This is a genomic window from Pantoea sp. SGAir0430 (assembly GCF_043549295.1).
In genome coordinates this window covers 1,660,817-1,886,903 of the sequence record NZ_CP039427.1, presented here as the reverse complement: position 1 = coordinate 1,886,903, position 226,087 = coordinate 1,660,817, and the positions used below count along the sequence as shown (strand labels likewise).

Annotated in this window: 217 protein-coding genes, 11 tRNA genes, 1 pseudogene and 1 riboswitch (2 of these 230 cut by a window edge); of the genes and pseudogenes, 128 read left to right on the top strand and 101 right to left on the bottom strand. The window is 58.7% G+C overall.

All coding sequences use genetic code 11. From position 1 onward, the window contains the following. The 3 genes from E7738_RS09155 to tesA form a co-directional block, all read right to left on the bottom strand. Positions 1–62, bottom strand: partial view of a thioredoxin family protein gene (locus tag E7738_RS09155; protein ID WP_021508639.1) — the start only. The gene continues 793 nt to the left of window position 1, outside the view; 62 of the gene's 855 nt are visible here — the first part of the coding sequence; its start codon is at positions 60–62; the stop codon falls past the left edge of the window. A 79-nt stretch (positions 63–141) separates the two neighbouring features. After that, positions 142–915, bottom strand: a complete 774-nt coding sequence (locus tag E7738_RS09150; protein WP_132466477.1) for an SDR family oxidoreductase — start codon at positions 913–915, stop codon at positions 142–144. A gap of 31 nt (positions 916–946) precedes the next feature. Beyond that, positions 947–1,573 carry a multifunctional acyl-CoA thioesterase I/protease I/lysophospholipase L1 gene (gene tesA, locus E7738_RS09145; protein WP_021508637.1) on the bottom strand — a complete coding sequence of 209 codons (627 nt, stop codon included), beginning with the start codon at positions 1,571–1,573 and terminating at the stop codon, positions 947–949. Between tesA and ybbA the strand changes: the two genes are divergently transcribed. Beyond that, positions 1,541–2,227: a putative ABC transporter ATP-binding protein YbbA gene (gene ybbA / locus E7738_RS09140; RefSeq protein WP_132466483.1), complete on the top strand. Its 687-nt coding sequence runs from the start codon at positions 1,541–1,543 to the stop codon at positions 2,225–2,227. The two genes, tesA and ybbA, sit on opposite strands and share 33 nt — an antisense overlap. Then, entirely contained in the window at positions 2,224–4,641 is a 2,418-nt protein-coding gene (gene ybbP, locus E7738_RS09135; RefSeq protein ID WP_262256348.1) for a putative ABC transporter permease subunit YbbP, read from the top strand. The genes ybbA and ybbP overlap by 4 nt, the downstream gene beginning before the upstream one ends. A gap of 261 nt (positions 4,642–4,902) precedes the next feature. Here ybbP and purK read toward each other — a convergent pair whose 3' ends face one another. The 4 genes from purK to ppiB form a co-directional block, all read right to left on the bottom strand. Continuing rightward, on the bottom strand, positions 4,903–5,967 hold the full coding sequence (gene purK / locus E7738_RS09130) for a 5-(carboxyamino)imidazole ribonucleotide synthase (protein ID WP_058757935.1): 1,065 nt from the start codon (positions 5,965–5,967) through the stop codon (positions 4,903–4,905). Next, positions 5,964–6,473, bottom strand: a complete 510-nt coding sequence (gene purE, locus E7738_RS09125) for a 5-(carboxyamino)imidazole ribonucleotide mutase (RefSeq protein WP_058769411.1) — start codon at positions 6,471–6,473, stop codon at positions 5,964–5,966. Before purE ends, purK begins: the two co-directional genes overlap by 4 nt. A 133-nt stretch (positions 6,474–6,606) precedes the next feature. Beyond that, positions 6,607–7,323 (bottom strand): UDP-2,3-diacylglucosamine diphosphatase, encoded by a 717-nt coding sequence (locus E7738_RS09120; protein ID WP_262256347.1) that lies wholly within the window; start codon positions 7,321–7,323, stop codon positions 6,607–6,609. Continuing rightward, positions 7,323–7,817 carry a peptidylprolyl isomerase B gene (ppiB, locus tag E7738_RS09115; RefSeq protein ID WP_021508631.1) on the bottom strand — a complete coding sequence of 165 codons (495 nt, stop codon included), beginning with the start codon at positions 7,815–7,817 and terminating at the stop codon, positions 7,323–7,325. Before ppiB ends, E7738_RS09120 begins: the two co-directional genes overlap by 1 nt. Before the next feature lie 218 nt (positions 7,818–8,035). Here ppiB and cysS point away from each other — a divergent pair, with 218 nt between their 5' ends. Then, entirely contained in the window at positions 8,036–9,421 is a 1,386-nt protein-coding gene (cysS, locus tag E7738_RS09110) for a cysteine--tRNA ligase (protein ID WP_262256346.1), read from the top strand. A gap of 82 nt (positions 9,422–9,503) precedes the next feature. On the opposite strand, the gene ybcJ is transcribed toward cysS, so the two are convergent. Together ybcJ and folD are read right to left on the bottom strand one after the other, a co-directional pair. Next, the gene (ybcJ, locus tag E7738_RS09105) at positions 9,504–9,716 is read right to left on the bottom strand and encodes a ribosome-associated protein YbcJ (RefSeq protein WP_262256345.1); all 213 of its coding nucleotides are present in this window, start codon (positions 9,714–9,716) and stop codon (positions 9,504–9,506) included. Beyond that, positions 9,716–10,582, bottom strand: coding sequence for a bifunctional methylenetetrahydrofolate dehydrogenase/methenyltetrahydrofolate cyclohydrolase FolD (gene folD / locus E7738_RS09100; RefSeq protein WP_211726326.1), 867 nt, complete (start codon positions 10,580–10,582; stop codon positions 9,716–9,718). The genes ybcJ and folD overlap by 1 nt, the downstream gene beginning before the upstream one ends. A 175-nt stretch (positions 10,583–10,757) precedes the next feature. Between folD and E7738_RS09095 the strand changes: the two genes are divergently transcribed. Then, positions 10,758–11,261: a DUF1198 family protein gene (locus tag E7738_RS09095; protein WP_141496716.1), complete on the top strand. Its 504-nt coding sequence runs from the start codon at positions 10,758–10,760 to the stop codon at positions 11,259–11,261. Between the two features lie 95 nt (positions 11,262–11,356). Further along, positions 11,357–11,433 (top strand) — tRNA-Arg (locus tag E7738_RS09090). 15 nt (positions 11,434–11,448) lie between these two features. On the opposite strand, the pseudogene E7738_RS09085 reads toward E7738_RS09090, so the two are convergent. Beyond that, positions 11,449–11,607: pseudogene (locus tag E7738_RS09085) on the bottom strand (integrase); the annotation flags it as partial. Positions 11,608–12,412: 805 nt separating this feature from the next. Here E7738_RS09085 and E7738_RS09080 point away from each other — a divergent pair. From E7738_RS09080 to E7738_RS09070, 3 genes are all read left to right on the top strand, one after another. Then, complete coding sequence (locus E7738_RS09080) at positions 12,413–13,957, top strand: methyl-accepting chemotaxis protein (RefSeq protein ID WP_262256344.1); 1,545 nt, start codon at positions 12,413–12,415, stop codon at positions 13,955–13,957. A gap of 359 nt (positions 13,958–14,316) precedes the next feature. Next, positions 14,317–14,742 (top strand): cell envelope integrity TolA C-terminal domain-containing protein, encoded by a 426-nt coding sequence (locus E7738_RS09075; protein WP_262256343.1) that lies wholly within the window; start codon positions 14,317–14,319, stop codon positions 14,740–14,742. A 150-nt stretch (positions 14,743–14,892) separates the two neighbouring features. After that, positions 14,893–15,108 carry a hypothetical protein gene (locus E7738_RS09070; protein WP_021508621.1) on the top strand — a complete coding sequence of 72 codons (216 nt, stop codon included), beginning with the start codon at positions 14,893–14,895 and terminating at the stop codon, positions 15,106–15,108. A 31-nt stretch (positions 15,109–15,139) separates the two neighbouring features. On the opposite strand, the gene E7738_RS09065 is transcribed toward E7738_RS09070, so the two are convergent. Further along, the gene (locus E7738_RS09065; protein WP_262256341.1) at positions 15,140–16,219 is read right to left on the bottom strand and encodes an FAD-dependent oxidoreductase; all 1,080 of its coding nucleotides are present in this window, start codon (positions 16,217–16,219) and stop codon (positions 15,140–15,142) included. Between the two features lie 76 nt (positions 16,220–16,295). On the opposite strand from E7738_RS09065, the gene E7738_RS09060 reads away from it, so the two are divergent. Continuing rightward, entirely contained in the window at positions 16,296–16,751 is a 456-nt protein-coding gene (locus E7738_RS09060; protein ID WP_058757920.1) for a MarR family winged helix-turn-helix transcriptional regulator, read from the top strand. Between the two features lie 299 nt (positions 16,752–17,050). Next, positions 17,051–17,731 (top strand): BPL-N domain-containing protein, encoded by a 681-nt coding sequence (locus E7738_RS09055; protein ID WP_230201064.1) that lies wholly within the window; start codon positions 17,051–17,053, stop codon positions 17,729–17,731. Positions 17,732–17,754: 23 nt separating this feature from the next. Here the strand turns inward: E7738_RS09055 and E7738_RS09050 are convergent, their stop codons facing one another. Further along, positions 17,755–18,330: a TetR/AcrR family transcriptional regulator gene (locus E7738_RS09050; RefSeq protein WP_262256338.1), complete on the bottom strand. Its 576-nt coding sequence runs from the start codon at positions 18,328–18,330 to the stop codon at positions 17,755–17,757. Between the two features lie 342 nt (positions 18,331–18,672). On the opposite strand from E7738_RS09050, the gene E7738_RS09045 reads away from it, so the two are divergent. Continuing rightward, positions 18,673–20,136 carry a sugar porter family MFS transporter gene (locus tag E7738_RS09045; RefSeq protein ID WP_081316057.1) on the top strand — a complete coding sequence of 488 codons (1,464 nt, stop codon included), beginning with the start codon at positions 18,673–18,675 and terminating at the stop codon, positions 20,134–20,136. Positions 20,137–20,336: 200 nt separating this feature from the next. Then, the gene (locus E7738_RS09040; protein ID WP_031279895.1) at positions 20,337–20,597 is read left to right on the top strand and encodes a hypothetical protein; all 261 of its coding nucleotides are present in this window, start codon (positions 20,337–20,339) and stop codon (positions 20,595–20,597) included. Between the two features lie 221 nt (positions 20,598–20,818). Here E7738_RS09040 and E7738_RS09035 read toward each other — a convergent pair whose 3' ends face one another. Next, positions 20,819–21,058, bottom strand: coding sequence for a biofilm development regulator YmgB/AriR family protein (locus E7738_RS09035; protein WP_021508614.1), 240 nt, complete (start codon positions 21,056–21,058; stop codon positions 20,819–20,821). 312 nt (positions 21,059–21,370) lie between these two features. Between E7738_RS09035 and ycgZ the strand changes: the two genes are divergently transcribed. The 3 genes from ycgZ (at position 21,371) to E7738_RS09020 (ending at position 22,383) form a co-directional block, all read left to right on the top strand. Beyond that, entirely contained in the window at positions 21,371–21,613 is a 243-nt protein-coding gene (gene ycgZ, locus E7738_RS09030; RefSeq protein WP_021508613.1) for a regulatory protein YcgZ, read from the top strand. A 99-nt stretch (positions 21,614–21,712) separates the two neighbouring features. Then, on the top strand, positions 21,713–21,982 hold the full coding sequence (locus E7738_RS09025) for a hypothetical protein (RefSeq protein WP_058757918.1): 270 nt from the start codon (positions 21,713–21,715) through the stop codon (positions 21,980–21,982). A gap of 134 nt (positions 21,983–22,116) precedes the next feature. Beyond that, positions 22,117–22,383, top strand: a complete 267-nt coding sequence (locus tag E7738_RS09020; protein WP_262256335.1) for a biofilm development regulator YmgB/AriR family protein — start codon at positions 22,117–22,119, stop codon at positions 22,381–22,383. Positions 22,384–22,415: 32 nt separating this feature from the next. Here the strand turns inward: E7738_RS09020 and E7738_RS09015 are convergent, their stop codons facing one another. The 5 genes from E7738_RS09015 to E7738_RS08995 form a co-directional block, all read right to left on the bottom strand. Next, a complete protein-coding gene (locus E7738_RS09015; protein ID WP_058769419.1) occupies positions 22,416–22,613 on the bottom strand; it encodes a hypothetical protein in 198 nt (65 codons plus the stop codon). Positions 22,614–22,693: 80 nt separating this feature from the next. Then, positions 22,694–22,954 carry a hypothetical protein gene (locus E7738_RS09010; protein WP_021508609.1) on the bottom strand — a complete coding sequence of 87 codons (261 nt, stop codon included), beginning with the start codon at positions 22,952–22,954 and terminating at the stop codon, positions 22,694–22,696. 180 nt (positions 22,955–23,134) lie between these two features. Then, positions 23,135–23,416, bottom strand: coding sequence for a hypothetical protein (locus E7738_RS09005; protein ID WP_088516275.1), 282 nt, complete (start codon positions 23,414–23,416; stop codon positions 23,135–23,137). Between the two features lie 66 nt (positions 23,417–23,482). After that, the gene (locus E7738_RS09000; protein ID WP_394516303.1) at positions 23,483–24,643 is read right to left on the bottom strand and encodes a diguanylate phosphodiesterase; all 1,161 of its coding nucleotides are present in this window, start codon (positions 24,641–24,643) and stop codon (positions 23,483–23,485) included. 264 nt (positions 24,644–24,907) lie between these two features. Next, positions 24,908–26,011 carry an AI-2E family transporter gene (locus E7738_RS08995; RefSeq protein WP_058769423.1) on the bottom strand — a complete coding sequence of 368 codons (1,104 nt, stop codon included), beginning with the start codon at positions 26,009–26,011 and terminating at the stop codon, positions 24,908–24,910. A gap of 192 nt (positions 26,012–26,203) precedes the next feature. On the opposite strand from E7738_RS08995, the gene E7738_RS08990 reads away from it, so the two are divergent. From E7738_RS08990 to E7738_RS08980, 3 genes are all read left to right on the top strand, one after another. Further along, positions 26,204–26,443, top strand: coding sequence for a DUF1272 domain-containing protein (locus tag E7738_RS08990; RefSeq protein WP_058781242.1), 240 nt, complete (start codon positions 26,204–26,206; stop codon positions 26,441–26,443). Positions 26,444–27,222: 779 nt separating this feature from the next. After that, positions 27,223–27,684, top strand: a complete 462-nt coding sequence (locus E7738_RS08985; RefSeq protein ID WP_058781243.1) for an RcnB family protein — start codon at positions 27,223–27,225, stop codon at positions 27,682–27,684. Between the two features lie 109 nt (positions 27,685–27,793). Next, the gene (locus E7738_RS08980) at positions 27,794–28,621 is read left to right on the top strand and encodes a Cof-type HAD-IIB family hydrolase (protein ID WP_021508604.1); all 828 of its coding nucleotides are present in this window, start codon (positions 27,794–27,796) and stop codon (positions 28,619–28,621) included. Between the two features lie 34 nt (positions 28,622–28,655). Here E7738_RS08980 and E7738_RS08975 read toward each other — a convergent pair whose 3' ends face one another. After that, the gene (locus E7738_RS08975) at positions 28,656–29,801 is read right to left on the bottom strand and encodes an iron-containing alcohol dehydrogenase (protein ID WP_058758044.1); all 1,146 of its coding nucleotides are present in this window, start codon (positions 29,799–29,801) and stop codon (positions 28,656–28,658) included. A gap of 277 nt (positions 29,802–30,078) precedes the next feature. Between E7738_RS08975 and gntT the strand changes: the two genes are divergently transcribed. After that, entirely contained in the window at positions 30,079–31,395 is a 1,317-nt protein-coding gene (gntT, locus tag E7738_RS08970) for a gluconate transporter (RefSeq protein ID WP_021508602.1), read from the top strand. A 33-nt stretch (positions 31,396–31,428) separates the two neighbouring features. Here gntT and E7738_RS08965 read toward each other — a convergent pair whose 3' ends face one another. Together E7738_RS08965 and E7738_RS08960 are read right to left on the bottom strand one after the other, a co-directional pair. Further along, complete coding sequence (locus E7738_RS08965) at positions 31,429–32,511, bottom strand: malate/lactate/ureidoglycolate dehydrogenase (RefSeq protein ID WP_394516302.1); 1,083 nt, start codon at positions 32,509–32,511, stop codon at positions 31,429–31,431. Positions 32,512–32,612: 101 nt separating this feature from the next. Then, on the bottom strand, positions 32,613–32,858 hold the full coding sequence (locus E7738_RS08960) for a hypothetical protein (protein ID WP_021508600.1): 246 nt from the start codon (positions 32,856–32,858) through the stop codon (positions 32,613–32,615). 958 nt (positions 32,859–33,816) lie between these two features. Between E7738_RS08960 and pagP the strand changes: the two genes are divergently transcribed. From pagP to E7738_RS08945, 3 genes are all read left to right on the top strand, one after another. Beyond that, on the top strand, positions 33,817–34,389 hold the full coding sequence (gene pagP / locus E7738_RS08955; protein ID WP_021508599.1) for a lipid IV(A) palmitoyltransferase PagP: 573 nt from the start codon (positions 33,817–33,819) through the stop codon (positions 34,387–34,389). 150 nt (positions 34,390–34,539) lie between these two features. Beyond that, positions 34,540–34,749, top strand: coding sequence for a transcription antiterminator/RNA stability regulator CspE (gene cspE, locus E7738_RS08950; RefSeq protein ID WP_010615627.1), 210 nt, complete (start codon positions 34,540–34,542; stop codon positions 34,747–34,749). A gap of 358 nt (positions 34,750–35,107) precedes the next feature. Then, entirely contained in the window at positions 35,108–35,533 is a 426-nt protein-coding gene (locus tag E7738_RS08945) for a GNAT family N-acetyltransferase (protein ID WP_058769427.1), read from the top strand. Here E7738_RS08945 and E7738_RS08940 read toward each other — a convergent pair. After that, positions 35,517–36,872 (bottom strand): aminotransferase class I/II-fold pyridoxal phosphate-dependent enzyme, encoded by a 1,356-nt coding sequence (locus E7738_RS08940; protein ID WP_278427526.1) that lies wholly within the window; start codon positions 36,870–36,872, stop codon positions 35,517–35,519. The genes E7738_RS08945 and E7738_RS08940 overlap by 17 nt on opposite strands. A gap of 136 nt (positions 36,873–37,008) precedes the next feature. Here E7738_RS08940 and E7738_RS08935 point away from each other — a divergent pair, with 136 nt between their 5' ends. From E7738_RS08935 to tatE, 6 genes are all read left to right on the top strand, one after another. Beyond that, positions 37,009–37,968: a type 2 periplasmic-binding domain-containing protein gene (locus E7738_RS08935; RefSeq protein ID WP_278427525.1), complete on the top strand. Its 960-nt coding sequence runs from the start codon at positions 37,009–37,011 to the stop codon at positions 37,966–37,968. 2 nt (positions 37,969–37,970) lie between these two features. Continuing rightward, positions 37,971–38,765 carry a deaminated glutathione amidase gene (locus tag E7738_RS08930; RefSeq protein ID WP_059010522.1) on the top strand — a complete coding sequence of 265 codons (795 nt, stop codon included), beginning with the start codon at positions 37,971–37,973 and terminating at the stop codon, positions 38,763–38,765. 22 nt (positions 38,766–38,787) lie between these two features. After that, positions 38,788–39,675 carry an ABC transporter substrate-binding protein gene (locus tag E7738_RS08925; RefSeq protein ID WP_278427524.1) on the top strand — a complete coding sequence of 296 codons (888 nt, stop codon included), beginning with the start codon at positions 38,788–38,790 and terminating at the stop codon, positions 39,673–39,675. Beyond that, positions 39,672–40,631: an amino acid ABC transporter permease gene (locus tag E7738_RS08920; protein ID WP_021508592.1), complete on the top strand. Its 960-nt coding sequence runs from the start codon at positions 39,672–39,674 to the stop codon at positions 40,629–40,631. Before E7738_RS08925 ends, E7738_RS08920 begins: the two co-directional genes overlap by 4 nt. Then, the gene (locus E7738_RS08915; RefSeq protein ID WP_058757904.1) at positions 40,628–41,398 is read left to right on the top strand and encodes an amino acid ABC transporter ATP-binding protein; all 771 of its coding nucleotides are present in this window, start codon (positions 40,628–40,630) and stop codon (positions 41,396–41,398) included. The genes E7738_RS08920 and E7738_RS08915 overlap by 4 nt, the downstream gene beginning before the upstream one ends. A 98-nt stretch (positions 41,399–41,496) precedes the next feature. Next, positions 41,497–41,700, top strand: coding sequence for a twin-arginine translocase subunit TatE (tatE, locus tag E7738_RS08910; protein ID WP_010618871.1), 204 nt, complete (start codon positions 41,497–41,499; stop codon positions 41,698–41,700). Positions 41,701–41,778: 78 nt separating this feature from the next. On the opposite strand, the gene E7738_RS08905 is transcribed toward tatE, so the two are convergent. The 14 genes from E7738_RS08905 to leuS all read right to left on the bottom strand — a co-directional run bounded on the left by E7738_RS08905 (position 41,779) and on the right by leuS (position 56,444). Further along, entirely contained in the window at positions 41,779–42,822 is a 1,044-nt protein-coding gene (locus tag E7738_RS08905) for a hypothetical protein (RefSeq protein WP_394516301.1), read from the bottom strand. A gap of 156 nt (positions 42,823–42,978) precedes the next feature. After that, the gene (lipA, locus tag E7738_RS08900; protein WP_058757902.1) at positions 42,979–43,944 is read right to left on the bottom strand and encodes a lipoyl synthase; all 966 of its coding nucleotides are present in this window, start codon (positions 43,942–43,944) and stop codon (positions 42,979–42,981) included. Between the two features lie 176 nt (positions 43,945–44,120). Next, positions 44,121–44,771, bottom strand: coding sequence for a lipoyl(octanoyl) transferase LipB (lipB, locus tag E7738_RS08895; protein WP_127833797.1), 651 nt, complete (start codon positions 44,769–44,771; stop codon positions 44,121–44,123). 69 nt (positions 44,772–44,840) lie between these two features. Next, a complete protein-coding gene (ybeD, locus tag E7738_RS08890; RefSeq protein ID WP_010618866.1) occupies positions 44,841–45,104 on the bottom strand; it encodes a DUF493 family protein YbeD in 264 nt (87 codons plus the stop codon). A 93-nt stretch (positions 45,105–45,197) separates the two neighbouring features. Next, positions 45,198–46,409: a D-alanyl-D-alanine carboxypeptidase DacA gene (gene dacA, locus E7738_RS08885; protein ID WP_021508587.1), complete on the bottom strand. Its 1,212-nt coding sequence runs from the start codon at positions 46,407–46,409 to the stop codon at positions 45,198–45,200. Between the two features lie 118 nt (positions 46,410–46,527). After that, positions 46,528–47,628 carry an endolytic peptidoglycan transglycosylase RlpA gene (rlpA, locus tag E7738_RS08880; RefSeq protein ID WP_394516300.1) on the bottom strand — a complete coding sequence of 367 codons (1,101 nt, stop codon included), beginning with the start codon at positions 47,626–47,628 and terminating at the stop codon, positions 46,528–46,530. 10 nt (positions 47,629–47,638) lie between these two features. After that, positions 47,639–48,751, bottom strand: a complete 1,113-nt coding sequence (gene mrdB / locus E7738_RS08875; protein WP_031279886.1) for a peptidoglycan glycosyltransferase MrdB — start codon at positions 48,749–48,751, stop codon at positions 47,639–47,641. An 8-nt stretch (positions 48,752–48,759) separates the two neighbouring features. Beyond that, entirely contained in the window at positions 48,760–50,664 is a 1,905-nt protein-coding gene (mrdA, locus tag E7738_RS08870) for a peptidoglycan DD-transpeptidase MrdA (RefSeq protein WP_394516299.1), read from the bottom strand. A gap of 34 nt (positions 50,665–50,698) precedes the next feature. Then, positions 50,699–51,169 carry a 23S rRNA (pseudouridine(1915)-N(3))-methyltransferase RlmH gene (gene rlmH, locus E7738_RS08865; RefSeq protein WP_058757899.1) on the bottom strand — a complete coding sequence of 157 codons (471 nt, stop codon included), beginning with the start codon at positions 51,167–51,169 and terminating at the stop codon, positions 50,699–50,701. A 3-nt stretch (positions 51,170–51,172) separates the two neighbouring features. Further along, positions 51,173–51,490 carry a ribosome silencing factor gene (rsfS, locus tag E7738_RS08860; protein WP_021508582.1) on the bottom strand — a complete coding sequence of 106 codons (318 nt, stop codon included), beginning with the start codon at positions 51,488–51,490 and terminating at the stop codon, positions 51,173–51,175. A 92-nt stretch (positions 51,491–51,582) separates the two neighbouring features. Beyond that, entirely contained in the window at positions 51,583–52,227 is a 645-nt protein-coding gene (gene nadD, locus E7738_RS08855; protein WP_021508581.1) for a nicotinate-nucleotide adenylyltransferase, read from the bottom strand. Then, on the bottom strand, positions 52,220–53,251 hold the full coding sequence (gene holA / locus E7738_RS08850; protein WP_021508580.1) for a DNA polymerase III subunit delta: 1,032 nt from the start codon (positions 53,249–53,251) through the stop codon (positions 52,220–52,222). The genes nadD and holA overlap by 8 nt, the downstream gene beginning before the upstream one ends. Further along, the gene (gene lptE / locus E7738_RS08845) at positions 53,248–53,847 is read right to left on the bottom strand and encodes an LPS assembly lipoprotein LptE (RefSeq protein WP_021508579.1); all 600 of its coding nucleotides are present in this window, start codon (positions 53,845–53,847) and stop codon (positions 53,248–53,250) included. The genes holA and lptE overlap by 4 nt, the downstream gene beginning before the upstream one ends. A gap of 14 nt (positions 53,848–53,861) precedes the next feature. Further along, positions 53,862–56,444: a leucine--tRNA ligase gene (gene leuS, locus E7738_RS08840; protein ID WP_058769436.1), complete on the bottom strand. Its 2,583-nt coding sequence runs from the start codon at positions 56,442–56,444 to the stop codon at positions 53,862–53,864. Positions 56,445–56,665: 221 nt separating this feature from the next. Here leuS and E7738_RS08835 point away from each other — a divergent pair, with 221 nt between their 5' ends. After that, positions 56,666–57,148, top strand: a complete 483-nt coding sequence (locus tag E7738_RS08835; RefSeq protein WP_394516298.1) for a zinc ribbon-containing protein — start codon at positions 56,666–56,668, stop codon at positions 57,146–57,148. Positions 57,149–57,583: 435 nt separating this feature from the next. On the opposite strand, the gene E7738_RS08830 is transcribed toward E7738_RS08835, so the two are convergent. The 9 genes from E7738_RS08830 to miaB all read right to left on the bottom strand — a co-directional run bounded on the left by E7738_RS08830 (position 57,584) and on the right by miaB (position 66,887). Further along, positions 57,584–58,309, bottom strand: a complete 726-nt coding sequence (locus E7738_RS08830; RefSeq protein ID WP_058757895.1) for an amino acid ABC transporter ATP-binding protein — start codon at positions 58,307–58,309, stop codon at positions 57,584–57,586. Next, complete coding sequence (gene gltK / locus E7738_RS08825; protein WP_021508575.1) at positions 58,310–58,987, bottom strand: glutamate/aspartate ABC transporter permease GltK; 678 nt, start codon at positions 58,985–58,987, stop codon at positions 58,310–58,312. It lies immediately after the preceding gene. Further along, complete coding sequence (locus E7738_RS08820; RefSeq protein ID WP_021508574.1) at positions 58,987–59,727, bottom strand: amino acid ABC transporter permease; 741 nt, start codon at positions 59,725–59,727, stop codon at positions 58,987–58,989. The genes gltK and E7738_RS08820 overlap by 1 nt, the downstream gene beginning before the upstream one ends. A 161-nt stretch (positions 59,728–59,888) precedes the next feature. After that, positions 59,889–60,782, bottom strand: a complete 894-nt coding sequence (locus tag E7738_RS08815) for a glutamate/aspartate ABC transporter substrate-binding protein (protein ID WP_021508573.1) — start codon at positions 60,780–60,782, stop codon at positions 59,889–59,891. Between the two features lie 436 nt (positions 60,783–61,218). Further along, positions 61,219–62,745: an apolipoprotein N-acyltransferase gene (gene lnt, locus E7738_RS08810; RefSeq protein ID WP_394516297.1), complete on the bottom strand. Its 1,527-nt coding sequence runs from the start codon at positions 62,743–62,745 to the stop codon at positions 61,219–61,221. 4 nt (positions 62,746–62,749) lie between these two features. Then, positions 62,750–63,631, bottom strand: a complete 882-nt coding sequence (gene corC / locus E7738_RS08805) for a CNNM family magnesium/cobalt transport protein CorC (RefSeq protein WP_021508571.1) — start codon at positions 63,629–63,631, stop codon at positions 62,750–62,752. A gap of 82 nt (positions 63,632–63,713) precedes the next feature. Next, positions 63,714–64,187: an rRNA maturation RNase YbeY gene (ybeY, locus tag E7738_RS08800; RefSeq protein ID WP_010616134.1), complete on the bottom strand. Its 474-nt coding sequence runs from the start codon at positions 64,185–64,187 to the stop codon at positions 63,714–63,716. Further along, a complete protein-coding gene (locus E7738_RS08795) occupies positions 64,184–65,257 on the bottom strand; it encodes a PhoH family protein (protein ID WP_058769440.1) in 1,074 nt (357 codons plus the stop codon). The genes ybeY and E7738_RS08795 overlap by 4 nt, the downstream gene beginning before the upstream one ends. Positions 65,258–65,462: 205 nt before the next feature. Then, on the bottom strand, positions 65,463–66,887 hold the full coding sequence (gene miaB / locus E7738_RS08790; RefSeq protein ID WP_021508568.1) for a tRNA (N6-isopentenyl adenosine(37)-C2)-methylthiotransferase MiaB: 1,425 nt from the start codon (positions 66,885–66,887) through the stop codon (positions 65,463–65,465). Between the two features lie 609 nt (positions 66,888–67,496). Between miaB and ubiF the strand changes: the two genes are divergently transcribed. Continuing rightward, positions 67,497–68,669, top strand: a complete 1,173-nt coding sequence (gene ubiF, locus E7738_RS08785; protein ID WP_136545583.1) for a 3-demethoxyubiquinol 3-hydroxylase — start codon at positions 67,497–67,499, stop codon at positions 68,667–68,669. Positions 68,670–68,775: 106 nt separating this feature from the next. Here the strand turns inward: ubiF and E7738_RS08780 are convergent. The 12 genes from E7738_RS08780 to nagB form a co-directional block, all read right to left on the bottom strand. Next, a tRNA-Gln gene (locus E7738_RS08780) sits at positions 68,776–68,850 on the bottom strand. A gap of 28 nt (positions 68,851–68,878) precedes the next feature. Continuing rightward, positions 68,879–68,953 (bottom strand) — tRNA-Gln (locus tag E7738_RS08775). A gap of 7 nt (positions 68,954–68,960) precedes the next feature. Beyond that, positions 68,961–69,037: transfer RNA gene (locus E7738_RS08770), tRNA-Met, on the bottom strand. A gap of 29 nt (positions 69,038–69,066) precedes the next feature. Next, positions 69,067–69,141 (bottom strand) — tRNA-Gln (locus E7738_RS08765). Between the two features lie 34 nt (positions 69,142–69,175). Continuing rightward, positions 69,176–69,250: transfer RNA gene (locus E7738_RS08760), tRNA-Gln, on the bottom strand. Between the two features lie 21 nt (positions 69,251–69,271). Continuing rightward, positions 69,272–69,356, bottom strand: a tRNA-Leu gene (locus E7738_RS08755). 7 nt (positions 69,357–69,363) lie between these two features. Beyond that, positions 69,364–69,440, bottom strand: a tRNA-Met gene (locus E7738_RS08750). A 216-nt stretch (positions 69,441–69,656) separates the two neighbouring features. Then, entirely contained in the window at positions 69,657–71,324 is a 1,668-nt protein-coding gene (asnB, locus tag E7738_RS08745) for an asparagine synthase B (RefSeq protein WP_394516296.1), read from the bottom strand. 339 nt (positions 71,325–71,663) lie between these two features. After that, on the bottom strand, positions 71,664–72,416 hold the full coding sequence (locus E7738_RS08740) for an HAD-IIA family hydrolase (protein ID WP_021508565.1): 753 nt from the start codon (positions 72,414–72,416) through the stop codon (positions 71,664–71,666). Between the two features lie 41 nt (positions 72,417–72,457). Next, positions 72,458–73,678, bottom strand: a complete 1,221-nt coding sequence (locus E7738_RS08735) for a DNA-binding transcriptional regulator NagC (protein ID WP_058757890.1) — start codon at positions 73,676–73,678, stop codon at positions 72,458–72,460. 7 nt (positions 73,679–73,685) lie between these two features. Beyond that, positions 73,686–74,834 carry an N-acetylglucosamine-6-phosphate deacetylase gene (nagA, locus tag E7738_RS08730; protein WP_058758042.1) on the bottom strand — a complete coding sequence of 383 codons (1,149 nt, stop codon included), beginning with the start codon at positions 74,832–74,834 and terminating at the stop codon, positions 73,686–73,688. A gap of 58 nt (positions 74,835–74,892) precedes the next feature. Continuing rightward, positions 74,893–75,693, bottom strand: a complete 801-nt coding sequence (gene nagB / locus E7738_RS08725; RefSeq protein WP_031279884.1) for a glucosamine-6-phosphate deaminase — start codon at positions 75,691–75,693, stop codon at positions 74,893–74,895. A 343-nt stretch (positions 75,694–76,036) separates the two neighbouring features. On the opposite strand from nagB, the gene nagE reads away from it, so the two are divergent. The 3 genes from nagE (at position 76,037) to E7738_RS08710 (ending at position 80,521) form a co-directional block, all read left to right on the top strand. Next, a complete protein-coding gene (gene nagE / locus E7738_RS08720; protein ID WP_394516337.1) occupies positions 76,037–78,070 on the top strand; it encodes an N-acetylglucosamine-specific PTS transporter subunit IIBC in 2,034 nt (677 codons plus the stop codon). A 151-nt stretch (positions 78,071–78,221) separates the two neighbouring features. Continuing rightward, entirely contained in the window at positions 78,222–79,889 is a 1,668-nt protein-coding gene (glnS, locus tag E7738_RS08715) for a glutamine--tRNA ligase (RefSeq protein WP_058757889.1), read from the top strand. Between the two features lie 236 nt (positions 79,890–80,125). Further along, positions 80,126–80,521, top strand: coding sequence for a hypothetical protein (locus tag E7738_RS08710; RefSeq protein WP_021508559.1), 396 nt, complete (start codon positions 80,126–80,128; stop codon positions 80,519–80,521). Between the two features lie 61 nt (positions 80,522–80,582). Here E7738_RS08710 and fur read toward each other — a convergent pair whose 3' ends face one another. The 4 genes from fur to ybfF all read right to left on the bottom strand — a co-directional run bounded on the left by fur (position 80,583) and on the right by ybfF (position 83,262). Further along, complete coding sequence (fur, locus tag E7738_RS08705; RefSeq protein WP_021508558.1) at positions 80,583–81,032, bottom strand: ferric iron uptake transcriptional regulator; 450 nt, start codon at positions 81,030–81,032, stop codon at positions 80,583–80,585. Between the two features lie 352 nt (positions 81,033–81,384). After that, positions 81,385–81,915 carry a flavodoxin FldA gene (gene fldA, locus E7738_RS08700; protein ID WP_021508557.1) on the bottom strand — a complete coding sequence of 177 codons (531 nt, stop codon included), beginning with the start codon at positions 81,913–81,915 and terminating at the stop codon, positions 81,385–81,387. 137 nt (positions 81,916–82,052) lie between these two features. Further along, positions 82,053–82,328: a LexA regulated protein gene (gene ybfE / locus E7738_RS08695; protein WP_010616122.1), complete on the bottom strand. Its 276-nt coding sequence runs from the start codon at positions 82,326–82,328 to the stop codon at positions 82,053–82,055. Between the two features lie 169 nt (positions 82,329–82,497). After that, positions 82,498–83,262, bottom strand: coding sequence for an esterase (gene ybfF / locus E7738_RS08690; protein ID WP_021508556.1), 765 nt, complete (start codon positions 83,260–83,262; stop codon positions 82,498–82,500). A gap of 248 nt (positions 83,263–83,510) precedes the next feature. Here ybfF and seqA point away from each other — a divergent pair, with 248 nt between their 5' ends. Then, positions 83,511–84,050, top strand: a complete 540-nt coding sequence (seqA, locus tag E7738_RS08685; RefSeq protein ID WP_010616121.1) for a replication initiation negative regulator SeqA — start codon at positions 83,511–83,513, stop codon at positions 84,048–84,050. Between the two features lie 25 nt (positions 84,051–84,075). Then, positions 84,076–85,716, top strand: a complete 1,641-nt coding sequence (pgm, locus tag E7738_RS08680; RefSeq protein ID WP_021508555.1) for a phosphoglucomutase (alpha-D-glucose-1,6-bisphosphate-dependent) — start codon at positions 84,076–84,078, stop codon at positions 85,714–85,716. Between the two features lie 42 nt (positions 85,717–85,758). Here pgm and kdpE read toward each other — a convergent pair whose 3' ends face one another. Then, complete coding sequence (gene kdpE, locus E7738_RS08675) at positions 85,759–86,433, bottom strand: two-component system response regulator KdpE (RefSeq protein WP_021508554.1); 675 nt, start codon at positions 86,431–86,433, stop codon at positions 85,759–85,761. A gap of 246 nt (positions 86,434–86,679) precedes the next feature. Between kdpE and E7738_RS08670 the strand changes: the two genes are divergently transcribed. The 11 genes from E7738_RS08670 to nei all read left to right on the top strand — a co-directional run bounded on the left by E7738_RS08670 (position 86,680) and on the right by nei (position 95,919). Beyond that, positions 86,680–86,880, top strand: coding sequence for a YbfA family protein (locus E7738_RS08670; protein WP_031279882.1), 201 nt, complete (start codon positions 86,680–86,682; stop codon positions 86,878–86,880). Positions 86,881–87,031: 151 nt separating this feature from the next. Continuing rightward, positions 87,032–87,988: a YbgA family protein gene (locus E7738_RS08665; RefSeq protein ID WP_058775282.1), complete on the top strand. Its 957-nt coding sequence runs from the start codon at positions 87,032–87,034 to the stop codon at positions 87,986–87,988. Positions 87,989–88,000: 12 nt separating this feature from the next. After that, the gene (phrB, locus tag E7738_RS08660; RefSeq protein ID WP_394516295.1) at positions 88,001–89,428 is read left to right on the top strand and encodes a deoxyribodipyrimidine photo-lyase; all 1,428 of its coding nucleotides are present in this window, start codon (positions 88,001–88,003) and stop codon (positions 89,426–89,428) included. 18 nt (positions 89,429–89,446) lie between these two features. Beyond that, positions 89,447–90,190 carry a type 2 GTP cyclohydrolase I gene (locus tag E7738_RS08655; protein WP_021508550.1) on the top strand — a complete coding sequence of 248 codons (744 nt, stop codon included), beginning with the start codon at positions 89,447–89,449 and terminating at the stop codon, positions 90,188–90,190. A gap of 161 nt (positions 90,191–90,351) precedes the next feature. Continuing rightward, positions 90,352–91,008, top strand: coding sequence for a 5-oxoprolinase subunit PxpB (pxpB, locus tag E7738_RS08650; protein WP_058757885.1), 657 nt, complete (start codon positions 90,352–90,354; stop codon positions 91,006–91,008). Next, a complete protein-coding gene (gene pxpC / locus E7738_RS08645) occupies positions 91,002–91,940 on the top strand; it encodes a 5-oxoprolinase subunit PxpC (protein WP_058769445.1) in 939 nt (312 codons plus the stop codon). Before pxpB ends, pxpC begins: the two co-directional genes overlap by 7 nt. Further along, entirely contained in the window at positions 91,924–92,661 is a 738-nt protein-coding gene (gene pxpA / locus E7738_RS08640) for a 5-oxoprolinase subunit PxpA (RefSeq protein ID WP_125309979.1), read from the top strand. The genes pxpC and pxpA overlap by 17 nt, the downstream gene beginning before the upstream one ends. A 57-nt stretch (positions 92,662–92,718) precedes the next feature. Next, positions 92,719–93,447 (top strand): DUF969 domain-containing protein, encoded by a 729-nt coding sequence (locus E7738_RS08635; RefSeq protein ID WP_021508546.1) that lies wholly within the window; start codon positions 92,719–92,721, stop codon positions 93,445–93,447. Beyond that, on the top strand, positions 93,447–94,463 hold the full coding sequence (locus E7738_RS08630) for a DUF979 domain-containing protein (RefSeq protein WP_394516294.1): 1,017 nt from the start codon (positions 93,447–93,449) through the stop codon (positions 94,461–94,463). Before E7738_RS08635 ends, E7738_RS08630 begins: the two co-directional genes overlap by 1 nt. A gap of 7 nt (positions 94,464–94,470) precedes the next feature. After that, on the top strand, positions 94,471–95,118 hold the full coding sequence (gene pcp / locus E7738_RS08625; RefSeq protein ID WP_394516293.1) for a pyroglutamyl-peptidase I: 648 nt from the start codon (positions 94,471–94,473) through the stop codon (positions 95,116–95,118). Between the two features lie 12 nt (positions 95,119–95,130). Beyond that, positions 95,131–95,919 (top strand): endonuclease VIII, encoded by a 789-nt coding sequence (gene nei, locus E7738_RS08620; RefSeq protein WP_058769449.1) that lies wholly within the window; start codon positions 95,131–95,133, stop codon positions 95,917–95,919. A gap of 345 nt (positions 95,920–96,264) precedes the next feature. On the opposite strand, the gene E7738_RS08615 is transcribed toward nei, so the two are convergent. Continuing rightward, positions 96,265–97,548 (bottom strand): citrate synthase, encoded by a 1,284-nt coding sequence (locus E7738_RS08615; protein ID WP_021508542.1) that lies wholly within the window; start codon positions 97,546–97,548, stop codon positions 96,265–96,267. A gap of 755 nt (positions 97,549–98,303) precedes the next feature. Here E7738_RS08615 and sdhC point away from each other — a divergent pair. The 22 genes from sdhC (at position 98,304) to E7738_RS08505 (ending at position 117,991) form a co-directional block, all read left to right on the top strand. Beyond that, positions 98,304–98,693 (top strand): succinate dehydrogenase cytochrome b556 subunit, encoded by a 390-nt coding sequence (gene sdhC, locus E7738_RS08610; protein WP_021508541.1) that lies wholly within the window; start codon positions 98,304–98,306, stop codon positions 98,691–98,693. Continuing rightward, the gene (gene sdhD / locus E7738_RS08605; protein ID WP_021508540.1) at positions 98,687–99,034 is read left to right on the top strand and encodes a succinate dehydrogenase membrane anchor subunit; all 348 of its coding nucleotides are present in this window, start codon (positions 98,687–98,689) and stop codon (positions 99,032–99,034) included. Before sdhC ends, sdhD begins: the two co-directional genes overlap by 7 nt. Continuing rightward, positions 99,035–100,801 carry a succinate dehydrogenase flavoprotein subunit gene (gene sdhA / locus E7738_RS08600; protein WP_021508539.1) on the top strand — a complete coding sequence of 589 codons (1,767 nt, stop codon included), beginning with the start codon at positions 99,035–99,037 and terminating at the stop codon, positions 100,799–100,801. It begins immediately after the preceding gene. Between the two features lie 14 nt (positions 100,802–100,815). After that, the gene (locus E7738_RS08595) at positions 100,816–101,532 is read left to right on the top strand and encodes a succinate dehydrogenase iron-sulfur subunit (protein WP_021508538.1); all 717 of its coding nucleotides are present in this window, start codon (positions 100,816–100,818) and stop codon (positions 101,530–101,532) included. Positions 101,533–101,738: 206 nt separating this feature from the next. Then, positions 101,739–104,546 carry a 2-oxoglutarate dehydrogenase E1 component gene (gene sucA / locus E7738_RS08590; protein WP_021508537.1) on the top strand — a complete coding sequence of 936 codons (2,808 nt, stop codon included), beginning with the start codon at positions 101,739–101,741 and terminating at the stop codon, positions 104,544–104,546. 15 nt (positions 104,547–104,561) lie between these two features. Then, positions 104,562–105,776: a 2-oxoglutarate dehydrogenase complex dihydrolipoyllysine-residue succinyltransferase gene (odhB, locus tag E7738_RS08585; protein ID WP_021508536.1), complete on the top strand. Its 1,215-nt coding sequence runs from the start codon at positions 104,562–104,564 to the stop codon at positions 105,774–105,776. Between the two features lie 70 nt (positions 105,777–105,846). Then, positions 105,847–107,013, top strand: coding sequence for an ADP-forming succinate--CoA ligase subunit beta (gene sucC / locus E7738_RS08580; protein ID WP_006118458.1), 1,167 nt, complete (start codon positions 105,847–105,849; stop codon positions 107,011–107,013). After that, positions 107,013–107,888, top strand: coding sequence for a succinate--CoA ligase subunit alpha (gene sucD / locus E7738_RS08575; RefSeq protein ID WP_021508535.1), 876 nt, complete (start codon positions 107,013–107,015; stop codon positions 107,886–107,888). The genes sucC and sucD overlap by 1 nt, the downstream gene beginning before the upstream one ends. 676 nt (positions 107,889–108,564) lie before the next feature. Then, on the top strand, positions 108,565–110,136 hold the full coding sequence (gene cydA / locus E7738_RS08570; protein ID WP_058757874.1) for a cytochrome ubiquinol oxidase subunit I: 1,572 nt from the start codon (positions 108,565–108,567) through the stop codon (positions 110,134–110,136). 11 nt (positions 110,137–110,147) lie between these two features. Next, a complete protein-coding gene (cydB, locus tag E7738_RS08565) occupies positions 110,148–111,287 on the top strand; it encodes a cytochrome d ubiquinol oxidase subunit II (RefSeq protein ID WP_021508533.1) in 1,140 nt (379 codons plus the stop codon). Between the two features lie 15 nt (positions 111,288–111,302). Continuing rightward, positions 111,303–111,416: a cytochrome bd-I oxidase subunit CydX gene (gene cydX / locus E7738_RS08560; protein ID WP_010615998.1), complete on the top strand. Its 114-nt coding sequence runs from the start codon at positions 111,303–111,305 to the stop codon at positions 111,414–111,416. After that, on the top strand, positions 111,416–111,709 hold the full coding sequence (ybgE, locus tag E7738_RS08555) for a cyd operon protein YbgE (RefSeq protein ID WP_058775290.1): 294 nt from the start codon (positions 111,416–111,418) through the stop codon (positions 111,707–111,709). Before cydX ends, ybgE begins: the two co-directional genes overlap by 1 nt. 177 nt (positions 111,710–111,886) lie before the next feature. Next, entirely contained in the window at positions 111,887–112,309 is a 423-nt protein-coding gene (gene ybgC, locus E7738_RS08550) for a tol-pal system-associated acyl-CoA thioesterase (protein WP_168714917.1), read from the top strand. After that, positions 112,306–112,992 (top strand): Tol-Pal system protein TolQ, encoded by a 687-nt coding sequence (gene tolQ, locus E7738_RS08545; protein ID WP_010616001.1) that lies wholly within the window; start codon positions 112,306–112,308, stop codon positions 112,990–112,992. Before ybgC ends, tolQ begins: the two co-directional genes overlap by 4 nt. 13 nt (positions 112,993–113,005) lie before the next feature. Next, on the top strand, positions 113,006–113,434 hold the full coding sequence (gene tolR / locus E7738_RS08540) for a colicin uptake protein TolR (RefSeq protein WP_021508530.1): 429 nt from the start codon (positions 113,006–113,008) through the stop codon (positions 113,432–113,434). 25 nt (positions 113,435–113,459) lie between these two features. After that, positions 113,460–114,719: a cell envelope integrity protein TolA gene (gene tolA, locus E7738_RS08535; protein WP_288444299.1), complete on the top strand. Its 1,260-nt coding sequence runs from the start codon at positions 113,460–113,462 to the stop codon at positions 114,717–114,719. A 116-nt stretch (positions 114,720–114,835) separates the two neighbouring features. After that, positions 114,836–116,131, top strand: coding sequence for a Tol-Pal system beta propeller repeat protein TolB (tolB, locus tag E7738_RS08530; RefSeq protein ID WP_021508528.1), 1,296 nt, complete (start codon positions 114,836–114,838; stop codon positions 116,129–116,131). Between the two features lie 64 nt (positions 116,132–116,195). Next, the gene (gene pal / locus E7738_RS08525) at positions 116,196–116,714 is read left to right on the top strand and encodes a peptidoglycan-associated lipoprotein Pal (protein WP_021508527.1); all 519 of its coding nucleotides are present in this window, start codon (positions 116,196–116,198) and stop codon (positions 116,712–116,714) included. A 9-nt stretch (positions 116,715–116,723) separates the two neighbouring features. Further along, positions 116,724–117,515 carry a cell division protein CpoB gene (cpoB, locus tag E7738_RS08520; protein WP_058757869.1) on the top strand — a complete coding sequence of 264 codons (792 nt, stop codon included), beginning with the start codon at positions 116,724–116,726 and terminating at the stop codon, positions 117,513–117,515. 166 nt (positions 117,516–117,681) lie between these two features. Continuing rightward, positions 117,682–117,757 (top strand) — tRNA-Lys (locus E7738_RS08515). A 50-nt stretch (positions 117,758–117,807) separates the two neighbouring features. Next, a tRNA-Lys gene (locus tag E7738_RS08510) sits at positions 117,808–117,883 on the top strand. Positions 117,884–117,915: 32 nt separating this feature from the next. Beyond that, a tRNA-Lys gene (locus tag E7738_RS08505) sits at positions 117,916–117,991 on the top strand. Positions 117,992–118,478: 487 nt separating this feature from the next. On the opposite strand, the gene E7738_RS08500 is transcribed toward E7738_RS08505, so the two are convergent. Next, positions 118,479–119,939: an AlkA N-terminal domain-containing protein gene (locus E7738_RS08500; protein WP_394516336.1), complete on the bottom strand. Its 1,461-nt coding sequence runs from the start codon at positions 119,937–119,939 to the stop codon at positions 118,479–118,481. A gap of 158 nt (positions 119,940–120,097) precedes the next feature. Here E7738_RS08500 and E7738_RS08495 point away from each other — a divergent pair, with 158 nt between their 5' ends. From E7738_RS08495 to pnuC, 3 genes are all read left to right on the top strand, one after another. Continuing rightward, positions 120,098–120,613 (top strand): methylated-DNA--[protein]-cysteine S-methyltransferase, encoded by a 516-nt coding sequence (locus E7738_RS08495; RefSeq protein ID WP_021508524.1) that lies wholly within the window; start codon positions 120,098–120,100, stop codon positions 120,611–120,613. A gap of 126 nt (positions 120,614–120,739) precedes the next feature. Beyond that, entirely contained in the window at positions 120,740–121,801 is a 1,062-nt protein-coding gene (gene nadA, locus E7738_RS08490; protein WP_394516292.1) for a quinolinate synthase NadA, read from the top strand. Positions 121,802–121,826: 25 nt separating this feature from the next. Further along, positions 121,827–122,546, top strand: a complete 720-nt coding sequence (gene pnuC, locus E7738_RS08485) for a nicotinamide riboside transporter PnuC (RefSeq protein ID WP_021508522.1) — start codon at positions 121,827–121,829, stop codon at positions 122,544–122,546. Here pnuC and zitB read toward each other — a convergent pair. From zitB to E7738_RS08465, 4 genes are all read right to left on the bottom strand, one after another. Next, entirely contained in the window at positions 122,543–123,499 is a 957-nt protein-coding gene (zitB, locus tag E7738_RS08480; RefSeq protein WP_021508521.1) for a CDF family zinc transporter ZitB, read from the bottom strand. The genes pnuC and zitB overlap by 4 nt on opposite strands. Next, the gene (locus E7738_RS08475) at positions 123,474–126,554 is read right to left on the bottom strand and encodes an ATP-binding protein (RefSeq protein WP_394516291.1); all 3,081 of its coding nucleotides are present in this window, start codon (positions 126,552–126,554) and stop codon (positions 123,474–123,476) included. Before E7738_RS08475 ends, zitB begins: the two co-directional genes overlap by 26 nt. After that, positions 126,536–127,120 (bottom strand): response regulator transcription factor, encoded by a 585-nt coding sequence (locus E7738_RS08470; RefSeq protein WP_021508519.1) that lies wholly within the window; start codon positions 127,118–127,120, stop codon positions 126,536–126,538. The genes E7738_RS08475 and E7738_RS08470 overlap by 19 nt, the downstream gene beginning before the upstream one ends. Before the next feature lie 103 nt (positions 127,121–127,223). Continuing rightward, on the bottom strand, positions 127,224–127,583 hold the full coding sequence (locus E7738_RS08465) for a YbgS-like family protein (protein ID WP_058757861.1): 360 nt from the start codon (positions 127,581–127,583) through the stop codon (positions 127,224–127,226). Between the two features lie 294 nt (positions 127,584–127,877). On the opposite strand from E7738_RS08465, the gene aroG reads away from it, so the two are divergent. Then, the gene (gene aroG, locus E7738_RS08460) at positions 127,878–128,930 is read left to right on the top strand and encodes a 3-deoxy-7-phosphoheptulonate synthase AroG (protein ID WP_021508517.1); all 1,053 of its coding nucleotides are present in this window, start codon (positions 127,878–127,880) and stop codon (positions 128,928–128,930) included. Positions 128,931–128,993: 63 nt separating this feature from the next. Here aroG and gpmA read toward each other — a convergent pair whose 3' ends face one another. From gpmA to modE, 6 genes are all read right to left on the bottom strand, one after another. Further along, positions 128,994–129,746: a 2,3-diphosphoglycerate-dependent phosphoglycerate mutase gene (gpmA, locus tag E7738_RS08455; RefSeq protein ID WP_010616013.1), complete on the bottom strand. Its 753-nt coding sequence runs from the start codon at positions 129,744–129,746 to the stop codon at positions 128,994–128,996. A gap of 152 nt (positions 129,747–129,898) precedes the next feature. After that, the gene (gene galM, locus E7738_RS08450) at positions 129,899–130,933 is read right to left on the bottom strand and encodes a galactose-1-epimerase (RefSeq protein WP_058757860.1); all 1,035 of its coding nucleotides are present in this window, start codon (positions 130,931–130,933) and stop codon (positions 129,899–129,901) included. Continuing rightward, on the bottom strand, positions 130,927–132,075 hold the full coding sequence (gene galK / locus E7738_RS08445; RefSeq protein WP_058781271.1) for a galactokinase: 1,149 nt from the start codon (positions 132,073–132,075) through the stop codon (positions 130,927–130,929). Before galK ends, galM begins: the two co-directional genes overlap by 7 nt. Beyond that, entirely contained in the window at positions 132,076–133,119 is a 1,044-nt protein-coding gene (galT, locus tag E7738_RS08440; protein ID WP_394516290.1) for a galactose-1-phosphate uridylyltransferase, read from the bottom strand. Positions 133,120–133,381: 262 nt separating this feature from the next. Next, the gene (gene modF / locus E7738_RS08435) at positions 133,382–134,854 is read right to left on the bottom strand and encodes a molybdate ABC transporter ATP-binding protein ModF (protein ID WP_104187140.1); all 1,473 of its coding nucleotides are present in this window, start codon (positions 134,852–134,854) and stop codon (positions 133,382–133,384) included. A 76-nt stretch (positions 134,855–134,930) separates the two neighbouring features. Next, the gene (modE, locus tag E7738_RS08430) at positions 134,931–135,713 is read right to left on the bottom strand and encodes a molybdenum-dependent transcriptional regulator (protein ID WP_348878656.1); all 783 of its coding nucleotides are present in this window, start codon (positions 135,711–135,713) and stop codon (positions 134,931–134,933) included. 117 nt (positions 135,714–135,830) lie between these two features. Here modE and E7738_RS08425 point away from each other — a divergent pair, with 117 nt between their 5' ends. The 4 genes from E7738_RS08425 (at position 135,831) to modC (ending at position 138,637) form a co-directional block, all read left to right on the top strand. Beyond that, a complete protein-coding gene (locus E7738_RS08425) occupies positions 135,831–135,989 on the top strand; it encodes an AcrZ family multidrug efflux pump-associated protein (protein WP_021508511.1) in 159 nt (52 codons plus the stop codon). 127 nt (positions 135,990–136,116) lie between these two features. After that, entirely contained in the window at positions 136,117–136,890 is a 774-nt protein-coding gene (gene modA, locus E7738_RS08420; protein WP_394516289.1) for a molybdate ABC transporter substrate-binding protein, read from the top strand. Continuing rightward, positions 136,887–137,579 carry a molybdate ABC transporter permease subunit gene (gene modB, locus E7738_RS08415; protein ID WP_021508509.1) on the top strand — a complete coding sequence of 231 codons (693 nt, stop codon included), beginning with the start codon at positions 136,887–136,889 and terminating at the stop codon, positions 137,577–137,579. Before modA ends, modB begins: the two co-directional genes overlap by 4 nt. Beyond that, positions 137,579–138,637: a molybdenum ABC transporter ATP-binding protein ModC gene (modC, locus tag E7738_RS08410; RefSeq protein WP_104092707.1), complete on the top strand. Its 1,059-nt coding sequence runs from the start codon at positions 137,579–137,581 to the stop codon at positions 138,635–138,637. Before modB ends, modC begins: the two co-directional genes overlap by 1 nt. A 180-nt stretch (positions 138,638–138,817) precedes the next feature. On the opposite strand, the gene E7738_RS08405 is transcribed toward modC, so the two are convergent. Next, positions 138,818–139,636 carry a pyridoxal phosphatase gene (locus tag E7738_RS08405; RefSeq protein ID WP_058757854.1) on the bottom strand — a complete coding sequence of 273 codons (819 nt, stop codon included), beginning with the start codon at positions 139,634–139,636 and terminating at the stop codon, positions 138,818–138,820. A gap of 148 nt (positions 139,637–139,784) precedes the next feature. Between E7738_RS08405 and pgl the strand changes: the two genes are divergently transcribed. Then, positions 139,785–140,780 carry a 6-phosphogluconolactonase gene (gene pgl, locus E7738_RS08400; RefSeq protein ID WP_348878658.1) on the top strand — a complete coding sequence of 332 codons (996 nt, stop codon included), beginning with the start codon at positions 139,785–139,787 and terminating at the stop codon, positions 140,778–140,780. A gap of 78 nt (positions 140,781–140,858) precedes the next feature. Here pgl and E7738_RS08395 read toward each other — a convergent pair whose 3' ends face one another. Both E7738_RS08395 and bioA read right to left on the bottom strand, forming a co-directional pair. Beyond that, positions 140,859–141,335 (bottom strand): kinase inhibitor, encoded by a 477-nt coding sequence (locus tag E7738_RS08395; protein ID WP_021508505.1) that lies wholly within the window; start codon positions 141,333–141,335, stop codon positions 140,859–140,861. Positions 141,336–141,402: 67 nt separating this feature from the next. Continuing rightward, positions 141,403–142,695, bottom strand: coding sequence for an adenosylmethionine--8-amino-7-oxononanoate transaminase (gene bioA / locus E7738_RS08390; RefSeq protein WP_394516288.1), 1,293 nt, complete (start codon positions 142,693–142,695; stop codon positions 141,403–141,405). Between the two features lie 87 nt (positions 142,696–142,782). Between bioA and bioB the strand changes: the two genes are divergently transcribed. The 4 genes from bioB to bioD are packed head-to-tail and all read left to right on the top strand — an operon-like array spanning position 142,783 to position 146,370. Beyond that, positions 142,783–143,814, top strand: coding sequence for a biotin synthase BioB (gene bioB, locus E7738_RS08385; protein ID WP_058757850.1), 1,032 nt, complete (start codon positions 142,783–142,785; stop codon positions 143,812–143,814). After that, complete coding sequence (gene bioF, locus E7738_RS08380; RefSeq protein ID WP_275025690.1) at positions 143,815–144,966, top strand: 8-amino-7-oxononanoate synthase; 1,152 nt, start codon at positions 143,815–143,817, stop codon at positions 144,964–144,966. It abuts the gene before it with no gap. Continuing rightward, positions 144,947–145,702 carry a malonyl-ACP O-methyltransferase BioC gene (gene bioC, locus E7738_RS08375; RefSeq protein ID WP_394516287.1) on the top strand — a complete coding sequence of 252 codons (756 nt, stop codon included), beginning with the start codon at positions 144,947–144,949 and terminating at the stop codon, positions 145,700–145,702. The genes bioF and bioC overlap by 20 nt, the downstream gene beginning before the upstream one ends. Further along, the gene (gene bioD / locus E7738_RS08370; RefSeq protein WP_058775301.1) at positions 145,699–146,370 is read left to right on the top strand and encodes a dethiobiotin synthase; all 672 of its coding nucleotides are present in this window, start codon (positions 145,699–145,701) and stop codon (positions 146,368–146,370) included. Before bioC ends, bioD begins: the two co-directional genes overlap by 4 nt. Positions 146,371–146,412: 42 nt before the next feature. On the opposite strand, the gene E7738_RS08365 is transcribed toward bioD, so the two are convergent. After that, positions 146,413–147,129 (bottom strand): ABC transporter ATP-binding protein, encoded by a 717-nt coding sequence (locus E7738_RS08365; RefSeq protein ID WP_394516286.1) that lies wholly within the window; start codon positions 147,127–147,129, stop codon positions 146,413–146,415. 918 nt (positions 147,130–148,047) lie between these two features. Between E7738_RS08365 and uvrB the strand changes: the two genes are divergently transcribed. Further along, complete coding sequence (gene uvrB, locus E7738_RS08360) at positions 148,048–150,069, top strand: excinuclease ABC subunit UvrB (protein WP_021508497.1); 2,022 nt, start codon at positions 148,048–148,050, stop codon at positions 150,067–150,069. A 30-nt stretch (positions 150,070–150,099) separates the two neighbouring features. On the opposite strand, the gene yvcK is transcribed toward uvrB, so the two are convergent. Continuing rightward, the gene (gene yvcK / locus E7738_RS08355) at positions 150,100–151,002 is read right to left on the bottom strand and encodes a gluconeogenesis factor YvcK family protein (protein WP_021508496.1); all 903 of its coding nucleotides are present in this window, start codon (positions 151,000–151,002) and stop codon (positions 150,100–150,102) included. A gap of 194 nt (positions 151,003–151,196) precedes the next feature. After that, positions 151,197–151,333: riboswitch (molybdenum cofactor riboswitch) on the top strand. Between yvcK and moaA the strand changes: the two genes are divergently transcribed. The 7 genes from moaA to E7738_RS08320 all read left to right on the top strand — a co-directional run bounded on the left by moaA (position 151,322) and on the right by E7738_RS08320 (position 155,964). Next, positions 151,322–152,308 (top strand): GTP 3',8-cyclase MoaA, encoded by a 987-nt coding sequence (gene moaA, locus E7738_RS08350; RefSeq protein WP_021508495.1) that lies wholly within the window; start codon positions 151,322–151,324, stop codon positions 152,306–152,308. (Overlaps the previous riboswitch by 12 nt.) Before the next feature lie 17 nt (positions 152,309–152,325). Next, positions 152,326–152,841 carry a molybdenum cofactor biosynthesis protein B gene (gene moaB, locus E7738_RS08345; protein ID WP_058769469.1) on the top strand — a complete coding sequence of 172 codons (516 nt, stop codon included), beginning with the start codon at positions 152,326–152,328 and terminating at the stop codon, positions 152,839–152,841. 2 nt (positions 152,842–152,843) lie between these two features. Further along, positions 152,844–153,329: a cyclic pyranopterin monophosphate synthase MoaC gene (gene moaC, locus E7738_RS08340; RefSeq protein WP_021508493.1), complete on the top strand. Its 486-nt coding sequence runs from the start codon at positions 152,844–152,846 to the stop codon at positions 153,327–153,329. Further along, positions 153,322–153,567: a molybdopterin synthase sulfur carrier subunit gene (gene moaD / locus E7738_RS08335; protein ID WP_021508492.1), complete on the top strand. Its 246-nt coding sequence runs from the start codon at positions 153,322–153,324 to the stop codon at positions 153,565–153,567. Before moaC ends, moaD begins: the two co-directional genes overlap by 8 nt. A 2-nt stretch (positions 153,568–153,569) precedes the next feature. Next, positions 153,570–154,022 carry a molybdopterin synthase catalytic subunit MoaE gene (gene moaE / locus E7738_RS08330; protein WP_021508491.1) on the top strand — a complete coding sequence of 151 codons (453 nt, stop codon included), beginning with the start codon at positions 153,570–153,572 and terminating at the stop codon, positions 154,020–154,022. 82 nt (positions 154,023–154,104) lie between these two features. Beyond that, positions 154,105–155,199: a DUF1615 domain-containing protein gene (locus E7738_RS08325; protein ID WP_241798425.1), complete on the top strand. Its 1,095-nt coding sequence runs from the start codon at positions 154,105–154,107 to the stop codon at positions 155,197–155,199. A gap of 57 nt (positions 155,200–155,256) precedes the next feature. Further along, positions 155,257–155,964: a Bax inhibitor-1/YccA family protein gene (locus E7738_RS08320; protein ID WP_021508489.1), complete on the top strand. Its 708-nt coding sequence runs from the start codon at positions 155,257–155,259 to the stop codon at positions 155,962–155,964. 136 nt (positions 155,965–156,100) lie between these two features. On the opposite strand, the gene E7738_RS08315 is transcribed toward E7738_RS08320, so the two are convergent. Genes E7738_RS08315 through E7738_RS08305 form a run of 3 tightly spaced genes read right to left on the bottom strand, consistent with a single transcriptional unit; the run spans position 156,101 to position 159,068 of the window. Then, complete coding sequence (locus E7738_RS08315) at positions 156,101–157,066, bottom strand: lysylphosphatidylglycerol synthase domain-containing protein (protein ID WP_058757844.1); 966 nt, start codon at positions 157,064–157,066, stop codon at positions 156,101–156,103. After that, the gene (gene clsB / locus E7738_RS08310; protein ID WP_058781283.1) at positions 157,066–158,310 is read right to left on the bottom strand and encodes a cardiolipin synthase ClsB; all 1,245 of its coding nucleotides are present in this window, start codon (positions 158,308–158,310) and stop codon (positions 157,066–157,068) included. Before clsB ends, E7738_RS08315 begins: the two co-directional genes overlap by 1 nt. Further along, the gene (locus E7738_RS08305; RefSeq protein ID WP_021508486.1) at positions 158,307–159,068 is read right to left on the bottom strand and encodes an endonuclease/exonuclease/phosphatase family protein; all 762 of its coding nucleotides are present in this window, start codon (positions 159,066–159,068) and stop codon (positions 158,307–158,309) included. The genes clsB and E7738_RS08305 overlap by 4 nt, the downstream gene beginning before the upstream one ends. 176 nt (positions 159,069–159,244) lie before the next feature. Between E7738_RS08305 and E7738_RS08300 the strand changes: the two genes are divergently transcribed. The 4 genes from E7738_RS08300 (at position 159,245) to E7738_RS08285 (ending at position 163,624) form a co-directional block, all read left to right on the top strand. Beyond that, positions 159,245–159,637, top strand: a complete 393-nt coding sequence (locus E7738_RS08300) for a YbhQ family protein (RefSeq protein ID WP_021508485.1) — start codon at positions 159,245–159,247, stop codon at positions 159,635–159,637. 239 nt (positions 159,638–159,876) lie between these two features. Further along, positions 159,877–161,283, top strand: coding sequence for an ATP-dependent RNA helicase RhlE (gene rhlE, locus E7738_RS08295; protein WP_021508484.1), 1,407 nt, complete (start codon positions 159,877–159,879; stop codon positions 161,281–161,283). A 4-nt stretch (positions 161,284–161,287) separates the two neighbouring features. Beyond that, positions 161,288–162,250: a tRNA dihydrouridine(16) synthase DusC gene (gene dusC / locus E7738_RS08290; protein WP_058775305.1), complete on the top strand. Its 963-nt coding sequence runs from the start codon at positions 161,288–161,290 to the stop codon at positions 162,248–162,250. A gap of 174 nt (positions 162,251–162,424) precedes the next feature. Continuing rightward, the gene (locus E7738_RS08285; protein WP_021508482.1) at positions 162,425–163,624 is read left to right on the top strand and encodes an MFS transporter; all 1,200 of its coding nucleotides are present in this window, start codon (positions 162,425–162,427) and stop codon (positions 163,622–163,624) included. Here the strand turns inward: E7738_RS08285 and E7738_RS08280 are convergent. Then, the gene (locus tag E7738_RS08280) at positions 163,608–165,215 is read right to left on the bottom strand and encodes an inorganic phosphate transporter (protein WP_394516285.1); all 1,608 of its coding nucleotides are present in this window, start codon (positions 165,213–165,215) and stop codon (positions 163,608–163,610) included. The genes E7738_RS08285 and E7738_RS08280 overlap by 17 nt on opposite strands. A gap of 166 nt (positions 165,216–165,381) precedes the next feature. Between E7738_RS08280 and E7738_RS08275 the strand changes: the two genes are divergently transcribed. After that, a complete protein-coding gene (locus E7738_RS08275; RefSeq protein WP_132465470.1) occupies positions 165,382–166,407 on the top strand; it encodes a transporter in 1,026 nt (341 codons plus the stop codon). 98 nt (positions 166,408–166,505) lie between these two features. Here the strand turns inward: E7738_RS08275 and E7738_RS08270 are convergent, their stop codons facing one another. Further along, positions 166,506–167,618: a L,D-transpeptidase family protein gene (locus E7738_RS08270; RefSeq protein WP_058775308.1), complete on the bottom strand. Its 1,113-nt coding sequence runs from the start codon at positions 167,616–167,618 to the stop codon at positions 166,506–166,508. Between the two features lie 199 nt (positions 167,619–167,817). After that, positions 167,818–169,632 carry a glycoside hydrolase family 15 protein gene (locus E7738_RS08265; RefSeq protein WP_021508478.1) on the bottom strand — a complete coding sequence of 605 codons (1,815 nt, stop codon included), beginning with the start codon at positions 169,630–169,632 and terminating at the stop codon, positions 167,818–167,820. 118 nt (positions 169,633–169,750) lie between these two features. On the opposite strand from E7738_RS08265, the gene E7738_RS08260 reads away from it, so the two are divergent. Beyond that, positions 169,751–170,530, top strand: a complete 780-nt coding sequence (locus E7738_RS08260) for an SDR family oxidoreductase (protein ID WP_394516284.1) — start codon at positions 169,751–169,753, stop codon at positions 170,528–170,530. Here the strand turns inward: E7738_RS08260 and E7738_RS08255 are convergent. Further along, a complete protein-coding gene (locus tag E7738_RS08255) occupies positions 170,527–171,102 on the bottom strand; it encodes a DedA family protein (RefSeq protein WP_021508476.1) in 576 nt (191 codons plus the stop codon). The two genes, E7738_RS08260 and E7738_RS08255, sit on opposite strands and share 4 nt — an antisense overlap. 164 nt (positions 171,103–171,266) lie before the next feature. Here E7738_RS08255 and E7738_RS08250 point away from each other — a divergent pair, with 164 nt between their 5' ends. The 3 genes from E7738_RS08250 to E7738_RS08240 all read left to right on the top strand — a co-directional run bounded on the left by E7738_RS08250 (position 171,267) and on the right by E7738_RS08240 (position 175,683). Next, positions 171,267–171,854, top strand: a complete 588-nt coding sequence (locus tag E7738_RS08250; RefSeq protein WP_021508475.1) for a Yip1 family protein — start codon at positions 171,267–171,269, stop codon at positions 171,852–171,854. A gap of 224 nt (positions 171,855–172,078) precedes the next feature. Next, the gene (pbpG, locus tag E7738_RS08245) at positions 172,079–173,017 is read left to right on the top strand and encodes a D-alanyl-D-alanine endopeptidase (RefSeq protein WP_058758039.1); all 939 of its coding nucleotides are present in this window, start codon (positions 172,079–172,081) and stop codon (positions 173,015–173,017) included. Positions 173,018–173,241: 224 nt separating this feature from the next. Beyond that, positions 173,242–175,683 (top strand): DUF3772 domain-containing protein, encoded by a 2,442-nt coding sequence (locus tag E7738_RS08240; protein WP_021508473.1) that lies wholly within the window; start codon positions 173,242–173,244, stop codon positions 175,681–175,683. Between the two features lie 102 nt (positions 175,684–175,785). Here the strand turns inward: E7738_RS08240 and dld are convergent, their stop codons facing one another. Then, positions 175,786–177,495: a D-lactate dehydrogenase gene (dld, locus tag E7738_RS08235; protein WP_058757837.1), complete on the bottom strand. Its 1,710-nt coding sequence runs from the start codon at positions 177,493–177,495 to the stop codon at positions 175,786–175,788. Positions 177,496–177,650: 155 nt separating this feature from the next. Between dld and bglX the strand changes: the two genes are divergently transcribed. Both bglX and E7738_RS08225 read left to right on the top strand, forming a co-directional pair. Continuing rightward, positions 177,651–179,948, top strand: a complete 2,298-nt coding sequence (gene bglX, locus E7738_RS08230) for a beta-glucosidase BglX (RefSeq protein WP_031279874.1) — start codon at positions 177,651–177,653, stop codon at positions 179,946–179,948. 182 nt (positions 179,949–180,130) lie between these two features. Next, a complete protein-coding gene (locus E7738_RS08225) occupies positions 180,131–181,009 on the top strand; it encodes an oxygenase MpaB family protein (RefSeq protein WP_058775313.1) in 879 nt (292 codons plus the stop codon). On the opposite strand, the gene E7738_RS08220 is transcribed toward E7738_RS08225, so the two are convergent. Beyond that, on the bottom strand, positions 181,000–181,293 hold the full coding sequence (locus E7738_RS08220) for a DUF983 domain-containing protein (protein ID WP_150361787.1): 294 nt from the start codon (positions 181,291–181,293) through the stop codon (positions 181,000–181,002). The genes E7738_RS08225 and E7738_RS08220 overlap by 10 nt on opposite strands. A gap of 226 nt (positions 181,294–181,519) precedes the next feature. On the opposite strand from E7738_RS08220, the gene E7738_RS08215 reads away from it, so the two are divergent. Beyond that, positions 181,520–182,629: a suppressor of fused domain protein gene (locus tag E7738_RS08215; protein WP_058769485.1), complete on the top strand. Its 1,110-nt coding sequence runs from the start codon at positions 181,520–181,522 to the stop codon at positions 182,627–182,629. Positions 182,630–182,680: 51 nt separating this feature from the next. Here the strand turns inward: E7738_RS08215 and E7738_RS08210 are convergent, their stop codons facing one another. Beyond that, positions 182,681–183,574 (bottom strand): LysR substrate-binding domain-containing protein, encoded by an 894-nt coding sequence (locus tag E7738_RS08210; RefSeq protein WP_394516283.1) that lies wholly within the window; start codon positions 183,572–183,574, stop codon positions 182,681–182,683. Positions 183,575–183,674: 100 nt separating this feature from the next. On the opposite strand from E7738_RS08210, the gene E7738_RS08205 reads away from it, so the two are divergent. Continuing rightward, positions 183,675–184,409 carry a sulfite exporter TauE/SafE family protein gene (locus tag E7738_RS08205; RefSeq protein ID WP_394516282.1) on the top strand — a complete coding sequence of 245 codons (735 nt, stop codon included), beginning with the start codon at positions 183,675–183,677 and terminating at the stop codon, positions 184,407–184,409. A gap of 157 nt (positions 184,410–184,566) precedes the next feature. Here E7738_RS08205 and E7738_RS08200 read toward each other — a convergent pair whose 3' ends face one another. Then, positions 184,567–185,139, bottom strand: a complete 573-nt coding sequence (locus E7738_RS08200) for a hypothetical protein (protein ID WP_394516281.1) — start codon at positions 185,137–185,139, stop codon at positions 184,567–184,569. Positions 185,140–185,182: 43 nt separating this feature from the next. Then, positions 185,183–186,595, bottom strand: a complete 1,413-nt coding sequence (locus E7738_RS08195) for a hypothetical protein (RefSeq protein WP_394516280.1) — start codon at positions 186,593–186,595, stop codon at positions 185,183–185,185. 397 nt (positions 186,596–186,992) lie between these two features. Between E7738_RS08195 and E7738_RS08190 the strand changes: the two genes are divergently transcribed. After that, the gene (locus E7738_RS08190; protein WP_058769488.1) at positions 186,993–188,888 is read left to right on the top strand and encodes a methyl-accepting chemotaxis protein; all 1,896 of its coding nucleotides are present in this window, start codon (positions 186,993–186,995) and stop codon (positions 188,886–188,888) included. A 193-nt stretch (positions 188,889–189,081) separates the two neighbouring features. Further along, entirely contained in the window at positions 189,082–189,615 is a 534-nt protein-coding gene (gene idi / locus E7738_RS08185; RefSeq protein ID WP_058757829.1) for an isopentenyl-diphosphate Delta-isomerase, read from the top strand. A gap of 31 nt (positions 189,616–189,646) precedes the next feature. On the opposite strand, the gene E7738_RS08180 is transcribed toward idi, so the two are convergent. Beyond that, a complete protein-coding gene (locus E7738_RS08180; RefSeq protein WP_394516279.1) occupies positions 189,647–191,113 on the bottom strand; it encodes an MFS transporter in 1,467 nt (488 codons plus the stop codon). A gap of 218 nt (positions 191,114–191,331) precedes the next feature. Between E7738_RS08180 and E7738_RS08175 the strand changes: the two genes are divergently transcribed. Genes E7738_RS08175 through E7738_RS08160 form a run of 4 tightly spaced genes read left to right on the top strand, consistent with a single transcriptional unit; the run spans position 191,332 to position 195,069 of the window. Continuing rightward, a complete protein-coding gene (locus E7738_RS08175) occupies positions 191,332–192,240 on the top strand; it encodes a glycine betaine ABC transporter substrate-binding protein OsmF (protein ID WP_058780854.1) in 909 nt (302 codons plus the stop codon). A 3-nt stretch (positions 192,241–192,243) separates the two neighbouring features. Next, positions 192,244–193,410, top strand: coding sequence for an ABC transporter permease (locus E7738_RS08170; RefSeq protein ID WP_282995668.1), 1,167 nt, complete (start codon positions 192,244–192,246; stop codon positions 193,408–193,410). Further along, complete coding sequence (locus E7738_RS08165) at positions 193,403–194,338, top strand: ABC transporter ATP-binding protein (protein WP_059011161.1); 936 nt, start codon at positions 193,403–193,405, stop codon at positions 194,336–194,338. The genes E7738_RS08170 and E7738_RS08165 overlap by 8 nt, the downstream gene beginning before the upstream one ends. After that, positions 194,338–195,069 (top strand): ABC transporter permease, encoded by a 732-nt coding sequence (locus E7738_RS08160; RefSeq protein ID WP_127833836.1) that lies wholly within the window; start codon positions 194,338–194,340, stop codon positions 195,067–195,069. The genes E7738_RS08165 and E7738_RS08160 overlap by 1 nt, the downstream gene beginning before the upstream one ends. Positions 195,070–195,236: 167 nt before the next feature. Here E7738_RS08160 and E7738_RS08155 read toward each other — a convergent pair whose 3' ends face one another. After that, entirely contained in the window at positions 195,237–195,971 is a 735-nt protein-coding gene (locus E7738_RS08155; protein WP_031279872.1) for a MerR family transcriptional regulator, read from the bottom strand. A 152-nt stretch (positions 195,972–196,123) separates the two neighbouring features. On the opposite strand from E7738_RS08155, the gene E7738_RS08150 reads away from it, so the two are divergent. Together E7738_RS08150 and E7738_RS08145 are read left to right on the top strand one after the other, a co-directional pair. Continuing rightward, a complete protein-coding gene (locus E7738_RS08150) occupies positions 196,124–196,687 on the top strand; it encodes a helix-turn-helix domain-containing protein (RefSeq protein ID WP_058775322.1) in 564 nt (187 codons plus the stop codon). Then, positions 196,684–197,202 carry a GNAT family N-acetyltransferase gene (locus E7738_RS08145; protein WP_394516278.1) on the top strand — a complete coding sequence of 173 codons (519 nt, stop codon included), beginning with the start codon at positions 196,684–196,686 and terminating at the stop codon, positions 197,200–197,202. The genes E7738_RS08150 and E7738_RS08145 overlap by 4 nt, the downstream gene beginning before the upstream one ends. 171 nt (positions 197,203–197,373) lie before the next feature. Here E7738_RS08145 and E7738_RS08140 read toward each other — a convergent pair whose 3' ends face one another. Further along, positions 197,374–198,345: a LysR family transcriptional regulator gene (locus E7738_RS08140; RefSeq protein WP_021508451.1), complete on the bottom strand. Its 972-nt coding sequence runs from the start codon at positions 198,343–198,345 to the stop codon at positions 197,374–197,376. 156 nt (positions 198,346–198,501) lie between these two features. Between E7738_RS08140 and argH the strand changes: the two genes are divergently transcribed. Genes argH through E7738_RS08105 form a run of 7 tightly spaced genes read left to right on the top strand, consistent with a single transcriptional unit; the run spans position 198,502 to position 205,517 of the window. Next, a complete protein-coding gene (argH, locus tag E7738_RS08135) occupies positions 198,502–199,929 on the top strand; it encodes an argininosuccinate lyase (RefSeq protein ID WP_058769494.1) in 1,428 nt (475 codons plus the stop codon). Positions 199,930–199,938: 9 nt separating this feature from the next. Beyond that, on the top strand, positions 199,939–200,817 hold the full coding sequence (locus E7738_RS08130; RefSeq protein WP_021508449.1) for an amino acid ABC transporter permease: 879 nt from the start codon (positions 199,939–199,941) through the stop codon (positions 200,815–200,817). A 13-nt stretch (positions 200,818–200,830) separates the two neighbouring features. Next, complete coding sequence (locus E7738_RS08125; RefSeq protein ID WP_021508448.1) at positions 200,831–201,595, top strand: amino acid ABC transporter ATP-binding protein; 765 nt, start codon at positions 200,831–200,833, stop codon at positions 201,593–201,595. Positions 201,596–201,613: 18 nt separating this feature from the next. Further along, positions 201,614–202,435 carry an ABC transporter substrate-binding protein gene (locus E7738_RS08120; RefSeq protein ID WP_394516277.1) on the top strand — a complete coding sequence of 274 codons (822 nt, stop codon included), beginning with the start codon at positions 201,614–201,616 and terminating at the stop codon, positions 202,433–202,435. A gap of 11 nt (positions 202,436–202,446) precedes the next feature. Further along, positions 202,447–203,292 (top strand): polysaccharide deacetylase family protein, encoded by an 846-nt coding sequence (locus E7738_RS08115; RefSeq protein ID WP_021508446.1) that lies wholly within the window; start codon positions 202,447–202,449, stop codon positions 203,290–203,292. Then, positions 203,285–204,172 (top strand): polysaccharide deacetylase family protein, encoded by an 888-nt coding sequence (locus E7738_RS08110; protein WP_267410949.1) that lies wholly within the window; start codon positions 203,285–203,287, stop codon positions 204,170–204,172. The genes E7738_RS08115 and E7738_RS08110 overlap by 8 nt, the downstream gene beginning before the upstream one ends. Then, entirely contained in the window at positions 204,156–205,517 is a 1,362-nt protein-coding gene (locus tag E7738_RS08105) for an MmgE/PrpD family protein (RefSeq protein ID WP_394516276.1), read from the top strand. Before E7738_RS08110 ends, E7738_RS08105 begins: the two co-directional genes overlap by 17 nt. 181 nt (positions 205,518–205,698) lie before the next feature. Here the strand turns inward: E7738_RS08105 and E7738_RS08100 are convergent, their stop codons facing one another. Continuing rightward, a complete protein-coding gene (locus tag E7738_RS08100; protein WP_394516275.1) occupies positions 205,699–206,784 on the bottom strand; it encodes an iron-containing alcohol dehydrogenase family protein in 1,086 nt (361 codons plus the stop codon). Between the two features lie 128 nt (positions 206,785–206,912). Between E7738_RS08100 and E7738_RS08095 the strand changes: the two genes are divergently transcribed. The 3 genes from E7738_RS08095 to ybiB all read left to right on the top strand — a co-directional run bounded on the left by E7738_RS08095 (position 206,913) and on the right by ybiB (position 211,040). Then, positions 206,913–207,809 (top strand): LysR family transcriptional regulator, encoded by an 897-nt coding sequence (locus E7738_RS08095; RefSeq protein WP_058780844.1) that lies wholly within the window; start codon positions 206,913–206,915, stop codon positions 207,807–207,809. 54 nt (positions 207,810–207,863) lie between these two features. Next, entirely contained in the window at positions 207,864–209,999 is a 2,136-nt protein-coding gene (gene dinG, locus E7738_RS08090) for an ATP-dependent DNA helicase DinG (protein ID WP_394516274.1), read from the top strand. A gap of 72 nt (positions 210,000–210,071) precedes the next feature. After that, on the top strand, positions 210,072–211,040 hold the full coding sequence (gene ybiB / locus E7738_RS08085) for a DNA-binding protein YbiB (RefSeq protein ID WP_394516273.1): 969 nt from the start codon (positions 210,072–210,074) through the stop codon (positions 211,038–211,040). 113 nt (positions 211,041–211,153) lie between these two features. Here the strand turns inward: ybiB and E7738_RS08080 are convergent, their stop codons facing one another. From E7738_RS08080 to hutH (E7738_RS08070), 3 genes are all read right to left on the bottom strand, one after another. After that, positions 211,154–212,311: a M20 aminoacylase family protein gene (locus E7738_RS08080; protein ID WP_021508439.1), complete on the bottom strand. Its 1,158-nt coding sequence runs from the start codon at positions 212,309–212,311 to the stop codon at positions 211,154–211,156. A gap of 281 nt (positions 212,312–212,592) precedes the next feature. Next, entirely contained in the window at positions 212,593–214,278 is a 1,686-nt protein-coding gene (hutU, locus tag E7738_RS08075) for a urocanate hydratase (protein ID WP_058775328.1), read from the bottom strand. A 10-nt stretch (positions 214,279–214,288) separates the two neighbouring features. Then, positions 214,289–215,842, bottom strand: coding sequence for a histidine ammonia-lyase (hutH, locus tag E7738_RS08070; RefSeq protein WP_058757812.1), 1,554 nt, complete (start codon positions 215,840–215,842; stop codon positions 214,289–214,291). Between the two features lie 319 nt (positions 215,843–216,161). On the opposite strand from hutH (E7738_RS08070), the gene hutC reads away from it, so the two are divergent. Further along, positions 216,162–216,917: a histidine utilization repressor gene (hutC, locus tag E7738_RS08065; RefSeq protein WP_021508436.1), complete on the top strand. Its 756-nt coding sequence runs from the start codon at positions 216,162–216,164 to the stop codon at positions 216,915–216,917. Here the strand turns inward: hutC and E7738_RS08060 are convergent. Together E7738_RS08060 and E7738_RS08055 are read right to left on the bottom strand one after the other, a co-directional pair. After that, positions 216,901–217,440: a HutD/Ves family protein gene (locus E7738_RS08060; RefSeq protein WP_394516272.1), complete on the bottom strand. Its 540-nt coding sequence runs from the start codon at positions 217,438–217,440 to the stop codon at positions 216,901–216,903. The two genes, hutC and E7738_RS08060, sit on opposite strands and share 17 nt — an antisense overlap. Continuing rightward, positions 217,437–218,792 (bottom strand): formimidoylglutamate deiminase, encoded by a 1,356-nt coding sequence (locus E7738_RS08055; RefSeq protein WP_394516271.1) that lies wholly within the window; start codon positions 218,790–218,792, stop codon positions 217,437–217,439. Before E7738_RS08055 ends, E7738_RS08060 begins: the two co-directional genes overlap by 4 nt. A gap of 84 nt (positions 218,793–218,876) precedes the next feature. Here E7738_RS08055 and hutI point away from each other — a divergent pair, with 84 nt between their 5' ends. From hutI to hutH (E7738_RS08020), 7 genes are all read left to right on the top strand, one after another. Beyond that, entirely contained in the window at positions 218,877–220,091 is a 1,215-nt protein-coding gene (hutI, locus tag E7738_RS08050) for an imidazolonepropionase (RefSeq protein WP_132465414.1), read from the top strand. Continuing rightward, positions 220,088–220,879 carry an N-formylglutamate deformylase gene (gene hutG / locus E7738_RS08045; protein WP_021508432.1) on the top strand — a complete coding sequence of 264 codons (792 nt, stop codon included), beginning with the start codon at positions 220,088–220,090 and terminating at the stop codon, positions 220,877–220,879. Before hutI ends, hutG begins: the two co-directional genes overlap by 4 nt. 348 nt (positions 220,880–221,227) lie before the next feature. Next, a complete protein-coding gene (locus E7738_RS08040) occupies positions 221,228–222,079 on the top strand; it encodes a transporter substrate-binding domain-containing protein (RefSeq protein ID WP_058769505.1) in 852 nt (283 codons plus the stop codon). A gap of 12 nt (positions 222,080–222,091) precedes the next feature. Continuing rightward, a complete protein-coding gene (locus E7738_RS08035; protein WP_031279871.1) occupies positions 222,092–222,811 on the top strand; it encodes an ABC transporter permease in 720 nt (239 codons plus the stop codon). A gap of 11 nt (positions 222,812–222,822) precedes the next feature. Next, positions 222,823–223,551 carry an ABC transporter permease gene (locus tag E7738_RS08030; RefSeq protein ID WP_104187034.1) on the top strand — a complete coding sequence of 243 codons (729 nt, stop codon included), beginning with the start codon at positions 222,823–222,825 and terminating at the stop codon, positions 223,549–223,551. A gap of 1 nt (position 223,552) precedes the next feature. Then, complete coding sequence (locus E7738_RS08025; protein ID WP_348878693.1) at positions 223,553–224,353, top strand: ABC transporter ATP-binding protein; 801 nt, start codon at positions 223,553–223,555, stop codon at positions 224,351–224,353. Next, positions 224,350–225,834: an HAL/PAL/TAL family ammonia-lyase gene (gene hutH / locus E7738_RS08020; RefSeq protein WP_394516270.1), complete on the top strand. Its 1,485-nt coding sequence runs from the start codon at positions 224,350–224,352 to the stop codon at positions 225,832–225,834. Before E7738_RS08025 ends, hutH (E7738_RS08020) begins: the two co-directional genes overlap by 4 nt. Positions 225,835–225,867: 33 nt before the next feature. Here hutH (E7738_RS08020) and E7738_RS08015 read toward each other — a convergent pair whose 3' ends face one another. Beyond that, positions 225,868–226,087 carry the 3' portion of a flavin reductase family protein gene (locus E7738_RS08015; protein ID WP_222985512.1) on the bottom strand. It continues 410 nt past the right edge of the window, so the window shows 220 of its 630 coding nt (coding positions 411–630); its start codon lies beyond the right edge, outside the window; its stop codon occupies positions 225,868–225,870.

Here is a 226,087-nt window from a genome sequence, read left to right as displayed (position 1 = left end):
GATTGCTCCAGCGTCTGCTGCAGGTTGGATTCGTTGATGTCGATAATCAAAGCGTGTGACATGAATACGTCTCTTGGCAGAAAGTGTGTTGAGGATATGGGGGCAAACGCCCCGGCTTCAAGTTCAATTCCGGCTTGCAGTTTAGTTACTGCGTAAAATGCGATCCAGCATCCAGCCCGGCAGCAATCGTTTGAGCAGACTCATCGCCCAGGCGACCAGCGTCACCGGATAGCGCAGGCGCGGATGTTTACTCTCCAGCGCATGCCGCAGTTTCGGCAGAATCGCCTCCGGTGGCAGGCTAAAGCGCGCGGCGATACCGGGGTTGCGCACGGGCTTGTCGCGTTCGCCCTGCTGCACGTTTTCGGTAAACCGGGTGGTAATCGGGCCTGGCTCAATCAGGCTGACGCGCACGCCGCTGTGGCGCACTTCCATGCGCAGCGCATCGCTCCACGCCTCCAGCGCCCATTTACTGGCGGCATAAGCGCCGCGGCCCGGCGTGGAAATCAGGCCGAGCACCGAGCTGGTGTTGATAATCCGCCCGTCGCTGCTATTTTGCAGCGCCGGCAACAGGCGCAGCGTCAGCTGGTGGGTGCCGAAAAAGTTGGTGGAGAATTGCTGCTCCAGCTGCTGACGCGACACGCTGGTCAGCGGACCGTACTGGCCGAAGCCGCCGTTATTGAACAGCCCGTGCAGGCAGTGATCGGTGAGGGCCAGCACGCGATCGGCGGCGGCATCCACGCTGGCCGGATCGTCAAGATCCAGCAGGATGCCGGTGAAGCCGAGCTCATCCATGCGCGCCACATCGTCGGCGCGGCGACAGGCGGCCAGCACGCGATAGCCGCGCGCCAGCAGATCGTTGGCCGCCACCAGACCGATGCCGCTGGAGCAGCCGGTAATTAATACAGACTTTTGCATATCTTTACCTGTCATTGGGCTCGTCGCGGCGTTAATCATGCTTAACTAGCGGAGCCAGTTGCTCAGCCATCAGGTTGGCGATGAACGGCTGCGCATCCGGATTGGGGTGAATACCGTCCTGCTGCATCCACTCCGGCTTCAGATAAACCTGCTCCATAAAGAACGGTACCAGCGGAATATGATACTGCTGCGCGAGGCGCGGATAGAGCGCGCTGAACGCGTCGGTGTAGCGTCGGCCATAATTAGCCGGCAGACGAATTTGCATCAGCAGCGGCTGGGCGTTAGCGGCTTTGACCTGATCGATAATTTTACTCAGATCCTGCGCGATGTTTTGCGGCGGGAAGCCGCGCAGCCCATCGTTACCGCCCAATTCGATTAACACCCACTGCGGCTGATGCTGTTTTAATAGGCCCGGCAACCGCGCCAGCCCCTGACCGGCGGTATCACCGCTGATGCTGGCGTTAACCACTTTGGGCTGCTGTTGCCAGGTTTTGTCGAGCAGGCTCGGCCAGGCGGCGGTGGCGGACATGCGATAGCCGGCACTCAGGCTATCGCCGAGAATCAGCAGGGTATCGGCGGCGGCGATGCGCGACACCAGCAGCAGCAATAACAACAGGAAGGAATAATGCCAGCGGAAAACATTGTTGCAGTTCATCATCTTACTAAGTCCGTCGGTCAGGGAGAGCATCAGCTGACCATCCTTACCGGAGTTGAGCTGGTTGTCAAACCAGCCGAGACGCTGGCGCTGATCGGCGAGTCGGGATCCGGGAAATCCACCCTGCTGGGGATTCTCGCCGGACTGGATGATGGCAGCAGCGGCGAAGTGCATCTGCTGGGCCAGCCGCTGCACCAGATGAACGAAGAGCAGCGCGCCGCGTTACGTGCGCGTGAGGTCGGTTTTGTGTTTCAGTCCTTTATGCTGGTGCCCACGCTCAACGCGCTGGAGAACGTCCAGCTTCCGGCACTGCTGCGCGGAGACAGCGATCGCGACAGTCGCGCGCAGGCCACTGAATTACTGACGCAGCTCGGACTAAAAGATCGTCTGAACCATCTGCCGGCCCAGCTCTCCGGCGGCGAACAGCAGCGCGTGGCGCTGGCACGCGCCTTCAGCGGCCGTCCCGGCCTGCTGTTTGCCGATGAGCCGACCGGTAACCTCGATCGCAAAACCGGCGATCGCATCGCCGATCTGCTGTTTTCGCTCAACCGCGATTTTGCCACCACGCTGATTCTGGTGACGCACGATGAGCAGCTGGCGGCACGCTGCGATCGTCGCCTGCGACTGCGCGACGGCAAGCTGTGGGAGGAAGCATGATCTGGCGCTGGTTCTGGCGCGAGTGGCGTTCGCCCTCGCTGCTGATTGTCTGGCTGGCGCTGACGCTGGCAGTGGCCTGCGTGCTGGCGCTGGGCTCCATTAGCGATCGCATGGAGAAAGGGCTGAGCCAGCAGAGCCGTGACTTTATGGCCGGCGACCGCACGCTGCGCAGCAGTAAACCGGCACCGGATGCGTGGCTGGACAAAGCGCGCGAAGAGGGGCTGGCGGTCAGCCGGCAGCTCAGCTTTATGACCATGACCTTTGCGCAGGAGACGCCGCAGCTGGCCGATGTCAAAGCGGTCGATGATGCGTACCCGATGTTCGGCACCCTGCAGACGGATCCGCCCGGCCTGCGTCCGGTGGCCGGAACGGTGCTGGCCGCACCGCGTCTGCTGGCGCTGCTTAACCTTAAGGTCGGTGACCGCATTGACGTGGGCGATACCACGCTGCGCATTGCCGGCGAAGTGATTCAGGAGCCGGACGGCGGATTTAATCCGTTTCAGACGGCGCCACGTTTGCTGATGAACCTTGCTGACGTGGAGAAAACCGGCGCCATCCAGCCCGGTAGCCGGCTGAGCTGGCGCTATAAGTTCTCCGGCGAGGCGGCACCGCTGGCGCGCTATGATCGCTGGATTCAGCCGCAATTGCAGGCCGGCGAGCGCTGGATCAGCGTGGAGAATTCCGAGGATGCGCTGGGCCGCTCAATGCAGCGTGCGCAGCAGTTCCTGTTGCTCTCGGCGCTGTTAACCCTGCTGCTGGCGATTGCCGCAGTGGCGGTCGCCATGAGTCATTACTGCCGCAGCCGTTACGATCTGGTGGCGGTGCTGAAAACGCTGGGCGCCACGCGTAAATCGCTGCAGCGGCTGATTATCGGTCAGTGGCTGGCCGTGCTGCTGCTGGCGGCCATCGCCGGCAGTGCGCTGGGGCAGGGCATTGAAGTCGCGCTGCTGATAATGCTTAAACCGGTGCTGCCCGCCGCTTTACCGGCTGCCAGCGTCTGGCCGTGGCTGTGGGCGATTGGCGCGCTGGTGGTGATCTCGCTGCTGGTCGGGTTGCGTCCGTACCGTCTGCTGATGGCCACACAGCCGCTGCGCGTGCTGCGTCGTGATGCGGTAGCCACGCTATGGCCGCTGCGTATTTATCTGCCGGTGATGGCGCTGGTGGTGGTAGCGCTCCTTGCGCTGCTGATGGGCGGCAGCAAAATGCTGTGGGCGCTGCTGGCTGGCGTGGTGATGCTGGCACTGCTGCTGGCGCTGCTCGGCTGGGGCACGCTCCTGCTGCTGCGCAGACTGGTGGTGCGTAATCTGGCGCTGCGCCTGGCGATCAACCGTCTGCTGCGTCAGCCAGCCATGACGCTCAGCCAGCTGGCGGCATTTTCGCTCTCTTTTATGCTGCTGGCGTTATTGCTGGTGCTGCGCGGCGATCTGCTCGATCGCTGGCAGCAGCAATTACCGGCGGATGCGCCCAACTATTTTCTGCTCAATCTGACCCAGCAGCAGGTGCCGCAGGTAGACGAGTTCCTGCGGCAGCATCAGGTTAACGCCGGTACCTTCTATCCGATCGTGCGGGCAAGGCTCACTGAGCTGAACGGCAAGCCGGCCGATCCCAACCTGGATAACGCGCTGAATCGCGAGCTTAATCTGACGTGGCAGGCGGAGCGTCCGGATCACAATCCGCTGGTGGCCGGCAGCTGGCCGCCGAAAGCCGGTGAAGTCTCGATGGAGGTCGAGCTGGCCGATCGTCTGGGCGTCAGGCTCGGCGACAGGCTGACATTTAGCGGCGATACGCAGCAGTTCAGTGCGACCATCACCAGTCTGCGCAAGGTCGACTGGGAGAGCCTGCGGCCAAACTTCTTCTTTATCTTCCCGCCGGGCGCGCTCGATCAGCAGCCACAAACCTGGCTGACCAGCTTCCGCATGGCGAACGATCCCGCGCTGCTGGCGCAGCTTAACCGCGCGTTCCCGACGCTGAGCCTGCTGGATGTCGGCAGCATGCTGAAGCAGATTGGACAGGTGCTGGCGCAGGTGAGCCAGGCGCTGGAGATCATGGTGATTCTGGTGACGGTTTGCGGTGTGTTGCTGCTGCTGGCGCAGATCCAGGTCGGCATGCGCCAGCGCCGGCAGGAGCTGGTGGTGTATCGCACGCTCGGTGCCAGCCAGCGCCTGCTGCGCGGCACGCTGTGGTGTGAGTTTGCGCTGCTTGGCGTGGTCGCGGGAATCGCGGCGGCGCTGGGGGCGGAAGCGGCACTGTGGGGACTTCAGCGTAAGATTTTTGATTTCCCGTGGCAGCCGGACTGGACGCTGTGGCTGGCGCTGCCGCTGTGCGGCGCGGTGCTGCTGTCGCTGTGCGGCGGCTGGCTGGGTGTCCGCTTACTGAAGGGGAAAGCGCTGTTCAGGCGGTTTGACGCTGCCTGATGCCCTCACCCCGGCCCTCTCCCACGGGAGAGGGAGCCGATCGAGCCCGTATGCGTGATTCTGCACTTCAGAGCGTTCAGGTGAGCGTTAAACAGAAAATCGCAGCGCATGATACCCTCTCCCACGGGAGAGGGAGCCGATCGGGCCCGTATGCGTGATTCTGCACTTCAGAACGTTCAGGTGAGCGTCAAACGGAAAAATCGCACCGTATAATCCCCTCTCCCTGTGGGAGAGGGCAAGGGTGAGGGGAACACCGCGGAACTACAGCTTCGCCACGGCCCACGCAATGCCGCTCGCATAGGCGTCAGGCAGCAGCGGTACCAGCGCATTGAGTGCGGCGGTGAGGCGTGCCGGATCGCTGTCGGTCAGATTCAGGTGGCCGACCTTACGTCCGGCGCGGACTTCTTTGTCGTACCAGTGCAGATGCACCAGCGGCTGCTGCAGCCAGTCGGTGTTGAGGTCGGTGCCAATCAGGTTGACCATCACCGATGGTGCAAACACCACCGGCTGCGGCAGCGGCAGACCGAGCACCGCACGCAGGTGCAGTTCAAACTGGCTGATAGAGGCGCCATTCTGCGTCCAGTGGCCGCTGTTGTGCACGCGCGGTGCCAGCTCATTGATCAGCAAGCCCTGCGGCGTGACGAAACACTCCATCGCCATCACGCCCACATACTTCAGCTCATGCATGATCGCGCTCAGCATCGCTTCTGCCTGCTGCTGTTGCGCGGCATCAGCCTGCGGGAAGGCAACGCTGGTACGCAGAATGCCGTCCTGATGCAGGTTGTGCGTCAGCGGATAAAACACCGTGCGTCCATCGTGCCCGCGCGCGCCCACCAGCGAGACTTCACCGCTGAAGTTAATACCCTGCTCAACGATGCACTCGCCGTAGCACTCATCCGGCAGCGTTGCGGTTTCGTCGGCGCGCAGGCGCCACTGACCGCGGCCGTCGTAGCCGCCGGTGCGGCGCTTGACGATCGCCAGCTCGCCCAGCGTGCTAAATACCGCCGGCCACTCGCTTTTATCAGCCAGCAACTGCCACGGTGCGGTTGCCAGGTTGAGTTGGTCGAGCAGCTGCTTTTGCGTCAGGCGATCGGCGAGGCGCGGAAAAATATCGCGGTTGACGAACGCCGGATGGTTAGCCAGCTCGCGCGTCAGCGCGGTTTCCGGCCAGCGCTCGATTTCCGCCGTAATCACGCTTTGCGCGATCGGCAGTGCTGACGGCTCCGCGTCCAGCCCGACCGGATACACGGCGATGCCCAGCGGCTCGCCGGCCTGGCGCAGCATGCGGCCCAGTTGACCGTTGCCGAGTACGCAAACTGGCTTCATGCGTCCTCCCGCGGATCCGGATTATTCAGCACTTCATCGGTCTGGCTCTGACGCCAGGCGGCCAGGCGTGCAGCCAGCTCGCGATCGTGAATTGCCAGGATCTGCGCCGCCAGCAGTGCGGCGTTGGCGGCACCGGCTTTACCGATGGCCAGCGTACCGACCGGAATGCCGCGCGGCATCTGTACGATGGAGTAGAGGCTGTCCACGCCGCTCAGCGCTGCGCTCTGTACCGGTACGCCCAGCACCGGCAGCAGGGTTTTCGCCGCCAGCATGCCTGGCAGGTGCGCCGCACCGCCGGCACCGGCGATGATCACCTGAAAACCGTTGTCGGCTGCGCGCTCTGCGAAGCTGAACAGCTTATCTGGCGTACGATGCGCAGAGACCACTTCAACGTGGAACGGGACATCCAGGCTGTTAAGGATTTCCTCGGCGAACTGCATGGTAGCCCAGTCACTTTTGGAACCCATGACGATGGCGATACGGGCCGGGGCGGCGTTGGATGACATGCGGTCAACTCCTGTGAATAATCAAACGAACCTGGCCGGGCGGGCAGGTAAAGAAGGGCACAGAGAATAGCACGAGACAGCGGCAAGGAAAACGGTTGCGTAGGCGGAAAACCGGCATTTCCGCCGCAAACAATCAGAAAGGAAATTCGATTAACTCCACGCCCTGTGCGTCCAGCTGAATCATTGATCCGCGCTCATGCCACGCGCCCAGCACCGCGCGTTGCGCTGGCGTGCCGGCGAGCTCGAACTGATGAATCGCCGGACGATGGGTGTGGCCGTGAATCAGGATCGGCACCTGCTGGCGCGTCATCGCCGCGGCTACCGCCTGCGGATTGACGTCCATGATGCTCAGTGACTTGTGCTGGTTGGCCTGCTTGCTGTCGGCCCGCATCCGCGCGGCAATGCGCATGCGCAGACGCAACGGCAGCGCGAGAAACAGCCGCTGCAGCCAGCGCTGATGCACTTTGGCGCGAAAACGCTGATAACCGTGATCGTCAGTACACAGTGTATCGCCGTGCATCATCAGCACGCGCTGACCATAGCGCTCCAGCACCTGCTCTTCGGGCAGCAGCGTCATGCCGCTGGCGCGGGCGAACTGTTGACCTAACAGGAAGTCGCGATTGCCGTGAATAAAGAATTTTGGCACCGGCAGGGCACGCAGGGCGTCGGCGATCTGCTGATGCAGCGGATTAGGATCGTCATCGCCAATCCACGCTTCAAACAGATCGCCAAGGATGTAAAGCGCATCACACTGCTGCGCTTCCCGCTGCAAAAAATGCAGAAAACCGGCAGTGATTGCCGGTTCTTCCTGACACAGATGTAAATCTGCGATAAACAGCGTGCGCGACATTACTCGCTGACGGTCACTTTCTGGATGATCACGTCATCAACCGGCACGTCCTGGTGCATGCCGCTGCGGCCGGTTTTCACTGCTTTGATTTTTTCGACCACGTCCATGCCTTCAACCACTTCAGCAAACACGCAGTAACCCCAGCCCTGCAGGCTTTCGTCACGGAAGTTCAGGAAGTCGTTATCGGCAACGTTGATGAAGAACTGTGCGGTAGCCGAGTGAGGTGCCTGGGTACGCGCCATCGCCAGCGTGCCTTTGGTGTTTTTCAGGCCGTTATTGGCTTCGTTGCGGATGTCTGCTTTGGTGGCTTTCTGCTTCATGCCCGGCTCGAAACCGCCGCCCTGAATCATGAAACCGTTGATCACGCGGTGAAAAATGGTGTTGTCGTAGAAACCTTCACGGCAGTAGTCCAGGAAGTTCTGTACGGTAGCCGGCGCTTTGTCATCGAAGGTTTTGATTACGATATCGCCATGGTTCGTCTGGAAAGTGACCATTATATTCGTCCTGTGGAGGTTGTCGTCAGTATCAACTGCCGCACCGGCAAGGCGGCGGGGCATTTTTGTAGACGCCTCTTATATCACAATTTCCAATAACGCGTCAGTAAGGCAACGGCAGTTGCGAAGCGAGCGATGCACAAGTCGGAAAAATACGGCACAATAACCGGCTACATCAAGAAGGCGTATCCCGCACACGTAAACAACGGAATCGTTCAATGCTAAAGATCTATAACACCCTGAGTCGCCAGAAAGAGGAATTTAAACCCATTCATGCCGGTGAAATCGGTATGTACGTGTGTGGAATCACGGTTTACGACCTCTGTCATATCGGCCATGGGCGTACCTTTGTGGCATTTGACGTGGTCGCGCGTTACCTGCGTTACGTGGGCTATAAGCTGAAATATGTGCGTAATATCACTGATATCGATGACAAGATCATTAAACGTGCCAACGAAAACCGGGAAAGCATCGAAACGCTGACCAACCGGATGATCGCCGAAATGCACAAAGATTTTGCCGCGCTGGGTATTCTGCCGCCGGATCTGGAGCCGCGCGCCACGCGCCACATCGCGGAGATCATCGAACTGGTCGGCAAGCTGATCGATCGCGGCCATGCCTACGTGGCGGATAACGGCGACGTGATGTTTGATGTGCTGAGCGATAAAGATTACGGCGCGCTGTCGCGTCAGGATCTCGAACAGCTGCAGGCCGGCGCGCGCGTGGAAGTGGCGGAAGTGAAGCGCAACCCGATGGACTTTGTGCTGTGGAAAATGTCCAAGGCTGATGAGCCGGCGTGGAACTCACCGTGGGGCAACGGCCGCCCGGGCTGGCACATTGAGTGCTCGGCGATGAACTGCAAACAGCTTGGCACCCATTTCGACATCCACGGTGGCGGTTCAGACCTGATGTTCCCGCACCATGAGAACGAAGTGGCGCAGTCGACCTGTGCACATGATGGCCCGTATGTGAACTACTGGATGCACTCCGGCATGGTGATGGTTGACCGGGAAAAGATGTCGAAATCGCTCGGCAACTTCTTTACCGTGCGCGATGTGCTGCAGCACTACGATGCGGAAACCGTGCGCTACTTCCTGATGTCCGGCCACTATCGCAGCCAGCTTAACTATGGCGAAGATAACCTGAATCAGGCACGCGCGGCGCTGGAGCGCCTTTACACCGCGCTGCGCCATACCGATGCCAGCGCGACGCCGGCTGGCGGTGAGGCGTTTGAAGCCCGCTTCCGTAGCGCCATGGACGATGATTTCAACACGCCGGAAGCTTACTCGGTGCTCTTCGATATGGCGCGTGAAGTCAATCGCCTGAAGGGTGAAGATAAAGCCGCCGCCGATGCGCTGGCCGCGAAACTGCGCCAGCTGGCCGATGTGCTGGGCATTCTGCAGCAGGATCCGGAGCAGTTCCTGCAGAGTGGCGCACAGGTCAATGCCGATGAAGTGGCGGAGATTGAACACTGGGTGAAAACCCGCGCCGATGCGCGTGCCGCGAAAGACTGGGCGCAGGCGGACATCGCACGTGACAAGCTGAATGAGCTGGGCGTTATCGTGGAAGATGGCCCGCAGGGGTCAAGCTGGCGCCGTAAATAACAAAAAGGGCGAACTGCGGTTCGCCCATTTTATCACCAGCGATCAACGGGTGTAGGGTGCGCATTCATGCGCACCTGGCTAATCAGGCCACAACCGTTACGCGCTGACCGGCAAACTCAACCGTTTGACCGGGAAAAATCTTGCAGCGCTTACGCGTCTCGATGGCACCATCGACACGCACTTCGCCTTCGTCGATCACCGCTTTGGCCTGCGCGCCGCTCTCCACCCAGCCTTCCAGCTTCAGCAGATCGCACAAATCAACGTGCGCATGTTTACCCAGTGAAAAATTCGCCATTATGCCTGCTCCACGTCATGATATTGCTCGCACGCCAGCAGCGTGTTCTCAATCAGCGTGGCGACCGTCATCGGGCCAACGCCACCCGGTACGGGAGTGATGTAAGCCGCGCGCTCAGAGGCTGACGCAAAATCCACATCGCCGACCACTTTGCCGCTTTCCAGCCGGTTAATGCCGACATCAATCACAATCGCACCTGGTTTAATCCAGTCGCCCGGGATAAAGCCCGGCTTACCGACCGCGACTACCAGCAGGTCGGCATGCTCAACGTGATGGCGCAGATCTTTGGTAAAACGGTGAGTGACAGTGGTGGTGCAGCCGGCCAGCAGCAGTTCCATGCTCATCGGGCGACCGACGATATTTGATGCGCCAACCACCACGGCGTTCAGGCCGTAAGTATCGATGTTATAGCGCTCCAGCAGCGTCACGATGCCGCGTGGCGTACACGGACGCAGCTTAGGGGCGCGCTGGCACAAACGACCGACGTTATAAGGATGGAAGCCATCAACGTCTTTATCCGGCGTGATGCGCTCCAGCACTTTGACGTTGTCGATCCCGGCCGGCAGCGGCAGCTGCACCAGAATGCCGTCGATAGCGTCGTCATTGTTCAGCTGATCGATCACCTCCAGCAGTTCAGCTTCGCTGGTGCTGGCAGGCAGGTTATAAGCACGCGACACAAAACCGACCTCTTCGCAGGCGCGGCGTTTGTTGGCGACATAGATTTGCGACGCCGGGTTTTCACCGACCAGCACCACGGCCAGGCCAGGGGCGCGTTTACCGGCTGCGAGACGCTGCTGCACTTTTTCGGCAACCTCAAGGCGCACCTGCTGCGCAATCGTTTTACCGTCAATAATTTTTGCTGCCATCAGAGAGGAAATCCATCTGTAGAGAGTTGAATCGGGGATGGCGCCTATTCTGTCAGAAGCGCGTGCGGCTGTCAGTCACAGATTCGTTTACGCCATCGGTTTCCCGATTTTTCGCCGTGGCGCACGCCAGGCTTAGCGCGTATTATGCCCGCCAGGCAATGATGTGGAACACGTGATGATTTGGTTGATGCTCGCCACGCTGGCGATAGTGTTTGTTGTGGGATTTCAGCTGCTGACCGCCGGTTCGCGCCACGCCGCGCAGGCGCTCAGCAAGCGGCTACAGCTGCCGCCGGTGCACGTTGAATCGCTGCTTGCGCAGATGGGCAAAGAGGCGGCAAATGAGTTCACCGATTACATTCGTGGCGACAACGAAGCGCATCTCAATAATGGCGCGGCAGTGCTGCTGATCTGGCAGGTGCTGATTGTTGATGGCAGCGATGAGAACGCACAGCGCTGGCATCACATTCTGACTAAGGCGGGGTTCTCCGCCCTTATTTCACGGCAGCAGCTGTTGCTGGCGCTGGGATTCCTGCGTCAGCTGGAGCCGGACAGCCAGGAGCTGCATGCATTACGCGAGCAGTATAATGCGCGCTTTACGCCGCAGGGGATTGAACTGGAAGGGGAATCCGCGGAGGTGAGTAATCTGGTCTCGCTGAGTGAGTGGCGTCAGCGTCATTAAGGCGAATTGTTCATTCCCTCGACACTCTGCCGTCTGTTGGCGGCAAAAACGTTGACGCGCCAGCGTGCCGACGTATAATCCGACGCATCTTCTATGCGCCCTTAGCTCAGCTGGATAGAGCACCGGCCTTCTAAGCCGTAGGTCACAGGTTCGAATCCTGTAGGGCGTGCCAAGCAAAATCAATGACCTACGCAAGCTTCAACCCTACCTGATTTTCTCCTTGTGTCGTATTTGTGTCGTTACCCCCTAAAAGTGAGTCAATTTTGCGCGCATGTTCCGTCAGGTGATTTGGTGCCAGGTGAGCATACCTGCGAACCATTTCGATGCGCTTCCATTCGCCCATCTCGGTGCTGATGCCAGAGCACAGAGATGGGCGAAACGCCAGCTCACTAAGGCATAAGCACCCTGATGAATTATTCCCGCTGACAGTCAACGTGCGATGCCTTTTTAGACAGGAATTATATACGTTAACCTGACCATTCAGGATAGATGCGATGTTTCCTGCCAGACAGATTTTCTGAACCGCTGTCAGTCAGGCGCGGATGACGATATTCATTGAAAATATTTTAGAAATAATTATGGCACCTGACTCGGGATCGCGTCAGGCCATTCCTGCTAAATACTTACGGCCGTTAATATCAACCTGTCACCTTTTATGCAGGGATACTAAATAATAATTAATCTTTTTTTTATGGAAATTTCGAACGCTATTTATTTCGTCCTGGTTTAGTGAATTTACGGTTGAATGATAACAGGTGTTTTGCGTTGGTGAGGGGAATGTTTATTTAAGAGGGTTCCCCTGTAATTTTTTCATTTAATCAATGGGTTGTTTTTTTTGTGCAAAATAATAATCCTTGCGCCAGGAAAAGACAAGGGTATCAGCAATAGCATATCAGTGAAAAATTTCCTGGTGCGGGCGGATTTTTGAAGAGCATTGATTATCTGCACGCAACAATGATGTCGCTAAAAATCCTGAGATTAATTTTCCAATGAAAATGTCACTAATATAGCGATACGCAGCCAGCATAAATCTGATTAACTAGTCCGAAATAAATTTTAAAATTAACTATTCCGGGGGATGAATCTGCGTCACACAATGCCGATAACACATTCATATCTGACACTCTCATCTACTTACAGCGAGAATTAATATGAAAATATCCACCCGACTTGCAACGGGCTTTGGCCTGCTTGTTGTACTTTTTATTATCTGTACCGGCATTGCGCTCAACGCTCTGAGTAATGCGAGCAAAGGTATGGACGATGCGGTTAACGTCAAAATGAAAAAGTATCAGCTGGTGCTGGATATGCGTGGCAGCATCAGGGATATGGGCATTGCGGTTCGTAACCTGGCGCTCTTAACAGATATTGAGGCAATGAAGCCTGAATGGGAGCGCGTACAAAAACAAGAAGCGCAGTATATAGCCAGCCGTAAGGCTCTGGTTGAGGTGATGCAGGAGGATTCAACACCGCAGGGGCGGGAAGTCATGAGCCGCATTACTGAAGCTGAGGAGCCTGCACTTTCGTCGCTGAAGCAGGCTGGCCGGCTCGGGCTTGAAAATCGTGCTGAGGAAGCCACTGCCTATCTGCTGAACGTCACGCGCCCGGTGCAGAGTACCTTGCTCAAAGCGCTTAATGACATGACGCTGGTCCAGATGAAAAATACGCAGTCCGCTGTTGAAACCAACAGTCAGGCGACACGCCGGGCATCGCTGATCCTGATGTTGCTCGCGGCCGCATCAGCACTGCTGGCAGTGGGAACGTGCGTTATGACCATTCGCGTACTGATGCGCCAGCTGGGCGGTGAGCCAGTGCAGGCGCAGACTCTTGCGGCGACCATTGCTTCTGGCGATTTGACGACGCCTGTAACGCTGCGAAACAATGACAGTACCAGCCTGATGGCTTCTCTGGATGGCATGCAGGCAAACCTGCGTGGTCTGGTGTCAAAGATAAAAGACTCTGCTGCTTCAGTGGCGCTGGCGGCGGATGAGATATCACAGGGCAATACAGAATTGTCATCCCGCACCGAGGAGCAGGCTGCAGCGCTGCAGGAAACTGCGGCCAGTATGGAGCAGCTTACCGCCACCGTGAAAAGTAATACGGCCGGCGCGCAGCAGACCGCTGGGTCTGCCCGGGATGCGGCAACGCTGGCACGCGCAGGTGAGGCCGACGTACAGCGTATGTCTGAAACCATGAATGAGATCTCATTGAGCGCGACAAAGGTACGGGACATCACCTCCGTGATCGAAAGCATTGCCTTCCAGACCAACATTCTGGCGCTCAACGCAGCGGTGGAGGCCGCCCGGGCAGGTGAAGAAGGACGCGGTTTTGCCGTGGTTGCCGGTGAAGTCAGAACGCTTGCACAGCGCAGTGCAAATGCTGCTCGCGACATCAAACAGCTGATTGAACAGGCCGTTGAGCAGGTCGAAAGCGGCGTTGAGGTGGCAGCAGGTACAGGGCAGAGCATATTGAAGATTGTCAGCATGGTGGGCGAACTGGCAGAGGCCATGGATAATATTTCACTGGCTTCTTCAGAACAGATGCAGGGCATTTCTCAGGTTAGCATTGCGGTAAGTCAGATGGATGGTGTCACGCAGAATAACGCTGCGCTGGTTGAAGAGTCCTCTTCGGCGTCTCAGTCTCTCTCTGAGCAGGCGCACGCTCTGCGGGGGATGGTGGACACATTTCGTGTCTGACGTAAAAGGGCTCAGCGTTCCTGAGTAGAAATCAGACTAAGGACGCTCAATAAATCACGTGCATATTGGGGATTGAGTCGGGTGGGGCGGAAAGATCTTTGCTGAATTTATTCTGCAGCCGTCCCGACCTTTCAACAGAAACCTATCCCTGCATGTCAGGCTGGCCAAAACACGCTGGCCTTATTTCGCAACCTTTGATGGGGTCTGCGAATTGGCATGAGACGTTACGCTGTTTATTCTCACATCTGGAATGCGGTCGGTTGCTGGGGTGAGTATTCGCTGCCAATGCGAAAGCAACCCGATAGCAGGCACGGTTTCCGCAATCTGTCCGGGATGCTATAAATGCATAAATGATTTGCATGGATGCCATGATGAAAAAAACACTCTCACTTATCGCCGTCATGTTATTAGTCGGCTGCCAGTCCCATACTAAACAAACAGCAAGGCAGTCATTCAGGTTTCCAACCGCTTCCGAGATAAGAAGCCAGTGCGAATCGCAAACCTCCTCGCAAATAGCAAATAAAGATACTCATCTGTGGCTTTGTCAGGCCGTTACCGCAATACAGTATCGGTTTTTTGACGCGAATTTATATCACGGTAAGACCTGTGATTTGGTCATTACGCAGCCCTTAGGTCAGCCACCGACAAACGTCACTGCGCAGGCCGGAGATGCTGATCTGTGCGCCGTCGCTATCGATGCGGTAAAGCAGGCGATAGATGCCAATACCTTTCCCATGCGGCCTGCGTATCTGAAAGAAAAGATACCGGTGCGTTTTGCGCCCTGACTGGCTTTCTCCCGATCAGACCGTTGCTGCATAAGCGTAACCATAGGTAACAAAGTTTGCCGTTTAACCCCTGTATATCACGCCGTCAGTTCTGCCAGGCTATGCTCAGCATTACTGACATAACACGTATCTTTATGGAGATTCAAGGCAATGAAAAAACAGTGGATTGCGGCCCTGGCAGCGGCAGGCCTTCTTTTAGTCGTTAGCGCCCAGGCAGAGGCAAAAGGGTGTCTGAAAGGCGCCGTCGCTGGCGGCGTGGCAGGTCATCTGGTTCATCATGGCGTTGCCGGAGCGGCAGCGGGCTGCGCGGTGGGCCACCACATGGCCGCCAAAAAACAGAAAGAGGCGGAACAAAAGCAACAGTAAACCGCGGGTGGCTGGTCACGTAAAACTGGTGTCAGGCTTTCTCATCGAACCAATTCTGAAACCCCGCTATTGCATCAGGCATCATGTCGCGTGCGCGTTCCATAATCAGGGTCTCCGCAGAGCGCAGTCCGTTCTGCGGGTGCGAAGCCTCGCACAGTGCCAGAGCCAGGTCTGAAGCATCAAGCATCGCCAGGTTGACTCCCACGCCAACCGGCGGCATCAGGTGAGCGGCATCGCCAATCAGGGTGATGCCCGGCCGTGGTGCCCAGCCAAAATCGGCGGGCAGGCTGTAAATCGGGCGCCTGACATAGTCACCGGTGGCGTTAACCACCAATTGCAGGGAAGCGGCCCAGTCGCGGTAGCTGTCGCGCACCCAGGCGGTGAGGCCGGAGGAGGTTATGTGTTGATCGATGACATCAGGGGCGCGCTTCATCGCCGCATAGACGCAAATCCTCCCGCCGCCGTTGCGTTGCGTGACCAGCGCCTGCGCACCGCCAAAGCTGAACGCGGTCCCGTTGCCGGCAATGCCGTTGATTTGGTCGGACGGGTGATCTATCCAGCCTTCGAAAAAGGTAATACCGGTATAAACCGGACGTACCGGTGTCAGATAACGGCGGACCCGCGACCAGGCACCGTCAGCACCAATCACAATATCGGCTTCGTAGCGCCTGCCGTTTCTGAATACCAGCCCGTGCGCTTTTTGCTGGCAATCGTCAACGTAATGCAGTTTGTGATCCCACTGCAGGGTCTGTGGTAACAGGGCGCTCAGCAGCAGGTTTTTCAACTCGCCGCGATCGATTTCCGGTTTATCCATTTCACCTTCCGGCGTGAATTTGTCGACCTCAATGTCTCCGGTAAGGTAATTCAGCATCCGGCTTTCCTGATCCTCATGCCTGGCGATACTGATGAACTGCTCCAGCAGGCCCGCTCTGCGCAGCGCCACCTGGCCGCTGTCAGCATGCAAATCCAGTGAGCCGCCCTGACTCCGCGCAGCATCCGCCGGCTCATCCTCAAACACCGTCACGTTAAAACCGTGGCGCTGAAGAATCACGGCCGCCGTGAGGCCTGCCGGGCCGCCGCCCACGATAGCGATAGTCAGTTTGTCCGACATGTCTGTTCTTCCCCGATGTAAAGTGGATACTGTATAATCACAAAGTTGACATATCAACTACGTGGCGGGATAAATAATGGGCAGCACAGAGATTTCAGACGCAGAGTGGCAGGCATGGCGCGGATATCGCCGGCTTGCTGAAATCATCACCGGACGCATTGTCAGAGAGATCAATGAGGCGACCGGGTTGTCCGGCCCGGATTTCATGATCCTGATGGAAATCAACCGCAGTCCGCAGGGCGTACTGCTGCAGCGTGAGCTGCTGGAATACCTTGAATGGGACAAGTCGCGGCTATCGCACCAGCTTTCACGTATGGCCGCCCGGGATCTGGTACAGCGCAGCCGCGCGACTCGCGCAGGGATTTCAGTCCGCATGACAGAGGCCGGGAGCCAGCTGCTTGCTACAGCGCGGCCGATACATGCCGCGGGCGTGCGGCGAAATTTCCTCGATTTGCTGACGCCGGAAGACATCGAAGGGCTGATCGCCATCACCGGGCGGTTACGGCAGTCAGCCAGCGGTTTTATCGAATAATTCCCGGCCGATCAGCTTCAGACACTCCTTCTGCAACCTGCACAATCGCGGCAGCCGTTGAAGGGATTATGTGAAAGATTAATTAAAACAGGGGTTTGTATTTTTCGCGCTGTCAGGCTGTTGACAGCCTCTTCGTGCTGGCCCTAAATTGAGCGGTCGCTCTAATTTTGAGCCTGGTCCTGCCGCTGATGGTGAAAACAATGTTACTGAGAGCCTCCTCCCGTTTCTGGCGTTATTTGATGAAGAACCTTCTGACGTATGCTGCCATTCTGCTTGCCGGCGGGTTAGCCACCGCGAATATGGCCAGTGCTGCCGTCACCCATGTCGCTATCTATCGCGGCGGTGCCGGCTGTCCGGGCTGCTCCGAAATGGTCCGTAAATCGCTGGAACAGAGCGGTCTGCCGCTGGACATCGCGTATGTCGGAGAGCAGGAAAAAATAAAGGTCACGGAGGATAATCTCGCCACTTTTGATGTGTACATCCAGCCCGGAGGCGGGCAGGACATCCCCGGCGCCTTTGCTGCGCTGGGCGACGAAGGGGCTGAGGCCATACGCAAATTTGTCCGCAATGGAAAAAGCTTTCTCGGATTGTGCATGGGCGCGTATCTGGCCGATGAAAACTGGCTGGGGCTGATCCCCTCATCGCTGGACTCGGAAGTCATGCGCAAGGGGACTAACATACCCGACGAGGGCGATTACGTTGTCGATGTTGTCTGGCAGGGTAAAACCGAAAAATTTTATTATCAGGATGGTCCTTACCTGAATGCCGAAGACGCGCACGGCTTCGTCGCACTGGCGCGCTATGCCAACGGTGATATCGCGCTGGCGAAATATACTTACGGCAAAGGCACGGTGCTCCTGAGCGGACCGCATCCGGAAGCGGATGAAAGCTGGATGGCGCCGGAGAAAAACAATCCGGCCTACACCTCAGCCGGCAGCAAGATGGCCAGGCTGTTTAATGATTTAAAGCCCGGGAGGTAAGCGGCTATGTGGAAAAATCCCCGCTAGCGACAAAGTTTCTGCAAGGCGGCCATTATCTCAAGAAAAAAATGTGTCCGCTTATCCGCAGAGTAGTTAAGAATAAGCGCGCTTGAGTAACCGTCAATCAGGGCGTGAAGATTACGCGCCACCTCGTCTTTATCTGCTTCGCTGAGGTGGCCAAATGCCTGGCCGGATAAGCCCTGACGGATGATCGCCGTCCACGTCTGCATGCTGGAGAGCAGCAGCTGCTCAAATTGCTTATCCCTTGCCGCTAGCGGCCATAACTCGAGGTAGATCAACCAGTTAGAGGCCGGCCCGTCTGGCAGGAGATAATCCACCAGCGCACGAAAAAAGGTGTCATGCTGTGAATCATCCCTCTTTTCGCTCTCTACAGAGAAAGCGGCAACGTCCTCATCCAGCATGAAAGCAATCGAGTCCAGCCTCAGCGCATCCCAGTTTTTGAAATAGTGGTAGATATGGCTGCGGGATATGCCCAGCGTATTGGTCAGATCGCGGGTTGAAACATTGTTGAAGCCGCGCTCCCGAAAAAGCTGCAGCGCCGCGAGAATGATATTTTTCTTAACCGTTTCTTTTTTCACGTTCTACCTTAAAAGACACCGTTTTCCTGAACGTTAATTCAGCAACCTGTCACCGGACCTGCCTTTCTGCGTTACGCCTCAGCGTGTTTCTCATTAACCAGCCAGCGTACCTTAGCAGAAAATTTTCCCCCTGTCGGGGGCGGGATTTCAGCAGGCCAGCCAGGGTTTGAGCGCAGTGCGAGCGCGCGGCTGCGGCGCAAACATGCGCTGTGCAGTCAGGGCGGTGCAGGATTTTATTCCGTCGCCATCCGGCAAAAATCGTGACCAGCCTCACACTTTCTCGTTTCTGACTATACTCAAACCTCCTTTTTATCCCGTCATTGACCAGGTCTTGAATCACCCATGGACGATAGCAAGCAAAATCCTTCGCAGTCTCAATCCGATGATAGCGGCAGCCTGACATTTACTGTTCAGCAGCGCCTGTTTTTTGTGGTGTTAGTCGCCACGATGGGCGCGCTGGCGTTTGGCTACGACACCGGCATTATTTCCGGCGCGCTGCCCTACATGACGCTGCCCGCCGCGCAGGGCGGTCTCGATCTCACGCCATTTACCGAAGGGCTGGTGACCTCTGCGCTCACCTTTGGCTCCGCGCTCGGCGCGTTCATCAGCGGTTATGTCTCGGACCGCTTTGGTCGCCGTATCACGTTACGCAGCCTTGCCCTGTTGTTCATTGCCGGGGCGTTAGGCACCACGGTTGCGCCGAATCTGGAAATCATGGTGGTGATGCGCTTTATTCTGGGTTTCGCGGTGGGCGGCGGATCGTCAACGGTTCCGGTCTTTATCGCTGAAATTGCCGGTCCAAAGCGCCGGGCACCGCTGGTCAGCCGCAACGAACTGATGATTGTGTCAGGGCAACTGCTGGCTTATGTCGTCAGCGCCGCCATGAGTTTGTTACTGCACGATCCGGGCATGTGGCGCTATATGCTGTCGCTGGCGATGATCCCCGGCATTCTGCTGTTTATTGGCACCTTTTTTGTCCCGGCTTCACCGCACTGGATGGTGGCGGAAGGACGCTTTAATGAGGCGCTGCGTATCCTGCGCAAACTGCGGGAAAATCCGCGCGAGATTAAAAAAGAGATGGCAGAGATGCGGCAGAATGCCCGCGAAGCCCGTCAGGGGCCACCTGCGCGCGAATTGTTAAAAGAGAAATGGATTGTGCGTCTGCTGCTGCTGGGCTGCGGCATGGGCATCGTCGCGCAGTTTACCGGCGTCAACGCCTTCATGTATTACACGCCAGTCATTCTGAAAAGTACCGGGCTGGGCACCAGTGCTTCGATTGCGGCCACTATCGGCAACGGGGTGGTATCGGTACTGGCCACCTTTGCCGGTATTAAAGCCATCAGTCATTTCGGCCGGCGCCCGATGCTGATGACCGGGCTGTCGGTGGTGATTGCGATGCAGCTGGCGCTGGGCGCGGTGCTGGTTCTCATGCCACAAAGCCTGACGCAAAGCCTGCTGGCGCTGGCGTGTATTCTGGTGTTTCTGTTCTTTATGCAGATGTGCATTTCCCCGGTTTACTGGCTGCTGATGTCGGAGTTGTTTCCGATGAAAGTTCGCGGGGTATTAACCGGTTCAGCGGTAGCATTTCAGTGGATATGCAACGCCGTGGTGGCGCTGGCGTTTCCGCCTTTGTTGTCGCTGGTGGGTAATAAGGCGTTCTTTATCTTTGCCGCAATCAATGTGGCTTCTCTGGTGTTTATTGCCGTGATGTTACCGGAAACCCGGGGGAAATCACTGGAAGAAATTGAATCCCACATGCGCGAGCATTTTGGTGAACCTGCGGATCAAGCCGCGTCATCAGGCTGAATCGTCGTCATGCTGCGGCAGGTTGCGTCAGCGCCTGCCGACAAAAACCTTTGTCGCGACACCCGCCGCGGCATTTTTTCATGCTCGCTAAAATAAATCCTGTTACAGGCTTCATTTCAGAACTTGCCTGCACCGGTTCGCTCAATAGGGTCTACAGTGTGACGTGAGGTTCTCATCAACGTGAAATGGAGGAAGTAAATTTGTCTATTCAACACGACGGGAAAGGGCACGTCATTATTGGCGAAGCGGCACTAAGCCTGGCTTTGGGCAAAAAGAAGATCAGCGTTAATACGCTTATCGACGAGCTCAGACACATGAAACGCGCTGGCGGCAGCGACACACGTTTGTCCGCGATTTCAGAGGCGATCGGCTGGCTCAGAAGCTTTGATGAGCCTGAGCAGGCCGCGATCCATGTGCCGTACCTGCAGACGCTTGCAGGCCTGAACGACGAGAAGAACTGACGCCATAAGACGTAGTCCGGCTCTGGCCGGAAGACGACAACGTAGATGACCTCATCGGACGCGCGTTAGCGTGTACCGGCCGGAGAAAACTGTCAGGGATGACGTCTTCACCACCATCAAACCTCGTATAAACGATTTTCGGCAACGCGGCATGTGACAATGGATGCGGGCTTTAGCGACGGATGTGCAACGCGCAGAAGGTGAGCGGATGAATCAAACGATCAGCGACCAAACAGCATCGCCAGCAGGGACCGTGCCTGTTCCGCTTCGACGTCATCGTCCGTGTCATTGATGTGCCCGATAAGCTTGAGGCAGATCGCGGTGCGCGTCAGCCGACGTTCCTGACGCAAAATTTCAACGGTGATGCGTCCCAGTAGCGCAATCTGGCGGGGATCGGTGACCTGACTGAAGTAACCGGCTAGTCCGGTATTGTGACAAGGCGGCAGCCCGTTGTTTCTCATTTGTCCACCTGCAGCTCACGATCATCTTGTAGGGCGCAAAGTAACCGATACGATATCGTCTGTACAGCAACAATCCTCTCCCCGTGTCAGGAAATCAGCGGGTTGTTCAGACCTATACCGTTTTTCCTGCCGCTGAACCCATCCATCATGCCGGTTATTTCAGCACGTAAACCCCTGAGATTAAGGTGTTAGCATTTTTTGCACAAGAACGTAGCTAATAAAGAAACAGTATTGCTGTACAAGTTTTATTTCTTTGTATAAGTTTACGCACAGAGAAAAGCGGCGGTATTTTAACCATTCGAGGGGATCATCATGCGTCAGAATGTTGCAAAATTTCCAGATAGCGCCAGTGAGATTGCCCGCTATTTCAGCAGAGCGACAGCACCTACTCAGCAGGAAACGCTGGGGCAGATTGTCGTTGAGATCCTGCGCGCAGGAAAAAACCTCAACCGTAAGGCGATCTGCACCAAACTGCTGAGACGCCTTGAGGTCGCGGCGAATTATGAAGAAGAGCGTCATTACCAGACGCTGATTGGCATGCTGTTTGAACGCTGATACGAAAAGGGATAATCGGTGGTACCTGCAGCATGCGCTTTATGACCCGGGAAGGGTCAGCCACTTGTCCGAAAGGGCACAGTCCCGCAGGGGGTGGGCATGCAGAGAAGTCAAATTGAACGTTTAACCGAAATCGTTCTGGGCGAGGCGGTGGTCAGGCTGCTCGATAATAATGAACGAATCAATGTGGCGACCGTTTCAGCCCGGCTCCGGTCAATGGCCGCAGAGGAATTTAATCCCGACCGTCTGGAAGCGATCAGGATCGCCATCAGGGAACTGCAGATGCAGTCAGCAGCCCGGGAAATTCGTGAAAAGCCGATGGCTGCTCTGGGCGGGATGTCACAACCCAGGGCTGGTAAAAAGCATTAATGACAGGGACGATACGATCTCGTGATTAACCGGAGTGTGGCAGGACGCCCGGCATAACACGGCCATCTCAGGATGGCCGATTTTTTTGGCGACCACCGGGCTGTCAGCAGCGCCCGGTTTACGGATAACGACACATGCAAACCAATGAACACTCATTCAGCGCTGAAGCGGCCCTTATTCACCATTTTCGCAGCGGCGGTGAGCGCTATGCGGCCGAAGCCGCGGCACTGGATGCCGTGATTCGCGATATCGTCATCCATGGCCAAAAAGTGACGAGCAAAACCATCATCCTGTATCTCATCGCAGAGCTTGAGATGACTACCGATCTTGTCAAACTGGATGTACTGCGCAACGTGCTTGAAATCGTGGTCGGCAGAACGCCGGATGATGAAGGGTTCTGAAAAGCTTAGTAAGCCGGAGCAGTGCATTAAGCTTAGTGCATCTGCTTCACAAGCATACTGATGGCATTTAAACAGGCTTGCCGCTGTTTATCTTCGCTGGCCGTTTCGCCAAGATGATGCAGGGCATGGGTGATATCCTGAAGTGTCAGGTGCTGGTCCGGCTTAAGAAGGCGCGCCACAACCGTTCCAATAACGGCGTAGATATCTTCGGCGGTAGTGTCATCGCTCAAATGACCTCCATCCGTTGGTGGATAAGCATACAGTATAGCAGAAACCACAGCGTCAGGCGCGGCAGATTGTCAGGCAGCGATCAGTGCAGCTTGCCGGAAAAAGAAAAATGCCCGGCAGTGAACGCCTCTTTCTTCACCGCGCTCATCTCCATTTCCCGTCTGACGTCCTCAATGACACGCAGCACAGCACGAATGCGGTCACTGTCTGTTTCGCGGTCAAGCATCGCCTGCAGCCTGTCGTTGAGGGCCGCCCAGCTTATGGCGACGTTATCATCGAGTAACGCCGTTACGGCTTCTCCGATGATGATATCCGCCATTTTATCGTCAAAATTGTTTTTCATCAGTCTGTCCGGCTGCGGTTAGGGCAATGAGCTTACCACAGGAATCTCACCCGGACACATTGAGCACATCAAACTCCGCTAAAAGATGCCGGACGCGGGTTATCGGCGCAATGATCAGCATATTGATTTGCCGGCGTTGCAAAGAGGATGACATTTGCGTTTGCGCCGGCCATCACGGCGCTACTTTCTGACGGGTTCCGCGGCTTCAGCGCGCCCGCTGACCTCTGAAGCCGCCTGATCCAGACGATAAAGTAAGGTGTCGCCGCGTTCGCAGTAACGCGCCGGCCAGATCATCGCCCCGTTACCGTCCTCCACGTACTTCACACCCAGTGCCTCCACCACAGCCCATGGCTGCGCCAGCGCACTGCGGTACCGAAGTAACTCGCGCGCCATGGAGACCGCCTCCGGTTCGTTCTCCTCCGGATGGCTGGATATAAACTGCAGTCGGGCATCGCTCAGCATTGTCTTCTCCTGTGAGCCTGACGTTTTATCTCTTCAGAGGTTCTGCGTCGTCAGGCTTAACCGCTTTCAGATCGCCTCGCGGCTCTCAGGCCATGCCACGGCACCGCCCTCAGGCGTAAACAGGCTGCCCTGGAAATCGATGATCCCGGCCGCCTCCAGCCACATCCACTCTTCGGGACGCTCGATACCGGCTGCAATGACGTTGATTTCCAGCGCCGAACAACAGCGGATGACCGCCTGCATCACCGCCTGCTTCGGGCCGCTACGATGAATATCACGTACAATATTTGCGCCGATACGTACCCGGTCAGGCTGGACGTGCGCCAGTAAAGAGAGACCGGCCGAGCCGTCGCCGAAGTTATCAATGGAAAGGCTGATGCCAGCCTCTTTCAGCTGTCTGACCGCCGTGGAAAAGTCTTCAAGCCGGGAGATGACTTCCGTCTCGCTCACGCCAAGAATGATTTGCTGCGTCACCAGCTCCGCCTGCGCGATGGCGGTGACCAGCTGACTTACCGCATCGGGAAGATAAACCAGCGTCATCGGCAGGATACTGATATACAGCGTCATGCCATCGGGACAGGCCTGGCCGGCTTTATGCAGTGCGTCTGTCACCACGTTGAGGTCATGAGTGTAACGCTCATGTTCCCCGAGTCCGGCGGGTTGCGCGTGCGGAATTGCCTCAATGGCCGTCACTTCACGGCCAAGGGGATCAACCACAGGGCGGAAAGTGACGCCACTTGCTGGCGCGGGAGATTGTCCTTCCGCGGGGATGAACTCCCAGTAATCCGCTGGTGGCACTTCAAAGTAGTTCTCTTTTTCACGCGCTTCGACAAAGGTTCTGAGGAACTGTAGCCCGCGATCGTCATAGGTCAGCTGATATTTCGACGTGCCGCGATCAAGCACCGCCTGCAGCACACTGCCGCTGTGGTGATTACGCAAATCGAACAGCTCCATGCCGGCATTACCGAAACGCCGCGAAGGGGAGTAGTCGCGCATCAGCTCGACCACATTGTGATGACGCCGGTCGGCACAGATGCGGGCGTAGATTGCCAGAACGCCTTGCTCCGGCCCTTCCAGGATTTGAAAAAAGTGCGTGCCGTTAAACAGCAGGATGCCGGTAACATGATGCTCAGCATTGAGCAGACTCGCTTTTGCCACCATCTCCGGCAGGATATTGACGGGAACATCTTCAGAGATGTGGCTGCGGTAAATTATTGTTGTAAGCATTATACGCTCCAGATTGTCGCGATTGTCCTCTGACACCTTAGCAGCATGGGTTAAATTGTGAAACGTCCGGGCTGAGTGCTGACTGAGCCCGGTAAAAGGGTGAAGGCAGGAGGGAAAGGTCAGTAAAGGCGCAGACAGCGTTGCGTGCGAGACAGCCTGGCGGCCGCGCTGAAAAGACAAGCGGCGCTTTAAAGCGCCGCTTTGGATGAGCCTGCCAGTGAGCGATAGTGGCCCGTCAGCAGGTCTTTAGTTGTTATACCGCTGCTACTCGCGGGTTTTACCCTCTTCGATAAACTCTTCGTCGATCTCTTCGACATTTTCCCGGTTGTCGCGGCCGGAGAGCAGATTCCAGCAGGCGATGAACAGGGCAGCGATCAAGGGACCAATCACGAAGCCGTTGATGCCGTACACTTCCATGCCGCCCAGCGTGGCAATCAGGATCAGGTAATCCGGCATTTTGGTATCTTTGCCAACCAGCAGCGGACGCAGGATGTTGTCCACCAGCCCGACCACGATAACGAAGAAGCCCACCAGGAACAGGCCTTTCCACAGCGCACCGGTGGCGAAGAAGAAGATGGCCGCTGGCACCCAGACGATGGCCGAGCCGACTGCCGGAATCAGCGACAGGAACGCCATCAGCGCGCCCCACAGCAGGCTGCCGTCGATGTCGGTGATCCAGAAGGCGAAGCCACCAAGCACCCCCTGAACCACGGCCACCACCACCGTGCCCTTGACCGTCGCGCGCGATACGGCGGCGAATTTCATCAGCAGATGGTGCTTAACATAGGTGGAGAGCGGCAGCGCTTCGAGAATCAGCCCGACCAGCCAGGCGCCGTCTTTCAACAGGAAAAACAGCAGATAAAGCATCACGCCAAAGCCCACGGTGAAGGTGAAAGTCCCTTTACCGATCAGGAACACGCTGCCCGCCATGTATTGTCCGCCCTTCAGCGCAAAGCCGGAGAGTTTTTGCTGAATCTGTGCGGCATTGTTCAGATCGTGATCCGCCAGCCAGGTTTGTGCCCACTCCGGCAGATGCTGCAGCAGCGAGGCAAACACCGTCGGGAACTGCGCGGAATTGGTTTGCAGCTTGGTGTACACCGTATTGATCTCGACCACCAGCGACGAAGTGATGATCGCCAGCGGCGTGAACACGATCAGGCAGATAATCAGTAAGGTCACAAAAGAGGCCAGCCCGTTGCGGTCGCCCATTTTGCGCCGCAGCAGTGACTTCAGCGGCGCAAAGATCACCGCCAGAATCGCCGCCCACAAAATGGCGGAGAAATAGGGCGCCAGCACATCAAAAAAGGCGATCGTGACAATCGCCAGAATTACTATAAAGAAACCGATATTTAACCCTTTAACACGCATGCAAAAGCCTCGCAGATAAACGTAGCGAATGAACTATAGAACGGCTTTTGCGGAATGTAATGTTTTTAGCGCGCAAGGCAAGGCATGCAGGATGAAAAGCTGTCCCGAACTGTCCGCGCGATGTCCGCTCACAGGCTGGCGCGCCAGGGCGGCGGCGGCGATGATAGCCCTGAACCCTGACAGGAGAGTGCCATGCTGGAATTACGTCCTAACTGTGAATGCTGCGATAAAGATCTGCCGCCGGCCTCGCCTGATGCGCGCATCTGCTCGTTTGAGTGCACGTTTTGCGTTGACTGTGCGGAAGGCGTGCTGGCGCAGCACTGCCCGAACTGTGCGGGTGAGCTGGTACGGCGGCCGATACGTCCGGCGCAGGCGCTGCTGCGCCATCCGGCTGCAACTCAGCGATATCCTGTTTCTGCGCCACCCCGCTAAATTCGCCAGCGCAATTGGATTAATAGCCGGCGCATAATTATTGTGCGCCCGCTTGCTGGTTATTTAACCTTACGCTTCAGCGCAGTGAAAAATTAGCGTTATATTAATCACGCACATCGATTAATTGCCAGGGCAGCAATAGGGCTCGCATTATCAATGAAATGTGTCGGCCAGCTAGTTTGCCGGTCGGCTTAAATGGCGGCATAACTAAAAAATGGTATGGCTTAATTTTTATCTCTTAAATTCAATGCATTGTGATTTTGTGTCGATATCTTATACGGGCTGACTATATTTTCTGACGACAGCTGGTCAGAGCACGGACCTTATTTCCTTTCACGTTATGTACCTTTGGTGGTTATTTTCGCTGCCGTGAACATTTTTACGGTTTTTTCTGAAAATAGAAGTTTTCTGAAAGTATTTTGCCCTAATGAATGTTATTCTTTCCGGGCAATGCTAGTGATGTGGCGTTGTGTGCTTCAGTTTTACCCTCTTTTTAGCAGGGTTTCCCCGCTTTATGCTTTTTATGGAAATAGCATTGTCCGCCCGATCCCCGCGATCGGGTTTTCTTTATTCCCGTTGAATTAACTGCTTATTTCCCTGCCAGCCTTATCGTGCCACGCCACCATAAAGTCTCCACAATCGTTAAGAAAGCGCTAACCTGGCGTAATGTATTGTAAGTATCCGATTTTTAAGACTTTTGGAAATGCTGTTTTAGCTTTGTTTAGGCAATAGTAAGCCTCAACGGCGCGCAGACTGCCGTTATCCCTGGAGGTAACACCATGAAAAAAACAACACTTACGATTATTGCGTCATTTATTGCATGCAGCACACTGTTTTCCAGCGTCTCCTGGGCCGACGGTCCCGGTGACCATCGCTGGGACCCGCACGGCGGCGACCGCCATCAGGATCGCGGCCCGGGTCCCGATCATCATGATCGTCGTGACTTTGGCCACGATCGCGGACCGGGCCCGGATCGTCACGACCACTATGCTGACCACCGTATGCCGGAGGGACATCGCGGCGGCGATCGCTTTGCCTGGCGCGGTCATGATTTTCGCCGTGGTTATCCGGCACCGCCGGAGTTTCGCGGTCCACACTATCGCGTCGACGACTGGCGGGCTCGCGGTCTATATGAGCCGCCGCGCGGCGAGCACTGGGCCTTTATCGACGGAAATTATGTGTTAGTGGCGGCCGCGACCGGCATTATCACCGCCATTTTGCTGAATAACGCATTTAACTAATCCTGCCGCACGGATGGCGACGGCCATCCGTGTTTCTCTCCGCTTTCACCGCTCACCAGGTTATTCTCTGGACAACCCGTTTTTCCTTTCAACGCGTTAAGGAGTCATGATGACCATGGTAAAAATGGTGGCGGTGGATATGGACGGCACCTTTCTCGACGATAAAAAACAGTACAACCGGGCACGTTTTCAGGCCTGCTATCAGGAGATGACGCGGCGCGGCATCAAATTTGTGGTCGCCAGCGGTAATCAGTATTACCAGCTCAAATCCTTCTTTCCCGACATCGCCAGTGAGATCGCCTTTGTCGCCGAAAATGGCGCGTGGATCCTCGATAGGGATGAGGAGCTGTTCTGCGGCGCGTTCTCGCGTGAGGACGTTAATGCCGTGCTCGATACCCTGCAGCGCGGTAACTATCCCAACCTGAAATACATCCTCTGCGGCCGTAACAGCGCTTATCACTTCAACACCATGGATGAGCAGTGGCTGGTCAAAATGCGTCACTACTGCCATCGCCTCAAGGCGATCGATAGCCTCGCGGACGTGGGCGATGACCGGCTGTTCAAGTTTGCGCTGAATCTGTCCGATGATTATGTCGATATTCTGATGGCTGACATTGAGCGTCTGCATCAGGGCGCAGCAGCGGCGACTTCCAGCGGGCACGGCTCGGTGGATTTGATTGTGCCCGGCTTGCACAAAGCCAACGGTCTGCGCCTGCTGCAGCAGCGCTGGGACATCAGCAGCGATGAGGTGCTGGCGTTTGGCGACGGCGGCAATGATCTGGAGATGCTGGTGCAGTCGCGCTTCAGCTTTGCCATGCAGAATGCGCCGCAGCGGGTCAAAGACGCTGCGCGCTACGGCGCACCGTCCAATAACCAGGAAGGCGTGCTGCAGGTGATTGAGCAGATGCTGGCGGGGGAAGGGCCGTTTGCTGGCTGAATAAGCAACGGGCAGCCTGCGCTGCCCGAAAGGCTCAGACGACGCGCCACGCGGCGGTAATCATCTCCGTGAGCGTGGCGGGATCATAATTGACCCAGCCGTTTTTGCTGTTGGCGCGCGCCACAATCCAGTCGACCTCTTCCGCAGCCAGCGTCGGTCCTTCCAGCCAGAACGGCACGATAGCCTGCTGCTGCAGCCAGGCTTTCAGCGCCAGCGCCGGCGGTGCCGTTTCATCGGGCAGCAGGCGTTCAGCCAGCGCCGCCATCAGCCGCTGCTGTTCGGGGTGCGCGCTCTCCGCCAGTACATCAAGGAACGGGAACAGCAGACGACCGCAGACTTCGCCGTGATGGAACGGTTTAATCGCCCCCAGCTCGCCGGCAATACCGTGGATCACCCCCAAACCGGCGCTGCTCAGGCTGACGCCGCCGAGCCATGATGCCATCATCATGGCTTCACGTGCCGCATCGCCGCGGCTGTCGTCCTGATTGAGGTACGGCCACGCCTGCATGAACAGTTGCAGCCCGTTGAGCGCGTTCTGCTGACTGAACAGGTTGCCCTTGCGTGACAGATAAGCCTCGAACAGGTGGGTAAAGGCATCAATGGCGCAGGTAGCCAGTACACGATCCGGCGCCCCTTTGAGCAGATCGGGATCGAGAATTGCCACCTGCGGCACAAACACCGGATGGCGCAGCGAGGCCTTCACCTTAATGTGCTGCTGATCGGTCACCACCGCATTCTGCGTGACCTCGCTGCCGGTGCCGGCGGTGGTGGGAATGGCGATCAGCGGCAGCGTGACCGCCTGTACCGGCGTATCGCCCACTTTCTCGAGGTAGCGCGCGATATTCAGCGGATGCTGCATCATGGCGCCAAAGGCTTTGGCCGCATCCAGCACGCTGCCGCCGCCGATGGCGACAACGCGATCGACGTGGCCACGCCAGCGCGTCACCCAGCCATCGATCTCGTCTGGCGAGGCTTCATGGCTGACAATTTCATAGCCCAGAATGTGATCGTTCAGCGTCGCGCCCAGGCGTGCCCACGCCGGACTGTTGAGAAATGAGCGGCCGCAGAACAGCAGCGTGGGCTGCGGATTCGCCGCCAGCAGCGGGACCAGGCGGTCGATGCTGCCACGGCCAAACAGGGTTTGTTGATTACTGTACAGCTCAATCAGATTCTCACTCACCTGCAGATCCTTATCGGTTGGCATAAAACAGCTAGTGTAACCAAAAGCCACGCCGCTGCCGGGGCAAACATTCTGATAACCCTCCGACAAAAAGTTGATCACCTTCGCAAAACAGAAATTCACCCGCTGCACCAGGTGCTTTCCCGTCAATGTTACCCTTAACATGATACCGGTAACAGGATGTCGCATTCTGAAACATCTGGCACTGATAACCCCTTTGTCCCATTACAACAAACCGCTGCCGGTAATACGCCGAGCGCAAAAGTGGAGAAAAATTATGCCATTACTCTATGTGGCAATTGGCGTGGCGTTACTGCTGCTGCTGATGATTCGCTTCAAACTTAACGGCTTCATCGCGCTGATTCTGGTGGCACTGGCGGTAGGCATGATGCAGGGCATGCCGGTCAATAAAGTGATTGGATCGATCAAAACCGGCGTCGGCGGTACCCTGGGCAGCCTGGCGCTGATCATGGGCTTTGGCGCGATGCTGGGGAAACTGCTGGCCGACTGCGGCGGTGCGCAGCGTATCGCCACCACGCTGATCGAAAAATTCGGCCAAAAGCACATTCAGTGGGCGCTGGTGCTGACCGGCTTCACTGTGGGCTTCGCGCTGTTTTATGAAGTCGGGTTCGTGCTGATGCTGCCGCTGGTGTTCAGCATTGCCGCGTCGGCGCGCGTGCCGCTGCTGTATGTCGGCGTGCCGATGGCGGCCGCCTTATCCGTCACGCACGGCTTTCTGCCACCGCATCCGGGCCCGACCGCGATCGCCACGTTATTTAATGCCGACATGGGGAAAACCCTGCTGTACGGTACGCTGCTGGGTATTCCGACGGTGATTCTGGCCGGGCCGGTGTATGCGCGTTTTCTGAAAGGCATTGATAAGCCGATTCCGGAAGGGCTGTGGAACCCGAAAACTTTCAGCGAAGCGGAGATGCCGGGCTTTGGCGTTAGCGTGTGGACGGCGCTGGTGCCAGTGATCCTGATGGCGCTGCGTGCCGTGGCAGAAATGCTGCTGCCGAAAGGCCATGTGCTGCTGCCGTACGCGGAATTTTTTGGCGATCCGATCATGGCAACGCTGATTGCAGTGCTGATTGCCATCTTTACCTTTGGCCTTAACCGTGGCCGCAGCATGGATGAGGTGATGGGCACCATCACTGACTCGATCAAAATCATCGCCATGATGCTGTTGATCATCGGCGGCGGTGGCGCCTTCAAACAGGTGCTGGTGGACAGTGGCGTGGACAAATACATCGCCGGCATGATGCATGAAACCAACGTCTCGCCAATCTTTATGGCGTGGTCAATTGCGGCAGTGCTGCGTATTGCGCTGGGATCTGCCACCGTCGCGGCGATTACCGCCGGCGGCATTGTGGCACCGCTGATTGCCACCAGCGGCGCCAGCCCGGAGCTGATGGTCATTGCCGTCGGTTCCGGCAGTGTCATCTTCTCGCACGTTAACGATCCGGGCTTCTGGCTGTTTAAGGAGTACTTCAACCTGACCATCGGTGAAACTATTCGCTCGTGGTCGGCGCTGGAAACCATCATCTCGGTGTGCGGTCTGCTGGGCTGTTTGCTGCTGTCCGCTGCGCTGTAACCGGCTGAGGCACCGCGCCTCAGCCCCGGCGGCTTACTGCGCTAAGGCGCGGAAGGCCGCCAGTTCCTCCTCCGGCATGCCAGCCTGGCGTGCCGCTGCGCAAATCTGCTGCCAGCTATTGCTGTCCAGCGGAATGCCCTCGCGTTCACGTGCTGCCCGATTGCGCGTTTCCCATTCGCCCGGCACCAGAATCTCCGCCTCACCACTTTGCGGTGAACGCCTGACCCACGCGAGAAACTCTTCAGCTTCCTGCTGCATCGCCGGTGCGTCAAACGCGTCAGGGTTCAGGATAATGGTGGTCATGCCGTTGAAGATGGCGTCAGTGCCGGAAAGCAGCGTGGCGTCATGCGTAGTGCGACCGCCGGACAGCGCGCCGCCAAGGATTTCGCACATCGTCGCCAGCGCATAGCCTTTGTGCAGGCCGAAGGCGGTCAGCGCGCCATACGGCGACTGATGCATCACGCCCGGATCGGTGGTCGGCTGGCCCTGCGCATCAAGCAAATAGCCCGGTGTGACCGGCTGACCTTTGTTATACGCCACCCGCGTTTTACCAAAGGCGATGCTGCTGGTGGCAAAGTCCAGCAGCAGCGGTTCGCCGTCGCGACGCGGAAACACCGCGCAGAACGGATTGGTGCCGAAGCGGCGATCGCTGCCGTTAAACGGCGCCACCATCGGATCGCCCATCACATTAACGAAGTGAAAGGAGACAAAGCCCGCTGCGGCACACTGCTCCGCCCAGTGACCGATACGGCCAATGTGATGCGAATGATGCAGGCCGACCGCCGCGAGGCCAAACCTGTTCGCCCGCTCAATGCCGTGCTGCATGGCCTCGTACGCGGCCACCTGACCAAAGCCCTTCTGGCCATTAAGGGTGAGGACCGCGCCAGCGTCTTTTTCGATGCTGACGTGCTGATTGAGCTGGAGAAAGCCCTGCGTCAGCGAGGCCATATAGCTCGGTATCATACCGACGCCGTGGGAGTCATGGCCCGCGAGGTTAGCAGCAACAAGATGGTCAGCCACCAGGCGCGCTTCCTCGGCGCTGCTACCGGCATGCAACCAGATAGCCTGAACAAACTGATGTAAGCGGGAAGGGGAAACACGATGCAGTTCAGTCACGCGGTTAATCTCCTTATAGGGGGGAAGAGCATCCTGCGCTGAAATGGATAATAACCGCAAGTAAGGGCTGATAAAGGGCCACAACACGTGGCCCAACAAACTCAGTGCGGCTGTTCGAAGCCGGCTTTAACCATCTGTTCACGCAGTGCGCGTGCAATTTCACGGTTCCCACCCGTGATTGGATAAATAACGTTGTTGACGACATCGTCAAGATAATGCTCATCAAACTCTTGCAGGGTGAGCTGCGTACCGCCTTCGTCATTAATCGCAATGCTGCCACGAATGTGACTGCCATGATCCTTTGCCTTGAGGCTGTAACGACCCATGCTGGTATTAATCGTGCTCATATCATCTCCTTGTTACGTAGACATAGCGAACAATTGAGGCCTGCTACAGGCGCTGTAATTTTAGGCAATCAGCGCGCTACGCGTGCGGCGGGATAGCAACGTAAGCGATAAGCTGCGACCGGGCTCGCAGAAAAAAAGAGCAGGTAACAGTCTCTGAGGCAAGTGACTGGGATCGCGCTCGCAGCGCCGAGCGAAGCCGGAATAATCATCTATACTGAATGCACGATGCGTTATTTTTCATCCTGAAGGAGCGAACAATGAAAATAATACTGTGGATTATTGCCATCATCTTTATTGTCGGGTTACTGACGATTACTGGCGTGTTTAAACTGATTTTCTGACGCGTTCAGGCACCCGCCGGGTGCCTGAAAACATTATTCAACGTGACGGGCGGCAGAAGCAGAGTGCAGGGATGACAGCGGGATCACATCGCGCAGGCTGATCGGCTTGCCGCACGCGGCGCAACAGGCGCCGTGATGATCGGGATCGTCGACCTTTTCCTTGCCGGGTACTGTATAAAAAAATTTGGCGCAACCGCAGCGGCTGCAACGAATTGTCATCTCAGTTCCTCCTCTCTCCGTCCTGGAGTGATGAGATTTATCTCAATCATCGGGTGAGTTCAATTGATAAATTTTATTAATTTATTCATGAAATCAATTTCTATGGATAAGTTGCTGAATATTAAGTAATCACCCTAAGTAATCATCAACTGAGCAGTGCATTTTCTGCACCTTTTACCCTCTGCGTTTTGTTTATTTGCCGTTTCGACTCCGTTCGCGCAGTGAGGTAAAATTAACCAGCTGATTGCCAGCAGAGCCGGGTGCGACTGGCGCCACTGTGGCGCGCGCGCTGTACACGCTCGTGGCATCAGCCATTAACCCACGGCAGCACGGTGCGGCGCGATGTGGCGCTACGCGGTGCCTGCCGGATACAGGATGATTTAACAGGAAGCATTGTTGTGAACTGGCGTATTTCTGCAGCCTTTTGCGGCTGTATTTTGACTTCATCGGTCTCTTTTTCGACACCAGCGGCAACCACAGGCGAAGCGATTAAATCGGGCTGGAATACCTTCTCCGATAACGTGGCGCAAACCTGGACACAACCGCAAAATTACGATCTTTACGTCCCGGCTATCACCTGGCACAACCGCTTTACTTACGATGATGAACACATCAAAAAGTACAACGAGCGGCCGTGGGGCGCGGGCGGTGGCGTTTCGCGCTGGGATGAAAAGGGCAACTGGCACGGCCTGTATGCCATGGCGTTCAAAGACTCGTTTAACAAGTGGGAGCCCATCGCCGGCTACGGCTGGGAAGCGACCTGGCGACCGCTGAACGATCAGAATTTCCATTTGGGCGCCGGTTACACCGCGGGTGTGACGGCCAGGGATAACTGGCGATATATCCCGGTTCCGCTGGTATTGCCGCTGGCTTCGATAGGGTATGGCCCGGCAACCTTCCAAATGACTTACATTCCAGGCACTTATAACAACGGCAACGTCTATTTTGCCTGGTTAAGATTTCAGTTTTAATCGCTGAAGATGCGCAGAAAGTGTGAAGGGCATGGAAAAAATCAATATTTATCACTTTTTCATCAATTCGCGCTGGACAAATGTCACTGCAATTGCTGTACTAGATGCCGACACAGTTTAGTGTCCATTTTTCATGTAAAGGTAATATAGATGTCCAAGATCAAAGGTAACGTTAAGTGGTTTAATGAGTCCAAAGGATTCGGTTTCATTACTCCAGAAGATGGCAGCAAAGATGTATTCGTACACTTCTCTGCTATCCAGAGCAACGGCTTCAAAACTCTGGCTGAAGGTCAGCGTGTAGAGTTTGAAATCACCGACGGCGCTAAAGGCCCATCTGCTGCTAACGTTACCGCTCTGTAAGTTAACAGTCAGAATTTTAAAAACCCGCCTGATGGCGGGTTTTTTTTGTGCTTTTTTCAGCCCTGCCACCAGCTAATGGCCCAGGCGATAATCACCAGCGTACTGAGCGACAGCGCCAGCCATTCATTTAAACAGTGCGGTACCAGATTCTTCATGTGCCATGCCTCGCAACTTCATTTATGCCAGCATGGCAAAGCAAGATTAAGCCAGCCTTAAGCCAGCGTGACAGCGGTATGACAAGGCACATTCTGCGGCGTCGCTCACAGATAATTCCCGTAACATACTCATAACAAAGCTTACTTGCAGATTTTTTAGCGGCAACGCTATATAACAGCAGTCAGGGAACGGAGGAGGCAGGATGAACATACGTGAAGCACAGGCCAAAGACAGCTTTGCCCTGAGTGCACTGTTAACCGAGCTGGGTTATCGCGGCACGGAAAAATTTATCAGCGAGCGGCTGGCGCAATTGTGCGCCCATCCCGACGAGACGCTGCTGGTGGCGGAACACGGTAACCAGGTGCTGGGATTTCTTTCGCTGCACTTTATTCCGCAGCTGGCATTAGCGGGCGATTTCGCGCGCATCAGCTATTTCTGTATCGCCGAGGGTGAGCGCAGTAAAGGCAGCGGCCAGCAGTTGCTGAACCACGCCGAGCAACTGGCGCGCGCCCGCGGCTGCGACCGCATGGAAGTGCATTGTCACGCCTCGCGACTGAAAGCCAACCAGTTTTATGCGCGTGAAGGCTACGTTGAGTCGCCACGCTATCACATCAAAGATCTGGGCTGATATTAAGCTCGCGTCCGCAGGCAATCACTAACGCATCGGCGATGCTGTCGAGCTGATCGGCCGGCAGCCGCGCAATGCTGACGCGAATGAACTGTCCGCTGTTGATGCTGCAGCGTTCGCCTGGCAGCACGGTGATGCCCCGGGCGGCGAGGGTGATCATGGCATACTGCTCTGACGCCACCGGCAGCATCACGCTCAGGCCGTCGCGATCTTCCTGTACCAGCCCGCGCCGCGCCAGTGCGGCCAGCAACTGCTGACGGCGCGCGGCATACGTGGCTTTAGCCTGCTGTATGCGCTGCTGGGTGGGCGCATCGCTCAGCATCCAGGCCACCGCATCCTGCAAAATACGGCTGGTCCAGCTGACCCCGAAGTTACGCCACGACTGCAGCCGTTTCACCAGTTCTGCCGTGCCGGATACTACCGCCAGCCGCAAATCCGGGCCGTAGGCTTTAGAAAAGGAGTGCACGTGCAGCGTGCGCTGCGGATAGTGGCGGCCGAGACTCCATACCGGCCAGCGCGACAAATCGCCGATGCCGTCATCCTCGACAATCAGGGTGGCACTCTGCGCCAGCACCTGCGCCAGCGCTTCGCTGCGCTGCTGGCTGACGCTGTAGCCGGTCGCTGAGTGGGTGCGTGGCTGATAAATGAACATCGCTGGCGCTTTCTGTAAGTGTGTCGCCATCACCTCAGGCAGCGGTCCCTGCTCATCACCGGGCAGCGGCAGGATCTCGGCACCGATGTTGTCGAGCATATCCAGCAGACGCGTCGCGGTCGGATCTTCAATCACTACCCGATCGCCGGGTGATAGCAGCGTCTGCACAATCAGGTTCATGGCATCGAAGCCGCCATCGGTCGCCAGCCACGCCTCCGCCGGACAGGGCCAGCGCGGCGCAATGGCCGCCTGCAGCTGTGGCGAAATCGCCTCACGCTGATAGCTATTCAGCTGTGGTGACGCCAGCCCGGCCAGCATCGCCGGGCGCAGATCCGGCAGCAGTGCCGGATCGGGCGCAGCCATCGCCAGCGCGGCTTTGACGTTTTCACCATAGTTGCCAATTTTCTCAAAGCGGACCGGTCGCGGCATCACACTGTTGCCGCACACCCAGATTCCGCTTCGCCCTTTACCCGCCAGCACTTTCTGCTTTTTCAACTGCGCCCAGGCCGCGGATACCGTGGCCGGACTCACGCCCAGCCGTTCCGCCAAATCGCGCACCGCCGGCATCTGCATGCCCACGGCAATCTGTCCGTCGCGAATCAATGTTGACGCGGCGAGGGTAATGCCTTTTACCGAGGCGTTGTTAATCTGCTGGCTGAGCCACTCTGCATCCACTATTTGCGTCATAAGAAAAAGCTTTGTTCAGTAACATAAAAATGATTGTTCAGATTAGTATTCGCGTTTTAGACTCAAATTCAAGCACAATTTGCAGAAAAAATGCACAGCGCCAGCGTGGCGGCTGAACAAACGGAGAAGCACAACGATGATCACTATCAGACTGGCGGTGCGCGACTGGGATTACTTCACGCCGCTGGCGCTGGGCGATATTCAGCCACAGGGCTTCAGGCTGGTCATTGACCGCGTAGGCACGCTGGTGGATAACCTGGCCAGCAGTGAACACTACGAAGGCGGTGAGGTGTCGTTCAGCCGCTATGCGCAGGCACGGGCGCGCGGCGACAGCTCACTGCTCGGCCTGCCGCACTTTCTGATGCGTGGCTTTCGCCAGCGCTGCATCATCACCACCACAACCAGCTCGCTCACCACGCCAGCTCAGCTGAAAGGCAAAAGAATCGGCGTTACCGGCTGGCAGGACTCCGGCAATACCTGGACGCGCACCGTGCTGCGCGAAGCGGGCGTCGATATCAACGACGCCTTCTGGTTTGCCGGACGCCTGACCGCTGATCATCCGATTGTTGACCGGCTGGCGGGATTTGGTCGCCCGGGCCGCATCGAACCGGCGCCGGACGAGCGTCCGCTGATTGAACTGTTGAAAGCCGGCGAGCTGGATGCGGTGTTCACACCGTTTATGCCTGAGGGTTTTTTCCTGAAAGATTCCGGTCTGCGCCAGCTGCAGGCGGATTTCGTCAGTGCTGAGCGCGACTACTTCAACCGCGTCGGCTATGTGCCCGGTATTCATCTGCTGGCGCTGAAGCCGGCGCTGGCAGCGGCGCATCCGTGGCTGCCGCAGGCGCTGAGCGAGGTGATTGATCGCGCGTATCAGCTGTGGATGCGCAAACGCGAGAAGTACGCGGATACCACGCCGTGGCTGCTGGATGATTTGCGACGCACCGCGCAGGAATTGCCTGCCGACTGGAATCAAAACGGATTTACCGCTAACAAAAGGATGATTGCCGACTTCGCCCGTGAGCTGTTTCAGCAGGGCTTAACCACAACGTTGCTCTCGCCGGAGGAGATTTTCCCGGTGGCGGCCAGAGGGGAGTGAAGATGAAAGTAGCCATGGGGCAATTCGCCGTTAGCCGCGAATGGCAGGAGAACACCGCCATTTGTCGCGGTCTGATGCAGGATGCGCTGGCGGCGGGCGCCGATCTGCTGGTGCTGCCGGAAGGCGTGCTGGCGCGCGATATCGCCGATCCCGATCTGGTGTTAAAGGCCGCACAGCCGCTGGATGGGCCGTTTGTCAGTCAGCTACTGGAAACCAGCAAAGGTAACGCGCTGACCACCATGATGAGCGTGCACGTGCCGACGCAGGATAACAAAGCGCACAACGTGCTGATTGCCCTGCGTAATGGCGAAATCATCGCGCAGTACGTCAAGCTGCATCTGTACGATGCCTTCGCCATGCAGGAGTCGCAGCGGGTCAATCCGGGGGATGCCGTGCCGCCACTGGTTGAGGTGGCCGGCATGAAAGTCGGGCTGATGACCTGCTACGACGTGCGTTTTCCCGAGCTGGCGCGCCGGCTGGTGCTGGACGGTGCCGACGTGCTGGTGCTGCCTTCCGCCTGGGTAAAAGGACCGTTAAAGGAGATGCACTGGGAACTGCTGACCAGTGCGCGCGCGCTGGAAAACACCTGCTACATGGTGGCGGTAGGCGAGTGCGGGCCGCGCAACATTGGTAACAGTCTGGTGATCGATCCGCTTGGCGTGGTGATTGCTAAGGCACCAGAGTGCGCTGCACTGGTGTTTGCCGAACTGGATCCGGCCCGCATCGCCTACGCCCGCAGTGTGCTGCCGGTACTGGAAAATCGCCGCTTTGCCCGTCCGGAATTGCAATCACTTTGACCTGCCTGGGGGAAACTGACTGATGAAAATGCTTTTAACCGCCATCGCGCTGGCGAGCGGCCTGACGGCGAGCGTCGCCCAGGCTGCGGACGCCATTCCGACGCAAAAAATGGATCAGGCGCTGCACGATCGACTGCCGGCGCAGATCAAGCAGGCTGGCAAAATGATCTCGGTGAACAACGGTTCCTTTCCGCCGTATGAGATCGTTAACGGGCCGCACTCAATGGATGGAGCCTCGGCCGATCTTACCGTGGCGCTCGGTCAGCTGCTGGGCGTGAAAATTGAACACGCGACGGTGAGCGGTCTGTCCGGCGTACTGGCCGGCATTAATTCCGGACGCTATCAGATGGCCATCGGGCCAATAGGTGATTATCCGGATCGCCAGCAGAAGGTGGACTTCATCGACTACGTGCAGGAGTTCGTGGTGTTTGGCGTGCAGAAGGGCAATCCGGCGCACATCAACGGTCTGGCAGATACCTGCGGCAAGCGCATTGCGGTGATGGCGGCCGGTTCGGCGGAGCAGGTGATCCGCAAACAGTCAGCCGCCTGTGAGGCTGCGGGCAAGCCTGCAGTCGTGGTGCAGTCCTTTACCGATCAGCCTTCGTCGATCCTGGCGGTGCGCTCGAAGCGTTCGGATGCCTTCTTCTCCTCGCAGGCGCCGCTGACCTATTTCATTGAGCAGGCGCAGGGGCAGCTTGAACTGTCTGGTCAGGGGCAGAAAAACGGCTTTGGCGATATCTTTCAGGGCACGGTCGTTCCCAAAGGCTCGCCGCTGGGCGAGGTGGTGCTGGATGCCTACAAAGAACTGTTTGCCAACGGCACTTACGCGGCCATCATGAAAAAATGGCAGCTGGACGGCAACATGCTGCCGCAGCCGGGACGTAACCTTGCGCAGGAGACGGCAAAATGAGTGCCGTCGGCCCCAACGCGCGCCCCACGGATCAGGCTGACGTGCCGCAGCGCGACGTCGCTTTTGCCCGTAGCGCGCCCGCATATGGACGCTGGGTTAGCTGGATCGTGGTCCTGACGCTGGCAGCGAATGGTCTGTGGCTGGTGGCGACCAATCCCAATTTTGAGTGGCACGTGGTGCTGCAGTGGTTTACCGAAGGCTCGGTGCTGAAAGGGCTGCAGGTGACGCTCGGGCTGACGGTGGTGTCGATGGTGCTGGGCACCCTGCTGGGGCTGCTGCTGGCGGTCTGGCGGCTGTCAGAGAATAAACTGCTGAGCGGCGTGTCGGCGCTCTACATCTGGTTCTTTCGCGGTACGCCGCTGCTGGTGCAGCTGATATTCTGGTACAACCTGTCGACACTGTTTCCCACGCTATCGATCACCGTGCCGTGGACGGACATCACCTTTGCCAGCTGGAATACTAACGATCTGATCACGCCGCTGACTGCCGCCATCGCCGGTCTGGCGCTCAACGAGGCTGCCTATATGGCGGAGATAATCCGTGCCGGCCTGCTGTCGGTCGATCACGGTCAGGTTGAAACCACTCAGGCGTTTGGCATGAGCCGCAGCCGCGCGCTGCGGCGTATCATCATTCCACAGGCGATGCGCGCCATTATTCCCCCGACCGGCAACCAGCTGATTAGCATGATCAAAGCTACGTCGCTGGTGAGCGTCATCGCGATGGGCGATCTGCTCTATTCGGTGCAGGCCGTTTACAACCGTACCTTTGAAATCATTCCGATGCTGATGGTGGCGGTGATCTGGTATCTGCTGATTACCTCGATCCTCAATGTCGGCCAGTCAGCCATTGAGCGCTACTACGCGCGCGGCAGCAAACGTACCGTGGTGGTGAACAAACGACGCGCCAGCAGTGACACGGCGCTGGCTGCGGCCCCGCGTTTAAAGGAGGACGTATGAGCGAGATTCAGCCGCTGGTGCGCGCGCGTAATGTGCAAAAGAGCTTTGGTGATAACGCGGTGCTGAAAGGCATCGATCTCGATGTGTTTCCGGGCGAAGTGGTGGTGATTCTCGGGCCTTCGGGCTCCGGCAAGTCGACCTTTCTGCGCTGCATTAATCATCTGGAAGAGATGAATGCCGGCTCGATTATGGTGGGCGACGAGCAGATTGGTTATGCGCTAAAGCGCGGCCTGCTGCATCGCCTGTCGGCGCGGAAAATTGCCCATCAGCGGCAGAAAATCGGCATGGTGTTTCAGCAGTTCAATCTCTATCCCCATATGACGGTACTGCAAAACATCATGGAAGCGCCGATTGGCGTGCACAAGTTCCCACGGGATGAGGTGCTGCAACACGCGCGTGAGCTGCTGGCAACGGTCGGATTGAGCGATAAAGCCGACGCCTGGCCGCGGCATCTGTCGGGGGGACAACAGCAGCGCGTGGCGATTGCCCGTGCGCTGGCGATCAAACCGCTGCTGATGCTGTTCGATGAACCGACCTCAGCGCTGGATCCGGAACTGGTGGGGGAAGTGCTGGCTACAATGCGTACGTTAGCCAATCGCGGCCTGACCATGATTGTGGTGACGCATGAGATTGGCTTTGCGCGTGAAGCCGCCGATCGCGTGGTGTTCATGGATGGTGGCGTGGTGGTGGAGCAGGGACCACCAGAGCAGGTGATTGGCAATCCGCAGCATCCGCGTACCCAGGCGTTTCTCAGCCGCTTTATCTGACCGTGAGATCTCACTCTGTTACAGATTGCAGTTGAGCGTGGTGAATAACTGCGCGTTAATAGTGCTGTCCGTTTTTCGCGAAGGTTGAAAGGTAAAATATGGAAGGTATCAGTATTGCCAAACTGCTGATCATCGGTGCGCTTATCGTACTGCTTTTTGGCACCAACAAGTTACGTTCACTGGGTGGCGATCTGGGTTCCGCAATCAAGGGCTTTAAAAAAGCCATGAAAGATGATGAATCCACCGCAACCAAAAGCAGTGCCGAAGAAACGCCTGCTGAACGCGTCGGCCATAAAGAGTAATCTCTGCGCTGAACGTCAATAAGTGTAAATATTTATTACGTTAAAAAACCAGACTGCTACAGTCTGGTTTTCGTTTTTTTAGTGCCAGACAATGTGATGTTCCAGCGGTTCATCCCAGCCTGGCAGGTTGCCACCATGATCGCCGCTGGCGGTCAGTGTGCTGTCAGCATTGTTCCACTCATCCAGCCATGCTTCGCTGAAGGTCAGCGGCAGAATAGCGGGCGCAATATCATCCTGCTGCATCGCCAGTTCCATCAGTGCACAATCAATCGCGCTGAGATCGCTGTCATCAATCGGCGTGATAATGGCGGCAGGCTGCGGCAGTACGGTAATCAACTTATTGTAACGGCTGCTGACATGCCCCTGTTCATCGACGAACTCTGCACTGAAAACATGCTGTGCCGCGCTTAAATCGGTGGGCTGAGCGAACTGCCAGAGACCTTGTTCGTCGCCGGTTACCACCTCGATCAGCACATTATCGATATAAATATGCACCTGAGCGCCGGCCGCCAGCGTGCCGCTAAACATTTTCGGCTCACCGCTGTCATCGTAATCCACCGCATAGTCGTGTTGCTGTATGTCGCGCAGCACAGCCACCTCAGGCAGGTTCAGCGGCTGCCGGGCTGTGGGCGTGGGGACAGCCGACGGGTGGGGCGTCTGATGTTCTGCTGCATACCATGCCGCAGGCAGCGCGCTGACCAGCGACAGCGCCGGGCTGAGCGCCGGAACCTCAGGCAGGCTGTGCCAGACGCTCTCGCCGGCGGCCTGCTGCGCTGACTCCAGCGGCGGCAGCGCTGGCAGCAATGGCGTTTCATCCGGCGTTACGCTGCGCAGTTCGGTGAAAGGCAGTGCGGGCGCAGACGCAGGCTGCGCGCTTTGCGGCAGGTGCAGATGAATTTCGTCGTAGCGGTGGTCGATGCTGATGGCGGTTGCAAGAAACGCCAGTTCGCACGACGCATGGGGCGTCACGAACGGATTGGTGATATCCATGGGCGTGGTGCGCGCTTTTAGCGCATCCAGGCTTTCGCCCGACGCGCCGCTTCGCGGTCTACCAGAGGATGGACCTGACACATCCGCCGCCCGCATAAAATCGAGCTCATCGATATGAAAGGATGATTGCATAATCTGACCTTTATGAAAAAAACACTGAGAAAATAAAAATTATAAACAGGCTCTTATGGCCTCAGCGGTTAAAGCGACAGACTTGCGGCAGGAATTAAGCGGTTTAAGCAGATTTTTTGCGATTGCGCCGCAGCAGGGCGCAATCGCGGCAGGAGATTACTTCACTTCCAGGCCTTTCGCCTGCATATCAGCGTGATAGGACGAGCGGACGAACGGACCGCAGGCGGCGTGGGTAAAGCCCATCGCCAGCGCTTCTTCTTTCATCTCATCGAACTCCGCCGGGCTGACGTAACGCTGTACCGGCAGGTGGTGACGGCTTGGCTGCAGGTACTGGCCGAGGGTCAGCATGGTAACACCGTGGCGACGCAAATCGCGCATCACCTCGATGATTTCCGCATTGGTTTCCCCGAGACCGACCATCAGACCGGATTTGGTTGGCACGTCCGGATGCGCTTCTTTGAAACGCTCCAGCAGCTTCAGCGACCACTCGTAGTTGGCGCCCGGACGCACCTGACGATAGACGCGCGGTACGTTTTCCAGGTTGTGGTTGAACACATCCGGCGGCGTAGCCGTGAGGATCTCCAGCGCGCGATCCATACGCCCGCGGAAGTCCGGCACCAGCGTTTCAATTTTGATGGTCGGGCTTTTCTCGCGGATGGCGCTGATGCAGTCAGCAAAGTGCTGTGCACCGCCGTCGCGCAGATCGTCGCGGTCCACCGAGGTGATTACCACATAGCGCAGCGCCATATCGGCGATGGTTTGTGCCAGCTTCAGCGGCTCGTTGGCGTCCGGCGCGTTTGGCCGACCGTGTGCCACATCGCAGAACGGACAGCGGCGGGTACAGATGGCACCGAGGATCATAAAGGTGGCGGTGCCGTGGTTAAAGCATTCGGCGAGGTTAGGGCAGGAAGCCTCTTCACACACCGAGTGCAGGCCGTTTTTACGCATCGCCGCTTTGATGCCCTGAATGCGGCTGGAATCCGCAGGCAGCTTGATCTTCATCCACTCCGGCTTACGCAGGATTTCCTGGCGTTCGGTGACCACGGTTTTTACCGGAATCAGCGCCATTTTGTCGGCATCGCGATACTTGACGCCACGTTCCATCTGAATTGGTTTACTCATAAATCTGCAGGTTCCGGTCGGGATTGCGATTTGAAAGCTTCCTCACTCAAACTGAGAACCAGGCTTTCAACTTTATTTGAAAAAATTGCAAAAATTATATCATCTCGCCGGGGCAGAAGCAGCCGATAAGCCGTGGCGAAAGTTACAATTTTGTAAATGCGCACGTACGGTCAAGGTCAGCACGCGGCCTCATCATGCCATTCCGTGTCGCTAAAGCCGGTCAGGCGCGCGAAATGCTGCACCAGGCGCGGCTGCACGTCCGCCGGCGTGATGCCGGGCTGGAAGGCGCTGATCTGCGTCATCTGCATGCCGGCATAGCCGCAGGGATTGATGCGCAGGAAGGGCGCCAGATCCATCGCGACATTGAGCGCCAGACCGTGAAACGAGCAGCCTTTACGGATGCGCAGGCCTAGCGAACAGATTTTCGCATCGCCAACGTATACGCCGGGCGCATCCGCACGCGCACGCGCACTGATGTCGTAATCAGCCAGCGTAGCGATGACTGTCTCTTCCAGTGCGGTGACCAGCTCGCGCACGCCCAGCTTGCGGCGTTTAACGTCAATCAGTACATACATCACCTGCTGGCCCGGGCCGTGATAGGTTACCTGGCCGCCGCGATCGCTCTGTACCACCGGAATATCGCCCGGCACCAGCACATGTTCGGCTTTGCCAGCCTGGCCCTGAGTAAACACCGCAGGGTGTTCCACCAGCCAGAGTTCATCGGCGGTGGCGCTGTCGCGCCGATCGGTAAAGTGATGCATGGCATCGGAGACGGGCTGCCAGTCGCGCTGGCCAAGCTGACGAACAAGAAGCGTATTAGCAGACAAAGCATAAGTCCGGTAGCGAGTGGAGGGCAGAGTATAACGCTGGCAAAGCGGCCTTTACCAGCGTCAGCATTACAGCACCATGCGCACGATTTCGATGTTGCCCAGCTCTTCGTACAGGGTTTCCACCTGTTCGATGTGGGTGGCGTTAATGGTGATCGAGACCGAGTGATAATTGCCTTTGCTGCTGGGCTTCACGTCAGGGCTGTAGTCGCCGGGCGCATGACGCTGCACCACTTCAACCACTTGATCAACCAGCTCCGGTTGCGCCAGGCCCATCACTTTGTAGGTAAAAGGCGTCGGGAATTCGAGCAGTTCATTCAGTTTGGTTTTCATATTAACTCCGGTGCATAAAAAACAGGCTCCCGCCGAAGCGGGAGCAATATAGTAGCTTATCTGGGGACGGATTGGCGATTTTTCAAGCGCGCCTTAGCCGAACCAGTGATGGAACATCAGTTTGATGTAATCGATGATGCGGCTGAAGAAACCGCCTTCCTGCACTTCGTTCAGCACCACCAGCGGACGCTGTTCGATGGTTTTACCATCCAGCTGGAAGTTGATGCTGCCCACGACCTGGTTTTTCTGCAGCGGCGCGTGCAGTTCGGTGTTGTTCAGCACGTAACTGGCCTTGAGGTCTTTCATGCGGCCGCGCGGGATGGTCAGGTAGGCATCTTTTTCCACGCCGAGCTGCACGCGATCGCTGTTGCCAAACCATACCGGCTCAGACGCAAACTCTTTGCCCGCCTTCAGCGGTGCCACGGTTTCGAAGAAGCGGAAGCCCCAGGTCAGCAGCTTTTTACTCTCGGTTTCACGGCCTTTGAAGGTGTGACCGCCCATCACCGCCGAGATCAGACGCATCTGGCCTTCGGTCGCTGACGCCACCAGGTTATAACCGGCGGCTTCGGTGTGGCCGGTTTTGATGCCGTCGACGTTCAGGCTGGTATCCCACAGCAGGCCGTTACGGTTCATCTGGCGGATGTTATTAAAGGTGAACTCTTTCTCTCTGTAGACCGCGTATTCATCGGGCACATCGCGAATCAGCGCCTGGCCAATCAGCGCCATGTCACGCGCCGTACTGTACTGACCATCAGCATCAAGACCGTGCACGGTCTGGAAATGGGTATTTTTCAGGCCCAGCGCGCCCACGTAGTTGTTCATCAGGTTAACGAACGCGTCCTGGCTGCCGGCAACGTAATCGGCCATCGCCACGCAAGCGTCGTTACCGGACTGCAGCACGATACCGCGCGTCAGCTGAGAGACCGGTACGCGATCGCCCGGCTTGAGGAACATCAGCGAGGAGCCTTTGAACACCGGATTGCCGGTTGCCCAGGCATCTTTACCGACGGTAACAATGTCATCCTGATGGATTTTGCCCGCTTTGACCGCCTGGCCGATGACGTAGCTGGTCATCATTTTGGTCAGACTGGCCGGGTCGCGGCGCGCGTCCGCGTTCTTTTCCGCCAGCACTTTGCCGGAGTTATAGTCGATCAGCACGTAAGCTTCGGCATCGATGTCCGGCACGCCCGGAATCATGGTTTTCAGATTAACATCATCTGCAAAGGCAACGTGGCTGAGGGAGAGAGCGACCAGTGATCCCACTGTCAGGCGTTTCAGAAAACGAGAAGGTTTCAGCGTATTCATGTTCAGGACTACAGCATCCGTGGGGTTAAGAGTGAAAAAAGTGCCTTACTATAGCAAAGCTGCCATCGTGCGACATCTGGCTTTATGCCTCAGTGTCAGCAGGCAAGGGCACGGCCCGTCACATTGACGGGCGGGCCGTGGTAATAAAGGAGCTGATCTGCGCTTCAGTGCTCAGGCGCTGCTGCAGCGCCGCGGCCTGAGCCCGGCTGCTGAAACCGCCAAGCTGCACGCGGTAGACGTTGCCATTGGCTTCCACCGCGCCGGGTACACCAAAGCGCTGGCCAAGGCTGTCCGCCATCTGCCGGGCGCGTGCGGCGTCATTAAGGGCGCCAACCTGTACCACAAAACCGCTGCCGGCATGGGCGCTGGCGTTGTGGCTGGCCGGAGCCGGACTCGCTGCCGCAGCCGAAGCCGGTGCGGCAGGGCTGGCGGCAACCGCTGTGGCCGGCGCGCTACCTTCCAGTACGCCGCTGGCTAACGGCTGCGGCGCGCCGAGAAAGCCGCTGCTCTGCACCGGTGCACCGATGTTGCCGTTGCTCTGCAGTGAACTGTTATCCACCGCGCGGACATCCTGTGCGGCAGGCGCTGGCGCGCTGCTGGCACCGGTCATCACCATGCCGCCGCTCAGGTCAGGGCGCGCCGGCAGCGCATAGCTCTGTTTGGCCACGGTGGTGCCGATGGTGCCCGGGCCGGACACCGAACCGTCCGGCGCTACCTTGATGTAATCCACCCGTACGCGGGTGTTATTGGAAATATTCAGGCGATCGCCCGCGGCGCGCGACAGGTCGATAATCCGGCCCGGCGTGTAAGGGCCGCGATCGTTGACGCGCACCACAATCTGCCGGCCATTGGCCAGGTTGGTGACGCGCACGTAGCTTGGCAGCGGCAGGGTAGGGTGTGCGGCGCTTAACGCGTCCGGATCGTAGGTTTCACCCAGCGCGGTGCGGTTGCCCTGCGCCTCTTCACCGTACCAGGTTGCCAGACCAACTTCACTGTAGTTAGACGGATCTTTAATCACCCGGTAGGTTTTGCCGTTGACGCTGTAGTCCTGGCTGGTAGAAGGATTGATCGGCTCATAGCGCGGCTCCACGCCGGGAATCTCCACCACCGGACCATTATAGGCCGGCTGTGGCGGGGCCGTGTTCGTCTGCTGTTCCGGTGTGGAACAGGCAGCCAGTACCAGTGATGCCAGAGCAACCCCAAGCCAGTCCTTACGCATGTGCAGCCTCTTAAACGCTTTTAGATAACATTTTTCGATGAGTGTGGATCGACATCACGATGCCAAATCCGGCCATTAACACAATCAGCGCCGATCCGCCGTAGCTCACCAGCGGCAGCGGCACGCCAACCACCGGTAAGATACCACTAACCATGCCAATGTTAACGAAAACATACACAAACAGAATCAGCATCAGGCCGCCGGACATCACGCGACCAAAGGTGGTTTGCGCGCGTGCGGCAATCACCAGCCCGCGCATGATCAGCAGCAGATAAAGTACCAGCAGCAGCAGGACGCCCACCAGGCCGAGCTCTTCCGCCAGCACCGCGAAGATAAAGTCGGTGTGACGTTCGGGCAGAAACTCCAGCTGCGACTGGGTGCCATGCAGCCAGCCTTTGCCGCGCAGGCCGCCGGAGCCGATAGCAATCTTGGACTGAATAATGTGGTAGCCGGCACCGAGCGGATCGCTCTCCGGATCGAGCAGCATCATCACGCGGTCGCGCTGATAATCGTGCATCAGGAAGAACCACAGAATCGGGATGAACGCCGCCACCAGCAGCACGGCCACGCCAATCAGCTTCCAGCTCATGCCCGAGAGGAACAGCACAAACAGGCCGGAGGCGGCGATCAGAATGGAGGTACCGAGGTCCGGCTGCGCCGCCACCAGCAGCGTCGGCATGAAAATCAGCACCAGCGCGATGCCGGTGTTTTTCAGCGTCGGCGGGCAGACATCGCGGTTGATGAAGCGTGCCACCATCAGCGGCACGGCGATTTTAGCGATTTCCGACGGCTGAAAGCGCACAAAACCGAGATCCAGCCAGCGCTGTGCCCCTTTACTGATGTGGCCGAAGGCATCGACCGCCACCAGCAAAATCACGCAGACAATGTAGAGGTAGGGCGCCCAGCTTTCATACACGCGCGGCGGCACCTGCGCCATCACCAGCATGATGATGGTGCCCATGGCAATCTGACCAAGCTTGCGCTCCATCATGCCTGGATCCTGGCCGCTGGCGCTCCAGATAACAATGGCGCTGTAGGCCAGCAGGCTGATGATGATCAGCATAAACAGCGGGTCGATATGGATACGCGTCCAGATCGTTCTTTTCTGGGGACTATCGTTCATCGACATTGTTATTCACCTTCGTAGCCGGGCGGCATGGGTGCGGCTTCTGGCAGCACGGTATTGTTGTCGCCCAGCATTATGTGGTCGAGAATCTGGCGCATCACGGTGCCCACCGCCGGGCCGGCACCGCCGTTTTCCAGAATCATGGTGACGGCGACGCGCGGCTTGTCGTACGGCGCGAAGGCGGTCATCAGCTTGTGGTCACGCAGTCGTTCGGCAATTTTATGCGCGTTGTACGTCTCATTCTCTTTCAGGCCAAACACCTGTGCGGTACCGGATTTCGCCGCAATCTTGTACGGTGCATCGGCAAAGCTTTTGTGCGCGGTGCCGTTGGCGCGGTTGGCCACGCCATACATCCCGTCTTTGGCGATCTCCCAGTAGCCGGAGTGAATGTCGCCAATCGGCGCATCCGGCGGCTGGCGATACGGCACCATGGTGTTGCCTTCACGGGTGGCGCGCAGCAGGTGCGGCACTTTAATCACGCCGTCGTTAATCAGGATCATCAGCGCTTTGTTCATCTGCACCGGCGTCGCCGTCCAGTAGCCCTGGCCGATACCGACCGGAATGGTATCACCCTGATACCACGGCTTTTTGAAGCGTTTCATCTTCCATTCGCGCGTCGGCATGTTGCCGGGGCTCTCCTGCGGCAGGTCGATACCGGTACGGTGGCCGTAGCCGAATTTGGTCATCCACTCCGACAGGCGGTCGATGCCCATGTCATAGGCCACCTGATAGAAGAAGGTATCCGCCGACTCTTCCAGCGATTTGGTGACGTTGAGGCGACCGTGGCCCCATTTTTTCCAGTCGCGGTAGCGTTTTTCCGAGCCCGGCAGCTGCCACCAGCCCGGATCGAACAGGCTGGTATTACGGTTGATCACGCCGGCGCTGAGCGCTGAGACCGCCACATAAGGTTTAACCGTGGAGGCTGGCGGATACGATGCCTGCAGCGCACGGTTATACAGCGGGCGGTTCTCATCGCCGAGCAGCGCCTTATAATCTTTACTCGAAATACCATCGACAAACAGATTCGGATCGTAACTGGGTGTGGAGACCAGCGCGAGAATCTCACCGGTGCGCGGATCGCTCACCACCACGGCGGCGCGGCTGCCGGTCAGCAGGGTTTCGATGTACTGCTGTAGCTTGAGATCGATGGTCAGCCAGATATCGCGTCCGGCCTGCGGTGACTGCTCATGCAGCTGACGGATCACGCGGCCGCGGTTGTTAACTTCTACCTCTTCGTAACCGGTTTTGCCGTGCAGCACATCTTCGTAATAGTTTTCGATGCCGAGCTTACCGATGTCGTGGGTGGCTGCGTAGTTCGGCCATTTGCCTTCTTCATCCAGGCGCTTGACGTCACGATCGTTGATTTTCGAGACGTAACCCACCACGTGTGTCAGCGTCTGGCCGTAGGGGTAGTAGCGGCGCTGGTAGCCTTTTACTTCCACGCCCGGGAAACGGTACTGGTTCACTGCGAAGCGCGCGACCTGCACTTCATTCAGGCCGGTTTTGACCGGAATCGAGGTAAAGCGGCGCGAGCGCTTGCGCTCTTTTTCAAACGCATCGATATCGTCGTCGGTCAAATCCAGCACCGGCCGCAGATCCTGCAGCGTCTGCTTCAGGTCATCGACTTTTTCCGGCACCAGCTCGGCCTGGTAAATGGTGCGATTGAGCGCCAGCGGCACACCGTTGCGGTCATAGATGATGCCGCGGCTGGGGGCAACCGGCACCAGTTTGATGCGGTTTTCGTTTGAACGGGTGCTGTAGTCGTCGAAGCGCAGGATCTGCAGATGATACAGATTGACCACCAGCACGCTGGAGAGCAGCAGGATGCCGACAAAGGCCACCAGGGCGCGGCGGACAAACAGTTTCTGTTCGGCAGTGTAATCGCGAAAAGCGTTGCTCTGTAATTTCATCCGCTGCGTTTATTGTCTGGAGGTTGTCAGGCGTTTATTCACGGTGATAAGGGTGATTAGTGGTAATACTCCAGGCACGATACAGGCTTTCCGCCACCAGCACACGCACCAGCGGATGCGGCAGCGTTAACGCGGACAGTGACCAGCTCTGCTCGGCTGCCGCTTTACACGCCGGTGCCAGGCCTTCCGGCCCACCAATCAGCAGGCTGACATCACGCCCGTCCAGCTTCCAGCGCTCTAACTGCTGCGCCAGCTGCGGCGTTTCCCACGGCTGTCCGGGAATATCCAGCGTCACAATGCGGTTGCCTTTGCCCACCGCCGCCAGCATCGCTTCACCCTCTTTTTCCAGAATGCGTTTGATGTCGGCGTTTTTGCCGCGTTTACCGGCCGGCACTTCAGTCAGCTCAAACGGCATATCTTTGGGAAAGCGACGCAGGTACTCCATGAAACCGGTCTGAACCCAGTCGGGCATTTTGGTGCCGACGGCGACAAGCTGCAGTTTCAACGTTTAGCTCCAGAGCTTTTCCAGCTCATACAGCTGGCGGCTCTCTTCCTGCATCACGTGCACGATCACTTCACCGAGATCGACCACAACCCAGTCAGCAGCCGCTTTGCCGTCGACGCCGAGCGGTTTCAGGCCTGCCGCGCGCGATTCCTGCATCACATGGTCAGCGATGGAGGAGACGTGACGGTTGGAGGTCCCGGTACAGATAATCATGCAATCGGTGATACTGGATTTGCCCTGCACATCAATCGCAACGATGTCCTGGCCTTTGAGATCATCAATCTTATCAATAACGAACTCTTGGAGTGCTTTGCCTTGCAAAAGGTTCCCCTTAAAAACAGGTGATTATGGGCAGGCTGAATGCCCCGGAAAACGCAGCCAAAAATGAAGCGGCGCAGTATAGCACGCGGCGATCAATCGCGATATAAGCCCGCGCGATCGATGTAGTCGATCACCGCCGCTGGCAGCAGATCGGCGCAGTCCTGGCCGTGATGGCGGCGCTGGCGAATCTCAGTGGCAGAAATGTCGAACAGCGGCGTGTCGGCCAGCCAGATGTGGCCTGCCGGTGCGCGATGCAGCTGCTGCACTTCATGCGCGCGGTGCGCATCCAGCCACTGCTGCATCTCTGGCGTAGCCATCTGCGCGGCGTAGCCTGGACGCTGACAAACCAGCAGGTGACACAGCGACAGCAGTTCCTGCCAGCGATGCCATTTTCCTAACGTTAGCAGAGAATCCTGACCGATGATAAACCCCAGGGGCTGTTGTGCACCGCGCTCGGCGCGCAGGGTTTCCAGCGTGTCCACCGTCCATGACGGCGTGGTGCGCGTCAGCTCGCGCGTGTCGATATCAAACAGCGGACGATCGGCAATGGCGCAGCGCAGCATCGCCACGCGCTGTTGTGCGCTGGCTTCCGGCTGCGGCCGGTGCGGCGGCACGTTGTTCGGCAGCAGCGTCACTTTTTGCAGGCCAACCTGCTGCGCCAGCGCGGTGACCGGACGCAGATGGCCGAAATGAATTGGATCGAAAGTGCCGCCAAACAGCGCGTAAAGGTCAGACATCAGTTAAACCCAGCGGAAAATCACGATGGCACAGCAGCAATGACAGCGTCTCCAGCTGCGGCCACAAATTCTGACCGTAGTCCTGCTTCATGGTCAGTTCGAGTTGAGCCAGCAGATGCACCGCTTGCTGCAGCCGTTGCGCATCCAGTCGCTGCAGCGCTTCAGTGAACAGGGCACGGCGGTTCTGCCAGATACGCTGTTGATCCATCAGCGTGCGCAGCGGCTGCTTCGCCTGCTGGCGTTGCAGCTGCAGTAGCGTCAGCAGATCGCGCTGCAGCGTGCGCAGCAGAATCACCACTTCGCTGTCCTCTTTTTGCAGCTGACGCAAAATGTGCAGCGCGCGTTTGCTCTTGCCGGCCAGCAGCGCATCAACCCAGTGAAACGGCGTGAAATGCGCGGCATCGTTCACCGCTTCTTCCACGCGGGGCAGCGTCAGTTTGCCGTCCGGCCACAGCAGCGACAGCCGCTCCAGCGCCTGGGCCAGCGCCAGCAGATTACCTTCATAACAGTAGCAGAGCAGCTGAATTGCCGCGTCATCAATACTCAGCTGCAGGGCTTTCGCGCGGGCGGCTACCCAGCGCGGTAGCTGCGCCTGTTCCGGCGTCTGGCACGGCACCAGCACCGCACTGGCGCTGAGCGCTTTGAACCAGGCGCTGTTTTCCTGCGCTTTGGTCAGCTTCGCCATACGCAGCACCAGCATAATGTCGCTGTGCAGCAGCGCCGCCAGTTTCACCAGCTGTTCGGCGATGGCGGCGTTGGGGCCGTTTTCCGGCAGCTGCAGCGTCAGCGTCTGGCGCTGTGTGAACAGGCTCAGCGACTGACAGCTGGCGAAAATCGCCTCCCAGTCAGTCTGCGCATCAACGCTGACGGAAAAATGCTCGTCGAAGCCCTGCTGAGCGGCGGCAGCGCGGATGGCATCTGCGCTCTCCTGAATCAGCAGGGGTTCATTACCGGTGAGAAAATAACAGGCGCGCAGCCCCTCTCGAAGCTGCGCGCGCAGTTGTTCAGGATAGATCCTGATCATTGCAGACTGGTGGCTGACGAGGAGGGCACTTCCGGTGAGTCCGCGCCTGGCGCAATCACTTCAGGTTGCGGCAGCGTCTCTTTGTTGCTCTCCTGCGCGGCGTGTACCGTCAGCAGCTTACGTACCAGCTGTTCGGCGGCACGCTGACGCATCTCCTGCACGATCATATCCTGCTCGGCATCCTTCGCCAGCGCGGCGTTCGGGTTGTCGAAGAACGAACGGTACACCGTGGTGCTGATCGGATAAATGCCTTTACCCGGCAGCAACACCTGCGCGCTGACGGTCATCACCAGCGAGTATTCGGCGGTGGTGCCGCTGATGAATACCGACGCGGTGTCGCGTCCCTGACTCTCCGCGCCGAGACGCAGCGTCGGGTATTGCGCACTGGCCGCTTTGCTGTCTTCAACGATTTTGACATCGTTGATGCGCAGCTGCTGACGCACGGTGCGCGCCAGCGGGCCATACGGATCGCCGCTCTGGACGATCAGCGTTTTCATTTCCGGTGGCACCTGCGTGGTGCCGCGCGGATGAAAACCACAGCCGGCAGTGACCAGCACTGCCAGCAGGACAAACAGCCTGATAACGAGTTGTCGCACAGTTCCTCCTGAACTTAACCTACGACCAGGTTAAGCAGTTTGCCAGGGACATAAATCACTTTACGAAGGGTGACGCCATCCAGATATTTCGCCACCAGATGCTCCTGTGCCGCACGCGCCTGCACCTGTTCCTGCGTCGCATCCGGCGCCACGGTAATTTTACCACGCACTTTACCGTTGACCTGCACCACCACCAGCAGCGAATCCTCTACCATTGCCGCTTCATCGGCAACCGGCCAGCTGGCGTCGTCGATGCTGCCTTCGCCACCCAGTGCCTGCCACAGCACGTAGCTGGCGTGCGGGGTGAAGGGATAGAGCAGGCGCGTTACGGCGACCAGCGCTTCCTGCATCAGGGCGCGATCCTGTTCGCTCTCCTGCGGTGCGCGCAGCAGTTTGTTCATCAGCTCCATGATCGCCGCAATCGCGGTGTTGAAGGTCTGACGACGGCCGATGTCATCCGCCACTTTGGCGATGGTTTTGTGCAGATCGCGACGCAGCGCTTTCTGCTCATCGTTGAGCGCGTTGACATCCAGCGCCACGGTCGCGCCTTTAGCCACGTGATCGTACGCCAGCTTCCACACGCGTTTCAGGAAGCGGTTAGCGCCTTCCACGCCTGACTCCTGCCACTCCAGCGTCATTTCCGCCGGGGAGGCAAACATCATGAACAGACGCACGGTATCTGCGCCGTAGCGCTCAACCATCAGCTGCGGGTCGATGCCGTTGTTTTTGGACTTCGACATTTTGCTCATGCCCGCGTAGATCACTTCGCGGCCCTGATTGTCGATGGCTTTGGTGATGCGGCCTTTTTCGTCGCGCTCGACGTTAACGTCAACCGGTGAAACCCAGTTGCGCTCGCCGTTGGCGCCGACGTAGTAGAAGGCGTCTGCCAATACCATGCCCTGACACAGCAGGCGTTTGGCCGGCTCGTCAGAGTTGACCAGGCCCGCGTCGCGCAGCAGCTTGTGGTAGAAGCGGAAATACATCAGGTGCATGATGGCGTGTTCGATACCGCCCACATACTGATCGACCGGCAGCCAGTAGTTCGCTGCCGCCGGATCCAGCATGCCTTCGTTGTAGTTCGCACAGGTGTAACGCGCGTAGTACCACGATGATTCCATAAAGGTGTCGAAGGTGTCGGTTTCACGCAGCGCCGGCTGACCGTTGACGGTGGTTTTCGCCCACTCCGGATCGGCTTTGATTGGGCTGGTGATACCGTCCATGACCACGTCTTCCGGCAGAATTACCGGCAGCTGATCTTCTGGCGTTGGCATTACGGTGCCATCTTCCAGCGTCACCATCGGAATGGGCGCACCCCAGTAGCGCTGGCGTGACACACCCCAGTCGCGCAGGCGATAGTTTACTTTACGCACGCCGACGCCTTTGGCCGCCAGCGCATCGGCGATGGCATTGAAGCCGGCGTCGTGGTCCAGACCGTCAAACTCGCCGGAGTTGAACAGTGTGCCTTTTTCGGTCATCGCCGCGGCGCTGATATCCGGCGCGGTACCGTCGAGGTTGAGCACCACCGGCTTGATATTGAGATCGTATTTGGTGGCGAATTCCCAGTCGCGCTGGTCATGACCCGGTACGGCCATCACGGCACCGGTGCCGTACTCCATCAGCACGAAGTTAGCGACCCAGACCGGAATCTCTTCGCCCGTCAGCGGATGGATAGCGTGCAGGCCGGTGGCCATGCCTTTCTTCTCCATCGTGGCCATGTCCGCTTCGGCGACTTTGGTGTTGCTGCATTCAGCAATGAAGTCAGCCAGCGCCGGGTTGTTGACGGCAGCCTGGCGCGCCAGAGGATGACCGGCTGCCACGGCGACATAAGTTGCCCCCATGAAGGTGTCCGGACGGGTGGTGTAAACCGTGACTTTTTCCGCGCTGTTGGCCACGTCAAAGGTGATCTCGACACCTTCAGAACGGCCAATCCAGTTGCGCTGCATGGTCTTGACCTGCTCCGGCCAGTCTTCCAGCTTATCGAGGTCGTTGAGCAGCTCTTCGGCGTAATCGGTGATTTTCACGAACCACTGCGGGATCTCTTTGCGTTCGACTTTAGTGTCGCAGCGCCAGCAGCAGCCATCGATCACCTGTTCGTTCGCCAGTACGGTCTGGTCGTTCGGGCACCAGTTGACCGCGGAGGTTTTTTTGTAGACCAAACCTTTTTCGTACAGTTTGGTGAAGAACCACTGTTCCCAACGGTAATACTCAGGCTGACAGGTCGCCAGTTCGCGACTCCAGTCATAGCCGAAGCCCAGCAGTTTCAGCTGGTTTTTCATGTATTCGATGTTGTCGTAGGTCCAGGGTGCTGGTGCGGTGTTGTTTTTCACCGCCGCCCCTTCGGCGGGCAGGCCAAAGGCATCCCAGCCAATCGGCTGCAGGACGTTTTTGCCCAGCATGCGCTGGTAGCGCGCAATCACATCGCCAATGGTGTAGTTACGTACGTGGCCCATGTGCAGGCGGCCAGAAGGATAGGGCAGCATAGACAGGCAGTAGTATTTCTCTTTGCCTTCCTGCTCGGTCACTTTGAAGGTTTCGTTTTCGTCCCAGTGCTGCTGGACGCGGGATTCTATCTCTTCCGGGCGGTATTGCTCTTGCATGGCTGCCTGTGGTCCTTGTGAAATCGTTTTTTAAACACTTTTGATCCGCATAGCATACCCATAAGGCCGCCCCTCAACAACAATTGACGCCCTCCGGCGGCGTGATTTGTGCGGAATGCGCCAGCGCTTTCACCCTTTTGCGATTTCCTCTGCGCTAAGCGCAGCAAATATGGCAAAGCGGCTAAACTTAACTCAGCATCCGCAGCGGAAAGGAGAACAAAATGAATAATGTGGCGCAGGAGTATCGTGCAACGGTAGCAGCATTAACCCAGCGGCTGGAGCGTGGCGAGCGTGATGTCGACGCACTGGTCGCCGAGGCGCGCAGCGCGCTGCTGCAGAAACAGACGCTGACCACCGCCGAAGTCGACGAGGTCATGCGCGCGGTGCGACGCGATTTGCACGAGTTCGCGCTCAGCTATCAGGAATCCAGCGAAGCGCTCGGCGATTCAGTGTTTTTGCGGGTGATTCGTGAAAGCCTGTGGAAAGAGCTGGCCGATATCACCGATAAGAGCCAGCTGGAGTGGCGCGAAGTGTTTCAGGATTTGCGGCATCACGGCGTGTATCAGAGCGGCGAAGTGGTGGGTCTGGGTAACCTGGTGTGTGAAAAGTGCGGCTTTACCCGGGCGATTTACACCCCGGAGAGCCTGACGCGCTGCCCGGAGTGCGTCCACGATCAGTTCCAGCGTCAGCCGTTTGAGCCCTGAATTATCACCGTGCTCTGAAGCAAAAAAAGTATTGTTGCTGAAGGCGTGCGGACTGTCAGAAGGGAACCTGAACACGCCCGGATCGGCAACACCCGCATCCCTGCGTGCCTCGACACGCGGCATCCCTGCCGCGTGACGTCCGGCTTAGTTCAGGATCCCTTCTGCCGTAAAAAACAGGTGCGGCGGTATGCGCGCATTTAGTCACCGCGATGATGAAGCTTAATGGTGCGCAAGGCATAGCGACTTGCGGCAGCCTCCGCGCCAGGGAAGGCGCGGCGGCAGGCTCCAGGAGGATTCATGCCGGTGCGGCAAGACGCTATGCCTTGCGCAGTCGGGTACCACATCACAGCAGCAATATATCGATTTTGGTGAAGTGCAGGAGGGGCAAGATAAGCCCTGACGCTGGCGGTCCGTGGACCGCCAGCATTGTGAGTATTAGTGCAGGATTTTCGCCAGGAAGTCTTTGGCACGGTCGGACTGCGGATTGCTGAAGAAGTCATCCTTGTTGGTGTCTTCAACGATCTTCCCTTCGTCCATAAAGATGACGCGATTCGCCACTTTGCGTGCAAAGCCCATCTCGTGCGTCACCACCATCATCGTCATGCCTTCGTTGGCTAACTCCACCATGACGTCCAGCACTTCGTTGATCATCTCCGGATCCAGCGCGGAAGTCGGTTCATCGAACAGCATGGCGATAGGATCCATGCACAGCGCACGGGCGATGGCGACGCGCTGCTGCTGACCGCCAGACAGCTGACCAGGGAATTTCTCCGCATGCGCCGCCAGACCCACGCGCTTCAGCAGGGCAAGGCCCTTATCGCGCGCGGCAGTTTTGTCGCGCTTCAGCACTTTCACCTGTGCCAGCACCAGGTTATCAATGATGCTGAGATGCGGGAACAGTTCGAAGTGCTGGAACACCATGCCCACTTTGCTGCGCAGTTGGGCGAGATTGGTTTTTTTGTTGTTCACCTCGGTACCGTTCACCTGAATGCTGCCCTGCTGCACAGGCTCCAGCCCGTTCACCGTTTTAATCAGCGTCGATTTACCCGAGCCGGACGGTCCGCAGACCACCACTACCTCACCTTTCTTCACTTCGGTGGAGCAGTCGGTCAGCACCTGAAAGTGCCCATACCACTTAGAAACATTTTTCAGGCTAATCATTTAAACCGTCCTTTTTCTTTTCAGATAACTTACCAACAGCGAAGCGCTCAGGCTGATCACGAAGTAGACCAGACCGGCAAACAGAACCATTTCTACCTGGGTACCGTCACGTTCACCGATGGTGGACGCGGTGCGGAAGAAGTCCGCCAGGCTTAACACATACACCAGCGAGGTATCCTGGAACAGCACGATGCCCTGCGTCAGCAGCAGCGGCACCATGGCGCGGAACGCCTGCGGCAGGATGATCAATTTCATCGACTGCCACTGCGTCATACCCAGCGCCAGCGCCGCGTTGGACTGGCCGCGCGAGATGCTCTGGATACCGGCGCGGATAATCTCCGAGTAGTAAGCGGCTTCAAACAGCGCAAACGCCACCATGGCGGAGATCAGGCGGATATCGGTTTTTGGCGACAGCCCAAGCACCTGCTGCAGGAAGCTGGGAACCACCAGATAGAACCACAGCAGCACCATCACCAGCGGTACCGAGCGGAACAGGTTCACGTACAGTTTGGCGAACCAGCGGATCGGGGCGAACGCGGACAAACGCATCACCGCCAGAATGGTGCCCCAGATAATGCCAAACACCACCGCCACCGCCGTGATTTTCAGCGTAATGATCATGCCGTTAAGCAGATAGGGCAGGCTGGGCGGAATCGAACTCCAGTCAAAATCGTACATTATTTGCCTCCCAGGTTGCCGGGCAGGCGGATTTTGCGTTCTACCAGACTCATAATCAGCATGATCACCAGGTTAATACCGACGTAGGCCAGGGTGATAGCGGTGAAAGATTCATAGGCATGCGCCGAGTAATCCAGCAGCTTGCCCGCCTGCGCCGCCAGGTCGACCAGACCGATGGTAGAGGCGATGGCGGAGTTCTTCACCAGGTTAAGCATTTCCGAGGTCATCGGCGGCACAATCACGCGGTAAGCATTAGGCAGCAGCACGTAGCGGTAGGTCTGCGGCAGCGTCAGGCCCATCGCCAGACCGGCGTTTTTCTGGCCGCGCGGCAGCGACTGAATCGCGGCGCGCACCTGCTCACACACGCGTGCGGCGGTGAACAGACCGAGACAGATGGTTGAAGAGAGGAAAAACTGGATGTTCGGGTCCAGTTCAGCCTTAAACCACATGCCGAGCTTCTCCCCGACCAGTTCTGGCGCCACCAGATACCAGAAGAAGAACTGCACGATTAGCGGGATATTACGAAACAGCTCCACGTAGCAGGTGCCAATCGTGGACAGCCAGCGATTAGGCACGGTACGCAGAATGCCAAAGAAGGAACCTACCAGGAAGGCGATAATCCAGGCGCAGCAGGAGACCGCGACGGTCACCTGAAATCCGGACCACAGCCAGCCGAGGTAAGTCGTATTGCCGAACGGAGCCTGCTGTAAAAAGATGCCCCAGTTCCAATCGATACCCATAACGAGCTCCGGTAAAAAAAGGGTAGCGAGGCTACCCATAAGATTGTTGAGCGGTGTCTTGTGTCCTGCTTCAGGGGAACGGCCTGTTACAGTCTGTCTGTCCGCACCGCGTGTTCAGCAATCGAGAGGGCAGCAGTGCCGCCCTTGTTTTCATTGTTAATTCAGAGTGCTTTGTCGTTCGGTGCTTTAAACAGCGCCTGCATGTCAGAAGACAGCTCGAAGTTCAGGTTCAGGTTCTTCGGCGGAATTGGCTGTTTGAACCAGGTATCGAACCATTTGGTGGCTTCACCCGACGTCTGCGCTTTGGCGATGGTGTCATCCATCAGCTGTTTAAACGGCGCATCGTCTTTACGCAGCATGCAGCCGTAGGCTTCTTTGGACTGCGGCGTACCCGTGATTTCCCAGTTATCCGGTTTCTTCGCCTTGGCACGTTCACCGGCCAGCAGCGCATCATCCATCATGAAGGCCACTGCGCGACCGGTTTCCAGCGTGCGGAACGAGTCACCGTGATCTTTCGCGCTGATGATGCGCATATCCATTTTCTTCTCGTCATTCAGCTTGCGCAGCAGAATCTCAGAGGTGGTGCCCGAGGTGACGACCACGGTTTTGCCTTTCAGATCGGCGAAATCTTTGATGTCGCCACCTTTTTTCACCAGCAGACGCGTACCGATGATGAAGATGGTGTCGGAGAATGCCGCCTGCTGCTGACGCTCTACGTTGTTGGTGGTCGAGCCACACTCGAAATCGTAGGTGCCGTTCTGCAGCAGCGGAATACGGTTTTGTGAGGTGATCGGCAGCATTTTGACCTGCAGATCCGGCTTATTCAGTTTCGCTTTGATGGCGGCAACAATGGCGTTGGAGTAGTCCTGCGAATAGCCCACCACTTTCTGCTGGTTGTCGTAGTAAGAAAAGGGAACGGATGACTCACGGTGCCCCACGACAATCACGCCACTATCATTGATTTTTTTCAGGGTGCCGGTGAGATCTTCCGCCTGGGCCGCGCCCGCTGCTGCGCCCAACAGCAGAAGCGATAATGCCACTTTGCGAATCTGCATGTTCCTACTCCTTCGTGTGAATGTTGCGCAGAACATAAACTGCGCAGATTGTGATGTTGTGTGTATTTCCTGCTGCTTTTTTAATTATCCCTTAGCGCAACTGCGCGCAGGATAGTGATTAACATAGCGAATTGTTAACGTAATGAAACAAAAAAGTTCGTTTTTTGCGAGCCGCTCCGCACCAATAAGAGGCAAAAAACGGCCTCTGCGCCAATTAAGTGCGCTTCGGTGCCAGGTAATGGTGCGCAAACAGGGCATTTCGCTGACAAATCACCGATGTTGCTAAAACCACTGAAATAATTAGCAATGATCGTGCCAGTACGCGGAGAGCGGGCAAAAAGGCAGCAGAAAGTGGCGGTGACTAAGGAGAAAGGGAGCGGAAAACTGCGCAGAAAAAAGGCGAAGCCTGCGCTTCGCCTGGTTAGAGGGCGGGATATCAGGCGCGGCGGCGTAAAATCGCCAGCACGATGCCCGCCAGCGTCAGCAGCCATACCGGCCAGATACCGACGCGTGCATACGGCGTTTCCCCGCTGGCAGGCGTGACTGTTGCGCTCAGCACTTCGCGGGTGAACTGCGGGATGATGTTCTCCACGTCTCCCTGCGCATTCACCACTGCGGTAACACCGTTATTCGTTGAGCGCAGCAGCGGGCGACCCAGCTCCAGCGCGCGCATGCGTGCCATCTGGAAATGCTGCCACGGACCAATCGAATGACCGAACCAGGCATCGTTCGACACCGTCAGCAGGAAGTTGGTGTCCGGACGGAAGTTGGCGCGCACCTGTTCGCCCAGCACGATCTCATAGCAAATGGCGCTGGTGAGGTTGTAACCCGCCACTTTCAGCTGCGGCTGCAGGTAGGCGCCACGGCTGAACGAGGACATCGGCAGGTCGAAGAACGGCGCCAGCGGACGCAGCAGACCTTCCAGCGGCACAAACTCGCCAAACGGCACCAGATGGTTTTTCTGGTAGCGGTTGCGGCTCTGATAGCTGTAAGGCTGCGCGCCGCCCAGCACAATCACCGAGTTGTAATCGTGATAGCGGTTGTCGCTCTCCACGCGCGAATCAACAATGCCGGTGATCAGCGTGCTGCCGCGCGCGCGCAGTTCGTCATCCAGCGCATGCAGAAACGGCTGCTGATTACTCTCGAGATCGGTAATTGCCGACTCCGGCCAGATGATGATTGGCGCTTTGCCGATAAACGGCTGGCTGTATGCGGTATAGACGCGCAGCGTGGTCAGCAGCTGCTGCGGATCCCACTTCATTGACTGCGGAATATTGCCCTGAACCATTGCCACATTGACGCTGCGCTGCGGCAGCGGCTGATACCACTGCAGCATCCGCAGTGGCCACGGCAGCAGCAGCAGCGCGACGGCGATAATCAGGTTTTTCACGCTGCGGTGGTAGCAGGCCGAGGCCAGCAGGCCTGCAATCACCATCAGCAGGAAGGTGATGGTTTCCACGCCAGCCAGCGGTGCCAGGCCTTTCAGCGGCCCATCGATCTGGCTGTAGCCAAACTGCAGCCACGGAAAGCCGGTCAGCACCCAGCCGCGCAGAAACTCGGTGATCTGCCACAGCGCCGGTGCCGCCAGCGCCATGCGCCACAGCGTGGCCCGTGGCCAGAAGCGGTTCAGCAGCAGGGCAAACAGCAGCGGGTAAAGCGCCAGATAGGCGGCGAGCAGCACCACGAGGAACACATTGACCGGGTCGGGCATGCCGCCAAACGTCGCAATGCTGACGTACACCCAGTTGATGCCGCTACCGAACAGGCCAAAGCCCCAGGCAAAACCGATGCCTGCCGCCTGCGCGCTGCGGCGATCCAGCAACAGCAGCTGCAAACCGGCCAGAGAGAGCAGGGCGGCGGGCCAGAAATCATACGGGGAAAAGGAAAGGGTGCCCGCGGCACCCAGAATTAATGCCAGCAGCAGGCGAACCCGCTGCTGCGAGTAGAGAGAGGCTAATGCCATAAAATTATTCGTCTTCCAGTTGCGGTTGCGGAGAGTCTTCCGGAATTTTCACATGCACCTGGATGATACGGCGGCTGTCAGCCATCGCAACTTTGAATTGGTAACCCTCAATGTCGATGCTTTCACCGCGCGCCGGCAGATGGCCGAATCCCTGCATCACCAGACCGCCAATGGTATCGACTTCGTCATCGCTGAAATCGCTACCAAATACCTCATTGAAATCCTCAATCGGCGTCAGCGCACGCACCGTATAGGTGTGGCGGTTGAGCTGACGGATATCGCGATCTTCTTCGTCGTCATATTCGTCTTCAATTTCGCCGACGATCAGCTCAAGGATGTCTTCGATGGTCACCAGTCCGGAGACACCACCGAACTCATCAATGACGATCGCCATATGATAGCGCTGCGAGCGGAACTCTTTGAGCATGCGATCGACGCGCTTGCTCTCAGGCACCACCACGACCGGGCGCAGCACTTTTTCCATGCTGAATGGCTCGGCGCTGCTGCTCATAAACGGCAGCAGATCTTTCGCCATCAGAATGCCTTCAACATGGTCTTTATCTTCGCTGATTACCGGGAAGCGCGAGTGGGCAGATTCAATAATCACTGCCAGGCACTCTTCAAGGCTCTGGTTGCGCTTGAGGGTAATCATCTGCGAGCGCGGGATCATAATGTCGCGCACGCGCTGTTCGGCAATATCCAGCACCCCTTCCAGCATGTCGCGGGTGTCCTGGTCGATCAGCTCTTTTTGCTCAGAATCGCGGATCAGCCCCAGCAGTTCGTCACGGTTTTTGGGTTCGCCGTGGAAAAGCTGATTGATTAACAGGGAGAAAAAACCCTTTTTACTACTGGGTGCGTCGTTGTTTTGAGAATGGTCGTCGCTCATGGCGTTTTTATTTAGTTCTCTCGAATGAGGGAAAGGAACTGCCGGCATCCTCGCTAGCAGCGCAATGTCCTGAACCGGCGGTTCAGGCGTCTTCTTTTTCCGAAATGTACGGATCGGGATAGCCAAGAGCAAGCATTATCTCGGTCTCGAGCGCTTCCATCTCTTCAGCTTCCTCGTCTTCAATATGGTCATAACCCAGCAGATGCAGCGTGCCGTGAACCACCATGTGTGCCCAGTGCGCTTCAGGGCTTTTGCCCTGTTCGGCCGCTTCCTGCTCGACAACCTGACGACAAATAATCAGGTCGCCCAGCAGCGGCAGCTCAATGCCCGGTGGTGCTTCAAACGGAAACGACAGCACGTTAGTCGGCTTATCTTTGCCGCGATAAGTCAGATTAAGCTCATGACTCTCCGCTTCATCGACCAGCCGTATCGTGACTTCGCTCTCAGGCTGAAACGGCGTGACCGCCGCCTCCAGCCAGCGCTGAAACGCCGCTTCTGCGGGCAGGCCGTTTTCATCGGCACACGCCAGCTGCAAATCTAAAATCACCGTGCTCATGAAGGCTCCTGCGGCGTCGGCTGGCTGGCAGGTTGTGCCGCCTGTGCTTCACGCTTACGCTCTTCCGCCAGTTTATCACGGCGTTTCTGGTCCGCTTCTTCCCAGGCTTCATAAGCATTAACAATGCGTGCGACCACCGGATGACGCACCACGTCTTCGCTGTGGAAAAAGTTGAAGCTGATCTCTTCCACATTGGCCAGCACTTCGATGGCGTGGCGCAGACCGGATTTGGTGCTGCGCGGCAGGTCAATCTGCGTCACGTCACCGGTAATCACCGCTTTGGAGTTGAAGCCGATACGCGTCAGGAACATCTTCATCTGCTCGATGGTGGTGTTCTGGCTCTCATCGAGAATCACGAACGCGTCGTTCAGCGTACGGCCGCGCATGTAGGCCAGCGGCGCGACTTCAATCACGTTGCGCTCCATCAGCTTCTCGACGCGCTCGAAGCCCAGCATTTCAAACAGGGCGTCATACAGCGGACGCAGGTAAGGATCGACTTTCTGACTGAGATCGCCGGGCAGGAAGCCGAGCTTTTCGCCGGCTTCGACCGCCGGACGCGTCAGCAGAATACGGCGAATCTCCTGCCGCTCCAGCGCATCCACTGCAGCGGCTACCGCCAGATAGGTTTTCCCGGTCCCGGCCGGCCCAATGCCGAAGGTGATGTCATGATCGAGAATATTGGCGATGTACTGCGCCTGGTTTGGCGTACGCGGTTTAATCACGCCGCGCTTAGTCTTGATGTTTACCGCTTTACCGTACTCCGGCACGCTGTCAGCCGTCTGCTCCAGCACGCGACTCTCTTTGATCGCCAGATGGATCTGATCCGGTTCAATGTCGGGGATCTGGCCGCGCACCGGCGCGGTATCAACGTACAGCGAACGCAGAATATTGGCGGCCGCCTCGACACTCAGCGCACGGCCAACCAGCTTAAACAGGTTGTCGCGGCGATTGATCTCAATGCCCAGACGGCGCTCCAGCTGTTTTACGTTGTCATCAAACGGACCGCACAGGCTCATCAGTCGACGATTGTCTGCCGGTTCAAGGGCGATTTCACGAGTTTCGATATTCAAATGAATCCTTTGGGTCACTCAGGGCCAGTTGAAAGAAATAGCAGATACCGTACGCCAGGCGTCAGCATCTTTACGGAATTATTTATGGGGTCGCGCCCGGGCGCAAGCTTCAGGGGAGATATTTGGGCGGCAGCTGCGGAAAGCAAGGGCTGCGGGATGAAACAGGCGACAGCGCGTTGTGCGCTGTCGCTCAGTAATCGCGGTCTCAAGGTTGATACAGGCCCACGCCGATCTCATCCTCTTTACGCGTACGCGCAATCACCGATGCCGGACTCTCCGCGACGCGCAGGCCCATCTCCTCTTCGGTGCGAACCACGACGCCACGCAGCGAATTGGTATAAACATCGACGATTTCGACATCAACAAATTTACCGATCATGCGCACGTCGCCTTCAAAGTTGACCACGCGGTTGTTTTCGGTACGGCCGGTCAGCTCCATCACATTCTTACGTGAGGTGCCTTCCACCAGAATACGCTGAACGGTACCAAGCATGCGGCGGCTCCATGCCATCGCCTGCTGATTGATGCGATCCTGCAAAATGTACAGACGCTGCTTCTTCTCCTCTTCCGGCACGTCGTCCGGCAGATCGGCCGCCGGCGTACCCGGACGCGCCGAGTAGATAAAGCTGAAGCTGGTGTCGAAATTAACCTCGCCGATGAGCTTCATGGTCTGCTCGAAATCCTGCTGGGTTTCGCCCGGGAAGCCAATGATGAAATCTGAACTGATCTGGATATCCGGGCGCGCGGCCACCAGCTTGCGAATAATCGCTTTGTACTCCAGCGCAGTGTGCGCTCGCTTCATCAGCGTCAGAATACGATCGGCACCGCTCTGCACTGGCAGGTGCAGGAAGCTGACCAGCTCCGGCGTATCACGATAAACGTCGATGATGTCGTCGGTGAACTCAATCGGATGGCTGGTGGTGAAACGAATCCGGTCAATTCCGTCAATCGCGGCCACCAGACGCAGCAGCTCGGCAAAGGTACAAATCTGGTCGTCAAAGGTCGCGCCGCGATAAGCGTTGACGTTCTGCCCCAGCAGATTCACTTCACGCACGCCCTGCGCCGCCAGCTGGGCAACTTCCAGCAGGATGTCATCGCAGGGACGGCTCACTTCCTCGCCGCGCGTATAAGGCACCACGCAGAAAGTGCAATATTTATTGCAGCCTTCCATGATCGAGACAAAAGCCGTAGGCCCTTCAGCGCGTGGCTCCGGCAGGCGATCAAACTTTTCGATTTCCGGGAACGAGACGTCAACAATCGGACTCTTGCTGCCGCGCACCTGATTAATCATCTCCGGCAGACGATGCAGCGTCTGCGGGCCAAAAACGATGTCCACGCACTGCGCGCGCTGGCGAATTTTATCGCCCTCCTGCGAAGCCACACAGCCGCCCACGCCAATAATCAGCTCAGGATTCTTCGCCTTCAGCTTCTTCCAGCGTCCCAGCAAGTGAAACACTTTTTCCTGCGCCTTCTCACGGATGGAGCAGGTATTCAGCAGCAGTACGTCTGCGTCTTCGGCTTCCTCCGTCAGGGTATAGCCGTGCGTGCTGTTCAGTAGGTCAGCCATCTTCGATGAATCATATTCGTTCATCTGACAGCCCCAGGTTTTGATATGCAGTTTTTTGGTCATTGAACTAGCCATTGATTCTGAGCAGAGAAGTGCAGGGCGCGTATTGTAATGCTTTGGCGCGGGTGTGACCAGCATGCCCGTCATACTTCGCACGCCAGGTGCGTTGGCTGCGCGCGGCTCCCCCGGTCACTTACTGATGTAAGCTCCCGGGATGATCCTTGCTTGCCGCCTTCCCGGCGCACGAATTATTTAGGGCATGATGCCCGGTTATATTTCACGCGACAGGTGCGTTGGCTGCGCGCAGCTCCCCCGGTCACTTACTGATGTAAGCTCCCGGGGAGATCCTTGCTTGCCGCCTTCCTGGCGCACGAATTATTTAGGGCATGATGCCCGGTTATATTTCACACGCCAGGTGCGTTGGCTGCGCGCGGCTCTCCCGGTCACTTACTGATGTAAGCTCCCGGGATGATCCTTGCTTGCCGCCTTCCCGGCGCACGAATTATTTTGGGCATGATGCCCGGTTATATTTCACGCGACAGGTGCGTTAAACATGCACGGCTGAAGCACAAGATTAGCAGGGCTTTTCTGCTGGTGCGGTAAATTTCCGGTACACTTTGCCACATAGAGTGCTGCCGCAAGGCGTCACGGCAATCAGAAGGATAAGAGTCGATGCAGGATTCACAGTTTGATGTGGTGGTAGTGGGCGGCGGCATGGTCGGTGCCGCGCTGGCCTGTGGTCTGGCGCAGCAGCAGTTTCGCGTGGCGGTGATTGAGCGTGCCGAACCGGCCGCGTTTGACGCCAGCCTGGCGCCGGATATACGTATCTCCGCCATTGGTGCGTCATCGGTGGCGCTGCTGCGCCAGCTCAATGTCTGGCCGCGTGTCCAGGCGATGCGCAGCGCGCCCTACCGCAAGCTGGAAACCTGGGAATGGCAAAGCGCACACGTCACCTTCGACGCGGCTGCACTGGGCATTCCGGAGCTGGGCTATATGGTGGAAAACAGCGTGCTGCAGCGCGCGCTGTGGGAGCAGATGCAGCAGGATGGCGTAACGCTGCTGTGCCCGGCCTCACTGCAGGCGTTACAGGCGCACAGCGGCGGCTGGCAGCTGCAGCTGGATGACGGGAGCACGCTGGATAGCCAGCTGGTGGTGGGGGCCGATGGCGCTAATTCGCGCGTGCGACAGCTGGCGGGTATCGGCGTGCGCGGCTGGAACTATGCACAATCCTGCATGCTAATCAGCGTTGAGTGTGAACACGAGGCCGGCGATGCCACCTGGCAGCAATTTACGCCGGATGGACCGCGCGCGTTTCTGCCGCTGTTCGATCGTCACGCTTCGCTGGTGTGGTACGACGCGCCGGCGCGGATCCGTCAGCTGCAAAATCTGCCGCTCAGCCAGCTGGCCAAAGAAGTACAGGCCAACTTCCCGGCGCGTGTCGGCCGCTTCCAGGTAAAGAACGCGGCGTCGTTTCCGCTGGTGCGCCGCCATGCCACGCGCTACGTGCTGCCGGGCCTTGCGCTGGTCGGTGATGCTGCACACACCATCAATCCGCTGGCCGGGCAGGGGGTTAATCTCGGCTACCGCGATGTGGATGCGCTGATTGATACGCTGGTGGACGCGCGCAGCCAGGCGCAGCGCTGGGCATCACTGCCGGTATTGCAGCGTTATCACCGTCAGCGCTACAAAGATAATTTGCTGATGCAGGGCGGTATGGATCTGTTCTACTTCGCCTTTAGCAACGCGCTGCCGCCGCTGCGTGTGGTGCGTAACCTTGGACTGATTGCGGCAGAGAATGCTGGCGTGCTCAAGCGTCAGGTGCTGCGTTACGCGCTGGGGTTGTAAACTCACCGGGCGCCGCAATCGTGGCGGCGCCATCTGTTGTATAAAGCGTGAAATTCAGGAATGACAAAAACAACAAAGCCCGCAAAAGCGGGCCTGTTGTGCAATTTGGCTGGGGTGCAGGGATTCGAACCCCGGAATGCCGGAATCAGAATCCGGTGCCTTACCGCTTGGCGACACCCCAATAGGTGTTTGGTCAAATTGTCTTTGTATGGCTGGGGTGCAGGGATTCGAACCCCGGAATGGTGGAATCAGAATCCACTGCCTTACCGCTTGGCGACACCCCAATTTGTTTGGTGGCTACGACGGGAATCGAACCTGTGACCCCATCATTATGAGTGATGTGCTCTAACCGACTGAGCTACGTAGCCAGATTGTACTGCTTTACTGCACCCGATGATGGCTGGGATACCTGGATTCGAACCAGGGAATGCCGGTATCAAAAACCGGTGCCTTACCGCTTGGCGATATCCCATTCGTCGACTCGTATCCACGAGAGTGCATCGGATTGGCTGGGGTACCTGGATTCGAACCAGGGAATGCCGGTATCAAAAACCGGTGCCTTACCGCTTGGCGATACCCCATCCGGCTGCCGAAGACTGAAATGGTGCGGGAGGCGAGACTTGAACTCGCACACCTTGCGGCGCCAGAACCTAAATCTGGTGCGTCTACCAATTTCGCCACTCCCGCAAAAAGATGGTGGCTACGACGGGAATCGAACCTGTGACCCCATCATTATGAGTGATGTGCTCTAACCAACTGAGCTACGTAGCCATCTTTTTTCGCGTTACCTTCATCGGCGTTGCGGGGCGCATTATGCGTATTGAGCTTTGTAGCGTCAACAAATTTTTTGCCGTTTTTTGCCTTAACGCGCCTGTTTGTCTGGCTTGTAACCAGGCTGATGATTTATTCGGCAATTTTCGATCGTATCCGCGTCAGATGCAAGAAAAAGGGGCCACAATGGGCCCCTTATACGCATAAAGAAAATGCTTATTTGTACGCTGACTGGTGCACGCCTACCGCACGTCCGGACGGATCGTCCATCGATTTAAATGCTTCATCCCACTCAATGGCTTTCGCCGACGAACAGGCCACGGAGGGACCGCCCGGAACGCACTCTGCCGCGCTTGGCAGTGGGAACAGCTCCTCAAAGATTTCGCGGTACAGATACGCTTCTTTCGAGGTTGGCGTGTTGTGCGGGAAGCGGAAATGCGCGGTCGCCAGCTGCTGCTCGCTAATCTGCTTCGCCGCCACTTCTTTCAGCGTGTCAATCCAGCTGTAGCCTACGCCATCAGAGAACTGCTCTTTCTGACGCCATGCTACGCTCTCCGGCAGGTAAGAGGAGAAACATTCACGCAGAATGTGTTTTTCCATTTTGCCGTTGCTGCCGCACATTTTGTCTTCCGGGTTGATGCGCATCGCGACATCAAGGAATTTCTTATCAAGGAACGGCACGCGTGCTTCCACGCCCCACGCCGACATCGCTTTGTTAGCGCGCGCGCAGTCAAACATGTGCAGCGCCAGCAGCTTACGCACGTTTTCTTCGTGGAACTCCTGGGCGTTCGGTGCCTTGTGGAAGTAGAGGTAACCGCCAAACACTTCATCCGCACCTTCACCGGACAGCACCATTTTGATGCCCATCGCTTTGATTTTACGCGACATCAGATACATTGGCGTCGACGCGCGAATGGTGGTCACATCGTAGGTTTCGATGTGGTAAATCACATCGCGGATCGCATCCAGACCTTCCTGCACGGTGAAGTGAATTTCATGGTGCACGGTACCGAGGTGATCGGCCACCGCCTGCGCCGCTTTCAGATCCGGCGATCCTTCCAGACCGACGGCAAAGGAGTGCAGCTGCGGCCACCACGCATCGCTCTTGTCCTGATCTTCCACACGTTTGGCGGCAAAGCGCTTGGTCACCGCAGAGATGATGGAAGAGTCGAGGCCGCCGGACAGCAGCACGCCGTACGGTACGTCTGACATCAGGTGACTCTTCACTGACTCTTCCAGCACGTGCTTCAGGCCAGCGGCATCGGTGGTGTTTTGCGCCACGGCGGCAAAATCCATCCAGTCACGCTGCCAGTAACGACGGATTTCGCCATCGGTGCTGGAGAGGTAGCTTCCCGGCGGGAATTCTTTGATGCTGCGGCACACCGGCACCAGCGCTTTCATTTCAGAAGCAACATACAGGTTGCCGTGCTCATCGTTGCCCATATAGAGCGGAATAATACCGATGTGATCGCGGCCAATCAGATACTGCTGTTTGACGCTGTCCCACAGAATGAAGGCGAACATGCCCTGCAGGTCGTCGAGGAAGTCGAGGCCTTTTTCCTGATACAGCGCGAGGATGACTTCGCAGTCTGAACCCGTCTGGAACGCGTAGCGATCGCTCAGTTCCGCGCGCAGCGCCTGGTGGTTATAAATTTCGCCGTTAACAGCCAGTACGTGGGTGTGATCCGCGTTGTACAGCGGCTGGGCGCCGTTGTTCACGTCAACGATGGACAGGCGCTCGTGCACCAGAATGGCTTTCTCATCAGCGAAGACGCCTGACCAGTCCGGGCCGCGGTGACGCATCAGACGGGAACATTCCAGCGCTTTCTTGCGCAGTTCAACAGGATCGGTCTTCAGATCCAGCACACCAAAAATCGAACACATAACTGACTCCTGATCTCACCCTGTGGCGATGTTATTGACTTGTTTGTCCGGCAGACTGCGCTGCGTGATGTATAAGAAAATGCGCTAATTGATAGTGGTAACGCAAGCGAAATCACCAAATACTGATAAAAAGATTGTTGGTGTGAAGTAATGTTGAATTTTATTCAAAAATTTAACTATTAAATTAGATGGTGTCTAATGAATTGTCAGAAGTGATGGTTTTGTGCGCAACCGATGAGGCCGCGTCAGCGGCTGAATCACAGCGCTATGCCAGACACATAAAAAAGCCCTGCACACCGTAACGGCGAGCAGGGCCATAAGCAGACAGCATGACGCGAATCAGAACAGGTCGATATCAGCCACGGAAGGGTAGATCCAGTCCGGACGGAACGGCATGGCGTCGATATCGCTCAGCGTAGAGACGCCGGACAGCACCAGAATGGTTTCCAGACCGGCCTGGAAGCCAGCCAGAATATCGGTGCGCAGGTTATCGCCCACAATCACCGTCTCTTCTGAATGCGCATGCATTTTATTCAGTGCGGCGCGCATGATGTAAGGGCTGGGCTTACCGACATAAAACGGTTTGCGGCCGGAAATGGTTTCGATACCGGCACAGAGCGCGCCACAGGCCGGCACAAAGCCGCGTGCGTGGGTATCAGGATTGGTCGCGATAAAACGCGCACCGTTAGCCACAAAGAAGGCGGCTTTATGCATCATTTCCCAGTTAAACGATCGCGTCTCGCCGACGATGACGAAATCCGGGTTGACGTCAGTGATGGTAAAACCGGCCTTATACAATTCATGAATCAGCGCGCCTTCACCAATCACGTAGGCTTTTTTGCCCTCCTGACGACGCAGGAAATCCGCGGTGGCCATGGCGGAGGTGTAAAACACCGAATCCGGGATGTCGACGCCGGCGTTGGCAAAGCGGTTGGCCAGATCCTGCGCAGTTTGTGATGGATAGTTGGTCAGTACCACCAGCGGCATCTCTTTTTCCAGAATGCGCTGCAGGAATTCGTTTGCGCCTTTCACGGCGGTATTGTCGTGCATCAACACGCCGTCGATGTCACAGATTACGCTTTTGATGGTCATAGGTGGCTTCCGGTCGGGCCTGCCAGCCGGCAGGCTTTCTATTATTCTTCCAGCAGGTGCTGCAGCAGAATGCCATTCAGCATAGCGCGTTTTGCCAGCGCGAAAGCGCCAATTGCCGAGCGATGGTCCAGTTCAGACCGCACCACGGGCAGATTTTTGCGAAACGCGTTTAACGCCTGGGTGTTAATGCAGCCCTCAATCGCCGGGAACAGCACTTTGTCGGCATCGGTAATTTCGCCGGCCAGCACCACTTTTTGCGGGTTAAACAGGTTAATGGCGATAGCGATCGCTTTGCCGAGATAGCGGCCAACGTACTCGATCACTTCGCAGGCCAGCGCGTCGCCCTGATTGGCGGCGCGGCAGATTTGCGGCATCTGGCAATCATCCAGCGTCAGGCTGCTGGGATAACCCTGATTGAGCAGGTGGCGCACGCGGTTCTCAATCGCGCCGTTGGCGGCGATGGTTTCGAGGCAGCCAAAGTTGCCACAGTGGCAGCGTTCGCCGAGCGGATCGACCTGAATATGGCCAATCTCACCCACGTTGCCATTGCTGCCGAGAAAAATGTGGCCGTTAGCGATGATGCCGGCACCGGTTCCGCGGTGTAAACGCACCAGAATGGAGTCCGCACAGTCGCGACTTGCACCGAAATAGTGCTCAGCCAGCGCCAGGCTGCGGATATCGTGCCCGACAAAACTGGTGACGTTAAAGCGTTTTTTCAGGCTCGCCACCAGCGGCCAGTGGCTGACGGCGATATGCGGCATGTAGCGAATGATGCCGTTAATCGGGTCGACCAGCCCCGGCAGGATCACCGCGATAGCGATCAGCTCATGAATTTTACGCTGGTGCGTGCTCATAAAGGCACTGATGGCGTTGAACAGCGCGTTCTCCAGCGTCTCCTGGGTGCGCTCCGGCAGCGGATAATCTTCCTGCGCCAGCGATTTTCCGCTGAGATCGAACAGCGTCAGCGTGGCATCGTTGCGCCCCAGGCGCACGCCGATGGTATGAAAATGGCGGGTTTCGGTGATGATGGAGATGGCGCGGCGCCCACCGGTGGAGGCCTGTTGCTCCACCTCTTTGATGAGGCCGCGTTCGATAAGCTGACGGGTAATTTTGGTGACGCTGGCGGGCGCAAGCTGGCTGAGTTCGGCAATCTGAATACGCGAAATCGGCCCCTGTTGATCAATCAGCCGGTAAACAGCTGCACTGTTAAGTTGTTTGACAAGATCGACATTTCCTATTTGAGTCTGGCCGCCAGTGGTCATTCAGTACTTACTCGCTGAGGACGTTGTCTCCGTTGACGAACGTCTTAGTGATTTGATAATCGCGGGTAAAGACAGTGAGGTTGGCGACTTTTCCTGCTTCCACCGTACCAAACTGCTTTTCCACACCCATTGCCCTTGCCGGATACAGGGTCGCCATGCGCAGCGCTTCGTCCAGCGCGATACCACAATGTTCCACGCTATTCTGCACCGCTTCAATCATCGTCAGCGCAGATCCGCTCAGGGTACCGTTCTCATCTACGCACAGGCCGTCGCGATAGTATATTGTTTTACCTGCAAAAATGAATTGATCAATCGACGCACCGGCCGGCGCTGTGGCATCGGTCACCAGCACCAGTTTGTCGCCTTTGATACGTTTTGCATTGCGCACGTTAGCGTAATTGACATGTAAACCGTCTGCAATAATGCCGCAGTATACATCAGGCGAATCAAACAGCGCACCGATAAGACCTGGCTCACGCCCGCTAAAGGCGCTCATGGCGTTATACAGGTGGGTGGCAAAGGTGACGCCCGCGCTGATGCCCGCTTTGGCTTCGGCATAGGTAGCATTGGAGTGACCGGACGACACAATAATCCCGGCGTCACGCAGCTGGCGAATCACCGCGCTGCCCGCATTTTCCGGCGCCAGCGTAACTTTGGTGATGACGTCAGCGTTGGCGCACAGGAAATCCACCAGCTCCGCATCCGGCAGACGAATCAGCTGCGGATTGTGAGTGCCTTTCTTCTCTTTATTCAGCCACGGACCTTCCAGATGCAGGCCCAGCGCCTGATTCTGATGCTTCGCCAGGTAAGCGCGCATGGTTTCAATCGCGCGCTTCATCAGTTCATCACTGCTGGTAATCAGCGTTGGTAAATAGCTGGTGCAGCCGGATTTTTCATTGGCACGCTGCATGATCTCCAGCGTTTCCACGCTCAGGGCATTGATGTCATCGTTGAACTGCACGCCGCCGCAGCCGTTGAGCTGCAGGTCGATAAATCCGGGAGCGATGAACGCACCAGCCACATCTTGTTGTGGAATCGCGGCGTCCAGCGCATCGCGCGGGCAGACACGCTCAATCAGGCCATTGGCAATCACCACGGCGTGATTGTCCAGAACTTCATGGCCGGTAAAAATCCGGCCGTTAACTAATGCGTACATCATCTCTTCTCCCGGCTGAACCTGCTGCGCTTAACAGCAGGCTTTCTACAACGTGTTGTTACACACCCTTCATATTTTCCGCTTCCATTTCGCGGAAATATTTCACGGTTTTCACTTTCAGTTCCATGGTGGCTGGCTCATCACACACCACCACCGCTTTCGGGTGCAGCTGCAGGCAGCTGATGGTCCACATGTGGTTGACGTTACCTTCTACCGCCGCCTGCAGCGCCTGGGCTTTGACGTGGCCGGTCACCAGAATCATCACTTCTTCCGCATCCAGCAGCGTGCCGACGCCCACGGTCAGGGCATATTTAGGCACCTGATCAACATCGCCGTCGAAGAAACGCGAGTTCGCCACACGGGTGTCGTGCGTCAGGGTTTTAATGCGGGTGCGGGAAGAGAGCGAAGAAGCCGGCTCGTTGAACGCAATGTGGCCATCGTTGCCGACGCCGCCCATAAACAGGTGGATTTTACCCAGTGCGCGGATCTTCTCTTCGTATTGGCGACATTCTGCGTCAATATCTTCGGCATTGCCATTCAGAAGATTGATATTTTCTGGTTGAATATCAACGTGATCGAAAAAGTTACGGTACATAAAGCTGTGATAGCTTTCCGGATGCTCTTTCGGCAGACCGACATACTCATCCATATTGAAGGTGATCACGTGTTTGAAACTAACCTGGCCCGCTTTATGCATCTCGATCAGGTGCTTGTAGGCTTCCAGCGGCGTACCGCCGGTTGGCAGTCCCAGCACAAAGGGACGGTCTGCGCTGGGTTTAAAGGCATTGATGCGATTAACGATATGGCGTGCAGCCCATTTACCCACCTGGGTCGGTGTGGCCAAAGGGATCAGTCTCATGTCTTCACCTCAGTTAAGATTGGAAAGTTAGGGTCGCGTTTACTGCTGCAGCTGGCTGCTTATAGGGTAACCCGTTTGCGCGCTCGCGGCGTTGGAAAAGTGCGACCTGATATTTTTCATCATAAAATAAGTTTGTGGTGGTGGCTAGCATTTCGCAGTGAAAAACGTCCATTTTGGTGATTAAAGTCACAGTTACACTGGTTTTAATTTGCGAGGCGAATTAATTTATCTTTACACTGCGCCTCGTGGTGAAGTGTGTCATCAAGGTACCGGGTGCCGGGATAATAAAATCAACCCGCATCACGGCAAAACGCCAGTCTCATAGGGGGAGAATAAGGTGAGTATTTTAGGATATCTGCAAAAGGTCGGCCGCGCGCTTATGGTGCCGGTAGCGACCCTGCCGGCAGCGGCAATCCTGATGGGGGTAGGTTACTGGATCGATCCGGACAGCTGGGGCGCAGGCAATGCGCTGGCAGCACTGCTGATCAAATCGGGTTCTGCCATCATCGACAACATGTCCGTGCTGTTCGCCATCGGTGTGGCTTACGGCATGTCAAAAGATAAAGACGGTGCAGCGGCATTAACCGGCTTTGTAGGTTTCCTCGTGGTTACTACCCTGTGTTCACCCGCCGCGGTGGCCATGATTCAGAAAATGCCGGTGGAGCAGGTTCCTGCCGCTTTCGGTAAAATCAATAACCAGTTTGTCGGCATTCTGGTGGGCATTCTCTCGGCGGAAGTGTACAACCGCTTCAGCCACGTTGAGCTGCCCAAGGCGCTGTCGTTCTTCAGCGGTCGCCGTCTGGTGCCGATCCTGGTCTCCTTCCTGATGATTGTGGTCGCCTTTATCCTGATGTATGTCTGGCCGATCATTTTCGGCGGTCTGGTGAGCTTTGGTGAGCACATCCAGAAACTGGGCTCGGTCGGCGCGGGCGTGTACGCCTTCTTTAACCGTCTGCTGATTCCGGTTGGCCTGCACCACGCGCTGAACTCGGTGTTCTGGTTCGACGTGGCGGGCATCAACGATATTCCTAAATTCCTGGGCGGCGCGCAGTCTATTGCCAATGGTACCGGCATCCCGGGTATCACCGGTCGCTATCAGGCGGGCTTCTTCCCGATCATGATGTTCGGTCTGCCGGGTGCGGCGCTGGCAATCTATCACTGCTCACGCCCGGAAAACCGCGCGAAAGTCGGTGGTATCATGCTGGCAGCGGCTTTTGCAGCCTTCTTCACCGGCATCACCGAGCCACTGGAATTCTCCTTCATGTTTGTGGCACCGGTGCTGTATGTCATCCACGCCGTGCTGACCGGTATTTCGGTCTTCATCGCTGCCAGCATGCACTGGATTGCCGGTTTCGGTTTCAGTGCCGGTCTGGTGGACATGGTGCTGTCGACGCGTAACCCGCTGGCGGTGCACTGGTGGATGCTGATCCCGCAGGGTCTGGTGTTCTTCGTTATCTACTACGTGGTGTTCCGCTTCACCATTCAGAAATTCAACCTGCTGACGCCGGGCCGCGAGCTGGCTGCCGGTGATGAGACAGACGGCTACGACGTCAACGTTGATCACAGCAGCAACGGTGAGAGCGAAACCGAATCACTGGCGCGTCGCTATATCGGTGCGATAGGCGGTTCTGACAACCTGACCAATATCGACGCCTGCATCACCCGTCTGCGTCTGAATGTGAAAGACTCGGCGCAGGTGAATGAGAGTGTGGCTAAACGCCTCGGTGCTTCTGGCGTGATCCGCCTTAACAAGCAGAGCGTGCAGATCATTGTTGGTACGCAGGCCGAAAGCATTGCGACCGCCATGAAAACCGTACTGAGCAAAGGTCCGGTAGCCGGCGCAGCGGCACCTGCTGCGGCAACCACCGCCGCGCCTGCGGCTGCTCAGCCCCAGGCGATGCGCAACAGCGAGAAAAAGGTGATTGCAACGCTGCTGGCACCGGTCAGTGGCGAAGTGGTAGCGCTGGAAAACGTGCCGGATGAAGCTTTCGCCAGCAAAGCGGTAGGCGATGGCCTGGCGATCAAACCGAGCGATAAAACTGTCGTCGCGCCGGTGGCGGGCACTGTGGTGAAAATCTTCAACACCAACCATGCATTCTGCCTTGAAGCCGAAAATGGCGTCGAGATTGTCGTGCACATGGGTCTCGATACCGTCGCGCTGGAAGGTAAAGGGTTTACCCGTCTGGTGGAAGAGGGCGCAACCGTCACGGCGGGTCAGCCGATCCTCGAAATGGATCTGGACTTCCTCAACGCCAATGCGCGTTCGATGATCAGCCCGGTGGTGGTCAGCAACAGCGATGATTTTGCTGGTCTGAATCTGCTGGCAGGCGGTACCGTGGTGGCAGGCGTTACGCCGCTGTACGAAGTGAAAAATTAACACGTTTTGATCGTCACTGAAGGCAGGAAGCAATTCCTGCCTTTTTTGTTTTAAAACGACCAACAAACGGTTGTTTCCCTTCAGCGCTTTGTGGATCATACTCCGTTACTTCGTGGTACAAATCACCCGCTATTGTTTTGAGGATTTTGAGATGAGTGAGGCTGAAGCCCGCCCAACGAACTTTATTCGTCAGATCATCGACGAAGATTTGGCGAGCGGTAAGCACAACAGTGTGCATACCCGTTTCCCGCCTGAGCCCAATGGTTACCTGCATATTGGCCATGCAAAATCGATCTGCCTGAACTTTGGTATCGCACAAGATTATCAGGGGCAGTGCAACCTGCGTTTCGACGACACCAATCCGGTCAAAGAGGATATGGAGTTCGTTGAATCGATCAAGAATGATGTGCAATGGCTGGGCTTTGAGTGGAGCGGCAACATTCGTTACTCCTCTGACTACTTTGACCAACTGTTCAACTACGCGGTTGAGCTGATCAACAAAGGCCTGGCCTACGTTGACGAGCTGTCGCCAGAGCAGATCCGTGAATACCGCGGCACGCTAACCGCGCCGGGCAAAAACAGCCCGTATCGCGATCGCAGCGTGGAAGAGAACCTGGCGCTGTTCCAGAAGATGCGTGATGGCGGCTTCGAAGAGGGCAAAGCCTGCCTGCGTGCCAAAATCGACATGGCATCCAGCTTTATTGTGATGCGCGATCCGGTGCTGTACCGCATTAAATTTGCCGAACACCACCAGACTGGCAACAAGTGGTGCATCTATCCGATGTACGACTTTACCCACTGCATCTCCGATGCGCTGGAAGGCATCACCCATTCCCTGTGTACGCTGGAGTTCCAGGATAACCGTCGTCTCTACGACTGGGTGCTGGATAACATCACTATTCCGGTGCATCCGCGTCAGTACGAGTTCTCGCGCCTGAATCTGGAATATGCGGTGATGTCGAAGCGTAAGCTGACGCAGCTGGTGAGCGAGAAGATTGTTGAAGGCTGGGACGATCCGCGCATGCTGACCGTATCCGGTCTGCGCCGTCGTGGCTATAGCGCGGCGTCAATCCGCGAATTCTGCCGCCGTATCGGTGTGACTAAGCAGGACAATATTGTTGAGATGGCGTCGCTGGAGTCGTGCATTCGTGACGACCTCAACGAGAACGCGCCGCGCGCCATGGCGGTGCTGGATCCACTGAAAGTGGTAATCGAGAACCTGCCGGCCGGGCATGAAGAAATCATCAGCATGCCGAACCACCCGAACAAACCGGAGATGGGCACGCGTGAGGTGCCGTTCAGCCGTGAAGTGTGGATCGATCGCGCCGACTTCCGTGAAGAGGCCAACAAGCAGTACAAGCGTCTGGTGCTGGGTAAAGAAGTTCGTCTGCGCAACGCTTACGTCATTCGTGCCGAGCGCGTGGCGAAAGATGAAGCCGGCAACATCACCTGCATCTACGCTACCTGCGATGTCGACACCCTGAGCAAAGATCCGGCCGATGGCCGCAAGGTCAAAGGCGTTATTCATTGGGTATCGGCGATTCACGCGCTGCCTGCTGAATTCCGCCTGTACGATCGTCTGTTCAGCGTGCCAAACCCGGGCGCGGCCGAGGATTTCCTCACCACCATTAACCCGAACTCGCTGGAGATCAAACAGGGCTTCGTTGAGCCGGGTCTGCGTGCCGCCAGCGCGCTGGCGCCGTATCAGTTTGAGCGCGAAGGTTACTTCTGCGCTGATAGCGTGTACTCGCAGCCGTCGAAACTGGTGTTCAACCGCACCGTGGGTCTGCGTGATACCTGGGCAAAAATCGGCGAATAATTTTACTGCTTGATAGCACGATATGATCAGCAAAGGGCGAGCAATCGCCCTTTTTTATTGCCCGTTATCTGCAAACGGGAATCGATTATGCTGAACCAGACAAAAAACAGTAATTGCGCGCGATTACGACTAATCTGACTTTAATAAAATTAACTAATTTACCCGTGTGAAATCGTTATTTTCAGGTAGGCTATGCGCTCTTAAATGTTGCTGTGCGGGTTAGCGAAGGAAGAAAAATGACAAGTCTCGCTCTGGAAGCCAAACATAGCGTGGTGGTTTTACATCAGCTTATCGAACGTATTTTTAATCAGGCCGAAGGCAGCGATGACAGTATGGATCTGCTGCTGTCGCACTTTCATCCCGACTTCAAAATGGTGACGCCGCAAGGCAAACAGCTCGATCTCAATGACACTGAAACCCTGTTTCGCAAACTGCACGGGCAGCGGGAAGGGATGCGAATCGCCACCAGTGAGCATGCCATCATTTCCCAGCAGCAGCAGGAAGTGACCATTCAGTATCACGAACTGCAAATGCTTAACGGCAACAACCAGACCCGCATTTCGCTGGCGGTGCTGGACTGCAGCACGCCGGTTCCGCGCTGGCGCTATTTGCAGGAAACGCTGGTCGCCTGAACGCAGCCATAAAAAAACCGGTGCCTGGCACCGGTTTTTTTATACTGCATAGCATATTCAATTACTGATCGTGGAGCGTCTCGTCTTCGCGGCAGTCTCCCAGCGCACAGTGGCCGTACAGATACAGGCTGTGGTTGCTGAGTTTGATACCGTGGCGTGTTGCAATCTCACGCTGACGCGTTTCGATAGATTCATCGCTAAACTCGATCACTTTGCCGCAGTCGAGGCAAATCAGGTGATCATGATGATGCTGCTGGGTCAGTTCGAACACGGATTTCCCGCCTTCGAAGTTATGACGCGTCACGATGCCGGCGTCGTCAAACTGGTTCAGAACACGGTATACCGTCGCCAGACCAATCTCTTCGCCCATGTCGATCAGGCGTTTGTACAAATCTTCCGCACTGACATGATGGGACTCGGGTCCGGGTCCCTGAAGCACTTCCAGAATCTTCAGTCTGGGCAGCGTGACTTTCAGGCCAGCCTTTTTCAATGCGGAGTTGTTGTCAGTCATGCGGATATTGTCCTGTTACTTTGCTAGTCACTTACGGCGCAAAGGCCTTGAATGTGTGGTCAACGCGCATTCTCATTTGCGTCTCATTATAGAGCTCAGCCTGCGAAATGAAAACCGGCTGCGGCGGACAATTCCCCGGATGCTGTAAGGAGAAATGTCGTGAACCTCAGCGGGATCGTGCAGATCGATGTTCCTTTTCGCGCAGTCTCAGTCTGATGCCCGAGGAATAAGCAGATGACCGTTGCGGGTATTCTACAGAATTGAGGGAAAAAGTTAAAAAACCGTAGCTATTATTTTTATAGGTAATTCCATTGCCCGATGTGAGCCAGCGCCCACATCGGACAGGAAAGCATCAGGCTTCGATGATCGCCTGCAGCTGCAGCTCGTCAAAGATCTGCTTAACCCATTTGTCGACGCGCTCGTTAGTCAGTTCAGGCTGACGATCTTCATCGATGGCGAGGCCGAGGAAGTGTTTGTCGTCTGCCAGACCTTTAGAGGCTTCGAAGTGGTAACCTTCGGTTGGCCAGTGGCCCACAATCACTGCGCCGTTTGGCTCAATGATGTCGCGAATGGTGCCCATCGCGTCACAGAAGTACTCGGCATAATCTTCCTGATCGCCGCAGCCAAACAGCGCTACCAGCTTACCGTTGAAATCAATCTCTTCCAGCGTCGGGAAGAAGTCATCCCAGTCGCACTGGGCTTCACCGTAGTACCAGGTCGGAATACCCAGCAGCAGAATATCGAATGCTTCGAGATCTTCTTTGGTGCTCTTAGCAATGTCATGCACTTCGGCGACATCTTTACCCAGTTGTTTCTGGATCATTTTTGCAATGTTTTCAGTGTTGCCGGTATCGCTGCCGAAGAAAATGCCTACGATTGCCATGGAGTGAGTAACCTCTTAAATCCTGATTGTGAAAGTAAGTCAGAAGACGACACAGTTATGCGAATGATAGCAGACCGGCGAAAAGCGCGGAATGTGTAAAGCGCTGAGTTTGTGTTCCAGCGTGCGGTCTGCGCACGTTACGCCAGTTTGAGCTGCGCCAGCAGCATTTGTTCAATCAGTTCACTGCGGCTGATGTTCTGCTGCTCGGCCAGCGTATTAAGCGCGTCGACCGCTTCGCTGGACATTTTCAGCTCAACGCGGCGCAGGCCGCGCACCCGGTCGCGCTTCAGCTGGTTGCGCTTATTAATGCGCAGCTGCTCATCACGCGACAGCGGACTGGTTTTAGGGCGACCGGGACGCCGCTCGTCTGCGAAGAGATCGAGCGTGGTACGATCTGTCTGTTCTTTTGCCATGGTTTGTGAAACTGCGTGGGCGCGAACGGCGGAAAGGCGCTGCGCGATTTAAACATTTATCGGCCCGACCGCGGCGAAAAAAGCATCCGCGGCAAATTTTTAGCGCGACATCATACTCCAGCGCCCGGCGCGACGCCAACCCTAAACCGCCCGTAGCAAGCTTTTGCTTTTACAGGTTAAAAAAGCGGCGCACCGCGCGCAGTACGGCATCGGGTTTTTCGGCATGCACCCAGTGGCCGGCACCGCTGATAATGTGCGCCTGCGCCTGCGGGAACTGGCGCAGCAGCGCATCACGGTGCTGATTGTCCAGATAGGGTGAATCACCGCCGCGAATAAACAGCGCCGGATGAGGCCACGCGGGCACCTCCTGCCAGCCGGAGAGCACCGGATAATTGTCCCATAACACCGGCACGTTAAAGCGCCATTCGCCTTCATGGAAAGATTTCAGAATGAACTGAATCACGCCTTCTTCGCGCACGTGTTCACGCATCACGTCGGCCGCAGCGCTGCGGCGCGTGACGCCAGCTGCACTGACCGCGCGGATTGCCGCGAAGATCTCATCGTGGCGTCGCGTCTGGTAATCCACCGGCGCGATATCGATCAGCACCATTTTGCCAATTCGTTCGGGCGCAACGGCGCTCAGCGCCATGGCAATTTTGCCGCCCATTGAGTGGCCGATAACATCAACCCGTTCGATGTGGTGCGCATCCAGCGTATCGACCATATCCTGCGCCAGCGCAGCGTAGTGCATCTCTTCGCTGCGCGGTGACAGGCCGTGGTTACGGACATCCACCTGCAGCGTGGGTCGTGCATCGCGCACGCCGCGCGCCAGTACGCCGAGGTTATCCAGGCTACCAAACAGGCCATGAATTAACAGAATGGGCTGGGCATCAGGGGCAGATTGTTCAGTTTGCAGACGGGCGTTCAAAATCATGGCTAAAGTTCTTTCGGTTGAGACCTGGGCTTAGGGTATCATGGATTCACCTGTCCCGGCGCCAGGCGGTCAGGCATTAGGGCATATTCCGACTTTTGCCCGTAAACGATGCCAGCGCTATCGGCTGTCGCGGATTTAACTTTATAATCCTTATGTTAGAACCCGCTCACATTTTGCACGACCGGATTTTGTTAAGGCCTTTGCAAAGTAGCGTGGTTCTGCCATTTGCCAGAATCGCACGGAAAAAGATGAAAACGATTGAAGTTGACGAAGAACTCTACCGTTATATTGCCAGCCACACGCAGCACATTGGTGAAAGCGCTTCGGACATTTTGCGCCGTATGCTGAAATTCACTGCCGGCCAGAGCGCATCCGCTGCGCCAGCGGCGAATGCGGCGGTAAAAGAAGCACCGGCTGCACGCAGCGAAGCGCGACCTCAGGATCGCGTGCGCGCCGTGCGTGAGCTGCTGCTGTCTGACGAGTATGCGGAGCAGAAGAAGGCGGTTAATCGCTTTATGCTGATCCTGTCAACGCTTTATCGTCTTGATCCGGCAGCCTTTGCTGATGCCACTGCCTCGCTGCAGGGCCGCACCCGCGTTTACTTTGCGGGCGATGAGCACACGTTGTTGCAAAATGGCACCCATACTAAGCCGAAGCACGTACCCGGCACGCCGTACTGGGTGATCACCAATACCAATACAGGTCGTAAATGCAGCATGGTGGAACACATCATGCTTGCCATGCAGTTCCCGCAGGAACTGGCAGAGAAAGTTTGCGGCACCATTTAAACCGAAGCGTCAGGGAGAAGCGCCAATGGCCAATCACCCCCGTGCCGGGCAACCTGCCCAGCAGAGCGATTTGATTAACGTTGCACAATTAACCTCGCAGTACTATGTCCTGAAGCCGGATGCGGCGAACCCGGACCATGCGGTGAAATTTGGCACCTCCGGCCACCGCGGCAGCGCGGGACGTCATAGCTTCAACGAAGTACACATTCTGGCGATTGCGCAGGCGATCGCTGAAGAGCGTAAAAAGAACGGCATCACCGGCCCGTGCTACGTAGGTAAAGACACCCATGCGCTGTCTGAGCCGGCGATCCTGTCAGTGCTGGAAGTGCTGGCCGCTAACGGCGTTGATGTGATTGTGCAGCAGGACAACGGCTATACGCCGACGCCGGCGATCTCCAACGCCATTCTGGAGCATAACAAGCGCGGCGGCGCGCAGGCGGACGGCATCGTCATTACCCCGTCGCACAACCCGCCGGAAGACGGTGGCATCAAGTACAATCCGCCGAACGGTGGACCGGCTGACACCAACGTCACCAAAGTGGTGGAAGATCGCGCGAATCAGCTGATCAAAGGTGAGCTGAAAGAGGTTAAGCGTCTGGCGCTGGATCAGGCGTGGGCCAGTGGCCACATCGTTGAGCAGGATCTGATCCAGCCATACGTTGAAGGTCTGGCGCAGGTGATTGATTTCCCGGCAATCCAGAAAGCCGGCCTGAAAATCGGTGTCGATCCGCTCGGCGGTTCCGGCATGGCCTACTGGCAGCGCATTGCTGAGCACTACCAGCTGGATCTGACCATCGTCAATGATGCTATCGATCAGACCTTCCGCTTCATGCATCTGGATAAAGATGGCGTGGTGCGCATGGACTGTTCGTCCGAGTGCGCGATGGCCGGTCTGCTGGCGTATAAAGATAAGTTCGATCTGGCCTTCGGCAACGATCCGGATTACGACCGTCACGGTATCGTCACGCCCGCCGGTCTGATGAACCCGAACCACTATCTGGCGGTAGCGATCAACTACCTGTTCCAGCATCGTCCGCAGTGGGGCAAAGAGGTAGCCGTCGGTAAAACGCTGGTCTCCAGCGCGATGATTGACCGCGTGGTGAACGACATTGGTCGCAAGCTGGTGGAAGTCCCGGTCGGCTTCAAATGGTTCGTGGATGGTCTGTTCGATGGCAGCTTTGGCTTTGGCGGCGAAGAGAGCGCCGGCGCCTCGTTCCTGCGTTTCGACGGCTCCGCCTGGTCAACAGACAAAGACGGCATCATCCTGTGTCTGCTGGCGGCGGAAATCACTGCGGTTACCGGTAAGAACCCGCAGCAGCACTATGATGAGCTGGCCGCGCGTTTTGGTGCGCCAAGCTACAACCGTCTGCAGGCACCTGCCACTTCCGCGCAGAAAGCGGCACTGTCGAAGCTGTCACCTGAAATGGTCAGCGCCGATACGCTGGCAGGCGACCCGATCACCGCACGTCTGACCGCGGCACCGGGCAACGGTGCCTCGATTGGTGGTCTGAAAGTGATGACTGAAAACGGCTGGTTCGCGGCACGTCCGTCCGGCACGGAAGACGCCTACAAAATCTATTGTGAAAGCTTCCTCGGCGCTGAGCATCGCCAGCAGATCGAGAAAGAAGCGGTAGAAATTGTCAGCGAAGTGCTGAAAAACGCCTGACAGGGCATCCTGCATGAAGAAGGCCGTGTTTGCGGCCTTTTTTTATGGCATGAAGCGATAGCCGATGCCGGTTTCTGTCAGCAGGTGCGTCGGCTGGGTGGGGTTGGCTTCCAGCTTTTGCCGCAAGTGTCCCATATAGATGCGCAGATAATGGCTGTGTTCCACGGCGTTGGGTCCCCACACCTGGTTAAGCAACTGGCGCTGGGTCAGTACTTTGCCAGCGTTATTCAGCAGCAGGCTGAGCAGGCGAAATTCGGTCGGCGTCAGATGCACCTCTTCGCCGCTGCGCAGCACGCGCCGCGCGGCGAGATCAACGCTCACTTCGCCAAACTGCACCAGCGGCTCCGGCTGGCTGCGCTGATGACGACGCAGCGCCACGCGCACGCGCGCCAGCAGTTCGCCTATACCAAACGGCTTGGTGAGATAGTCGTCAGCGCCGGCATCCAGCGCCTCAATTTTATCCTGCTCATCGCTGCGCGCCGACAGCACAATCACCGGCATGCTGCTCCACTGCCGCACTTCGCGGATGAAGGCATTGCCATCGCCGTCCGGTAAACCGAGATCGAGAATCACCAAATCCGGTTTGCGCGTAGCCGCTTCAATCAGGCCGCGCTGCAGCTGCTCCGCTTCCACAATCTTCAGGCCTTCGCTCTCCAGCGCCAGGCGCACGAAACGGCGAATCTCCTTTTCATCTTCGACAATCAAGATGGTCGTCACGCTGACTCCTGCGGCAAATAAGGTTAACGCATTACTTTAACAATAAACCGCGACGGCGTCCGTCACGATCTCAGTAACTCGCCGTGATCCGAAATTTTACAAAAATGTAACTTCCTTTCATCCCGGCCAGGAAATGACTGAAAAAAGATCAAAATAGTGGTCGGATGAGTAGTAAAATTACACAATCAGGCGTAATATCTGAGGCAGATCACATTTCATAGCAAAATTTACCACGAGGAGGCATTGATGTATCAGGCATATCCACTCGCCAAAATTGTGCTGCGCCGTGTGCTGGTGGTATTGATTGGCGTACTGGCGCTGCCAGTGATGCTGTTCCGCCAGGATCGCGCGCGCTTCTACAGTTATCTGCACCGCATGTGGTGCAAAACCAGCACCAAACCGGTCTGGCTGGCGCAATCGGAAGCGGCAGGCGGTATCTACTGGTAACGCCCGGCTTCGCGGTGATAACCCGGTGACCTCGCTCGAGGCACCGGGTTTTTTTATCTTAAAGTGGTGCGACAAACGCATTGTCCCGCTGTTATCTCGCGGCATTTCAGCTACACTTAAACCTCTACAAGATTCTGGAGGTTGTACAAGTATGAGCGAGAAAATTCCTGTAGGTATCAGTGCCTGCCTGCTCGGGGATAGCGTCCGATTCGATGGCGGCCACAAGCGTTTTGCCTTTGCAACTGACGAGCTCGCGCCATTTGTGCGCTTCGAACCTGTCTGCCCGGAAATGGCCATCGGTCTGCCGACGCCGCGCCCGGCGCTGCGGCTGGTCAAACAGAGCGACGATCAAATCCACCTGTGTTTCAGTAAAGACGGCGGGGAAGAGCTGACCGACGAAATGGCCCGCTGGTCTGCGGAGCGCGTTAAATCGCTGCACCATCTGTGTGGCTACATACTGTGTGCCAAATCGCCGAGCTGCGGACTGGAGCGCGTGCGCGTCTACGAGCCTGACACTAACAACAATCGCAAAGCCGGCACCGGCGTGTTCACCTCATTCCTGCAAAAAGAGCTGCCGTGGCTGCCGCTGGAAGAGGATGGACGCCTGCACGATGATGCGATCCGCGAAAACTTTATGGGGCGCGTCTATGCGCTGCATGAGTTCAACGAAATGTGGCGCAGCGGGCTGACGCGCCACAAGCTGATTGCCTTCCATAGTCGCTACAAATTACTGCTGCTGTCGCATGCGCAGGATGAGTACCGCGAAATGGGGCGGTTTGTCGCAGCGATGGAACAGTGGGAGTCACTGGATGCGTACGCCTTTGAATACCGTAACCGTCTGATGCACCTGATGTCGCACCAGGCGTCGCGTCGTAATCACACCAATGTGCTGATGCACGTACAGGGCTATTTCCGGCCGAAGCTGAGTTCACCGCAGCGTCAGGAGCTGGCGCAGCTGATCGACCGCTACCGTCGCGGTGTGCAGCCGTTACTGGCCCCCATCACCATGCTGAAACATTACATGGCAGAGTTCCCGCACCCGTGGCTGGCGCAGCAACGTTATTTCGATCCCTACCCGGAAGCGCTGCGTTTGCGCTACGGCCAGTAAACACGGAGCGTTATGAGCACTCACTTAGTCTGGCTGCGTAACGATTTGCGCATGAATGATAACAGCGCACTGGCCGCGGCCTGCCGCGACAGTCAGGCCGAGGTGCTGGCGCTGTTCATCGCCACGCCCGGCCAGTGGCAGCAACACAGCATGGCCCCCAAACAGGCGGCTTTTATCCACCAAAATCTGTGCCTGCTGCAGCAGTCGCTGGCAGAACGCGGTATTAAGCTGCACTATCATCAGTGCGATGACTTCGCCGCGTCGGTCGACTATCTGGCGACCTTCTGCCAGCAGCACAAGGTGGATGCGCTGTTTTACAACTATCAGTATGAAATCAATGAGCGCCAGCGCGATGCTGCGGTTGAGAAGCAGCTCGATCAGCAGGGCGTAGTGTGCCAGGGATTCGATGACAGCCTGCTGTTACCGCCGGGCAGCGTACAGACCGGCAGCAACAGCATGTTCAAAGTGTTCACGCCGTTCAGCAAAGCGTTTATCCGGCGTCTGCAACAGGGGCTGCCAGAGTGCCATCACGCACCAAAAGCGCGCGCCGGGGCACCCGTGGCCGCCGGCAAGAAAATAGCGGCATTCGATTATCCTGTGGAAGAATTCGACGAAACCTGGTTCCCCGCCGGAGAAGAGGCGGCGCTGAAGCAGCTGCGCCAGTTTGCTCAGCAGCGGGTGGAAAAATATGACCAGCAGCGCGACATGCCGGCGATTGACGGCACCAGCCGCCTGTCGCCGTATCTGGCGATTGGTGTGCTGTCGCCGCGTCAGTGCCTGCATCGCATTCTGAAGGAGCATCCGCAGGCGCTGAACAACGGCAGCGGGCTGGTGTGGCTGAATGAACTGATCTGGCGCGAATTTTATCGTCACCTGATGGTGGCCTTTCCGGCGCTGTGTAAGCATCAGCCGTTTGTCGACTGGACGCGCAACGTCAGCTGGCAACAGAATGAGCAACACCTTACCGCCTGGCAGCAGGGCAAAACCGGTTATCCGATTGTTGACGCAGCGATGCGCCAGCTCAATACGCTGGGCTGGATGCACAACCGGTTACGCATGATTACCGCCAGCTTTCTGGTGAAAGATCTGCTGATTGACTGGCGCGAGGGTGAACGCTATTTCATGCAGCAGCTGATTGACGGCGATCTGGCGGCCAATAACGGTGGCTGGCAGTGGGCCGCGTCGACCGGCACCGATGCCGCGCCTTACTTCCGCATCTTCAACCCGACGACCCAGGGCGAGCGCTTTGATAAGCAGGGCGAGTTTATCCGCCGGTGGCTGCCGGAGCTGCAAGACGTGCCGGACAGCGCCATCCATCAGCCGCACGCCTGGGCGGAGAAAAATAACAAGAAACTCGATTATCCGGCGCCAATCGTGGAACATAAGGCGGCACGTAAAAAGACACTAGACGCCTTCGAGCGCGCGCGCAGCGCAGCCTGAGGCGGTCACGGAGCCGTTATGAACAATTTCGAGTTAGAACAGATCGTCAATCAGCAACTCAACACCAGTGCCTTCAGCGACTATGCGCCCAACGGTTTGCAGGTTGAGGGGCGTGAGCAGGTGCGCCGCGTAATCACCGGCGTGACGGCCTGTCAGGCGCTGCTGGATGAGGCGGTAAAACGCCAGGCCGATGCGATACTGGTGCATCATGGCTACTTCTGGAAGAGCGAAGCGCCGGTGATTAAAGGAATGAAACGCCAGCGTCTGCGCACGCTGCTGGCCAATGACATCAACCTGTACGGCTGGCACCTGCCGCTCGATGCTCACCCACAGCTCGGCAACAACGCCCAGCTGGCCACGCTGTTTGATATCGACGTCAAAGGTGAAATTCAGCCGCTGGTGCCCTGGGGAGAGCTGGCTGAGCCGCTAAGCGGTCCGGCGCTGGCGGAAAAGATCGCGGCGCGCCTCGGCCGCCAGCCGCTGCACTGCGGTGATAATGCTCCGGCGCTGATTCGCCGGGTGGCATGGTGCAGCGGTGGCGGCCAGGGCTTTATCGATGCGGCCGCCGCCTTTGGCGTTGACGCCTTTATCAGCGGTGAAGTCTCTGAGCAGACCATTCACAGCGCCCGTGAACAGGGACTGCATTTCTTTGCTGCCGGCCATCACGCCACCGAACGCGGCGGCATCAAAGCGCTCGGTGAGTGGCTCGCCAGCCAGCATGGTCTGGATGTGACTTTTATCGACATCGACAACCCCGCCTGACCGCCTCGCTTATGCGCCCGGAAAACACGCGCCGGGCGCAAATCAGTTGACACATCTCCTTCACTTTCGCATAACTTATTGACTTTTCGCATAAGCGAATGCCCTCAGGCGCGCCGTCACTGCGGTCACGGCGCGTTTTATTAATGACCGGGAGGTGGGTTTTGCAACGAGCACGTTGTTATCTGCTGGGTGAGCGGGCGGTGGTACTGGAGCTGGAACCGCCGGTTTCGCTCGTCAGCCAGCAGCGCATCTGGGGATTGTGCCAGCGGCTGCAGCAGAATGAGCAGATCGCGGAAGTAATTCCGGGCATGAATAACCTGACGCTGCTGCTGCGCGATCCGCAGCTGAAAGCGCTGGATGCAATTGAGCGTTTGCAGCGCTGGTGGGAAGAGAGCGAGGTGCTGCTGGCCGAGCCGCGTCAGGTTGAGATTCCGGTGGTGTATGGCGGCGCGGGCGGACCGGATCTGGCGGAGGTCGCCCGTGCGGCGGAGCTGACCTCGCAACAGGTGGTGGAGCTGCACAGCAGCGCGGATTACGTGGTCTATTTCATTGGCTTTCAGCCGGGTTTCCCTTATCTCGGTGGGCTTGATGAGCGGCTGCACACGCCGCGTCGCGCCGAGCCCCGGCTGGTGGTGCCTGGCGGTTCGGTGGGCATTGGCGGCAGCCAGACCGGCATCTATCCGCTGGCCGCGCCCGGTGGCTGGCAGCTGATTGGCCACACGCCGCTTAGCCTGTTCGATCCACAACAGCAGCCGCCGACGCTGCTGCGTCCCGGCGACAGCGTCCGCTTCGTGCCACAACGGGAGGGCGTATGTTAAACATTTTGCGTGCCGGATTAATGACCTCGGTGCAGGATCGCGGCCGCCACGGCTGGCGGCAATACGGCATCAGCCTGAGCGGCGCACTGGATGAGCCTTCAATGCGCACGGCCAATATGCTGGTCGGCAACGCGGAAAACAGCGCGGTGCTGGAAATTGTGCTCGGCCAGTTCAAAGCGGAGTTTCGTCGCGACGGCTGGTTTGCGCTGACCGGTGCCAGCTGCAGCGCCGAACTGGATGGCCAGCCGGTGTGGACTGGCTGGCGTCTGCCGGTGAAAAAAGGCCAGGTGCTGAGCCTGTCCATGCCCACGCGCGGTATGCGCAGCTATCTGGCGGTGAACGGCGGTTTCGCCATCGACGCCATGCTGGGCTCACACAGCACCGATCTCAAAGCGGCCTTTGGCGGCTGGCAGGGGCGTAAACTGCAGGATGGCGATCAGCTGCCGCTGGGCAAGCCGACGCGCCGCTTCAGCCATCAGGCTGGCGTCCGGCAGCTGCTGTGGGGCAACCGCATCCGCGCGCTGCCGGGGCCGGAGTACAACGAATTTACCCACGACGCGCAGGACGCATTCTGGCGTAACCCGTGGCAGCTCAGCCCGCAAAGTAACCGCATGGGCTACCGGCTGCAGGGCAGTCCGCTGCAGCGCAGTGTCACACGTGAACTGCTGTCGCATGGCCTGGTGCCGGGTGTGGTGCAGGTGCCGCCGAACGGCCAGCCGATTGTGCTGATGGCCGATGCGCAAACCACCGGCGGCTATCCGCGTATCGCCTGCGTCATCGAAGCCGATCTCTATCAGCTTGCGCAGATTCGTCTGGGAGAACCGATTCACTTCATCCGCTGCACGCTGGAGGAGGCGCTGCTGGCCAAACAGCAGCAGCAACGTTCGCTTGATCAGATAGCCTGGGGGCTTGCTCATGAAGATCGATCTTAACGCCGACCTCGGTGAAGGCAGTGCCAGCGATCGGGCCCTGCTGGAGCTGGTGAGCTCGGCCAACATCGCCTGCGGTTTCCATGCCGGCGATGCCGAAACCATGCTGCAGTCGGTGCGCTGGGCCAGCGCCAACGGCGTGGCGATTGGTGCGCATCCGAGCTTTCCCGACCGGGAAAATTTTGGCCGGACCGCCATGCAGCTGCCGCCGGAAACCGTGTACGCGCAGGTGATCTACCAGATTGGTGCCCTGAAAAGCCTCGCCGAAAGTGAAGGGGCGAAGTTGGTTCACGTGAAACCGCACGGCATGCTGTATAACCAGGCGGCGGCGGATGCAGCGCTGGCAGATGCGATTGCGCGCGCGGTGAAGGCCGTCGATCCGGCGCTGATTCTGGTTGGCCTGGCGGGCAGCGCTTCAATTGCCGCCGCCGCGTATCATGGTCTGCGTACGCGCGAAGAGGTGTTTGCTGACCGCGGCTATCTGGCCAGTGGCGCGCTGGTGCCGCGCAGCCAGCCGGGGGCGTTAATCGAAGAGGCTGAGCAGGCGCTGGCGCAGACGCTCACCATGGTGCAGCAGCGTCAGGTGCGCAGCGTCAGCGGCGAATGGGTGGCGGTGAATGCGCAGACGGTCTGTCTGCACGGCGATGGCGCCGATGCGCTGGAATTCGCCCGCACCCTGCGCGCCGCTTTTGCGACAAATCAGATTGCTGTCACCAGCGCCTGATCATTGACTGTTAGCCCGGCCTGTTGCCGGGCTTTTTATTTCTGACGAGGGGAAAACATGGATAACGTGGTCAATCTCTGGCCGTTACTTGGCATTGCCGCGATTGTGCTTGGCTTTGTGCTGCGCTTCAACCCGGTGCTGGTGGTGATTGTTGCCGGTTTTGTCACCGGGCTGGCGGCGCATATGCCGCTCGGCGATATTCTGGAGAAGCTCGGTTCCGGCTTTCTCAATACCCGTAATCTGCCGCTGATCCTGCTGTTACCGCTGGCGGTCATCGGATTGCTGGAGCGCCACGGTTTAAAAGAGCGTGCGCAGACGTGGATCGCCCGGATCAAAACCGCCACCGCCGGCCGTTTACTGATCGTCTATCTGTTCGTGCGTGAGCTGACTGCGGCGCTGGGGCTGACCAGCCTGGGCGGGCATCCGCAGATGGTGCGTCCGCTGCTGGCGCCGATGGCCGAAGGTGCCACTGAAAACCGTTACGGCAGCGTATCACCGGAGATTCGTCAGCGGCTGCGCGCCATGTCGGCGGCTACCGATAACGTCGGGCTGTTCTTCGGTGAAGACATTTTCGTGGCCTTCGGCGCGATCATTTTTATGCACAACTTTATGCAGGAGTCAGCGGGCATCAGCACCGAACCGTTGCACATCGCGCTGTGGGGCATTCCGACGGCGCTGTGTGCGTTCCTGATTCATGCTGCGCGACTGGTGCGGCTCGACCGTCAGCTGTCGCGTGAGCTGGGCGCGCTCAACCAGCAGGCGCTGCGCGCAAAAGGAGGTGAGTGATGTTTCAGCAACAGTATCTGATGTGGCTGGCCGGGGCGATCCTGCTGATTGTCGCGCTGCTGTCATGGCGCGATAGCGCCAACCCACGCCGTTTTACCACCGGTTTATTCTGGGCGCTGTACGGTCTGATTTTCCTGATTGGCGACGGTGCTTATCAACTGATGGGGCAGTGGGCCGGTGATGCGGAGCTGGGACGTCGTTGGTTGCATATTGCGGTGGGCGCGGCGGTGGTGATCATGGCGCTAATTGCCGGGTTCGGCGGCGTGCGCCTCGGTCGCTACCATCAGCGCAGCGATGAACAGAAGCAGCAGAGTGCGCAGCGTCTCGGCAATAAGCTGTTTATGCCGGCGCTGGCGATCCCGCTGGTGACGGTGATTGGCGTGCTGGCGTTCAATCATATTCCCGGTCTGCAGGAGAAGGTATTTGGCCCGGGCAATCATTCGACGCTGGTCACGCTGTTTTCGATGATGATTGGCTGCGTGCTGGGCTGGCTGATTGCGCTGAAGTTTACCCATGAGAAGCCGCTGCAGTCGATGCAGGAGACGCGGCGTTTGCTGGATGCGGTTGGCTGGGCGTTTATTTTGCCGCAGATTCTCGCCACGCTTGGCCTGCTGTTTACCAGCGCTGGCGTCGGCACGGCGATTTCACATCTGACCGAACACTATCTGGCGGTGGATAACCGGCTGATTGCGGTGGCGGTGTATGCGCTGGGCATGGCGCTGCTGACCATGGTGATGGGCAATGCGTTTGCGGCGTTCCCGATTGTCACCGCCGGCATCGGTATTCCGATTCTGGTGCTGCAGCACGGCGGTAATCCGGCGGTGATGGCAGCGATCGGCATGTTCTGCGGCTACTGCGGCACACTGATGACGCCGATGGCTGCCAACTTCAATATTGTTCCGGCGCGTTTACTGGAGCTGCCGGACCGTAACGCGGTGATCAAGGCTCAGGTGCCAACCGGTGTGCTACTGTTACTGGTAAATATTTTCCTGCTTTATTTCCTGATGTTCCTGTGAGGTTGCGATGAAAACGGTGTTAATGACGGCGTTCGAGCCGTTTGGCGGTGAGCGCATTAATCCGTCGTGGGAAGCGGTACGCAGCTTTGATGGTCGGGAGTTCGGCGACGCGCGGATTGTGGTGCGCCAGCTGCCGGTGGTATTCGCCCGCTGCGGCCAGGTGCTGACCGCTGCGCTGGAAGAGCTGCAACCGCACCGCGTGCTGTGCGTCGGCCAGGCTGGCGGGCGCAGCGATATCAGCGTAGAGCGCGTGGCGATTAATGTGAACGATGCGCGCATTCCGGATAACGACCAGCAGCAGCCGGTCGATCAGCCGATTGTCGCCGGGGGACCGGCGGCCTATTTCTCTACGCTGCCGATCAAAGCGATGGTCGCGGCACTGCGCGAAGTGGGGATTCCGGCTTCGGTGTCGCAAACCGCCGGGACGTTTACCTGCAATAACGTCATGTATCACCTGCTGCACTGGCTGCAGACCACAGGCAGCGCAGCACGCGGCGGTTTCGTGCATATCCCGTATATGCCGCAGCAGGCGGCGCAGCATCCTGGTGCACCGAGTATGTCGACCGCCAGTGTGATTCAGGCGCTGGAAACGTCGCTGCAGGTGATTCTCAGCACAGAGAAAGACATTCGCGAAGTGGGCGGCGCAACCCATTAATCAGGAGCGGTTATGCCAGAGGGACCGGAGATCCGCCGCGCGGCGGATCAACTTGCAGCGGCAATGGTGGGCAAGCCTCTGACCGAGGTGTGGTTTGCTTTTCCGGCGCTGAAGACCTACGAACCGGCGCTGATGGGGGAAACCATCGACGCCTTTGAAACGCGCGGCAAGGCACTGCTGACGCACTTCTCCAACGGGCTGACGCTGTACAGCCATAATCAGCTGTACGGTGTGTGGCGTGTGGTGCCGAGCGGGACTGAGCCCAATACTTCGCGCCAGCTGCGCGTGCGGCTGGGTAATGCCGACCGGGCAATTTTGCTGTATAGCGCTTCGGATATTGAGCTGCTGAACGCAGATACGCTCGGCGCGCATCCGTTTTTGCAACGCGTCGGACCGGACGTGCTGGACGCTACGCTGACGGTGGAAGAGGTGCGCGAGCGGCTGCTGTCGCCGCGTTTTCGTCGCCGCCAGTTCAGCGGTTTGTTGCTGGATCAGGCATTTCTCGCCGGGCTCGGCAACTATCTGCGCGTCGAGATTTTATGGCACGCCGGTTTGCTGGCGCAGCATCGTGCACAGGATTTGAGCGACCAGCAGCTGGATGCGTTGAGCCACGCCATGCTGGCGGTGCCGCGTTTGTCTTATCAGATGCGTGGCAGCATGAAGAAGTATCACGAAGAGGCAGCGTTTCGTTTCGAGGTGTTTCACCGTCAGGGCAAAAAGTGCCGGCGCTGCGGCACCGTCATTGAGAAAGGCGTACTGTCATCACGACCGTTTTACTGGTGTCCGGGCTGTCAGCATTGAGTTTTGGTCACTATTAGACGAGGCATGAGACAGGCCATCATCGTCTTGCGGCAAACTGCACCAGAGCTAATGCACTGACTGGCTGAGCCCCGGGGCAGGCAATCCGCAGCGCTGAACAGCATGAGGAAGTCAGGATGAGACCGCATGGATGCGGGCGAAAGCCGGAGCCGGGACAGGATGTCCCGTCGACGGCGGTCCGTCAGACTGACGAAGGATGTGAAGGTACCGCGTCAGCGGCGCGAGGACGCCTGAAACGGGGCTCAGCCAGGCAGGGCTCTGCACGATATAGCATGAACTTCTGTGGGATGCTAAAAAAGAAAAGGGCGGGATAACCCGCCCTGATTGTTATTTTTTCAGCGCCGAGCTGAATTCGCGCTCGGTGTAACCGGTGTAGAGCTGACGTGGGCGGGCAATCTTCATGCCTTCGTCGTGCATCTCTTTCCAGTGCGCAATCCAGCCAACGGTACGCGCCATCGCGAAGATCACGGTAAACATTGATGACGGAATGCCCATCGCTTTCAGAATGATGCCGGAATAGAAATCGACGTTCGGATAGAGTTTGCGCTCGATAAAGTACGGGTCGTTCAGCGCGATGTGCTCCAGCTCCATCGCCACTTCCAGCAGGTCGTCCTTCATGCCCAGCTCGTTCAGCACTTCATGACAGGTTTCACGCATCACGGTCGCGCGCGGGTCATAGTTCTTATACACACGGTGACCGAAGCCCATCAGACGGAACGAATCGTTCTTATCCTTGGCGCGACGCACGAATTCCGGGATGTGATCCACGGTGCTGATCTCTTCCAGCATACGCAGCGTGGCTTCGTTGGCACCACCGTGCGCAGGTCCCCACAGCGAGGCGATACCGGCGGCGATACAGGCAAACGGGTTGGCACCGGAAGAACCGGCGGTACGCACGGTAGAGGTTGATGCGTTCTGTTCGTGGTCAGCGTGCAGGATCAGGATACGGTCCATGGCGCGTTCCAGCACCGGGTTCACTTTGTACTCTTCACACGGCGTAGCAAACATCATGTGCAGGAAGTTACCGGCATAGGAGAGATCGTTACGCGGATACACAAACGGCTGGCCGATGGAGTATTTGTAACACATCGCGGCCATGGTCGGCATTTTTGACAGCAGGCGGAAGGCGGCGATTTCACGGTGACGTTCAATATTCACGTCTAATGAATCGTGATAGAAGGCGGCCAGCGCGCCGGTCACGCCGCACATCACCGCCATCGGGTGTGAATCACGACGGAAGCCGTGGAACAGGCGGGTGATCTGCTCGTGAATCATGGTGTGACGGGTTACGGTGGTGCGGAACTCGTCGTACTGCGCCTGTGTTGGGGCTTCGCCGTTCAGCAGGATGTAGCACACTTCCAGATAGTTTGAGTGGGTAGCCAGCTGATCGATAGGGAAACCGCGATGTAACAAAATCCCTTCATCACCATCAATAAAGGTAATTTTTGATTCGCAGGACGCCGTAGAGGTAAAACCGGGGTCGAAGGTGAACAGGCCTTTTGAGCCAAGGGCGCGGACATCAACAACATCCTGTCCCAGCGTGCCTTGCATCACATCCAGTTCCACGGAGTTGTTATCTTGTAGGGTTAGCGTCACTTTTTTATCTGTCATTTTTCGTCTCCATAGCGCCTTAGTAGGTAAGGATCTTAGACACCAGAACAGTCATCATGTTGCGTTTACCCGCCGTATTTTCGGGCCGCCGCTACACTGGCTGCGCGCGCGCAGTGCGGTCATTTACTTGCGTAAACGCCCATCATTTGCACGCTTACTGCCTTGTTGCAACCCGCACGACTTAGGCTAAAACAGAATCTTCACAGCATCACTCAGCGGTAACGTTTATGCTGCAAGGTTACGGAGCGAAATGTGTAAAGCCAATCGGTGGTGTCCGGGCATGACGCGCTGCACATCGTGGATGTTAAAGATCCTGTCACGACATAACTTCTTGGTAACCAATAACCTGACGGTTTGTGTTGCTCGTAAAGGCAATGTTACATAACTTGAGCTTAGGGGAAAGTGTATCCCCATAACTTTTATGCATCATAGGGTTTTAGTGCGTTCGTTTGTAACTGAAATGTTGATCTATTGTCAAATCAGATAATTAAAAATGTATAAATTGTGAAATACGTGAGGCGGATCACTGTTCAGCTTAAATGTGACCAAAGAGATTGTAGGGGAATTGTAATCAGAATGTGATCCTCCTATACTGCCGCCAGGTCTCCGGAATACCCTGACACCAGGAGCCACCCAGCGTTTTACCCGCTTCACTTAACACTGGATGTTGCTATTTTGGTGGCGGTTGCAGTCCGAACACGCACTGTGCTCTTCTGTAACTCAGGACCGGAGGAAGCAAAATAAAAAAGAGCTGTGTGGGCAAAACCGTGAAAAAACAAAGACCTGTTAACTTGGATCTCTCGACGATCCGGTTTCCCGTTACTGCAATATCGTCCATTCTCCACCGCGTCTCCGGCGTGATTACCTTTGTCGCTCTCGGAATTCTGCTCTGGTTACTGGGTCTCTCCCTCTCTTCTCCGGAAGGTTTCCAGCAAGCGGCATCCATCATGGATAGCTTCTTCGCCAAATTCATCATGTGGGGCATTCTGACCGCGCTGGCATATCACGCAGCAAGCGGCATTCGTCACATGCTGGCCGACTTCGGTTTTACGGCAGAAACCCTGCAGGTGGGAACCCGTACCGCGCAAGCGGTTTTTGTTATCACTGTCGTGCTCTCAATTCTGGCTGGAGTCCTCGTATGGTAAGCAATGCTTCTGCATTAGGACGCAACGGTATCCATGACTGGCTGTTACTGCGTGCTGCTGCAATCTTAATTACGCTCTACATTCTCTACATCCTCGGTTTTGTCGTGATGACCGGCACGCTGACGTATGACGTCTGGCGCGGCTTTTTCGCTTCCTCCTTTACCAAAGTGTTCACGTTGCTGACGCTGTTCTCGATTCTGGTCCATGGCTGGATTGGCATGTGGCAGGTCCTGACCGACTACGTGAAACCGCTGGCAACGCGTCTGGTGTTGCAACTGGTGATTGTGGTCGCGCTGTTGTCGTATGCAATTTATGGAACTGTTGTGGTGTGGGGTGTGTAAATGAGTTTGCCAGTCAGAGAATTTGATGCCGTGGTGATCGGCGCAGGTGGTGCGGGTATGCGCGCCGCGCTGCAAATCTCCCAGTCGGGCCAGAGCTGTGCTCTGTTATCCAAAGTGTTCCCAACCCGTTCCCACACCGTATCGGCGCAGGGCGGGATTACCGTGGCGCTGGGTAACTCCCACGAAGATAACTGGGAATGGCACATGTACGATACCGTCAAAGGCTCCGATTACATCGGTGACCAGGACGCGATCGAATATATGTGTAAAACCGGTCCGGAAGCGATTCTGGAGCTGGAGCACATGGGCCTGCCATTCTCCCGTCTTGATGACGGCCGCGTTTATCAGCGTCCGTTTGGTGGTCAGTCAAAAAACTTCGGTGGTGAGCAGGCGGCGCGTACCGCTGCTGCTGCCGACCGTACCGGCCACGCCCTGCTGCATACGCTGTATCAGCAGAACCTGAAAAACAAAACCACCATCTTCTCCGAGTGGTATGCACTGGATCTGGTGAAAAACGCTGACGGCGCGATCGTCGGCTGTACCGCCATCTGCATCGAAACCGGTGAAACTGTCTACTTCAAAGCCAAAGCCACTATCCTCGCGACCGGCGGTGCTGGCCGTATCTATCAGTCCACCACCAACGCCCACATCAACACCGGCGACGGCGTCGGCATGGCGCTGCGTGCCGGCGTGCCAATGCAGGATATGGAGATGTGGCAGTTCCACCCAACCGGCATCGCCGGGGCGGGTGTGCTGGTGACCGAAGGCTGCCGTGGTGAAGGTGGCTATCTGCTGAACAAGCATGGCGAGCGTTTCATGGAGCGCTACGCGCCAAACGCCAAAGATCTGGCGGGCCGTGATGTGGTGGCGCGTTCAATGATGGTGGAAATTCGTGAAGGTCGCGGCTGCGACGGCCCATGGGGTCCACACATCAAACTGAAACTCGACCATCTGGGCGCTGAAGTGCTGGAATCCCGTCTGCCGGGCATCCTCGAACTGTCGCGCACCTTTGCTCACGTCGACCCGATTAAAGAACCGATTCCGGTTATCCCGACCTGCCACTACATGATGGGCGGCGTGCCGACCCGCGTGACCGGTCAGGCGCTGCGCGTTAACGAGCAGGGCGAAGATGAAGTGATTCCGGGCCTGTTCGCAGTAGGCGAAATTGCCTGCGTATCGGTACACGGCGCAAACCGTCTTGGCGGCAACTCGCTGCTCGACCTGGTGGTATTTGGCCGTGCGGCCGGTGTTCATCTGATGGAGTGCATCGCTGAGCAGGGCGAACTGCGCGACGCCACCGAAGATGAAATCGACGCGGCGATGGCCCGCTTCAACCGCTGGGAAAACAACACCACCGGTGAAGACCCGGTTGAAATCCGCAAGGCGCTGCAGCGCTGCATGCAGAACAACTTCTCGGTATTCCGTGAAGGGGATGCGATGCGTGAAGGCCTGGCCGAGCTGAAAGAGATTCGTGAGCGCCTGAAAAACGCGCGTCTCGATGACCGTTCACCGGACTTCAATACCCAGCGTATCGAATGCCTTGAGCTGGATAACCTGATGGAAACCGCTTACGCCACCGCGGTAGCGGCTAACTTCCGCACCGAAAGCCGTGGCGCTCACAGCCGCTTCGACTACCCGGAGCGTGATGATGCCAACTGGCTGTGCCACAGCCTCTATGTTCCGCAAACGGAAAGCATGACGCGCCGTGAGGTGAACATGCAACCGAAACTGCGTGCGGCCTTCCCGCCGAAAGCGCGTACTTACTAATTGCGGAGATCATCATGAGACTCGAATTTTCTATCTATCGTTACAACCCGGAAGTCGATGACAAACCGCGCATGCAGGATTACACCCTCGAAGCGGAAGATGGTCGCGACATGATGCTGCTGGACGCGCTGATCCGTCTGAAAGAAAAGGATCCTACGCTGGCCTTCCGTCGCTCCTGCCGTGAAGGCGTGTGCGGCTCCGATGGCCTCAACATGAACGGTAAAAATGGCCTGGCGTGTATCACGCCGGTCTCCGCACTGGGCAATGGCAGCAAGAAGATTGTTATCCGTCCGCTGCCCGGTTTGCCGGTAATCCGCGACCTCGTGGTGGACATGGGACAATTCTATGCTCAGTATGAGAAGATTAAGCCTTTCCTGTTGAATAATGGGGAAAATCCGCCAGCGCGCGAGCATCTGCAAACGCCTGCGCAGCGTGAGCATCTGGACGGCCTGTACGAGTGTATTCTCTGTGCCTGCTGCTCCACATCGTGCCCGTCGTTCTGGTGGAATCCGGACAAGTTCATTGGTCCGGCCGGCCTGCTGGCGGCCTACCGCTTCCTGATTGACAGCCGCGACACCGAAACCGATGCGCGCCTCGACAATCTGAATGATGCTTTCAGTGTTTTCCGCTGTCACAGCATCATGAACTGTGTGAGCGTGTGCCCGAAAGGCTTAAACCCAACGCGCGCCATCGGCCATATTAAGTCGATGCTGCTGCAGCGCGGGGCGTAATAAACGGAAGTCACGGTCGGGAACTCAGGTTCCCGATCGTTTACGGAAGCCTCTATAAGCGCGGTACTGACCACGCTTATAAAGGTTCCCTTACGGGCCAGGCGCCGGTTGCGCACAGGTTCGTATCGCTGAACTCACTACGGCAAGCCGCGTAAGCGGCAACAAATGAAACCTCAAAAAAGCAGATTAATGCTTAAGGGATCACAATGCAGAACAGCGCGATGAAACCCTGGCTGGACTCCTCCTGGCTGGCCGGCGCGAACCAGTCCTACATAGAGCAACTCTATGAGGATTTCCTGACCGATCCTGACTCTGTTGATGAAGTGTGGCGCTCGATGTTCCAGCAGCTGCCGGGCACTGGCGTGAAACCTGAGCAGTTTCACTCCACGACGCGTGAATACTTCCGCCGCCTGGCGAAAGACGCCACCCGCTACACCTCCACAGTCACCGATCCGGCCGCTAATTCCAAACAGGTTAAAGTGCTGCAGCTGATTAATGCGTTCCGCTTCCGCGGCCATCAGCACGCTAATCTCGATCCGCTCGGCCTGTGGAAGCAGGAGCGCGTGGCGGATCTCGATCCGGCCTTCCACGATCTGACCGACGCCGATTTTCAGGAAAGCTTTAACGTAGGCTCTTTCGCCATTGGCAAAGAGACCATGAAGCTGGCCGATCTTTATGCCGCACTGCAGCAGACCTACTGTGGTTCGATTGGTGCAGAGTACATGCACATCAACAACACCGAAGAGAAGCGCTGGATTCAGCAGCGTCTGGAATCGGTAGTGGGCCATGCGTCATTCAGCGCGGACGAGAAAAAAGGTTTCCTGAAAGAGCTGACGGCGGCAGAGGGCCTGGAAAAATACCTCGGCGCGAAATTCCCGGGTGCCAAACGCTTCTCGCTGGAAGGCGGTGATGCGCTGGTACCGATGCTGCGCGAAATGATTCGCCACGCCGGCAAGAGCGGCACGCGTGAAGTGGTGCTGGGTATGGCGCACCGCGGCCGTCTCAACGTACTGATCAACGTGCTGGGTAAAAAACCGCAGGATCTGTTCGACGAGTTCTCCGGCAAGCACAAAGAGCACCTCGGTACCGGTGACGTGAAGTACCACATGGGCTTCTCGTCAGACGTGGAAACCGAAGGCGGCCTGGTACACCTGGCGCTGGCGTTCAACCCGTCGCATCTGGAAATTGTAAGCCCGGTAGTCATGGGCTCGGTGCGTGCGCGTCTGGATCGTCTGGCGGAGCCGGGCAGCAACAAAGTTCTGCCGATTACCATTCACGGTGACGCCGCGGTTATTGGCCAGGGCGTGGTGCAGGAAACCCTGAACATGTCGCAGGCTCGCGGTTACGAAGTGGGCGGCACCGTACGCATCGTGATTAACAACCAGGTGGGCTTCACCACCTCGAATCCGAAAGATGCGCGTTCTACCCCTTACTGCACCGACATCGGCAAAATGGTGCTGGCACCGATCTTCCACGTCAACGCGGACGATCCGGAAGCGGTAGCGTTTGTTACCCGTCTGGCGCTGGATTATCGCAACACCTTCAAACGCGATGTGTTCATCGACCTGGTGTGCTACCGCCGTCACGGCCATAACGAAGCCGACGAGCCAAGCGCAACCCAGCCGCTGATGTATCAGAAAATCAAAAAGCATCCGACGCCGCGCAAAATCTACGCCGATCAGCTGGAAAGCGAAGGCGTGGCCACGCAGGAAGATGCCACCGAGCTGGTAAACCTGTACCGCGATGCGCTGGATGAAGGCGAGTGCGTGGTGCCGGAATGGCGTCCAATGAGCCTGCACTCGTTCACCTGGTCTCCGTACCTCAACCACGAGTGGGATGAGAGCTACCCGGAAACCGTGGACATGAAACGTCTGCAGGAGCTGGCGCGCCGCATCAGCAGCATTCCGGAAGCGGTGGAAGTGCAGTCGCGCGTTGCCAAGATTTACAACGACCGCAAAGAGATGGCGGAAGGCAACAAGCTGTTCGACTGGGGCGGCGCGGAAAACCTTGCTTACGCCACGCTGGTGGACGAAGGCATTCCGGTGCGCCTGTCGGGTGAAGACTCCGGCCGCGGCACCTTCTTCCACCGTCACGCGGTGATTCACAACCAGCAAAACGGTTCGACTTACACCCCGCTGCACCATATCCATAACGGTCAGGGTCAGTTCAAGGTGTGGGATTCGGTGCTGTCGGAAGAAGCGGTTCTGGCGTTCGAATACGGTTACGCCACCGCCGAGCCGCGCGTGCTGACCATCTGGGAAGCGCAGTTCGGTGACTTTGCCAACGGCGCTCAGGTGGTGATCGATCAGTTCATCAGCTCCGGCGAGCAGAAATGGGGCCGCATGTGTGGTCTGGTGATGCTGCTGCCACACGGCTACGAAGGGCAGGGTCCGGAGCACTCCTCCGCGCGCCTTGAGCGCTATCTGCAGCTGTGTGCTGAGCAGAACATGCAGGTCTGCGTGCCATCAACGCCAGCGCAGGTCTACCACATGCTGCGTCGTCAGGCGCTGCGCGGTATGCGCCGTCCGCTGATCGTGATGTCGCCGAAGTCGCTGCTGCGTCATCCGCTGGCGGTATCCAGCCTTGATGAGCTGGCCAACGGCAGCTTCCAGCCGGCGATTGGTGAGATCGACGACCTCGATCCGCAGCAGGTGAAACGCGTAGTGCTGTGCTCCGGTAAAGTTTATTACGATCTGCTGGAGCAGCGTCGTAAGAACGAGCAGACCGATGTCGCCATCGTGCGTATCGAACAGCTCTATCCGTTCCCGCACAAAGCGGTGCAGGAAGCGCTGAAGAATTACGCCCATGTTCAGGATTTCGTCTGGTGTCAGGAAGAGCCACTGAACCAGGGCGCATGGTATTGCAGTCAGCATCATTTCCGCGAAGTGGTTCCATTTGGTGCGTCACTGCGTTACGCAGGCCGTCCGGCTTCTGCTTCACCGGCCGTGGGCTATATGTCCGTTCATCAACAACAGCAGCAAGACCTGGTCAATGACGCGCTGAACCTTGGTTAATTAAAAGGAAAGAAAATGAGTAGCGTAGAAATTCTCGTTCCCGATTTGCCTGAATCCGTAGCGGACGCCACGGTAGCCACCTGGCATAAAAAACCCGGCGACTCTGTGACCCGCGACGAAGTGCTGGTCGAGATCGAAACTGACAAAGTGGTACTGGAAGTGCCTGCCGCCGCTGACGGTGTGCTGGAAGCGGTGCTGGAAGACGAAGGCGCCACCGTAACATCGCGCCAGATTCTGGGCCGTCTGAAGGAAGGTAACAGCGGCGGGAAAGAGACCACGGCGAAAGTGGAAAGCAAGGAGTCTACGCCTGCACAGCGTCAGACTGCATCTCTGGAAGAAGAGAGCAATGACGCGCTCAGCCCGGCCGTGCGCCGCCTGATTGCGGAAAACAACCTCGACGCCAGCCAGATTAAAGGCACCGGTGTTGGCGGCCGTCTGACGCGCGAAGATGTGGAAAAACATCTGGCGAAGAAAGCCGACGGCGCGAAAGCGGCACCGGCAGCCGATGCGGCTCCGCAGGCGGTCGCCAACCGCAGCGAGAAGCGCGTGCCAATGACCCGTCTGCGCAAGCGCGTGGCCGAGCGTCTGCTGGAAGCGAAAAACAGCACCGCAATGCTGACCACCTTCAATGAAGTCAACATGAAGCCGATCATGGATCTGCGCAAGCAGTACGGCGATGCCTTCGAGAAACGTCACGGCGTGCGTCTGGGCTTTATGTCCTTCTACATCAAAGCGGTGGTCGAAGCGCTGAAACGCTTCCCGGAAGTCAACGCGTCGATCGACGGCGACGATGTTGTGTACCACAACTATTTCGATGTCAGCATCGCGGTCTCAACGCCGCGTGGTTTGGTGACGCCAGTGCTGAAAGATGTTGATGCGCTGAGCATGGCCGATATCGAGAAGAAAATTAAAGAGCTGGCGGTGAAAGGCCGTGACGGCAAGCTGACGGTGGAAGAACTGACCGGCGGTAACTTCACCATCACCAACGGTGGTGTGTTCGGTTCGCTGATGTCTACGCCGATCATCAACCCGCCGCAGAGCGCGATTCTGGGGATGCACGCCATTAAAGATCGCCCGATGGCGGTGAATGGTCAGGTGGTGGTGCTGCCAATGATGTATCTGGCGCTCTCCTACGATCACCGTCTGATCGATGGTCGTGAATCTGTCGGCTATCTGGTCGCGGTGAAAGAGCTGCTGGAAGATCCGGCGCGTCTGCTGCTGGATGTCTGATTTTCGCCGGGCGCGCTGGCACGAGGCGCGCCCGAATTAACCCTGTTTAGATCTGAATGGATAGAACATCATGAACTTACACGAATACCAGGCGAAGCAGCTGTTTGCACGGTATGGTATGCCAGCACCGACTGGCTACGCCTGCACCACGCCACGTGAAGCCGAAGAAGCCGCCTCGAAAATTGGCGCGGGTCCGTGGGTGGTGAAATGTCAGGTTCATGCCGGTGGCCGCGGTAAAGCGGGCGGTGTGAAGGTGGTTAACAGTAAAGAAGACATTCGTGCTTTCGCTGAAAACTGGCTGGGCAAACGTCTGGTGACCTACCAGACTGACGCCAATGGCCAGCCGGTAAACCAGATCCTGGTTGAAGCGGCGACCGACATCGACCAGGAGCTGTATCTGGGTGCGGTGGTTGACCGTGCTACCCGTCGCGTGATCTTCATGGCGTCAACCGAAGGCGGCGTGGAAATCGAGAAAGTAGCGGAAGAAACGCCGCACCTGATCCACAAAATGGCGCTGGATCCGCTGACCGGCCCGCAGCCATACCAGGGCCGCGAGCTGGCATTCAAACTGGGCCTGACCGGTAAGCAAGTCAGCCAGTTCACCAAAATCTTCATGGGTCTGGCGACCATGTTCCTGGAGCGCGACCTGGCGATGGTTGAGATCAACCCGCTGGTGATCACCAAACAGGGCGACCTGATCTGTCTGGATGGCAAACTGGGTGCCGATGGCAATGCCCTGTTCCGTCAGCCAGAGCTGCGTGAAATGCGCGACCCAAGCCAGGAAGATCCCCGTGAAGCCCACGCGACGCAGTGGGAACTGAACTACGTAGCGCTGGAAGGCAACATTGGCTGTATGGTCAACGGCGCTGGTCTGGCGATGGGCACCATGGACATCGTGAAACACCACGGTGGTCAGCCTGCAAACTTCCTTGATGTTGGCGGCGGCGCAACCAAAGAGCGCGTTACCGAAGCCTTCAAAATCATCCTGTCTGACGATGCTGTGAAAGCGGTATTCGTTAACATCTTCGGCGGCATCGTGCGCTGCGACCTGATCGCAGACGGCATCATCGGTGCTGTGGCTGAAGTGGGTGTCAACGTACCGGTTGTGGTACGTCTGGAAGGTAACAACGCCGAGCTGGGCGCGAAGAAACTGGCGGACAGCGGTCTTAACATCATTGCAGCAACCAGCCTGACAGACGCAGCACAGCGTGTTGTCGCTGCTGCGGAGGGTAAATAATGTCCATTCTGATCGACAAAAACACCAAAGTCATTTGCCAGGGTTTCACCGGTGGCCAGGGAACGTTCCACTCTGAGCAGGCGCTGGCCTATGGTACGCAGCTGGTTGGCGGTGTGACGCCAGGTAAAGGCGGCACCACCCATCTCGGTCTGCCGGTGTTTAACACCGTGCGTGAAGCAGTAGAAGCCACGGGTGCCACCGCTACCGTGATCTACGTGCCGGCACCGTTCTGCAAAGACGGTATCCTGGAAGCGATCGACGCGGGCATCAAACTGATCATCACCATCACCGAAGGTATCCCGACGCTGGATATGCTGACGGTAAAAGTGAAGCTGGACGAAGCAGGCGTGCGCATGATCGGCCCGAACTGCCCGGGTGTGATCACCCCAGGCGAATGTAAGATCGGTATCATGCCGGGCCACATTCACCAGCCAGGCCGCGTCGGTATCGTGTCACGTTCCGGTACGCTGACCTATGAAGCGGTTAAGCAGACCACCGACATCGGCTACGGCCAGTCCACCTGTGTGGGCATCGGCGGTGACCCGATCCCAGGCTCCAACTTCATCGACATCCTGAAAATGTTCCAGGACGATCCGCAGACCGAAGCGATCGTGATGATCGGTGAGATCGGCGGCAGCGCTGAAGAAGAGGCCGCGGCGTTCATCAAAGAGCACGTGACCAAGCCTGTCGTCGGCTACATCGCCGGCGTAACGGCGCCGAAGGGCAAGCGTATGGGCCACGCCGGCGCCATCATTGCCGGTGGTAAAGGCACCGCCGATGAGAAATTTGCTGCGCTGGAAGCGGCCGGTGTGAAAACCGTTCGCAGCCTGGCCGATATCGGCGACGCGGTGAAAGCGGTACTGCCAGCGAAATAAGATTTTGCTGCTGAAAGAACAAAGCCACCTGCGGGTGGCTTTTTTTATGGCTGTAATGCGCGGCCATTAGCCGTCCTCGCACATTTGCAGTAAAAACGTAACGGCAACATTTTCTGCGGCTATGCTTACTTTGTCGTTGAGTAAAGAAGGGCAAAGAGGCGTGCTTTTTCCCGTCAGCGTCCAGGCGTCTGGCTGGCAAAGAGGTTAAATAATTACGGGAAAGGTAATTGTTTTCTTAATTGCGCTATCGATTTATGACAACTAATTAACAACAACTCTAACACTACATATCTGGAAAATTATTGTCTTAATCCAGATCAATAAAAGGCGATATATAGCAAACTTTACCGCTGGCTAAAAGCAACCCAACCGGTATAAATTGCGCTGCATCAATTCAGTCTTTTTCATCATTTTTCAGGAGTTTGTGCCAGGCGTTGTCATATCAATTCTGTCGCCTCCTCATCTTACTCCTGCTCGAAACAGGCTGAAGCGATCGGTTTTTCGGGGAATTTTCACCACTGTTACTCGCTCACTTCGGGCCGCAGTACGCATTGTGCTGTCGGTAACAAAACTGGAATCAATAATCAGTCGTTCCTGACCTTATTCTGCATCGCACTGCCCGCTGTTTGTGGTTGTTATTCGCAGGATGAGTTCATGCGAGGAGCAAGGAGTCATCATGTTAGATATTGTCGAGCTGTCGCGTTTACAGTTTGCCCTGACGGCGATGTACCATTTCCTGTTCGTGCCCTTAACGCTCGGTATGGCGTTTTTACTGGCGATCATGGAAACGGTCTATGTCCTGTCGGGAAAACAGATTTATAAAGATATGACCAAATTCTGGGGCAAGTTGTTTGGTATCAACTTTGCGCTGGGTGTGGCCACCGGCCTGACCATGGAATTTCAGTTCGGTACCAACTGGTCTTATTACTCCCACTACGTCGGCGATATCTTCGGTGCGCCGCTGGCCATCGAAGGCCTGATGGCGTTCTTCCTTGAATCCACCTTTGTCGGCCTGTTCTTCTTCGGCTGGGATCGCCTCGGTAAAGTGCAGCACCTGGCGGTGACCTGGCTGGTGGCACTCGGCTCGAACATGTCCGCGCTGTGGATCCTGGTGGCGAACGGCTGGATGCAGAACCCGATCGCCTCCGAATTCAATTTCGAAACCATGCGTATGGAGATGGTGAGCTTCTCCGAGCTGGTGCTGAACCCGGTGGCGCAGGTGAAATTTGTGCATACCGTGGCCGCGGGTTACACCACCGGTGCGATGTTCATTCTGGGCATCAGCGCCTGGTATCTGCTGAAAGGGCGCGACATCGCGTTTGCCAAACGCTCCTTTGCGATCGCTGCCAGCTTCGGTATGGCTGCTGTGCTGTCGGTCATCGTGCTGGGTGACGAATCCGGCTATGAAATGGGCGACGTGCAGAAAACCAAGCTGGCCGCCATCGAAGCCGAATGGGAAACCCAGCCGGCGCCGGCGGCCTTTACGCTGTTTGGCGTGCCGGATCAGGCGACGCAGGAGAACAAGTACGCCATCCAGATCCCGTATCTGCTCGGTTTGATTGCTACGCGTTCCGTCGATACGCCGGTCACCGGCCTGAAAGATCTGCTGGCGCAGCATGAAGTGCGCATCCGCAACGGTATGAAAGCCTATGCGCTGCTGAACGAGTTGCGTGCCGGCAGTAAAGATCCGGCGGTGCGCAGTGAGTTTGAGACGCATAAACAGGATCTTGGCTACGGTCTGCTGCTCAAGCGTTATACCCCGGACGTGGCGAACGCTACGGAAGCGCAAATCCAGCAGGCAACGCAGGATTCGATTCCGCGCGTGGCGCCGCTCTATTTCGCCTTCCGCATCATGGTGCTGTGTGGCGTGCTGTTGCTGGGCATCATTGCGCTGTCGTTCTGGAGCGTGATTCGTAACCGCATCGGTAAGAATCGCTGGCTGCTGAAAGCGGCGCTGTACGGTATTCCACTGCCGTGGATTGCCGTCGAAGCTGGCTGGTTTGTCGCTGAATATGGCCGTCAGCCGTGGGCGATTGGTGAGGTGCTGCCAACCGCCGTGGCCAACTCGTCGCTGACCGTCGGCGATCTGCTGTTCTCGATGATCCTGATCTGCGGCCTGTATACCGTGTTCCTGGTGGCGGAGATGTATCTGATGTTCAAATTTGCCCGCCTTGGTCCAAGCAGCCTGAAAACCGGCCGCTATCACCATGAAACAGTGCAGGCTGTGACTCAACCGGCGCGCGGATAAGGAGAGCGACCATGTTTGACTATGAAGTGTTGCGTTTTGTCTGGTGGCTGCTGATTGGCATTCTGCTGATCGGTTTTGCCGTCACCGACGGCTTCGATATGGGCGTGGGAATGCTGACCCGCATCCTCGGTCGCACCGATACCGAGCGTCGCATCATGATTAACAGCATCGCGCCGCACTGGGACGGTAACCAGGTCTGGCTGATCACTGCCGGCGGGGCGCTGTTCGCCGCCTGGCCAATGGTCTATGCCGCCGCGTTCTCCGGTTTTTACGTGGCGATGATTCTGGTGCTGGCCTCGCTGTTCTTCCGTCCGGTCGGCTTTGATTACCGGTCGAAGATTGAAGATATGCGCTGGCGCGGTGCCTGGGACTGGGGCATCTTCATTGGCAGTTTTGTGCCGCCGCTGGTGATTGGCGTGGCGTTCGGTAACCTGCTGCAGGGCGTGCCGTTCCATGCTGATGAGTACCTGCGCCTGTTCTACACCGGTAATTTCTTCCAGCTGCTTAATCCGTTTGGCCTGCTGGCTGGGGTGATCAGCGTCGCGATGATTCTGGCCCAGGGCGCGACTTACCTGCAGATGCGCACCAGCGGCGAACTGCACCTGCGTTCCCGCACCGCGGCGCAAATCAGCGCGCTGGTGATGCTGGTAGGCTTTGTACTGGCCGGCGTGTGGGTGAAGTACGGCATTGATGGCTATGTGCTGAAAAGCGCAATCGATCACCACGCGGCGTCTAACCCGCTGGGTAAAGACGTGGTGCGTGAAGCCGGGGCCTGGCTGGTCAATTTTGAACAGATGCCGGTGCTGTGGCTGTTCCCGCTGCTCGGCGCGCTGCTGCCGCTGCTGACGATCCTGTGTTCGCGCATGGAGAAGGGCGCATGGGCGTTTATCTTCTCTTCGCTGACGCTGGCGTGCGTCATTATGACGGCGGGCATTGCGCTGTTCCCGTTCATCATGCCATCCAGTACCGTGCCAGGCACCAGTCTGACCATGTGGGACGCGACCTCCAGCCTGCTGACGCTGCAGATCATGACCGTGGCCGCCATCATCTTTGTGCCGATTATTCTGGCTTACACCAGCTGGTGTTACTACAAGATGTATGGCCGCATCACCAAAGAACACATTGAGCGCAATACGCACTCCCTGTACTGATTGAGGAGATTAAGCATGTGGTATTTTGCCTGGATTCTTGGCACCTTGCTGGCCTGTGCGTTTGGCGTGGTCACGGCACTGGCGATCGAGCATGTGGAAGAGGGCGGCGCGCAGGACGACAAGCTCTGATGCGCAGCCTGATACAGACGCTGTATCGTTTGATGGATAAGGGCCCGCTGCGGGCCCTTTCACTGATTCTGGCGCTGTGGCTGGCCGGATGCGTCATCTGGCAGCCGGCGCGCTTTGCCGCACGCACCAGTGAGCTCGCCATCTGGCACGGATTATTGTTAATCTGGGCGGTGTGCAGCGGCGTGATTCACGGCACCGGTTTCCGGCCACAGCGTGCCCGCTGGCAGGCGCTGTTTGCCCCGCTGCCGGCGCTGATCGTGCTGGCGCTGGGAATTTACTGGTTCTACCATTAAGTTCTGTCTCAGCCCGCAAGGGCTGTTTTACCGCTGCTGACGTGAGTTTTTGTCAGCGGTTGGTCAGGAAATCTCCCAAAAATCCTTCCAGTTGTTAACGTCTGATAATTATTTTCTCCTGGCTCTGGCGGACCATTCCCAAGCCGATCTCACTTGCGTATAGTAGCAACGTTTAAAATGAGACCGGGATGTAGAGTGAGTACAACGCTGTTTCGCTGGCCGGTTCGGGTCTATTACGAAGACACTGACGCCGGTGGTGTGGTTTACCACGCCAGCTATCTTGCTTTTTATGAACGAGCACGTACCGAGATGTTGCGCCAGCACCATTTCAATCAACAGGCCCTGTTGGAAGAGCAGGTGGCTTTTGTGGTACGGCGCATGACGGTGGACTTTATTGCCGCGGCACGTCTCGACGACCTTCTGGAGATCCAGAGCGAAGTGACAGCAATGACGCGCGCAACCATGACGTTCTCGCAGCGTATCGTGAATGCTGAAGGCAAAGTGCTCAATGAAGCAGACGTCCTGATTGCCTGCATCAACCCACATCTAATGAAGCCGATTGCGCTTCCCAAGTCTATTGTCGCGGAGTTCAAGCAGTGACTGACATGAACGTTCTTGATTTGTTCCTGAAGGCAAGCCTTCTGGTCAAACTTATCATGTTGATTTTGATCGGCTTTTCTATTGCCTCCTGGGCAATCATCATTCAGCGCACCCGCATTCTTAACGCGGCGGGGCGTGAGGCCGAGGCGTTCGAGGACAAGTTCTGGTCCGGTATCGAGCTGTCGCGTCTCTATCAGGAGAGCCAGGCGCGCCGTGACGAGCTGAGCGGGTCTGAACAGATTTTCTATTCTGGCTTCAAAGAGTTTGCCCGCCTGCACCGCGCTAACAGCCATGCGCCGGAAGCGGTGGTCGAAGGGGCCGGTCGCGCCATGCGCATCTCGATGAACCGTGAACTGGAAGCGCTGGAAAATCATATCCCATTCCTTGGCACCGTCGGTTCCATCAGCCCGTATATCGGTCTGTTTGGTACGGTGTGGGGGATCATGCATGCCTTTATCGCACTGGGTGCGGTGAAACAGGCCACGCTGCAAATGGTTGCGCCCGGTATCGCCGAAGCGCTGATCGCCACCGCAATCGGTCTGTTCGCGGCTATTCCTGCCGTCATGGCGTATAACCGTCTGAACCAGCGCGTGAACAAGCTGGAGCAGGGCTACGACAACTTTATGGAAGAGTTCACGGCCATCCTGCATCGTCAGGCTTTCTCTACCGACAACAGCAAGTAAGTCGAGGTTAACGATGGCCAGAACCCGTGGTCGCGGGCGTCGCGACCTTAAGTCGGAAATCAACATTGTTCCGCTGCTGGACGTGCTGCTGGTGTTGCTGCTCATCTTTATGGCAACCGCGCCGATTATTACGCAGAGCGTGGAAGTGGACCTGCCGGACGCAACCGATTCGAAAACCGTTTCCAGTGACGATAATCCGCCGGTGATCGTGGAAGTGGCCGGGGTAGGGCAGTACAGCCTGGTGGTGGATCACGATCGTATGACGCAGCTGCCGCCGGAGCAGGTGGTGAGCGAAGCGCAGCGCCGTATTGAAGCCAATCCGAAGACGGTCTTCCTGATTGGTGGGGCGAAAGATGTGCCTTACGACGAAATCATCAAGGCGCTGAACCTGTTGCATCAGGCTGGCGTGAAATCCGTCGGTTTGATGACGCAGCCGATTTAACGCGAACCGTTTTTGGGAACCGAGAGTGTCGAAGGCAACCGAGCAGAACGAGAAGTTAAAACGCGCGATAATCATTTCGGTGATTCTGCACATCGTGCTGATCGCCCTGCTGATTTGGAGCTCGTTTAACGAACATATCGAAGCCAGCGGCGGCGGTGGCGGCAGTGATATCGACGCGGTGATGGTCGATCCTGGCGCGGTGGTTGAGCAGTATAACCGTCAGCAGAATCAGCAGAGTGATAGTCAGCGCGCCGAGCAGCAGCGCCAGAAGCAGGCACAGCAGCAGGCGGAAGAGTTGCAGCAGAAACAGGCCGCTGAACAGCAGCGGCTGAAAGAGCTGGAAAAAGAGCGTCTGCAGGCGCAGCAGGAAGCCAAAGAGCAGGCGAAGCAGCAGGCAGAGCAGCAGAAGGCGGCTGAAGCAGCAGCGAAGCAGGCGCAGGAGCAGCAGAAAGCTGCAGAAGCGGCCGCAGCGAAAGCCAAAGCCGATGCCAAAGCGCAGGCCGATGCTCAGGCGAAGGCCGCAGCGGACGCGAAAGCCAAAGCGGAAGAGCAGGCGAAGCAGGCCGCAGCCGACGCGAAGAAGAAAGCGGAAGAGCAGGCTAAAGCCGCCGCAGCCGAAGCGGCGAAAGAGAAAGCCGCGCAGCAGGCGAAAGCCGCAGCTGAAGCGAAAGCCAAAGCGGAGGCAGAAGCCAAAGCTCAGGCCGCGGCAGATGCGAAAGCCAAAGCTGCACAGGAAGCCAAAGATAAAGCTGCGGAAGCCGCGAAAGAGAAAGCGGCCGCCGAAGCCAAAGCGAAAGCTGAGGCAGCAGCCAAAGCCAAAGCGGATGCGGCGGCGAAAGCTAAAGCGGCCGCCGATGCGAAGAAGAAAGCGGCTGCCGAAGCGGCGAAGAACGAGAGCGATGTGGATGATCTGTTAGGCGGTCTCTCTTCCGGTAAGAATGCGCCGAAAAGCGGTGCCGCTTCCGGTGGTGGTGCGGCGGCAGGTCAGGGCAATCAGAAGAAGGCCGGTGCCTCAGGTGCTGAGGTGAATGCGTATCTGGGTCAGATCACCAGTGCGATTCAGAGCCGCTTCTACGATGCCGATCTGTATCGCGGCAAAAGCTGTGATTTGCGGATTAAACTGGCACCGGATGGTTTGCTGATTGACGTGAAAGCTGAAGGCGGCGATCCGGCGCTATGTCAGGCGGCGATTACCGCAGCGAAGCAGGCACGCATTCCGAAGCCGCCTTCGCAGGCAGTATATGAAGTGTTTAAGAACGCACCGATGCGTTTCAAACCAGAATAATGCAGTAACGTACGGCAGGTTGAACTAAGGTTAGCTTGCCGTACTCTATGAGTACTCGTGTTTTTTCAGGAACTGTGCGAATTATCATGAACTCAGGTTCAGATAAGGGAGATAAGATGAAGCAGGCACTTCGTGTAACCTTAGGTTTTTTTGTACTGCTGTGGGCAGCGATGCTGCACGCGGAAGTACGCATTGAAATTACGCAGGGCGTGAATACCGCGCGCCCAATTGGTGTGGTTCCGTTCCAGTGGGCCGGTCCGGGCGCTGCACCTGAAGATATTGGTGGCATCGTCGCAGCAGACTTACGTAACAGCGGTAAATTCAACCCGCTGGATCGTTCTCGTCTGCCACAGCAGCCGACCAGCGCACAGGAAGTTCAGCCTGCCGCGTGGAGCGCACTGGGTATTGATGCCGTGGTCGTCGGACAGGTGACGCCGAACGCCGATGGCAGCTACCAGGTGGCTTATCAGCTGGTGGATACCGGTGGCGCACCGGGTACCGTGCTGGCGCAGAACTCCTATAAAGTCACCAAACAGTGGCTGCGCTATGCCGCGCATACCGCCAGCGATGAAGTGTTTGAGAAGCTGACCGGTATCAAAGGCGCGTTCCGTACCCGTATCGCCTATGTGGTTCAGACCAACGGCGGTCAGTTCCCGTACGAGCTGCGCGTGTCTGACTACGATGGTTACAACCAGTTTGTGGTACACCGTTCGCCGCAGCCGCTGATGTCACCGGCCTGGTCGCCAGACGGCAGCAAAGTGGCTTACGTGACCTTCGAAAGCGGTAAATCGGCGCTGGTGGTGCAGACGCTGGCCAACGGCGCTATCCGTCAGGTGGCTTCTTATCCGCGTCACAACGGTGCGCCGGCCTTCTCGCCGGACGGCTCTAAGCTGGCCTTCGCCCTGTCGAAAACCGGTAGCCTGAACCTGTACGTGATGGATCTGGCCTCTGGTCAGACGCGTCAGGTGACCGATGGCCGCTACAACAGCACCGAACCTACCTGGTTCCCGGACAGCCAGACGCTGGCTTACACTTCGGATCAGGCCGGTGCGCCACAGATTTACAAAGTTAACGTTAACGGCGGAACGCCACAGCGCATTACCTGGGAAGGGGCTCAGAACCAGGATGCGGATGTGTCATCTGACGGTAAAACGATGGTGATGATCAGCAGCGCCGGTGGCGCGCAGCACGTCGCCAAACAGGATCTGGAAACGGGAGCCGTTCAGACAATAACGGACACGTTCCTGGATGAGACGCCAAGTCTGGCTCCTAACGGCACGATGGTAATCTATAGCTCTACTCAGGGGATGGGTTCCGTGTTGCAGTTGGTTTCAACCGATGGGCGTTTCAAAGCGCGTCTTCCGGCAACTGATGGACAGGTCAAATTCCCTGCCTGGTCGCCGTATCTGTGATGCATCGCTCCCTCGCCTGGCGGGGGAGTAAAATGTATGGCAAACAAAATAATAGGATAAAGAAATGCAACTGAACAAAGTGCTGAAGGGTTTGATGCTGGCTCTGCCGGTTATCGCGGTAGCTGCATGTAGCTCTCACAAAAACAACAACAACGATCAGACCGGTATGGGTGCTGACGGTGCATACGGCGCTGGCGCTGGCCAGAACGGCAACATGTCTTCTGACGAGCAGGCGCGTCTGCAGATGCAGCAGCTGCAGCAGAACAACATCGTTTACTTCGGTCTGGACAAGTATGACGTGCAGTCTGAATACGCTCAGATGCTGGATCAGCACGCTGCTTTCCTGCGCAGCAACCCATCTTACAAAGTGACCATCGAAGGTCACGCGGATGAGCGCGGCACCCCAGAGTACAACATCGCCCTGGGCGAGCGTCGTGCTAACGCCGTTAAAATGTACCTGCAGGGTAAAGGCGTGTCTGCTGACCAGATGTCTATCGTATCTTACGGTAAAGAGAAACCTGCTGTACTGGGCCACGACGAAGCGGCTTACGCTAAAAACCGTCGTGCCGTACTGGTTTACTAAGAGAATCACATGATTAGTAACTTCAGACTTCATCTGTTGAGTCTGTCGTTACTGGTTGGCGTAGCGGCCCCCTGGGCCGCTAATGCCCAGGCGTCAATCAGTAGCGTTGGCTCAGGCTCGGTCGAAGACCGTGTCACCACTCTTGAACGTATCTCCAATGCCCAGGCTCAGCTTCTGCAGCAGTTGCAGCAGCAGATGAGTGATAACCAAAGCGATATCGATTCGCTGCGCGGGCAGATCCAGCAGAACAGTTATCAGCTTAATCAGGTGATTGAGCGGCAGAAGCAGCTTTATCAGCAGATCGACAGTCTGAGCAGCAGTAATGGTGCGCAGGCCAGCGGTGGTGCGGATGCAGCAGCCGGTGCCGCAGCGGGAAACGCTGATGCGGGGAGCAGCAACACGGCTGCCGCTGCACCCGCACAAACCGGCGATGCCAACACCGATTACAATGCTGCCGTCGCGCTGATTCTTGAGAAGAAACAGTACGACCAGGCGATTACTGCGCTGCAGGCGTGGGTGAAGAAGTATCCGGACTCCACCTATCAGCCGAATGCCAATTACTGGCTGGGTCAGTTGTTTTACAACAAAGGCAAAAAGGACGATGCGGCCTACTATTTTGCCACTGTAGTTAAAAACTACCCGAAATCGCCAAAAGCGGCGGAAGCGCTGTTTAAGGTTGGGGTGATCATGCAGGAGAAGAACGATACAGCGAAAGCGAAAGCGGTCTACCAGCAGGTGATCAAACAGTTCCCTAACTCTGAGTCTGCTAAGCAGGCACAAAAACGGCTCGCTGCGATGTAATTGCTGCAGTTAAGACCGGATTTCGTCTGATTTCTGGTCTTGCCGCATGAAAGGTAAGCAGTTGAGACATTTAGCGGAAAATAAGGGTTGCGCCCTCCCGCTAAATCAGTAATATATGCCGCCGTTGCCGGGACATATCTTAACAAGTATCGGCAGCACTGAAGATGGGTCGTTAGCTCAGTTGGTAGAGCAGTTGACTTTTAATCAATTGGTCGCAGGTTCGAATCCTGCACGACCCACCATCTCAACCATTCAGTTTTGATGTCACTTCAGTTTGCTTCACAACCTTGATGGGTCGTTAGCTCAGTTGGTAGAGCAGTTGACTTTTAATCAATTGGTCGCAGGTTCGAATCCTGCACGACCCACCATCAAGTCGAAAGTTGTAAGCCACTTCCCGAGCGGGTCGTTAGCTCAGTTGGTAGAGCAGTTGACTTTTAATCAATTGGTCGCAGGTTCGAATCCTGCACGACCCACCAGTTATGTAGAAAGGCGCCCTAAAGGCGCCTTTTTGCTTTTTTACGAAGTTCGGTATGTTGCTTTGAGATCGTACTCAGGCCAGATAAGGCGGGGCGGATCGCAAAGGAACCTCACATCCCTGTGGATCGGCCTCGCCATCCATGGCTCGGACGCTTCGCTCCTCCGCCCCCGCCTTTTCTGGCTGTCAGGCATTTCAGCTGCTTTAGTTTTGCAGCGCTTTCAGCAAGGCGCAGAGAGTTAACATGAAGCCGAAGGGTACGGAGCGGTGGAGTAAAGCTTCCGGCGCATGGACAAAAATGCCGGGAGCATTTTTGAACAACGCGTAGCGTTGGCCCACAAAGTGGGCGAGCCTCAGGGATGAGGCGAGTAAACCGCCGGCAGAGCCTACAGGGATGTATTTACGGCGACTTTACGCAACCGCTCCGTACCTTTTGGCTGAAAAGCACTATTACAGTTATTCTGGCAACCACATCATGCCAAATCTCACTAACGCTTATCCGGCGTCAGGCTCTTCCAGATATGCAGCACCGCGTAACTGCGCCATGGGCGCCACACCTGCGACATCTGCTCTGCGACCTTTGCGCTCACGCCACCGAGATTGTTGCGGATCGCAATGTCCTCTTTCGGAAAAGCATCCGGCCAGCGCAGGGCGCGCATGGCGATATAACTCGCTGTCCATGGCCCGACACCCTTCAGCGCCAGCAACTGCTGCTGCACCACATCCGGATTAACCGCGCCATTGAAGCGCAGCGCTCCTGAGGCGCAGGACTCGGCCAGTGCCTGGATCGCCTGCGCGCGGGCGCTCACAATGCCGAGGCTGGCAATATCATCCAGGGTGGCAGTAGCCAGTGATTCGGCCTCTGGCGGTAAGCGGGAGAGCGCAGGCCACGGCGTGGTGAGGGGCGCGCCAAAACGCTCCGCCACGCGACTGCTCAGCGTCGTCGCGGCTTTCACCGTCACCTGCTGGCCGAGGATGGCGCGGACCGCCAGTTCGAAGCCGTCAAACGCACCAGGAACGCGCAAACCTGGATAGCGTGCCAGACTCGCAGCTAATAGCGGATCCTGGCTAAGCTGCTCGCTTATGCACTGTGGCTGTGCATCCAGATCAAACAGATCGCGCAAGCGGCGCAGCAGGGCAGGTAGCACCGGCGTCAGCGTGGTAGTAAATTGCACCTTCAGCGCCTGCTTCTCCGGCAAATGGCTAATGCGTACCCAGCCACGACACTGACCGAGCGCCACAGTACGATGATAAACGCCCTCGCTGACCCACTCGACTTGCTTCATCACGCGCTGTTGCAGGAAATCGAGGATGGCGTCCCAGTCATAAGGAGGCCGGTAGCTGAGGCGCAGTTCGGCGCTCTCCTGCTCACCATTCAGGGCTTCCGTCTGAATCTGCTTACGCAGACGCGATGGCGTCATGCGATAGCGAGCCTGAAACACGTCGTTAAAACGGCGCAGACTGCGAAAACCGCTGGCATAGGCAATTTCGGTCACCGGCAATGCGGTTTCAGTCAGTAGCTGCTTCGCCAGCAGCATGCGCCGGGTTTGCCGCAGTTCAAGCGGCGACACGCCCAGCTCCTGCTGAATCACCCGTCTTAGCTGGCGTTCACTCAGGTCAAACTCGCTGGCGATCTCAGCCAGCGTCTCCTGTTCTTCCAGTAAGCCTTCTTCGATACGGCGAATCAGCCGGTCGGCGATGCGATGATGGCTATCGACCGGTGCCGAACCAGGTGCCAGCTCGGGACGACAGCGCAGGCAGGGGCGAAAGTGCGCCTTTTCAGCCGCTTCGGCACTGGTGAAAAACAGGCAGTTCTTCTGCATCGGCGCTTTCACCGGACAGATCGGACGGCAGTAAATACCGGTGGAGGTCACGCCGACAAAAAACACCCCGTCGAAACGGCTGTCGCGCGCCGTCAGCGCCTGATAGGCAATTTCAGGATCAAACATCATCGTCTCCGGCAAATAAACACCATCGTCGCGCAGGTGCGGATGGAAAACTGGCTGCTTTCGGACAGCTAACCAGTTTATGCTCATGGCCGAAAACAGCCAGTTTCGCCGCGCAAAAGTGCGATAATCATCCGCATAGCCCACGCCGGAGGTGCAACATGTATCACGCTAAAATCATTACCACGCCCGTCGGAGAACTGACGCTCATTGCCACGGATCGCGGATTGTCAGCCATTTTATGGGAAAACGAAGGCGCGCAGCGCGTGCCGCTCAAACCGATCGCGCGTAACGACCAGCATCCGATTCTCTGTGAGGCCGAGCGCCAGCTGCGCCAGTACTTTGCCGGCGAGCGTCAGCAGTTTGACATGCCTTACGACACCGTTGGCACTGCGTTTCAGAAAAAGGTCTGGCAGGCGCTGCTCACCATTCCGTTTGGTGAAACCCGCAGCTATCTGCAAATCGCGGAGCAGATTGGCAACCCGAAAGCGGTACGTGCCGTCGGGGCTGCCAACGGTAAAAATCCATTGTCGATCATGGCACCCTGTCATCGCGTTATCGGCAGCAACGGTAAGCTCACCGGCTTCGCTGGCGGCCTGGCGGTAAAAGCTTTTCTGCTTGAGCTGGAAAGCCCACAACAGGCGCAGGCTGGCGCGCAGCTGGTACTTCCCGCATAAAAATCACACGACAGGCTCGGTGTAATCCGCTATTGTGTTTAGCATATAAAACACGATGGCGGATTTAATGCCGCATCATCGTCCTGCTGGGCGATTTTGTTAAATCGATAAAACGAGAGCCGTGTCATGAGTGCAATGTTTGATGCTGAAAGCGCCATTTATCCCTTCCCGCCGAAACCGGCGCGCCTCAGCCCGCAGGAAAAAGCCGGTTACATCGAAGAAATTAAACGCCTGCTCAAAGCACGCGATGCGGTGATGGTGGCGCATTACTACACCGATCCGGAAATCCAGGCGCTGGCCGAAGAGACCGGCGGCTGCGTGGCGGATTCTCTCGAGATGGCGCGCTTTGGCAGCCAGCATCCGGCGCAAACGCTGCTGGTGGCCGGCGTCCGTTTCATGGGCGAAACCGCCAAAATCCTTAGCCCGGAAAAAACCGTGCTGATGCCCACGTTGCAGGCGGAGTGCTCGCTTGACCTCGGTTGCCCGATTGACGAATTTAACCGCTTCTGCGATGCGCATCCGGATCGGACTGTGGTGGTGTATGCCAACACGTCGGCGGCGGTAAAAGCACGCGCCGATTGGGTAGTGACGTCCAGCATTGCGGTTGAGCTGATTGAATATCTCGACAGTCGCGGTGAAAAAATCATCTGGGCACCGGACCGCCATCTGGGCCGTTACGTCACGCAGCAAACCGGCGCTGATGTGCTGTGCTGGCAGGGCGCCTGCATCGTGCATGATGAGTTCAAAACCCAGGCGCTGCAGCGCATGAAAGCGCTCTATCCTGACGCGGCGGTGCTGGTGCACCCGGAGTCACCGCAGGCGATTGTCGAACTGGCCGATGCGGTCGGTTCCACCAGCCAGTTGATTCAGGCCGCCAAAACGCTGCCGCATCCGCAGATGATTGTGGCGACTGATCGCGGCATCTTTTACAAAATGCAGCAGGCGGTACCGGACAAAGAGTTACTGGAAGCGCCTACCGCAGGTGAAGGGGCGACCTGCCGCAGCTGCGCGCACTGCCCGTGGATGGCGATGAATGGCCTGCAGGCTATCGCTGAAGGACTGGCACACGGCGGCGAGCAGCATGAAATTCACGTCGATGCGGCACTGCGCAAGGCAGCGTTGCTGCCGCTCAACCGCATGCTAGACTTTGCAGCACAACTCAAACTTACGCTGAAAGGGAACGCCTGAGGCGGTTTTCATACAGGTGCAGATGATGGACTTCTTTAGCACACACAATATTCTGGTTCACATTCCGATCGGCGTCGGCGGCTACGATCTGTCATGGATTGAGGCGATCGGTACGCTGGCCGGCCTGCTGTGTATCTGGCTTGCCAGCCAGGAAAAAATTATCAACTACCTGTTTGGTCTGATTAACGTCACACTGTTTGCGGTGATTTTCTTTCAGATTCAGCTGTATGCCAGCCTGCTGCTACAGCTGTTCTTCTTTGTTGCCAACGTGTACGGCTGGTACGCGTGGAGCCGGCAGACCAGCAGCCATGAAGCGGCGCTGAAAATCCGCTGGCTGCCGCTGCCGAAAGCCATCGGCTGGGGCGCCGCCTGCGTGATCGCCATTGCGCTGATGACGCGCTATATCGACCCGGTATTCGCTTTTCTCACGCGCACCGCGGTGGGCCTGATGCAGTCGCTCGGTCTTAACGTGGTAATGCCGCAGCTGCAGCCGGATGCCTTCCCGTTCTGGGATTCCTGCATGATGGTGCTGTCGATTGTGGCGATGATCCTGATGACGCGCAAATACGTCGAGAACTGGCTGCTGTGGGTGGTGATCAACGTTATCAGCGTGATGATCTTTGCGCGTCAGGGCGTGTATGCCATGGCGCTGGAGTACGCCATCCTGACGCTGATCGCGCTGAACGGCACGCGTCTGTGGATGCAGAGCGCACGGGAACAGGGTTCGCGCGCGCTGTCCCATTAGTGGTGGTGATGCGCGTGGCCTTCCAGCGCTGCGTGCTCGTGCTGCGTGCCGCTCTCCTCGCATAACTCGCAGTCCGGGCCGACGCAGGGCTGATACTCCATCTGCACCGTGGCATGGGCGATCTGATAATGCTGGTGCAGATACTGATGAATGCGTCGCAGCAGGCCGTCGTGATCGTACGGCGGAATCACCTGTACGTGCAGCGTCAGTACCGGCTTTTCGCCCACCTGCCACACATGCACATGATGCACATTACGCACTTCATCAATGTGACGTGTCAGCGCCCGCGCTAGCTTATCCACGTCGATATGCGTCGGTGCGCCTTCCAGCAGCTCGTGCAGGCTCTCGCGCAGCAGCGCCCAGCCGCTGCGCACCACCAGCAGCGCCACCAGCAGCGACAGAATCGGATCGATCGGCGTCCAGCCGGTTAGCATGATAATCACTGCCGCCACGATTGCGCCCACCGAACCGAGCAGGTCGCCCAGCACGTGCAGCGCGGCGGCACGCACGTTGAGATTCTTCTCTTCGCTGCCGCGGTGCAGCAGCCAGAACGACAGCAGATTCGCCAGCAGGCCGGCAATGGCGATGCCGAGCATCAGCCCGCCTTCAATCGGCTCGGGCTGGTAAAAACGGCGCAGTGCTTCCCAGACGATCAGGACGGTAATCACCAGCAGCGCGATGGCGTTAACAAACGCGGCTAGCGTGGTAAGACGCAGCAAGCCAAAGGTGTGACGCGCATTCGGTTTGCGCCGGGCGAACTGCACGGCCAGCAGCGCCATCAGCAGCGCGGCGGCGTCGGTGAGCATATGTCCGGCATCGGCCAGCAGCGCCAGCGAGCCGGACACCAGCCCGCCGATGACCTCGGCAACCATAAACAGCGCGGTGACGCCAAACGCGGCGGCGAGACGCGTGCGGTTGCCGCCGTGCTCACTGTGAGAATGAGTGTGTGCCATAACGTTCCAGTTGGTTAAGTAGCCTGTTCGTTAATGATATCAGTAAATTGAGATTGTCACGGTCAGGCTGATGCTGTTTTGCCGCGTCGGCCAGCTGCTGGCAGCGGGCGGCCACGTCGTCAATGCCGAGCATCAGCCAGCTGCCTTTCAGGCGGTGCGCCGCGCGCGCCAGCTGAGGCCAGTCTGCGGCCGCGCTGGCCTGCAGCAGCGCATCACGATCCTGCTGCAGCGTACGCTGCAGGGTGTGGCAAATACGCGGGATGAAAGCCGGATTGTGCTGCGCCAGAATCTGCAGGCTATCCGGCAGCACCTGCAGCGGATCGCGCACTGCCTGCGCCAGCAGCGGTGCAATATCCCGCAGAGTCACTGGCTTAACCAGCTGCGCTTCGTGCGCCTGCAGTGGCAGTTTCAGCAGCTGTACGTCGGCGGAGCACAGTATGCGCAGCGCAGGCTGCACGCGCTGTCGCTGACGGCGGCGCAGGATGCGCAGCAGCGTCAGGCCGTCCGGGCGCGGCATCATCTGGTCAATAAACAGCACATCAAACGGCTGCTGCGCATCGGCCCGCAGCAGTTCGCGGCCATCCTCAAACACCGCCGCAGTAATGCCAAAGCTCGCCAGCTGCTGCTGCATCACCAGCAGATTGGTCGGGTGATCGTCGACAATCGCCACGCGCAGCTGCGGATAGTGCGGCCAGTGCGTGGTGTCATCCGCCGCTGTCGCCGCACAGGGTTCCAGCGGCAGGCGCACGCTCACCGTGGTGCCCTGCTGCGGTGCGGACTCCAGCGACAGCGTGCCGCCCATGCGCTGTACAATCTCGCGACAGATAAACAGCCCGAGGCCGCTGCCCTGCACCGCATGGCGCTTGCCCGACGGCGCCTGATACCACGGTTCAAACAGCTGCGCCTGCTCGCTGAGCGGAATGCCGCTGCCGCTGTCGCTCACCGTCAGCGCGATATCCCCGGTGACCGCCAGCGTCAGGCGGATTTCGCCGTGGCGGGTAAATTTCAGCGCATTGGCCACCAGATTGTTCACCACCTGCTGCAGGCGATCGCTGTCGAGCATCACGCTGGCCGGCAGCGGGGTCAGCGCCGCCACGTGCAGCTGTGGCCCGCCATCGCGCATCAGCGGGTGATAAAACTGCTGTTGCTGCTGTAGCCATAGCGTGAGATCGAGCGGGCGCGGCGTCAGGCGGAAGCTGTGGTTCTCGATACGCGCATGATCCTGCAGGTCGTTCAGCAGCGTCATCAGCGACCGGGCGCTGCTGTGCATTAAATCGAGCCGCGCGCTCGGATGCTGCTGCTGCTCCAGCTCCAGCAGACCCAGAATCGCCTGCATCGGCGTGCGCAGCTCGTGGCTGGCGGTGGCGAGAAACTGGCTTTTAGCGGCGTTGGCGCGCTCCGCCTGCTCGCGCTGTAACCGCTCACGCCGCTGCTGCAGATAACGGCGCAGCAGCAATACCAGCAACAGCAGGATGATCACGGCGGCCGCAATTAAAATCAGCAGCGGCACATTGCGCATCGTCATGGTGGTGCCGGGCTGCGGCGGCTGCGACCAGCTGACGCGCATCTGGTTCAGCGTATCCGCCGGAATCTGCTGCAGCGCATGGTCGAGCAGGGCGCTCAGCTGCGGCTGCTGAGCGCTCACCTGCGGCGCCAGCGGCCAGGCGATATCGCTGGCCACAAACGCGAGATGCACGCGGTTGCCCTCATGGCTGGCCATGCGCCAGCGCGCCGACAGCACGTTATCCACCACTGCATCAATCTGGCCAGTGTTGAGGGCCTGCCACAGCTGGGCGCGATCGTCGAACAGCTGAGGCGCGATCTCAGCCGGAAGCAGACGCTGCGCCAGATCGCCACGCAGCACGCCGACGCGCTGAGCGTGCAGCGCGGACCAGTCCATCGGCTGCCTGTCGGACAGCGTGTAAATGCCCCAGATGGCGCGCCACACCGGCAGCGCGGTGCGGTTAGCATCGTCCCCGTACAGCGGCTGTAACAGGTTGAGCATCACCTGCTGCTGCTGCAACAGACTGGCGGCCTGCTGCGGATTATTGACCCAGCGCGGCGTGAAACGCAGACCGGTGCTCTGGCTCAGCGCGTTAAGCAGGTCAATCCCGAAGCCGCGCGCGTTGCCGCTGGCATCGCGATAGCTCCACGGCGCGTTATCGCTCTCGGCGGCATAAGGAATGGCATCCTGCTGCGCCAGCCACTGTTTCTCTTCGCCCGTCAGCATCAGGGTCTGCGTATCCTGATAGCGCAGCAGCGGTGGACTCCAGCGCTGCTGCACGCGGTTGCTGAACTCCGCTGGCAGCAAACGCAGCTGGCGGTTGAGCCAGGCAATCAGCGCCGGATCGCGCGTCAGTGCGCGCAGCGACAGCTCGCCGGCACCGGGATCGGCGGTGATTTGATAAATCTGTCCCTGCTGCAGCTGGCTGAGCAGGAAACCGGCGCTGGCTTCATCGGCCACCAGATAGTCACTTTGCTGGTTCAGCAGCGCATACAGCGCCTGTAAATTGCCGGGCAGCGTCTGCCAGCGGTGGCGATGTGCAAAGGTTTGCGGCAGCTGCGCCAGCGTGTCGGCGGCGATGGTCAGCTGAGCGTTATCACTGTTGAACATCACCGCGCGCTGATTGTCACGATTGCGGTAGATGCGCATCGGACTGGTGAACCAGCTCTCGCTGGTCAGTACGTCGGCGGGCAGATCGCGCTGGCGGGTGCTCAGCACCATATCCACGTCGCCGCGCTGCAGTGCCGCCAGCTGGGCGGCAAAGTCAGGATAGCCGTGCAGGCTGAATGTGCTGCCGCTCAACTGGCTGAGGGCGCTGAGATAATCGGCATCAATGCCCCAGATGCGATCGCCAATGCGCATCGCCCAGGGCGCGCTGTTTTGCGCCGGCACCGCCACGCGCAGCACCGCTCCCGGCCACGGCTCGGCGTGCGGCGCGGGCATCATGGCGGGCAGCATCACGCTGCTGGCAGGCTGCAATCCGGCGCGCGCCAGCAGACTGAAAAACAGCGCAAACAGCAGCAGCCAGCGTTTCACTGCTGCGCTTTCCACAGTTCTGCCAGCTCGACCACCGACTGCACGCCGGTCTTCTCGAGGATATTTTTCTTATGGGTGCTGACGGTTTTATTGCTGATGTGCAGCTGTTCGCCAATCTGAATATTCGACAGCCCGCGCACCAGCAGCGCCACAATCTGCTGCTCTTTCTCGGTGAGCGGCAGCGCAATGCGCTCCGGCAGCGGTGGAAACGCCTGCTGGCCGCCCAGCACCGCCAGAATCGCACTCAGCAACTGCGCCATGCTTTGACTCTTCACCACATAGCCGGCCGCCCCGAGCGAGGCGGCGCTGAGCAGCGTGTGGCGGCTCTGCTGGGCCGAGTAGATCAGCACCGGACACTGCGGATGGCGCGCACGCAGACGGCGCAGCAGCTCCAGACCATCGCTATCCGGCAGGCCGATATCCAGCACAATCAGGTCAATATGATGCTGTTGCAGTAGCTGGCGCGCCTGGGCTTCGTCACCGGCGGCGTAGAGCTGTAATGGAATAGGGGCGTTGAGGCAGGCCGCTTCCAGCGCGACTTCAACTAAAGGGTGATCATCGATAAGCAGCAGCGCGGCCATGAAACAGTTCCTGTAAATTTCATAGCGTTAGCATAGCGGAAATAGGGCAGGGGAAAAACAACAGGGCGAGCCGAAGCTCGCCCTGCATCACGCTTCGCGAGGATTACTGCGTGGTGCCGTCAGTTTTGTGTTTAACGTGACCACCGCCTTCCTTGGTTTCAACTTTCTTGTTCATATCCGGGCAGCGACCATCTTTACACATGGTATTTTTGTGTTCCTGGCTGGCCGACATATTGCCAGAGGTGGTACCGGAAGTCGCGGCACCGTTGGTGTTCATGCTGCCATTATTAATGTTGCTATTGTCGACATTATTTGGCGGCAGATTCTCTTTCGCGCCGCCTGCGGCTGCGCCGGCTTCTGCTGACGCATTCGCCTGGCCGTTGTTGTTATCCGCAGCCAGTGCTGCGCCGCTGCCCAAAGTCATCGCTGCCGTCAGAAAAATCAATGCAAACTTATTCATCATTATGCTCCTGTAATAAATGGATAGTTGCCGCGTGACACCCGCTGGTGCTGTTTGACGAAAAAAGCGTGCCGCGACGGAATTTAATTCCGTCATGAGTGTTCGGCATGAATATAAATAGCGAAAGCACCTCATTCCTCAGTGCTTACGTTTAAAAAGCTTAGTTCATAAACGAATAAATGCAAATCTGAGCGAGCCATTGGCGCACAGGACATAATTTACACCTGGTGCCTGAAGGGATACATTGGACGGGTTGCGCCCGGCGTACGCAGGGCCAGAAATTTGAATGGAATAAGTATGGATTACCAGAACGACGATTTACGCATCAGAGAGATCAAAGAGTTACTGCCCCCTGTTGCGCTGCTGGAAAAATTCCCCGCCACCGATAACGCTGCTCAAACCGTTGCCCAGGCCCGCCAGGCCATTCACCGCATTCTGCACGGTGAAGATGACCGCCTGCTGGTAGTGATTGGGCCATGCTCCATCCACGATACCCAGGCGGCCAAAGAGTATGCCGCTCGCCTGCTGACGTTGCGCGAGGAGCTGAAGGGTGAGCTGGAAGTGGTGATGCGCGTGTACTTTGAAAAACCGCGTACCACGGTGGGCTGGAAAGGGCTGATCAACGATCCTTACATGGACGGTAGCTTCCAGATTAACGACGGCCTGCGCCTGGCGCGTAAGCTGCTGGTGGATATCAACGACACCGGACTGCCGGCTGCCGGTGAGTTCCTCGACATGATCACACCGCAATACATGGCGGATTTGATGAGCTGGGGCGCGATTGGTGCGCGCACCACCGAGTCGCAGGTGCACCGCGAGCTCTCCTCCGGGCTTTCCTGTCCGGTCGGCTTCAAAAACGGCACTGACGGCACCATCAAAGTGGCGATCGATGCCATCGGCGCTGCCAGCGCGCCGCACTGTTTCCTGTCGGTCACCAAATATGGTCATTCGGCGATTGTCGAAACCAGCGGTAATGAAGATTGCCACATCATTCTGCGCGGCGGCAAAGAGCCGAACTACAGTGCGGAACACGTTGCGGCGGTGAAAACCGGGCTGGAAAAAGCGGGCCTGCGTCCACAGGTGATGATCGACTTCAGCCACGCCAACAGCAGCAAGCAGTTCCAGCGTCAGATGGTGGTGGCCGCAGACGTGGCACAGCAGATCGCCGGCGGCGAGCAGGCGATTACCGGCGTGATGATTGAGAGCCACCTGGTGGAAGGCAACCAGAGCCTCGACAGCGGCAAACCGCTGGTGTACGGCCAGAGCGTCACCGACGCCTGTATTGGCTGGGACGACACGGAAAAAGCGCTGCGTCAGCTGGCGCAGGCGATCAAAACCCGTCGCGGCTAACGGCAGCGCACGGCATAAAAAAAGGCCAGACTCGCGTCTGGCCTTTTGCGTTTCAGCGTGAACTTACTTCGCTTTACCCTGGTTAGCAACGGCGGCGGCTTTCGCTGCGATCTCGTCGGCATCACCCAGATAGTAATGTTTGATTGGCTTGAAGTTCTCATCGAACTCATACACCAGCGGTACGCCGGTTGGGATGTTCAGTTCGAGGATCTCATCTTCGCTCATGTTATCGAGGTATTTCACCAGCGCGCGCAGTGAGTTACCGTGCGCGGCAACGATCACTTTCTCACCGCTCTTGATGCGCGGCAGAATGCTCTCGTTCCAGAATGGGATCACGCGATCGATGGTCAGTGCCAGGCTTTCGGTGGTTGGCAGCTGCGCGTCGGTCAGGGATTTGTAGCGCGGGTCGTGGCCCGGGAAACGCTCGTCGTTACGATCCAGCTCTGGCGGCGTAACGGCAAAGCCGCGGCGCCACTGTTTCACCTGATCGTCGCCATATTTTGCAGCGGTTTCCGCTTTGTCCAGACCCTGCAGCGCACCGTAGTGGCGCTCGTTCAGACGCCAGGTTTTCTCGACCGGCAGCCAGGCCTGATCCAGCTCATCCAGCACGTTCCACAGAGTGTGGATGGCACGCTTCAGCACTGAGGTGTAGGCAAAATCAAACACGAAACCTTCTTTTTTCAGCAGCTGACCGGCTGCTTTGGCTTCGGTGCGACCCTTGTCGGACAGATCCACGTCGTACCATCCGGTGAAGCGGTTTTCCTGATTCCACTGGCTTTCGCCGTGGCGCACCAGAACCAGCTTAGTTACGGCCATAGCTTTACTCCTTAATGCTTAATGTTTCGATGATGATAGAAACCGGCTGCGGCCGCTGATTTCAGCGGCACACTGATAGCGCCATACCATAGCGGAAAACAGCGCACGGCGTAAGCCTGTCGGCACCGCAGTGCGCGTTTTTCAACCGGCGCTTAGTGCGGGGTGAAGCGATAACGCGTCACGGAGTGCCATGTGTCGCCGGGCTGCAGCCAGCAATCAGGCTGCGGCCACTCGCTATGGTTGGGCGAATCCGGTAAAAACTCACTCTCCAGAGCGATGCCCTGGAAAGCAGTATAGCTGCCCTGTTCACGGGCGCGCGTTCCCTCCAGATAGTTGCCGGAGTAGAACTGCAGCGCCGGCGCGGCGGTGAACACGCTCACGCTAAGTTTGTCGTCCGCTGACCACAGCTGCGCAGCAGGCTGGCTGCTGTCACCGGCGGTGGTGAGCAGAAACGCGTGATCGTAACCTTTCACCGCGCGCTGATCGTCGTCGGCCAGGAACTCATCTGCCACGCGTTTCGGCTGGCGGAAATCAAAGCTGGTGCCGTCCACCGCTTTCAGCGGCGCATTGGGAATGCCTGCGCTGTCCACCGGCAGATAACGATCGGCCTGCAGTTGTAAGCGATGCTGGCGCGCGTCGCCATGATGCGCATCAAGGTTGAAGTAAGCATGGTTGGTCAGGTTGACCGGACAGGCCTGATCGGTCTGCGCTTCATAGCGAATCGACAGACAGTTATCGTCATCGAGCTGATAAATTACATCGGCAATCAGATTGCCGGGGTAGCCCTGGTCGCCGTCCGGCGAATCAAGACGATAGTGCACTTCGCTGTCACTCTGGCTGAGAATCTGCCAGCGGCGCTTGTCGAAACCCTGCGGCCCGCCATGCAGCTGGTGCGGACCCTGATTGGCCGCCAGCAGCCGGTTAAGCGGCTTCAGCTCAGCGAAGGCGATGCGGTTCGCGTAACGCCCGATGGTGGCACCGAGATAAGCATCCTGATGCAGATAGTCGGACGGCGTGGCGCAGCCGAGCAGCGCTTCGCGCACGCTGCCGTCCTGCATCGGCACGCGCGCCGACAGCCAGGTGGCGCCCCAGTCCATAAAGGTGGCGACCATGCCGTTGCGGTTGCGCAGCACGGTGATGCGCCACGGCTGGCCGTCCGGCGCATGAGAGTTGACGTCGCTTACCATTGGCCGGCTCCTGCTGAGGCTTTGCACACGTAAAAGGTCTCTTTAATGCCGGTCTGCGCTTCGTACTGCTGCGCCACCGCCGCTTTCACCTGATCGACCAGATCGGTTGGCATCAGGGCGACAATACAGCCGCCGAAGCCGCCGCCGGTCATGCGCACGCCGCCGCGCGGGCCGATTTCCGCTTTAACAATCTCCACCAGCTGATCGATGGGCGGCACGGTGATCTCAAAATCGTCGCGCATTGAGGCGTGCGAGGCGGCCATCAGCTCACCCATGCGTTGCAGATCGCCGCTGCTCAGCGCGTCCGCCGCTTCCAGCGTCCGGGCGTTTTCGGTGATCACGTGACGCACGCGTTTGGCCACCAGCGGATCGAGCTGCTGTTCTGCCGCCGCAAACTCCTCCAGCGTCACGTCGCGCAGCGCCTTTTTGTTGAAGAAGCGCGCACCGGTTTCGCACTGCTCGCGGCGGGTATTGTATTCGCTGCCCACCAGATTACGGCGGAAGTTCGAGTTGATAATCACTACCGCGACATCCTCCGGCATGGATACGGCGCGCGTACCCAGCGTGCGGCAGTCCAGCAGCATGGCGTGATCCTGCTGGCCGAGTGCGGATATCAGCTGATCCATGATGCCGCAGTTGCAGCCAACAAACTGGTTCTCCGCTTCCTGCCCGTTAACGGCAATCGCTGCGCCGTCGAGCTTCAGCTGATACAGCTGCTGGAACACAGTGCCCACCGCCACTTCCAGCGAGGCGGACGAGCTGAGACCGGCACCCTGCGGCACGTTGCCGCTGATCACCATATCCACGCCGCCAAAGCTGGCGTCGCGCTGCTGCAGATGTTTCACCACGCCGCGCACGTAATTGGCCCACATCGGTTCGCTGAGCGGCTCAATCGGCGCATCCAGCGAGAAGCTATCCTGCTGATTGTCGTAATCCACCGCCACCACGCGCACCTGGCGATCGTCGCGGCGGGCGCAGGCAATCACGGTCTGATAGTCAATGGCGCAGGGCAGCACGAAGCCGTCGTTGTAATCGGTATGCTCGCCGATCAGGTTCACCCGGCCCGGTGCCTGAATGCTGTGGCTCGGCGCGTAGCCGAAGGTGTCAGCGAAAACCTGTTGAGTGATCGATTTTAAAGACATTTATTGTTCCTCGCGGAAATGAATAGCGCTGACAGAGCGCAGACGTTCTGCTGCCTGTTCCGCCGTTAAATCACGTTGGGTCTCGGCCAGCATCTCGTAGCCAACCATAAATTTCCGTACCGTGGCGGAGCGCAGCAGCGGGGGATAGAAGTGCGCGTGCAGCTGCCAGTGATCGTTGGCTTCGTCGTTAAACGGCGCGCCGTGCCAGCCCATCGAATAGGGGAACGAGCACTGGAACAGATTGTCGTAACGGCTGGTGAGCTGCTTGAGCGCCAGCGCCAGATCGGTGCGCTGCGCCTCGCTGAGATCGGTAATACGTTTCACGTGCGTTTTAGGCAGCAGCAGGGTTTCAAACGGCCAGGCCGCCCACCACGGCACTACCGCCAGCCAGTGATCGGTTTCGACCACGGTACGGCTGCCGTCCTGCAGTTCGCGCGCTACGTAATCCACCAGCAGCGGCGTACCTTTATCGGCAAAGTAGCGGCGCTGATTGTCATCCTCTTTTTGCGCTTCATTCGGCAGAAAACTGTTGGCCCACACCTGACCGTGCGGATGCGGATTTGAGCAGCCCATGGCTGCGCCTTTGTTTTCAAATACCTGCACCCACGGATAGTGCTGACCGAGTTCAGCGGTCTGCTCCTGCCAGGTGCGCACGATATCCTGCAAGTTGTGCAGCGGCAGTTCGGGCAGGGTTTTGCTGTGATCCGGTGAGAAGCAGATCACCCGGCTGGTACCGCGCGCGCCTTCACAGCGCATCAGCACATCATCGCTCTGCGGCGCATCCGGCGTATCGGTCATCAGCGCGGCGAAGTCATTGGTGAATACGTAAGTGCTTTTGTAATCGGGATTTTTGTCGCCGGTGATACGGGTGTTACCGGCGCACAGGAAGCAGTCCGGATCGTGTGCGGGCAGTTGCTCCAGCGCTGGTGTCTCCTGCGCACCCTGCCACGGACGTTTGGCGCGATGCGGTGACACCAGCACCCATTGATCGATCAACGGGTTATAGCGGCGATGCGGATGATCGACCGGGTTAAATTTTTGCATAACAAGTCCTGGTAATCGGCAAACAGAAGAAAATCACTGCCTTCAACGTAGCATAACGGTGGCGCTGAAAGCGTGATCCAGTCTGGATAAATGGTATCGTTTACACAAGGTGACGATTCTCATTTTGTGGGTTTATGCGCAGCGTTTGCTGAATAATGCGGCAGGCTAGTGGTAGCGGTTACATTTTTAGGGAAGGAAATCTGTCAGGTGCGTACTGTTATCGCCGGGCCGCCATGGATGGCGACCCGCTCATCAATGAAAACTAACGCAACGCCTCCTGCTGATAGACATAGCCCGCGCCCTGTTTTACAAAACTCAGGCGGTGGGTGATGCACTGCGGCGCGTCCTCGGCGTGGTGGGACACAAACATCAGCTGGGTACGACCTTCGCCGATCAGCACATCAACAAAGCGGCGCACCAGCTGGCGGTTAATGGGATCGAGCCCCTGCAGCGGTTCATCCAGGATTAACAGCGTCGGGTGCTTCACCAGCGCGCGCGCAATCAGCACCAGCCGCTGCTGGCCCCACGACAGGCTATGAAACGGCGCATCGGCCAGCGCATTGTCCATGCCAAGCAGCGCCAGCCACTGGCGCGCCAGCGCTTTCTGCCGATCCGATACCGCCTGATACAGACCGATCGAATCAAAAAAGCCTGAGAGGATCACCGTACGCACGTTACAGCTGACGCGGTAATCCAGATGCAGGCTGCTGCTGACGTAACCGATATGCTGCTTGATGTCCCAGATGGTTTCACCGCTGCCGCGCCGAATACCAAACAGCGTTAAATCATTGCTGTAGCCCTGCGGATGATCGCCGGTGACCAGGCTGAGCAGGGTCGATTTACCCGCGCCGTTGGGGCCGATGATCTGCCAGTGCTCGCCGGGATTGACCTGCCAGTTCAGGCCGTCGATCACCGCATGATCGTTATACGACACCACGCCGTTGCGCAGGATAACGCGCGGCGCATCTGCCGCCAGCTGCGGCAGCTGATCCGGCTGGTCCGGCTCCGGCAGCGCCATGCCCTGCAGGCGTTCGCTGTGCGCCAGTTGCGCCACCAGCGCTTCGGCGAGAATCGCCTGGCGCGCGCCCACGTGCGTCAGCGTGCACTCCGCCAGCACGCCGACCTGCTGGACAAAATCCGGGATATCGTCAAAGCGGTTCAGCACCAGCACCACGGTGTAGCCGTCGCGATGCAGCTGATGCAGCGTATCGGCAAGGCTGGCGCGCGATGCCACATCCAGACCATCAAAAGGTTCGTCGAGGATCAGCAAATCCGGCTGCGCCATCAGCGCCTGACACAGCAGCGTTTTGCGCGTTTCGCCGGTAGAAAGGTATTTGAAGCGGCGAGTCAGTAAAGCGCTGATGCCAAACTGCTGTGCCAGCGCCTGCGCCCGCGCCTCATCCTTTACTTCATCCTGAATGATCTCCAGCGCGGTGCGGCCGGTGTCATCTTCGCCTTCACTCAGCAGATCGGTGTTGTTGCGCTCCCACTCCTGCGTCACCAGCTGTTGTAGCTGCTCCAGCGACAGACGGGTGCGGCGCTGAAAATCCTGCCGCAGCTCGCCCTTTGCCGCCGTCAGCTCGCCGGACAGCGCGCGCGCCAGCGAAGATTTACCGCTGCCATTGGCACCGACAAAGGCCCAGCTTTCGCCGCTGTGCAGGGTTAAGTCCGGCAGGGTCAGGGTACGGCTATCGCTCAGGTGAAATATGCCTTGCGAAATTTGCAATGAGGCCATGATTTGTTCCGTTTTCTGCATCAAGTCGCTCAGTTGTAGCGAGCCAGCGAAATGAAGTCAAATCATAGCGGCCAGATCAGAGCAGTGTGGCGATGATGGCGTGTTCTGCATTAAAACAGGCGGTCACGGCGCTGCCGGGCTGCAGATTATGCTGGCGAAGCGCCTGGCTGGGGACGGTGGCGCACAACATTTCACCGCCCGTCAGCGCAATTATTACTTCACTCTGCGTCTCGCCGGGTTCGATGGTGTGGACAACGCCCGGCAGCTGATTATCGCCCTCGGCGGCGTCAGGCGTCAGGCGGATCCACGGCGCTTTGATCAGCACCAGCACCTCTTTACCGCTGTCGAGCTGCAGCCGCTCCGCGCTGCGTTCGGTCAGGGCCACCTGCAGGCGCGTCACGCCGTCGTTCAGCAGTATCTCAACATGCTGCTGCACCTGCTGACGATCGCGCGCCTGCACCGTGCCAAACAGCTGGTTGCGCGCGCTGGTTTGCAGGGAAAAGCGGGCGATCGCCGCTAGCAGGCTGTCGAGCGGCAGGCTGTCGTTTTGCAGCACGTCAAAGGCTTTTTGCTGGATCTGCTCCATCAGCTGAAACAGCTGAATCAATCGCTCGCCGTAGCGCGTCAGCCGGGCACCGCCGCCGCCTTTGCCGCCGGTCGCGCGTTCGACCAGCGTCTGATCCGCCAGCTGATTCATCTCATTGATGGCGTCCCAGGCGCTTTTATAGCTGATGCCCGCCAGTCTGGCGCCCTGGCTGATGGAGCCGGTTTCCTGCACGCGCCTGAGCAGCTCGATACGGCGCGGATCGGCAAACAGTTTCTGCTGAAGACGAATGTGAAGAGAGAGTTCTGCCTGCATGTCAGCTCCTTAGGTGAATGCGCCAATTGTAAGGCCTAAAGTAAAAGCACGAAAAGGGCAGTGCCTTTTTTTCTCCAGCCGTTACAATCACTTTTTTACTCTTTGCGCGAGGTTTCCATGCTGGAACTGTTAAAAAGCCTGGCGGTCGCCATCATCATGGTGCCCATCGTGATGGCGATTATGCTGGGTCTGATTTACGGCCTGGGTGAAGTCTTTAACGTCATCTCTAAATTTGGCCGCCGCGACGACCGTCCCGCCAATAGCTCACACCACTGATTTTTAACGCCCGCACGCTGCGGGCGTTTTGCCCTTAACTTCCCGCCGTTTTTGCCGATATAAAGCTCATGACAGCTTTCAGGCTCGCGTTGTATTATCAACTATATAACGTAACCTGGAGTTCTCTATGCAAAATACGCTTTATCACTGGGCGGCCGCAGCCGTGGTCACCGTGTCGCTGTCGGGTCAGGCGCTGGCGGCGGAGAAAATTACTGTGTTCGCTGCGGCCTCGCTGACCAATGCGATGCAGCAGATTGCCACGCAATATCAGCAAAAAAGCGGCGTTGAAGTGGTATCCTCGTTCGCTTCCTCGTCGACGCTGGCGCGGCAAATCGAGCAGGGCGCCCCGGCGGATCTGTTTATCTCTGCCGATCAGCAGTGGATGGACGATGCGGTGGCGAAAAACAGCGTGATCGGCAGTACGCGCTACACGCTGCTGGGCAATGATCTGGTGCTGGTGGCGGCAAAAAGCGCTAACGCGCAGCCGGTGACCATCAATGCGCAGACCCCATGGCAGAACCTGCTTAAGGGCGAGCGCCTGGCGGTGGGCGATCCGGATCACGTGCCGGCAGGCATCTATGCCAAAGAAGCGCTGCAAAAGCTGGGTGCGTGGGACACGCTGTCTTCACGGCTCGCACCGGCTAACAACGTGCGTGCCGCGCTGGCGCTGGTGGAGCGACGCGAAACGCCATATGGCATCGTGTACGGTTCCGACGCGGTATCCAGTGATAAGGTGCAGGTGGTCGGACGCTTCCCCGAAGCGAGTCACAAACCCGTAGAGTACCCGATGGCGGTGGTCAGCGATCACCAGAACGCAGCGGTGCAGGCCTTCTATGACTATCTGCAGGGGCCGGATGCCGCTGCCGTGTTTAAACAGTATGGATTTACGCCGAAGAGATGATACTGAGCGATCCCGAATGGCAGGCCGTGTTCCTCAGCCTGAAAGTTTCCTGCGTGGCGGTGCTGTGCAGCCTGCCGTTTGGCATCCTGATGGCTTGGATTCTGGCGCGCTGTCGCTTTCCCGGCAAAACCCTGCTCGATAGCCTGATTCACCTGCCGCTGGTGCTGCCGCCGGTGGTGGTGGGCTATTTGCTGCTGCTGACGCTGGGACGGCGCGGTCTGATTGGCAGCTGGCTGTATGACTGGTTCGGTATCACCTTCGCCTTCAGCTGGCGCGGTGCGGTGCTGGCCTCGGCGGTGATGGCGTTTCCGCTGATGGTGCGCGCCATTCGTCTGGCACTGGAAGCGGTAGACAGCCGGCTGGAACAGGCGGCACGTACCCTGGGCGCGGGCCGCTGGCGGGTGTTTTTCACCATCACACTGCCGCTGACTTTCCCGGGCATCATCGTTGGCACCGTGCTGGCGTTCGCCCGCTCGCTCGGTGAATTTGGCGCCACCATTACCTTTGTCTCCAACATTCCTGGCGAAACCCGCACCATTCCGTCCGCCATGTTTACCCTGATTGAAACGCCCGGCGCGGAAGGCACTGCGGCGCGGCTGTGCGCGGTGGCGATTGCGCTGGCGCTGCTGTCGCTGGTGGCCTCAGAGCTGCTGGCGCGCTGGGGCCGCAAGCGGCTGGGAGCGGCCTGATGCTGAAAATCAACATTGCGCAACAGCTCGGTGAGCATCAGCTCAACGTCGATGTGGAGATTCCGGCCAGCGGCATCACCGCGATTTTTGGCGTGTCCGGGGCAGGAAAAACCTCATTAATCAATGCCATCAGCGGTCTGACGCAGCCGCAGAGCGGCCAGATTGCGCTTAACGATCGTCTGTTGTTTGACCGCGACAGCGGTATCAATCTGCCGCCGGAAAAACGCCGCATCGGCTACGTGTTTCAGGATGCGCGCCTGTTTCCCCATTATCGCGTGCGCGGCAATCTGCAGTATGGCATGGCGCCCAAAATGAAAGCGCAGTTCGGGGCGCTGGTGACGCTGCTGGGACTGGATGCGCTGCTGGATCGCTATCCGGCCTCGCTGTCGGGTGGCGAAAAGCAGCGCGTGGCGATGGGCCGGGCGCTGCTGAGCGCGCCGGATATCCTGCTGATGGACGAACCGCTGGCGTCGCTCGATCTGCCACGCAAGCGCGAGCTGATGCCCTATTTGCAGAAGCTGGCGAAGCAGGTGGAGATTCCGCTGCTGTACGTGAGCCACAGCCTGGAGGAGATTGTCCAGCTGGCGAATCAGGTACTGGTGCTGGATAACGGTAACGTCAAAGCCTTCGGCGCGCTGGAAAAAGTGTGGGGCAGCAGCGCGATGCGGCCGTGGCTGCCGCCGGCCGAGCGCAGCAGCGTACTGCGCGTGCAGGTGCTGGAGCAGCATCCGGATTACCCGATGACCGCGCTGTCGCTTGGCGATCAGCACATCTGGGTCAGCCGGGTGAATCAGCCGGTGAAAAGCGTACTGCGCATCCGTATCGCCTCGGCGGACGTGTCGCTGGCGCTGCAGCCGCCGCAAAATACCTCGATCCGCAATATTTTACCGGCGCAGGTGGTGGAACTGCTGGAGCTGGACGACCAGGTCGAAGTGAAGCTGCGCATCGGCGTAAGCGAGCTGTGGGCGCGCATTTCACCGTGGGCGCGCGACGAGCTGAATATCCGGCCCGATCAGTGGCTGTATGCGCAGATCAAGAGCGTGTCGATTACCGCGTAACACAAACCGGACGACAGCGCGGTACGTCCGGTCTGCGGATGAGCGCGATTAATCGCGCCGCTACCGGATGTGCCATGTACCGCTGCAGTAATCACCCGTTGCACCTTCTGTAGCGGCGCGATTTTTCGCGCTTTTTTCGGGTTAACCTGACTGATGCCTTGTGCCGCGACCAGTCTGGCATTACAGCACTTCCTGGTAGATCACCTGCGCAATGCCCGGCTCAAGGTTGGTACCGATCACTTTGCGCGCGCGTGCTTTGATGGCGTCATCGGCATTGCCCATCGCCACGCCCAGCCCGGCCTGCTCCAGCATGCTGAGATCGTTGTAATTGTCGCCAAACGCCAGCACGTCCTGCATGCTCAGACCCTGGCTCGCCACCCACTGCGCCAGGCGTTTGCCTTTGCTGTTGCCGGCCTGAGCGATGTCGACCTGATCGTGCCACGACCATTCACACGCCAGACCCAGCTCGCGTTCGGTGCGCTCGGCAAACTGCTGCAGCGCGCGGGTATCCGGATGCGACAGGGCAAATTTCCAGATCGACTGCGCGTCGTGCGCCGCCTGCGCCAGGCTCGGCACCTGTACAAACAGCGGGCGCTGCGCTTCCGGCAGCGACTGCGCCCAGTTGAGGGTGCGCGTCACATGGCCGGTCGCTTCCTGGTACAGCATCGCATCATCGACATACAGCAGACCGTGAATATTCTCCTGATCGAGCATCTCAATCACCCGCGCCGCCTGACTTTTCTCCAGCGGATCGGCCGCCAGCACCCGTTGCGCCTGGTAATCGTACAGGTACGTACCGTTACAGCAGATGGCGGGCGTTGTCAGCTGCAGCGCCTGATAAAACGGGTGAATGGCGCAGTGATGGCGACCGGTGACGATCAGCACCTGAACGCCAGCCTGTTGCGCGCGGGCTAAGGCTTCAAGGGATTCTGGCAGGATGGTTTTGTTTGGGGTCAGCAGGGTGCCGTCGAGGTCAAGGGCGATTACGCGGTAGCTCATTACACTTTCCGTCCGGAGTTAGCAAAGCATTAAGTCTACACCCGCCAGCGGCCCTGAGACAAAAAGCAGGGCACAAATCAGCCCAGCGCGCGGCGGTGAAACGCGCTACAGTTACTGTTTTTCATCAGGCAGCGAATAAGGAAAACGCATGAAACAAGTCGTGTATACCGCCAGTCCCGAGAGCCAGCAGATCCACGCCTGGCAAATGCAGGAAGATGGCGCACTGACGTTATTGCAGGTCACGGATGTGGCCGGCCAGGTGCAGCCGATGGTGGTGAGCCCGAAGAAAGATTTTCTCTATGTCGGCGTGCGTCCGAATTTTCGCGTACTGGCGTACCGCATTGCGGCCGACGGTACGTTAAGCCTGGCCGGTGAAGCGCCGCTGCCGGGCAGCCCGACTCACATTTCTACCGACCGCCAGGGCAACTATCTGTTCTGCGGCTCCTATAACGATGCCTGCGTCAGCATCAGCCCGATTGGCAGCGACGGCCTGCCGCAGGCGCCGCTGCAGGTAATTAACGGGCTGGAAGGCTGCCATTCGGCGAATATCGACCTCAGCAACCAGACGCTGTTTGTACCGGCGCTGAAGCAGGATCGCATCTGCCTGTATCAGCTGCAGGCCGACGGCACGCTGGCACCGCGCGCGCAGCCACAGGTGACCACCGTAGAAGGCGCCGGCCCGCGTCATATGGCGTTCCACCCGAACGGCACCTATGGCTATGTGGTTAACGAACTGGACAGCACCGTCGATGTCTGGGCGTTGAACAATGTCAACGGCCAGGTCGAGCGCGTGCAGAGTCTTGATATCATGCCGCCGGGCTTCAGCGATACGCGCTGGGCAGCGGATATCCATATCACCCCGGACGGTCGCTTCCTGTATGCCTGTGACCGCACCAGCAGCACGCTGACCGTGTTCAGTATCAGTGAGGACGGCTCGGTGCTGACGATTGAAGGTTATCAGCCGACCGAAACTCAGCCGCGTGGCTTTAACATTGATGGCAGCGGTCAGTATCTGGTGGCGGCGGGGCAGAAATCGCATCACATTGAAGTCTATCGCATCGGCGATCGTGGCCTGCTGCAACCGCTGGCGCGTTACGCCGTGGGTCAGGGCCCGATGTGGGTAGTGATTCACGCGCTGGACTGAGGAACGCTCCTGAGTCATGCAGGGTCGCCATCTACGGCGACCTCTGCCGGGGTGCGCAGCGATGCGCACCTTATGTAATCAGGCGTATTTCACCGTGATCGATGCGCTGGCCAGCGCGTGGAAATGCACGTTGAAGCCGACCATCGCGCCGCTGGCACCTTCGTCCACCTCAATTTTCTCCACGTCCAGCGCATGCACCGTAAAGATGTAGCGATGCGATTCGCCCTGCGGCGGTGCTGCACCACCGTAACCGTTCTGACCGAAATCGGTGCGCGTCTGAATGGCACCCTCTGGCAGTTCCGCCACGCCGGAACCGGCGCCCTGTGACAGCACGGTCACCTCAGCCGGAATATTAGCGACCACCCAGTGCCACCAGCCGGAGCCGGTCGGGGCATCCGGATCGTAGCAGGTCACCACAAAGCTTTTGGTGCCGGCCGGCACTTCATCCCATGCCAGGTGCGGCGACAGATTATCGCCCTGGTAACCCATGCCGTTAAACACGTGGCGCTCGGGCATTTTATCGCCATCGTTAAAATCCTGGCTCACTACGCGCATGATCTCTCCTTTCCTGTTGTATGCGGCTTTCCATGATGGTGGAAAATGGCGGCGAGTGCCAGCGGTGTCAGGGCTGAAAATGGCCGTCCACCGCCAGCGCCGCGCTTAGCGCCGCCGTCAGCTGCGTCAGCTGTGCGGCAGAAATCAGATAAGGTGGCATCAGGTAAATCAGCTTACCGAACGGGCGAATCCATACGCCGCGTTCCACGAAGAACTGCTGCAGCGCCGCCATGTTCACCGGCTGATGGGTCTCAATCACGCCAATCGCCCCCAGCACGCGCGCATCCGCCACCATCGGATGGCCGCGCAGCGGCAGCAGTTCCGTTCGCAGCTGCTGCTCAATCGCCGCCACCTGCGCCGGCCAGTGGCCTTCGTTGATCAGCTTCAGGCTTTCGACTGCCACCGCACAGGCCAGCGGATTGCCCATGAACGTCGGCCCGTGCATAAAGCAGCCCGCCGCGCTGCGGCTGATAGTATCGGCGACGTCGCGTGTGGTCAGGGTGGCGGAGAGCGTCAGGGTGCCGCCGGTCAGCGCCTTGCCGAGACACAAAATGTCCGGCGTGATGCCGGCGTGCTCGCAGGCAAACAGCTTGCCGCTGCGGCCGAAGCCGGTGGCGATCTCATCGGCGATCAGCAATAAACCGTAGCGATCGCACAGCGCCCGCACCTGTTGCAGATAGCGTGGATGGTAGAAACGCATGCCGCCGGCACCCTGCACGATAGGTTCCAGAATTACCGCTGCGATACTGCGATGGTGCTGCTCGATTAGCCGGGCGAAATCGGCAATATCGTTGTCATCCCAGTCATCGTCAAAGCCACACTGCGGCGCGCGGGCGAACAGATGCTCGGGCAGGTAGCCGCGCCACAGGCTGTGCATGGAGTTTTCCGGATCGCACACTGACATGGCGGCAAACGTATCGCCGTGATAACCGCGCTGCAGCGTGAGGAATTTCTGCCGCGTCTCTCCGCGACCCAGCCAGTACTGCAGCGCCATTTTCATCGACACTTCGACGGCGATCGAGCCGGAATCGGCGAGGAACACGCACTCCAGCGCCTCAGGCGTCATGGCGATCAGCTGGCGGCTCAGCTCCACGGCTGGCGGATGGGTGATGCCGCCGAACATCACGTGTGACATCTGCGCCATCTGCTGCTGCAACGCCTGATTGAGGCGCGGATGGTTATAGCCGTGGATCGCTGCCCACCACGACGACATGCCGTCGACCAGCTCACGTTCATCGGCCAGCTGCAGCGTGCAGCCGTGCGCGGCCACCACCGGGTAGCACGGCAGCGGATCGCGCATTGAGGTGTAGGGATGCCAGATATGCTGGCGGTCAAAGCGGAGGTCGTCCTGTGTGAACATCTGTCTTGTAAACCATTTTGAAAAGATTTAGTTTACAAGTATAACCACGTTAATCGTCAGGATGAACCCCCTTTTTTGGAGTAAGCAATGGCTAATCGCTGGACACTGGCTCAGGCTCAGGCGCTGTTTGATAAACCTTTTCTCGAGCTGATGTTTGAAGCACAGCAGGTGCACCGCCAGCACTTCGACCCACGTCAGGTGCAGGTCAGCACGCTGCTGTCGATCAAAACCGGCGCCTGTCCGGAAGACTGTAAATACTGTCCGCAGAGCGCGCGTTATAAAACCGGGCTGGAAACCGAGCGCCTGATGGAGGTGGAAGCGGTGCTGGAATCGGCGCGCAAGGCCAAAGCAGCCGGCTCCAGCCGCTTCTGCATGGGCGCGGCGTGGAAAAACCCGCACGAGCGCGACATGCCGTACCTTGAGCAGATGGTGCAGGGCGTGAAAGCCATGGGCATGGAAACCTGCATGACGCTGGGAACGCTTGACCACGATCAGGCGCAGCGGCTGGCCAGCGCCGGGCTCGATTTTTACAACCATAACCTCGACACCTCGCCGGAGTTTTACGGCAGCATCATCACCACCCGTACCTATCAGGAGCGTCTTGATACGCTGGATAAAGTGCGCAACGCCGGCATCAAAGTGTGCTCAGGCGGCATTGTCGGGCTGGGCGAAACGGTTAACGACCGCGCCGGATTGCTGGTGCAGCTGGCCAACCTGCCCACGCCGCCGGAGAGCGTGCCGATTAACATGCTGGTGAAAGTCAAAGGCACGCCGCTGGCGGATAATGATGACGTCGAGCCATTCGACTTTATCCGCACCATTGCCGTGGCGCGCATCATGATGCCGACCTCGCACGTGCGTCTGTCGGCCGGTCGCGAGCAGATGAGCGAACAGACCCAGGCGATGTGCTTCATGGCGGGTGCCAACTCGATTTTCTACGGCTGCAAGCTGCTGACCACGCCGAACCCGGAAGAGGACAAAGATCTGATCCTGTTCCGCAAGCTGGGCCTGAATCCGGAGCACACCGCCACGACTGCGGGCGATAACGAACAGCAGCATCAGCTCAGCGAGCAGTTGCTGCACGCCGACAGCGCGCAGTTCTATAACGCGGCCGTGTAAATGTGGTCTGAACGTATTGCGCAGGCGCTGACGGCGCAGCGTGCCGCCGACGGCTGGCGGCAGCGGCGGCGCATTGAGCACAACAGCGTGCGTGAAATTACCCTCGACGGGCAGCGCTATCGCCACTTCTCCAGTAATGATTACCTCGGCCTGAGCCAGCATCCGGCGGTGATGGCTGCCTGGCAGCAGGGCGTGCGCGAGGCGGGCGTCGGTGCCGGCGCTTCCGGCCACGTCACCGGCTACAGCCGTCACCATGCGCAGCTGGAGCAGCAGCTGGCGTCCTGGCTCGGCTACCCGCGCGCGCTGCTGTTTATCTCCGGCTTTGCCGCCAACCAGGCAGTGATCCATCTGCTGGCGCAAAAGTCGGATCGCATTATCGCTGACAAACTGGCGCACGCCTCGCTGCTGGATGCCGCCAGTCACAGTCCGGCAACGCTGCGTCGTTTTGCCCACAACCAGCCGGCCAGCCTGGCGAAGCTGCTGGCGACGCGCGCGGAAGGCGGCACGCTGGTGGTAACCGAGGGCGTATTCAGCATGGATGGCGACAGTGCGCCGCTGGCTGAACTTGCCGCCGAAACCCGGCGCGCGGGCGGCTGGCTGCTGGTGGACGATGCGCACGGCATTGGCGTCACCGGTGAGCAGGGGCGCGGCAGCTGCTGGCAGCAGCAGGTGAAACCGGAACTGCTGGTGGTGACTTTTGGTAAAGGCTTTGGCGTCAGCGGCGCCGCGCTGCTGTGTGATGACGCTACCGCAGATTACGTCGAGCAATTCTCGCGCCATTTAATCTATTCCACCGCCATGCCGCCGGCGCAGTGCTGTGCGCTGCTGGCGGCGCTGGCGCAGATCCAGCAGGGCGACGCGTTGCGCGCGCGGTTACAGCAAAATATTGCCCGCTTTCGCGCGGGCGCGGCGCAGTTGCCGTGGCAGCTGATGGCCTCTGACAGCGCCATTCAGCCGCTGATCGTCGGTGAAAACCACGCCGCGCTGGCGCTGGCGCAGCGGCTGGCGCAGGCCGGTTGCTGGGTGAGCGCGATCCGGCCACCGACGGTGCCGCCGGGTACCGCGCGGCTGCGCATTACGCTCACCGCGGCGCATCATCCCGAAGATATCGACGCGTTGCTGGAGGCACTGTATGACGCTGCAGGTGAATAAACAGGCGGTGGCGCAGGCATTTGGCCGGGCGGCCGCGCATTACGAACAGCATGCTCAGCTGCAGCGCCAGAGCGGCGAGGCGCTGCTGGCGCTGGCGCCGGCCGGATTTGGCCCGCAGCTGCTGGACGCCGGCTGCGGCACCGGCTGGTTCAGCCGCTACTGGCGCGATCGCGGTCGCCAGGTTTGCGCGCTGGATCTGTCACCGGCGATGCTGCAGGCGGCACGCGAACAGCACTCGGCGCACGACTATTTACAGGGCGATATCGACCAGTTACCGCTGGCGGATAACAGCGTCGACGGCGTCTGGAGCAACCTGGCGGTGCAGTGGAGCAGCGATCTGCGCACCGCGCTGCAGCAGTTTCTGCGCGTGACGCGCCCGGGCGGCAGCGTGCTGTTCTCGACGCTGCTCGACGGCTCGCTGCAGGAGGTGCACCAGGCGTGGGCGCAGATCGATGGTCGGCGTCACGCCAATCGCTTCCTCAGCGGCGATGCCTTTGCCCTGGCTGCCGCGGGCCTGCCGCTGCGCAGCCAGACGCAGATCGTCACGCTGCATTTCCCCAGCGCGCTCAGCGCCATGCGCTCGCTGAAAGGCATCGGCGCGACGCATCTGCACGATGGACGGCAGGCAGCATTGCTGACGCGCCCGCAGCTGGCGCAGCTGGAGCAGCACTGGCCGCAGGATGCGCACGGCTATCGTCTCAGTTATCACCTGATGTATGGAGTTTTACAAAAATGACACGCTGGTTTATTACCGGAACTGACACCGAAGTGGGCAAAACGGTCGCCAGCGGCGCCCTGTTGCAGGCGGCCAGCGCTGCGGGATTACGCACTGCCGGCTACAAACCGGTGGCCTCCGGCTGCGAGGTCACGCCCGACGGCGTGCGCAACAGCGACGCGCTGGCGCTGCAGCGCTACAGCAGCCTGGCGCTGAGCTATGAGCAGGTGAACCCGCTGGCGTTCATCGAACCGACGTCGCCGCATATCGTCAGCGCGGAAGAGGGCAGACCGATTGAATTTGCGCAGCTCTCCGCTGGTTTACGCGCGCTGGAGCAGCAGGCTGAATGGGTGCTGGTGGAAGGCGCGGGCGGCTGGTTCACGCCGCTGTCCGCGACGCAAACTTATGCCGACTGGGTCGCCGCCGAGCAGCTGCCGGTGATTCTGGTGGTCGGCGTGAAGCTCGGCTGCATCAACCACGCCATGCTGACGGCGGAAGCGGTGAAGGCGCGCGGGTTGCGCCTTGCCGGCTGGATTGCCAATGACATCCAGCCGCCGGGTAAGCGACATGCGGAATATCTGGCAACGCTGCAACAGCGCATTGCGGCCCCGTTCCTCGGTGAGATTCCGTGGCTGAGCAGCGCGGCGCAGCAGGCCGACTGTGGCCGTTACCTTACCCTGCCACAGTAAATGGCGCGGCGGCGCAGCACTCTGCGCCGCAGGCTACCGACGCTAGGTGGCCGTTAGCCACTTACTCACCGTTACATCATCCAGCTGCGCCACGCTGCCCTGCGCCACGTTGCGGCCACGATGCAGCAGCAGAAAATAGTCTGCCACGCGGCGAATGAACGACACATGCTGTTCCAGCAGCAGAATCGTCAGGCCATAGTCGCGGTTCAGGCGGCAAATCAGATTCCCCATCTCCTCCTCCAGCCACGGCGACATGCCTTCGGTGGGTTCATCGAGGATCAATAGTTTCGGCTGCAGCACCAGCGCGCGCGCCAGGGCCAGCTGCTGCTGCTGATCCATCGGCAGTTCGCCACTGCGCTGATGACGCAGCGAGTAGAGCGCCGGAAACAGATCGAACACCATCTCGGGAATGGCGCGGCTGCGATCGTCCTGTGCCGCCATCAGCGCAATCAGCAGGTTATCTTCTACGCTCATCTGGGAAAAGATGTGGCGTCCCTGTGGTACGTAGCCGATGCCCATGCGCGCGCGTTGCTCAGCAGGCTGCAGCAGCAGGTTTTCCGGCGGCGCGCCGTCTTCCTGCCAGGTCATCGATCCACTATTAATGGGCAGGCGACCCATAATACAGTTCACCAGCGTGGTTTTGCCCATCCCCGGGCTGCCCAGCACGCCGGTGCAGGTGCCTGGCGGCAGATCGAGATCCACATCCCATAAAATATGGTTCTGACCGTAAAATTGATTCACCGAACGTAAACTCAGCATCTGACATTCTCCTTCCAGATTATTCGCCTGAATGCTCCCGCTCTGTGTCGTCTGGCATACAGTCATGCACAATGGCTATTGGGACACTGCTGTCGCCGGCGGCGCTTGTTCATCCTGCCGGCATGGACTCGTCACTCCACCGTTAATTCACTGCAATTCCCAGGCCAGATCCGCCAAAGCAGCCTCAATCGGGGTAAAAGGCAGCGAAACTCGCCATAATTGATGAGCAAAGCTTAACAATTGCCCACAGTAATAACTCGCCTGCACTTTGACGGTGCTGACTGCTTAACGTTTCTGGTGCATCTGTGCTGTCATAAGGCAGGGACTGAAGAAATAAGTGGCCTTAACGCTGGGCTTTTTCCCGTTACGGCACGATGGGGTACGCCAAAAGAATAGTTAAAGCCGCACGGGATGATGGAAAAATAATCGCAAAAAAAATTTTTTCGCACGGCAGGATAAGCGAGGGGAAAATTATACACAGCCGATGGACGTGGGGCTGGATTCAGTTATCCACTATTCCTGTGGATAACCTTGTGCATTAGCGACTGAAAACCGGGCGCAAGCGAGGAAATACGCGGGTTGCATACATAATGCTGCGAAACTGGGCTTTTGAGTCAAAGTCTTTTAAATCAGCAGGTTATTTAAAAGCAAGCCTGAGAATTGTCTGGCTTGTCATCAGACTGCAATTTAATGACGCTCTATTGACAATTGTTAAAAGCGTTGCTCGTCTGGGGATAACCTTGCGCAACAAACGCTTCCGGATTACCGCATAAATTACGCTGAAGCGAATCGCGGCATCTCCCCATCATCGTGCAGCATATCTGTAATTATATCCAGTATTTTTTTCTGGCAAAATCGCCATAGCAGAGTAGAATTACCAGCCTGCCCGCCGACTTCTTCAGCAGGAACCGTAATACCATGAGTAAAGCCTTTAAACTCAACTCCGCTTTCAAACCTTCAGGCGATCAGCCTGAGGCGATTCGTCGCCTTGAAGAAGGGCTGGAGGATGGACTGGCGCACCAGACGCTGCTGGGGGTTACCGGTTCAGGAAAAACTTTTACCATCGCCAACGTCATTGCCGATCTCAACCGGCCGACCATGGTAATGGCACCGAATAAAACGCTGGCGGCACAGCTGTATGGTGAGATGAAAGAGTTCTTCCCGGATAACGCGGTCGAATTCTTCGTCTCCTACTACGACTACTATCAGCCGGAAGCCTACGTGCCCAGTTCGGATACCTTCATCGAGAAAGATGCGGCGGTAAACGAGCACATCGAGCAGATGCGTCTCTCTGCCACCAAAGCGATGCTGGAGCGCCGCGACGTGATTGTGGTGGCGTCGGTTTCTGCTATCTACGGCCTGGGCGATCCCGATCTCTACCTGAAAATGATGCTGCATCTGACGCGCGGCATGATCATCGACCAGCGCAGCATCCTGCGCCGCCTCGCCGAACTGCAGTACACCCGCAACGATCAGGTTTTCCAGCGCGGCACCTTCCGCGTGCGCGGCGAAGTGATCGATATCTTCCCGGCGGAATCCGATGACATTGGTCTGCGCGTTGAACTGTTTGATGAAGAGGTTGAGCGCCTGTCGCTGTTCGACCCGCTGACCGGCCAGGTGATCTCGGTGATTCCGCGTTTCACCATCTACCCGAAGACGCACTACGTGACGCCGCGCGAGCGTATTCTGCAGGCGATGGAAGAGATCAAGGATGAGCTGGCGGTGCGGCGCAAAGTGCTGCTGGAGAACAACAAACTGCTGGAAGAGCAGCGCATCACCCAGCGCACCCAGTTTGACCTCGAAATGATGAACGAACTCGGCTACTGCTCGGGCATTGAAAACTATTCGCGCTATCTATCCGGGCGCGGACCGGGCGAGCCGCCGCCGACGCTGTTTGATTACCTGCCGGCGGATGGCCTGCTGGTGGTCGATGAATCCCACGTGACTATTCCGCAGATTGGCGGCATGTATCGCGGTGACCGCGCGCGTAAAGAGACGCTGGTGGAGTACGGTTTCCGCCTGCCGTCAGCGCTGGACAACCGTCCGCTGCGCTTTGAAGAGTTTGAAGCGCTGGCACCGCAGACCATTTACGTCTCGGCCACGCCAGGTAACTACGAGCTGGAGAAATCGGGCGGCGACGTCATCGATCAGGTGGTGCGGCCTACCGGTCTGCTCGATCCGATTCTTGAGGTGCGTCCGGTGGCGACCCAGGTCGACGATCTGCTGTCGGAGATCCGCAAGCGCGTCGAAATCAACGAGCGCGTGCTGGTTACCACGCTGACCAAGCGCATGGCCGAAGACCTCACCGAGTATCTTGAAGAGCACGGCGAGAAGGTGCGTTATCTGCACTCCGACATTGATACCGTTGAGCGTATGGAGATCATTCGCGATCTACGTCTCGGGGAGTTTGACGTGCTGGTGGGGATCAACCTGCTGCGCGAAGGGCTGGATATGCCGGAAGTGTCGCTGGTGGCGATTCTTGACGCCGATAAAGAGGGCTTCCTGCGCTCCGAGCGCTCGCTGATTCAGACCATCGGACGCGCAGCGCGTAACGTCAACGGCAGAGCGATTCTCTACGCAGATAAGATCACGCCGTCGATGGCGCGGGCGATGGAAGAGACCGAGCGCCGCCGCGAGAAGCAGCAGCGTTATAACGAAGAGCGGGGCATTGTGCCGCAGGGCCTGAACAAGAAAATCACCGATATTCTTGAGCTGGGCAAAAACGTGGTGAAAACGCGCGGCAAAGGTAAAACGGCTTCACGCACTGCCGCCGAGGCTGAGGCCAGCTATCTGGCGCTCACGCCACAGGCCATGCAGAAGAAGATTCACGAGCTGGAAGGGCAGATGCAGCAGCACGCGCAGAACCTGGAGTTCGAAGAGGCCGCGCGGGTGCGCGACCAGCTGCACGAGCTGCGTGAACTGTTTATCGCCGCCTCTTAATGTGAAGCCGGCTGTCGCGTTGCGCTCCGGCTAAACCGCCTGAATGGCATGTTCCAGCGCGCGGCGCAGCAGCTGGCGGTCGTGACGATAGCGGATATCGGCGGCTTCCAGCGGTTCGCGCACGATCAACCGCTCAGTGACGCCGCGCGTGTCTGCTGACGGGCCAACCACCACGGCGTCAATCACCCGTTTGCCAATGGCTTTTTCCATCATCGCCAGCTTGTCGGCGACCGTCAGGCTGGCCGCCGCCGGACTCAGTTCGCGCCCGAGATTTCCGATGAACACCATGGTGGCGGGCGTCCGGCGCAGCGCGCGTGCCATCTCCTCCATCAGCAGAATCGGCATCAGGCTGGTGTAAAAACTGCCAGGACCAATCAGGATCAAATCGGCCTCGGCGACGGCGTCCAGCGCTTCACGCGTCGGCACCACATTAGGGTGCAGCATCAGCTCTTCCGGCGCCTGCTTCATTTCGTCAATCGCCGTTTCACCGTACACCATATTGCCTTCGCTATCCTGCGCGACCAGGTCCACCGGCTGTTCCGACATCGGAATCAGAAACGCATCCACCTTCAGCAGGTTGCGGATAATGTTGATGGCTTCCAGCGGACGCACGCTGAGGTGATCGAGCGCTTTCAGGATCAGATTGCCCAGATTATGCCCGGCCAGTTCGCCGTTGCCGGTAAAGCGATACTCGAACATGGCAGAGGCCACGCTGGGTTCGGTGATCAGCTGGTTAATGCAGTTGCGCATGTCGCCCCAGGCAATGCCGCCTTCTGAACGGCGTATGCGGCCAGTGGATCCGCCGTTGTCGGTGGTGGTGACGATGCCGGTCAGGCGTGAGCCCAGCGGCGCCAGCGCCGACATCACGCGGCCAAGGCCGTGGCCGCCGCCGAGTGCCACCACGCGATCCAAATCTGCCAGGGTACGATTCATGCTGCTCCTTAAAGCGCCGCACGTGAGGTGCAGACGGCGTTCAACTGATGTGTATCAATATCTGTCGCGCATTTTACCGTATCCTGTCGCGAAAATGCGGTGAAATAACGTTATGTATCAATATATATAGCGATAAATGCCGATGGATGCGAGCGTCAAATCGCGCTACCATTTGCTTTAACCGTGTTGTCCACAATGACAACAGACTCCCAAGCCTTGCGTTCCTAAGTCGTGTGATATGGATGCCTGGCCGCAGCCGCGAGCTGCCAGGGTGCAGAAAGAAATGACTGCATCTCCCGTACTTTGGAAAGGTGTTCAGGTGCCACAATTTACAGATGCCTATGCGCGCAGCTTTTATTATCTGCGCCTGTCGGTCACGGATGTGTGTAACTTCCGTTGTACCTACTGCCTGCCCGACGGCTACCGGCCGAACGGCGTGCACAACAAAAGTTTTCTCTCGCTGGATGAGATTCGTCGCGTGACGCGTGCCTTTGCGGCGGCGGGCACCGAAAAAGTGCGCCTGACCGGCGGCGAACCCTCGATGCGGCGCGACTTCACCGATATCATTGCCGCCGTGCGCGACAACGCGGCGATCCGCCAGATCGCCATGACCACCAATGGCTACCGCATGGCGCGCGACGTCGGCGCCTGGCGTGCGGCAGGCCTCACCCATATCAACGTCAGCGTCGACAGCCTCGACGCACGGCAGTTTCACGCCATTACCGGGCAGAACAAGTTTCACGAAGTCATGGCGGGGATTGATGCGGCCTTTGATGCCGGTTTCAGCACCGTCAAAGTCAACAGCGTGCTGATGCGCGACGTCAACAGCCACAGCCTGGAGACCTTTCTGGCGTGGATCCGCACCCGGCCCATTCAGCTGCGCTTTATCGAGCTGATGGAAACCGGCGAGGGCGGCGATCTGTTCCGCCGTCATCATGTGTCCGGCGAGGTGATCCGCGATCAGCTGATCATGCAGGGCTGGCAGCGCCAGCCGCGCGGCCGCAGCGATGGTCCGGCCCAGGTGTTCCGCCATCCGGATTATCAGGGGGAAGTCGGCCTGATCATGCCGTATGAAAAAGATTTCTGCGCCAGCTGTAATCGCCTGCGCGTATCGGCGATCGGTAACCTGCATCTGTGCCTGTTTGGCGACGGCGGCGTGCCGCTGCGCGATCTGCTGGCCTCCGACGATCAGCAGGCCGAGCTGCAGGCGCGCATCGCTCACAGCCTCGGGCAGAAGAAGCAGACGCATTTCCTGCATCAGGGCAATACCGGCATCACGCAGAACCTCTCCTTCATTGGTGGCTAAACACAGGAGTTACGGCCATGGGTAAACCTTCCGGCGATTTTGTCGCCTTAAATGCGGCGGTGATGACCGTCTCTGACAGCCGCGACGCCAGCAGTGACAGCTCTGGCGACTATCTGCGTGAGGCGCTGACCGAAGCCGGGCATCAGGTGGTCGATCACGCCATCGTCCCGGACAACCGTTATCGCATCCGCGCCACGGTGTCGCGCTGGATCGCCAGTGAAGATGTGCAGGTGGTGCTGATTAACGGCGGTACCGGCTTTAACAGTAAAAACAGTACGCCGGAAGCCCTGCTGCCGCTGCTGGATCGCGAAATTGACGGCTTTGGCGAACTGTTTCGCATGATCTCCTACGAGGAGATCGGCAGCGCGACGCTGCAATCACGCGCGGTGGCCGGTCTGGCCAACCAGACGCTGCTGTTCGCCGTGCCGGGCTCAACCGGCGCCTGCCGCAGTGCATGGGAGCGGATCATTGAAGCCCAGCTGGATGCGCGTACGCGTCCGTGTAATTTTGTCTCACATTTGAAGAAGTTATAAGCATGTCCTCGTTAACCCATATCAACGCGGCCGGCGAAGCCCACATGGTGGACGTCTCCGGCAAAACTGACACCGTGCGAGAAGCGCAGGCGGAAGCCCTGGTGCTGATGCAGCCGGCCACGCTGCAAATGATCCTCGACGGCAGCCATGACAAAGGCGATGTTTTCGCCACCGCACGCATTGCCGGTATTCAGGCGGCGAAGCGCACCTGGGAACTGATTCCGCTGTGCCATCCGCTGATGCTGAGCAAAGTCGAGGTGACGCTGGTGGCTGAGCCGGAGCACAGCCGCGTACGCATTACCTCGCGCTGTCGCCTGAGCGGCAAAACCGGCGTGGAAATGGAAGCGCTGACCGCCGCCTCGGTCGCGGCGCTGACCATCTACGACATGTGCAAAGCGGTGCAGAAAGATATCGTCATCGACCAGCTGCGGCTGCTGAGCAAAAGCGGTGGTAAATCCGGTGATTTCCGGGCGGTGCGCCATGATTAAGGTGCTGTTTTTTGCCCAGGTGCGCGAACTGACCGGCACCGCCGCGCTGGATCTGGCGGCAGAGTATGCTGACGTCGCCACATTGCGCGCTGCGCTGGCGCAGAAAAGCGATCGCTGGGCGCTGGCGCTGGAGTCCGGCAAGCTGCTGGCGGCGGTGAATCAGACGCTGGTGCCGATGAACCATCCGCTGCGCGCCGGCGATGAAGTGGCGTTCTTCCCGCCGGTTACCGGAGGCTGAGCATGACAACCCGAATTCGCGTCGGCAGCGCGCCGTTTAACGTTGGCGACGAGTATGCGCTGCTGGCGGCACATGACAGCGACGGCGCGGTCGTCACCTTCACCGGCAAAGTCCGCAACCACAATCTCGGCGACAGCGTGGCCGCGCTGACGCTGGAGCACTATCCGGGTATGACGGAAAAAGCGCTGGCGGAGATTGTGGCGGATGCGCGTCAGCGCTGGGCACTGCAGCAGGTGACGGTGATTCATCGCGTAGGCGAACTGTTCCCTGGTGATGAGATCGTGTTTGTTGGCGTCAGCAGCGCCCATCGCGGCAGCGCCTTTGCCGCCAGTGAATTTATTATGGATTACCTGAAAACCCGCGCGCCGTTCTGGAAGCGCGAAGCCACCGCGCAGGGCGATCGCTGGGTCGATGCCCGCGACAGCGACCACCAGGCCGCTGAACGCTGGAACTAGCACGCAAAATCCGCCCGCGCTGATAGCCGCCAGACCACGAAAACGGTAAGGTACGGTTTTTGCTGGCTTATCAGGGAGCAGGATGAACACCACCACAATATTACGAGGCGCAGCGCTGCTGGCTGCGCTGGTGCTGGCCGGATGCAGCACCAAAAAGGAGCCGCAGCTGCCGGCCCGCCAGCCCGCTGACGTGAAAGCGCAAATTCAGCAATTGCTGCCCGCCCATGTGACGCAAAAATCGGCCTGGGCCGACGACATCTACACCGCGCTGCGCGTGCAGCACATCGACGCCAGCGCCAGCAACATTTGCGCGGTAATCGCCGTGACCGATCAGGAATCTAACTTCAGCGCCGATGCTACCGTGCCGGGTCTGCCAAAAATCGCCTGGGCGGAAATTGACCGCCGCGCCGCCAGCGTGCACGTGCCGGCGTTTCTGGTGCGCACCGCGTTACTGATCAAATCCTCTAACGGCGAGAGCTACGCGGCGCGTCTCGATAAGGTGCACAGCGAGAAAGAGCTGAGCGCCATTTTCGATGACTTTATCGATATGGTGCCGATGGGGCAGAAGCTGTTCGGTAATCTCAACCCAATCCACACCGGCGGGCCGATGCAGGTCAGCATTGCCTTTGCCGAAGCGCATGCGCAGGGCTATCCGTACCCGATTGACGGTTCGATCCGGCGCGAAGTGTTTAGCCGGCGCGGCGGTATCTACTTCGGCACGCTGCACCTGCTGGGCTATCCGGTGGAGTACAGCCAGCCGCTGTATCGCTTTGCTGACTTCAACGCCGGCTGGTACGCCAGCCGCAACGCCGCGTTCCAGGCTGCGGTGGCGCGTGCCAGCGGCATCAAACTGGCGCTGGATGGCGACCTGATCCGTTACGGCAGCGAACAGGCGAGCGCCACCGAACTGGCGGTGCGCACGCTGGCGAAGCAGCTGGACATGAGCCCGCGGGAGATTCGCCGCGATCTGGAGAAGGGCGACAGCGAAAGCTTCAGCGACAGCACGCTGTGGAAACAGACCTTTATCCTCGCCGATAAGATGGCGGGAAAACGTCTGCCGCGCGAAGTGCTGCCGGGCATTAAGCTGGAGAGCCCGAAAATTACCCGTAATCTCACCACCGCGTGGTTTGCCCAGCGGGTTGACGGGCGATATCAGCAGTGTATGACGCGCCGTTGACGATCGGTGGTGTACACTTCACACTGACGTTATCAGTAACTTTTAAAGAGGTGCATCATGGATCGATATCCACGTAATGGTTCAATCGTGCAGCAGGCGTCGACCGGGCTGCAAACCTATATGGCGCAGGTGTATGGCTGGATGACCTGCGGCTTACTGCTGACGGCGTTTGTGTCGTGGTTTGCCGCGCGCACGCCTGCCGTCATGGAGCTGGTGTTTGCCAATCGCATCACCTTCTTCGGCCTGATTATCGCGCAGCTGGCGCTGGTGTTCGTGCTTTCCGGCATGGTGCAGCGCATGAGCGGCGCCGTGGCGACCGGGCTGTTTATGCTCTATTCCGCGCTGACCGGGCTGACAATGGCGAGTATTTTCCTTGTTTATACCTACTCGTCGATCGCCAGTACCTTCTTTGTTACCGCGGGCATGTTTGGTGCCATGAGCTTTTACGGCTACACCACCAAACGCGATCTGAGCCGCTTCGGCAGCCTGCTGTTTATGGCGCTGATCGGCATTCTGCTGGCGTCGCTGGTGAACTTCTGGCTGAAAAGCCCGGCGCTGATGTGGGCGATTACCTATATCGGCGTGGTGGTGTTTGTGGGCCTGACGGCTTATGACACGCAGAAGCTGAAAGCCATCGGTGAGGGCATTGATGTTAACGATAAAGAGAATCTGCGCCGCTTCTCCATCATGGGCGCGCTGACGCTGTATCTCGATTTCATCAACCTGTTCCTGATGCTGCTGCGGATTTTCGGTAACCGTCGCTAAGAGTAACCAGCCATTAAGGCTGTGAAAATAATCGCGCCGCTACGGCCAGGTGAACGGTTTGTACTTATCAGCCCGTTTCACCTTCTCCGTAGCGGCGCAATGTATTACGCGTTATTCAGCCTGCGCCTGGCACGCCTTATCGTGCCGCCATCTTGCGCTCATTCTTCTGCCGTAAATGCTTCGCGCGGCTCTCCAGCCACAGATACAGCACCAGCGCCAGCAGCAGCGGCAGAATAAAATAGAGCACGCGATAAGCCAGCAGCGCGGCGATAATCTCACCGTGCGAAGCATGCTGGCCGCTGAGCAGCGCGAGGAACACCGCTTCCAGCACGCCAATGCCGGCCGGAATATGAATAATCACCCCGGCAATACTGCTGATTAACAGCACGCCCAGCACGATGGGATAATCCACTTCACGCGCCAGCAGCAGCCAGATAATGGTGCCCATCACCATCCAGTTGGCGCAGGAAACGGCAAACTGAAATAGCGCCATGCGCAGCGAGGGCAGTTGCAGATGCTGGCCCTTCACCGTCCAGCGGCGCTTCTTCGCGAAAGCACAGGCCCACAGATAAACCGCCACCATCGCCAGCAGTACCGCACCAATCACCCGTAGCGTGCCTTCGCCGATGAACCAGCCGGGCGGAATCGGCACCATGCCGGAGACAAACACTACGCCGCCAAGCAAAATGTAGCCGAGCCAGTTAGTGGCAATACTCAGTGAAAAGATGCGCGTGATGGTGCCGCCGGGCAGGCCGAGGCGCGAATAGAGGCGATAGCGCATCGCCACACCGCCCACCCAGGTGCTCAGCGTCAGGTTAAAGGCGTAACAGATGAATGACACCAGCATCACCTGACGTTTCGCCAGCTTATGCCCGCAGTAGGCGCGGCCAATCAAATCGTACAGACCGTAGGTGAGGTAGCTCACCACCACTAACGCGGCGGCGCTCAGCACCACGTAGCGGTTATAGCCGACGATGACCTTGTACACGTCCTCCCAGTTCACCTTGCGTGCGTAAACCACCAGCAGCACGATCACCGCAATGAAGAACAGCCAGGTAAGGATTTTTTTCGCTAACTGCCAGCGCGGGTTCTTTTTGCTCATCAGGGTTTCGCTCCTTCGTTATCGGCTTCAACCCGGTCCTGGGTTTCCATTTCCGGCTGCACCGGCGGATCGACCTGAGACAAATGGGGCGTATGGGCAGGCAGCCAGCCGGCGATGGCCGGGAAATGGCGCAGGAAATGGAACACGATGACGCTTTTGGTCAGCTGCCACCAGGTGCGCGGCGGCAGTTTGTCTTCATCGACGCGCACGCAGTCCGCAGCCAGCAACTGCTCAAGGTTATCGCGCAGCGTCTGGTTGAAGGCGTGGTCGTGGATAATCAGGTTGGCTTCGAGATTCAGCGACAGGCTGAGCGGGTCGAGGTTGCTGGAACCCACCGTTGACCACTGCTGATCCTGCACCGCCACTTTGCCATGTAACGGGCGACGGCAGTATTCGTACACTTCAACGCCAGCATCCACCAGATAGTTGTACAGCAGCTCGGCGCCGACTTTGACAATCGGCATGTCCGGTTCACCCTGCACAATCAGCCGCACGCGCACACCGCGCTGGGCCGCGCTGCGCATCTCCCGCAACAGGCGATAGCCGGGGAAGAAGTAGGCGTTGGCGATAATCACATCCTGCTTCGCCTTGCGCAGCATATCGAGATAGTGCTGTTCGATGTCATCGCGGTGCTCATCGTTATCGCGGTAGACAAACAGCACCTGCGCGTCGCCGGGCAGGGCGTTGACTGCCAGGCGCTGGGAGCGCGCGCCCCACCAGCGGCGCGTTACCTGTTCGCTGCCGATCGCCTGCTGCACATAGCGCGCGATGTCCAGCACCACCGGTCCTTTCACCTCCACGGCGTAATCCTGCTTGGCTTCCGGCCCGTAATCGGTGTTGTGCTCGGCGGAGAAATTGATACCGCCGACAAACGCAATCTCCTCATCAATCACCACAATTTTGCGATGCAGACGGCGGAACACGTTGGTGCGCATGCCCATCACCAGCGGGCGCGGATCGTAATAGATAAAGCGCACGCCTGCTTCGGTCAGGCTGTTAATGTACTGGCTGGAAAGATCCGGCGAGCCGTAGCCATCCACCATCACTTCCACCTTAACACCGCGCTGCGCGGCGGCCAGCAGATCGCGGTGCAGCGCCTTACCAACCTCATCTTCAAACAGGATAAACGTCTCCAGCAGCAGCGTACGCTGGGCGCGCTGAATCGCGCCGGAGACGCGTGGAAAGAATTGATCGCCATTCTCCAGCAGCCGCAGCTGGTTACCTTCGCGCCAGCTGAAATTCATAGAAAGATCTCCACGGCCAGCGGGGCATGATCGGACAGATGTGACCAGGGTTTCACCGGCAGCGCCCACGGCTGGCTCACCGATGCATTACGGATATAGATGCGATCGAGACGCAGCAGTGGAAAGCGCGCCGGGAAGGTGCGCGCCGGGCGACCGTTTTTCATGCTAAACACCTCCTGCAGACCGGCTCCGCGCTGTAAAAATCGATTAGCGCGTACCTGCCAGTCATTAAAATCGCCGGCCACCACCAGGGGCGCATCCGGTGGCAGCGACTCAATCAGTTCACACATCATGCGCATCTGCGCCAGACGGTGCTTCTCTTTAAGGCCGAGGTGCACGCACAAGGTGTGAATCGGTTCCGGCCGATCCGGCAGGCTGATCTGGCAGTGCAACATGCCGCGTTTCTCACTGCCGGCGACAGAAATATCGCGGTTTTGGTATTCGGTGATCGGAAAGCGTGACAGTATCGCGTTGCCGTGATGGCCCTCGGGATAGACCGCGTTGCGGCCATAAGCAAAATCGTGCCACATGGTGTCGGCAAGGTATTCGTAGTGCGAATTTTCCGGCCAGTTTTCAATGTGTGCGGAGTGGATGGCGTGCGTGCCCATCACCTCCTGTAAAAAGACGATATCCGCCGAGGTCGCGCGCACTGCGTCGCGCAGTTCCGGCAGGATAAAGCGACGGTTAAAGCTGGTGAACCCCTTATGGGTATTGATCGTCAGGACTTTAAATGAAGATCCTTGCGTGTTTTGTGGCATACTGCGACGCGCTCCTTTTCATCATCAACAGAACAAAGTGTAGTCTTTGTCACAAATGGGTGGTGCTGGAGACAGAAAATTAGGGTGTTATCCGAAATTTGCTTTACATTGAGGAAATCCGTCTGGCTGCGGTCAGATACACTTGGGCGACCTGTTGGGTCTGCCAGGAGAAGAGAATGAAATGGTCTAATCGTGTTCAGATTGTTACCGGTCAAACCTGCCTGCATATTGCGACCCACCTGCTGGTGATCGCGGCACTGGTGTGGGGCTGGAAACATAAGGCACTGGTCGAAGTGAGCAGTACCCTGGTGGCAGCTTATGCGCTGGTGTTCATCACCATGCTGGCTCTGCAGCGTAGTGCCCGTTTGCGCCGCTTTGGTGACTCTCTGGAAGAAGTGACGACGACATACTACTTCGGCGCGGCGATGCTGACGCTGTTCCTGATTTCACGCTTCATCCACAACAATCTGCTGATTGGTTGTCTGGGCGTGGTAATGCTGGTGGGCCCGGCGCTGGTGTCGCTGCTGGCCAAAGAGCCACCGCAGCGCGTGCAGAAAAAACGCAGCTAAGCGGACGTGCCAGCAAGAAAAGAGGAGCCCACTGCGGCTCCTTTTTTATGCGCTACCGCGCAGCGGCCCATCGCCCTCACGTTTTGCTGGTCGCGGTTCTTGCGGAAAGCTGCTACACTGCCGCTCTTACGCATGGTAGTTTGTGCCCTTTTCACACGCAGGCCTTGAGGCTGCGTCATATCCCCCCTGAAAACTACATCGCGCAGCGCGATCAGGGCGGTTCGGAGTAATACACCTGCATGTCTTTTGACTCTCTCGGCTTGAATGCCGATATTTTGCGTGCGGTAGCAGAACAGGGCTACCGTGAACCGACGCCAATCCAGCGTCAGGCGATTCCCGTGGTGCTGGCCGGTCGTGACCTGCTGGCGAGCGCCCAGACCGGCACGGGTAAAACCGCCGGTTTCACGCTGCCTCTGCTGCAGCGTCTGTCAGAAAAACCGGCAGCGGCGCGCGGTCGCCGTCCGGTACGTGCGCTGATCCTCACTCCCACCCGTGAACTGGCGGCGCAGGTTGGCGAAAACGTACGTGAATACAGCCAGTACCTCAATATGCGTTCGCTGGTGGTGTTCGGCGGCGTCAGCATTAATCCGCAGATGATGAAACTGCGCGGCGGCGTCGATGTACTGATCGCCACGCCGGGGCGTCTGCTCGATCTGGCGCACCAGAACGCGGTCGATCTGTCGCAGGTGGAAATCCTGGTGCTGGACGAAGCGGATCGTATGCTCGACATGGGCTTCATCCACGACATTCGCCGCGTGCTGGCAAAACTGCCGGCCAAACGGCAGAACCTGCTGTTCTCTGCCACCTTCTCGGACGAGATCAAAGCGCTGGCGGAAAAGCTGCTCACCAACCCGGAACAGGTAGAAGTGGCACGCCGCAACACCGCTTCCGAGCAGGTGTCGCAGCAGGTGCATTTTGTCGATAAGAAGCGCAAACGGGAACTGCTGTCGCTGATGATTGGTCGCGACAACTGGCAGCAGGTGCTGGTGTTCACCCGCACCAAGCACGGTGCTAACCACCTCGCTGAGCAGCTCAACAAAGATGGCATCACTGCCGCCGCGATCCACGGCAACAAGAGCCAGGGTGCGCGTACCCGTGCGCTGGCCGACTTTAAAACCGGCGGCATTCGCGTGCTGGTGGCGACGGATATTGCCGCGCGCGGTCTGGATATTGAAGAGCTGCCGCACGTGGTCAACTACGAGCTGCCGAACGTGGCGGAAGATTACGTGCACCGCATTGGCCGTACCGGTCGTGCCGCGGCCACCGGTGCTGCGCTGTCGCTGGTGTGCGTTGACGAGCACAAGCTGCTGCGTGATATCGAGCGCCTGCTGAAGCGGGAAATTCCGCGCATTGCGCTGCCGGGCTTTGAGCCGGATCCGAGCATCAAGGCGGAGCCGATTCAGAATGGCCGTCAGCAGCAGCCGCGTGGACGTGGCCAGGGCCGCGCGCCGGGGCAGGGTGCTGACGCACCGCGCAGCCGCAGCGGCGGCAATGGTCAGCGTGCCAGCGCCGGTAACGGCGGCGCGCGTCCACAGGGCGAGGCGCGTGCACCGCGTCGTCCGGGCAACAACGGCCCGGCGGCTGGCAACGCGGGTAAACCGGCGCGCTCACGTCGTCCGGCAGCGAAGAGCAACGGGAACGCGTAACGGTATGCGGGTTTTACTGGCACCCATGGAAGGCGTACTGGATTCGCTGGTACGTGAACTGCTCTCCGGCGTGAATGACTATGACCTGTGCGTCACTGAGTTTTTACGCGTGGTCGATCAGCTGCTGCCGGTAAAATCCTTCTACCGTTTGTGTCCGGAACTGCACCATCACAGCCGGACGCCCTCCGGCACGCGCGTGCGCATGCAGCTGCTGGGCCAGTATCCTGAGTGGCTGGCAGAGAACGCCGCACGCGCGGTGGAGCTGGGCTCGTGGGGCGTTGACCTCAACTGCGGCTGCCCGTCGAAGCTGGTAAACGGCAGCGGCGGCGGTGCGACGCTGCTGAAAGATCCGGAGCTGATCTATCGCGGTGCCAGAGCGATGCGCGAGGCGGTGCCCGCTCATCTGCCGGTCACGGTGAAAGTGCGGCTCGGCTGGGATTCGGGCGCGCGGCGTTTCGAGATCGCCGATGCGGTGCAGCAGGCCGGTGCCAGCGAGCTGGTGGTGCATGGCCGGACCAAAGAGGACGGCTATCGCGCAGAGAGCATCAACTGGCAGGCGATTGGTGAGATTCGCCAGCGTCTGACAATTCCGGTGATCGCCAACGGCGAAATCTGGAACTGGCAGGATGCGCAGGATTGCCTGCGCATTACCGGCTGCGACGCGGTCATGCTCGGGCGCGGCGCGCTCAATGTGCCTAACCTGGGGCGCGTGGTGAAGTACAACGAAGCCCCGATGCCGTGGTCGCAGGTGGTTGAGCTGTTGCTGCGCTACACCCAGCTGGAAAAGCAGGGTGATACCGGCAACTACCACGTTGCGCGCATCAAGCAGTGGCTGGGCTATCTGCGCAAAGCCTACCAAGAGGCCGACGGCCTGTTCAGCGAGATCCGCACGCTGCGTGTCTCCGCCGAGATCGCCAGCGCCATCGAACGCCATGCCGCACGCATGGCCCAGGTGTCCTGCATCTGAACCTGAGCGGTGGTACCTGAACCGTCAGGTCCGCCGCTTTAACGGGCAAGCCAGCGATCACCCGGTGAAAGCGTGCGCTGCCGCCATGTTTTATAACAAAAAAAGCCGCGATCCTTAGTCTGCTAACCGGTATAGTGAATCTTCGCTTTCACCACGTTTCTGACGCCATCTTCCATGTCTGACGCCGCTGTACTGAGTAATGCTCAGTTAAATAAACGCATCCTCTCCGTCATCGTTTTCACCTTCTTTTGCTACCTGTCCGTCGGGTTGCCGCTGGCGGTGCTGCCGGGGTTTGTGCATAACCAGCTGGGCTTCAGCTCGTTTATCGCCGGGCTGATCATCAGTCTGCAATATTTCGCCACGCTGCTCAGTCGCCCGCACTCTGGCCGGCTGGCCGATCGCTACGGCCCGAAACGCGTGGTGATGATGGGGCTGGTGTGCTGCGGCATGAGCGGCGTGCTGTCGATCATTGCCGCGCTGTGCAGCGGTGCGCCGCTGCTGAGTCTGACGCTGCTGGCGCTGGGGCGGCTGTTTCTCGGCGTCGGGGAAAGCTTCAGCAGTACCGGCTCGACGCTGTGGGGCATGAATATTGTCGGCCCGCGACAAACTGCGCGGGTCATTTCGTGGAACGGCGTGGCGACTTACTTTGCCATGGCGATTGGTGCGCCGCTGGGCGTGCTGCTGAATCAGATTTTTGGCATCAGCGGCTTTGCCGGTCTGGTCGCGCTGATGGGGGCGATCGGCTTCTGGATGGCCTCGGGCAAACCGGCAGTCAGCGTCAGCGCCGGCGTGCGCATTCCGTTTCATCGCGTGGTCAGCCGCGTCTGGCTGTTTGGCCTGGCGCTGGGATTTGGCACCATCGGCTTTGGCGTGATCTCCACCTTCATTACCCTTTATTTCGCCAGTCGCGACTGGAGCGGCGCGGCGTTCGCGCTGACGCTGTTCAGCCTCGGCTTCGTGCTGGTGCGGCTGGCGTGCGGGCGCTATATCACGCGCTTCGGCGGGCTGCAGGTCTCGCTGATCTCGTTCGTGCTGGAGGGCGCCGGTCTGCTGCTGATCTGGCAGGCGGACAGCAGCTGGCTGGTGGATATTGGCGCCTTCCTCACCGGCGGCGGTTTCTCGCTGGTGTTCCCGGCGCTGGGCGTGGAAGCGGTGAAGCGGGTACAGCAGCAGGATCAGGGATCGGCGCTCGGTACCTATTCGGCGTTTCTCGATTTGGGGCTGGGGTTGACCGGACCCGTGGCGGGGCTGTTAATCGGCCACTGGGGGATGCAGTCGGTGTATCTGGCGGCAGCACTGATGGTGCTGGGCGCGTTCCTGATTACGCTGCGCCTGCACCAGCAGTCTTCAGAGCCTATCAGGCCAGATGAATAAACAGCGCATACAGCAGCCCTGACAGCAGCACCGATACCGGCAGCGTCAGCACCCACGCCAGCGCCAGATTACGCAGGGTGGCGAGCTGCAGGCCGGATCGGTTGGCCACCATGGTACCGGCCACGCCGGACGACAGCACATGAGTGGTCGACACCGGTAAACCAAAGGCATCGGCCGCACCGATAGTAGCCATCGCCACCAGCTCCGCACTGGCACCCTGCGCATAGGTGAGATGGGTTTTGCCGATGCGCTCACCCACCGTAACCACAATCCGGCGCCAGCCGACCATGGTGCCGAGACCCAGCGCAATCGCCACCACCACTTTGACCCACATCGGGATAAAGCGCGTGGCCGCGTCCAGCTCGTGCTTCACCGCCGTCAGGTTGCGCGCCGTCTCTTCCGGCAGCGCGACGTTGGCCGATTGCAGATGCTTGATGGTCTCCGAGGCGAGATACATATCGTTTCGCGTATTGGTGACCGCCTGCGCCGGAATATTTTCTACCGAACCGTACTGGCGAATCTGTTCGCCGATATCGCCGAGCATCATACCGAGCGCCGGCAGCACCTGCGGCCGGTTCTGGCTGGTGCGTACATATTCCGTCAGCACCTCACGCGCTGCCGGCATTGCGGCGGGCGGTGGCTGCAGCGTCAGCAACTGCTGTTCGGTCACCTGGGTTAACGCCGCCACGCGCGGAATTTGCTCCGGCGGCAGCGAGCGGTTGAGCGCATAGGCGATCGGCATGGTGCCAACCAGGATCAGCATAATCAGCCCCATGCCTTTCTGACCGTCGTTCGAGCCGTGGGCAAACGAAACGCCGGTACAGGTGAGGATCAGCAGGCCACGAATCCACGCTGGCGGCGGCTGATTGCCTTCCGGCGCCTGATACAGCTGGCGATTGCGCACTAATGCCTTCATGGCCAGCAGCAGCACGGCGGCGCAGATGAAGCCAATCACCGGCGACAGCAGCAGGGCGTAACCGACTTTAACCGCCTGATCCCAGTCGACGCCGCTGGTGCCGCTGCGGCCGTGCAGCAGCGCATTCGCCACGCCTACGCCGATAATCGAGCCGATCAGCGTGTGCGAGGAGGAAGAGGGCAGGCCGAAATACCAGGTGCCGAGGTTCCAGACAATCGCCGAGCACAGCAGCGCGTACACCATAGCAAAGCCGTGACCGCTGCCCGCCTGCAGAATCAGCTCCACCGGCAGCAGCGAAATAATGCCAAACGCCACCACGCCGCTGGAGAGCAGTACGCCAAGGAAATTACACAAGCCGGACCACACCACCGCCACGCCCGGCGACAGCGAGTGAGTGTAGATCACCGTGGCGACGGCGTTGGCGGTATCGTGGAAGCCGTTAACAAACTCGAAGCCGAGCGCAATCAGCAGCGCCACGCCAAGCAGCAGGAACGGCGTATAGCTGGTGACGACCGCGCCGGTCTCTTCTACGTCGTTAAACAGGTTGATGCCGGTAAAGAGCAGCCCGGCCACCAGCAGCAGCAGAAAGAGCACGCGCGACGCGCGACCGCTGCGCGGGTGCAGATTGGGCCGTCCGCGGGCGGACGATGATGCAGGGAAACTGTTTTCAGCCATAACACACCCCCCGGGGTGAATTAACGATGCACGAATGGCACCCGTTAACTGCAGTGTGATACGGGTTTTGTATGACAGAATGATGATGCCAGCGCGGGCTGTCATCATGCTGTAACAGACCTGTCGCAGGCTGTGGATCTGACCGCTCTGGGATCTTCACGCCGCTATGCTCCAGCCTGTCCTGCCGCTTGCCTCGCTGCCCGACTTCAACAACGAAGTCGCCGGACTGATTCACGGTTACCTGTTCAACCCGGATACGCCGCCACAGCGGCTCAACGCCCGCGAGGCCGCGCAGCTGGCGCGGCACACCTTACCCGACGGCTGCTTTCTCTGGCTGCACATTAACCTGAATCATGCCCGCGCCGAGCGCTGGGTTCAGGACCACTTCAGCGTAGATGACGATTTTTTCGATGAGATTCATTCGGCCTCACCGCGCACCCGGCTGGCGCAGCAAAACGATGCGCTGCTGGCGGTGCTGAATGACGTCACCTTCAGTAAAGAGGAGCGCAGCACGCAAAATGCGACGCTGTGGATCTGGTGCCGGCCGCAGGTGATGGTCAGCGCGCGCTATCGCCCGGTTGGCATGATTGAACGTATGCATCAGCAGATTGATCGGCTGTGCTTCAGCGCGCCGGATGCGATGCTGCTGTGGCTGCTCGGCGAACAGGAAGCACAGCTGGAGCAGGTGGTGCGGCGCTCCAGCCAGGCGGTGGATGCGATAGAAGAGCGGCTGCTGAGCGCGGCGATCAAAGCCAACCGCAGCGAGCTGGGCCATCTGCGCCGCATGCTGCTGCGCGTCCAGCGGCTGCTGGCGCCGGAGCCGGCCGCGCTGTTTCGCCTGCTTAACCGGCCGCCAAACTGGCTCAACCGGGAACCGCTCAGTGAGCTGCGCATTTTCACCGAGGAGTTCAGCGTAGCGCTTAACGACCTTGCCAGCCTGATGGAGCGCATTCGCCTGCTGCAGGAGGAGATTGCTGCCCGCCTGATGGAGCAGAGCAACCGAACGCTGTTTTTGCTCACCTCAATCACCGTGCTGGCGCTGCCCATCAATATCGTAGCCGGTTTTTTTGGCATGAACGTGGGCGGCATTCCGCTGGCGAACAATCCGCACGGCTTTCTGCTGTTAGTGCTGGTGGTGCTGGTGTTTACCCTGGTGGCGGGCTGGCTGGCGTTACGCCGACCGCACGATTGAGTGCGCAACTGCGCCGCGACACAACCGCACAATGATCCCGGCGATCGGGCAATAAAAAAGCCAGCCCTGCGGCTGGCTTGATCATCGACAGCGAACCCTTACAGGCTGTTGCCGTTGCTGGCAGGCTGTGCCGGCGCGGCCTGCTCAACCGGAGCGGCTTCAGCGGGCTGCTGTGCATCGGCCTGCGGCGCGACGGCGGTGGCACCCTGCGGCGTCATCGGCTCTTCTTTCGGCATCGCGTCAGAAGACTCCTGCACCATCACCGGCGCAGGCTGGGCTTCGCCCGGCTGACCGTTGATTTTGGTCGGCATACCGGTACGTGCCTGGATGGCGTTGTTCACGGCATCCTGATTGGTGCTGGCATCGGCCACCACTTTGGTCACGGCGGACGTCAGGCTGATTGGCACCAGTTCACGTGAGTTGAACTGCTCTTCAGTGGTCGACAGCGGGTTGTGAACCTCGATGTAGCGCGAACCGTCTGGCTCAACGGTGGCTTTTACCGGCTGGTCAATGAACTGCACGCGCGTACCCACTGGCACGTTGTCGAACAGCCATTTGATGTCGTCCGCACGCAGACGCACGCAGCCGTGGCTCACGCGCAGGCCGATACCAAAGTTGGCGTTGGTGCCGTGAATCGCATACAGACGGCCAATGTACAGCGCGTACAGACCCATCGGGTTATCCGGACCTGCCGGGAACACGGCCGGGATGCTCTCGCCGCGCGCCGCGTACTCTGCGTGCATCGCTTTGGTTGGCGTCCAGGTTGGGCCATTCTTCTTGCGCTCAACCGCGGTGGTCCAGTTAACCGGCGTATCTTTACCCAGCTCGCCGATACCGATCGGCAGCACCACGACAGTTTTGGTGCCTTTCGGGTAGTAATAGAGACGCATCTCGGCGCTGTTGATCACGATGCCTTCACGCGGCGCGTCAGGCAGAATCAGCTGCTGCGGGATCACCATTTTAGTGCCTGCTTTCGGCAGGTAAACGTCCACGCCCGGATTGGCTTCCAGCATGTTGCTGAGGCCCATCTGGTACTGCGCCGCAAACGCTTCCAGCGGCAGTTTGCTGTCGTCTGGCACGGTGATTTCAATATTTTCGCCAATCAGGCGGCTATTCGCTGGAGGCAGCGGATAGACGACTGCAAAGGCCGACTGGCTGAACGCCGCCAGTACGAGGGCGAGTGAAGCGAACGCGCGAATGCTTTTTTTCATGTTTTTACAAGTCGTTATGGCCATTTTCATGGCTTGTCAGTGTGTCGAACCCATCAGGGTCAGAATAACCCGCTGCGCATTATATGTGCATAGGCGCAATGATGGGAATCAGGATTTTCGCTGGTTGAAGATACTTTACGCAAAACGCGGCGTTTCACAGACTATTCTCTTTGCCACGCCGCCCAAAATGTGAATTTTCTTACGGTTGCCACAGCGTCACTTCGCCGCTCAGTTTACGGTTGAGGAAAAACGCGGCGCTGATCAACGCCAGATGGGTCAGCGCCTGCGGCATGTTGCCCAGCGCGTTGCCGTGCGAGGTAAACTCCTCGGCGTACAATCCCAGCGGATTGGCGTAACTCAGCAGCTTTTCAAACTCGAAGTGCGCCTCATGCACCCGCCCGGCGCGCGCCAGACACTCCACATACCAGAACGAACAGGCGGCAAACGCGCCCTCGCCACCGGTCAGCGCATCGGCGGGCGTCTCACTGATGTTATAACGCCGCACTAAACCGTCGCTCACCAGATGGGTTTTAATGGCATCCAGCGTGGCGATCCACTCCGGATCGGTCGAGCTGACAAAGCGCACCAGCGGCATCAGCAGCATCGACGCATCCAGGTATTTACCGCCGCGCGTGGCGGTGAAGTGGCCGAGTTCATCGTTCCAGAAGTTCTGCCAGATGTCGTCGCGGATCTCGCTGCGCACCCGGTCCCAGCGATCGTATGGCATCGGCAGCGAACGCTTCATGCCCAGCCGCAGTGCGCGGTCCAGCGCCACCCAGCACATCAGGCGCGAATGCAGAAAGTGCTCCGGCTCGCCGCGCATCTCCCAGATACCGGCGTCCGGCTGGTTCCAGTTAACGCAGACGTAGTCAATCATGCTGGACACATGACGCCAGCCGCGCTGCGAGATGGCTTCGCCGTATTTATTGGCAAGGTAGACCGCATCCATCAGCTCGCCATAAATATCCAGCTGCGTCTGACGCCAGGCATCATTGCCGATGCGCACCGGGCGCGAGTTGGCGTAACCGGAGAGGTTGAGCAGTTCGGTCTCGTGCAGCTCGGTGCCGCTGTCGAGACGGTACATCACCTGCAAATGCGGCGTATCGTCGTGGCTGTGCTCAACGCAGCGGCCGACCCAATGGGTGAAGTCACGCGCTTCTTCCACATAGCCGAGCCGCATCAGCGCGTACATGCTGAACGAGGCATCGCGGATCCACGAGGCGCGGTAATCCCAGTTACGCTCGCCGCCCAGCTCTTCCGGCAGGCCAAAGGTGGCGGCAGCCGCAATCGAGCCGTGCTGGTGCGAGGTGAGCAGCTTGAGCGCCAGCGCCGAGCGCGTCACCATCTCGCGCCAGCGGCCGCGATAGGAGCTGTGACTGCTCCAGCGCCGCCAGTAATCCACCGTATCGCGAAAGCAGCGCTCGGTCGCGATATGCTGCACCTGCGGATCGTCATCGTTGCCAAACACAAATTCGGCGTGCTCACCGGCCTGCAGGGTAAACTGCGCCACCGCGCTGTCCGGTTCGCGCGTCATCACCACCGTGGCGCTCAGGCGCAGCGACGGCTGGCCTTCAGCGACAAAGGCGATGCCGCCGGGGCGCGTCTCCGTGCGCGTTTCCGCACGGGCATAGTCGTGACGCGGCGCGCAGCGCAGATCAAAGGTGGCGGTGCCGCGGATCATTTTTACCCGCCGCACCAGGCGCGGCACTTTGCTGCGCTCGTCGCAGATCGGCATGTAATCAGTGATTTCCGCCACGCCGGCCTCATCAAGCCAGCGGGTTTGCAGAATGTTGGTATCGGGCAGGTAGAGCTGCTGCTGGCGCGCGTTTTGCCACTGCGGTGCCAGCGAAAACAGGCCGGCTTCGTCGCTGTCGAGCAGGGCGGCAAACACGGAGGGGCTATCGAGTTCGGGCCAGCAGAGATAATCAATGGTGCCGTCGTTCGCGATCAGGGCACAGGTGCGTAAATCACCGATGACGCCGTGGTCGTCAATTCTGCGTTTAATCTTGCTCATCCTGCCTCCTGAACGCTATCCGATTGTTAACTATAGACGAAACGGCAGAATCGGCTGCGACGTGGCACAGAACGATAACTTCTATACTGTGAAGACACCCATCAGGCAGGAGAACGTTATGACACTGGGCAAACAGAAAGTCGCCGTAGTGACCGCTTCAGATTCGGGGATTGGACGCAGCTGCGCCTTAATGCTGGCTGAGGCCGGCTACACCGTCGGCATTACCTGGCGCTCGGATGAAGAGGGCGCGCAGGAGACCGCGCGGCTGGTGGAGAGTAAAGGCCAGCAGGCCCAGGTGCGGCAGCTCGATCTGTCCGATCCGCAGGCTGGCGGGCAGCAGCTGGCGCAGCTGATCAACTCGCTGGGTCGCATTGATGTGCTGGTGAACAATGCCGGCGTGATGACCAAAGCCGATTTTCTCGATGTGAGCTTTGAGGACTGGCGCAAAGTCTTTACCGTTGACGTTGACGGCGCCTTTGTCTGCGGCCAGATTGCCGCACGGCATATGGTCGATCAGGGCGACGGCGGGCGCATCATCAACATCACCTCGGTGCATGAGCATGCGCCGCTGCCGGATGCCGCTGCCTATACCGCAGCCAAACATGCGCTTGGCGGGCTGACCAAATCGATGGCGCTGAGCCTGTTGCCGCACCACATTCTGGTGAATGCCGTGGCGCCGGGTGCCATCGCTACGCCGATGAACGACATGAGCAACAGCGAGGCGCACAGCCGGCGCATGCCGGAAATCCCGATTGGCCGCCCTGGCGATACGCGCGAAATCGCCAGTCTGGTGGCGTGGCTGTGCTCGGAATGGGCCACTTACACCACCGGGCAGTCATTCGTGGTCGACGGCGGCTTCATGCTGGCCAACCCGCAGTTCAAGGGTTACCACAGTTAACCGGCGCGGCGGCGGTTCCAGCGGCGAATCACAAAGCGCAGCACGATGCCGAACACAATTGCCGCCGCCAGCCAGATGAAGTGCTTGAGGTGCTGATCAAGCTTGTGCAGCCACGGCGTAATAATTTCACCGGCGAAGTAGCCGAGGGTGACAAAAATCAGCGCCCACAGCGCGGCGCCAATGACGTTAAGCACGAAAAAGCGCAGCGGCTTAAGACGGCTGGTGCCAATAATAATCGGTCCAATCAGGCGAAAGCCGTACATGAAGCGCACGCCAATCACAAACAGGCTGGGGTGCTTCTGAATCAGCCGGTTAGCTTTTTTAATGGTGTCCTGATGTTTGCGGAAGCGCCGCAGAATGCGCGTGCCATAGCGGCGGCCAAGCCAGAACAGCAGCTGATCGCCAATAATGCCGCCGCCCATCGCCGCCAGCACCACGCCGCTGAAGTGCAGCAGGCCTTCGTGCGCCGCGACGCCGCCCAGCAGGGTAAAGGTTTCCCCTTCGGCAATGCAGCCAATCAGCAGCGCCAGGTAACCGTACTGGGTGATTAATCCATTGATATCGATGTGCAATTGCTCCTCCCTGGGTAAGCGATACAGCTAACAGTCTAGCTGGCTGCGGCTTTTTTTGTGCCGCTGGCCGCAAAAACAGCCGCGCCGATTATACTTGAACTGAAGCTGCCTGCATTGGACAGCCTGATCGCTGGGGCAGCCCGTCGCATCAGAGGAGTGATTGTATGAATCATGTCTGGGGTCTTCTGGCGCATCCCAATCAGGAGATGCGTGATATCAAGCAGGAAAACGAGAGCGTTTCGCACCACTACACCCATCACGTTCTGCTGATGGCGGCGATCCCGGTGATCTGCGCCTTTATCGGCACCACGCAATTGGGCTGGAACCTGGGCGAAGGGCAGTTCGTGCAACTCAACATGCTGACCGGTATTGGTCTCGGCATTCTGTTTTACCTGATCATCTTAGGCGGTGTGGCGGTGATGGGCCGCGTCATTCACTGGATGGCGCGCGACTATCCGCAGCGTCCCAGCATCCAGCGCTGCACCGTGTTTGCCGGATATGTGGCAACGCCGCTGTTCATCAGCGGGCTGGTGGCGCTCTATCCGCTGGTGTGGCTGTGCGTACTGGCCGGAGCGTTAGCGCTGATGTACACCGGCTATCTGCTGTACGTCGGCATCCCGGTATTCCTTAACATTGACCGTGAAGAGAGCCTGCGCTTCTCCGGCTCGACGCTGGCGATTGGCGTGCTGGTGTTTGAGGTGCTGCTGGCGCTGACGGTGATTCTGTGGGGTTACGGACCACGCTTGTTCTGACCGTGATAAGGGTCAGGTCGTCAGCTATGGCGACCTGACTGATCCCGCTGCGCCTGGCAGCGACTGTTATGCCCGCCTTTTTTAACGCCCGGAAACAATCTCTCTAAGAAATTTCGCAGATGAGCGCGTATGATAGCGCAGCCAGCCCGCGTCGCATCAGGCCTGACGCCGGCGGCCTGTGTTACAACACAGCGCAAACCTCCTCACCGGATTTTTTTGACACGATGTCTGTAAAAATGCGTATTTCTTTGCTGTCGCTGGCGCTGTTTGTCGCCGCGCCAGCTGTGATGACTCCGGCGCTCGCCGCCGCAGCAAAACTGTCCGATCTGGCGCCGATTGCCCAGCCGCAAATCGCCTCCGGCAGCGCGCTGATTGTCGATCTCGATAATAATAAAGTGCTGTTTTCCAGCCATCCGGACCGGGTGCGGCCTATTGCGTCGATCACCAAAGTGATGACCGCGATGGTGGTACTGGATGCCCGACTGCCGATGGACGAAATGCTGTCGGTGGATATCAGCCAGACGCCCGAAATGCGCGGCGTGTTCTCGCGCGTGAAGCTCAACAGTGAAATCAGCCGCCGCAACATGCTGCTGCTGGCGCTGATGTCCTCGGAAAACCGCGCGGCGGCAAGCCTGGCGCATCACTATCCCGGCGGTTACGATGCCTTTATCCGCGCCATGAACGCCAAAGCGCGCGCGCTCGGCATGACGCACACCCACTATGTGGAGCCGACCGGTTTGTCGCTGCACAACGTCTCCAGTGCGGAAGATCTGGTGAAGCTGCTCAAGGCCACGCGCCAGTATCCGCTGATTGGTCAGCTGAGCACCACCAAAGAGGAGACGGCGGTGTTTAAACACCCCAGCTACGCGCTGCCGTTCCGCAACACTAACCATCTGGTGTACAAAAATGACTGGCGCATTCAGCTGACCAAAACCGGTTACACCGACGAGGCCGGTCACTGCCTGATAATGCGTACCATGATTAATAACCGTCCGGTGGCGCTGGTGGTGCTGGATGCGTTTGGCAAATATACCCACTTTGCCGATGCCAACCGCCTGCGCGACTGGCTGGAAACCGGCAAGGCGGCGCCGGTGCCGGCGGCCGCGCTGGCGTACAAAAAGCAGAAAGCGTCGCAGCTTGCCAGCAGTGCGGACGTGGAGTAGCGCAACCCGTTACTCAGCGTAGCGGCGCAAAGGAGTGCGCCGTGTATTGTGGTGGCGCGTGACTGACGGTCAACGGCGCTTAAATGAACAAAATTTCTTATCGTTAGCACCAATGTTTTACGCCACCATTCCTATAGTTTCCCTGACGGCAAAGTCCTACACTGGCGACCATTCACGGTCAACCTTGCGTTTATAGGCTGTTATTGCGCTGGAATCTCACTCATATGTTCAAGTTTCGTTCTCTGTTTACCCCGTTCCTGCTGCTACTGGTGTTATTCACGCCGGCGCTCAGCTATGCGGATGACAACGCCGCGCCCGCGCAGCAGGAAGAAGACGCGGCACCGAAGGTCAATCCGGCGGTTGAACTGCCGAAGATGCAGAAGATCCTCGACAAAATTAAGGGCCAGGTGTCTGGCGATACCAACGAAAACCAGCTCAACCAGCTCAATGAGATGGCGCTGGAGCTGTCAGGTAATGCGGAAACCCTCGGCCAGGCGCTGATTCCGCAGCGTCAGCAGCTGGATGCGCAGCTGGCGGTGCTCGGCCCGGCGCCGAAGGCGGACAGCGGCGTGAAAGAGACGCCGGAAGTGACGCGCAAACGCGCCGCGCTGGAGAATCAGAAGGGCAAGCTGGATGATCAGATCAAGCAGGCCGACGGCATCAAAAACGGGGCGCTGGTGCTGTCCTCGCAGATCGTCAACCTGCGGCGCGATCAGCTGAAAAGCCAGCTGGCGCTCAACTCCGGCAGTATTTTAGGGCCACGCTTCTGGTCACCGCTGTTCAGCCGTCAGGACCTGGATGGCGAAAAAATTGGCGACTTTATCAGCGAGCTGCAGGATACCGCCGCGCTGTCGTGGGAGCCGGGCTGGCGCGTGGGCACGGTCGGCTGGCTGCTGGCGGCGCTGCTGGTGATGACGCTGGGCCGGCGTTACAGCGAAGAGTTTCTGGCGTGGGTCAGCATTCACAAACTGCCGGAAGGGCGGCTGCGCCGCAGCTTCCTCGCCGCGGCGATTGCGCTGACTACGCTGGCGGCCGTGGTGCTGACCTTTAACTTTCTCTCGCTGGCGTTTGTGCGGCGCGATGAAGTGTCCAGTGACGTGCAGGATTTTATCAGCCGTCTGGTGCAGCTCAGCGTTTACTGCGGACTGATCGCCGGTCTCGGCCGCGCATTTCTGTCAACGCGCCGCCCGAGCTGGCGTCTGCCGAGCATCTCCAGTGAAGTGGCGCTGGCGCTGAAGCCGTTCCCGCCGATTACCGCCGCGCTGGTGTTTATCTTCCAGACCGCCGAGTCGTTTAACTACACGGTCGGCACCAGCCTGAACACCACCATTTTTGCCAACGGCCTGACGGCGCTGCTGATTGGCTGCACCGGGCTGGCGATCAGCATGCGCACCAATCGCGTGCGTCGTCGCATGGCGCAGGCCGGCAATCCGCCGGAAGCGCGTCCCACAGTCGTCGGCCTGGTGCAGCTGGCGCTGACGGTCACCGCCGTGGCGATTCTGGTTTCGCTGATTGTCGGCTACGTCACGCTGGCGCGCTTTCTCAGCTATGAAGTGATCTGGTGCGGCATCTTGTTTGGCTCGTTCTACTTCCTCAGTCATCTGATCAACGACGGTTGTGAAAGCCTGTTCTCCACCAACAACGCGACCGGCAAGCGGTTGCAGACCTCACTGAATATTGACGAGCGCTATCTGCAGCAGGCGGCAACGCTGCTCAGCGCCGTGGGGAAAACCCTGCTGGTGGCGTTTGTCGCGCTGGCGCTGCTCAACGGCACGTTTGCCTCGTCCACGCCGATTGAGCTGATCCAGAAAGTCATTGAGTTCTGGGGTGGCAAAGGGCTGGAGTCGCTCAACATTGTGCCGGCGCACATGGTGAACGCCATTCTGTGTCTGGTGGTGGGTATCTACGTGCTGCGCTCGGTGCGGCGCTGGCTGGACAAAGAGTTCCTGCCGAAGACCACCATGGATATCGGCATGCGCGTGTCACTGGTGACGCTGTTCAGCAATATCGGCTACGTGCTGATTATCCTGCTGACGCTGTCGATTATGGGGCTGCAGTGGAACAAGCTGGCGTGGATCGTCAGCGCCCTGTCGGTGGGTATCGGTTTCGGCTTACAGGAGATCGTGAAGAACTTTATCTCCGGTCTGATCCTGCTGACCGAGCGTCCGGTGAAGGTCGGCGATCTGGTGAGCATCAGCGGCATCGAAGGGGATATTCGCCGTATTAACGTGCGTGCGACTGAGATTCAGCTGGGCGATAAATCCACGGTGATTGTGCCGAACTCGCAGCTGATTTCGCAGAACGTGCGTAACGCCACCATGGGCAATGCGCAGGGCGTGGTGACGATTCAGCTGACCTTCCCGCTGGATATCGATCCGGTGCAGGTGCGCGAACTGTTGCTGGACGTGTATCGCGAGAACGAGCGTATTCTCGAAACGCCGGAGCCGTCGGTTTCGTTTAAAGATTTGACGCCGGCCGGCATTGTGCTGAGCGTGACCGGCAACGTCGCCAGCCAGCGCCAGATTTCCGGTGCGAAAAGCGATCTGCTGTTCGATATCCTGACGCGCCTGCGCAAAGAGGGCATCGTGCTGTCGACGCCGCAGACCATGATCATCGAACGCCGCGCGCTGCCGGCGACGCAAAATGAAGGTGAAGCGTTGCCATAATGGCACGAGACCGTAGCGGCGCAATTCATTGCGCTAAGGTTTGCCTCTGATGCAGCAAACCCGCGCGATAAATCGCGCCGCTACGGGTCCGGCAGATCTGACTCAGGCTTTCACCGCCCAGCCTTTTTGCTTACTGGTTTTCCCGATGCCCGGGTTAAAGGTATTGGTCGGATCGAGCTGGCGGTAAAACGCCTGCAGCTGCGGTTTGGCCGCATACAGATGGCCAACGTTATGCTCTGCCGGATACTCCGCGCCGCGCGCCGCGAGGATCGCCAGCATCTTCTCCTTCAGCGCATGGGCATCTACGCCTTTCTTCACAATGTAATCCTGATGGAACACGTGGCAGAAGAAGTGGCCGTAGTAAAGGCGATGAATCAGATCGTTATCAAACTCCGGCGGCAGGCGCTCAAACCACTCCTGATCGTTGCGGCGCAGCGCAATGTCCAGTGCCAGAATATCCTCCACTTCGTCAGCGTGCACCGCGTGATAGCGCACGGCGGCACCGGCTGCGGCAAAACGATGCAAAAAGGCGTGCGCGCCCTCTTTGGCGTCGCAGGCAAAGAACTCACCGCCGCCTTCGCGGAAATACTCCTGCAGATACGCCTGCGCTTCGGCCACGCCGTCGCCGGACATCTTCAGCATCAGGTGGTGCTCGTATTTGTCACGATACTGCTTCAGGCGCTTCGGCAGGTGCGCCGGGAACCAGCGGCTGATGCGTTGCAGCAGGCGATCGGTCAGGTGCGGCTTAACGAAGCTCAGCTTGCTGAGCCAGGCATCAACCCGGCCTTTGAGGGTGAAAAACAGCGGCATTTTATCGGTGCCGAGTTTATCAATCATCACAAAGGTGTCTTTGCCGTAGACCTCGGCGATGTCGAAAATATCGCGGTGCATGTACTCACCGGCGACTGGTAAATGGGTAAACTCCGCCAGCATGTGGCGACGCAGCTCGCCGAGCGTCGCCGGGTCGTTGGTGCCAATGTAAAACACCTGCTGCTTCGGCTCGGTGGGGAAGGTGTCGAGCCGCACGGCAAACACCGCCAGTTTGCCGGCGCAGCCTGACGCTTCAAACAGGCGCCGCTGGTCGGCGTTGAAACGCGCCGGTGTATCGGCGTGAATGTCCCGCACCCGCTCGGCGTATTCGTGGTCGGACGCGTGACGCGCATCCCAGCGCACGTCATCCGGCTGCCAGCGCTCGTCGTCCAGCCGGCCGAGAATCTCTTCCGGCGAATGACCGAGTTCGATGCCCAGATGGTTGACCAGCCGGAGCTTGCCGTCGGCGTCCACCTGCGCAAACAGCGCCATTTCGCTGTAGGCCGGGCCGCGTTTGATCAGCGAGCCGCCAGAGTTATTGCAGATGCCGCCCAGCACCGAGGCGCCGATGCACGAGGAGCCAATCACCGAGTGCGGCTCGCGCCCCAGCGGTTTAAGGGTTTTCTCCAGCTGATACAGCGTGCTGCCGGGGAAGGCGAGAATCTGCCTGCCGCCATCGATCAGCTGCAGTTTGTCGAGACGCAGGGTACTGATGATCACCACCGGGCGATCGTAATCGTTGCCGTTGGGCGTTGAACCTTCGGTCAGGCCGGTATTGGCGGCCTGCATCAGCACGATGGCATCGGCCTGTACCAGCGCCTGCAGCACGCGCCATAGCTCCAGCAGCGAGCCGGGGAAAACCACCGCCAGCGCATCGCCCTCGCCGGAACGGAAACCCTTACGATAGCGCGCGGTCTGCTCCGCGTCGGTCAGCAGCTGTGATGCGCCGACCAAACGGCGCAGCTCGGACAGCAGGGCAGGGTGTGAGGTGTTGTTATTCATTAGCCTATCCTTGTCGTTAACGTGGCGTTTCTACTGTAGCACGCGTCGGCCACGGGGGCGCAGTGTGACAATGGCGGCTACCTGCTATCCTCATCTTGTGGCACACTGCCCCGGTTATTTCGATATTGCGCAGTTACTTAAGAGAACCCGACCTGATGAAATGGATTTACTCTGTTAGCCTCGCTGTTTCCCTTGCCGTGCAACCCGCGTTTGCGGATGACCTGTTCGGCCCCCATCCAATGACGGAACAGGCGCGCGACGCCTTTGTTAATCAGCTGCTGAGCAAAATGACGCTGGATGAAAAGATTGGGCAGATGCGCCTGATCAGCGTCGGTCCGGATACGCCAAAAGAGGCGATTCGCGACATGATTCAGCACGGCCAGGTCGGGGCGATTTTCAATACGGTAACGCGTCCGGATATCCGCGCCATGCAGGATCAGGTGATGCAGCTCAGCCGCCTGAAGGTGCCGCTGTTCTTTGCTTATGACGTGGTGCACGGCCAGCGCACCATTTTCCCGATCCCGCTCGGCCTCGCCGCCAGCTGGGATCTGCAAGCCGTTAGCGAAGTGGGACGCATCTCCGCCTATGAAGCGGCAGACGATGGCCTCAACATGACCTGGGCGCCGATGGTGGATGTGTCGCGCGAACCGCGCTGGGGCCGCGGCTCTGAAGGATTTGGCGAGGATACCTACCTCACCTCGCAGATGGGCAGTGCGATGGTCAAAGCCATGCAGGGCAAGAGCGCCGCCGACCGCTACGCCATCATGACCAGCGTTAAGCACTTTGCAGCTTACGGCGCAGTGGAAGGCGGTCGCGATTACAACACCGTCGACATGAGCCCGCAGCGCCTGTTCCAGGATTATCTGCCGCCGTATAAAGCTTCGCTGGATGCCGGCAGCGGCGGCGTGATGGTGGCGCTCAACTCGCTGAACGGCACCCCGGCCACCGCCGACAGCTGGCTGCTGAAAGATATTCTGCGCAACGACTGGAAATTCAAAGGCATCACCATCAGCGATCACGGTGCCATCAAAGAGTTAATCAAACACGGCGTCGCCAGCGATCCGCAGGATGCCGTGCGTATTGCGCTGAAATCCGGCATCGACATGAGTATGAGCGACGAGTATTACAGCAAATACCTGCCGGGGCTGGTGAAAAGCGGCGCGGTGAGCATGGCGGAAATCGACGATGCGGCCCGTCACGTGCTCAACGTTAAATATGACATGGGCCTGTTCAACGACCCGTACAGCCATCTCGGTCCGAAAGGCAGCGATCCGCAGGACACCAATGCGGAAAGCCGCCTGCACCGGGCGGAAGCGCGCGACGTGGCGCGCCGCAGTATGGTGCTGCTGAAAAACTGGCATGAAACCCTGCCGCTGAAGAAAGAAGCGACCGTGGCGCTGGTGGGACCGCTGGCCGATAGCCAGCGCGATATCATGGGCAGCTGGTCGGCTGCGGGCGTGGCGAAGCAATCTGTCTCGCTGCTGCAGGGCATGCGCAGCGCCATGGCCGGCAAAGGCACCGTGCTGTATGCCAAAGGGGCCAATATTTCTGATAACAAAGGTATCCAGAACTTCCTCAACCTGTATGAGCAGGCGGTCAGCGTCGATGCCCGTTCGCCACAGCAGTTGATTGACGAAGCGGTCGCGCAGGCGAAAAAAGCGGACGTGGTAGTGGCGGCCGTGGGCGAGGCGCAGGGCATGGCGCATGAAGCGTCGAGCCGCAGCGACCTGGTGATCCCGCCGAGCCAGCAGAAGCTGCTGGCGGCCCTGAAAGCCACCGGGAAACCGCTGGTGATTGTGCTGATGAATGGCCGTCCGCTGGCGCTGGTGAATGAGGACCGCATGGCGGATGCGATGCTGGAGACCTGGTTCAGCGGTACCGAGGGCGGTAACGCCATCGCCGATGTGCTGTTCGGTGATTACAACCCATCGGGCAAACTGCCGGTGTCATTCCCGCGCTCGGTCGGACAGATTCCGATTTATTACAATCATTTGCCAACCGGCCGTCCATACAATTTCGAGAAGCCGAACAAGTACACCTCGCACTACTACGACGCGGTCAACGGTCCGCTCTATCCGTTTGGTTACGGTTTGAGCTATACCCAGTTCAGCGTGTCGCCGGTGAAGATGTCTGCCCCGACCATGCCGCGTAACGGCACGGTGGAAGCCAGCGTGACGGTGACGAATACCGGCAAACGCGATGGTGCCACGGTGGTGCAGCTGTACCTGAACGATCCGGTTGCCAGTATCAGCCGTCCGGTGCAGGAGCTGCGCGGCTTCCAACGCATTATGCTGAAGGCCGGCGAGTCGCAGACCGTGCGCTTTAAGATTGATGTCGATGCGCTGAAGTTCTGGAATCAGAAGATGCAGCACGTCGCCGAGCCGGGCAAATTCAACGTGATGATCGGTCTGGATTCGGTCAGAACCCAGGATGCGCAGTTCGATTATTTGTAATTGAGGGTTTGTTATCCTGGTTTCCCTCACCCTAACCCTCTCCCGGCGGGAGAGGGAACCGATCAAACCGACTTTTAGCGGATATTATCCTCTGACCTGCCCGCTTCAGCGGACTGCCCCCTCTCCCGCGCGCGGGAGAGGGCTAGGGTGAGGGAAAAGGTCATTAGCGCAAGAACGAACAAATGAATCTCCGCCACCGCATCGAACAGCAGGTCTTTCGACTTAACGGCCTGTCGCTCAACGAATTTGACATCTCTCAACCGCCGGGCGATCCCGGCCTGTTCGGTCCTGACCACATCATCTGGCAGGTGCACGGCGACTTTCCCGCGATGCTGTGCGGCGGCATCAGCGCGCTGATGCTACAGATGCTGCATCCGGCGGCGCTGGCGGGCGTGTGGGATCACTCCAGTTTCCGCCAGGACATGCTCGGCCGGCTGCGGCGCACCAGCCAGTTCATCGCGGTCACCACCTTCGGCAACACCGCCGATGCGCATACGCTGATTGAGCGGGTCAAACGCATCCATCTGCGCGTCACCGGCATCGATAACACCGGCAAACCCTATGCCGCCAGCGATCCGCATCTGCTTACCTGGGTGCACGTTGCAGAAACCAGCCGCTTCCTGGCCGCGCATCTGCGCTACAAAAATCCACAGCTCAGCCTCGCCGATCGCGATCGTTATTACGCCGAAGCGGCGCGGGTGGCGGAAGCGCTTGGTGCGCAGCAGGTGCCGAAAAGCGTAGAGGCGGTTGAGGCCTATTTACAGGCGATGCGGGCAGAGCTGGTTTACGATGCGCGCACTCACGAAGTGATGCAGCTGCTGCTTAATGCGCCAGCACCCAGCTGGCAGGCGAAACCGGCGATGCGCGTCATGCTGCGGGCTGGCTGTGGTCTGCTGCCCGACTGGGCGCAACAGCTGATGCAACAGCCGATCGGGCCAGTGGCGCAATGGCGGATTGATAAGCAGATCGCGTTGATTGCCGCCCTGTTGCGCTGGTCAATCCAGCGTGGCGCCTGGGCGCGTGCCATGCAGCGCATGGGGCGCGATCCGCGTTACAGGTGAAATTCATCCTGCTTGCTGGTGTAGCTGCGCGGCGTGCGCGCCTCGCGTTTCAGCAGGAGCTGGCGCTGCTGATAGTGATGCAGCAGCATGCCCAGGCCAACGCCCAGTAGCGCCAGCGGCACCAGCGTGTAGTAGATATCCAGCGGCAGCAGCACCAGCAGCGCGATGGCAGCGACGATCAGCGTCAGGGCTGCCATCACCCACGTATAGCGGACAAACAGCCACAGCAGCAGGGCGAGAATCACGATTTCGCGCAGATTGAGATCGAGGCTTTGCAGCACCATGACGACAGCTCCGCAACAGAAGAGTGCGCTGACAATAGCATGCGAAGCGGTAAAAGAATCGCAAAAAAATCTGAAGCTTCGCCGCCGCTGCCCCCGCCATTCTTAAGCCGGGCTGAACGATGGCCTGGCGCACTTTGAGAGTTTTACCCTTGTGTCACATGGCGCGAGTGCCGATCCTGCTCTATTCTCGGGGAAAATGGATCCCTCCAGGCATTGTCGAGGCGTTATGACACACCAACCTCTGATTGCTGAGGTGCCGAATCAGCAACACACTTTAACCGCCATTGTCGAACAGGATGCGCGTACCGCCTATTTTTATATCTGGCCGAACGACCTGTTCCGCAGTCAGTACGCCGTGCGCGGCTGCTGGTTGCGCAATCTGCTGCCGGCACCGGCGCAGGAAGATCGCGAAGCGATGGAGCAGGGTATTGCGCCGCTGCTCAGCGCCAGCTATTGCCGCACGCTGGAAGCGGAGCCGATGCTCGATCCGGCCGGCCTGCAGATTTTGTGGGAGCCCAGCGACGACGGTGCCGCGCTGTGGTATTACGGCCAGCTGCTGGCGGTGATCCCTGGCTGGAGCCTGTATCAGGATAAGCAGGTCAGCTTCTCGGCGGGCTGCATCAAAGAAAACCGTCTCACCGCGCCGCTCGGTTCAGCCTCCACCAACGATTACTACGCGCGCGCCGAACAGCAGCGTCATTTCTGGCGTGACTGGCACGATGGCCAGCAGTGGGATCGCGTGCAGAGCGAGCTGCTGCAGCGTTACCAGGCGCAGTTTGGTGAGTCGGTAAAATATTACGCCATCGATCAGGGCAACTGGCCGCCAATGGCGATTTCGCAGCACTGGCATAACGGCGTGTGGTATTTCTTCACGCTCGGCATGAGTATCCGGCCGATGCCGCAGGTGGATTACCTGTTTGATGAGCTGGCACCGCAGTACCGGCGTGTAGAGCTGGCGATGGCGGTGGATGGCGAAGTGATGACCGAGGCCAACGCGGTACAGATGGCCAGCGCGCTGGCGGAGTTTGCTCATCTGCCGTGGGCGCGGCTGACGTGGATTGGCGAAGGGCACACGCTGGCGTCGGAAGTTGCGCCGGTCGGCTTTGAAAGCTTCCTGCTGGCCAACGGGCTGGCGGGCGAAAGTGCACAGCTGCGGCTGCCGAAGCGCGACGGCGATCGGCCAAATCTGCTGTGGGCGACGCCGATCACCGAAGCCGAGCGGCTGTTTGCCCAGGCGGACGATCGCGGCGGCCAGCAGCTGCTGCAGCGTTTGCTGGCGCAGGGCAGCGATCATGTGTTCCGTCCGCGCCAGGAAGTGGTGGAGTCCGCACCGTAGTGCCTGCCGAAAAAGCCCCGACATACCCCTCTGGCAGCGACCAGGCGGGTATTAAGCGGATGCTTCCCGTTCCAGCCATGCGACAAAGCGGTTTAGCGACGATGATTTATCCACGTCAGGCGCAATTAACGCCACGTAGCGGCTTCCCTTCGCCTGAATAGCTAACGGGGTGACAAGCCGGTTGCCCTGCAGGTCATGTCCCAGCATTTGTATTCCACCGATACCCACACCGACGCCATCAATAATCGCCTGCAGACTAATATAATTGTGTTCGAATCGCTGAAAACGTTCCGGACGCACCTCGCCGACGCCAGCCTGCTTCATCCACCGTTCCCACTCGCCTGACCGCGTACTGGATAACACGACAACGTGGGTCGCCAGGTCTGCAGGGGTGTTCAGCGTTTTTGTGGCTAACAGTTTCGGCGCGGCAATCAGGGTGAGCTTTTCCTCAAATAACGCTTTCTTCTCAAAGTAACGCCATTCAGGTTTGTTCAGCGCATCCCGGCGAATCAATACGTCAAAGCCAGATAGCCCTTTCACCTCCGAACTGTTTGAGGTGGATACCGAGATTTCAATGTCAGGATATTGGCTGTGGAATGCCGGCAGGCGCGGGATCAACCAGTGCATCGCAAAGGTGGTTTGCGCATTGACGCGTATCGTGCGGGTGTTGGGTGTTTTGCCAAAGCGCACTGCGGCATCGCTGATGATGTCAAAAGCGGTGCTGATCTCTGCGGCAAAAGCCCGGGCATGTTCCGCCGCCACGCTGCGTTGTCCCTGGCGTTCAAATAACGGTTGTCCCAGCCACTCTTCGAGCAATTTGATCTGGCGGCTAACGGCACCGTGAGTCATCCCTAATTCCTCAGCCGCGTCACTCAGGCTGTTGGCGTGCGCGGCCGTTTCGAACAGCCGCAATGCATTCAACGGCGGCAGGTTACGTTTTTTCATCTGTGACTTTTAGTATCAGTGGTGGGCAATATTTATCGATATTATGATCGAATTGCCCTCATTAAGATGCGTGCTTTGCCGTTGAAAATGAGGAAAGTCAGTGGGTGATTATCTCTTTGTGACGCTGATCGCGATCCTCTCCGGGGCGCTGAGTGGCATCATCGGCACCGGTTCTTCGTTACTGCTGCTGCCGCTGATGGTCAGCAATTTCGGCCCCAGAGTGGCGATGCCGGTCATGGCTATCGCTGCAATCCTGGGAAATCTCTCGCGCATCGCGGTCTGGTGGCGTGAAATCGACTGGCGCGCCACTCTGGCCTATAGCCTTCCTGGCGTGCCAGCTGCGTCATTAGGCGCACATGTGCTGCTCTCTTTACCTGCCTGGATCATTGATGGCGCGCTGGGTCTGTTTTTCTGGGTGATGATTTTGGTCAGACGCAACCTGAAAAACAGTCACTGGACGCTCTCGATAAAGCAGTTAGGGTTTTGTGGTGGCGTGGTGGGTTTTCTGACCGGACTGGTTCTCTCCACCGGACCGGTGAGCGTGCTGATTTTTACCGCCTATGGATTGAGTCGTGGCGCATTTATTGGCACGGAAGCATCGAGTGCCTTGCTGTTATATTTCAGCAAGGTCAGTACGTTCGCCTTCCAGCAGGCGCTCTCAATGCAGGTTGTGCTCACCGGTGTGTTAGTGGGCAGTGGCATTATGCTGGGCACTCTGAGCACGAAGGTGATAGTCCAGAGACTGTCAGTCACACAATTTGCCGTGCTGATAGACGTCATTCTGTTTATTTCCGGCGCAGGATTAATCGTTAATGCCTGGTCAGGAGCACCATAAAATCAATCTTCATCTCCATTAAATAATTTAAGCGTAGCGGGTCAGCCCCATCGGCATCGCAACGAGAAGTCATAGTTGCAATAGGCAACGAATACTTTTCGCGCGATGCTGTGATGAGTCAGTTATGCAAGGTTCAGGTATGCAGGAAACAGACCTGTCAGATGATGACTACGCCGATTTTTGGGCATTCATCATAATGCGATGCGCCCCGGCACGAGCATAGATACACCGGTTCGTGAAAGCTTTTGGAGTATTGCTTGATCTCTTCCTGTGCACGGTCAACCGTCAAATTATGGAAAGAGTGATAAAAACCCACACACCAAAATGAACGCTGCTTAATTTCAGTCTCAATGTAGTGTGATTTAACGATTGAATTCACTTTGGATATGTCGTGCAACATTCCTTTGACTAACGTTGTCGCTTTCATTGCCCGCTTAAATTCAAGGTAGATGTACTGATCCTTTGCAGTATTAGGTTTTCTGAAAATCAAATCGACAAACATGTAAAAACGATTGAGTTTGCTTCTTTGATCAGATTTCGCCTTCAACTCCCTTCTGGTGTGAAAACCCTTCTCATTCAAAAGGAAATATTCAAACTCAATTTGAAACCATTTTTCCCAGTCGTTGTACTCATTGGCCACGACATGGGCAAATCTGGCTTTTACTTCCTTTTTTTTAATAAACTCTAACAGTGATTCCTTTACAAGCTCAAAATCTTTAAATTCACTCATTTCAGATACCATAAATAATAAATGCTGTGTGCCTGCCTGCTGATTAACGTATTACACTTACATTTTCCAGTTTCACCAGGCTTTCCGGCTTATCACCTACCTGCATAGCAACGGTGACGAACACATTGAGATCCTGCAGCCAGGCGAGTCTGACACGGCTACCCGCTTGTCCTGAATCAGTTTGCTGACACTCGACTAAGAGATATTTGCCGCTAAATTCATCCGCAATGCTCTTTGCGTCTCCCATCGAGGTTACCTTGCAGCGTAACCGTGAAGACGTAATTTTCTTATCGGAGTCAATACTTTCCCATTGCGCCTGATATTGTTGACCCGTTACTAGCGGAAAACGCAGATCCGTCTGCAACTTATTAAGGAGAGATGCGCCTGTGCTGATGGACATGGTGAACTTAAGCTGCAACTGATTAGCCAGCGTCAAACGTTGCACCTTCCAGATACCGTAATCTTCCAGCTTACGTACATAACCATTTGGCTGTGCATCCAGCTGAACTTCAACCTTACCGAGCGTGCTTACTTCGGTATAACGGATTTGTTTGAAGCGTGGCAGCGCCCAGGGTTTAATCAGTGCTTGTGCCTGCCGTTCAATTTCAGCAGAAAGAGAATACTTATCCAGCCACTGCGAATTATTTTTACTCAGGTCTGGCATTAATGGCCCCATCAACGTGGATGCTGGCTTATTCGCAGCGGACACAAAATGTCCTTCAGCGGTAAACTTTTTTCCTGCGGGTAACTGGCAGAGCTGATCGAAACGTTGTGTCATCTGAGTATCAATTTTGAAGCTACTCTTGCGGCGAACAAGGTCAGCAGTGATGAGTGAATCTGTAACGCGCCCCTCGCTGTCGAAATTCATGGCAGCAATTACAGCACCCTGATGGGTCTTACAGTTGTACAGGTAGTGTTCTGTTTTTAATCCCAGCGGCGCATCGTAAGGCGGTTCCCAGATGATATCTGCGTAATCATATCCCAGACGAACCGATAAAATATCGCCAGTGTGTTGAATGCTATTCACATCGACCAGTTTGGTGGTGCCGATTTCAGACGTGGCTGATAACTTTTCCCATCGAGCCTCTTTTATGGGGAGTTTGCACACCTTGTGGATATCGTCTGCGGTAATTTGCTGATCATCCTGTGCAGGCGCGTACCGGAGATAGCTGTTACCGTAATAACGAGCAATGGTTAAGCCCTTATCATTTAACAGATCCTTATACAGGAGCTGTGCTTTGCCCTGTTTGCAATCAATCGACCGCCATTGTTGCGCCGTTTTTCCGTTATTGAAGTTTAACGACACCATGAAATTTACCCGATCGTGGATGCGGGTAACGGAAAAGGGATTCATGATGGCACCTGTTAATTCGGGCATATCTGCAGCCTGGACGCAAGAAAACGGCAGGAGAGACAGCAAAGAAAGCGGACGAATTAAAGAGCGTACGAAGTACATATATGGTCCTTCATATATTGATTAAGAAGTTCAGGTATCGGCATCTTGCAGCAAATTTTTAGGCTCTGTGCGTGGGCAGCTTAGAAATGCACTATACGTGGGGCGAGTACGTCCGCTGTTAGCACAACACAAAGGAACCAGCGCTTGCGCCATATTCCCTTTCAGGACGATTCCGGACGGCGAACTGAAGGCCGAAAGCCCGGCGTAGCGACTGGCACGGAAGTTAACACCAGAGCGGTCAGAAAGGGGGCAGGGTAAGGCCAGTGACAATAAGCGCTCTTATGATCACGCTATTCAATCAGTTAACCATTTTGTGATCTGGCGCACCTCAAGTTCCTCTGTAACAAGCCGTTAACCTCGATCAGGCAACTCGCCACACCAGGGTAAGGGCACACCGATGTTAAAAACCACACAATCCCGTTTTACCGCGACCTTAGTCGCATTCTTCGTTGTTCTTATGCTGGTCACCGTCCTGGTGATTAACCAGTTCATCGCGCCGCAGCTTAGCCAGAACGAAAGCCGGCTGGTGCGCTATGAGGTGGATGGTCTCGCCGGACGTATCGTCGAGCAGATGAACCGCGTGCAGGCGCAGCAGCGTGCCATTACCGAAGCGGCGGGCGTGATGGACAGCGCCGCCATTGATACGCTGCTGCCGGCGCTGGTTAACCAGTATCAGGACAGCAACGTGTTCGGCGGCGGTATCTGGCCGTTACCCAACCGGCGCGATCCGGCTAAAGAGAAAGACAGCTCGTTCTTTGCGCGTAACGCCAGCAACCAGCTGCAGGTCAATACCTACTGGAACTCCGATGCTGCCGACAAATACTGGGAGCAGCCGTGGTACAAAGATGGCATGGCCGCAGAAAAAGGCCAGTGCGCGTGGGCGAAGGCTTATCAGGATGCTGCCAGCCCGCAGCCGCGCACCAACTGCGCCATGGCGATTTACCGTAACGGCACTGTGTGGGGCGTCTCAACCATTGACGTCACGCTCGGCTTTTTCAACCAGCTGGCGCAGCAAATGGGTGAGGCGATTCATGGCCGCGTACTGATTGTCGAAGCGGACGGCAAAGTGGTCGGTAATGCCGCGTTGCTGGAGGGGACGCCGAAGCTGGAAAATCTGGCTGATACCCAACTGCCAATGGCGGCGGCGCTGAAAGGGCTGCTGGCACAGGCCGGTTCTCAGCCGTCGCAAACCACCTTCAGCGGAGAAGATGGCGAGCACACGCTGTTCCTGCAGGCCATCCCCGGCAGCCCGTGGTATCTGGCCAGCGACGTGCCGTCCGCGCTGCTGGATGCGCAGACGCACAGCATGCTGACCCGTCTCGGCCTGGTCCAGATCCCGCTGGCGATTCTGCTGCTGCTGGTGCTGCTTGGCTTTGTCCGCGCGATGATGAAACGCCTGAATCTGCTGCATCAAAACATCGAAGCGCTGTCGACTGGTGGTGCGGATCTGACGCAGCGTCTGCCAGCCAGCAATAGCCCGGAATTCAACGCCGTGGCGCAAAGCTTCAACCAGTTCATCGCCCATTTGCAGGGGCTGATGCGCCAGGTGGGCGACAGCGCACTGGCGATTACCGCGGCTTCACGCGAAATCGCCAGCGGCAACGCCGATCTCTCGGCGCGGACGGAATCACAGGCGAGTTCCATTGTGCAAACCGCCGCGTCGATGGAAGAACTGACCGGCACGGTGCGTCAGAACGCCGACAACGCCACGCACGCTAACCAGCTGGCAGATGGCGCGTCTCAGGTGGCGGCGCGCGGCAGTGAAGTGGTGCGTCAGGTGGTCAGCACCATGGGCGAAATCCATCACTCCTCGCGTAAGGTGGTGGATATCATCAGCGTGATCGACAGCATCGCTTTCCAGACCAACATTCTGGCGCTCAACGCGGCGGTAGAAGCGGCACGCGCCGGTGAACAGGGGCGCGGGTTTGCCGTGGTGGCTTCGGAGGTACGCAATCTGGCGCAGCGTTCCGCCAACTCGGCGCGCGAAATCAAGAAGCTGATTGAAGAGTCGGTAGCTAATATCGACACCGGCAGCCAGCTGGTGGAGCAGGCCGGACAAACCATGGACGAGCTGATGCAGGGCGTCAGCAGCGTGACAACGCTGATGAGCGAAATCATGTCCGCCAGCCGTGAGCAGAGCATGGGGATCGAACAGGTGAACGTGGCGATTACCCAGCTCGACGGCAGCACCCAGCAGAACGCGGCGCTGGTGGAGCAGGTCTCGGCAGCGGCGCGCGCCATGGAAGAGCAGAGCGTGCAGCTTGAGCAGGTGGTGCACGGCTTCAAACTGTAATTCATCCCGTCAGAAAGCACAGCGGCGCGTTTTTTGCGCCGCTGTCACGCTTTTTCCTGCCTTATTCTCCAGAATTATCCGCTGGCTGCTAAGCTTACTGCTTATCGCGCCAGCGCACGGAATGTGCGCGATTTTCTCCGCTGCCGCTTCCGCTATTGTGTACAATAGTGGGGATTTTTCCGAAGGAGTTGTCATGCCCGCCATTGAAGTTATCCTCGTTGACCACCTCGATCGTCCCACCGGCAAGATGGAAAAGCTGGAAGTGCATGAGAAAGGATTGCTGCATCGTGCGGTAACGGTTTACGTGTTCAATTCGCGCCATGAACTGTTGCTGCAGCGCCGGGCGCAAAGCAAGTATCACTGCGGCGGTTTGTGGAGCAATACCTGCTGCAGCCATCCTTACCCGCAGGAGCCGACGCGCGATGCGGCTGAGCGCCGCCTGCGTGAAGAGATGGGACTGGATCTGGCGTTAACGCCGGTGTTTGAACTGAGCTATAACCTGCCGCTCAGCAACGGTCTGATCGAACATGAGTACGGTCACGTGTTTTTCGCCATCAGTGACGAAGTGCCGGTGCTCAACCTTGATGAGGCTGACGACTGGTGTTACCGCTCAGTCGAACAGATTCAGCAGGAGATGCGCGATAATCCGGCAAAATTCACGCCGTGGTTCCTGCACACTTTTCCGCGCATCCCCAATACGCTGGGCGATTTCCGCCTCACCGCCTGAGCCAACGCCTCATCGCTGAGGCGTTATCCGCTTACTGAAAATCTTCCGCATCGACGTCATAGCCTGACGGTTCCCAGCGAATCGCCAGCAGCGCCAGTAATCCGGCCAGCGGTGCGAGCAGGATCACCCAGAACACGCCGGTGCCGAACGCCGCGACCAGCAGCGGAAACACAAACAGGGATACCGTCGAACTGGCGCGCATCAGCGTCTGGTTAAAGCCGACGCCCACGCCGCGCAGCGAAGCCGGATAGCTCAGCGAGGCAAACGTCATGGTGTGCGAACCCGGACCAAACCCCTGACCGAACAGGAACAGCGCCAGCATGGCAATCGCCAGGGCCGCTTCCTCGCCGCCGGCCGGGCGACCAATCAGCGCCAGACCCAGCAGCGCCGCACACTGGCAGGCGTAACCGGCCACCGACATCTTCCACGCGCCCAGCCGTGGCACCAGCCGCACCGCCAGCAGGCCGCCAACAAACGCAAACAGCAGGTTAAGCGCCAGCGAGACCAGAATGGTGGTCAGCATCGACTGCGCGAGGAAGCTGGAGATGATCACCGGCAGGCCAAAGGCCACGGCGTTATAGGCGAACGACGAGGCAATCGAGGTTATCGTTGCCAGTAGCGTACGGCGGCGGTAAACGCCTTGCAGCAGCGCGCCATAGTTGCGCCAGCTGGCTTTACGTACTGGCTGTACGGCAGTGAGCTCGGCATCCTGCGCGACCTCCGCGTTGATGTTATATGACCGCCGCAGGATTGCCGCTGCACCCTGCAGGTTGCCCTGATTTGCCGCCCAGATCGGTGATTCGCTCATGTAACGGCTGCGGATGGCGATGATCAACAGCGCCGGTACCGCGCCAAAGCCGAGGATCAGCCGCCACAGCCAGTCAGTATGGCTCTCTGGCAGCACCGCATACAGCAGCAGCACCAGCAGATAGGAGATGCTGATCGCCGCGTACCAGGTGGGGCACCACATCGCGACGCTGGCGGCCTTATTGCCCTGACCGCGCAGTCGGGAAAACTCCGCCAGAAACGCCATCGCCACCGGCAGATCGATGCCGACGCCGAGCCCCATCACAAAGCGCGCCGCCGCCAGTACATACTCGTTCGGCGCAAAGGCACAGGCCAGTGCCGCCACCACGAAAAAGAACATATCGGCCATAAAGACCCGATAGCGACCAATTTTATCGGTGAGATAGCCACCGATCAGCGCACCAACGATCGCGCCAAAGGTGATAGCCGACGCCACCATGCCGGTGCCGGCGGGCGTCAGATTGAATTCGCGCGTGACATCTTTAATACCGAAGGCCAGCGCACCAAGATCGTAGGCATCGAGAAAAACCCCGCCCAGCGCAATGGCGATGACGATGCGCGCATTGCTGCGCGAGGCATTACTGTTATTGACCAGCCGCGTCACGTCGGCTGCACTGCGAATCCACTGCGTATCGCCCTGCGGCGTATTCCCTGCCAGCGCCACGTGCGCCGAAGAAGTTAAGTCGGACATGATGTTGTGTGATTTATTGTAAAGAGTGGGGGCTATGAGCATAAGCCGCGCCAAGGATGTGAAAAATTCTATTTGGTTATAAGTGCAACCAAAGCGTTCTATAAAACCGGCAACGGATAGCAGAAAAAGAACGAATTGCGCCGCTTGACCGCACCCATCCCGTTTCGCCAGGCTACGCTTGATAATCACTGAAAGAAAATAATGCTGAGGAAAGCACCATGATTAAGCAGGGTTTATTGGGGATGATCGCATTCGCGATGAGTGTCGGGGCCGTGCAGGCAGCGGACCCGGTCAAGGTAGGTTCCAAGATCGATACTGAAGGTTCGCTGCTCGGCAACATCATTCTGCAGGTGCTGAACCAGCATGGGGTAAAAACCGTGAATAAAATCCAGCTCGGTACCACGCAGGTGGTGCGCGGCGCAATCACCGCCGGTGAGCTGGATATCTACCCGGAATATACCGGCAACGGGGCGTTCTTCTTCAATGATGAGAAGGACGCGGCGTGGAAAAACGCGCAGCAGGGCTATGAAAAGGTGAAAAAGCTCGATGCAGAGAAAAATCATCTGGTATGGCTGACGCCAGCACCGGCTAACAACACCTGGACCATTGCGGTGCGCGGCGATGTCGCGCAGCAGAATAACCTGCAATCCCTCGACGATCTCAGCGCTTACCTGAAAAAAGGCGGCACCTTTAAGCTGGCGGCGTCGGCGGAGTTCATCGAGCGCAGCGATGCGCTGCCGGCGTTTGAGAAAGCCTACAACTTCAAGCTGGGCCAGTCACAGCTGCTGTCGCTGGCCGGCGGGGACACCGCCGTTACCATCAAAGCGGCCGCCCAGCAAACGTCCGGCGTCAATGCGGCGATGGCTTACGGTACCGACGGCCCGGTCGCGGCGCTCGGCCTGCAAACCCTGAGTGACCCGAAGGGCGTACAGCCGATTTACGCGCCCGCGCCGGTGATCCGCGCCAGCGTGCTGCAACAGTACCCGCAGATTGCCGACTGGCTGCAGCCGGTATTCAGCAAGCTGGATGAGAAAACCCTGCAGCAGCTCAACGCGCAAATCGCCGTTGACGGTCAGGACGCCAGCCAGGTGGCGCAGCAGTGGCTGCAGCAGAATAAGTTGCTGTAAGCGGTGCTGTCACGGATAAACCGACCGCGCCAGCAGCCGGTGCTGCTGGTGCTGACGCTGCTGATCACGCTGGCGCTGGGAGCGCTACCGCTGCTGAGCTATGCGGCCAACCGGCTGGTCTCCGGACAGCCGCTGATGCTTTGGCAGGTAACGGCGGGCTGGCTGCTGCTGCTGCCGCTGTTATGGCTATGGCTGGGATTGTGGTGGCCGCCAGGTCGCGGCGCGGCGCTGGCGCAGCTGCTGGGCGCGGAGCTACTGTTCGCCCTGCTGATTGGCATCGGCGGCCACGCCGCCAGTGAGCTGGCCCGCAGCGGCAGCCCGCTGGCGCGCACCGCGCTGGGCAGCGGCCTCTGGTGTGCGGCAGGATTAGCGCTGCTGCTGGCCGCCGAAGCGATTCGCCAGCTTAGCCAGCAGACGCCACTGCGTATTCTGCTTAATCTGCAACTGTGGCTGCCGCCGCTGATACTGCTGCTGAGTGGTCAGCTGGACGCGCTGTCGCTGCTAAAAGAGTACAGCAATCGCACCGCTGTCTTTAACGCCGCGTTCAGCCAGCATCTGCTGCTGCTGGGCGGCACGCTGCTGCCCACCTTACTGATTGGTCTGCCGCTGGGACTCGCCATCGCGCGTCGCGCCCGCTGGCAACATGCCGCCTTCAGCGTGCTGAATCTGATCCAGACCGTGCCGTCTGTGGCGTTGTTTGGCCTGCTGATTGCACCGCTGGCCGGGCTGGCGGCGCATTTTCCGCAGCTGGCGCGCCTCGGTATCAGCGGGATTGGCGTCGCGCCGGCGCTGATTGCGCTGGTGCTGTATGCACTGCTGCCGCTGGTGCGCAGCGTGGTTGCGGGGCTGCAGCAGGTGCCGCAGGAGGTGCGTGAAACCGCGCGCGGCATGGGCATGAGTAGCTGGCAGCAGTTCTGGCAAGCTGAGCTGCCGCTGGCGCTGCCGGTGTGGCTCTCCGGACTGCGCGTGGTGGTGGTGCAAACCGTCGGGCTGGCGGTAGTCGCCGCACTGATTGGAGCCGGCGGCTTCGGCGCCATTGTGTTTCAGGGACTGCTGAGCAGCGCACTGGATCTGGTGCTGCTGGGCGTGATTCCGGTGGTGGCGCTGGCGGTGATATTCGATGCGCTGCTGCGATTGCTGTCGGCGCTGCTGGAGAGAGGACATGATTGAATTTCATCAGGTGAGCAAAGCGTTCGCCGGTAAAGAGGCGATTCGCAACCTGTCGCTGAAGATTGAGAAGGGCAGTTTTACCGTGCTGATCGGCACGTCCGGCTCGGGTAAATCCACCACGCTGAAGATGATTAACCGGCTGGTTGAGCATGACAGCGGCGAAATCCGTTTTGCCGGTGAGCCGATCGAGCAGATGGATGCGCGCGCGCTGCGGCGGCGCATTGGCTATGCCATTCAGTCCATCGGCCTGTTTCCACACTGGAATGTGGCCAAAAATATCGCCACCGTGCCGTCGCTGCTCGGCTGGCCGCGGGAAAAAATTGCCGCACGGGTTGAGGAGCTGCTGGCGCTGCTCAATCTCGACAGTCAGCTGGCGACGCGCTATCCGCACCAGCTCTCCGGCGGTCAGCAGCAGCGTGTTGGCGTGGCGCGCGCGCTGGCGGCCGATCCGGAACTGCTGCTGATGGATGAACCGTTCGGCGCGCTCGATCCGGTCAACCGGCAGGCGCTGCAGCAGGAGATGCTGCGCATTCAGCAGCTGTCGGGGCGCACCGTGGTACTGGTGACGCACGATATCGACGAAGCGTTAACCCTCGCCGATCAGCTGGTGCTGATGGACGGCGGAGAGATTGTGCAGCAGGGACGGCCGATTGACCTGCTGACGCAGCCTGCCAGTGATTTCGCGCGCCAGTTCTTTGGCCGCAGCGAGCTGGGCGTGCGTCTGCTGGCGCTGGGGCGGGCCGGCAGTGCGGCACGACGCGGTGAGTGGCTGGAGGCGGAACCGATCGCCGCCGGGCTGACGCTGCGCGAGGCGCTGTCGCAGTTTATTGCGCGCCGCACCGACAAATTACCGGTTGTCGATCAACATCAGCAGCCGCTGGGCGTGCTGCACTTTAGCGATTTGCTGCGACAGCAGGAGGCGGGCTGATGCGAGTGCTGCGCGATCCGCTCTACTGGCTGCTGGGGGTATTTCTGCTGTTGCTGTGGGGGTTACCGCACAGTGCGCCGCTGTTTGCGCACTGGTTTCCGCAGCTGGAGCGTCCGCTGTACCAGCAGGAGAGTTTCTGGCAACTGGCGCTGGCCCATCTGTTGCTGGTGATCAGCGGCAGCGCGCTGGCGATTGTGGTGGGCATTGGCTGTGCGGTCTTCGCTACCCGTCACGGCGGCAGGGCGTTCCGCCCGCTGCTGGAGACGCTGGCGGCTGCCGGTCAGACCTTTCCGCCGGTGGCGGTGCTGGCGATTGCCGTGCCGGTCATGGGCTTTGGCGCTGCGCCGGCGGTGATGGCGCTGTTTTTGTATGGGCTGTTGCCAATTCTGCAGGGCACGCTGGCGGGACTGGACAGCGTTCCGGCCAGCAGCCGTGAGATCGCCGTCGGTCTGGGAATGGGACCGTGGCGGCGTCTGTGGCAGATAGAGCTGGCGCTGGCGGCACCGGTGATCATGGCAGGCGTGCGCACCTCAGTGATGATCAACATCGGCACCGCGACCATCGCCTCAACCGTCGGGGCGGAGAGTCTGGGTTCGCCGGTGATTATCGGTCTGAGCGGCTTCAATACCGCCTATGTGATTCAGGGCGCGCTGCTGGTGGCGCTACTGGCGCTGATCTGCGACCGGCTGCTGGAGCGGTTGCAGCACGCACTCAGTGGGTATGCAGAATAAGGCTGTAGCCAACCAGCATCATGCCGCCCATGCCGCCAATCGCCATGATGGCAAACAGGGTGCCAATCAGAATTTTATTCCAGTTCATAGGTAAACCTGAGAAAAGTCATGAAGTGCGGCATGATAACGCGCACATGCGGTAAGGCAAAGGCCGCATGTGCGATTTTTCAGGTCGGTTCGTGGACGTGAATCGAGAAGCCCTGAGCCTGCCAGTGTTCGAACTGCTCCAGCTGGCGGCGCGTCGGCTTTTTACCGGTCCAGATAAACAGATGCTGGCCGGGAAACAGCTCCGGACGCGGCATATCCAGCGGTTCCGCCAGCACATCAATGCGCCAGCCCTGCTGCGCTAAGCGCCAGGCTTCCAGCCAGATGCGGGTGCGATCTTCTACGCCCCAGCCAATCATTAAGGCATCTTTGCCGGCTTTTTTACGCGCGCCTGCCAGACAGAACGCGACATAATCAATCAGTGCGCCGTCCAGCAGACTGCACATGGTGCGGGCGGTATTTTGATCCAGCCCGAGACGCTGGCGTACCGGTACAAAAACGTGGTCAATCAGCGCATCGACCGGGTGTTCACGGCCAATGGTGGCGATTTTGGTGCGCAGTTTGGAGGCGCGCACGTGGCGCAGCACGCTCATCAGCTCTTCCTGCAGCGCCGTCCAGCCGTCATGAACGTTGAAGGTCTCTCCTTCAAGCAGGGCTTTGACTTTGCCAACAGGCACACCGCTCTCTATCCAGCGTTTGATCTCTTCGATCCGCTGAACATCTTCATCATCAAATTGTCGATGACCACCCTCAGTGCGCTGCGGCTTTAACAGTCCATAACGACGCTGCCAGGCGCGCAGGGTTACCGGGTTAATTCCACAGCGCTCGGCAACATCACCGATACTGTATAAGGCCATGGCATCCTCTAAAATTCTGACCTGCATAACAACACCTTAACCGCCAGAGTGAGCTTGTACAATGATTATTTTATTGTACAACTTGACCCACTGCACGATTTCGGGCTTTATCTCTTATGTGAGATTTATTTCCCGAAAATGAGAGGTTAAAGATGTCTGCTCTAAATACGGAAGATCGGCTTGCGGCACGTCTGGCGGAATTACGCCTGCAGCGCGGCTGGTCGCTGGATGAACTGGCTCTGGCAACCGGCATTAGCCGGGCATCATTGTCGCGCATTGAGCGCGCCGAGACCAGCCCTACCGCCGCTTTGCTTAATCGCTTGTGCGTGGCCTACGGTTTAACCATGTCGCGACTGCTCAGCGAAGTAGAAGAAGAAGCGGCGCTGCTGCTGAAAGCGGAGCAGCAGCCGGTCTGGCAGGATACGCTCAGCGGCTTCCAGCGGCGCAACGTCTCGCCGCCGGCCAGTCAGTTTAAAGCGGAGCTGGTGGAGGGCGTGCTGCGTCCGGGCGCGCGCATTGATTATGATGCGCCGCCGGTACAGGGGCTGGAACAGCACATCTGGCTGCAGTCGGGCGAGCTGACCATCACCATGGAGACGCAGAGCTGGACGCTACAGGCCGGCGATTGCCTGCGCTTCCACCTCAGCGGACGTTCCTCTTTTCAGGCGCATGCCGAAGGCGGCGCGCGCTACATTCTGGTGGTGTGCAAACCATGATTGAAATCGACTCTCTCAGCGCTACCCAGGCGCAGCCGCTGCTGGCGTCACTGTGTGAGGTGCTGCACGGCTGCGTGGCAGACGGTGCCAGCGTCGGCTTCATTGACGCAGACGATCGCGCAGTGATGGCGCGTTTCTGGCAGGACAAAATTTACAGCCTGGCGAGCGGCGATAACCAGCTGCTGGTGGCCTGGCAAGCGGGCGAGATAGTGGCCACGGTGATGCTGGGCTTCAGCAGTATGCCCAACGGCCGCCATCGCGCGGAGATCAGCAAGCTGCTGGTGCATCCGCGTGCGCGTCGTCAGGGCATTGCGCGCCGTCTGATGTTACGTGCCGAGCAGCTGGCGCAGCAGCTGGGAAAAACGCTGCTGGTGCTGGATACGCGCAGCGGCGATGTTGCCAGCGCGCTCTATCTGTCGCTCGGCTGGCAGGTGGCGGGTTCCATTCCGTACTATGCCGAATCCACGGCCGGCGAGCTGGATGCTACCACGGTGATGTATAAGCGGCTGACGTAAGCGTTCTGGTTGCTGTTACCGGACGCCGCGTTTCGTTTCCCTTGTCCACAGGCTGCCTCTCCCTTGTCCGCAGGCTGCGTCCCCCTCTCCCGGTGGGAGAGGACCGGGGTGAGGGCATCAGCGTACACTTTCCCATCCCTTGCCAGCAGAAACCTGGTCACACGCACCAAATCAGTGCGCCGCCGCCGCATCGCTCAACCCCAGCGCCTGCATAAACAGCCGGATGATCGGATTTATTTTCCGGCCTTTCTTCATCACCAGACAAAATGCCGTTTCGCGCCGCAGCGTGTCATCGCCCAGCTCACACAGTTGTCCGCGGGCAATAAACGGAGCGGCATAATGTTCCGGTAAATACCCAATAAAGTGACCGGTTAAAATCAGCATGGCTACCGATTCCACCTGCACCGCCTGCACACCGCTCTCCTGCACCGGAATCAGGCGGCGTTCATCGCGTGGGGTAACATATAAATGATTAATAATTTTCTGCTGACGTAATACATCCACCGAAATATTTTTATCGCAAGATCCGCAATAGAGAGGATGTGACGCAGCGCAATATAATTTTGCGTATTCTTTATAAAGTTCGAAGTAATCAAACTCATTTTTCATTTCATACACGGGCGCAATGCCGCAATGAAAACGCCCTTCGCTTATGCCGCGTTCAATATCATCCAGCTGTGCGGTCTGCAGACGAATCTGCACCTTTGGCGCTTTCTGGTGCAACTGTTGCACCGCACTGGTAACCGGCGAGTGTGGATCGCTAATGGTGTTATCCACCACGCAAATCGCGATGTCGCCCAGCAGCTCGTTGCGACTATTGTGCAGCCGCTCGCGAAACAGGTTGAGCGATACGAACAGCTCCAGCGTGGCCTGATAAACATTGATGCCGTACTGCGTCAGCTCAAAACCTTCACGGCCGCGGCTGCACAGCGTCATGCCCAGCCGGATCTCCAGGTCAGAAACCTGTTTACTGATCGCCGCCAGGCCAATATTTAATTCGTGACTGGCGGCGGTTAATCCGCCGGCTTCCACCACGCATTTAAATACCCGCAGCAATTTTAAGTCGATATTACTCAGCGCCAGAACCGCATTATCGCCGCGATTATTCGCATTGTTTCCAGACTGGGAAACTTTACTTTCCATTTTTGCTATTCAACTCCGGAATAATTGCGGTGAAAGTACAGTGAATCTGAAATACCACCTATTTGCCAGCGTGGCAATAAAATAAGTTTTTATTATCGCTGCCGGCTGAATCCAAACTTTTTCATATTGCTGCGGCTGATTTGTGAGGGAAATAGCATGTCTGAGAATGCCGAACTGTTATGGGGCGCACGTTTTAAAGCGGCTCCGGCAGCCAGTTTAACCGCGCTGTCGCGTAGCCCGGATTATTACTTTGCGCTGGCGCCGTACGACCTCGCCGGTTGCCGCGCCCATGCGCGCGAGCTGGCGCGTGCCGGGCTATTGAGCGCTGACGAGCTGGATACCATGCTGGCGGCGATTGACGCGCTGGACGCCGATTATCGCGCTGGCCAGCTGCAGCCGATTGCCGCCGATGAAGACGTGCATACCTTCATCGAACGCGCGCTGACAGAACGCCTCGGCGCGCTGGGCGGCAAGCTGCGTGCCGGCCGTTCACGCAACGATCAGACCGTCAACGATCTGCGTCTCTACCTGCGGGATAACGGCCGCAAGCTGGTGAGTGCGCTGTTGCAGCTGCAGCAGGCGCTGGTGACGCAGGCCGCGCAACACACCGACAGCGTCGCGCCCGGCTTCACCCATCTGCAACAGGCGCAGCCGATTGTGTTTGGCCATCAGCTGCTGGCGCATGCCCAATCCTTCGCGCGTGACATCGAGCGTATGCAGGACTGGGATCGCCGCAGCGCGCGCTGTCCGCTGGGCGCGGCGGCGATGGCCGGTTCGGCGATTGCGCGTCAGCCACAGCTGGCCGCTGCCGATCTCGCTTATCTGGCGCCGTGTGAAAACTCGATCGATGCGGTCGCCAGCCGCGACTACGCCGCGGAATTCCTGTTCGTCACCAGCATGATTGGCATCAACCTGTCCCGGCTGTGTGAAGAGGTGTGCCTGTGGGCGTCACGGCAGTTCCGCTGGGTGGAGCTGCACGACAGTTACGCCACCGGCAGTTCGATCATGCCGCAGAAGAAAAATCCGGACATTGCCGAGCTGACGCGCGGCCGCAGCGGCCGGCTGGTCGGTAACCTGATGGCGCTGCTGACCACCATGAAAGCCATGCCGCTCTCTTACAACCGAGATCTCAGCGACGACAAACGTAACGTGATTGATGCGGTCGACACGCTGCTGATGGTGCTGCCTGCCATGGCCGGCATGATGGCGACGCTGAAATTCAATACTGAGGTGATGCGCGAGCAGGCGCCGGATGGCTTTACGCTGGCGACCGAAGTGGCCGACTGGCTGGCAATGCGCGGCGTGCCGTTCCGCGAGGCGCACGAGATTACCGGTCAGCTGGTGCAGCTGTGTGAACGCGAAAACTGCGGCCTGGCCGATCTCAGCGATGCGCAGCTGCACGGCGTCGATACACGGCTCACGCCCGAGGTGCGTCAGGCATTAACGCTGGAAGCGGCGCTGGCAGCCCGCAGCGGCTACGGCGGCACCGCACCGGCACGGGTGCGCGAGCAGCTGGCCCGTCTGCAAACCCTGATGCAGGACCAGCAGCGCTGGGCCGATGATTACGCCGGACCGCGCGCCTGAGGAGAGCCTATGTCACACACCACACCGGTTGAACCGTCGGTCAACAATGGCCGCGTCCAGCCCCATTACGATCTCGATCGCTATCAGGTGGTGCCGCGCCGCTATTATGGCCGCATCACCGCATCGGCAGTGATCCTCGTGCTGCTGGCGCTGCTGGTTAACGCCTTTGCGCACGGCAATATTGAGTGGTCGTTCGTCGGCCAGTTCTTCACCGCGCAGGCGATCCTTAACGGCGTGGTTAACACGCTGATTATGTCGGTGCTGGCGATGGCGCTGGGCATCCTGTTTGGCGTCATCACCGCCATCATGTACATGTCGCCCAATCCGGTGCTGCACTATATCGCGGTGGGCTATGCGTGGATCTTTCGCGGCACGCCGCTGATTCTGCAACTGCTGCTGTGGTTCAACCTGGCGCTGGTGTTTCCCACCATCAGCATTCCCGGTCTGTTCAGCGTGCAAACCGTCACGGTGATGACGCCGTTTCTCGCCGCACTGCTCGGCCTGAGCATCAATCAGGGCGCGTACACCTCAGAAGTGGTGCGCGCCGGGCTGTTATCGGTGGATACCGGACAATATGAAGCCGCCAAAGCCATCGGCATGCCGCGTTTGCAGGCGCTGCAGCGCATCATTCTGCCGCAGGCGATGCGGGTGATTCTGCCGCCGGTCGGCAATGAGTTCATCAGCATGATCAAAACCACCAGTCTGGCCAGCATGATTCAGTACTCCGAGCTGCTGTACAACGCGCAAACCATCTACTTCGCCAACGCGCGCGTGATGGAGCTGCTGTTTGTGGCGGGCATCTGGTACCTGATTATCGTGACGCTGCTGTCGTTCGGGCAGAGCCAGCTGGAACGCTACTTCTCACGCGGCCATCGTCGTCGCCAGTAACCGGGAGTGAGAGATGAGAAACATCGTGCGCGCCGTCAAGGTGAACAAATATTTCGATCAGTTCCACGCGCTGAAGGACGTCAGCCTGGAAGTGAACTACGGCGAGGTGATGTGCATTCTCGGCCCGTCGGGTTCCGGTAAAAGTACCTTTCTGCGCTGTATCAACCAGCTGGAGAAAGTGGATCAGGGCGGCATCTGGGTCGACAACGAGCTGGCGGGCTATCGCATTGCCGGCAACAAGCTGCATCCGCTGAGTGACAAACAGATTGCGCGCCAGCGGCTGCAGACCGGCATGGTATTTCAGCGCTTCAACCTGTTTCCGCACAAGACCGCGCTGGAGAACATCATTGAGGGGCCGTGTCGCGTGCTGCTGCGCCCGAAACGCGAGGCCAGCGAAGAGGCGATGGCGCTGCTGGATCGCGTCGGACTGGCGCACAAAGCGCACGACTATCCGCAGTCACTCTCCGGCGGTCAGCAGCAGCGCGTGGCGATTGCCCGCGCGCTGGCGATGAAACCCAAACTGATGCTGTTTGATGAACCGACCTCGGCGCTCGATCCGGAGATGGTCGGTGAAGTGCTGGCGGTGATGCGCCAGCTGGCAAAAGAAGGTACCACCATGCTGGTGGTGACCCACGAAATGGGCTTTGCGCGTGAGGTCGCCAACCAGGTGGTGTTTATGGATGAGGGACGCATTATTGAGCAGGGCGCACCGGAAGAGATTCTGCTGAACCCGCAAAACCCACGGATGAAAAACTTTATCAACGCGATTCTTCTTTAACGTGACCGGGGTGAATAAATGAAAAAGCTGTTATTGAGTGCCATCAGTGCCGCGCTGCTGCTGCAATCCTCTGCCTGGGCGGAGATTGCCGTACCGGCCAGTATCAAAGAGAAAGGGCTGACCGTCGCCATCATGCCAAACTACCCGCCGATGGATTTTAAAGATCCGGCCACCAATCAGCTGAGCGGCGTCGATTATGAGCTGGGCCAGGCAATTGGCGAGAAGCTGGGCGTGAAGGTTAACTGGCAGGAGATCGCGTTTGAACAGATGGTCAACGCGGTGGTGACCAAACGCGTCGATCTGGTGATGTCCGGCATGACCGACACCAAAGAGCGGCAGAAGGTGGTTAACTTTATCGACTACTTCAAAACCGGTCCGCAGTTTTACACCCTGGCGGCGCGCAGCGACATCAACAGCGCCACCGATCTGTGCGGCAAAAAAGTAGGCACCAGCCGCCGCACCACCTTCCCGCAGGAGATTGCCACCTGGTCAAAAGCGCACTGCGAAGCGGCCGGTAAACCTGCGATTATCGTGGTGGGCGCGGAAGGTACCGCCGATGCGCGCACGCAGCTGCGTCAGCGTCGTCTGGATGGCGCGGTACAGGGCAGCGAAACCCTGCCGTACATCATGAACCTGGAAAAAGGCACCTTTAAGCCGCTGGATAAAGCCTTCTCCTTCCAGTTCACCGGCATGGCGCTGGGTAAAGATGCCGGTGAGCTGACCACGGCGATTCAGGCAGCCATTAATGCCATGATTGCCGATGGCAGCTACCAGAAAATCCTCAGCAAATGGGGCCTGAGCGACAACGGCATTGCCGAAGCCACGGTGAATCAGGGCTAAGGAGCGGGCGTATGCAACAACCGGGCGCAGTGCGCTGGCCGCAGGGCAAGCGTGGCTGTATGGCGCTGGCGTTTGATCTTGATGGTCCCACTGGCGATGCCATGCTCAATGGCAGCCTGTGGTCAACACCAGAGTATTTCACCTTTGGCGCCTACGGGCCGTTTCGCGCGCTCGGTCGGCTGCTGGATCTGCTGCGCGCTTTCCAACTGCCGGCCACGTTTTTTGTGCCGGCGTGGGTGGTGGAGCAGTGGCCGCGGCAGTGCCAGGCGATTATCGAACAGGGTCACGAAGTGGCCTATCACGGTTATCGCCACGAATCGTTCTGGGCGATTACGCCAGATGAACAGCGCGCCGTGATGGCGCGCTCTGCCGCCATCTTTCAGCAACATCTTGGTATCCGCGCCTGCGGTTTCCGCACCCCTTCTGGCGACTGGCACGCCGAAACGCCGCAGATTCTGCGGGAAGCCGGGGTGATTTACTCCAGCAGCATGCGTGGTGACGATCGGCCCTACAGCATTGCCGTCGCCGGGCATACGCCGCTGGTGGAGATTCCCGGCAAATGGGAGATGGATGATTACGCCTCGCTGGCCTACACGCGCCAGCCGGATTTTCCGCAGGGCGGCGACCGCATCGCCAGCTACGCGCACACCGGTGACAACTGGCAGCGCGAATTTGACGGCGCGATGGCGGAAGGATTGTGCCTGACCACGCTGTTCCACCCGAAAATTTCCGGGCAGCCCGGCCGTTTGCTGTTGCTGGAGCAGCTGTTTGCCCACATGACGGCGCGCGACGATGTGTGGTTTGCGCGCTGTGATGCGGTGGCCGCGTGGTATTTGCAGGAGCAGCAACATGACTGAACATTCACGCTGGCCGTCGGGCAAACAATCGGCGGCCATCATTACCATCGACTATCACGATATTCACGGCATCCTGACGCAGGCCCCTGCGGTCGCCGGGCGCGATAAAACCCTGTCGGTGTGGCGCTATGGCACGCTGCGCGGCGTTGATCGCCTGCTGGATCTGCTGGCGGAGAAACAGCTGCTGGCCAGCTGGTGCTTACCGGCCATCGTCGCCGAAGAGCAGCCGCAGGTGCTGCAGCGTATTGTCGCCGCCGGGCATGAGATCGCCTGCAGCGGTGAGCGACACGAAGACTTCTCTGCGCTGACGCTGGCGCAGCAGATTACCAGCGTAACGCGCGGCTGCGAGCGGCTGGCGCAGCTGACCGGCCAGCCGATTGCAGGGTTTCGCACGCCGGCCGGCCAGTGGAAACCGGGCCTTGCTGCGGCGCTGGCAACGCACGGCATCCGCTGGTCCTCCAGCTGGCGCGGTGATGATTTACCCTATTTTCACCCCGGCACCCGGCTGGTGGAGCTGCCCATGCACTACACGCTGGAGGATGCGCCCTATTTTGCCTTCAACCTCAGCCCGGCGATTCCGCCCGGACAGTCGCGCATCGCGCCCTATGGCGAAACGCTGGCTAACCTGACGCAGGATTTCCACGGTTTTCACCGTTTCGGCCTGTGCTACCTGCTGCGGCTGCACCCGGAAATTATCGGCACCGCCGGGCGCATTGGCCTGCTGCGTCAGCTGCTGGAGACGCTGCAGCAGCATGAGGTGTGGATCGCTACTGCCGGCCAGGTGGCCGCGCACTGGCAGACGCAGCCGGATAACGATGCCGATCATCCGGCAGAGGTGTTTGCCCGGGTCAGCGGAGGCGAACATGGACACCACGCTTGATCGGCTGGCGGATTTCATCGCGGCCACCCGCTTTGCCCAGCTGCCGGAACCGCTGGTAGCGCAGGCGAAGCGCCATCTGCTGGATACGCTCGGCGCGGCGCTGGCGGGCTGTGACAGCCCGATCTGGCGCGAATGCCGGGCGCTGGTGGCCGAAGAGGGCGGCAGCGCCGTGGCGCAACTGTGGGGGTGCGCACAGCAAGCTTCCCCGCGCCAGGCGGCGTGGCTCAACGGCGTGGCGGCGCACATGTATGAACTGGACGACACCGGCGGCTGCGATCACTCCGGTGCCGTGGTGTTACCGGCGCTGCTGGCGGCACTGCCGCTGGCGACGCAGCCGGTCGACGGACGGGCATTTCTCACCGCGATGGTCGTCGGTTATGACATCGGCCGTCGCGTGCTGGAAGCCTGCGGGGGGTATGCGGCGCACAACGGTGCGGGCTGGCACTCAACTGCCAGCTGTGGCGTTTTTGGCGCGGCGGCCGCCGTCAGTTGTTTGCTGCGGCTACCGGCCGCGCAGTGTGCCTCGGCGCTGGGCATCGCTGCCAGCTTCAGTGGCGGTCTGTGGGGCTTTATTCATGATGGCTCGCACACCAAAAAGCTGCACGCGGCGCGCGCGGCGGAAGGGGGCGTACAGGCGGCGCTGCTGGCACAGCGCGGCATCAGCGGACCGGCAGCGGTATTTGAGGCGCGCTGGGGCGGCTTTCTGCAAACGCTGGCCGGTGAAACGCAACAGCCCGCCGCGCTCACGGCCCAACTGGGCGAGGTGTGGAAACTGGCGCGCTGTTCCATCAAGCCGTACGCCGCCTGTCGCGGTACGCATGCGGCGATCGATGCGCTGGGTCTGCTGCTTGAGCAGCATGCGGTGGCGACCGGGGATATTGCACGCATTGTGGTTGGGCTCAATCCGTTCCTGCTGGAGATGTGCGGCACGCGTGAGCTCACCAGCCTCGCCGCCGCGCAAATGAGCCTGCCGTATGCGCTGACGGCGCGTGCGCTGTTCGGCTCTGCGGAGCTGGCGAGTTATGACGACAGCCGTCGCCTGAGTGCGGAAGCTGCCGCGCTGATGGCGCGTATTGAGCTGGAGATTGACCACCAGCAGGGGCGCGATGATGAGCCGTGGGTTCGGCTGGAGACGGTGCAGGGCCAGCAGTGGCAGCAGCACGTCGCGGTGCCGTCCGGATCGCCGGCAAATCCGCTGAGCGACGCGGCGCTGCGCGCCAAATACCGTAGCCTCGCCGCGCGCGTCTTGCCGGCGGCACAGGTGCAGCAGCTGGAAACGCTGTGTCTGACGCTGGATAACGTGGCGGATGTGCGGCAAGTCGCGGCGTTGCTGGCGACCCGGTAACAGTGGGGCGCCAGTCATGGCGTAATGCCGATCGGTCAGGCCAGCGCGACCTGATGATGACGGTGCGCATAAATGCGCACCCTACAAAAGCGCGCGCTGGCCCGTAGGGTCGCCGTTTACGGTGACCTTGGATTTGCCGTTTACGGTGACCTGGGATTTACCACATCCATTGCGACCGCAATCAAACCCGTTCCGCCAGCCCTTCAATCCGCGCCATCGCCGCCCGCAACCGCGCTTCGTTGACCGGTTCGGCCATGTTGGCCATATCCGGCGCGTGGACAGACTCACGTATAATCAACGCCAGCTCGCTCTCATCCAGCGCGGCAATCTCGGCCAGCGTCAACGGTACGCCGCAGTCGCGCGCCAGGCGCATCTCATCCACCAGCTCTTCGTCGCTGCGATCCTCCAGCGCCAGCAGGCACAAATTGCCGTAACCCACCAGCAGGCCGTGACCAAACTCGCGCGTTTTGTCGCAGAAGGTAAAGCCTTCGTAAATGGCATGCGCAGCGGCGGCGTGGGCGCCATTGCTCATCAGCGAGGTCAGACCGGCCCAGGTAAAAATCGCGTCCAGCACCTGATCGAGCGAAGTGCCGCTCTCACCGCGCAGCACCGCTGCGTAAGCCGCCGGACCGTGCTCCGCGATCACCTCATAGCAGATCTGGCTGTGCGCCAGCGATGACAGCGCATTGCCGGTGCGCGCCGGATGGCGCGTGCTTACCGCGCGGAACTCATACCATTTAGCCAGCGTATCGCCGAGGCCCGCGGCCAGCCAGCGGGCAGGGGCGGCTGCCAGCAACTCACTGTCGATGAGCACTGCCGCCGGCGCCTGTGGCAGCGGGAAAATATCAAAGAAGTTGCCGTTATCGTCGTAGCGAATGGTCAGCGGGGTCACCGCAGCGCAGGTGGCGGCAATCGTCGGGACGGTTATCACCGGCAGCCCGAGCTGTGCGCCCACCGCTTTAACCGTGTCCAGCGCCTTGCCGCCGCCCGCACCGATCAGCACCTCTGCCTGTTGTTCAATCGCTAACGCCGCCAGCCGTTCGATATGGTTAAGCGAGGTTTCGCCACCAAACCACACCGGTGCCAGCAGCGTGACGCCAGCGGCGTCGAGTTGCAGCTTCACCTGCGTCGCCACCGCCTGCATCGCGCGCTGGCCGCCAATCAGCAGTACGCGCTGGCCCAGCCCGGCGCAGATGGCCCCCAACTGGTTAATCACACCCGCACCACGCAGCACGCGCGCCGGGAACAGCAAATTTTGTTGTGACATAGCGAAAGCTCTCTTTTTCAGGGAATGACTGCATCATCGCCAAAGCGGCTTGCAGAAAAAATCCCTGTCAGCCGATAATCACTTCAGCGATTCGTTAACTATTGTCAGCAATCCCTGAAGGAAGTGCGGTGCCAACCTTACCCAATCTGAAACTGCTGCAGGTGTTCGCCAGCGTGGTGGAAAACCAGGGCTATTCGCGTGCGCAGCAGGCGCTGAACATGACCACACCGGCCATCAGCGCCTACATGAGTGAACTGGAAAGTCAGCTGGGCTTTATCCTGTGCCAGCGCGGGCGCGCGGGCTTTGCGCTGACCAGCAAAGGTGAACAGTTCTATGCCTATACCCGGGAAATGCTGGCGACCCTGAGCGGTTGGCAGTCGCAGGTGGAGACGCTGAAAAGTGCGCAGGGCGGCACGTTTGCGCTCGGCGTGGTCGACGCCACCGTCACCGACAGCACGCTGGACCTGCCGGCGGTTATCGCCCGTTTTAACCAGCGCTTTCCGGCGGTGTTTCTCACCCTCAGCGTGTGCGAGCCCAACGAACTGCAGCAGCAGGTGCTGGAAGATCGGCTCGACCTGGCCATCGGGCACTTTCCGCTGCGCGCCAGCAATCTGGTGACGCTGCCGCTGTACGAGGAGCAGCAGTGGCTGTACTGCAGTCCGCAACATGCGCTGGCGCAGGGCGATGCGGATGTGCGTCGCGTGCAGCAGACCGGCATGGTAACGCGGCGCTACTGGAACCAGCAGGAGCTCAACAAGCGCGGTTTCCGCCACAGCACCGCCTCGGTGGAGAGCATTGAAGCGCAGCTGACGCTGATTCTCTCCGGGCGCTATATTGGCTTTTTGCCCGAGCATTACGCGCGCAGTCGCGAGCAGCAGGGCCAGTTGCTGCGCCTGCTGCCCCACCATTTTCACTTTCGCGCGCCGTTTTCGTTCGCCTTCCGGCGCGGCCGCGCGCGCGAGCCGCTGATCCGCGCGATGCGCGAAATTCTGAATCCAGCGCGAAAAACTGAGCGCGAAAGCTGACGCTGCGGCAATACTGTGTAAAAATACAGGCCGGTTTAACCAACAGTATTCACTATGGCCCTGACAGCAGCGATAAAAAGCCAGATTGCGCAATGGTATAAGGCGCTGCAGCAGCAGGTTCCTGACTTTATCCCGCGCGCGCCGCAGCGCCAGATGATCGCCGAAGTGGCGAAGAGTCTGGCCGGTGACGAGGGTCGCCATCTGGCCATTGAGGCGCCCACCGGCGTCGGCAAAACCCTGTCCTACCTGATTCCCGGCATTGCGGTCAGCCGCGCCGAAGAGAAACGTTTAGTCATCAGCACCGCTAACGTGGCGCTGCAGGATCAGATCTTCAGCAAAGATCTGCCGCTATTAAAGAAAATTATTCCGGACCTCACCTTCACCGCGGCTTTTGGCCGCGGGCGCTATGTCTGTCCGCGCAACCTGACCGCGCTGGCAGCCACGGACGATCAGCAGGGCGATCTGCTGCTGTATCTCGACGAACAGGCGTTGACCGGTTCGAAAGAGGAGCAGAAATTCTGCGCGCGGCTGGAGAAAGACCTCAGCAGCTATAAGTGGGATGGCCTGCGCGATCACAGCGACGTGGCGATTGACGACAGCCTGTGGCAGCGCCTTTCCACTGATAAAGCGAACTGCCTGGCACACCACTGTCGCTGGTATCGCGAATGCCCGTTCTTTGTGGCGCGACGCGAAATCGAGCAGGCCGATGTGGTAGTGGCGAACCATGCGCTGGTGATGGCGGCAATGGAGAATGAGTCGGTGCTGCCGCCGGCCAAACACCTGATGCTGGTGCTGGATGAAGGGCATCACCTGCCGGAAGTGGCGCGGGATGCGCTGGAGATGAGCGCGGAGATCACGCCGGGCTGGAGCAGCCTGCAGCTCGATCTGTTTGTGCGGCTGGTGGAGACCATCATGGCGCAGTTCCGGCCGAAATCCCCGCCGCCGCTGAGCAATCCCGAGCGTCTGAAAGGACACTGTGATGAGATGCGCGAGCAGCTGCAGACGCTGTGCAACGCGCTCAATCCTCTGCTGCCGCGCGACAATCAGCCAGGCGAGTTTCGCTTTGTGCTCGGTGAGCTGCCGCCAGAACTGCTGACCCTGTGCGCGCGGCTGTTTAAGCTGAGTGATGCGCTGCGTGGCCTGAGCGAAGGGCTGCTCAACGAGCTGGGCGAACAGACCGGCAAGGCCGATATCATGCGGCTGCACAAAGCCATCCTGCAGCTCAATCGCCACTTCGGCTGGTTTGAATCCATCAGCAAACTGTGGCGGCTGGCGGCGATGGAAAAAGCGTCCAACGCGCCGGTGTCGAAATGGGTGACGCGTGAAATTCGCGACGGCCAGGCGCATCTGCTGTTTCACTGCGCCGGGATTCGCGTCAGCGACCAGCTGGAAAAGCTGCTGTGGCGCAAAATCCCGCACGTGGTGGTGACCTCGGCTACGCTGCGTTCGCTGAACAGCTTTAATCGCCTGCAGGAGATGTCCGGCCTGAACCAAAAGGCCGGCGACCGCTTTGTGGCACTCGACTCGCCGTTTAATCATGTCGATCAGGGCAAGCTGATCATCCCGCAAATGCGCTATGAGCCGCTGCTGGCCAGTGAAGCGGAGCACATTGCTGAGATGGCGCGCTTCTTCCGCCAGCAAATGCAGGCGCAGCAGCACAAAGGCGTGCTGGTGCTGTTTGCCAGCGGGCGTGCGATGCAGCAGTTTGTCAGCCTGGTGCCGGAGCTGCGTCTGTCGATGCTGGTGCAGGGCGATCAGCCGCGTTCACGGCTGGTGGAGCTTCACCGGCAACGGGTGACCGCCGGACAAAGCAGCATTCTGGTTGGCCTGCAATCTTTTGCCGAAGGGCTCGATTTGAAAGGCGATCTGTTGTCGCAGGTGCACATCCATAAAATTGCTTTTCCGCCGGTAGACAGTCCGGTAATTTTGACCGAAGGGGAGTGGCTGAAGAGCCTCAAACGCTACCCGTTTGAAGTACAAAGTTTACCCAGCGCGTCGTTTACGCTGATCCAGCAGGTCGGGCGTCTGATCCGCAGCCATCAGTGTTTTGGCGAAATCATCATTTACGATCGCCGGCTGATCAGCAAAGCCTACGGCAGCCGCCTGCTGGCCGCGCTGCCGGTGTTTCCGATTGAACAACCGCCGGTGCCGGAAGCGGACAAACCGGCGAAGCGCAGCAAGAAATCCTGAGTATGCGGCAACAGCCGGATGCACGATTGTTGGCCGCCGGGTGACGGCGCGCCCTGGAAGCGGGAAAGCCTGATGGAACTGAATAAGATCATTAAAGAGATTGGCCGCGGCAAGAATCATGCACGCGATATCGACTTTGACACTGCCGTGGCGCTTTACAGCGCGATGCTGGCGGACGAGGTGCCGGATCTCGAACTGGGTGGCGTGCTGATTGCGCTGCGCATCAAAGGCGAAGGGGAAGCGGAGATGCGCGGTTTCTACCACGCGATGCAGCAGCGCATGATGCGGCTGCAGGCCCCGGCACAGCGTCCGATGCCCATCGTCATCCCCAGCTATAACGGCGCGCGTCGCCAGGGCAACCTGACGCCGCTGCTGGCGCTACTGCTGGTGAAGCTCGGTTTTCCGGTGTTGCTGCACGGCGTCAGCGACGACCCAACCCGCGTAACCAGCGAAGCGGTGCTGGCGGCGCTGGATATTGCGCCGGTGACCAGCGCGCAACAGGCGCAGGCGAAACTCGACGCTGGCGAGCTGGCGTTCATCACCATCGATAATTTATGTGCGCCAATGGCTAAACAGCTGGCGCTGCGCTGGCGCATGGGCGTGCGCAACAGCGCGCACACGCTGGCCAAGCTGGCGACGCCGTTTGCCGAACGCGCCGCGTTGCGGCTGGCGAGCGTATCGCATCCGGAATATGTGCCGCGCGTGGGTAAATTCTTCCAGGATATCGATGCACCGGCCATTCTGCTGAACGGCACTGAAGGTGAGGTCTATGCCAATCCGCAGCGCTGCCCGGCGATTAATTATATTCGCGGTGCCGGCGCAGAAGCGGAAGTGTGGGTCGAGCGGCAGCCGGAGGTCGCGCTGGCGCTGGCCGAGAGCAAAAGCGCCCAGGATACCGCAGCGTGGATCCGTCAGGTGCTGGCCGGTGAACGCGCGGTGCCGCAGGCGCTGCGCCTGCAGCTGGCGTGCTGTCTGGTGGCGACCGGCGAAGCCGCAACGATGGCCGATGCCGAAACGCGGTTACAGCAGACGGGAATTTAACCGGGCTGCCCGGCTGGCCATGCACGAAAAACCTGGGCGGTGACGGCGGTCACCGCAGCGGTTGCGCAGGGGGGCACGCCTGCGCCGCTGAAATGGCTTACTGAGCAGCGCCATCAGCGTTTAATCAGTACGCTCTCCACCAGTTGCTGCCAGAAGGTAATACCAATCGGCAGCAGCGCATCGTTGAAATCATAATTCGCATTGTGCAGCGGCGCTGAAGGCGTGGCACCGTCAGCGCCGAGCCAGAAATAGGCGCCGGGACAGGCTTCCAGCATGCAGGCAAAATCTTCAGACGCCATTGACGGGTTAACCTGCCAGTGCACCTGCTGTTCACCCAGCAGCTGGCACGCCACGTCACGCACCTGCTCCGCCGGGGCGACATGGTTGGCGGTAACCGGATAACCGGGATACCAGTGAATCTCGCCGCTGACGCCAAACGGGCGCGGCAGGGTGGTGACAAAATCTTCAATCAGACCGCGCACGCGATTGCGCACGTCGGTCTGCAGACATCGCACCGTACCGCGCAGCGTGATCTGCTCCGGAATGACGTTGATAGCTTCGCCACCGTGAATCTGGGTGACGCTGACCACCGCCGACGCCAGCGGTGACAGGCGGCGCGACGGGATGGTTTGCAGCGCCAGAATCAGCTCGGCGGCGACCACCATCGGGTCGGCACCGCTTTCCGGCATCGCCGCATGGCAGCTTTTGCCGTGCAGCGTAATCTCAAACGAATCCAGCGATGCCATCATCGCGCCCGGATTCACCGCCAGCGATCCCACCGGTAATCCCGGCCAGTTGTGCATCGCGTACACGGCATCCATCGGGAAGCGCTGAAACAGACCTTCCTCCACCATTTTGCGCGCACCACCGAGATTCTCTTCGGCCGGCTGAAACAGGAAATGTACCGTACCTTTGAAATTACGCGTGGCGGCCAGCTGACAGGCTGCGGCCAGCAGTATCGCGGTGTGGCCATCGTGACCGCAGGCGTGCATCACGCCAGGCCGGCTCGATTTCCACTGCGGCTCGCCTTTTTCGGTGATCGGCAGGGCATCCATATCGGCGCGCAGCCCGATGACCGGACCGGGACCGTTTTCCAGCGTGCCGATCACGCCGGTGCCGGCGAGACCGCGAAACACCTGCAGTCCGGCATCGGTCAGTACCTGGGCTACCAGCTCGCTGGTCTGCTGCTCCTGGTAACCCAGTTCAGGGTGTTGATGTAACTGACGACGCCAGGTGAGGGCGTTTTCCAGCAGGACAGCAGGCAGGCTCATAAGGTAAGGCTCCATCAGCAGCGTCAGCTGCGCAATCTCCGACGCGGGAAGTTAAGTGTCCACTGTAGTGGTAAGCGTGGGGGGCGTCTATCGTGGAAAGGAATAATTTGGCTATAGGCTATAGCAGATTGGCATAAGGGGCAGGGGGGCAAGGTCGGCATAAATGCCGACCCTACACAATGCACTCTTTTGGAACAATGTTACGGCTTAACAGGCCAACACGACGTTATTGTTTAGCCGGGGTAACATCCCGTAGGGTGCGCATTGATGCGCACCTGGAACTACTTCAGCATCGGCAAATTGAGACCGTGCTGCTCTGCGCAGGACTGCGCCAGCTCGTAGCCCGCATCGGCATGACGCATCACGCCGGTGGCCGGGTCGTTCCACAGCACGCGACCAAGACGCGCATCTGCTTCAGCCGTACCGTCACAGACGATCACCACCCCGGAGTGCTGCGAGAAGCCCATACCGACGCCGCCGCCGTGGTGCAGGCTCACCCAGGTGGCTCCGCCGGCGGTGTTCAGCAGCGCGTTCAGCAGCGGCCAGTCCGACACCGCATCTGACCCATCCTTCATCGCCTCGGTTTCACGGTTAGGTGACGCCACCGAGCCGCAGTCGAGGTGGTCACGACCGATCACGATTGGCGCTTTCAGCTCGCCGTTGCGCACCATCTCATTGAATGCCAGCGCGGCTTTATGACGCTCGCCCAGCCCCAGCCAGCAAATACGCGCCGGCAGGCCCTGGAAGGCGATGCGCTCCTGCGCCATATCCAGCCAGCGGTGCAGGTTTTTGTGATCCGGGAACAGCTCTTTCAGTTTGGCGTCGGTTTTATAGATATCTTCCGCATCGCCCGAGAGCGCCACCCAGCGGAACGGGCCTTTACCCTCGCAGAACAGCGGACGAATATACGCCGGCACGAAGCCCGGGAAGTCAAAGGCGTTTTTCACCCCTTCATCCAGCGCTACCTGACGAATATTGTTGCCGTAATCCACGGTCGGCACACCCATGTGGTGGAAGTCGAGCATCGCCTGTACGTGCTGCGCCATGGAAGCGCGTGCCGCTTTCTCTACCGCTTTCGGATTGCTGACGCGCTCGGCTTCCCAGCGCGCCACGTCCCAGCCCACCGGCAGATAGCCGTTGATCGGGTCGTGCGCGGAGGTCTGATCGGTCACGATGTCAGGCTTCATGCCGCCCGCTTTCGCGCGCTGCACCAGTTCCGGGACCAGCTCGGCCGCGTTGCCCAGCAGGCCCACGGAGATCGCCTGGCCGGCTTCGGTGGCGTCTTTGATCAGCGCCAGCGCCTCATCCAGGCTGTAGGCTTTATGGTCGAGGTAGCGGGTGCGCAGACGGAAATCGATGCGCGACTCCTGGCACTCAATCGCCAGCACGCAGGCACCGGCCAGCACGCCCGCCAGCGGCTGCGCGCCGCCCATGCCGCCCAGACCGGCGGTGAGGATCCAGCGGCCGGTCAGGTCACTGTTGTAGTGCTGGCGACCGGCTTCGGCGAAGGTTTCAAAGGTACCCTGCACGATGCCCTGTGCGCCGATATAGATCCATGAACCGGCGGTCATCTGGCCATACATCATCAGCCCGGCCTTATCCAGTTCGTGGAAGTGATCCCACGTTGCCCAGTGCGGCACCAGGTTGGAGTTGGCCAGCAGTACGCGCGGCGCATCGGCATGGGTGCGGAACACACCGACCGGCTTGCCGGACTGAATCAGCAGCGTCTCTTCCGGCTGCAGCGCACGCAGCGAGCGCAGAATCTGCTCAAAGCACGCCCAGTTGCGCGCGGCTTTGCCGATTCCGCCATACACCACCAGATCCTCCGGGCGTTCGGCCACGTCAGGATCGAGGTTGTTCTGAATCATGCGATATGCCGCTTCAATCAGCCAGTTGGCGCAGTGCAGTTCATTACCGCGCGGCGCACGGATTTCACGGGCAACAGCCTGAGTCAAAGTTTCGCTCATCATCGGTTCCTTAATTAGCAGTAGAACGCTGGCTTGGCAGCAGCGCAGTAAGGGTTTCAGGCCAGACGTAACTGCTGGCCCACAGGCGCATGGCATCAATGTCCGGCGCCAGTAAACGGTCCTGATCGAGGAAGGCGACCTGCGCACGAATGCGGCTCATCTCCTGTTCGATCGCGGCAGAGCTTTGCAGCGGGCGGTGGAAGTCGATGCCCTGCGCCGCCGCCATCGCTTCAATGCCGACCACGGCAGCGGTGTTGAAGCACATCTCGCCCAGACGCCGTGCCGCGTAGGTGGCCATTGACACGTGATCTTCCTGATTGGCTGAGGTCGGCAGGCTGTCGACGCTGCCCGGGTGCGCCAGCGATTTGTTCTCTGAGGCCAGCGCGGCTGCGGTAACCTGCGCAATCATGAAGCCCGAGTTCACGCCGCCGTCGCGCACCAGGAAGGGCGGCAGGCCGGAGAGACCGGTGTCGAGCAGCAGCGCCAGGCGGCGTTCGGAGATGGCACCGACTTCGGCTATCGCCAGTGCGATGATGTCGGCGGCAAAGGCCACCGGCTCGGCGTGGAAGTTACCGCCGGAGATCACATCGCCGCTGTCGCTGAAGACCAGCGGGTTGTCAGAAGCGGCGTTGGCTTCAATCTGCAGCACGCGCGCGGCGTGGCTGAGGTTATCAAGACAGGCGCCCATCACCTGCGGTACGCAGCGGATCGAATAGGGATCCTGCACGCGTCCGCAGTTGCTGTGCGAACTGAGAATTTCGCTGCCTTCGAGCAGCGTCGCCACCGCAGCGGCGACGGCAATCTGCCCGTGCTGGCCGCGCGCCTGATGGATGCGCGCATCAAACGGTTTAACCGAGCCTTTAATTGCTTCAAGCGACAGCGCGCCGGCCATCAGCCCGGCGGCAAACAGATTTTCGGCTTCAAACAGCCCACGCAGCGCCAGCGCGGTAGAGACCTGGGTGCCGTTGAGCAACGCCAGACCCTCTTTTGGCCCCAGCACAATCGGCTGCAGGCCGACGCGGGCCAGGCCTTCGCTGGCGGGCACCAGCTGGCCGTCAATGCGTACCTGGCCTTCACCGAGCAGCATCAGGGAGAGATGCGCCAGCGGCGCCAGATCGCCGGACGCGCCAACCGATCCCTTCGCCGGGATGCACGGCATCACGCCGGCGTTGAACAGCGCCAGCAGCGCGTCAATCAGTTCCATGCGGATGCCCGAGTGGCCGCGTGCCAGGCTGATGATTTTGCTGGCGACCACCAGGCGGGTGACGTTATCCGGCAGCAGATCGCCGAGGCCGACGCTGTGTGACAGCACCAGGTTACGCTGCAGTTCCGCCAGGCGTTCGGCGGGGATCTGCGTCTGCGCCAGCTTGCCGAAGCCGGTGTTGATGCCGTACACCACCTTGCCCGAGGCGACGATGGCCTCGACGGTTTCACGTGCGCGGTCAATATCCGCCCGCGCTTCCTCTGCCAGCTGCAGCGTCACCTTCTCCTGATAAATACGGCGTAAGGTGGCGAGGTCCACTTCACCGGGAACGAGGCGAATTGCCTGAACCGAACCTGACATAGTCTACTCCTGTCTATACAAGTGATCTGCCACGTTGTGGCGGAGCGCAAGATGCGATGGCATCCGCCAGAGGCGCTATAAGTGTTGTGAGTGAAGCATAAGTGTCTAATCTTGTCTATACAAGTAGCAAGCGCTGTGCCAGATTGATCGTATTCTGTGAAACGTGCCGCAATGCGGGCGCGGCAACCTCCAGCCTGGTACGCTGCACCAAAAGCGGGCGGCAGCTGCACCACGCGGGCAGGCTTTGCACTATTGGATGTATATACATTTAGGCGGCGAGACAGTAAACTTCACACATCATTCGGAAAAGGAACAGGAAATGGCGGAGCAAACGGCAATCGCACAGCTGGCGGCAGCGATGGGGGATGAACCCGCGCCCATTTACCAGCGCGTTAAGCAGGCAATCGTCAGCCAGATCCGGGAAGGTCACTGGAAAGCCAATCAGCGGGTGCCGTCGGAGAGCGAGCTGGTCAATGAACTGGGCGTCAGCCGCATGACCATCAACCGCGCGCTGCGCGAACTCACCAGCGAAGGATTTCTGGTGCGCATGCAGGGCGTCGGGACCTTTGTCGCGGAGATGAAGGGCTACACCGCAATGCTGGAAGTGCATAACATCGCCGATGAAATTGCTCAGCGCGGCCATACGCACAGCTGCAAAATTCTCTCGATAGGTCAGATGAAGGCCGATCCGGAACAGGCGGCGGTGCTGGGACTCTCCACCGGCCAGACGCTATATCATTCGCTGATCGTGCATTACGAAAATGAGCTGCCGGTGCAGCTGGAAGATCGTCTGGTCAATCCGCTGGTCGCGCCTGACTACCTCAGCCAGGATTACCACAGCCTGACGCCGTACACCTATCTGATGCGCGTCGCCCCGCTGACTGCCGGTGAGCATATCGTTGAAGCGGTACTGCCGGATTTGCGCCAGCGTAAGCATCTGGCGCTGGACGAGCACGAACCGTGCCTGCTTATCCGCCGCCAGACGTGGAGCGACAACAAAATCGTCACCTATGCGCGCCTGCTCTATCCAGGCTCACGCTACAAATTGCTGGGCCGCTTCAGGGGACACGGCTAAGCGCGATAAACAGCAGGCTGGCCTCTGCCGTTTGCGGCACCAGCTGCTGCTGCTCCTGCAGCCACCACATCCCCTGCTGCGCCTGCAGCGTCTCGCCCGCACTGCTGCGCCATGTACCGGCCAGCACATACGCCACGCCATGCAGGCTGCTGACCGCCAGCTGCTCCACGCTTACCGCCGCGCGCCATGCGTCGCGCCGCGTCATGATATTGAAGTCCTGACAGCTGCCGCTGACCTGCGCCTCTATCGCCCATTCGCCGGGAAAGGCCCACGGCTGATGGGGCAGCAACGGCTGTTCGGCCTGTTCACAGCGCAGCAGCACGCTATCGCCGTGCAGTAAAGTGATCACCCGATCGACGCCGGGGAAGGGCGAGAACGGCCCGTCGGCGTCAATAGTGGCAATGCTGGCGCGCCACTGGAACTCTGCTGCGCCCGGCGGATAGCTGATAATTTCGCGCGTCTCCCCGCCGCCGTTGCGCCAGCGGCTGACCGGCAGCTGCGCGTAGTCAAAGCGCGCGTTCATTGCAGCGCCCGCATCGCCCGGGCAAAGCCAGCGGCGGCCGCTTCTTCCGCCGCGTGATGGCCTTGCTGAATCACTGGCTGTCCGGCAACAAACACGTCACGAATCTGCTGGCTGCTGCCGGCAAACAGCCAGCGATTGATCAGCGCGGCGGAGCTGACGCTGGCCAGAAGCGCATCCTCCTCCAGCACCAGCCAGTCGGCGCGTTTGCCCACCGCCAGCTCACCGCTGGCAATGCCACAGGCCTGCGCGCCGCCCTGCGCCGCCTGCTGCCACAGCAGATCGCCGACCGAGGGTTGATCGGTTAGCGTGATGCGGTTGCGGCGACGATCGCGCAGCCGCTGGCCATACTCCAGCCAGCGCAGCTCCTCCAGCGCACTGAGCGAAACGTGGCTGTCAGAGCCAATGCCCCAGCGCCCGCCGCGCCCGATGTACTCCACCGCCGGGAAGATGCCGTCGCCGAGATTGGCTTCGGTGGTGGGACACAGCCCGGCAATGGCACCGCTGTCCGCCATGCGCGCCATCTCCTGCTGATCGAGATGGGTGGCATGAATCAGGCACCAGCGCGCATCAACGGCAAAGCGATTATACAGCCACGCCACCGGCCGTTCGCCGCTCCATGCCAGACTGTCATTAACCTCTTTTTCCTGCTCAGCAACGTGAATGTGTACCGGCAGATGCGCAGCGCTGGCGGCCAGCACCTCATGCATCTGGGCTTCGCTCACCGCGCGCAGCGAGTGGAAACACAGGCCGTGGTTGATCAGCGGCTGCTGCGCGCTCCACTGCGCGACGCGCTGCTGCTGTTGCAGATAGGCATCGGTGTGCTGAATAAAGCGTCGCTGACCGTCGCTGGCCGGCTGCGCACCGAAGCCGCTGTAGCTGTACAGCACCGGCAGCAGCGTCTGGCCGATACCGGCGGTGTGCGCTGCCTGCATCAGCTGTTGCAGCATCGCATCGTCGGCATACGGCTGGCCGTGCGGATCGTGATGCAGATAGTGAAATTCCGCCACCTGGCTGTAGCCGCCCTTGAGCATATCAATGTAGAGATGGGTGGCGATGGCGCCGACCTGCTCAGGCGACAGGCGTTGCACCATGCGGTACATCAGATCGCGCCACGTCCAGAAGCTGTCCTGCGGATCGCCTGCCACTTCCGCCAGCCCGGCCATGGCGCGCTGGAAGGCATGGGAATGCAGGTTGGCCATCGCCGGAATCACCGGGCCGGCCAGGCGCACGGCGTCACCGGGCGTACTGTCGGCGGTAAGGGCGCGAATAAATCCCTGATCGTCGGTTGCGATCAGCACGTTTTCCTGCCAGCCGTCGGCCAGCCGTGCGCGTGGGGCAAAATAAACTGCCATGGTTGATCCTCAATGGCGGAAAGTTGTATATACATATACATACTTTGAGGCGCAGTGTAAATCGCCAGACAAAAGGGGAGTGGGATGGCAAGTAAACAGATCGACAGCCTGTGGCTGGGGGCCGATGTGGTCACCATGCGTGACGGTCGCTATAACCTGATTGAGGATGGCGCCGTGGCGGTGGATAACGGCGAGCTGGTGTGGGTCGGCCCGCGCAGCGCGTTACCGGACTTTGCCCCGCGCCGGCAGCAGCAGTTTGACGGCGGCATCATTACGCCCGGTCTGGTGGATTGCCACACGCATCTGGTGTTTGGCGGCGATCGCAGCCAGGAGTTCGAACAGCGGCTCAACGGCGTGAGCTATGCGGAAATCGCCGCGCAGGGTGGCGGCATCCTGTCAACGGTGCGCGCCACGCGCGCGGCCAGTCAGCAGCAGCTGGTCGACTCGGCACGCTGGCGGCTCGATCGCCTGCTGGCTGAGGGCGTGACCACGGTGGAGATTAAATCCGGTTACGGGCTGGATGAAGAGAGCGAGCTTACTCTGCTGCGCGCTATCCGCGAGCTGGCGCAGTCGGTGCCTGCCGATGTGCAGGCCACCTGCCTGGCGGCGCACGGCTTCCCGCCAGAGTTCAGGGATAACCCGCAGGGCTGGATCGATATTATCTGCCAGCGCCTGTTGCCGCGGGTGAAAGCGGAAGGGCTGGCAGATGCGGTCGACGCGTTTTGCGAACACCTGGCGCTGTCACCGCAGCAGGTGAGCGCGGTATTTGATGCCGCCAAAGCGCTCGGCCTGCCGGTGAAGCTGCACGCTGAACAGCTGTCGGCACTCGGCGGTGCCGCACTGGCGGCGCGCTATGGTGCGCTCTCTGCCGATCACCTCGAGTATGCCACCGAACAGGATGCCCGCGCGATGGCGGAGCATGGCACGGTGGCAGTACTGCTGCCCGGAGCGTTCTACCTGCTGCGCGAGACGCAGCGTCCGCCGGTCGAACTGTTCCGCCAGCACGGCGTGCCGATGGCGCTGGCCAGCGATGCCAATCCGGGCACGTCACCGGCGCTGTCGCTGCGGCTGATGCTGAACATGGGCTGTACGCTGTTTGGCCTGACGCCGGAGGAAGCGCTGGCCGGCGTCACGCTGTGGGGCGCGAAGGCGCTTGGCCTGCAGGCCACGCACGGCTCGCTGGAGCCAGGCAAAGTAGCCAATTTTGTCCACTGGCCGCTGGCTCGCCCGGCTGAGCTGGTTTACTGGCTGGGCGGCGAACTGCCGTGCCAGGTTATCTATCGTGGAGAAGCGCAATGACCCCTTTTCATTTCACCGCCGGTAAGCTACCGCTGCTGGTTAGTATTCCGCATGCCGGTACCCAACTGACGCCGGAGGTTGACGCCGGGCTGAGCGAGGCCGCGCGCGGCCTGCCGGATACCGACTGGCATATTCCGCTGCTGTACGACTTTGTGCGCGACCTCGGTGCCAGCGTGCTGATCGGTCACTACTCGCGCTTCGTGATCGATCTCAACCGTCCGCCGGACAACCAGCCACTGTACAGTACGGCCACCACCGGGCTCTATCCGGAGACGCTGTTTGATGGCACGCCGACCTTTAAACCCGGCATGACGCCGGACAGCGCGGCGCGTCAGCGCTATCTGGAGACTATCTGGCAACCCTATCATCAGCAGATTCAGCAGGAGCTGGCGCGGTTAAAAGCCGAACATGGCTATGCGCTGCTGTTTGATGCGCACTCCATCGCTTCGGTGATTCCGCGCCTGTTCGACGGCCAGCTGCCGGACCTGAACATCGGCACCAACGATGGCGCCAGCTGTTCGGCGGCCAGCATTGCGGCGATTGAGCAGGTGTGCGCCGCGCAAAGCGACTACAGCTGGGTGGTGAATGGACGCTTCAAAGGCGGCTACATCACGCGCGCTTACGGCCAGCCAGCGCAGGGCGTGCAGGCGGTGCAGCTGGAGCTGGCGCAGCTGAATTACATGGATGAGGCGCCGCCGTTTGCCTGGCAGCAGGATCGCGCCACGCGGTTGCAGCACGTGCTGAAGCCGCTGCTGCAGGCGTTTCTGCAGGCGGGGAAAGCCGTTTAATTGATGCGGGTCGCCATCACGGTGACCCCGTTTCTCATGTGGCGGATGTACAACCGCTGCCTCACTCCCCAATCCTGTGCAACCCCTGCCCTGTAAGTGTGCACGACGCGTCCCGCCTGACGCCGATCCCCTCCGTTTACCATCTTTGCCGATCTGGCACAGCCCTTGCTAGCTTGTATGTACAAGTAAAGACCGCGCGGCAATGATGACTATTTATTCTGGCTGGCTCACAAAAAGCTTATGCCGACAATGATCTGCCGCAAGCTAACTTGTATATACATGAAATGTCATTTGCGCTGTATCAGCCAACAGAGACAGCCAGATTTGTTAACCACCAGGAGAAGACGTATGACACACCGTGCCCCGTTTCGCCGTTTTTGCCTTACCACGCTGTTTGCCAGCCTGATGCTGGCCGGCGTGGCTGCCGAGGCTAAAGAGTGGAAATCCATCACCATCGCCACTGAAGGCAGCTATGAGCCGTGGAACCTGACGCTGCCGGGCGGCAAGCTGGGCGGCTTCGAACCTGAACTGATGGAAGATCTCTGCAAACGCATGAGCATTCAGTGCAAGCTGGTGGTGCAGAACTGGGACGGGATGATTGCCGGACTGAACGCCGGGAAATATGACGTCATCATGGATGCGATTGTGATTACGCCGGACCGGAAAAAAGTGGTCAACTTCACCACGCCGTACGCGTCAACGCCAGCGACCTTCATTACCAGCAAAGATAACCCGCTGCTGCCGGCCGATAAGAACATCATCAAACTGCACGACGACGAGGCAGCCATCAATGCGGCCATCGCCCCGCTGAAGGCGGCGCTCAAGGGCAAAACCATCGGTATTGCCTCCGGCACCGTGTATACGCCATTTATCGATAAATACTTCAAAGATGTGGCCGACGTGCGCGAATACACCGCTTCGGCGGATGCGATTCTCGATCTGCAGGCGGGCCGCATTGATGCGGTGTTTGATGACGTGACCTTCGCGCAGTCGATGCTGGCGCGTAAAGAGAACAGCAACCTGACGTTCAGCGGCCCGCAGCTGGGCGGTCCGATCTGGGGGGAAGGCGAAGCGATGGGCGTGCGCATGGCTGATAACGACCTGAAGGCCAAACTCGATGCCGCCATTCACGCTGCGCTGGCGGACGGCACGGTGAAAAAGCTGAGCGAGAAGTGGTTTAAAACTGACGTAACGCCGTAAGTGAGGTGAAAGATGATGAGCCTGCTGAGTTTTGGTGCAGATGGCTGGGGTCGCCTGATTCTGAGCGCCGCCGGTACCACGCTGCTGCTGTCGCTGGCGGCGCTGATGATTGGCGCCGTGGTCGGTTCCGGCGTGGCGGCGGCGAAACTCTCGCACCAGCGCTGGCTGCGCTGGCTGGGTGAAAGCTATTCGGTGGTGTTTCGCGGCATCCCGGAGCTGCTGGTGATCTACCTGTTCTACTTCGGTGGATCGGGGTTGATCACGCTGGTCGGCCAGCTGTTTGGTGCTGACGGCTTTATTGAAGCACCGCCGTTCCTGATTGGCGCGCTGGCTATCGGGCTCATCTCCGGATCCTATCAGGGTGAAGTGTATCGCGCTGCGCGCCTGGCGCTGGCGAAGGGCGAAGTCGAAGCGGCGGTAGCCATCGGGATGCCGCGCTGGCGTATCGCCCAGCGCATCCTCGTCCCGCAGATTGTGCGCTACGCGCTGCCGGGGATGTCCAACGTCTGGCAGATGAGTCTGAAAGATTCGGCGCTGGTGTCAGTGACCGGCATCGTCGAGCTGATGCGCGCCAGCCAGGTGGCGGCCGGTTCAACGCGCGATTACTTCACCTTTTATCTGATTGGCGGTGGCTGCTATCTGCTGCTGACACTGCTGTCGAACCATGCGTTTCGCCGCGCGGAATCGCGCCTCGGCCGCGCATGGCAAAGTCGCACTGCGGCACAGCACTAAGGAGCAGCAGCATGATCGACTTCGCTTTTCTTGCCGACACTTTTCTTAAGCTGAGCGCGGCGCTGCCGGTGACGCTCGGGCTGTTTATCAGCGCCTTTGTCTGCGGCGGGCTGCTGGCGCTGGGCATTCTGGCGCTGCGCATGAGCCACTGGCGTCTGCTGAGCGGTTTTGCGCGCGGCTATATTCTGGTGTTTCGCGGCTCGCCGCTGCTGATTCAGCTGTTTCTCATCTACTACGGGCTCGGCCAGTTTGGCGTGATTCGCCACAGCTTCGTCTGGCCGTTTCTGCGCGAGCCGTTTATCTGCGCGGTGCTGGCGCTGTCGCTGTGTACCGCCGCTTACACCGCTGAGATCCTGCGCGGTGCGCTGCTGGCGGTGCCGGCAGGTCAGGTCGAAGCCGGGCTGGCCTGCGGCATGTCACGCTGGCTGCTGCTGCGCCGCATCATCGCGCCGATCATGCTGCGCTATGCGCTGCCGGCGTACTCCACCGAGGCGATTCTGCTGGTGAAATCCACCGCGCTCGCCAGCCTGGTCACGGTGTGGGATGTCACCGGCGTGGCGCAGCAGATCATCCAGCGTACCTATCGCACCATGGAGGTGTTTGTCTGCGCTGCGGCGATCTACCTGATTCTCAACTTTATTATCGTCCAGCTGTACGCGCTGTTAGAGCGCCGTCTGACCCCGGTGCACCGCGCTGAAAAAAAGCCGCTGCCCGCCGTTAAACCGCTTGCCGGAGAGTAATATGCATTCCACTTCACCAGTCACCTTATCCGCCACTGATATCCATAAATCCTTTGGCGCTATGGAGGTGCTCAAAGGCATCTCACTGCAGGCGCATCAGGGCGATGTTATTTCAATTCTCGGTGCCAGCGGCTCGGGCAAAAGTACCTTGCTGCGCTGCATCAATCTGCTGGAAACGCCGGATGCCGGCGTGGTGAGCGTCGGCGGCGAAACCATTGAAATGAAGCGCCACGCGCGCGGCCATCAGCTGGCGGCGAATCCTAAGCAGATTGAACGCCTGCGCTCGCGGCTGGGCATGGTGTTTCAAAGCTTCAATCTGTGGTCGCACATGACGGTGCTGCAGAACGTAATTGAAGGTCCGCACTATGTGCTGAAGCGCGACAAAAAGAGTTGTATCGCCCAGGCAGAGCAGTTGCTGGATCGCGTCGGGCTGCTTAACCGCAAGGATTTTTATCCGGCGCAGCTCTCCGGCGGCCAGCAGCAACGCGTGGCGATTGCCCGCGCGCTGGCGATGGATCCGGAGGTGATGCTGTTTGATGAGCCAACCTCGGCGCTCGACCCGGAACTGGTCGGCGAGGTGCTCAAAGTGATGCGCAGCCTGGCGGAAGAGGGGCGCACCATGCTGGTGGTGACGCACGAGATGGGCTTCGCGCGCAACGTCTCTAATCGCGTGGTGTTTATGCATCAGGGCAACATTGATTGCGAGGGCACGCCGGAAGCGATGTTTGGCGCCAGCGGTTCATCGCGCTTTAAGCAGTTTATCTCCAGCCATCAGAGCCATCACGTGGAGCAGCCAGTATGACCGTGGTCTGGGGCGATGCGCCGCTGACCTGGCAGGCGCTGGTACAGGTAGCGCGACATAACGCCGAACTGACGCTGAGCGCCGCCGCCTGGCAGCGCATTGCGCGCGGTCGCGAGATCGTCGAACAGATCGTTGCCAGCGGCCAGATTGCCTATGGCATCAACACCGGGCTGGGGGCGCTGTGTAACATCACGCTGCCGGAAGACCAACTCAGCCAGCTGTCACGCAATACGTTGCTGAGCCACGCCTGCGGCGTCGGTCCGCTGCTGACGCGCGAGCAGACGCGCGCCATTCTGTGTGCGGCCATCGCCAACTACAGCCACGGCAAATCCGGCGTTTCGGTGGCGCTGGTGCAGCATCTGCTGGCGCTGCTCAATCAGCAGATCACGCCGCAGGTGCCGTCGCAGGGTTCAGTCGGTTATCTCACCCACATGGCGCATATCGGGCTGGCGCTGATTGGCGTGGGCGACGTTGAGTACCAGCAACAGGTGATGCCGGCGGAGCAGGCGCTGCGGCTGGCCGGTTTGCAGCCGTATCGCCCCGGCGCCAAAGAGGGCCTGAGCCTGGTCAACGGTACGCCGTGCATGACCGGGCTGAGCTGTCTGGCGCTGGACGATGCGGCGCGGCTGCTGGATTGTGCGGATGTCACCGGCGCGATGAGCTTCGAAGCGCTGCGCGGTCAGCTGGCGGCGTTTGATGCCGAGGTGATTGCACTAAAAGCCAGCCCCGGCATGCAGCACAGCGGCCAGCGTCTGCGTGTGCTGCTGAGCGACAGTCCGCTGCTGGCGGCGAGCTGCGGCATACGCACCCAGGATGCGCTCAGCCTGCGTTCGATGCCGCAGGTGCACGGCGCCAGCCGCGACCAGTTCGCCCACGCAGCGCGTCAGGTTGAGATCGAACTGAACGCATGCACCGATAATCCGCTGGTACTGGGCACGCCGGATAACTGGCGCGTGCTGTCGCAGGCCAATCCGCACGGCGAATCGGTTGCCATGGCGGCCGATCTGCTGGCGATTGCCATGGCGGAGATTGGCAGCATTGCCGAGCGCCGGCTGGATCGGCTGGTCAATCCGCTGGTCAGCGGGCTGCCGCCGTTTCTGGTGGCGCAGCCGGGCGTTAACTCCGGCATGATGATCGCGCAATACGTGGCGGCTTCCCTGTGCGCGGAGAATCGTCAGCTGGCGCAGCCGGCGGTGCTGGACAATTACGTCACCTCGGGACTGCAGGAGGATCACCTCAGCCTCGGTACCGGCGCGGCGCTCAAGCTGATCAGACTGCTGAATAACCTCTGGCAGGTGCTGGCGATTGAGTACCTGCTGGCGGCGCAGGCGCTGGATTTTCACGGTGAGGCGCAGCTGGCCAGCGGCACGGGCCGGGCGCTACGCGCGCTGCGCGCTGAGGTTGCTACCTGGCAGGAGGATCGCTGGCTGGCACCGGAGATAGCCCGGGCGGTGAAGGTGTTACAGACGCTGGCCTGCTAGCGGCGCAATGTGTCGCGCCGCCAGTGTCCTGATTTAACCGCGGCGCGCGTCCGGGCGCACCAGATCAAAACGCTGATCTTCGCTGATGGCGTAATAGGCGGAAGGACCGCCGGCGCGCAGAATCGGCTGCGCTTTGGCGGTCTGATAGATGCCGTTCTCCAGCAGCGCTTCATCGATGTGAATCGCCACCGCTTCGCCCAGTACCAGCCAGCTCTCCAGCTCGCCTCCCTGTGCATCCTGCAGGCGAATCAGC

What these genes read in the sequence shown, in the direction of transcription:
- pbpG (WP_058758039.1), top strand. Translation starts at nt 172,079, where the DNA reads ATGTCTGTAAAAATGCGTATTTCTTTGCTGTCGCTGGCGCTGTTTGTC.
- nadA (WP_394516292.1), top strand. Translation starts at nt 120,740, where the DNA reads ATGAGTGCAATGTTTGATGCTGAAAGCGCCATTTATCCCTTCCCGCCG.
- pxpA (WP_125309979.1), top strand. Translation starts at nt 91,924, where the DNA reads ATGAAGATCGATCTTAACGCCGACCTCGGTGAAGGCAGTGCCAGCGAT.
- cydX (WP_010615998.1), top strand. Translation starts at nt 111,303, where the DNA reads ATGTGGTATTTTGCCTGGATTCTTGGCACCTTGCTGGCCTGTGCGTTT.
- nagB (WP_031279884.1), bottom strand. Translation starts at nt 75,693, where the DNA reads ATGAGACTGATCCCTTTGGCCACACCGACCCAGGTGGGTAAATGGGCT.
- E7738_RS08665 (WP_058775282.1), top strand. Translation starts at nt 87,032, where the DNA reads ATGAGCGAGAAAATTCCTGTAGGTATCAGTGCCTGCCTGCTCGGGGAT.
- E7738_RS08670 (WP_031279882.1), top strand. Translation starts at nt 86,680, where the DNA reads ATGTATCAGGCATATCCACTCGCCAAAATTGTGCTGCGCCGTGTGCTG.
- E7738_RS08260 (WP_394516284.1), top strand. Translation starts at nt 169,751, where the DNA reads ATGACACTGGGCAAACAGAAAGTCGCCGTAGTGACCGCTTCAGATTCG.
- E7738_RS08160 (WP_127833836.1), top strand. Translation starts at nt 194,338, where the DNA reads ATGCGAGTGCTGCGCGATCCGCTCTACTGGCTGCTGGGGGTATTTCTG.
- E7738_RS08830 (WP_058757895.1), bottom strand. Translation starts at nt 58,309, where the DNA reads ATGATTAGCCTGAAAAATGTTTCTAAGTGGTATGGGCACTTTCAGGTG.
- purK (WP_058757935.1), bottom strand. Translation starts at nt 5,967, where the DNA reads ATGAAGCCAGTTTGCGTACTCGGCAACGGTCAACTGGGCCGCATGCTG.
- moaC (WP_021508493.1), top strand. Translation starts at nt 152,844, where the DNA reads ATGTCCTCGTTAACCCATATCAACGCGGCCGGCGAAGCCCACATGGTG.
- E7738_RS08930 (WP_059010522.1), top strand. Translation starts at nt 37,971, where the DNA reads ATGAAAGTAGCCATGGGGCAATTCGCCGTTAGCCGCGAATGGCAGGAG.
- odhB (WP_021508536.1), top strand. Translation starts at nt 104,562, where the DNA reads ATGAGTAGCGTAGAAATTCTCGTTCCCGATTTGCCTGAATCCGTAGCG.
- modB (WP_021508509.1), top strand. Translation starts at nt 136,887, where the DNA reads ATGATACTGAGCGATCCCGAATGGCAGGCCGTGTTCCTCAGCCTGAAA.
- E7738_RS08500 (WP_394516336.1), bottom strand. Translation starts at nt 119,939, where the DNA reads ATGTTTGATCCTGAAATTGCCTATCAGGCGCTGACGGCGCGCGACAGC.
- E7738_RS08635 (WP_021508546.1), top strand. Translation starts at nt 92,719, where the DNA reads ATGGATAACGTGGTCAATCTCTGGCCGTTACTTGGCATTGCCGCGATT.
- sucD (WP_021508535.1), top strand. Translation starts at nt 107,013, where the DNA reads ATGTCCATTCTGATCGACAAAAACACCAAAGTCATTTGCCAGGGTTTC.
- uvrB (WP_021508497.1), top strand. Translation starts at nt 148,048, where the DNA reads ATGAGTAAAGCCTTTAAACTCAACTCCGCTTTCAAACCTTCAGGCGAT.
- E7738_RS08175 (WP_058780854.1), top strand. Translation starts at nt 191,332, where the DNA reads ATGATTAAGCAGGGTTTATTGGGGATGATCGCATTCGCGATGAGTGTC.
- moaB (WP_058769469.1), top strand. Translation starts at nt 152,326, where the DNA reads ATGGGTAAACCTTCCGGCGATTTTGTCGCCTTAAATGCGGCGGTGATG.
- ybgC (WP_168714917.1), top strand. Translation starts at nt 111,887, where the DNA reads ATGAGACCGGGATGTAGAGTGAGTACAACGCTGTTTCGCTGGCCGGTT.
- clsB (WP_058781283.1), bottom strand. Translation starts at nt 158,310, where the DNA reads ATGAATTTCAGCTGGCGCGAAGGTAACCAGCTGCGGCTGCTGGAGAAT.
- E7738_RS08145 (WP_394516278.1), top strand. Translation starts at nt 196,684, where the DNA reads ATGATTGAAATCGACTCTCTCAGCGCTACCCAGGCGCAGCCGCTGCTG.
- phrB (WP_394516295.1), top strand. Translation starts at nt 88,001, where the DNA reads ATGAGCACTCACTTAGTCTGGCTGCGTAACGATTTGCGCATGAATGAT.
- E7738_RS08210 (WP_394516283.1), bottom strand. Translation starts at nt 183,574, where the DNA reads ATGAAAAAACGTAACCTGCCGCCGTTGAATGCATTGCGGCTGTTCGAA.
- rhlE (WP_021508484.1), top strand. Translation starts at nt 159,877, where the DNA reads ATGTCTTTTGACTCTCTCGGCTTGAATGCCGATATTTTGCGTGCGGTA.
- pcp (WP_394516293.1), top strand. Translation starts at nt 94,471, where the DNA reads ATGAAAACGGTGTTAATGACGGCGTTCGAGCCGTTTGGCGGTGAGCGC.
- E7738_RS08215 (WP_058769485.1), top strand. Translation starts at nt 181,520, where the DNA reads ATGACACACCAACCTCTGATTGCTGAGGTGCCGAATCAGCAACACACT.
- E7738_RS08915 (WP_058757904.1), top strand. Translation starts at nt 40,628, where the DNA reads ATGAGCGAGATTCAGCCGCTGGTGCGCGCGCGTAATGTGCAAAAGAGC.
- E7738_RS08820 (WP_021508574.1), bottom strand. Translation starts at nt 59,727, where the DNA reads ATGGGTATCGATTGGAACTGGGGCATCTTTTTACAGCAGGCTCCGTTC.
- ybbA (WP_132466483.1), top strand. Translation starts at nt 1,541, where the DNA reads ATGCCAGCGGAAAACATTGTTGCAGTTCATCATCTTACTAAGTCCGTC.
- E7738_RS08710 (WP_021508559.1), top strand. Translation starts at nt 80,126, where the DNA reads ATGACAAGTCTCGCTCTGGAAGCCAAACATAGCGTGGTGGTTTTACAT.
- E7738_RS08465 (WP_058757861.1), bottom strand. Translation starts at nt 127,583, where the DNA reads ATGATGAATAAGTTTGCATTGATTTTTCTGACGGCAGCGATGACTTTG.
- bioD (WP_058775301.1), top strand. Translation starts at nt 145,699, where the DNA reads ATGACACGCTGGTTTATTACCGGAACTGACACCGAAGTGGGCAAAACG.
- E7738_RS08990 (WP_058781242.1), top strand. Translation starts at nt 26,204, where the DNA reads ATGCTGGAATTACGTCCTAACTGTGAATGCTGCGATAAAGATCTGCCG.
- bglX (WP_031279874.1), top strand. Translation starts at nt 177,651, where the DNA reads ATGAAATGGATTTACTCTGTTAGCCTCGCTGTTTCCCTTGCCGTGCAA.
- modA (WP_394516289.1), top strand. Translation starts at nt 136,117, where the DNA reads ATGCAAAATACGCTTTATCACTGGGCGGCCGCAGCCGTGGTCACCGTG.
- galM (WP_058757860.1), bottom strand. Translation starts at nt 130,933, where the DNA reads ATGGTAAGCGACGTCAACTCTCATGCGCCGGACGGCCAGCCGTGGCGC.
- lnt (WP_394516297.1), bottom strand. Translation starts at nt 62,745, where the DNA reads ATGGCATTAGCCTCTCTCTACTCGCAGCAGCGGGTTCGCCTGCTGCTG.
- E7738_RS09060 (WP_058757920.1), top strand. Translation starts at nt 16,296, where the DNA reads ATGGGCAGCACAGAGATTTCAGACGCAGAGTGGCAGGCATGGCGCGGA.
- aroG (WP_021508517.1), top strand. Translation starts at nt 127,878, where the DNA reads ATGGATTACCAGAACGACGATTTACGCATCAGAGAGATCAAAGAGTTA.
- E7738_RS08940 (WP_278427526.1), bottom strand. Translation starts at nt 36,872, where the DNA reads ATGACGCAAATAGTGGATGCAGAGTGGCTCAGCCAGCAGATTAACAAC.
- E7738_RS08155 (WP_031279872.1), bottom strand. Translation starts at nt 195,971, where the DNA reads ATGGCCTTATACAGTATCGGTGATGTTGCCGAGCGCTGTGGAATTAAC.
- E7738_RS08110 (WP_267410949.1), top strand. Translation starts at nt 203,285, where the DNA reads ATGACTGAACATTCACGCTGGCCGTCGGGCAAACAATCGGCGGCCATC.
- E7738_RS09020 (WP_262256335.1), top strand. Translation starts at nt 22,117, where the DNA reads ATGCAAACCAATGAACACTCATTCAGCGCTGAAGCGGCCCTTATTCAC.
- E7738_RS08150 (WP_058775322.1), top strand. Translation starts at nt 196,124, where the DNA reads ATGTCTGCTCTAAATACGGAAGATCGGCTTGCGGCACGTCTGGCGGAA.
- E7738_RS08275 (WP_132465470.1), top strand. Translation starts at nt 165,382, where the DNA reads ATGCTCCAGCCTGTCCTGCCGCTTGCCTCGCTGCCCGACTTCAACAAC.
- E7738_RS08325 (WP_241798425.1), top strand. Translation starts at nt 154,105, where the DNA reads ATGAACACCACCACAATATTACGAGGCGCAGCGCTGCTGGCTGCGCTG.
- tolR (WP_021508530.1), top strand. Translation starts at nt 113,006, where the DNA reads ATGGCCAGAACCCGTGGTCGCGGGCGTCGCGACCTTAAGTCGGAAATC.
- E7738_RS08060 (WP_394516272.1), bottom strand. Translation starts at nt 217,440, where the DNA reads ATGAACGCGCGCTTTGACTACGCGCAGCTGCCGGTCAGCCGCTGGCGC.
- E7738_RS09055 (WP_230201064.1), top strand. Translation starts at nt 17,051, where the DNA reads ATGGCCAGTGCTGCCGTCACCCATGTCGCTATCTATCGCGGCGGTGCC.
- E7738_RS08120 (WP_394516277.1), top strand. Translation starts at nt 201,614, where the DNA reads ATGAAAAAGCTGTTATTGAGTGCCATCAGTGCCGCGCTGCTGCTGCAA.
- E7738_RS09120 (WP_262256347.1), bottom strand. Translation starts at nt 7,323, where the DNA reads ATGTCGCGCACGCTGTTTATCGCAGATTTACATCTGTGTCAGGAAGAA.
- E7738_RS08220 (WP_150361787.1), bottom strand. Translation starts at nt 181,293, where the DNA reads ATGGTGCTGCAAAGCCTCGATCTCAATCTGCGCGAAATCGTGATTCTC.
- E7738_RS08115 (WP_021508446.1), top strand. Translation starts at nt 202,447, where the DNA reads ATGCAACAACCGGGCGCAGTGCGCTGGCCGCAGGGCAAGCGTGGCTGT.
- E7738_RS08495 (WP_021508524.1), top strand. Translation starts at nt 120,098, where the DNA reads ATGTATCACGCTAAAATCATTACCACGCCCGTCGGAGAACTGACGCTC.
- dacA (WP_021508587.1), bottom strand. Translation starts at nt 46,409, where the DNA reads ATGAATACGCTGAAACCTTCTCGTTTTCTGAAACGCCTGACAGTGGGA.
- sucA (WP_021508537.1), top strand. Translation starts at nt 101,739, where the DNA reads ATGCAGAACAGCGCGATGAAACCCTGGCTGGACTCCTCCTGGCTGGCC.
- E7738_RS08470 (WP_021508519.1), bottom strand. Translation starts at nt 127,120, where the DNA reads ATGGCCGCGCTGCTGCTTATCGATGATCACCCTTTAGTTGAAGTCGCG.
- sucC (WP_006118458.1), top strand. Translation starts at nt 105,847, where the DNA reads ATGAACTTACACGAATACCAGGCGAAGCAGCTGTTTGCACGGTATGGT.
- E7738_RS08040 (WP_058769505.1), top strand. Translation starts at nt 221,228, where the DNA reads ATGACACACCGTGCCCCGTTTCGCCGTTTTTGCCTTACCACGCTGTTT.
- E7738_RS08225 (WP_058775313.1), top strand. Translation starts at nt 180,131, where the DNA reads ATGAATCTCCGCCACCGCATCGAACAGCAGGTCTTTCGACTTAACGGC.
- ybeD (WP_010618866.1), bottom strand. Translation starts at nt 45,104, where the DNA reads ATGAAAACCAAACTGAATGAACTGCTCGAATTCCCGACGCCTTTTACC.
- fldA (WP_021508557.1), bottom strand. Translation starts at nt 81,915, where the DNA reads ATGGCAATCGTAGGCATTTTCTTCGGCAGCGATACCGGCAACACTGAA.
- folD (WP_211726326.1), bottom strand. Translation starts at nt 10,582, where the DNA reads ATGGCAGCAAAAATTATTGACGGTAAAACGATTGCGCAGCAGGTGCGC.
- tolB (WP_021508528.1), top strand. Translation starts at nt 114,836, where the DNA reads ATGAAGCAGGCACTTCGTGTAACCTTAGGTTTTTTTGTACTGCTGTGG.
- hutC (WP_021508436.1), top strand. Translation starts at nt 216,162, where the DNA reads ATGGCGGAGCAAACGGCAATCGCACAGCTGGCGGCAGCGATGGGGGAT.
- asnB (WP_394516296.1), bottom strand. Translation starts at nt 71,324, where the DNA reads ATGTGTTCGATTTTTGGTGTGCTGGATCTGAAGACCGATCCTGTTGAA.
- galT (WP_394516290.1), bottom strand. Translation starts at nt 133,119, where the DNA reads ATGCAAAAATTTAACCCGGTCGATCATCCGCATCGCCGCTATAACCCG.
- E7738_RS08030 (WP_104187034.1), top strand. Translation starts at nt 222,823, where the DNA reads ATGATCGACTTCGCTTTTCTTGCCGACACTTTTCTTAAGCTGAGCGCG.
- E7738_RS08815 (WP_021508573.1), bottom strand. Translation starts at nt 60,782, where the DNA reads ATGCAGATTCGCAAAGTGGCATTATCGCTTCTGCTGTTGGGCGCAGCA.
- E7738_RS08240 (WP_021508473.1), top strand. Translation starts at nt 173,242, where the DNA reads ATGTTCAAGTTTCGTTCTCTGTTTACCCCGTTCCTGCTGCTACTGGTG.
- ybeY (WP_010616134.1), bottom strand. Translation starts at nt 64,187, where the DNA reads ATGAGCACGGTGATTTTAGATTTGCAGCTGGCGTGTGCCGATGAAAAC.
- dinG (WP_394516274.1), top strand. Translation starts at nt 207,864, where the DNA reads ATGGCCCTGACAGCAGCGATAAAAAGCCAGATTGCGCAATGGTATAAG.
- pgl (WP_348878658.1), top strand. Translation starts at nt 139,785, where the DNA reads ATGAAACAAGTCGTGTATACCGCCAGTCCCGAGAGCCAGCAGATCCAC.
- bioC (WP_394516287.1), top strand. Translation starts at nt 144,947, where the DNA reads ATGACGCTGCAGGTGAATAAACAGGCGGTGGCGCAGGCATTTGGCCGG.
- fur (WP_021508558.1), bottom strand. Translation starts at nt 81,032, where the DNA reads ATGACTGACAACAACTCCGCATTGAAAAAGGCTGGCCTGAAAGTCACG.
- pal (WP_021508527.1), top strand. Translation starts at nt 116,196, where the DNA reads ATGCAACTGAACAAAGTGCTGAAGGGTTTGATGCTGGCTCTGCCGGTT.
- ybgE (WP_058775290.1), top strand. Translation starts at nt 111,416, where the DNA reads ATGCGCAGCCTGATACAGACGCTGTATCGTTTGATGGATAAGGGCCCG.
- modE (WP_348878656.1), bottom strand. Translation starts at nt 135,713, where the DNA reads ATGCAGGCAGAACTCTCTCTTCACATTCGTCTTCAGCAGAAACTGTTT.
- E7738_RS08985 (WP_058781243.1), top strand. Translation starts at nt 27,223, where the DNA reads ATGAAAAAAACAACACTTACGATTATTGCGTCATTTATTGCATGCAGC.
- E7738_RS08195 (WP_394516280.1), bottom strand. Translation starts at nt 186,595, where the DNA reads ATGTACTTCGTACGCTCTTTAATTCGTCCGCTTTCTTTGCTGTCTCTC.
- ybbP (WP_262256348.1), top strand. Translation starts at nt 2,224, where the DNA reads ATGATCTGGCGCTGGTTCTGGCGCGAGTGGCGTTCGCCCTCGCTGCTG.
- mrdA (WP_394516299.1), bottom strand. Translation starts at nt 50,664, where the DNA reads ATGAAATTACAGAGCAACGCTTTTCGCGATTACACTGCCGAACAGAAA.
- modF (WP_104187140.1), bottom strand. Translation starts at nt 134,854, where the DNA reads ATGGCCTCATTGCAAATTTCGCAAGGCATATTTCACCTGAGCGATAGC.
- E7738_RS09010 (WP_021508609.1), bottom strand. Translation starts at nt 22,954, where the DNA reads ATGAAAAACAATTTTGACGATAAAATGGCGGATATCATCATCGGAGAA.
- ybiB (WP_394516273.1), top strand. Translation starts at nt 210,072, where the DNA reads ATGGAACTGAATAAGATCATTAAAGAGATTGGCCGCGGCAAGAATCAT.
- E7738_RS08035 (WP_031279871.1), top strand. Translation starts at nt 222,092, where the DNA reads ATGATGAGCCTGCTGAGTTTTGGTGCAGATGGCTGGGGTCGCCTGATT.
- lipA (WP_058757902.1), bottom strand. Translation starts at nt 43,944, where the DNA reads ATGAGTAAACCAATTCAGATGGAACGTGGCGTCAAGTATCGCGATGCC.
- E7738_RS08080 (WP_021508439.1), bottom strand. Translation starts at nt 212,311, where the DNA reads ATGAGCCTGCCTGCTGTCCTGCTGGAAAACGCCCTCACCTGGCGTCGT.
- E7738_RS08735 (WP_058757890.1), bottom strand. Translation starts at nt 73,678, where the DNA reads ATGACCACTGGCGGCCAGACTCAAATAGGAAATGTCGATCTTGTCAAA.
- E7738_RS09075 (WP_262256343.1), top strand. Translation starts at nt 14,317, where the DNA reads ATGGATGCCATGATGAAAAAAACACTCTCACTTATCGCCGTCATGTTA.
- E7738_RS09025 (WP_058757918.1), top strand. Translation starts at nt 21,713, where the DNA reads ATGCAGAGAAGTCAAATTGAACGTTTAACCGAAATCGTTCTGGGCGAG.
- hutI (WP_132465414.1), top strand. Translation starts at nt 218,877, where the DNA reads ATGGCAAGTAAACAGATCGACAGCCTGTGGCTGGGGGCCGATGTGGTC.
- ppiB (WP_021508631.1), bottom strand. Translation starts at nt 7,817, where the DNA reads ATGGTCACTTTCCAGACGAACCATGGCGATATCGTAATCAAAACCTTC.
- idi (WP_058757829.1), top strand. Translation starts at nt 189,082, where the DNA reads ATGCCCGCCATTGAAGTTATCCTCGTTGACCACCTCGATCGTCCCACC.
- E7738_RS08265 (WP_021508478.1), bottom strand. Translation starts at nt 169,632, where the DNA reads ATGAGCAAGATTAAACGCAGAATTGACGACCACGGCGTCATCGGTGAT.
- nadD (WP_021508581.1), bottom strand. Translation starts at nt 52,227, where the DNA reads ATGTCTGACCTTTACGCGCTGTTTGGCGGCACTTTCGATCCAATTCAT.
- E7738_RS08315 (WP_058757844.1), bottom strand. Translation starts at nt 157,066, where the DNA reads ATGAGCAAAAAGAACCCGCGCTGGCAGTTAGCGAAAAAAATCCTTACC.
- E7738_RS08655 (WP_021508550.1), top strand. Translation starts at nt 89,447, where the DNA reads ATGAACAATTTCGAGTTAGAACAGATCGTCAATCAGCAACTCAACACC.
- yvcK (WP_021508496.1), bottom strand. Translation starts at nt 151,002, where the DNA reads ATGAATCGTACCCTGGCAGATTTGGATCGCGTGGTGGCACTCGGCGGC.
- cydA (WP_058757874.1), top strand. Translation starts at nt 108,565, where the DNA reads ATGTTAGATATTGTCGAGCTGTCGCGTTTACAGTTTGCCCTGACGGCG.
- moaD (WP_021508492.1), top strand. Translation starts at nt 153,322, where the DNA reads ATGATTAAGGTGCTGTTTTTTGCCCAGGTGCGCGAACTGACCGGCACC.
- cpoB (WP_058757869.1), top strand. Translation starts at nt 116,724, where the DNA reads ATGATTAGTAACTTCAGACTTCATCTGTTGAGTCTGTCGTTACTGGTT.
- gltK (WP_021508575.1), bottom strand. Translation starts at nt 58,987, where the DNA reads ATGTACGATTTTGACTGGAGTTCGATTCCGCCCAGCCTGCCCTATCTG.
- miaB (WP_021508568.1), bottom strand. Translation starts at nt 66,887, where the DNA reads ATGACCAAAAAACTGCATATCAAAACCTGGGGCTGTCAGATGAACGAA.
- sdhA (WP_021508539.1), top strand. Translation starts at nt 99,035, where the DNA reads ATGAGTTTGCCAGTCAGAGAATTTGATGCCGTGGTGATCGGCGCAGGT.
- ubiF (WP_136545583.1), top strand. Translation starts at nt 67,497, where the DNA reads ATGCAGGATTCACAGTTTGATGTGGTGGTAGTGGGCGGCGGCATGGTC.
- E7738_RS08995 (WP_058769423.1), bottom strand. Translation starts at nt 26,011, where the DNA reads ATGCGTGTTAAAGGGTTAAATATCGGTTTCTTTATAGTAATTCTGGCG.
- zitB (WP_021508521.1), bottom strand. Translation starts at nt 123,499, where the DNA reads ATGGCACACACTCATTCTCACAGTGAGCACGGCGGCAACCGCACGCGT.
- argH (WP_058769494.1), top strand. Translation starts at nt 198,502, where the DNA reads ATGTCTGAGAATGCCGAACTGTTATGGGGCGCACGTTTTAAAGCGGCT.
- gntT (WP_021508602.1), top strand. Translation starts at nt 30,079, where the DNA reads ATGCCATTACTCTATGTGGCAATTGGCGTGGCGTTACTGCTGCTGCTG.
- nagA (WP_058758042.1), bottom strand. Translation starts at nt 74,834, where the DNA reads ATGTACGCATTAGTTAACGGCCGGATTTTTACCGGCCATGAAGTTCTG.
- E7738_RS08270 (WP_058775308.1), bottom strand. Translation starts at nt 167,618, where the DNA reads ATGAAAAAAAGCATTCGCGCGTTCGCTTCACTCGCCCTCGTACTGGCG.
- moaE (WP_021508491.1), top strand. Translation starts at nt 153,570, where the DNA reads ATGACAACCCGAATTCGCGTCGGCAGCGCGCCGTTTAACGTTGGCGAC.
- rlpA (WP_394516300.1), bottom strand. Translation starts at nt 47,628, where the DNA reads ATGCGTAAGGACTGGCTTGGGGTTGCTCTGGCATCACTGGTACTGGCT.
- bioA (WP_394516288.1), bottom strand. Translation starts at nt 142,695, where the DNA reads ATGTTCACACAGGACGACCTCCGCTTTGACCGCCAGCATATCTGGCAT.
- E7738_RS08960 (WP_021508600.1), bottom strand. Translation starts at nt 32,858, where the DNA reads ATGAGCACGATTAATACCAGCATGGGTCGTTACAGCCTCAAGGCAAAG.
- E7738_RS09000 (WP_394516303.1), bottom strand. Translation starts at nt 24,643, where the DNA reads ATGCTTACAACAATAATTTACCGCAGCCACATCTCTGAAGATGTTCCC.
- bioB (WP_058757850.1), top strand. Translation starts at nt 142,783, where the DNA reads ATGGCTAATCGCTGGACACTGGCTCAGGCTCAGGCGCTGTTTGATAAA.
- pgm (WP_021508555.1), top strand. Translation starts at nt 84,076, where the DNA reads ATGGCCAATCACCCCCGTGCCGGGCAACCTGCCCAGCAGAGCGATTTG.
- hutU (WP_058775328.1), bottom strand. Translation starts at nt 214,278, where the DNA reads ATGAGCGAAACTTTGACTCAGGCTGTTGCCCGTGAAATCCGTGCGCCG.
- bioF (WP_275025690.1), top strand. Translation starts at nt 143,815, where the DNA reads ATGTGGTCTGAACGTATTGCGCAGGCGCTGACGGCGCAGCGTGCCGCC.
- E7738_RS08405 (WP_058757854.1), bottom strand. Translation starts at nt 139,636, where the DNA reads ATGAGCTACCGCGTAATCGCCCTTGACCTCGACGGCACCCTGCTGACC.
- ybcJ (WP_262256345.1), bottom strand. Translation starts at nt 9,716, where the DNA reads ATGGCGAATTTTTCACTGGGTAAACATGCGCACGTTGATTTGTGCGAT.
- E7738_RS08180 (WP_394516279.1), bottom strand. Translation starts at nt 191,113, where the DNA reads ATGTCCGACTTAACTTCTTCGGCGCACGTGGCGCTGGCAGGGAATACG.
- E7738_RS08305 (WP_021508486.1), bottom strand. Translation starts at nt 159,068, where the DNA reads ATGCCACAAAACACGCAAGGATCTTCATTTAAAGTCCTGACGATCAAT.
- hutG (WP_021508432.1), top strand. Translation starts at nt 220,088, where the DNA reads ATGACCCCTTTTCATTTCACCGCCGGTAAGCTACCGCTGCTGGTTAGT.
- E7738_RS08025 (WP_348878693.1), top strand. Translation starts at nt 223,553, where the DNA reads ATGCATTCCACTTCACCAGTCACCTTATCCGCCACTGATATCCATAAA.
- E7738_RS08105 (WP_394516276.1), top strand. Translation starts at nt 204,156, where the DNA reads ATGGACACCACGCTTGATCGGCTGGCGGATTTCATCGCGGCCACCCGC.
- E7738_RS08905 (WP_394516301.1), bottom strand. Translation starts at nt 42,822, where the DNA reads ATGCAATCATCCTTTCATATCGATGAGCTCGATTTTATGCGGGCGGCG.
- glnS (WP_058757889.1), top strand. Translation starts at nt 78,222, where the DNA reads ATGAGTGAGGCTGAAGCCCGCCCAACGAACTTTATTCGTCAGATCATC.
- E7738_RS08140 (WP_021508451.1), bottom strand. Translation starts at nt 198,345, where the DNA reads ATGGAAAGTAAAGTTTCCCAGTCTGGAAACAATGCGAATAATCGCGGC.
- dld (WP_058757837.1), bottom strand. Translation starts at nt 177,495, where the DNA reads ATGAATAACAACACCTCACACCCTGCCCTGCTGTCCGAGCTGCGCCGT.
- E7738_RS09005 (WP_088516275.1), bottom strand. Translation starts at nt 23,416, where the DNA reads ATGCTGAGCGATGCCCGACTGCAGTTTATATCCAGCCATCCGGAGGAG.
- E7738_RS09080 (WP_262256344.1), top strand. Translation starts at nt 12,413, where the DNA reads ATGAAAATATCCACCCGACTTGCAACGGGCTTTGGCCTGCTTGTTGTA.
- holA (WP_021508580.1), bottom strand. Translation starts at nt 53,251, where the DNA reads ATGATCAGGATCTATCCTGAACAACTGCGCGCGCAGCTTCGAGAGGGG.
- modC (WP_104092707.1), top strand. Translation starts at nt 137,579, where the DNA reads ATGCTGAAAATCAACATTGCGCAACAGCTCGGTGAGCATCAGCTCAAC.
- nei (WP_058769449.1), top strand. Translation starts at nt 95,131, where the DNA reads ATGCCAGAGGGACCGGAGATCCGCCGCGCGGCGGATCAACTTGCAGCG.
- E7738_RS08190 (WP_058769488.1), top strand. Translation starts at nt 186,993, where the DNA reads ATGTTAAAAACCACACAATCCCGTTTTACCGCGACCTTAGTCGCATTC.
- E7738_RS08935 (WP_278427525.1), top strand. Translation starts at nt 37,009, where the DNA reads ATGATCACTATCAGACTGGCGGTGCGCGACTGGGATTACTTCACGCCG.
- galK (WP_058781271.1), bottom strand. Translation starts at nt 132,075, where the DNA reads ATGTCTTTAAAATCGATCACTCAACAGGTTTTCGCTGACACCTTCGGC.
- E7738_RS08300 (WP_021508485.1), top strand. Translation starts at nt 159,245, where the DNA reads ATGAAATGGTCTAATCGTGTTCAGATTGTTACCGGTCAAACCTGCCTG.
- E7738_RS09150 (WP_132466477.1), bottom strand. Translation starts at nt 915, where the DNA reads ATGCAAAAGTCTGTATTAATTACCGGCTGCTCCAGCGGCATCGGTCTG.
- E7738_RS08250 (WP_021508475.1), top strand. Translation starts at nt 171,267, where the DNA reads ATGAATCATGTCTGGGGTCTTCTGGCGCATCCCAATCAGGAGATGCGT.
- E7738_RS08285 (WP_021508482.1), top strand. Translation starts at nt 162,425, where the DNA reads ATGTCTGACGCCGCTGTACTGAGTAATGCTCAGTTAAATAAACGCATC.
- mrdB (WP_031279886.1), bottom strand. Translation starts at nt 48,751, where the DNA reads ATGAACGATAGTCCCCAGAAAAGAACGATCTGGACGCGTATCCATATC.
- hutH (WP_394516270.1), top strand. Translation starts at nt 224,350, where the DNA reads ATGACCGTGGTCTGGGGCGATGCGCCGCTGACCTGGCAGGCGCTGGTA.
- ybfE (WP_010616122.1), bottom strand. Translation starts at nt 82,328, where the DNA reads ATGGCAAAAGAACAGACAGATCGTACCACGCTCGATCTCTTCGCAGAC.
- E7738_RS09070 (WP_021508621.1), top strand. Translation starts at nt 14,893, where the DNA reads ATGAAAAAACAGTGGATTGCGGCCCTGGCAGCGGCAGGCCTTCTTTTA.
- E7738_RS08395 (WP_021508505.1), bottom strand. Translation starts at nt 141,335, where the DNA reads ATGCGCGTAGTGAGCCAGGATTTTAACGATGGCGATAAAATGCCCGAG.
- leuS (WP_058769436.1), bottom strand. Translation starts at nt 56,444, where the DNA reads ATGCAAGAGCAATACCGCCCGGAAGAGATAGAATCCCGCGTCCAGCAG.
- hutH (WP_058757812.1), bottom strand. Translation starts at nt 215,842, where the DNA reads ATGTCAGGTTCGGTTCAGGCAATTCGCCTCGTTCCCGGTGAAGTGGAC.
- pnuC (WP_021508522.1), top strand. Translation starts at nt 121,827, where the DNA reads ATGGACTTCTTTAGCACACACAATATTCTGGTTCACATTCCGATCGGC.
- seqA (WP_010616121.1), top strand. Translation starts at nt 83,511, where the DNA reads ATGAAAACGATTGAAGTTGACGAAGAACTCTACCGTTATATTGCCAGC.
- E7738_RS08365 (WP_394516286.1), bottom strand. Translation starts at nt 147,129, where the DNA reads ATGCTGAGTTTACGTTCGGTGAATCAATTTTACGGTCAGAACCATATT.
- E7738_RS08630 (WP_394516294.1), top strand. Translation starts at nt 93,447, where the DNA reads ATGTTTCAGCAACAGTATCTGATGTGGCTGGCCGGGGCGATCCTGCTG.
- corC (WP_021508571.1), bottom strand. Translation starts at nt 63,631, where the DNA reads ATGAGCGACGACCATTCTCAAAACAACGACGCACCCAGTAGTAAAAAG.
- E7738_RS09035 (WP_021508614.1), bottom strand. Translation starts at nt 21,058, where the DNA reads ATGAGAAACAACGGGCTGCCGCCTTGTCACAATACCGGACTAGCCGGT.
- ycgZ (WP_021508613.1), top strand. Translation starts at nt 21,371, where the DNA reads ATGCGTCAGAATGTTGCAAAATTTCCAGATAGCGCCAGTGAGATTGCC.
- E7738_RS08925 (WP_278427524.1), top strand. Translation starts at nt 38,788, where the DNA reads ATGAAAATGCTTTTAACCGCCATCGCGCTGGCGAGCGGCCTGACGGCG.
- E7738_RS08130 (WP_021508449.1), top strand. Translation starts at nt 199,939, where the DNA reads ATGTCACACACCACACCGGTTGAACCGTCGGTCAACAATGGCCGCGTC.
- E7738_RS08740 (WP_021508565.1), bottom strand. Translation starts at nt 72,416, where the DNA reads ATGACCATCAAAAGCGTAATCTGTGACATCGACGGCGTGTTGATGCAC.
- E7738_RS08425 (WP_021508511.1), top strand. Translation starts at nt 135,831, where the DNA reads ATGCTGGAACTGTTAAAAAGCCTGGCGGTCGCCATCATCATGGTGCCC.
- tatE (WP_010618871.1), top strand. Translation starts at nt 41,497, where the DNA reads ATGGAAGGTATCAGTATTGCCAAACTGCTGATCATCGGTGCGCTTATC.
- cspE (WP_010615627.1), top strand. Translation starts at nt 34,540, where the DNA reads ATGTCCAAGATCAAAGGTAACGTTAAGTGGTTTAATGAGTCCAAAGGA.
- E7738_RS08980 (WP_021508604.1), top strand. Translation starts at nt 27,794, where the DNA reads ATGACCATGGTAAAAATGGTGGCGGTGGATATGGACGGCACCTTTCTC.
- ybfF (WP_021508556.1), bottom strand. Translation starts at nt 83,262, where the DNA reads ATGATTTTGAACGCCCGTCTGCAAACTGAACAATCTGCCCCTGATGCC.
- E7738_RS08945 (WP_058769427.1), top strand. Translation starts at nt 35,108, where the DNA reads ATGAACATACGTGAAGCACAGGCCAAAGACAGCTTTGCCCTGAGTGCA.
- E7738_RS08320 (WP_021508489.1), top strand. Translation starts at nt 155,257, where the DNA reads ATGGATCGATATCCACGTAATGGTTCAATCGTGCAGCAGGCGTCGACC.
- E7738_RS09045 (WP_081316057.1), top strand. Translation starts at nt 18,673, where the DNA reads ATGGACGATAGCAAGCAAAATCCTTCGCAGTCTCAATCCGATGATAGC.
- tesA (WP_021508637.1), bottom strand. Translation starts at nt 1,573, where the DNA reads ATGATGAACTGCAACAATGTTTTCCGCTGGCATTATTCCTTCCTGTTG.
- dusC (WP_058775305.1), top strand. Translation starts at nt 161,288, where the DNA reads ATGCGGGTTTTACTGGCACCCATGGAAGGCGTACTGGATTCGCTGGTA.
- E7738_RS08200 (WP_394516281.1), bottom strand. Translation starts at nt 185,139, where the DNA reads ATGAGTGAATTTAAAGATTTTGAGCTTGTAAAGGAATCACTGTTAGAG.
- pxpC (WP_058769445.1), top strand. Translation starts at nt 91,002, where the DNA reads ATGTTAAACATTTTGCGTGCCGGATTAATGACCTCGGTGCAGGATCGC.
- cysS (WP_262256346.1), top strand. Translation starts at nt 8,036, where the DNA reads ATGCTAAAGATCTATAACACCCTGAGTCGCCAGAAAGAGGAATTTAAA.
- E7738_RS08055 (WP_394516271.1), bottom strand. Translation starts at nt 218,792, where the DNA reads ATGGCAGTTTATTTTGCCCCACGCGCACGGCTGGCCGACGGCTGGCAG.
- gpmA (WP_010616013.1), bottom strand. Translation starts at nt 129,746, where the DNA reads ATGGCCGTAACTAAGCTGGTTCTGGTGCGCCACGGCGAAAGCCAGTGG.
- E7738_RS08835 (WP_394516298.1), top strand. Translation starts at nt 56,666, where the DNA reads ATGAATAATGTGGCGCAGGAGTATCGTGCAACGGTAGCAGCATTAACC.
- E7738_RS08615 (WP_021508542.1), bottom strand. Translation starts at nt 97,548, where the DNA reads ATGACAGATAAAAAAGTGACGCTAACCCTACAAGATAACAACTCCGTG.
- purE (WP_058769411.1), bottom strand. Translation starts at nt 6,473, where the DNA reads ATGTCATCCAACGCCGCCCCGGCCCGTATCGCCATCGTCATGGGTTCC.
- E7738_RS09095 (WP_141496716.1), top strand. Translation starts at nt 10,758, where the DNA reads ATGATTTGGTTGATGCTCGCCACGCTGGCGATAGTGTTTGTTGTGGGA.
- E7738_RS08100 (WP_394516275.1), bottom strand. Translation starts at nt 206,784, where the DNA reads ATGTCACAACAAAATTTGCTGTTCCCGGCGCGCGTGCTGCGTGGTGCG.
- E7738_RS08165 (WP_059011161.1), top strand. Translation starts at nt 193,403, where the DNA reads ATGATTGAATTTCATCAGGTGAGCAAAGCGTTCGCCGGTAAAGAGGCG.
- E7738_RS08920 (WP_021508592.1), top strand. Translation starts at nt 39,672, where the DNA reads ATGAGTGCCGTCGGCCCCAACGCGCGCCCCACGGATCAGGCTGACGTG.
- E7738_RS08595 (WP_021508538.1), top strand. Translation starts at nt 100,816, where the DNA reads ATGAGACTCGAATTTTCTATCTATCGTTACAACCCGGAAGTCGATGAC.
- cydB (WP_021508533.1), top strand. Translation starts at nt 110,148, where the DNA reads ATGTTTGACTATGAAGTGTTGCGTTTTGTCTGGTGGCTGCTGATTGGC.
- E7738_RS08125 (WP_021508448.1), top strand. Translation starts at nt 200,831, where the DNA reads ATGAGAAACATCGTGCGCGCCGTCAAGGTGAACAAATATTTCGATCAG.
- E7738_RS09065 (WP_262256341.1), bottom strand. Translation starts at nt 16,219, where the DNA reads ATGTCGGACAAACTGACTATCGCTATCGTGGGCGGCGGCCCGGCAGGC.
- E7738_RS08280 (WP_394516285.1), bottom strand. Translation starts at nt 165,215, where the DNA reads ATGGCTGAAAACAGTTTCCCTGCATCATCGTCCGCCCGCGGACGGCCC.
- sdhD (WP_021508540.1), top strand. Translation starts at nt 98,687, where the DNA reads ATGGTAAGCAATGCTTCTGCATTAGGACGCAACGGTATCCATGACTGG.